This window comes from Caballeronia hypogeia (assembly GCF_001544875.2).
Lineage (GTDB): Bacteria > Pseudomonadota > Gammaproteobacteria > Burkholderiales > Burkholderiaceae > Caballeronia > Caballeronia hypogeia.
In genome coordinates, this window is sequence record NZ_FCOA02000008.1 from 1 (window position 1) to 228,759 (window position 228,759).

At 63.8% G+C, this 228,759-nt stretch carries 215 protein-coding genes and 5 tRNA genes (1 of these 220 only partly in view); 85 read left to right on the forward strand and 135 right to left on the reverse strand.

Annotation, left to right across the window (positions count from 1 at the left end; all coding sequences use genetic code 11):
• From AWB79_RS14190 to AWB79_RS14210, 5 genes are all read left to right on the forward strand, one after another.
• On the forward strand, nt 1-312 hold a 312-nt coding region (locus AWB79_RS14190; protein ID WP_157695782.1), incomplete at its 5' end, for a hypothetical protein.
• A gap of 153 nt (nt 313-465) precedes the next feature.
• Nucleotides 466-1,680 (forward strand): DUF2863 family protein, encoded by a 1,215-nt coding sequence (locus AWB79_RS14195; protein WP_061168071.1) that lies wholly within the window; start codon nt 466-468, stop codon nt 1,678-1,680.
• Between the two features lie 193 nt (nt 1,681-1,873).
• Nucleotides 1,874-2,686, forward strand: a complete 813-nt coding sequence (locus AWB79_RS14200) for a LuxR C-terminal-related transcriptional regulator (protein ID WP_061168072.1) — start codon at nt 1,874-1,876, stop codon at nt 2,684-2,686.
• A gap of 68 nt (nt 2,687-2,754) precedes the next feature.
• The gene (locus AWB79_RS14205; RefSeq protein ID WP_061168264.1) at nt 2,755-3,429 is read left to right on the forward strand and encodes an energy-coupling factor ABC transporter permease; all 675 of its coding nucleotides are present in this window, start codon (nt 2,755-2,757) and stop codon (nt 3,427-3,429) included.
• A 147-nt stretch (nt 3,430-3,576) separates the two neighbouring features.
• Entirely contained in the window at nt 3,577-4,164 is a 588-nt protein-coding gene (locus AWB79_RS14210; RefSeq protein ID WP_061168073.1) for a BspC domain-containing protein, read from the forward strand.
• Between the two features lie 108 nt (nt 4,165-4,272).
• On the opposite strand, the gene AWB79_RS14215 is transcribed toward AWB79_RS14210, so the two are convergent.
• Together AWB79_RS14215 and yaaA are read right to left on the reverse strand one after the other, a co-directional pair.
• Nucleotides 4,273-5,436 (reverse strand): M14 family metallopeptidase, encoded by a 1,164-nt coding sequence (locus AWB79_RS14215; RefSeq protein WP_061168074.1) that lies wholly within the window; start codon nt 5,434-5,436, stop codon nt 4,273-4,275.
• A gap of 39 nt (nt 5,437-5,475) precedes the next feature.
• Entirely contained in the window at nt 5,476-6,255 is a 780-nt protein-coding gene (gene yaaA, locus AWB79_RS14220; RefSeq protein ID WP_061168075.1) for a peroxide stress protein YaaA, read from the reverse strand.
• A 56-nt stretch (nt 6,256-6,311) separates the two neighbouring features.
• Here yaaA and AWB79_RS14225 point away from each other — a divergent pair, with 56 nt between their 5' ends.
• Genes AWB79_RS14225 through AWB79_RS14255 form a run of 7 tightly spaced genes read left to right on the forward strand, consistent with a single transcriptional unit; the run spans nt 6,312 to nt 13,487 of the window.
• Nucleotides 6,312-6,803, forward strand: coding sequence for a putative toxin-antitoxin system toxin component, PIN family (locus tag AWB79_RS14225; protein ID WP_061168076.1), 492 nt, complete (start codon nt 6,312-6,314; stop codon nt 6,801-6,803).
• Between the two features lie 47 nt (nt 6,804-6,850).
• Complete coding sequence (locus AWB79_RS14230) at nt 6,851-8,032, forward strand: pyridoxal phosphate-dependent aminotransferase (protein WP_061168265.1); 1,182 nt, start codon at nt 6,851-6,853, stop codon at nt 8,030-8,032.
• Between the two features lie 40 nt (nt 8,033-8,072).
• A complete protein-coding gene (locus AWB79_RS14235) occupies nt 8,073-9,614 on the forward strand; it encodes a 3-hydroxyacyl-CoA dehydrogenase (RefSeq protein ID WP_061168077.1) in 1,542 nt (513 codons plus the stop codon).
• Nucleotides 9,611-10,399, forward strand: coding sequence for an oxepin-CoA hydrolase, alternative type (locus AWB79_RS14240; RefSeq protein ID WP_061168078.1), 789 nt, complete (start codon nt 9,611-9,613; stop codon nt 10,397-10,399). Before AWB79_RS14235 ends, AWB79_RS14240 begins: the two co-directional genes overlap by 4 nt.
• Before the next feature lie 6 nt (nt 10,400-10,405).
• Nucleotides 10,406-11,131, forward strand: a complete 726-nt coding sequence (locus tag AWB79_RS14245; RefSeq protein WP_061168079.1) for a histidine phosphatase family protein — start codon at nt 10,406-10,408, stop codon at nt 11,129-11,131.
• Between the two features lie 21 nt (nt 11,132-11,152).
• Nucleotides 11,153-12,250 carry a phosphotransferase gene (locus AWB79_RS14250; protein WP_061168080.1) on the forward strand — a complete coding sequence of 366 codons (1,098 nt, stop codon included), beginning with the start codon at nt 11,153-11,155 and terminating at the stop codon, nt 12,248-12,250.
• 19 nt (nt 12,251-12,269) lie between these two features.
• Complete coding sequence (locus tag AWB79_RS14255; protein ID WP_061168081.1) at nt 12,270-13,487, forward strand: acyl-CoA dehydrogenase family protein; 1,218 nt, start codon at nt 12,270-12,272, stop codon at nt 13,485-13,487.
• A 3-nt stretch (nt 13,488-13,490) separates the two neighbouring features.
• Here the strand turns inward: AWB79_RS14255 and AWB79_RS14260 are convergent, their stop codons facing one another.
• The 28 genes from AWB79_RS14260 to AWB79_RS14395 form a co-directional block, all read right to left on the reverse strand.
• Nucleotides 13,491-13,928 carry a MaoC family dehydratase gene (locus AWB79_RS14260; RefSeq protein WP_061168266.1) on the reverse strand — a complete coding sequence of 146 codons (438 nt, stop codon included), beginning with the start codon at nt 13,926-13,928 and terminating at the stop codon, nt 13,491-13,493.
• A gap of 20 nt (nt 13,929-13,948) precedes the next feature.
• Nucleotides 13,949-14,407 (reverse strand): MaoC family dehydratase, encoded by a 459-nt coding sequence (locus AWB79_RS14265; protein WP_061168082.1) that lies wholly within the window; start codon nt 14,405-14,407, stop codon nt 13,949-13,951.
• A gap of 20 nt (nt 14,408-14,427) precedes the next feature.
• Nucleotides 14,428-15,543 (reverse strand): acyl-CoA dehydrogenase family protein, encoded by a 1,116-nt coding sequence (locus AWB79_RS14270; RefSeq protein WP_061168083.1) that lies wholly within the window; start codon nt 15,541-15,543, stop codon nt 14,428-14,430.
• Nucleotides 15,544-15,552: 9 nt separating this feature from the next.
• Nucleotides 15,553-16,749, reverse strand: coding sequence for an acyl-CoA dehydrogenase family protein (locus tag AWB79_RS14275; RefSeq protein WP_061168084.1), 1,197 nt, complete (start codon nt 16,747-16,749; stop codon nt 15,553-15,555).
• Nucleotides 16,750-16,807: 58 nt separating this feature from the next.
• Entirely contained in the window at nt 16,808-17,257 is a 450-nt protein-coding gene (locus AWB79_RS14280; protein ID WP_061168085.1) for a DUF1178 family protein, read from the reverse strand.
• Between the two features lie 203 nt (nt 17,258-17,460).
• Nucleotides 17,461-18,060 carry an NUDIX domain-containing protein gene (locus AWB79_RS14285; RefSeq protein WP_061168086.1) on the reverse strand — a complete coding sequence of 200 codons (600 nt, stop codon included), beginning with the start codon at nt 18,058-18,060 and terminating at the stop codon, nt 17,461-17,463.
• 50 nt (nt 18,061-18,110) lie between these two features.
• Entirely contained in the window at nt 18,111-18,431 is a 321-nt protein-coding gene (locus AWB79_RS14290) for a DUF2818 family protein (RefSeq protein WP_061168087.1), read from the reverse strand.
• Entirely contained in the window at nt 18,431-19,903 is a 1,473-nt protein-coding gene (gene nuoN, locus AWB79_RS14295; RefSeq protein WP_061168088.1) for an NADH-quinone oxidoreductase subunit NuoN, read from the reverse strand. The genes AWB79_RS14290 and nuoN overlap by 1 nt, the downstream gene beginning before the upstream one ends.
• A gap of 25 nt (nt 19,904-19,928) precedes the next feature.
• On the reverse strand, nt 19,929-21,428 hold the full coding sequence (locus AWB79_RS14300) for an NADH-quinone oxidoreductase subunit M (RefSeq protein ID WP_061168089.1): 1,500 nt from the start codon (nt 21,426-21,428) through the stop codon (nt 19,929-19,931).
• A 13-nt stretch (nt 21,429-21,441) separates the two neighbouring features.
• Nucleotides 21,442-23,511, reverse strand: a complete 2,070-nt coding sequence (gene nuoL / locus AWB79_RS14305) for an NADH-quinone oxidoreductase subunit L (protein ID WP_061168090.1) — start codon at nt 23,509-23,511, stop codon at nt 21,442-21,444.
• Nucleotides 23,512-23,528: 17 nt separating this feature from the next.
• The gene (nuoK, locus tag AWB79_RS14310) at nt 23,529-23,834 is read right to left on the reverse strand and encodes an NADH-quinone oxidoreductase subunit NuoK (RefSeq protein ID WP_007588140.1); all 306 of its coding nucleotides are present in this window, start codon (nt 23,832-23,834) and stop codon (nt 23,529-23,531) included.
• Between the two features lie 20 nt (nt 23,835-23,854).
• The gene (locus AWB79_RS14315) at nt 23,855-24,544 is read right to left on the reverse strand and encodes an NADH-quinone oxidoreductase subunit J (RefSeq protein WP_061168091.1); all 690 of its coding nucleotides are present in this window, start codon (nt 24,542-24,544) and stop codon (nt 23,855-23,857) included.
• Between the two features lie 174 nt (nt 24,545-24,718).
• Nucleotides 24,719-25,207 (reverse strand): NADH-quinone oxidoreductase subunit NuoI, encoded by a 489-nt coding sequence (nuoI, locus tag AWB79_RS14320; RefSeq protein WP_061168092.1) that lies wholly within the window; start codon nt 25,205-25,207, stop codon nt 24,719-24,721.
• A gap of 24 nt (nt 25,208-25,231) precedes the next feature.
• Nucleotides 25,232-26,296, reverse strand: coding sequence for an NADH-quinone oxidoreductase subunit NuoH (nuoH, locus tag AWB79_RS14325; RefSeq protein WP_061168093.1), 1,065 nt, complete (start codon nt 26,294-26,296; stop codon nt 25,232-25,234).
• A gap of 2 nt (nt 26,297-26,298) precedes the next feature.
• On the reverse strand, nt 26,299-28,638 hold the full coding sequence (nuoG, locus tag AWB79_RS14330) for an NADH-quinone oxidoreductase subunit NuoG (protein WP_061168094.1): 2,340 nt from the start codon (nt 28,636-28,638) through the stop codon (nt 26,299-26,301).
• 61 nt (nt 28,639-28,699) lie between these two features.
• On the reverse strand, nt 28,700-30,022 hold the full coding sequence (nuoF, locus tag AWB79_RS14335) for an NADH-quinone oxidoreductase subunit NuoF (protein ID WP_061168095.1): 1,323 nt from the start codon (nt 30,020-30,022) through the stop codon (nt 28,700-28,702).
• Nucleotides 30,019-30,504, reverse strand: a complete 486-nt coding sequence (gene nuoE, locus AWB79_RS14340) for an NADH-quinone oxidoreductase subunit NuoE (RefSeq protein WP_061168096.1) — start codon at nt 30,502-30,504, stop codon at nt 30,019-30,021. The genes nuoF and nuoE overlap by 4 nt, the downstream gene beginning before the upstream one ends.
• A 147-nt stretch (nt 30,505-30,651) precedes the next feature.
• Nucleotides 30,652-31,905 (reverse strand): NADH-quinone oxidoreductase subunit D, encoded by a 1,254-nt coding sequence (locus AWB79_RS14345; protein ID WP_061168097.1) that lies wholly within the window; start codon nt 31,903-31,905, stop codon nt 30,652-30,654.
• A 9-nt stretch (nt 31,906-31,914) separates the two neighbouring features.
• On the reverse strand, nt 31,915-32,517 hold the full coding sequence (locus AWB79_RS14350; protein WP_061168098.1) for an NADH-quinone oxidoreductase subunit C: 603 nt from the start codon (nt 32,515-32,517) through the stop codon (nt 31,915-31,917).
• A gap of 20 nt (nt 32,518-32,537) precedes the next feature.
• Entirely contained in the window at nt 32,538-33,017 is a 480-nt protein-coding gene (locus AWB79_RS14355; protein WP_006052903.1) for a NuoB/complex I 20 kDa subunit family protein, read from the reverse strand.
• Nucleotides 33,018-33,078: 61 nt separating this feature from the next.
• Nucleotides 33,079-33,438: an NADH-quinone oxidoreductase subunit A gene (locus AWB79_RS14360; protein WP_041730499.1), complete on the reverse strand. Its 360-nt coding sequence runs from the start codon at nt 33,436-33,438 to the stop codon at nt 33,079-33,081.
• A 214-nt stretch (nt 33,439-33,652) separates the two neighbouring features.
• Nucleotides 33,653-33,737: transfer RNA gene (locus AWB79_RS14365), tRNA-Leu, on the reverse strand.
• Nucleotides 33,738-33,864: 127 nt separating this feature from the next.
• Entirely contained in the window at nt 33,865-34,239 is a 375-nt protein-coding gene (gene secG, locus AWB79_RS14370) for a preprotein translocase subunit SecG (RefSeq protein ID WP_061168099.1), read from the reverse strand.
• A 91-nt stretch (nt 34,240-34,330) separates the two neighbouring features.
• Nucleotides 34,331-35,107, reverse strand: a complete 777-nt coding sequence (gene tpiA / locus AWB79_RS14375; RefSeq protein ID WP_061168100.1) for a triose-phosphate isomerase — start codon at nt 35,105-35,107, stop codon at nt 34,331-34,333.
• A 179-nt stretch (nt 35,108-35,286) separates the two neighbouring features.
• A complete protein-coding gene (locus tag AWB79_RS14380) occupies nt 35,287-36,303 on the reverse strand; it encodes an NAD(P)H-quinone oxidoreductase (RefSeq protein WP_061168101.1) in 1,017 nt (338 codons plus the stop codon).
• A gap of 208 nt (nt 36,304-36,511) precedes the next feature.
• Nucleotides 36,512-38,650, reverse strand: coding sequence for a polyribonucleotide nucleotidyltransferase (gene pnp / locus AWB79_RS14385; protein WP_061168102.1), 2,139 nt, complete (start codon nt 38,648-38,650; stop codon nt 36,512-36,514).
• A 373-nt stretch (nt 38,651-39,023) separates the two neighbouring features.
• Nucleotides 39,024-39,293: a 30S ribosomal protein S15 gene (gene rpsO, locus AWB79_RS14390; protein ID WP_008341789.1), complete on the reverse strand. Its 270-nt coding sequence runs from the start codon at nt 39,291-39,293 to the stop codon at nt 39,024-39,026.
• Nucleotides 39,294-39,453: 160 nt separating this feature from the next.
• Nucleotides 39,454-40,743, reverse strand: coding sequence for a branched-chain amino acid ABC transporter substrate-binding protein (locus AWB79_RS14395; RefSeq protein ID WP_096031540.1), 1,290 nt, complete (start codon nt 40,741-40,743; stop codon nt 39,454-39,456).
• Between the two features lie 197 nt (nt 40,744-40,940).
• Between AWB79_RS14395 and AWB79_RS14400 the strand changes: the two genes are divergently transcribed.
• Entirely contained in the window at nt 40,941-41,456 is a 516-nt protein-coding gene (locus AWB79_RS14400; protein ID WP_061168103.1) for a hypothetical protein, read from the forward strand.
• Nucleotides 41,457-41,521: 65 nt separating this feature from the next.
• On the opposite strand, the gene AWB79_RS14405 is transcribed toward AWB79_RS14400, so the two are convergent.
• The 6 genes from AWB79_RS14405 to AWB79_RS14430 form a co-directional block, all read right to left on the reverse strand.
• Nucleotides 41,522-43,066: a 2-isopropylmalate synthase gene (locus AWB79_RS14405; RefSeq protein ID WP_061168104.1), complete on the reverse strand. Its 1,545-nt coding sequence runs from the start codon at nt 43,064-43,066 to the stop codon at nt 41,522-41,524.
• A gap of 392 nt (nt 43,067-43,458) precedes the next feature.
• Nucleotides 43,459-44,115 carry a C40 family peptidase gene (locus AWB79_RS14410; protein WP_061168105.1) on the reverse strand — a complete coding sequence of 219 codons (657 nt, stop codon included), beginning with the start codon at nt 44,113-44,115 and terminating at the stop codon, nt 43,459-43,461.
• 147 nt (nt 44,116-44,262) lie between these two features.
• Nucleotides 44,263-45,861, reverse strand: a complete 1,599-nt coding sequence (locus AWB79_RS14415; RefSeq protein WP_061168106.1) for an ABC transporter ATP-binding protein — start codon at nt 45,859-45,861, stop codon at nt 44,263-44,265.
• Complete coding sequence (locus tag AWB79_RS14420) at nt 45,858-46,979, reverse strand: ABC transporter permease (protein ID WP_061168107.1); 1,122 nt, start codon at nt 46,977-46,979, stop codon at nt 45,858-45,860. Before AWB79_RS14420 ends, AWB79_RS14415 begins: the two co-directional genes overlap by 4 nt.
• A gap of 1 nt (nt 46,980) precedes the next feature.
• A complete protein-coding gene (locus AWB79_RS14425) occupies nt 46,981-48,024 on the reverse strand; it encodes a microcin C ABC transporter permease YejB (RefSeq protein ID WP_061168108.1) in 1,044 nt (347 codons plus the stop codon).
• Nucleotides 48,025-48,036: 12 nt separating this feature from the next.
• Nucleotides 48,037-49,905 carry an extracellular solute-binding protein gene (locus AWB79_RS14430; protein WP_061168109.1) on the reverse strand — a complete coding sequence of 623 codons (1,869 nt, stop codon included), beginning with the start codon at nt 49,903-49,905 and terminating at the stop codon, nt 48,037-48,039.
• A gap of 248 nt (nt 49,906-50,153) precedes the next feature.
• On the opposite strand from AWB79_RS14430, the gene fabI reads away from it, so the two are divergent.
• Entirely contained in the window at nt 50,154-50,951 is a 798-nt protein-coding gene (gene fabI, locus AWB79_RS14435) for an enoyl-ACP reductase FabI (RefSeq protein ID WP_061168268.1), read from the forward strand.
• A 94-nt stretch (nt 50,952-51,045) separates the two neighbouring features.
• Here fabI and AWB79_RS14440 read toward each other — a convergent pair whose 3' ends face one another.
• The 3 genes from AWB79_RS14440 to AWB79_RS14450 all read right to left on the reverse strand — a co-directional run bounded on the left by AWB79_RS14440 (nt 51,046) and on the right by AWB79_RS14450 (nt 53,546).
• Entirely contained in the window at nt 51,046-51,417 is a 372-nt protein-coding gene (locus AWB79_RS14440; RefSeq protein ID WP_061168110.1) for a hypothetical protein, read from the reverse strand.
• Between the two features lie 263 nt (nt 51,418-51,680).
• Nucleotides 51,681-52,043, reverse strand: a complete 363-nt coding sequence (locus tag AWB79_RS14445) for a hypothetical protein (RefSeq protein WP_061168111.1) — start codon at nt 52,041-52,043, stop codon at nt 51,681-51,683.
• A gap of 189 nt (nt 52,044-52,232) precedes the next feature.
• The gene (locus AWB79_RS14450) at nt 52,233-53,546 is read right to left on the reverse strand and encodes an MFS transporter (protein ID WP_061168269.1); all 1,314 of its coding nucleotides are present in this window, start codon (nt 53,544-53,546) and stop codon (nt 52,233-52,235) included.
• A gap of 145 nt (nt 53,547-53,691) precedes the next feature.
• Between AWB79_RS14450 and AWB79_RS14455 the strand changes: the two genes are divergently transcribed.
• The 9 genes from AWB79_RS14455 (at nt 53,692) to loiP (ending at nt 61,465) form a co-directional block, all read left to right on the forward strand.
• The gene (locus AWB79_RS14455; RefSeq protein WP_061168112.1) at nt 53,692-54,462 is read left to right on the forward strand and encodes a GntR family transcriptional regulator; all 771 of its coding nucleotides are present in this window, start codon (nt 53,692-53,694) and stop codon (nt 54,460-54,462) included.
• On the forward strand, nt 54,459-56,120 hold the full coding sequence (gene mdcA / locus AWB79_RS14460; RefSeq protein ID WP_061168113.1) for a malonate decarboxylase subunit alpha: 1,662 nt from the start codon (nt 54,459-54,461) through the stop codon (nt 56,118-56,120). Before AWB79_RS14455 ends, mdcA begins: the two co-directional genes overlap by 4 nt.
• A 5-nt stretch (nt 56,121-56,125) precedes the next feature.
• Nucleotides 56,126-56,986, forward strand: coding sequence for a triphosphoribosyl-dephospho-CoA synthase (locus AWB79_RS14465; RefSeq protein WP_061168270.1), 861 nt, complete (start codon nt 56,126-56,128; stop codon nt 56,984-56,986).
• Between the two features lie 23 nt (nt 56,987-57,009).
• Nucleotides 57,010-57,312, forward strand: a complete 303-nt coding sequence (locus AWB79_RS14470) for a malonate decarboxylase subunit delta (protein WP_061168114.1) — start codon at nt 57,010-57,012, stop codon at nt 57,310-57,312.
• On the forward strand, nt 57,309-58,151 hold the full coding sequence (locus AWB79_RS14475; protein WP_061168115.1) for a biotin-independent malonate decarboxylase subunit beta: 843 nt from the start codon (nt 57,309-57,311) through the stop codon (nt 58,149-58,151). Before AWB79_RS14470 ends, AWB79_RS14475 begins: the two co-directional genes overlap by 4 nt.
• Nucleotides 58,148-58,969, forward strand: a complete 822-nt coding sequence (mdcE, locus tag AWB79_RS14480) for a biotin-independent malonate decarboxylase subunit gamma (protein ID WP_061168271.1) — start codon at nt 58,148-58,150, stop codon at nt 58,967-58,969. The genes AWB79_RS14475 and mdcE overlap by 4 nt, the downstream gene beginning before the upstream one ends.
• Entirely contained in the window at nt 58,969-59,598 is a 630-nt protein-coding gene (locus AWB79_RS14485) for a malonate decarboxylase holo-ACP synthase (RefSeq protein WP_061168272.1), read from the forward strand. Before mdcE ends, AWB79_RS14485 begins: the two co-directional genes overlap by 1 nt.
• The gene (gene mdcH, locus AWB79_RS14490; protein WP_061168116.1) at nt 59,595-60,530 is read left to right on the forward strand and encodes a malonate decarboxylase subunit epsilon; all 936 of its coding nucleotides are present in this window, start codon (nt 59,595-59,597) and stop codon (nt 60,528-60,530) included. The genes AWB79_RS14485 and mdcH overlap by 4 nt, the downstream gene beginning before the upstream one ends.
• 176 nt (nt 60,531-60,706) lie before the next feature.
• On the forward strand, nt 60,707-61,465 hold the full coding sequence (gene loiP, locus AWB79_RS14495; protein ID WP_061168273.1) for a metalloprotease LoiP: 759 nt from the start codon (nt 60,707-60,709) through the stop codon (nt 61,463-61,465).
• A gap of 54 nt (nt 61,466-61,519) precedes the next feature.
• Here the strand turns inward: loiP and AWB79_RS14500 are convergent, their stop codons facing one another.
• From AWB79_RS14500 to cysS, 8 genes are all read right to left on the reverse strand, one after another.
• Entirely contained in the window at nt 61,520-61,972 is a 453-nt protein-coding gene (locus AWB79_RS14500) for an outer membrane protein (protein ID WP_332459664.1), read from the reverse strand.
• 464 nt (nt 61,973-62,436) lie between these two features.
• A tRNA-Ser gene (locus AWB79_RS14505) sits at nt 62,437-62,529 on the reverse strand.
• A 196-nt stretch (nt 62,530-62,725) separates the two neighbouring features.
• Nucleotides 62,726-63,976: an aspartate kinase gene (locus tag AWB79_RS14510; protein WP_061168118.1), complete on the reverse strand. Its 1,251-nt coding sequence runs from the start codon at nt 63,974-63,976 to the stop codon at nt 62,726-62,728.
• Nucleotides 63,967-64,122 carry a hypothetical protein gene (locus tag AWB79_RS40450; protein WP_232470908.1) on the reverse strand — a complete coding sequence of 52 codons (156 nt, stop codon included), beginning with the start codon at nt 64,120-64,122 and terminating at the stop codon, nt 63,967-63,969. The genes AWB79_RS14510 and AWB79_RS40450 overlap by 10 nt, the downstream gene beginning before the upstream one ends.
• Before the next feature lie 186 nt (nt 64,123-64,308).
• Nucleotides 64,309-65,670, reverse strand: a complete 1,362-nt coding sequence (gene tilS / locus AWB79_RS14515) for a tRNA lysidine(34) synthetase TilS (RefSeq protein ID WP_061168119.1) — start codon at nt 65,668-65,670, stop codon at nt 64,309-64,311.
• Nucleotides 65,671-65,704: 34 nt separating this feature from the next.
• Nucleotides 65,705-66,676, reverse strand: coding sequence for an acetyl-CoA carboxylase carboxyltransferase subunit alpha (locus tag AWB79_RS14520; RefSeq protein ID WP_061168120.1), 972 nt, complete (start codon nt 66,674-66,676; stop codon nt 65,705-65,707).
• A 115-nt stretch (nt 66,677-66,791) separates the two neighbouring features.
• Nucleotides 66,792-67,799 (reverse strand): endonuclease III domain-containing protein, encoded by a 1,008-nt coding sequence (locus tag AWB79_RS14525; RefSeq protein WP_061168121.1) that lies wholly within the window; start codon nt 67,797-67,799, stop codon nt 66,792-66,794.
• 47 nt (nt 67,800-67,846) lie between these two features.
• Entirely contained in the window at nt 67,847-69,244 is a 1,398-nt protein-coding gene (gene cysS / locus AWB79_RS14530) for a cysteine--tRNA ligase (protein WP_061168122.1), read from the reverse strand.
• Between the two features lie 557 nt (nt 69,245-69,801).
• On the opposite strand from cysS, the gene AWB79_RS14535 reads away from it, so the two are divergent.
• The 4 genes from AWB79_RS14535 to AWB79_RS14550 all read left to right on the forward strand — a co-directional run bounded on the left by AWB79_RS14535 (nt 69,802) and on the right by AWB79_RS14550 (nt 72,555).
• Nucleotides 69,802-70,509, forward strand: coding sequence for a tetratricopeptide repeat protein (locus AWB79_RS14535; RefSeq protein ID WP_061168274.1), 708 nt, complete (start codon nt 69,802-69,804; stop codon nt 70,507-70,509).
• An 88-nt stretch (nt 70,510-70,597) separates the two neighbouring features.
• Entirely contained in the window at nt 70,598-71,179 is a 582-nt protein-coding gene (locus AWB79_RS14540) for a peptidylprolyl isomerase (protein ID WP_061168123.1), read from the forward strand.
• Nucleotides 71,180-71,252: 73 nt separating this feature from the next.
• Nucleotides 71,253-71,744: a peptidylprolyl isomerase gene (locus tag AWB79_RS14545; protein ID WP_061168124.1), complete on the forward strand. Its 492-nt coding sequence runs from the start codon at nt 71,253-71,255 to the stop codon at nt 71,742-71,744.
• A gap of 13 nt (nt 71,745-71,757) precedes the next feature.
• A complete protein-coding gene (locus AWB79_RS14550) occupies nt 71,758-72,555 on the forward strand; it encodes a UDP-2,3-diacylglucosamine diphosphatase (protein WP_061168125.1) in 798 nt (265 codons plus the stop codon).
• 7 nt (nt 72,556-72,562) lie between these two features.
• Here the strand turns inward: AWB79_RS14550 and cysE are convergent, their stop codons facing one another.
• Together cysE and AWB79_RS14560 are read right to left on the reverse strand one after the other, a co-directional pair.
• The gene (gene cysE, locus AWB79_RS14555; protein WP_061168126.1) at nt 72,563-73,357 is read right to left on the reverse strand and encodes a serine O-acetyltransferase; all 795 of its coding nucleotides are present in this window, start codon (nt 73,355-73,357) and stop codon (nt 72,563-72,565) included.
• 196 nt (nt 73,358-73,553) lie between these two features.
• Nucleotides 73,554-74,321: an RNA methyltransferase gene (locus AWB79_RS14560; RefSeq protein ID WP_061168127.1), complete on the reverse strand. Its 768-nt coding sequence runs from the start codon at nt 74,319-74,321 to the stop codon at nt 73,554-73,556.
• A 269-nt stretch (nt 74,322-74,590) separates the two neighbouring features.
• On the opposite strand from AWB79_RS14560, the gene AWB79_RS14565 reads away from it, so the two are divergent.
• From AWB79_RS14565 to AWB79_RS14585, 5 genes are all read left to right on the forward strand, one after another.
• Nucleotides 74,591-75,394, forward strand: a complete 804-nt coding sequence (locus tag AWB79_RS14565) for an inositol monophosphatase family protein (protein WP_061168275.1) — start codon at nt 74,591-74,593, stop codon at nt 75,392-75,394.
• Between the two features lie 209 nt (nt 75,395-75,603).
• Nucleotides 75,604-76,902 (forward strand): lysophospholipid transporter LplT, encoded by a 1,299-nt coding sequence (lplT, locus tag AWB79_RS14570; protein WP_061168128.1) that lies wholly within the window; start codon nt 75,604-75,606, stop codon nt 76,900-76,902.
• A 176-nt stretch (nt 76,903-77,078) separates the two neighbouring features.
• Complete coding sequence (locus AWB79_RS14575) at nt 77,079-77,447, forward strand: ElaB/YgaM/YqjD family protein (protein ID WP_061168129.1); 369 nt, start codon at nt 77,079-77,081, stop codon at nt 77,445-77,447.
• Between the two features lie 235 nt (nt 77,448-77,682).
• Nucleotides 77,683-80,382: a DNA mismatch repair protein MutS gene (mutS, locus tag AWB79_RS14580; protein ID WP_061168130.1), complete on the forward strand. Its 2,700-nt coding sequence runs from the start codon at nt 77,683-77,685 to the stop codon at nt 80,380-80,382.
• Entirely contained in the window at nt 80,369-81,697 is a 1,329-nt protein-coding gene (locus AWB79_RS14585; protein WP_232470909.1) for a hypothetical protein, read from the forward strand. Before mutS ends, AWB79_RS14585 begins: the two co-directional genes overlap by 14 nt.
• 96 nt (nt 81,698-81,793) lie before the next feature.
• On the opposite strand, the gene AWB79_RS14590 is transcribed toward AWB79_RS14585, so the two are convergent.
• The gene (locus AWB79_RS14590; RefSeq protein ID WP_061168132.1) at nt 81,794-82,342 is read right to left on the reverse strand and encodes an FKBP-type peptidyl-prolyl cis-trans isomerase; all 549 of its coding nucleotides are present in this window, start codon (nt 82,340-82,342) and stop codon (nt 81,794-81,796) included.
• A gap of 33 nt (nt 82,343-82,375) precedes the next feature.
• Between AWB79_RS14590 and AWB79_RS14595 the strand changes: the two genes are divergently transcribed.
• Nucleotides 82,376-83,614 carry a cupin domain-containing protein gene (locus tag AWB79_RS14595; protein ID WP_061168133.1) on the forward strand — a complete coding sequence of 413 codons (1,239 nt, stop codon included), beginning with the start codon at nt 82,376-82,378 and terminating at the stop codon, nt 83,612-83,614.
• A gap of 267 nt (nt 83,615-83,881) precedes the next feature.
• Entirely contained in the window at nt 83,882-84,136 is a 255-nt protein-coding gene (locus tag AWB79_RS40455) for a hypothetical protein (RefSeq protein WP_074168913.1), read from the forward strand.
• Between the two features lie 111 nt (nt 84,137-84,247).
• On the opposite strand, the gene AWB79_RS14600 is transcribed toward AWB79_RS40455, so the two are convergent.
• The 10 genes from AWB79_RS14600 to AWB79_RS14645 all read right to left on the reverse strand — a co-directional run bounded on the left by AWB79_RS14600 (nt 84,248) and on the right by AWB79_RS14645 (nt 93,428).
• The gene (locus AWB79_RS14600) at nt 84,248-85,021 is read right to left on the reverse strand and encodes an MBL fold metallo-hydrolase (RefSeq protein ID WP_061168134.1); all 774 of its coding nucleotides are present in this window, start codon (nt 85,019-85,021) and stop codon (nt 84,248-84,250) included.
• Between the two features lie 43 nt (nt 85,022-85,064).
• Nucleotides 85,065-86,207 (reverse strand): NlpB/DapX family lipoprotein, encoded by a 1,143-nt coding sequence (bamC, locus tag AWB79_RS14605; protein WP_061168135.1) that lies wholly within the window; start codon nt 86,205-86,207, stop codon nt 85,065-85,067.
• Between the two features lie 173 nt (nt 86,208-86,380).
• On the reverse strand, nt 86,381-87,286 hold the full coding sequence (dapA, locus tag AWB79_RS14610) for a 4-hydroxy-tetrahydrodipicolinate synthase (protein ID WP_061168136.1): 906 nt from the start codon (nt 87,284-87,286) through the stop codon (nt 86,381-86,383).
• Between the two features lie 63 nt (nt 87,287-87,349).
• Nucleotides 87,350-87,937 (reverse strand): class I SAM-dependent methyltransferase, encoded by a 588-nt coding sequence (locus AWB79_RS14615; protein WP_061168137.1) that lies wholly within the window; start codon nt 87,935-87,937, stop codon nt 87,350-87,352.
• A complete protein-coding gene (locus AWB79_RS14620) occupies nt 87,937-89,139 on the reverse strand; it encodes a tryptophan--tRNA ligase (protein WP_061168138.1) in 1,203 nt (400 codons plus the stop codon). Before AWB79_RS14620 ends, AWB79_RS14615 begins: the two co-directional genes overlap by 1 nt.
• A gap of 4 nt (nt 89,140-89,143) precedes the next feature.
• On the reverse strand, nt 89,144-89,809 hold the full coding sequence (locus tag AWB79_RS14625; protein ID WP_061168139.1) for a site-2 protease family protein: 666 nt from the start codon (nt 89,807-89,809) through the stop codon (nt 89,144-89,146).
• 134 nt (nt 89,810-89,943) lie between these two features.
• A complete protein-coding gene (locus AWB79_RS14630) occupies nt 89,944-90,573 on the reverse strand; it encodes an L-threonylcarbamoyladenylate synthase (RefSeq protein WP_061168140.1) in 630 nt (209 codons plus the stop codon).
• Nucleotides 90,574-90,714: 141 nt separating this feature from the next.
• Entirely contained in the window at nt 90,715-91,545 is an 831-nt protein-coding gene (locus AWB79_RS14635; RefSeq protein ID WP_061168141.1) for a 3',5'-nucleoside bisphosphate phosphatase, read from the reverse strand.
• A gap of 86 nt (nt 91,546-91,631) precedes the next feature.
• Nucleotides 91,632-92,516, reverse strand: a complete 885-nt coding sequence (locus AWB79_RS14640; protein WP_061168142.1) for an alpha/beta fold hydrolase — start codon at nt 92,514-92,516, stop codon at nt 91,632-91,634.
• Nucleotides 92,517-92,576: 60 nt separating this feature from the next.
• Nucleotides 92,577-93,428, reverse strand: a complete 852-nt coding sequence (locus AWB79_RS14645; protein WP_061168143.1) for a ferritin-like domain-containing protein — start codon at nt 93,426-93,428, stop codon at nt 92,577-92,579.
• Between the two features lie 212 nt (nt 93,429-93,640).
• Here AWB79_RS14645 and AWB79_RS14650 point away from each other — a divergent pair, with 212 nt between their 5' ends.
• From AWB79_RS14650 to AWB79_RS14660, 3 genes are all read left to right on the forward strand, one after another.
• The gene (locus AWB79_RS14650) at nt 93,641-94,165 is read left to right on the forward strand and encodes a gamma carbonic anhydrase family protein (protein WP_061168144.1); all 525 of its coding nucleotides are present in this window, start codon (nt 93,641-93,643) and stop codon (nt 94,163-94,165) included.
• Nucleotides 94,166-94,207: 42 nt separating this feature from the next.
• Entirely contained in the window at nt 94,208-95,158 is a 951-nt protein-coding gene (gene hslO / locus AWB79_RS14655; protein ID WP_061168145.1) for an Hsp33 family molecular chaperone HslO, read from the forward strand.
• Between the two features lie 163 nt (nt 95,159-95,321).
• Nucleotides 95,322-95,672, forward strand: coding sequence for a hypothetical protein (locus AWB79_RS14660; protein WP_061168146.1), 351 nt, complete (start codon nt 95,322-95,324; stop codon nt 95,670-95,672).
• Between the two features lie 70 nt (nt 95,673-95,742).
• Here the strand turns inward: AWB79_RS14660 and ftsB are convergent, their stop codons facing one another.
• The 9 genes from ftsB to AWB79_RS14705 form a co-directional block, all read right to left on the reverse strand.
• Nucleotides 95,743-96,213, reverse strand: coding sequence for a cell division protein FtsB (gene ftsB, locus AWB79_RS14665; protein ID WP_061168147.1), 471 nt, complete (start codon nt 96,211-96,213; stop codon nt 95,743-95,745).
• Between the two features lie 111 nt (nt 96,214-96,324).
• Complete coding sequence (eno, locus tag AWB79_RS14670; RefSeq protein ID WP_061168148.1) at nt 96,325-97,608, reverse strand: phosphopyruvate hydratase; 1,284 nt, start codon at nt 97,606-97,608, stop codon at nt 96,325-96,327.
• A 340-nt stretch (nt 97,609-97,948) separates the two neighbouring features.
• On the reverse strand, nt 97,949-98,803 hold the full coding sequence (kdsA, locus tag AWB79_RS14675) for a 3-deoxy-8-phosphooctulonate synthase (RefSeq protein WP_061168149.1): 855 nt from the start codon (nt 98,801-98,803) through the stop codon (nt 97,949-97,951).
• Complete coding sequence (gene pyrG, locus AWB79_RS14680; protein WP_061168150.1) at nt 98,800-100,494, reverse strand: CTP synthase; 1,695 nt, start codon at nt 100,492-100,494, stop codon at nt 98,800-98,802. The genes kdsA and pyrG overlap by 4 nt, the downstream gene beginning before the upstream one ends.
• A 206-nt stretch (nt 100,495-100,700) precedes the next feature.
• The gene (locus AWB79_RS14685) at nt 100,701-101,522 is read right to left on the reverse strand and encodes an alpha/beta fold hydrolase (RefSeq protein ID WP_061168151.1); all 822 of its coding nucleotides are present in this window, start codon (nt 101,520-101,522) and stop codon (nt 100,701-100,703) included.
• 30 nt (nt 101,523-101,552) lie between these two features.
• A complete protein-coding gene (locus AWB79_RS14690) occupies nt 101,553-104,054 on the reverse strand; it encodes a DNA internalization-related competence protein ComEC/Rec2 (RefSeq protein WP_061168276.1) in 2,502 nt (833 codons plus the stop codon).
• Nucleotides 104,055-104,134: 80 nt separating this feature from the next.
• Entirely contained in the window at nt 104,135-104,923 is a 789-nt protein-coding gene (locus tag AWB79_RS14695; RefSeq protein ID WP_061168152.1) for a TatD family hydrolase, read from the reverse strand.
• Nucleotides 104,924-104,947: 24 nt separating this feature from the next.
• Complete coding sequence (gene lolD / locus AWB79_RS14700; RefSeq protein ID WP_061168153.1) at nt 104,948-105,661, reverse strand: lipoprotein-releasing ABC transporter ATP-binding protein LolD; 714 nt, start codon at nt 105,659-105,661, stop codon at nt 104,948-104,950.
• Nucleotides 105,654-106,907: a lipoprotein-releasing ABC transporter permease subunit gene (locus tag AWB79_RS14705; protein WP_061168154.1), complete on the reverse strand. Its 1,254-nt coding sequence runs from the start codon at nt 106,905-106,907 to the stop codon at nt 105,654-105,656. Before AWB79_RS14705 ends, lolD begins: the two co-directional genes overlap by 8 nt.
• 211 nt (nt 106,908-107,118) lie before the next feature.
• Between AWB79_RS14705 and AWB79_RS14710 the strand changes: the two genes are divergently transcribed.
• From AWB79_RS14710 to AWB79_RS14735, 5 genes are all read left to right on the forward strand, one after another.
• On the forward strand, nt 107,119-108,213 hold the full coding sequence (locus tag AWB79_RS14710) for a hypothetical protein (RefSeq protein WP_061168155.1): 1,095 nt from the start codon (nt 107,119-107,121) through the stop codon (nt 108,211-108,213).
• 11 nt (nt 108,214-108,224) lie between these two features.
• Complete coding sequence (gene recJ / locus AWB79_RS14715; RefSeq protein ID WP_061168156.1) at nt 108,225-109,928, forward strand: single-stranded-DNA-specific exonuclease RecJ; 1,704 nt, start codon at nt 108,225-108,227, stop codon at nt 109,926-109,928.
• A gap of 84 nt (nt 109,929-110,012) precedes the next feature.
• Nucleotides 110,013-111,117, forward strand: a protein-coding gene (gene prfB, locus AWB79_RS14725; RefSeq protein ID WP_096031542.1) for a peptide chain release factor 2 whose coding sequence is annotated in 2 segments (ribosomal slippage) — nt 110,013-110,093 and nt 110,095-111,117 — 1,104 coding nt in all. Because the reading frame shifts where the segments join, the coding sequence is not laid out codon by codon here.
• 85 nt (nt 111,118-111,202) lie between these two features.
• Complete coding sequence (gene lysS, locus AWB79_RS14730; RefSeq protein ID WP_061168157.1) at nt 111,203-112,729, forward strand: lysine--tRNA ligase; 1,527 nt, start codon at nt 111,203-111,205, stop codon at nt 112,727-112,729.
• A gap of 287 nt (nt 112,730-113,016) precedes the next feature.
• Nucleotides 113,017-113,730 carry a glycine zipper 2TM domain-containing protein gene (locus AWB79_RS14735; RefSeq protein WP_061168158.1) on the forward strand — a complete coding sequence of 238 codons (714 nt, stop codon included), beginning with the start codon at nt 113,017-113,019 and terminating at the stop codon, nt 113,728-113,730.
• A gap of 71 nt (nt 113,731-113,801) precedes the next feature.
• Here the strand turns inward: AWB79_RS14735 and pssA are convergent, their stop codons facing one another.
• The 5 genes from pssA to AWB79_RS14760 form a co-directional block, all read right to left on the reverse strand.
• Nucleotides 113,802-114,668: a CDP-diacylglycerol--serine O-phosphatidyltransferase gene (gene pssA, locus AWB79_RS14740; RefSeq protein ID WP_061168159.1), complete on the reverse strand. Its 867-nt coding sequence runs from the start codon at nt 114,666-114,668 to the stop codon at nt 113,802-113,804.
• Between the two features lie 13 nt (nt 114,669-114,681).
• Nucleotides 114,682-115,326, reverse strand: coding sequence for a phosphatidylserine decarboxylase (locus AWB79_RS14745; protein WP_061168160.1), 645 nt, complete (start codon nt 115,324-115,326; stop codon nt 114,682-114,684).
• Between the two features lie 118 nt (nt 115,327-115,444).
• Nucleotides 115,445-116,461 carry a ketol-acid reductoisomerase gene (ilvC, locus tag AWB79_RS14750; RefSeq protein ID WP_014191839.1) on the reverse strand — a complete coding sequence of 339 codons (1,017 nt, stop codon included), beginning with the start codon at nt 116,459-116,461 and terminating at the stop codon, nt 115,445-115,447.
• Between the two features lie 75 nt (nt 116,462-116,536).
• Entirely contained in the window at nt 116,537-117,028 is a 492-nt protein-coding gene (gene ilvN, locus AWB79_RS14755) for an acetolactate synthase small subunit (protein ID WP_008341906.1), read from the reverse strand.
• Nucleotides 117,029-117,136: 108 nt separating this feature from the next.
• Nucleotides 117,137-118,900: an acetolactate synthase 3 catalytic subunit gene (locus AWB79_RS14760; protein WP_061168161.1), complete on the reverse strand. Its 1,764-nt coding sequence runs from the start codon at nt 118,898-118,900 to the stop codon at nt 117,137-117,139.
• 414 nt (nt 118,901-119,314) lie between these two features.
• On the opposite strand from AWB79_RS14760, the gene AWB79_RS14765 reads away from it, so the two are divergent.
• The 10 genes from AWB79_RS14765 (at nt 119,315) to AWB79_RS14810 (ending at nt 126,511) form a co-directional block, all read left to right on the forward strand.
• Nucleotides 119,315-119,878, forward strand: coding sequence for an RNA polymerase sigma factor (locus tag AWB79_RS14765; RefSeq protein ID WP_061168162.1), 564 nt, complete (start codon nt 119,315-119,317; stop codon nt 119,876-119,878).
• A complete protein-coding gene (locus tag AWB79_RS14770; RefSeq protein WP_061168163.1) occupies nt 119,875-120,327 on the forward strand; it encodes a DUF3619 family protein in 453 nt (150 codons plus the stop codon). Before AWB79_RS14765 ends, AWB79_RS14770 begins: the two co-directional genes overlap by 4 nt.
• A gap of 28 nt (nt 120,328-120,355) precedes the next feature.
• Nucleotides 120,356-121,096 (forward strand): DUF3106 domain-containing protein, encoded by a 741-nt coding sequence (locus AWB79_RS14775; protein ID WP_061168164.1) that lies wholly within the window; start codon nt 120,356-120,358, stop codon nt 121,094-121,096.
• A gap of 32 nt (nt 121,097-121,128) precedes the next feature.
• Complete coding sequence (locus tag AWB79_RS14780; RefSeq protein WP_061168278.1) at nt 121,129-121,614, forward strand: RDD family protein; 486 nt, start codon at nt 121,129-121,131, stop codon at nt 121,612-121,614.
• A 67-nt stretch (nt 121,615-121,681) separates the two neighbouring features.
• Entirely contained in the window at nt 121,682-122,686 is a 1,005-nt protein-coding gene (locus AWB79_RS14785; protein WP_232470910.1) for a UDP-2,3-diacylglucosamine diphosphatase, read from the forward strand.
• Nucleotides 122,687-122,715: 29 nt separating this feature from the next.
• Nucleotides 122,716-123,750, forward strand: a complete 1,035-nt coding sequence (locus AWB79_RS14790; RefSeq protein WP_061168166.1) for a glycosyltransferase family 4 protein — start codon at nt 122,716-122,718, stop codon at nt 123,748-123,750.
• The gene (locus tag AWB79_RS14795) at nt 123,747-124,304 is read left to right on the forward strand and encodes a diacylglycerol kinase (protein ID WP_061168167.1); all 558 of its coding nucleotides are present in this window, start codon (nt 123,747-123,749) and stop codon (nt 124,302-124,304) included. Before AWB79_RS14790 ends, AWB79_RS14795 begins: the two co-directional genes overlap by 4 nt.
• 144 nt (nt 124,305-124,448) lie before the next feature.
• The gene (locus AWB79_RS14800) at nt 124,449-125,168 is read left to right on the forward strand and encodes a TetR/AcrR family transcriptional regulator (protein WP_061168168.1); all 720 of its coding nucleotides are present in this window, start codon (nt 124,449-124,451) and stop codon (nt 125,166-125,168) included.
• Complete coding sequence (locus AWB79_RS14805) at nt 125,169-125,753, forward strand: LOG family protein (protein WP_061168169.1); 585 nt, start codon at nt 125,169-125,171, stop codon at nt 125,751-125,753. It abuts the gene before it with no gap.
• An 11-nt stretch (nt 125,754-125,764) separates the two neighbouring features.
• A complete protein-coding gene (locus AWB79_RS14810; protein ID WP_061168170.1) occupies nt 125,765-126,511 on the forward strand; it encodes an SDR family oxidoreductase in 747 nt (248 codons plus the stop codon).
• 1 nt (nt 126,512) lies between these two features.
• On the opposite strand, the gene AWB79_RS14815 is transcribed toward AWB79_RS14810, so the two are convergent.
• The 6 genes from AWB79_RS14815 to sugE form a co-directional block, all read right to left on the reverse strand.
• A complete protein-coding gene (locus AWB79_RS14815) occupies nt 126,513-127,106 on the reverse strand; it encodes a DUF924 family protein (protein WP_061168171.1) in 594 nt (197 codons plus the stop codon).
• Complete coding sequence (locus tag AWB79_RS14820) at nt 127,103-127,834, reverse strand: alanyl-tRNA editing protein (RefSeq protein WP_061168279.1); 732 nt, start codon at nt 127,832-127,834, stop codon at nt 127,103-127,105. Before AWB79_RS14820 ends, AWB79_RS14815 begins: the two co-directional genes overlap by 4 nt.
• Nucleotides 127,835-127,923: 89 nt before the next feature.
• Nucleotides 127,924-128,337 (reverse strand): group II truncated hemoglobin, encoded by a 414-nt coding sequence (locus AWB79_RS14825; RefSeq protein WP_061168172.1) that lies wholly within the window; start codon nt 128,335-128,337, stop codon nt 127,924-127,926.
• A 17-nt stretch (nt 128,338-128,354) separates the two neighbouring features.
• On the reverse strand, nt 128,355-130,844 hold the full coding sequence (locus AWB79_RS14830; RefSeq protein ID WP_374728543.1) for an ABC transporter permease: 2,490 nt from the start codon (nt 130,842-130,844) through the stop codon (nt 128,355-128,357).
• 98 nt (nt 130,845-130,942) lie between these two features.
• Nucleotides 130,943-131,569 (reverse strand): DUF4126 domain-containing protein, encoded by a 627-nt coding sequence (locus AWB79_RS14835; RefSeq protein ID WP_061168174.1) that lies wholly within the window; start codon nt 131,567-131,569, stop codon nt 130,943-130,945.
• Nucleotides 131,570-131,843: 274 nt separating this feature from the next.
• On the reverse strand, nt 131,844-132,164 hold the full coding sequence (sugE, locus tag AWB79_RS14840; protein WP_061168175.1) for a quaternary ammonium compound efflux SMR transporter SugE: 321 nt from the start codon (nt 132,162-132,164) through the stop codon (nt 131,844-131,846).
• A gap of 262 nt (nt 132,165-132,426) precedes the next feature.
• On the opposite strand from sugE, the gene AWB79_RS14845 reads away from it, so the two are divergent.
• On the forward strand, nt 132,427-133,884 hold the full coding sequence (locus AWB79_RS14845) for a cytochrome ubiquinol oxidase subunit I (protein ID WP_061168176.1): 1,458 nt from the start codon (nt 132,427-132,429) through the stop codon (nt 133,882-133,884).
• A gap of 21 nt (nt 133,885-133,905) precedes the next feature.
• On the forward strand, nt 133,906-134,913 hold the full coding sequence (cydB, locus tag AWB79_RS14850) for a cytochrome d ubiquinol oxidase subunit II (protein ID WP_061168177.1): 1,008 nt from the start codon (nt 133,906-133,908) through the stop codon (nt 134,911-134,913).
• Nucleotides 134,914-134,928: 15 nt separating this feature from the next.
• Here the strand turns inward: cydB and AWB79_RS14855 are convergent, their stop codons facing one another.
• From AWB79_RS14855 to AWB79_RS14865, 3 genes are read right to left on the reverse strand one after another with little or no spacing between them, the layout of a single operon-like run.
• Nucleotides 134,929-135,411 carry a hypothetical protein gene (locus AWB79_RS14855; protein ID WP_061168178.1) on the reverse strand — a complete coding sequence of 161 codons (483 nt, stop codon included), beginning with the start codon at nt 135,409-135,411 and terminating at the stop codon, nt 134,929-134,931.
• A 39-nt stretch (nt 135,412-135,450) separates the two neighbouring features.
• On the reverse strand, nt 135,451-136,014 hold the full coding sequence (locus tag AWB79_RS14860; protein ID WP_061168179.1) for a peroxiredoxin: 564 nt from the start codon (nt 136,012-136,014) through the stop codon (nt 135,451-135,453).
• Between the two features lie 35 nt (nt 136,015-136,049).
• Nucleotides 136,050-137,351 (reverse strand): EAL and HDOD domain-containing protein, encoded by a 1,302-nt coding sequence (locus AWB79_RS14865; protein ID WP_061168180.1) that lies wholly within the window; start codon nt 137,349-137,351, stop codon nt 136,050-136,052.
• A gap of 488 nt (nt 137,352-137,839) precedes the next feature.
• Between AWB79_RS14865 and AWB79_RS14870 the strand changes: the two genes are divergently transcribed.
• Complete coding sequence (locus tag AWB79_RS14870; RefSeq protein ID WP_061168181.1) at nt 137,840-139,744, forward strand: putative bifunctional diguanylate cyclase/phosphodiesterase; 1,905 nt, start codon at nt 137,840-137,842, stop codon at nt 139,742-139,744.
• Nucleotides 139,745-139,889: 145 nt separating this feature from the next.
• Nucleotides 139,890-141,362 (forward strand): HDOD domain-containing protein, encoded by a 1,473-nt coding sequence (locus tag AWB79_RS14875; protein ID WP_061168182.1) that lies wholly within the window; start codon nt 139,890-139,892, stop codon nt 141,360-141,362.
• 18 nt (nt 141,363-141,380) lie between these two features.
• Here the strand turns inward: AWB79_RS14875 and AWB79_RS14880 are convergent, their stop codons facing one another.
• Nucleotides 141,381-141,824, reverse strand: coding sequence for a hypothetical protein (locus AWB79_RS14880; protein ID WP_061168183.1), 444 nt, complete (start codon nt 141,822-141,824; stop codon nt 141,381-141,383).
• Nucleotides 141,825-141,983: 159 nt separating this feature from the next.
• Nucleotides 141,984-143,618, reverse strand: coding sequence for a methyl-accepting chemotaxis protein (locus AWB79_RS14885; RefSeq protein WP_061168184.1), 1,635 nt, complete (start codon nt 143,616-143,618; stop codon nt 141,984-141,986).
• A gap of 343 nt (nt 143,619-143,961) precedes the next feature.
• Here AWB79_RS14885 and AWB79_RS14890 point away from each other — a divergent pair, with 343 nt between their 5' ends.
• On the forward strand, nt 143,962-145,230 hold the full coding sequence (locus tag AWB79_RS14890; protein WP_061168185.1) for an MFS transporter: 1,269 nt from the start codon (nt 143,962-143,964) through the stop codon (nt 145,228-145,230).
• Between the two features lie 79 nt (nt 145,231-145,309).
• On the opposite strand, the gene AWB79_RS14895 is transcribed toward AWB79_RS14890, so the two are convergent.
• The 5 genes from AWB79_RS14895 to AWB79_RS14915 form a co-directional block, all read right to left on the reverse strand.
• Nucleotides 145,310-147,202, reverse strand: a complete 1,893-nt coding sequence (locus AWB79_RS14895; protein ID WP_061168186.1) for a propionate--CoA ligase — start codon at nt 147,200-147,202, stop codon at nt 145,310-145,312.
• 94 nt (nt 147,203-147,296) lie between these two features.
• Nucleotides 147,297-147,782 carry a hypothetical protein gene (locus tag AWB79_RS14900; protein ID WP_061168187.1) on the reverse strand — a complete coding sequence of 162 codons (486 nt, stop codon included), beginning with the start codon at nt 147,780-147,782 and terminating at the stop codon, nt 147,297-147,299.
• Nucleotides 147,779-148,054, reverse strand: a complete 276-nt coding sequence (locus AWB79_RS14905) for a hypothetical protein (protein ID WP_061168188.1) — start codon at nt 148,052-148,054, stop codon at nt 147,779-147,781. Before AWB79_RS14905 ends, AWB79_RS14900 begins: the two co-directional genes overlap by 4 nt.
• A 138-nt stretch (nt 148,055-148,192) precedes the next feature.
• The gene (locus tag AWB79_RS14910) at nt 148,193-148,945 is read right to left on the reverse strand and encodes a 5'-methylthioadenosine/adenosylhomocysteine nucleosidase (RefSeq protein WP_061168189.1); all 753 of its coding nucleotides are present in this window, start codon (nt 148,943-148,945) and stop codon (nt 148,193-148,195) included.
• Nucleotides 148,942-151,314, reverse strand: coding sequence for a UvrD-helicase domain-containing protein (locus AWB79_RS14915; protein WP_061168190.1), 2,373 nt, complete (start codon nt 151,312-151,314; stop codon nt 148,942-148,944). The genes AWB79_RS14910 and AWB79_RS14915 overlap by 4 nt, the downstream gene beginning before the upstream one ends.
• Before the next feature lie 192 nt (nt 151,315-151,506).
• On the opposite strand from AWB79_RS14915, the gene AWB79_RS14920 reads away from it, so the two are divergent.
• Both AWB79_RS14920 and galU read left to right on the forward strand, forming a co-directional pair.
• Nucleotides 151,507-154,374, forward strand: a complete 2,868-nt coding sequence (locus AWB79_RS14920) for a valine--tRNA ligase (RefSeq protein ID WP_061168191.1) — start codon at nt 151,507-151,509, stop codon at nt 154,372-154,374.
• Between the two features lie 79 nt (nt 154,375-154,453).
• Entirely contained in the window at nt 154,454-155,335 is an 882-nt protein-coding gene (gene galU / locus AWB79_RS14925; RefSeq protein WP_061168192.1) for a UTP--glucose-1-phosphate uridylyltransferase GalU, read from the forward strand.
• A gap of 81 nt (nt 155,336-155,416) precedes the next feature.
• On the opposite strand, the gene AWB79_RS14930 is transcribed toward galU, so the two are convergent.
• Entirely contained in the window at nt 155,417-155,644 is a 228-nt protein-coding gene (locus AWB79_RS14930) for a sulfurtransferase TusA family protein (RefSeq protein ID WP_008341954.1), read from the reverse strand.
• Between the two features lie 278 nt (nt 155,645-155,922).
• Between AWB79_RS14930 and AWB79_RS14935 the strand changes: the two genes are divergently transcribed.
• The gene (locus AWB79_RS14935) at nt 155,923-156,249 is read left to right on the forward strand and encodes a helix-turn-helix domain-containing protein (protein ID WP_061168193.1); all 327 of its coding nucleotides are present in this window, start codon (nt 155,923-155,925) and stop codon (nt 156,247-156,249) included.
• Nucleotides 156,250-156,285: 36 nt separating this feature from the next.
• A complete protein-coding gene (locus tag AWB79_RS14940; protein ID WP_198399030.1) occupies nt 156,286-157,509 on the forward strand; it encodes a type II toxin-antitoxin system HipA family toxin in 1,224 nt (407 codons plus the stop codon).
• Between the two features lie 79 nt (nt 157,510-157,588).
• Here AWB79_RS14940 and AWB79_RS14945 read toward each other — a convergent pair whose 3' ends face one another.
• The 3 genes from AWB79_RS14945 to AWB79_RS14955 are packed head-to-tail and all read right to left on the reverse strand — an operon-like array spanning nt 157,589 to nt 160,483.
• Nucleotides 157,589-158,614 carry a Gfo/Idh/MocA family oxidoreductase gene (locus AWB79_RS14945; protein WP_061168195.1) on the reverse strand — a complete coding sequence of 342 codons (1,026 nt, stop codon included), beginning with the start codon at nt 158,612-158,614 and terminating at the stop codon, nt 157,589-157,591.
• Nucleotides 158,611-159,615 carry an inositol 2-dehydrogenase gene (iolG, locus tag AWB79_RS14950; protein WP_061168196.1) on the reverse strand — a complete coding sequence of 335 codons (1,005 nt, stop codon included), beginning with the start codon at nt 159,613-159,615 and terminating at the stop codon, nt 158,611-158,613. The genes AWB79_RS14945 and iolG overlap by 4 nt, the downstream gene beginning before the upstream one ends.
• Nucleotides 159,605-160,483: a MurR/RpiR family transcriptional regulator gene (locus AWB79_RS14955; protein ID WP_061168197.1), complete on the reverse strand. Its 879-nt coding sequence runs from the start codon at nt 160,481-160,483 to the stop codon at nt 159,605-159,607. Before AWB79_RS14955 ends, iolG begins: the two co-directional genes overlap by 11 nt.
• A gap of 222 nt (nt 160,484-160,705) precedes the next feature.
• Between AWB79_RS14955 and AWB79_RS14960 the strand changes: the two genes are divergently transcribed.
• The 7 genes from AWB79_RS14960 (at nt 160,706) to iolB (ending at nt 169,512) form a co-directional block, all read left to right on the forward strand.
• The gene (locus AWB79_RS14960; protein WP_061168198.1) at nt 160,706-161,758 is read left to right on the forward strand and encodes a sugar ABC transporter substrate-binding protein; all 1,053 of its coding nucleotides are present in this window, start codon (nt 160,706-160,708) and stop codon (nt 161,756-161,758) included.
• Nucleotides 161,759-161,915: 157 nt separating this feature from the next.
• Nucleotides 161,916-163,082, forward strand: coding sequence for an ABC transporter permease (locus tag AWB79_RS14965; protein ID WP_061168199.1), 1,167 nt, complete (start codon nt 161,916-161,918; stop codon nt 163,080-163,082).
• Nucleotides 163,083-163,096: 14 nt separating this feature from the next.
• Nucleotides 163,097-163,882 (forward strand): ATP-binding cassette domain-containing protein, encoded by a 786-nt coding sequence (locus AWB79_RS14970; protein ID WP_198399031.1) that lies wholly within the window; start codon nt 163,097-163,099, stop codon nt 163,880-163,882.
• A 12-nt stretch (nt 163,883-163,894) separates the two neighbouring features.
• Nucleotides 163,895-165,895, forward strand: coding sequence for a bifunctional 5-dehydro-2-deoxygluconokinase/5-dehydro-2-deoxyphosphogluconate aldolase (locus AWB79_RS14975; protein ID WP_061168201.1), 2,001 nt, complete (start codon nt 163,895-163,897; stop codon nt 165,893-165,895).
• Nucleotides 165,892-167,784, forward strand: a complete 1,893-nt coding sequence (gene iolD, locus AWB79_RS14980; RefSeq protein WP_061168202.1) for a 3D-(3,5/4)-trihydroxycyclohexane-1,2-dione acylhydrolase (decyclizing) — start codon at nt 165,892-165,894, stop codon at nt 167,782-167,784. The genes AWB79_RS14975 and iolD overlap by 4 nt, the downstream gene beginning before the upstream one ends.
• Before the next feature lie 16 nt (nt 167,785-167,800).
• A complete protein-coding gene (iolE, locus tag AWB79_RS14985) occupies nt 167,801-168,703 on the forward strand; it encodes a myo-inosose-2 dehydratase (protein ID WP_061168203.1) in 903 nt (300 codons plus the stop codon).
• Complete coding sequence (gene iolB, locus AWB79_RS14990; protein WP_061168204.1) at nt 168,700-169,512, forward strand: 5-deoxy-glucuronate isomerase; 813 nt, start codon at nt 168,700-168,702, stop codon at nt 169,510-169,512. The genes iolE and iolB overlap by 4 nt, the downstream gene beginning before the upstream one ends.
• On the opposite strand, the gene AWB79_RS14995 is transcribed toward iolB, so the two are convergent.
• The 9 genes from AWB79_RS14995 to alaS form a co-directional block, all read right to left on the reverse strand.
• Nucleotides 169,509-170,207, reverse strand: a complete 699-nt coding sequence (locus AWB79_RS14995; RefSeq protein ID WP_061168205.1) for an ABC transporter ATP-binding protein — start codon at nt 170,205-170,207, stop codon at nt 169,509-169,511. The two genes, iolB and AWB79_RS14995, sit on opposite strands and share 4 nt — an antisense overlap.
• Nucleotides 170,204-170,950, reverse strand: coding sequence for an ABC transporter ATP-binding protein (locus tag AWB79_RS15000; RefSeq protein WP_061168281.1), 747 nt, complete (start codon nt 170,948-170,950; stop codon nt 170,204-170,206). Before AWB79_RS15000 ends, AWB79_RS14995 begins: the two co-directional genes overlap by 4 nt.
• A complete protein-coding gene (locus AWB79_RS15005; protein ID WP_061168206.1) occupies nt 170,947-172,026 on the reverse strand; it encodes a branched-chain amino acid ABC transporter permease in 1,080 nt (359 codons plus the stop codon). The genes AWB79_RS15000 and AWB79_RS15005 overlap by 4 nt, the downstream gene beginning before the upstream one ends.
• Nucleotides 172,019-172,900 carry a branched-chain amino acid ABC transporter permease gene (locus AWB79_RS15010; RefSeq protein WP_061168280.1) on the reverse strand — a complete coding sequence of 294 codons (882 nt, stop codon included), beginning with the start codon at nt 172,898-172,900 and terminating at the stop codon, nt 172,019-172,021. The genes AWB79_RS15005 and AWB79_RS15010 overlap by 8 nt, the downstream gene beginning before the upstream one ends.
• A 70-nt stretch (nt 172,901-172,970) precedes the next feature.
• The gene (locus tag AWB79_RS15015) at nt 172,971-173,408 is read right to left on the reverse strand and encodes an acyl-CoA thioesterase (protein ID WP_061168207.1); all 438 of its coding nucleotides are present in this window, start codon (nt 173,406-173,408) and stop codon (nt 172,971-172,973) included.
• Nucleotides 173,409-173,411: 3 nt separating this feature from the next.
• The gene (gene gbd / locus AWB79_RS15020; RefSeq protein WP_061168208.1) at nt 173,412-174,560 is read right to left on the reverse strand and encodes a 4-hydroxybutyrate dehydrogenase; all 1,149 of its coding nucleotides are present in this window, start codon (nt 174,558-174,560) and stop codon (nt 173,412-173,414) included.
• A gap of 67 nt (nt 174,561-174,627) precedes the next feature.
• Nucleotides 174,628-175,662, reverse strand: coding sequence for a threonine aldolase family protein (locus tag AWB79_RS15025; RefSeq protein WP_061168282.1), 1,035 nt, complete (start codon nt 175,660-175,662; stop codon nt 174,628-174,630).
• 151 nt (nt 175,663-175,813) lie between these two features.
• On the reverse strand, nt 175,814-176,059 hold the full coding sequence (locus tag AWB79_RS15030; protein ID WP_061168209.1) for a hypothetical protein: 246 nt from the start codon (nt 176,057-176,059) through the stop codon (nt 175,814-175,816).
• 134 nt (nt 176,060-176,193) lie between these two features.
• On the reverse strand, nt 176,194-178,818 hold the full coding sequence (gene alaS / locus AWB79_RS15035) for an alanine--tRNA ligase (RefSeq protein ID WP_061168210.1): 2,625 nt from the start codon (nt 178,816-178,818) through the stop codon (nt 176,194-176,196).
• A gap of 213 nt (nt 178,819-179,031) precedes the next feature.
• On the opposite strand from alaS, the gene AWB79_RS15040 reads away from it, so the two are divergent.
• Complete coding sequence (locus tag AWB79_RS15040; RefSeq protein WP_061168211.1) at nt 179,032-180,252, forward strand: CaiB/BaiF CoA transferase family protein; 1,221 nt, start codon at nt 179,032-179,034, stop codon at nt 180,250-180,252.
• Between the two features lie 27 nt (nt 180,253-180,279).
• Here AWB79_RS15040 and AWB79_RS15045 read toward each other — a convergent pair whose 3' ends face one another.
• On the reverse strand, nt 180,280-180,492 hold the full coding sequence (locus AWB79_RS15045; RefSeq protein WP_008341996.1) for a hypothetical protein: 213 nt from the start codon (nt 180,490-180,492) through the stop codon (nt 180,280-180,282).
• A gap of 377 nt (nt 180,493-180,869) precedes the next feature.
• Between AWB79_RS15045 and AWB79_RS15050 the strand changes: the two genes are divergently transcribed.
• Both AWB79_RS15050 and AWB79_RS15055 read left to right on the forward strand, forming a co-directional pair.
• Nucleotides 180,870-182,579, forward strand: coding sequence for a glutamine--tRNA ligase/YqeY domain fusion protein (locus tag AWB79_RS15050; RefSeq protein ID WP_061168212.1), 1,710 nt, complete (start codon nt 180,870-180,872; stop codon nt 182,577-182,579).
• Between the two features lie 112 nt (nt 182,580-182,691).
• Nucleotides 182,692-183,663, forward strand: a complete 972-nt coding sequence (locus AWB79_RS15055) for a transporter substrate-binding domain-containing protein (RefSeq protein WP_074169381.1) — start codon at nt 182,692-182,694, stop codon at nt 183,661-183,663.
• Here AWB79_RS15055 and AWB79_RS15060 read toward each other — a convergent pair whose 3' ends face one another.
• From AWB79_RS15060 to AWB79_RS15070, 3 genes are all read right to left on the reverse strand, one after another.
• A complete protein-coding gene (locus AWB79_RS15060; protein WP_061168213.1) occupies nt 183,664-184,113 on the reverse strand; it encodes an NUDIX hydrolase in 450 nt (149 codons plus the stop codon).
• A gap of 19 nt (nt 184,114-184,132) precedes the next feature.
• The gene (locus AWB79_RS15065) at nt 184,133-184,549 is read right to left on the reverse strand and encodes an RT0821/Lpp0805 family surface protein (protein WP_061168214.1); all 417 of its coding nucleotides are present in this window, start codon (nt 184,547-184,549) and stop codon (nt 184,133-184,135) included.
• A 152-nt stretch (nt 184,550-184,701) separates the two neighbouring features.
• Nucleotides 184,702-186,072 (reverse strand): cytochrome-c peroxidase, encoded by a 1,371-nt coding sequence (locus tag AWB79_RS15070; protein WP_061168215.1) that lies wholly within the window; start codon nt 186,070-186,072, stop codon nt 184,702-184,704.
• Between the two features lie 247 nt (nt 186,073-186,319).
• Between AWB79_RS15070 and AWB79_RS15075 the strand changes: the two genes are divergently transcribed.
• Nucleotides 186,320-187,891 (forward strand): acid phosphatase, encoded by a 1,572-nt coding sequence (locus AWB79_RS15075; protein WP_061168216.1) that lies wholly within the window; start codon nt 186,320-186,322, stop codon nt 187,889-187,891.
• A gap of 75 nt (nt 187,892-187,966) precedes the next feature.
• Here AWB79_RS15075 and AWB79_RS15080 read toward each other — a convergent pair whose 3' ends face one another.
• Nucleotides 187,967-188,668: a GntR family transcriptional regulator gene (locus AWB79_RS15080; protein ID WP_061168217.1), complete on the reverse strand. Its 702-nt coding sequence runs from the start codon at nt 188,666-188,668 to the stop codon at nt 187,967-187,969.
• A gap of 206 nt (nt 188,669-188,874) precedes the next feature.
• Between AWB79_RS15080 and AWB79_RS15085 the strand changes: the two genes are divergently transcribed.
• Nucleotides 188,875-190,188, forward strand: a complete 1,314-nt coding sequence (locus tag AWB79_RS15085) for a cyanate transporter (protein WP_061168218.1) — start codon at nt 188,875-188,877, stop codon at nt 190,186-190,188.
• Here the strand turns inward: AWB79_RS15085 and AWB79_RS15090 are convergent.
• The 3 genes from AWB79_RS15090 to AWB79_RS15100 all read right to left on the reverse strand — a co-directional run bounded on the left by AWB79_RS15090 (nt 190,088) and on the right by AWB79_RS15100 (nt 191,851).
• Entirely contained in the window at nt 190,088-190,543 is a 456-nt protein-coding gene (locus tag AWB79_RS15090) for a response regulator (RefSeq protein ID WP_157695783.1), read from the reverse strand. The genes AWB79_RS15085 and AWB79_RS15090 overlap by 101 nt on opposite strands.
• A gap of 302 nt (nt 190,544-190,845) precedes the next feature.
• Nucleotides 190,846-190,922: transfer RNA gene (locus tag AWB79_RS15095), tRNA-Arg, on the reverse strand.
• A gap of 98 nt (nt 190,923-191,020) precedes the next feature.
• Nucleotides 191,021-191,851: an undecaprenyl-diphosphate phosphatase gene (locus AWB79_RS15100; protein ID WP_061168220.1), complete on the reverse strand. Its 831-nt coding sequence runs from the start codon at nt 191,849-191,851 to the stop codon at nt 191,021-191,023.
• A gap of 565 nt (nt 191,852-192,416) precedes the next feature.
• Between AWB79_RS15100 and AWB79_RS15105 the strand changes: the two genes are divergently transcribed.
• The 3 genes from AWB79_RS15105 (at nt 192,417) to AWB79_RS15115 (ending at nt 194,468) form a co-directional block, all read left to right on the forward strand.
• Nucleotides 192,417-193,319, forward strand: a complete 903-nt coding sequence (locus AWB79_RS15105; RefSeq protein ID WP_061168221.1) for an aldose epimerase family protein — start codon at nt 192,417-192,419, stop codon at nt 193,317-193,319.
• Nucleotides 193,320-193,431: 112 nt separating this feature from the next.
• Nucleotides 193,432-194,118 carry a peptidoglycan DD-metalloendopeptidase family protein gene (locus tag AWB79_RS15110; protein WP_061168222.1) on the forward strand — a complete coding sequence of 229 codons (687 nt, stop codon included), beginning with the start codon at nt 193,432-193,434 and terminating at the stop codon, nt 194,116-194,118.
• A 29-nt stretch (nt 194,119-194,147) separates the two neighbouring features.
• Nucleotides 194,148-194,468, forward strand: a complete 321-nt coding sequence (locus AWB79_RS15115; protein ID WP_061168223.1) for a hypothetical protein — start codon at nt 194,148-194,150, stop codon at nt 194,466-194,468.
• A 25-nt stretch (nt 194,469-194,493) separates the two neighbouring features.
• On the opposite strand, the gene AWB79_RS40460 is transcribed toward AWB79_RS15115, so the two are convergent.
• From AWB79_RS40460 to AWB79_RS15120, 3 genes are all read right to left on the reverse strand, one after another.
• Nucleotides 194,494-194,757: a hypothetical protein gene (locus tag AWB79_RS40460; protein ID WP_157695784.1), complete on the reverse strand. Its 264-nt coding sequence runs from the start codon at nt 194,755-194,757 to the stop codon at nt 194,494-194,496.
• Between the two features lie 150 nt (nt 194,758-194,907).
• Nucleotides 194,908-195,084 (reverse strand): hypothetical protein, encoded by a 177-nt coding sequence (locus tag AWB79_RS39510; protein ID WP_157695785.1) that lies wholly within the window; start codon nt 195,082-195,084, stop codon nt 194,908-194,910.
• Nucleotides 195,085-195,166: 82 nt separating this feature from the next.
• A tRNA-Pro gene (locus tag AWB79_RS15120) sits at nt 195,167-195,243 on the reverse strand.
• Between the two features lie 107 nt (nt 195,244-195,350).
• Between AWB79_RS15120 and AWB79_RS15125 the strand changes: the two genes are divergently transcribed.
• Complete coding sequence (locus AWB79_RS15125) at nt 195,351-195,809, forward strand: SixA phosphatase family protein (protein WP_061168224.1); 459 nt, start codon at nt 195,351-195,353, stop codon at nt 195,807-195,809.
• A gap of 140 nt (nt 195,810-195,949) precedes the next feature.
• Complete coding sequence (locus tag AWB79_RS15130; protein ID WP_061168225.1) at nt 195,950-196,774, forward strand: GNAT family N-acetyltransferase; 825 nt, start codon at nt 195,950-195,952, stop codon at nt 196,772-196,774.
• A gap of 54 nt (nt 196,775-196,828) precedes the next feature.
• On the opposite strand, the gene ppx is transcribed toward AWB79_RS15130, so the two are convergent.
• On the reverse strand, nt 196,829-198,340 hold the full coding sequence (gene ppx / locus AWB79_RS15135; RefSeq protein ID WP_061168226.1) for an exopolyphosphatase: 1,512 nt from the start codon (nt 198,338-198,340) through the stop codon (nt 196,829-196,831).
• Between the two features lie 252 nt (nt 198,341-198,592).
• Between ppx and ppk1 the strand changes: the two genes are divergently transcribed.
• Nucleotides 198,593-200,656: a polyphosphate kinase 1 gene (gene ppk1 / locus AWB79_RS15140; RefSeq protein WP_061168227.1), complete on the forward strand. Its 2,064-nt coding sequence runs from the start codon at nt 198,593-198,595 to the stop codon at nt 200,654-200,656.
• A 97-nt stretch (nt 200,657-200,753) separates the two neighbouring features.
• Here ppk1 and phoR read toward each other — a convergent pair whose 3' ends face one another.
• From phoR to AWB79_RS15195, 11 genes are all read right to left on the reverse strand, one after another.
• Nucleotides 200,754-202,067 (reverse strand): phosphate regulon sensor histidine kinase PhoR, encoded by a 1,314-nt coding sequence (gene phoR, locus AWB79_RS15145; protein WP_061168228.1) that lies wholly within the window; start codon nt 202,065-202,067, stop codon nt 200,754-200,756.
• A gap of 61 nt (nt 202,068-202,128) precedes the next feature.
• Nucleotides 202,129-202,830, reverse strand: a complete 702-nt coding sequence (phoB, locus tag AWB79_RS15150) for a phosphate regulon transcriptional regulator PhoB (RefSeq protein ID WP_061168229.1) — start codon at nt 202,828-202,830, stop codon at nt 202,129-202,131.
• Between the two features lie 42 nt (nt 202,831-202,872).
• A complete protein-coding gene (gene phoU / locus AWB79_RS15155) occupies nt 202,873-203,577 on the reverse strand; it encodes a phosphate signaling complex protein PhoU (protein ID WP_061168230.1) in 705 nt (234 codons plus the stop codon).
• 39 nt (nt 203,578-203,616) lie between these two features.
• Complete coding sequence (gene pstB / locus AWB79_RS15160) at nt 203,617-204,477, reverse strand: phosphate ABC transporter ATP-binding protein PstB (protein WP_061168231.1); 861 nt, start codon at nt 204,475-204,477, stop codon at nt 203,617-203,619.
• A gap of 15 nt (nt 204,478-204,492) precedes the next feature.
• Entirely contained in the window at nt 204,493-205,380 is an 888-nt protein-coding gene (gene pstA, locus AWB79_RS15165) for a phosphate ABC transporter permease PstA (protein WP_061168232.1), read from the reverse strand.
• On the reverse strand, nt 205,380-206,363 hold the full coding sequence (gene pstC / locus AWB79_RS15170) for a phosphate ABC transporter permease PstC (RefSeq protein WP_061168233.1): 984 nt from the start codon (nt 206,361-206,363) through the stop codon (nt 205,380-205,382). The genes pstA and pstC overlap by 1 nt, the downstream gene beginning before the upstream one ends.
• A 124-nt stretch (nt 206,364-206,487) precedes the next feature.
• On the reverse strand, nt 206,488-207,519 hold the full coding sequence (pstS, locus tag AWB79_RS15175; protein ID WP_061168234.1) for a phosphate ABC transporter substrate-binding protein PstS: 1,032 nt from the start codon (nt 207,517-207,519) through the stop codon (nt 206,488-206,490).
• A 224-nt stretch (nt 207,520-207,743) separates the two neighbouring features.
• Complete coding sequence (gene glmM, locus AWB79_RS15180) at nt 207,744-209,105, reverse strand: phosphoglucosamine mutase (protein WP_061168235.1); 1,362 nt, start codon at nt 209,103-209,105, stop codon at nt 207,744-207,746.
• A 117-nt stretch (nt 209,106-209,222) separates the two neighbouring features.
• Nucleotides 209,223-210,023 carry a dihydropteroate synthase gene (gene folP / locus AWB79_RS15185; RefSeq protein ID WP_096031543.1) on the reverse strand — a complete coding sequence of 267 codons (801 nt, stop codon included), beginning with the start codon at nt 210,021-210,023 and terminating at the stop codon, nt 209,223-209,225.
• A gap of 269 nt (nt 210,024-210,292) precedes the next feature.
• Nucleotides 210,293-212,179 carry an ATP-dependent zinc metalloprotease FtsH gene (ftsH, locus tag AWB79_RS15190; RefSeq protein WP_061168237.1) on the reverse strand — a complete coding sequence of 629 codons (1,887 nt, stop codon included), beginning with the start codon at nt 212,177-212,179 and terminating at the stop codon, nt 210,293-210,295.
• A gap of 186 nt (nt 212,180-212,365) precedes the next feature.
• Nucleotides 212,366-213,028: an RlmE family RNA methyltransferase gene (locus AWB79_RS15195; RefSeq protein ID WP_061168238.1), complete on the reverse strand. Its 663-nt coding sequence runs from the start codon at nt 213,026-213,028 to the stop codon at nt 212,366-212,368.
• 290 nt (nt 213,029-213,318) lie between these two features.
• Here AWB79_RS15195 and AWB79_RS15200 point away from each other — a divergent pair, with 290 nt between their 5' ends.
• Nucleotides 213,319-213,858 carry a YhbY family RNA-binding protein gene (locus AWB79_RS15200; protein ID WP_061168239.1) on the forward strand — a complete coding sequence of 180 codons (540 nt, stop codon included), beginning with the start codon at nt 213,319-213,321 and terminating at the stop codon, nt 213,856-213,858.
• Nucleotides 213,859-213,925: 67 nt separating this feature from the next.
• On the opposite strand, the gene AWB79_RS15205 is transcribed toward AWB79_RS15200, so the two are convergent.
• The 6 genes from AWB79_RS15205 to gloB form a co-directional block, all read right to left on the reverse strand.
• Nucleotides 213,926-214,441 carry a DUF4149 domain-containing protein gene (locus AWB79_RS15205; RefSeq protein WP_061168240.1) on the reverse strand — a complete coding sequence of 172 codons (516 nt, stop codon included), beginning with the start codon at nt 214,439-214,441 and terminating at the stop codon, nt 213,926-213,928.
• The gene (gene greA / locus AWB79_RS15210; protein WP_061168241.1) at nt 214,441-214,917 is read right to left on the reverse strand and encodes a transcription elongation factor GreA; all 477 of its coding nucleotides are present in this window, start codon (nt 214,915-214,917) and stop codon (nt 214,441-214,443) included. The genes AWB79_RS15205 and greA overlap by 1 nt, the downstream gene beginning before the upstream one ends.
• A 114-nt stretch (nt 214,918-215,031) precedes the next feature.
• Entirely contained in the window at nt 215,032-218,286 is a 3,255-nt protein-coding gene (gene carB, locus AWB79_RS15215; RefSeq protein ID WP_061168242.1) for a carbamoyl-phosphate synthase large subunit, read from the reverse strand.
• A gap of 53 nt (nt 218,287-218,339) precedes the next feature.
• Nucleotides 218,340-219,482, reverse strand: coding sequence for a glutamine-hydrolyzing carbamoyl-phosphate synthase small subunit (gene carA / locus AWB79_RS15220; RefSeq protein ID WP_061168243.1), 1,143 nt, complete (start codon nt 219,480-219,482; stop codon nt 218,340-218,342).
• 423 nt (nt 219,483-219,905) lie between these two features.
• Nucleotides 219,906-221,561, reverse strand: coding sequence for a transglycosylase SLT domain-containing protein (locus tag AWB79_RS15225; protein ID WP_061168244.1), 1,656 nt, complete (start codon nt 221,559-221,561; stop codon nt 219,906-219,908).
• A gap of 162 nt (nt 221,562-221,723) precedes the next feature.
• Entirely contained in the window at nt 221,724-222,557 is an 834-nt protein-coding gene (gloB, locus tag AWB79_RS15230; RefSeq protein WP_061168245.1) for a hydroxyacylglutathione hydrolase, read from the reverse strand.
• A 27-nt stretch (nt 222,558-222,584) separates the two neighbouring features.
• Between gloB and AWB79_RS15235 the strand changes: the two genes are divergently transcribed.
• From AWB79_RS15235 to AWB79_RS15250, 4 genes are all read left to right on the forward strand, one after another.
• Entirely contained in the window at nt 222,585-223,418 is an 834-nt protein-coding gene (locus AWB79_RS15235) for a class I SAM-dependent methyltransferase (RefSeq protein WP_061168246.1), read from the forward strand.
• On the forward strand, nt 223,418-223,879 hold the full coding sequence (gene rnhA, locus AWB79_RS15240; protein WP_061168247.1) for a ribonuclease HI: 462 nt from the start codon (nt 223,418-223,420) through the stop codon (nt 223,877-223,879). The genes AWB79_RS15235 and rnhA overlap by 1 nt, the downstream gene beginning before the upstream one ends.
• Nucleotides 223,880-223,897: 18 nt before the next feature.
• The gene (gene dnaQ / locus AWB79_RS15245; RefSeq protein WP_061168248.1) at nt 223,898-224,635 is read left to right on the forward strand and encodes a DNA polymerase III subunit epsilon; all 738 of its coding nucleotides are present in this window, start codon (nt 223,898-223,900) and stop codon (nt 224,633-224,635) included.
• A gap of 69 nt (nt 224,636-224,704) precedes the next feature.
• Nucleotides 224,705-224,779 (forward strand) — tRNA-Val (locus tag AWB79_RS15250).
• A gap of 102 nt (nt 224,780-224,881) precedes the next feature.
• On the opposite strand, the gene AWB79_RS15255 is transcribed toward AWB79_RS15250, so the two are convergent.
• The 3 genes from AWB79_RS15255 to AWB79_RS15265 form a co-directional block, all read right to left on the reverse strand.
• Nucleotides 224,882-225,364, reverse strand: coding sequence for a DUF2214 family protein (locus AWB79_RS15255; RefSeq protein WP_061168249.1), 483 nt, complete (start codon nt 225,362-225,364; stop codon nt 224,882-224,884).
• A gap of 74 nt (nt 225,365-225,438) precedes the next feature.
• Nucleotides 225,439-226,269: a hypothetical protein gene (locus AWB79_RS15260; protein WP_061168250.1), complete on the reverse strand. Its 831-nt coding sequence runs from the start codon at nt 226,267-226,269 to the stop codon at nt 225,439-225,441.
• Between the two features lie 221 nt (nt 226,270-226,490).
• A complete protein-coding gene (locus AWB79_RS15265) occupies nt 226,491-227,555 on the reverse strand; it encodes a glycosyltransferase family 4 protein (protein WP_061168251.1) in 1,065 nt (354 codons plus the stop codon).
• A gap of 811 nt (nt 227,556-228,366) precedes the next feature.
• Here AWB79_RS15265 and AWB79_RS15270 point away from each other — a divergent pair.
• A protein-coding gene (locus tag AWB79_RS15270; RefSeq protein ID WP_061168252.1) for an ABC transporter ATP-binding protein crosses the window boundary here: on the forward strand, nt 228,367-228,759 show its 5' portion. The gene runs 1,431 nt beyond the window's last position; 393 of the gene's 1,824 nt are visible here — the first part of the coding sequence; its start codon is at nt 228,367-228,369; its stop codon lies off the right edge, out of view.

The window sequence follows — 228,759 nt, forward strand, 5'->3', positions numbered from 1 at the left end:
GCTATTGCTGATCCCGAAGAACCAGCCGCACTTGCATCAAGCGCCCACACTTATCGGCTGTTAGTTTTTAAAGAGCACATCGCAAAACAGAGTCATCACATCAACTTCCGCCTTGCGTCGCTGCGTTGTCAGCAGCAGAGAAACGAGATTATGAAGAACGTTTCGGCTTTCGTCAACAAGAATTTCGAACTTCCTTTCTCGCCGATCGCGCTCGGAGTCATCTACCGCCGCTCCCAGCACTCCACCGATACCGCCTTTCCCGCTTCCTTCGCGCTTCGTCGAATCGCGAAGGAACGAAATTCTAGTGATTGAGATGGGGAAGCGCAAGGCGTTGCGCAAAAAATCCGATGCGCTCGACTCGCCCATTCGCATGGCAAATCGGCGCGCCGCAACGCCATACGGTTAAACCTCGGTCCGAGCGACTACAATTAAAGGTTCACCGCACCAATTCACTCAAGTATCGATATGCGCTCGCGAATCGCAAAACGTATCCCCCCGGACGCAGAGAAGCTCGTCAGCCTCTCCCTGGCGCTTTTCGCGTCCGGAAGCCGCGTCGAGGATCGCTTCTGGGAAGCCCGCCTCGACACGCTCATCGCCAAGCTCGTGCGTAACGGCAATCAGACGACGCTCGACGCCGCGCTCGACCATCTGCAACAGAACCATCCGGACGCCTACGGCGCGCTCGCCGACATGGCCGAGACGCACAGCGAGTCGTTCAGGATCGATATCGAGGGCGCGCCGCATGAAGCACTGCTGATCGCCGCACCGGTGCTTGCCTGGACGCGCTACGCGATTCCGTCCGGCACACTCAAGAGCGACGCCGTCGACGCCCTGCGCACCCAGATGCAGGCACATGTACTGGCCGCAGACGCACGCGTGGCCGTCGCGCCGTATCTCTATAGCATCGACCAGTTGCCGCGACACCACGTCGACACCGCGCGTCTCGCGCAACAACTGCTCCAGACCGCCTTGGGCGGCGCCACCGCACGCCTGAACCTGTCCGATCTCCCGGAAACGTCGCCGATCCTGGCCGACCCGCGCTTCCTGCTGGCTCTCGTTGTCGTACCGGCCGGCGAAGCGTTTTTCCGCTGGCAGGAGGACGAGAACGGCAGTCGAGTCGAACGGGGTCAGTGTCTGGAGCAGTGGGTGGCCCAGGGCGGACCGAGCTTCGCATCCATCCTGCCGGGCTGCGAATTCGAATGCCTGCTTCCCGACGCCTACTATTCGGCGTGCCGCGACGCAGACGAGCAGGTTCGTCCGCATACAGTGCGTACCGCGGTTCGCTATCTCTTCGATACACTCGGCACCGCGCCGCAGGACCTGCGCGCGGTCATCGCGGGTTTCGGCGAGCGGCGTGTCGATGAATACCGCATCGGCTTCACGCGCCGCGGCAGCAACGATGTGATCTACGGCGTCGTCTGGCCGCTCTACGGACGCGAAAACGGGGAACTCGGCATGGACGAAGATTCCGCCGACCTCGATGGCGCCGACGGTCCGGTCGAAGAGATCGTCGAATTGCTCAAAAAGGCGGGCATCACGGACGTGCGCCGCCATGCCGGACGCTTCGAGCCGGAATTCTGCGACGACTGCGGCGTGCCGCTCTACGCCGATCCGCTCGGTGAGATCGTGCACGCGGAAATGCCTGAAGACGCGGAGCCTGCGCAGCCTCATTTCCATTGATTTCGGGCTTGTAAGCGCGCCCCACTCAGTGTTAACCCCGCCCTCGCGCGGGGTTTTTTGTGTATTTATGCCTATGCCGTTCGGATAGGGGGCGCAATTACCTCAAGTTTGTCAATATTGCCGTGACGCCGACACATCAGCCGGCGCGCAGTCCCGGAATGAGAGCACCGGGCGTATCGACCAGAGGTAAGGCATGAAAATCAATATCATCGGTTCCGACGCAGAGCGCCGCGCGGGCCTCAAAACATTGCTTCGCCGTATCGCGCGTCAAGCGCAGTTCCACGAGGCGAAAGACTGGAGACAAGCTCATTCCGCCCTGAAACGATCACAGCCCGACATGATCGTGATCGACTGGGAACCGGGGCTGCGCGGTGGCGATCTGCAGACCCTGCTCGACGAAGCGCCTCGCGTGCCGGCTGCCATCATGGTTGACCGTTGCGGCGCCGCCCTCGTCTACTCGCTGATGAGCGCGGGCGCGATGGGCGTAATTCCACGGGCGCTTGATCCGTTATTGATTCTTCGCGCGCTCGAAATGGTGATGGCCGGCGGACATTACATTCCCGCTGATGTGGTCGACCCGGAATTGACGCGTGAACTCGCGGCACGCCGCGCCCAGGAGAGCGCGAAACCGTCGATCAGGCTTCGTCACCATCCCACGCTGTCACCCAGGCAGCAGCAGATCATGCGCTGCGTGCACATGGGGAGCACCAACAAGATGATCGCCAAGACACTCGGCATCAGCGAAGGCACGGTGAAGATCCACCTTGCAAGTATCTTCCAGCAATTGGGCGCGACCAATCGCGCTGCCGCGGTCGCGATCTACAACGGCGTGCAAACCGCGCATCTCGAGATTCTGCGCAGCAGTACCTCGAAGCGAGTTCGCGTCGTACCGGGCGAGTCGTGTATCGTCCCGCTGCGCCGGCGGCAGATGCGTTACCCGTCACTCCTCGAAGATGATGCGGAGGCGCTGCCGATGGCCGCGGAGCCGGACTCGTCGTCGTTCTAGCAACAAACCCGTCGAACGGGTCCGTCCTTTGCGCACACGTTTCACGCGCAACGAGTAATATGCAAGGCATGGGGTTCTTCTACACACCGCTACCGCTTTGGCTTACTGTCGGCAGCTGGATCGTCGCCGCGGGAGTGCTCGCGCTCGCGCTACTGCAACGTCCCTTCGCTCGCCTGCAGGACGCCACACTGCAGCACGTATGGCTCGGCATCGTCGTCGCGGTCACGGTGCTGTGGGCATGCAACGCATGGTTCGACGACGGGCCCGTCATCCATCTGCTGGGCGCGACGCTGATGGTCACGCTTTTCGACTGGCGGCTCGCGCTCATCGGCACAGCAGCCACAACAGGACTCGCGGCCGTCGTGCTCGACGCATCGTGGCTCACGGTGGCAACCACCTATCTCCTGTTCGGCGCGCTGCCGGTCGCGGTCTCGACGCTGCTGCAACGCCTGAGCAACCTCTGTCTGCCGCGCAACCTTTTCACCTTCATCGCCGGGCATGGTTTTGTAACGTCGGCGGCCGCCGTGGCTGCGGCGTGCGGAGCCACCATCCTGCTCGAAATGGCGCTCACCGGCGGGCCGATCGTCGTGCCTGCGGCGTTCACACGAGGCTCGCTCCTTCTTTGCGCGGGCGAGGCCCTGTTCACGGGCCTGCTCACTATCCTGATCGCGGTCTACAAGCCCGCATGGATCACAACCTACGATGTGCGCCGCTATCGTCTCGATCGCGGTCCGCGCGTGTAGGTTTCTCCTGGCGCAACAGCCTGATACGCGGCTCGTCGCCGCGTATCGGAATGCGGGCGATGGTCGCGCATGCAAAGTGCGATAAGATTGAACTCATTCCCTACACGGCGCATCTTACTTGCCCGTGTCTTCTTAGCGCCCAAATTGATGGAAAGTAACTACGCACCGCGCCGGCTCCTGCGGCTCGTCGGCCGGTTGGCGGTATGCGCGTCGTTGGCATGCGCGGTGTCCGCTTTTGCCGATTCGCTCGACGAGCGCAATGAACTGATTCACCACTTCGTCACCGACCTCAACGCCAATCCGCTCGTCGCGGATTGCGCCGCGCATGGCAACTTTATCGCCAGCACGTCCACGGCTTTCGACCACGTGGAATTCCCGCCGAACTCATTCGATGCTTCTCATTCCACCATCGAACCGTGGAACGATTCCTTCGACGAGAAAAAGCAGCGCATCAAGGTGGACAATGTCGTGACCGTCGAAGGTCAGGGCATGCCGAAGGACGACGAACGCGACCCGACTCCGCTCAAGTTCCGCTGCGGCTATGTCGGCAGCCAGATGCTCGCATTCGGCTGGAACGACCCGGTGCCGCCGTTGCGCGCGCGCGCCGAGCCGCACTCGACACGCAGCAAGGGCAAGCACGGCGCCAAAACCAAATCCTCATCGGGCAAGTCGAAGTCGTCCGCCAAATCGGGCAGCACCTCGAAGTCCACGAAGAAGTCGACCAAGAAGCACTGAGCGGCAGCCATCGCGCGTCGAAGACACGGTGCAAAAAAGGGCGTGGCCGCACGAAGCGGCCACGCCCTTTTCGCTTTTGCGGCGCTTCAATGCCGCGAACGCACGTCGTCAGTCAGCGGCCGACTGCAAATGCCACAGGATCGCCTGCAGCATCGACGCGCCGAGCGCCGCGCTGCGTGCTCCGCTCCAGCCCACGCTCTCATCCGGCAGATTCGCGTTGTCCTTGAACGGCATCTCCAGCGTGAGCGACAGACACTTGTACTCGTTGCCGATGTACTTCGACGCGAGCTTCAGTGCATCCGTCTGATACTTGCTCGACTCGTAGCCGTAGACGTCCTGAAAATCAGGGCTGGCCTGTTTGAAGAAATCGACGAAGGCCTTTTGCTCCTTCGCCTGCCGCTCGGTGAAGCCGGGCAGCATCTCCGATCCCGCGACGAACACATAGGGAATCGCCTCGTCGCCGTGAATGTCGAAGAACAGATCGCAGCCGGTTTCCGCGATCGCCTCGCGCACGCACAACACTTCCGGGCTGCGCTCCGCGCTCGGCTCCATCCATTCGCGATTCAGGTTCGCGCCCGCCGCATTGGTGCGCAGGTTGCCGAGCGCGCTGCCGTCCGGATTCATGTTCGGCACGATATGGAAGATGGCTCGCTCGAACAGCGAGCGCGCGACCGGATCGCCCGCCCAGTCACCGAAACCCGCGAGACGCTTGACCAGTCCCTCCACGAACCATTCGGCCATCGTCTCGCCCGGATGCTGACGCGCGATGATCCACACTTTCTTCTTAGGCTCGGCGTCGCCGAAGTCCGGAATGCCGAGCGAGAGCACCGACATCGGCCGGCCCTGCACCGTGCTGCCGAGTTCGGTCAGCGTCGCGAGCGGCATCTGCTGGACCGCGCCGAGAAACTCCGAGTGGCGCTCTTCGCTGTACGGCTCGAAGTATGCGTAATAGATGCGGTCGAAGTCGGGCGTGTGGTCGATCTTCAGCACCTGTCCGTCGTATTCGGTCGATACGCGGAACCAGTTCACGCGGTCGTAGCTCGCGACCGCTTCATAATCGCGCCAGCCTTCCGGAAACGCGCACTGCGCCGCGTTTTCGAAGGTCATCACGAGACGCTCGCCGCGGGCGCCCGACACGCGGAAGTAGAACCATTGCGCGAAGTCCGCATGCGAGTCGGGACGAATGCGCAGGCGAATGTCCGTGGGTTCGTCGGCGTTGAGGACTTCGATCGCGCCCGCATCGAAGTTACTTGAAATGGAGATGAAGCTCATCGTCGTGTCCTTGCTTGCTGTCGTGTCGGCAATCGCGCCTTAGTCCGCAATGCGGCGGCGAAATACGTAGGTCGAATCGTTCGATGCCTTCGCATCGAATTTGTAGCCTTCGGTGTCGAAGCCCTTGAGCGCTTCCGGCTCGTCGATGCGGTTCTCGACCGCATAACGCGCCATCATGCCGCGCGCGCGCTTCGCGTGAAAGCTGATGATCTTGTAGCGTCCGCCCTTCCAGTCCTCGAATACCGGCGAGATGACCGGCGCCGCGAGCAGCTTCGGCTTGACCGACTTGAAGTACTCCTCCGAGGCGCAATTCACCAGCACGCGCGCGCCGCGCTGCTTCTTCAGTTGCTCGTTGAGCGCCGCCGTGATGCGCTCGCCCCAGAACGCGTACAGGTCCTTGCCGCGCGCATTCGCGAAGCGCGTGCCCATTTCGAGCCGATACGGCTGCAGCAGGTCGAGCGGACGCAAAAGCCCGTAAAGACCCGACAGTACGCGCACATGGCTCTGCGCGAAATCAAGGTCGGCGGCCGAAAGTGTTTTTGCCGCGAAGCCTTCGTAGACGTCGCCGTTGAACGCGAGCACCGCCTGCTTGGAATTGTGCTCGTCGAAAGTCGTCGACCAGTCCGCGTAGCGCTGGAAATTCAGCACCGCGAGCTGGTCGGAAATGCCCATCATGCCGCCGATCTGCTGTGGCGAAAGTCCGCGCAGACCATCGATGAGTTCAGCGGCGTCATCGACGAATTGCGGCAGCGTGTGCTTCCTGATGTGAGCGGGCGTCTCGTAGTCGAGCGATTTGGCGGGCGAGAGAACGATTATCATGTAGGCTCGCCGGCACGCCGCCGGCGATCATTGGCATAAACCCCTGATTGTATCGAATGGACAATTCCGCCGCGCTGCCGCCGTCGCCCGTGCGCGTCGTGCTCGACTCCAATGTCTGGATCGACATCCTCGTGTTCGACGACCCCGCTACACGCCCGATTCATGCGGCCCTGCAGGCGCGCACGCTCGAAGCGCTGATCGATGCGCGCTGCCTCGCGGAGCTGACGCACGTGCTCGACTATCCGCAGTTCGCGCGTATGAACGTCGACAAGTCCGCCGCGCTCGAGAGCGTCGCGTGCCTCTCCACGCTCGTCGCCGCGACGCTGCCCGAAGACGCCCGCCCGCTGCCCCAATGTAAAGACCGCGACGACCAGAAGTTCATCGAACTGGCGTACGCTTCCGGCGCCCGCTGGCTCGTATCGAAGGACCGCGCCGTGCTCAAGCTCGCGCGCCGCGTCGCGCGCGACTTCGGCTTTCGCATCGCGGAGCCGAAGCCATTCGTACTCGAATTCGAAGCCCACGCGGCCGCGCCCGCTGCCATCGGCTGATGCTGTCTTAAAATAGCCGCGTGCCACAGTCCACTGCCCACATGACCATGAACGCCACGCACGAATTGCCTCAGACTCCGCCCGAGCTCGCTTTCCCGTCGCGTCTGCCCAATGTGGGCACGACCATCTTCACCGTGATGAGCGCGCTCGCCGCGCAGAAAGGCGCGGTCAATCTCGGTCAGGGTTTCCCCGACTTCGATTGCGACCCACGCATCGTCGATGCCGTCGCGAACGCGATGCGCGAAGGCCACAATCAATATCCGCCGATGGCCGGCGCCGCGCCCTTGCGCCAGGCGATCGCGCGCAAGATCGACGCGCTCTACGGCCGCGCGTACAACCCCGACACCGAGATCACCGTGACCGCGGGCGCCACGCAGGCGCTGCTCACGGCGATTCTGTGCTGCGTGCATCCGGGCGACGAAGTCATCGTGATCGAGCCGATGTACGACAGCTATGTGCCGTCGATCGAGCTCGCGGGCGGCAAGCCGGTATTCGTGTCTCTGGAGGCGCCCGACTATGCGCTGCCGTTCGACAAGATCGCCGCCGCGATCACGCCGAAGACGCGCCTCCTGATGATCAACACGCCGCACAATCCGACCGGCCGCGTGTGGCACGCCGACGACATGCGCAAGCTGGAAGACATCGTGCGCGGCACCAACGTGCTGATCGTCTCCGACGAAGTCTACGAGCACATGGTCTACGACGGCGCCCCGCACGAAAGCGTCTCGCGCTATCCGGAGCTTGCGAAGCGCAGCTTCGTCGTGTCTAGCTTCGGCAAGACTTTTCACGTGACGGGCTGGAAGATCGGCTACGTCGCGGCGCCGGCCGCGCTGACAGAGGAATTCCGCAAGGTGCATCAGTTCAACGTGTTCACCGTGAACACGCCGATGCAGATCGGACTCGCGAAATATCTCGAGGACCCGAAGCCGTATCTGGAGCTGCCCGCGTTCTATCAGAAGAAGCGTGACTTCTTCCGCGCAGGTCTGGCGAAGACGCGCTTCTCGCTGCTGCCGTCGGAAGGCACGTACTTCCAGTGCGTCGATTACTCGAAGATCAGCGACATGCCCGAAGCCGAGTTCTCGCAATGGCTCACGAGCGAAATCGGCGTGGCGGCGATTCCAGTGTCGGCGTTCTATCACGAGAGTCACGAATCGGGCGTCGTGCGCTTTTGCTTCGCGAAGAAGGAAGAAACGCTGGCGCTCGCGCTGGAGCGGCTCGCGAAGCTCTGACCCTTCGGCGTGCGCGCCACAACCAGGAGTCGACCGGAACATGAGTACGCAAGACTTCAAGATTCAAACGCTCGGCATCGTCGGCAGCGGCGCGATGGGGCGCGGCATCGCGCAGATCGCGGCGCTCGGCGGGCTGAACGTGCATATCTACGACACGAACCCGAAAGCGCTCGCCGCCGCGCGCGAGTATCTTTCGGAAACGTTCGCGAAGCTCACCGCCAAAGGCAAGCTCAAGGAAGCGGATGCGCACGCGGCGCTCGCGCGCATTCGCGACGCGGGCAACGAGACCGAGCTCTCCGATTGCGATGCCATCGTCGAGGCGATCGTCGAGAATCTCGACCTCAAGCGCGAGTTGTTCCGCGAGCTCGAAGCGGTCGTCGGCAAGCATTGCATCCTCGCGTCGAACACGTCGTCGCTGTCGATCACGGCGATCGCCGCCGGATGCGCACATCCCGAACGCGTCGTGGGCTTTCACTTCTTCAATCCGGTCCCGCTGATGCGCGTCGTCGAAGTGATCGACGGCCTGCGCGGCGACCCGCGCGCCGGCGATGCGCTGATGGACCTCGCGCGGCGCATGGGCCACACGCCGGTCCGCGCGAAGGACATGCCCGGCTTCATCGTCAATCACGCGGGGCGCGGCATGAACACCGAAGGCCTGCGCGTGGCGAGCGAAGGCATCGCGAGCTTCGCGGACATCGACCGCATCATGCGCGAGCAGGCGGGCTTTCGGCTCGGGCCGTTCGAACTGCTCGACTTGACCGCGCTCGATGTCTCGCATCCGGTGATGGAATCGATCTATCACCAGTTCTATGAAGAGCCGCGCTACAAGCCGTCGCCGATCACGGGCACGCGGCTCGCGGGCGGGCTCATCGGACGCAAGGCGGGCGAAGGGTTTTATCGATACGTCGATGGCAAGCAGCAGGCGCCCGACGAAGCGCCCGCGCCCACGCAACTGCCGACGCGCGTGTGGATCAGCCGCGCATCGCACGAAGGCCGCGAGCAGGTGCTCAAGCTGATCGCCAAATGCGATTGCTCGGTGCATATCGACGCGGGCCACACGCCCGAGCCGGACTCGCTGCTGATCGTCACGCCGCTCGGTTTCGATGCGACCACGACCGCGATCAGCGAGCATCTCGATCCGACGCGCGTCATTGCCGTCGATACGCTGTTCCCGCTCGACACTGTCGCGCGCCGCACGATCATGACGACGCCCGCGACCACGCCCGCGATGCGCGACGCGGCGAACGCCCTGTTCGCCTTCGACGGCGTGCCCGTCAGCGTGATCCGCGATTCGGCCGGCTTCGTCGCGCAGCGCGTCGTGGCGACGATCGTGAACATCGCGTGCGATATCGCGCAGCAGGGCATCGCGACACCCGCCGATATCGACCTCGCCGTCACGCTCGGGCTCGGCTATCCGCGTGGCCCGCTCGCGCTCGGCGATGCGCTCGGACCCGCCATCATCCTCACGATCCTGCGCAACATGCAGGACACGCTCGGCGACCCGCGCTACCGGCCCACGCCGTGGCTCGCGCGACGCGCCCAGCTCGGACTTTCGCTTACCCATATCGAGGAGCTCAGATGAGCGCCGAATTACTGACAGACCGTCCCGCGGGCAGCGACACCACGCTCGTGCTCAAGTTGTCCAATCCCGGCGCGCGCAACGCGCTGCATCCGGACATGTACGCCGCCGGCATCGAGGCGCTCAACACGGCCGAGCGCGACACCAGCGTGCGCGCGATCGTGCTGACCGGCGCGGACAACTTCTTCTGCGCGGGCGGCAACCTGAACCGGCTGCTCGAAAACCGCGCGAAGGACCCGTCGGTGCAAGGCGAAAGCATCGATATGCTGGCGGAGTGGATCAGCGCGTTGCGTTCATCGACCAAGCCGGTCATCGCGGCGGTCGAAGGCGCGGCGGCGGGCGCGGGCTTTTCGCTCGCGCTCGCGTGCGATCTGATCGTCGCCGCCGACGACGCTCGCTTCGTCATGTCGTATGCACGCGTAGGGCTGACGCCGGACGGCGGCGCGTCGTGGTTCCTGTCGCGCGCGCTGCCGCGCACGCTCGCGAGCGAAGTGCTGCTCGAAGCGAAACCGATCGGCGCCGTGCGTCTGCATGAGGTGGGCGTCGTGAACCGGCTGACGAAGAAAGGCATCGCGCTCGATGCGGCCATCGCGTGGGCCGACGATCTCGGCAGCGTGTCGCCAAAAGCGATGGCGCGCATCAAATCGCTCATCAACGCCGCCGACGTGCAGCCGCTCGCCGCGCATCTCGACATGGAACGCGACAGCTTCGTCGATGCGCTGCATCACGGCGATGCGCTCGAAGGCATCAGCGCCTTTCTCGAGAAGCGTCAACCGAACTATCGTTGAGCGCACATGGCCCAATACGAATTGCCGAAGCGCCGCCGCATCTTCCTGATGCGTCACGGCGACGTCACCTATTTCGACGACAGCGGCCGCGCGATCGATCCTGAAAGCGTGCCGCTCAACGAGCGCGGCCGCGAGGAAGCTAGCGCCGCAGGCCGCGAGTTCGCCGCGCAGAACGTGCGCTTCGATCGCGTGATCGTGAGTGGATTGCCGCGCACGCTCGAAACCGCGCAACGCGTGCTCGACGCGACGGGTCAGCAGGTCGAGATCGAAGTCTGGCCCGAGTGGCAGGAGATTCGCGGCGGCAAGCTCAAGGACCTGACGACATCGGATATCGAGCGAGCGTTTCTTTCCGTGTTCGATGGCCTCGTGCCGGAGGAGACGCGGTTTCTCGGCGGCGAGACCATCGGCGAATTGCTCGATCGCGCGCTGCCTGCGGTTGCGCGTCTGCGCGAAGACCAATCTTGGGACACGGTGCTGCTCGTGCTGCACGGCGGCGTGAACCGCGCGCTGCTGTCGCATGCGATCACGGCGGGCGGGCGCGCGTTCTTCGGGCATCTGTCGCAGGCGACAGGCTGCATCAACGCACTCGACGTCGGCGCAAAGACCAGCGACTGGGTCGTGCACGCGATCAACCATTCACCGCCCTCGCCGCTTCATGCCGATGTGCGCAACACGACGATGGAACTGCTCTACGCGCAATTCGTGCGCTACAAGGCCGGCGACATGAATTGACGCAGTAGCCCGGAGGAGACGATGCAAAACAACGAGACTCAAAAGCAGTCCGATTACTCCGCGTTCGAAGGAACGCGCCCCGTGCAGGACAAACAGCGTTTCGATACCGAAGCGCTCGCATCATGGCTCGCAGCGAATGTCGATGGCTTCGGCGGGCCGTTGAGCGTCGAGCAGTTCGCTGGCGGTCAGTCGAATCCCACCTTCAAGCTCGTCACGCCCGCGCGCAGTTATGTGATGCGCGCGAAGCCGGGCCCGGCGGCGAAGCTGTTGCCATCCGCGCATGCGATCGAACGCGAATATCGCGTGATGGATGCGCTCGCGTCGACCGACGTGCCCGTCGCGCGCATGCTCGCGCTGTGCGAGGACGAAAGCGTGATCGGCCGCGCGTTCTATGTGATGGAGTTCGTGCAGGGCCGCGTGTTGTGGGATCAGTCGCTTCCCGGCATGACGCGCGACGAACGCGCCGCGATCTACGACGAAATGAACCGCGTGATCGCGGCGCTTCATAGCGTCGATGTAGAGGCCGCAGGGCTTTCCGGCTACGGCAAGCCGGGCAGTTACTTCGAGCGGCAAATCGGACGCTGGAGCAAGCAATATGTCGCGTCGGAGACGGAAAAGATCGACGCGATGGACCGTCTCATCGACTGGCTGCCGCAGCACATCCCTGTCGCGCAGGAGTCGAAGGTCAGCGTTGTGCACGGCGATTACCGGCTCGACAATCTCATCTTTCATCCGCACGAGCCGCGCGTGCTCGCCGTGCTCGACTGGGAACTCTCGACGCTCGGCGATCCCCTCGCCGATTTCGCGTATCACTGCATGGCGTGGCATGTCGATCCGTCTCAGTTTCGCGGCATCGCCGGACTCGACTGGGCCGCGCTCGGCATTCCCGATGAAGCCGCATACGTGAAGCGTTATTGCGAGCGCACGGGCTTCGCGATCGAAGGCGACTGGAACTTCTACCTCGCCTACAACATGTTCCGCATCGCCGCGATTCTGCAAGGCATCATGAAGCGCGTCGTCGATGGCACCGCATCCAGCGAGCAAGCCGTCGATGCTGGCAAGCGCGCGCGACCAATGGCGGAACTCGCATGGCAATACGCGCAGAAAGTCGGCCGATAAGCACGCAGGAGACATCCGCATGAACTTCGATTACACGCCCAAAGTACAGGCGTTGCGCGAGAAGCTGCTCGCCTTCTTCGACGCGCACATCTATCCGAACGAGCGCGCATACGCCGAGGAAATCGCGTCGAATCGCGCGGCCGGCGACGCGTGGATTCCGACGCATTTGATCGAGGGCCTGAAGGAAAAGGCGCGTCAGGAAGGACTGTGGAATTTGTTTCTGCCCGCATCGGAACGCGGCGCGGGACTGACCAATCTCGAATACGCGCCGCTCTGCGAAATCATGGGCCGCGTGCCTTGGGCGCCCGAAGTGTTCAACTGCAGCGCGCCCGACACCGGCAACATGGAAACCATTGAGCGCTACGGCGCCGATGCGCACAAGACGCAATGGCTCGAACCGCTGTTGCGCGGCGAGATCCGCTCAGCCTTCCTGATGACGGAGCCGGAAGTGGCATCGTCGGATGCGACGAATATCCGCTGCAGCATCGCGCGCGACGGCGACAGCTACGTGATCGACGGCCACAAGTGGTGGTCGTCGGGCGCGGGCGATCCGCGCTGCAAGGTGTACATCGTGATGGGCAAGACCGATCCGGACGCGCCGAAACACGCACAACAGTCAATGATTCTCGTGCCCGCCGATACGCCGGGCATCGCCGTGCATCGGCCATTGAGCGTGTTCGGCTACGACGACGCGCCCCACGGTCACATGGACATCACGCTCGAGAACGTGCGCGTGCCCGCATCGAACATTTTGCTCGGCGAAGGACGCGGCTTCGAGATCGCGCAGGGCCGGCTCGGGCCGGGTCGCATTCATCATTGCATGCGGCTGATCGGCCTCGCGGAACGCGCGCTCGAACTGATGACGAAGCGCACGCTCGCGCGCGTCGCGTTCGGCAAGCCGATCGCGCAGCATGGCGTCACGCAGGAGCGCATCGCCGAGGCGCGCATCATGATCGAGAAGGCGCGGCTGCTCACGCTCAAGGCCGCGTACATGATGGACACCGTCGGCAACAAGGGCGCGCGCGGCGAGATCGCGATGATCAAGGTCGTCGCGCCGAATGTCGCCTGCCAGGTGATCGACTGGGCGATCCAGGCGCACGGCGCGGGCGGCGTCAGCGATGACTTTCCGCTCGCGTATGCGTATGCATCGGCACGCACGCTGCGCCTCGCCGACGGGCCCGACGAAGTGCATCGCAATGCGATCGCGAAGCTGGAGTTCGCGAAGCACGCCGAGTGAAAGTCAGAACGCGTGACGCGTGATGAACTCCGCGACGCATGCAGGCTTGTCGGCGCCTTCGCACTCCACGGTCACGAGCCAGCTCACCTGCACGTTGCCGGGTTCGACTTCGCTTGCGCCTTCTATCGCGAAGACCGCGCGCAGCCGCGAGCCCACGCGCACCGGCGACATGAAGCGCACACGGTTCATGCCGTAGTTCACGCTGATCCGCGCCACCAGCGGCACGCATTGCACGAGCCACATCGGCACGAGCGAAAGCGTCAGAAAACCATGCGCGATGGTGCCCCCGAACGGGGAATCGCGCGCGGCGCGCTCGACGTCGACGTGGATCCATTGATGATCTTCGGTGGCCTCGGCGAAGCGGTCCACGCGCGCCTGATCGATGATCGTCCAGTCGCTCACGTAACGCGCGAAACCCGCCGCCGCGAACACGTCGGCCATGCTCTGCAACGACGCGACGCTCACGCTTCGCCGCCCGGATGACGCAAGCCGAACAGCGCGGCCGAATCGACCGTGAGCACGAGCTCGCCGTGCTGGTTGTGCGCTTCCCAGCGCGTCTGCACGATGCCGCGATCCGGCTTGCTCTTCGACACGCGCTTGTCCAGTACGCGCACCGTGAGCCGCACCGTGTCGTCGACGCGCACCGGCTTGATCCAGCGGATGTTGTCGAGGCCGGGCGAGCCCATCGAGGTGGAATTGCCGATCATGTCGCGCACGAGAATGCCCATCATCGCGGAACAGGTGTTCCAGCCGCTCGCGACGAGGCCGCCGAAATGCGTCGCCTCGCCCGCCGCTTCCGTCAAATGAAACGGCTGCGGATCGTAGCGCTCGGCGAAGCCGACGATCTCTTCTCTCGTGAACGTATGCGCGCTCAACTGGACCGCGCTACCGGTTTCGAAATCCTCATACGCGTACTTCATGCAACGCCTCCTGATCAGCGTCATTGTTCGATATTGGAGAAAGCGGGAAGCGCGGCAAAGCGCGCGAGATGATGATCGACATCGCCGAGCGTCGTCTCGATGATCGAGAGGCGCTTGAACCAGTGCGCCGCGGGCAGCTCGTTTGTCATGCCCATGCCGCCATGCAGTTGCACCGCCTGCTGTCCGACGAAGCGGGCGGCCTGTCCGACGCGCGCCTTCGCGGCGGAAATGGCCTGCGCGCGCATGGCCGGGTCATCGCTCGTGTAGCGCGCGGCCGCGAGATAGGTGATCGAACGCGCCTGCTCGGTGTGAATCAGCATGTCGACCATGCGATGCTGCAGCGCCTGAAAGCGCGCTATCGGCGCGCCGAACTGCTGGCGCTCCTTCGTGTAGTCGACCGTCGCGCGATTGAGCGCATCGAGCGCGCCGAGGGCTTCGGCGCATAACAGGAAGGTCGCGTAATCGGCAATCCGCTCAAGCGTCGCGGCGCCCGTGTCTTGGCCGCCGAGACGCGTCGCCGGTGTCTGATCGAAAACGAGCGTTGCGGCGCGCTGACCGTCTATCGTGCGATATTCCGTCACGTGCACGTTCGCCGCCTCTTTCCCGACGGTGAACAGCGCCACTTCGCCGTCGATGCGCGCGGGCACGATCCAGCAGTCGGCCTGCGCGCCGTGCTGCACCATCGACTTCGTGCCGGTCAGCGTGAAGTTGCCGCCAGTGCCGCGCGCGATCGTGCGCAAGTCGAAGAGATCGTAGCGCGCGTGTGGCTCATGAAACGCAACCGAAAAACGCAGCTCGCCGCGCGCAGCGCGTTCCAGCAGATCGCCGCCAGCCGCCGCCAGCCGCAACGCCTCGATTCCCACGGCTGTCGCCCAATACGGCTCTACCACGAGCGTGCGCCCGAGCTCCTGCATGACGACGAGCATGTCCACCGGACCGCCATCGAAGCCGCCGTGCGCTTCGGGAACCGGCAACGCAAGCAGACCGAGTTCGGCGAACGCGCCCCAATGCCTTGCATCGACACCCGCATCCGAAGCGACGATCTTTTGCCGCGCATCGAACGCATATTCGCGATCGAGGTAACGGCGCAGCGCATCGCGGAACTGCTGTTGTTCGTCGCTGAAAGTGAAGTCCATGGCCGCCCCTCAAAGTCCCAGAATCATCTGCGCGATGATGTTCTTTTGAATCTCGTTCGAGCCGCCGTAGATAGATGTCTTGCGGAAGTTGAAGTAGTACGCGGCGAGCGGCGCGGCATCGTCGTCGCCAGTTTTGCTGTGTTCGCATTCGCCTTCGAGGAACGCGGGATCGAAGGCGGCCGCCTGCGGTCCGATGGCTTCGACCATCAGCTCGGTTAGCGCCTGCTGCACTTCGGTGCCCTTGATCTTGAGCATCGAGGCTTCCGGCCCCGGGCCCTTGCCGCCCGCCTCGCTCGCGATCACGCGCTGCACGGTCACTTCGAGCGCCATCAGTTCGATTTCGAGCGCGGCGACTTTCGCGGCGAAGAGCGGATCGTGCAGCAGCGGCTTGCCTTGCTTGTTGCGTTCGAGCGCGAGGCGTTTGAGGAACAGCAGCTCGCGCTTCGATTGCCCCACGCGCGCGATGCCCGTGCGTTCGTGGCCAAGCAGATACTTCGCGTAAGTCCAGCCGCGATTTTCCTCGCCGACGAGGTTGTCGAGCGGCACCTGCACGTCCTCGAAGAAAACTTCGTTGACTTCGTGATCCTCGTCCAGCGTGATGATCGGCCGCACCGTGATGCCGGGCGTCTTCATGTCGATCAGAAGGAACGAGATGCCTTCCTGTTTCTTCGCTTGCGGGTCGGTGCGCACGAGACAGAACATCATGTCGGCATGCTGTCCGAGGGTGGTCCAGGTCTTCTGTCCGTTGACGATGTAGTGATCGCCGCGTCGCTCGGCGCGCGTGCGTAGCGAGGCCAGATCCGAACCCGAACCCGGTTCCGAATAGCCTTGGCACCACCAGTCGGTGCCATCGAGAATACGCGGGAGATAGTGTGACTTCTGCGCCGCGCTGCCGTATTTCATCAGCACGGGTGCGACCATCGAAACGCCGAAGGGCAGCACCATCGGCGCGCCGGCGCGCGCGCACTCCTCGTCCCAGATATGGCGTTGCGTGACGTCCCAGCCGGGGCCCCCATATTCCTTCGGCCACGCGACCGCCGACCAGCCGCACGTGGTCAGCAGCTTGTGCCAGCCGACGTAATCGTCGCGAGTCAGACGTTTGTGATTCAGAACCTTGTCGCGCAGTGGGCGCGGGAGGTTGGCGTCGAGCCAGGTGCGGATATCGGCGCGGAAGGCGTCGTGGGCGGGGGAATAACTGAGGTCCATGCGCGGTGTCTCCAGTCATGGCCCGGTCCAGAGCCACGAGAGACGCCGCGCGCGAAACTTACTGCAGCGGCTCTTTCAATGCATCCGGCACGGGCAACGGCATCACGTCGATCCCTTCTTCGAGCAAGGCATGCGCATCCTCGGGCGTCGTGACGCCACGAATGTTGCGCGCCGGCGCCTCGTTATAGTGAATGCGCCGCGCCTCCTCGGCAAAACGCTCGCCCACGTTCTCGGTCTTCTCGATCAGCTCGCGCATGAACTGCAACGCACGCGCCTGCAAGGCCGCCGCTTTCGGCGCCGCCGCGGGCTGCGCTGGTTGCGGCGCCGCTTCGCCGCGCGCCGACGAAAGATTCAGGCGCGGTGCGGACGGCATGCGGCTCACGTCCGTCGTCGAGCAAACCGGACACGCAATCAGCTTGCGCGACAACTGCGACTCGAACTCCTCGGTCGAGGCAAACCAGCCTTCGAACCGATGTTCGTGCGAGCACTTTAAATCGAGGACCTTCATGCTGATGGGTTTCGGTGAAGTTTATCTCAAATTGGTTGTTTTTGAACGGTCGTGCTTAAATGACCAACGCAAATTTCCGCGCGACGCGAACCAGTCAGTCATTTTAGCCGTTCGGCCCATCCGACGCTTCGCGTCGCCTGAAAACGACGAAAGCGGCTCGAATAGCCGCTTTCGCTCAACTACCTGGGCCATGTCGGCCGCGTTCAGTCCTCGCTCGTCTGGCCTGCCTTCCACTCACCCGAGCGAATCTTCTCCAGCCAGAACACGCCGATGATCGTCTTCACGTCGCTGATGCTGCCGTCCTTCACCCAGTTCATCAGTTGCGCCTCGTCGGCAATGAAGGTTTCGAGGAACTCGCCGTCATCGAGCTTCGCATCGCCTGCGGCGAGACCGCGCGCGAGGTAAAGATCGATGAACTCCGTCGAATAGGAAATCACCGGATGGATGCGCGTGAGAAACGTCCATTCGCGCGCCGTGTAGCCGGTCTCTTCCTGCAGCTCACGCTTCGCGCAGGTCAGTTCGTCTTCGTTCGGATCGAGCTTGCCGGCGGGAAATTCGAGCAGCACGCGGCCAACGGGATAACGGAACTGACGTTCGAGCAGCACGCGGCCGTCGTCGAACACGGGCAGGATCATCACCGCACCGGGATGCTCGACGAACTCGCGCGTCGCGTGCTTGCCGTCGGGCAATTCGACGGTATCGCACTTGAGCGTCAGAAACTTGCCTTCATGCAGCGTGACGCTTTCGACCTTCTTTTCGATGAGGCCGTCGTCGTTGCGGGGAATCGAGGATTGGTCTGCCATCTAAAGCCCTTTGCCTTGCGAGCAAACGAGCCGCGAACGGCGGGTGGCCGTCAGCGGCGTTTGACGAGATATTGATACGTGAAGCCCGGGAACGCGAACACCACGAAGAGACTGAAGGTAATGGCGTAGAACTGCCATCCCTGATCGAAGCGGTTGCCGGCGCGCGCCTCCAGCATGAAGCCCAGCGCGCCGACCGCGAAGTAAAGAACGAACAGCTCGCCGATGCGAATCCACGCGCTCTTCTTCGCCGCACGGTGTCCCGTTGGCGCCGGAAGCGGCAACGGGACGATGGCGAAGAGGCGCTGATTCAGGAACGGCACGTTGGCGAACACGAGCGCCAACAGCACGATGAACCAGCCTGCCGCCGACATTACAGCGGCAGCGTGTGCGAGATTGCCGTCAGGCAGGCCGTCATCAGCGGACCCGGCACGAGGCCGAGCACCAGCACGGCGAGACCGTTGAACGCGAGCAGCGAACGGTTCAGGCTGCCGGCCACGATCGGCGACGAATCCGTCGGTGCATCGAAGTACATGAGCTTCACGACACGCAGGTAGTAAAACGCGCCAACCAGCGAGGTCATCACGGCCAGCACGGCGAGCCAGGTAAGACCTGCGTTCATCGTCGCTTCGAGCACGGCGAGCTTCGCGTAGAAGCCGACCGTCGGCGGGATGCCTGCGAGCGAGAACATCATGACCATCATGACGAACGCGAACACCGGGCTGCGCTGGTTCAGGCCCTTGAAGTCCTCCAGCATTTCGGCTTCGAAATCACGGCGCGCGAGCAGCATGACCACGCCGAACGAACCGAGCGTCGTCACCAGATAGACGATGCTGTAGAACATTGCCGAACTGTATGCGCCCGCTGCGCCGTTCACCTTGCCGTCGACCACGCCGGCCAGCAGGCCGAGCAGCACGAAGCCCATGTTGGAGATGGCCGAGTAAGCCAGCATCCGCTTGATGTTCTTCTGCACGATACCGGTGATATTGCCGACGATCAGCGAGAGCGCCGCGAGGATCACAAGCATTTCCTGCCAGTCCACTGCGAGCGGCAGCAGGCCCATCACCAGCAGGCGCAGGCCCCATGCGAACGCCGCGACCTTCGGGCCGCCGCCGGTGAGCAGCGTCATCGCGGTCGGCGCGCCTTGGTAGACGTCTGGCACCCACATATGGAACGGCACCGCGCCCATCTTGAACGCCACGCCCGCGACGATGAAGATCACGCCGAACAGCAACACCGCGTCGTTGATGTGACCCGACGCCACGGCCTTCAGCACTTCGTTCAGCTCGAGCGAGCCGGTCGCGCCGTAGAGCATCGAGATGCCGTACAGCAGGAAGCCGGATGCGAGCGCGCCGAGCACGTAGTACTTCATCGCCGATTCGTTCGACTGTGGCACGTCCTTGCGCAGCGCGATGACCGCGTACAGCGACAGCGACATCAGTTCGAGGCCGAGATACAGCGTGAGGAAATTGTTGCCCGAGATCATCACGCACTGACCGAGCAGCGAGAAGAGACCGAGCAGGAAGAAGTCGCCGCGGAACAGGTCACGGTCTTCCAGATACTTCTTCGAGTAGATGATCGATACCGCGTAGCCCAGACACACCACGGCCTTCATCGCGCTCGCGAACGGATCGACGATGTACATGCGCGTGAAGAAATAATGCGGCGTCGGGTCGAGCGCGGTGAAGGCGAACCACACGCCAACGACGATCGTCGACACGAGCGCGATCAGATATGTCGTGCCGCGGCTCTTCGGGCCGAACACCGTGTCGTTCAACCAGGCCAGGACGACCGACGCCATCAGAACCGCGTCGGGCCACAAGATACTCATAGAGGCGTTTTGCATGATCTTTTAGTTCCTCCGCACGACGTTACTGAGCCAGCGGCAGCTTGGACTGCGCGACGTGGGAGAGCAGGTTTTCCACCGATGCGTGCATCACGTCGGTAAAGGGCTTCGGATGCAGGCCCATGTAAAGCGTGAAGACCGCAAGAATGGCGAGCATCAGGAATTCACGGCCGCCGATGTCCTTTAGCTTCGCGACGTGGTCGTTCGCGACCGCGCCGAAGTACACGCGCTTGTACATCCACAGCGTGTAGGCCGCGCCGAGAATCAGCGTGAACGTCGCGAGGAAGGCGATCCAGAAGTTGTACTTCACCGCCGCCAGAATCACCATGAATTCACCGACGAAACCCGAGGTGCCCGGCAGCCCGCAGTTGGCCATCGCGAACAGCATCACGAACGCGGCGAACTTCGGCATCGTGTTCACGACGCCACCGTAATCCGCGATCTGACGCGAGTGGACGCGGTCGTACAGCACGCCGATGGAAAGGAACATCGCGCCCGACACGAAACCGTGCGAGATCATCTGGATGATCGCGCCTTCCACCGCGAGCTGGCTCGACGCGCCGAACATGAAGAACCCGAGCGTGACGAAACCCATGTGCGCGATCGACGAATACGCGACCAGCTTCTTCATGTCGGTCTGCACCATCGCGACCAGACCGATGTAGATCACCGCGATCAGCGACAGCGTGATGACGACCGGCGCGAGGAAATGGCTCGCATCCGGCGCGATCGGCAGCGAGAAGCGCAGGAAACCGTACGCGCCCAGCTTCAGCATGATCGCGGCCAGCACGACCGAGCCGCCCGTCGGCGCTTCAACGTGCGCGTCCGGCAGCCAGGTGTGCACCGGGAACATCGGCACCTTCACGGCGAACGCCAGGAAGAACGCGATGAACAGCAACACCTGCGGCGTCATGTCGATCTTCGCGGCCTGCCACGTGGCCAGATCGAACGTGCCCGTCTGCGTGTACAGATACAGCAGCGCGACCAGCATCAAGAGCGAGCCGGCCAGCGTGTACAGGAAGAACTTGAACGCCGCATAGACGCGGTTCGGGCCGCCCCACACGCCGATGATGATGTACATCGGAATCAGCGTGGCTTCGAAGAACACGTAGAACAGCAGGCCGTCCGCCGTCGAGAACACGCCGATCATGATGCCCGAGAGGATCAGGAACGCGGCCATGTATTGCGACACGCGCTCGGTGATCACTTCCCAGCCGGCGATCACGACGACCACCGTGATGAGCGCGGTCAGCACGACGAACCACATCGAGATGCCGTCCACGCCGAGGTGATACGTGATGTTGAAGCGCTCGATCCAGTTCGACTGCTCGACGAATTGCAGCGCGGCCGTCGAGTTATCGAAGCCGGTAATCAGCGGAATCGTGACGATCAGTCCGAGCACCGAGCCGACCAGCGCGAGCCAGCGCGCGGGCGCCGGATTGCGGTCGTTACCAACGGCGAGTACCAGCAGGCCAAAAATGATCGGCAGCCAGATCGCGACACTGAGAATCGGAAAAGAGTGCATGGGTCCCCTCGCCTTATTTGCCGCCGAGCGTCACAAACAGGGTCAAGAGCCCCAGCATGCCGATAATCATGGCGAACGCGTAGTGATAGATGTAACCGGATTGAAGGAAGCGGATCACACCGGCGAACCAGTTCATGAACCGCGCGCTGCCGTTGACGACGCCGTCGATGACGACCACATCGCCCTCTTTCCACAGGCCACGGCCGATCGCAACCGCGCCCTTTGCAAACACGACCTCGTTGATCTTGTCGCAGTAGTACTTGTTGTCGAGCAGCACATAGATCGGGCGGAACATGCGGGCAACCACTGCCGGCAGATCCGGGCGCTTCATGTAGAAGAACCATGCGACGATCACGCCCAGCGCCGCGAGCCACACCGGACCCGGGGTGATGATGCCGTGCAGCGCCATCGCGACCCAGCCGTGGAACTCTTCGGCCATTTCCTTCAGACCTTCGTGGTTCTCGGCGATGTAGATGACCTTGTCGAACACGACGCCGTGCGAGAAGAAGTCGCCGTAGATCATCGGACCGATCATGATCGCGCCGATGATGACCGACGGAATGGCGAGCAGCACGAGCGGCAGCGTCACGACCCAAGGCGTCTCATGCGGGACGTGCGGACCGTGGCCATGACCGTGGTCGTCGTGACCGTGAGAATCGTGCCCGTGGCCATGCGCTTCGGCGATGCCCATCGGCGACTCCGGATGCTTCGGACCGCGGAAACGCTCTTCACCGTGGAACACCATGAAGTACATGCGGAACGAGTACAGCGACGTGACGAACACGCTAGCCACCACCGCGAAGTACGCGAAGCCCGAACCCGCCAGATGGGAGTACTTCACGGCTTCGATGATCGAGTCCTTCGAGTAGAAACCCGCGAAGAACGGCGTGCCGATCAGCGCAAGCGAGCCGATCAGCGAAGTGATCCACGTGATCGGCATGTACTTGCGCAGGCCGCCCATGTTGCGCATGTCCTGATCGTGGTGCATGCCGATGATGACCGAGCCCGCGCCGAGGAACAGCAGTGCCTTGAAGAACGCGTGCGTGCCGAGGTGGAACACCGCCACCGGGTACGCCGAGACGCCGAGCGCCACGGTCATGTAACCGAGCTGCGAGAGCGTGGAGTAAGCGACCACACGCTTGATGTCGTTTTGCACGACGCCCAGGAAACCCATGAACAAGGCCGTGATCGCGCCGATGACCGTCACGAACGACAGCGCCGCATCCGAATGCTCGAACAGCGGCGACATGCGCGTCACCATGAAAATGCCGGCCGTCACCATGGTCGCCGCGTGAATCAGCGCGGAGATCGGCGTCGGGCCTTCCATCGAGTCCGGCAGCCAGACGTGCAGCGGGAACTGCGCCGACTTGCCCATCGCGCCGATGAACAGGCAGATGCAGGCAACCGTCAGCAAGCCCCAGTGCGTGCCGGGAAAGGACATCGCCGCGAGCTTGTCGCCTTGCGCAAAGACGTCGCCATAGTTCAGCGAACCGGCGAACGCGAGCAGCAGGCCGATGCCCAGCAGGAAGCCGAAGTCACCCACGCGGTTCACGATGAACGCCTTCATGTTGGCGTAGATTGCGCTCTCACGCGTGAAGTAGAAGCCGATCAGCAGATACGACACGAGACCCACCGCTTCCCAGCCGAAGAACAGCTGCAGGAAGTTGTTGCTCATGACGAGCATCAGCATCGAGAACGTGAACAGCGAGATGTACGAGAAGAAGCGCTCGTAGCCGACTTCCTCGTCCGCCATGTAGCCGATCGTGTAGATGTGCACCATTAGCGAGACGAAGGTCACGATGACCATCATCATGGCCGTGAGCGAGTCGACCAGGAAGCCGACTTCCATCTTGAGCGCGCCGACGTTCATCCATTCGTAGATGGTCGCGTTGAAGCTCGCGCCATGCAGAACGTCGGTGAAGACGATCGCCGAGAGAATGAACGAGATGAAGACGCCGAGAATGGTGACGCTATGCGCGCCCTTGCGCCCTACCCATTTCGCGAACAGCCCTGCGATCAGCGAGCCGGCAAGCGGCGCCAGCGGAACCGCGAGCAGGAGGTTTTCATTGAGTGTCGTGGACATAACAGCCTAGCCTGAAATTAACCTTTGAGCTGATCGAGGTCCTCGACGTTGATCGTGTCGAGGCTACGGAACAGGGTCACGAGAATCGCGAGACCGATCGCGGCTTCAGCCGCGGCCACGGTCAGCACGAAGAACACGAAGATCTGGCCGTGCACGTCGCCCAGATAGTGTGAGAACGCGACAAAATTGGTGTTCACCGCGAGCAGCATCAATTCGATGGCCATCAGGATGATGATGACGTTGCGGCGGTTCAGGAAGATGCCGACGATGCTGATCGCAAACAGGATCGCACCGAGCACGAGGTAGTGGGCAAGACTCAACATTTCTATTTATCTCCTTCCGCTCAGCCCTTGTTGTCCACCGTGCCCGCGCCGATGTTGCCGGTCACCGCGGGTTCCGTGGAGGCGTCGGGCGCCTGGGTTTCGGCCTGCATCTTCACGAGGCGCACGCGGTCTTCACGGCGCACCTTGACCTGCTGGCTGACGGTTTGCGTCTTCTTGTCCTTCTTGTCGCGGATCGTGAGCGAGATCGCCGCGATGATCGCGACCAGCAGCACGAGGCCCGCGATTTCGAACGCGAAGATGTAGTCCGTGTAGATGACCTTGCCGATGAGTTGCGTGTTCGGCATCAGCGCCGCGCCCGAGACGCCCGCACCGGCCGTTGCGTCGCGCAGCGGCGTAGTGGTCGCGCCGTAGCCGTGCCACAGGATCAGCGCCGTTTCGATCACGATGATCGCGCCGACGATGCTCGCGAGCGGCACGAAGCGCTTGAAATCCTTGCGCAGGACATCAATGTTGATGTCGAGCATCATGACCACGAACAGGAACAGCACCATGACGGCGCCCACGTACACGAGAACCAGCAGAATCGCGAGGAATTCGGCTTGCAGCAGCATCCAGATCGCGGCCGCGTTGAAGAACGAGAGCACGAGGAAGAGCGCGGATGACACCGGATTGCGCGAAGTGATCACCTTCAGCGCCGACACGGTCAGCAGCAGCGCGAAGATATAGAACAGTACGGTTGTGAATTCCATGATTACCGGTTCATCGTTAGGCCATCATCAGGCATGGTGTGTCGGCGCTCGTGGCGTGCTCGTCCTTCAAACGGGCAGAAGCTCGCCGCGGCGCGCGCCGCAGTGTGCCAAACAGCAACAACAAAGTCGATTGAACGCGATGCCGAAACGCGTGGCTCGCGCATCGAACGCAAATCAACGATAAGGCGCGTCCGCCGCCTTCGACGCGGCGATCTCGTTCTCGTAACGATCGCCCACCGCCAGCAGCATGTCCTTCGTGAAGTACAGATCGCCGCGCTTTTCGCCGTGATATTCGAGGATGTGCGTCTCGACGATCGAATCGACCGGGCAGCTCTCTTCGCAGAAACCGCAGAAGATGCACTTGGTCAGGTCGATGTCGTAACGCGTCGTGCGACGGGTGTTGTCCGCGCGCGTTTCCGATTCGATCGTGATTGCCATCGCCGGGCAGACCGCCTCGCACAGCTTGCAGGCGATACAGCGTTCTTCACCGTTCTCGTAACGGCGCAGCGCGTGCAGGCCACGGAAACGCGGCGAGATCGGCGTCTTTTCTTCAGGGAACTGCACCGTGATCTTGCGCTGGAACGTGTACTTACCCGTCAGTGCGAGACCCTTCAGCAGTTCGGTCAGGAAGAAGGTCTTAAAGAAGTTCTGAATTGCATTCATGATGATTTCGTCCGCTCTAGTCTCTTACTTCCAGATATTGAGCGGCGACATGATCCAGAAACCGACCACGACCACCCAGATCACCGACACCGGCAGGAACACCTTCCAGCCCAGACGCATGATCTGGTCGTAGCGGTAACGCGGGAACGTCGCGCGCGCCCAGATGAAGACCGACAGCAGCAGGAAAACCTTGAAGACGAACCAGAATACGCCCGGAATGAACGACAGGAAGCCGAACGGCGCATCCCAGCCGCCGAGGAACAGCGTCGTCGCGATCGCCGAGATCACGATCATGTTGATGTACTCGGCCAGGAAGAACAGCGCGAACGCCATGCCCGAGTAATCGATCATGTGACCCGCGACGATTTCCGATTCGCCTTCCACCACGTCGAACGGGTGACGGTTCGTTTCGGCGATGCCCGAGATGAAGTACACGACGAACATCGGCAGCAGCGGCAGCCAGTTCCACGACAGGAAATTGACGCCCCAGCCCGCGAACATGCCGCGTTGCTGCGAGTGCACGATCTCCGACATGTTCAGCGAACCGGCGACCATCAGCACCACGACGAGCGCGAAGCCCATCGAGATTTCGTAGGACACCATCTGCGCGGCGGCGCGCATCGCGCCGAGGAACGCGTACTTCGAGTTCGACGCCCAGCCCGCGAGAATCACGCCGTACACGCCGATCGACGAGATCGCCATCGCGTACAAGAGACCCGCGTTGATGTTGCCGAGCACCGCCTGCGCCTGGAACGGAATCACCGCCCACACCGCGAACGCGGGCACCACGGTCATGATCGGCGCGATCATGTAGATCCACGGGCTCGCCGCCGTCGGCTGAATGACCTCTTTCAGCAGCAGCTTCAAGACGTCCGCGATAGGCTGCAACAGACCGGCCGGGCCGACGCGGTTCGGGCCGAGACGCACGTGCATCCAGCCGATGAGCTTGCGCTCCCACAGAATCAGGTACGCGACGCACAGGAGGATCACGACGGAAACCACCAGGATGCGGATCAGTGCCCACACCGTCGGCCATGCGACGCCCAGAAGCTGCGTGCCGCCTGCGTTGATCGTATCGAACAAGCCCATTTTTACGCCTTCTCCACTACCAGTTCACCGAACAGGCCGCCGAGTGCGGCGCCAGCCATCGTGCCCGCCGACACGCGGACCACCGATTCCGCGAGGTTCGCATCGCGGACCGCGGGCAACGTCACCGACAGATTGCCCTGGCGGATACGCACTGCTTCGCCGTCCTTCAGGCCAAGCTTGTCGAACAGTGCGGTCGGCAGACCTGCCACGTTCGCGTCGCGTGCGGCCGCCGTCAGATGCAGCGACGGCGCGCGGCGCACGAGTGCGTCGGCGTGGTAGATCGGCACGTCGGCGAGACGTTGCAGGCCGCCGCCGTTCAGCGCGATATTCGATGCAGCGCGCTTGGCCGCAACCGTCGTCTTGTTCGACAAGCGCGCGGTGAGGTCACCCGTGCCGAGCGCCGCGATACGCACTTCTTCGGCCGTGTCGAATTCGAAGCCCGGCAGGCCCAGGATCGTGCCCAGCACGCGCAGCACCTTCCAGCCCGGACGCGTGTCGCCCAGCGCGCGCACGACGCCGTTGAACGACTGAGCCGTGCCTTCCGCGTTGACGAACGTGCCCGACGTTTCCGTGAACGGAGCGATCGGCAGCAGCACGTCCGCGTAGTCCATGCCGTGCTTGAACGGCGACATCACGACGACCATTTCCGCAGCCTTCAGCGCGGCGATGGCCTGCGCCGGATTGGCCGTGTCGAATTCCGGCTCCGCGTTCAGCAGCACGTAACCCTTGCGCGGCTGCTCGAAGACTTCGCGTGCGTTGAGACCACCCTCGCCCGGCAGTGCGTCGACGAGATGCGCGCCAACCGAGTTCGCGCCTTCCGTGAGGAAGCCGAGCGCGGCGCCCGTATTGTCGGCGATCCACTGCGCGGTTGCCTGAATTTGCGCAAAGTCCGGATGCTGCACCGCGACGTTGCCGAGCAGCACGACGCGCGTTTCGCCCGCCGACAGCGATGCCGCGACGTCCTTCGCCGCAGCCGACACTTCGCGGCCCGCGAACGCGTCCGGCAGCGCGACGCCGCGCGCTTCGGCCACGGCCGCCGCGATGCCCGCGAGCTGATCGAGCCACGCCGACGGCGCCACGACCAGGCGATGCGCGGTCGGGATCAGCGAGTCGTCGTTGCTGGCGTTGAGGAAAGTGATCTTCGCGCCGTTCTTCGCGGCCTGACGCAGACGCGCGGCGAACAGCGGATGATCGCGGCGCAGGAACGAGCCGATCACGAACGCGGTGTCGATGCTCGACAGGTTCGCGATCTTCGTGCCGAGCCACGGCACACCGACGCCCACCGGCGCCGAGAAATCGTTCTGACGCAGACGGAAGTCGACGTTCGGCGTGCCGACGCCTTCAGCCAGCGTCTTCAGCAGATGCAGTTCCTCGATCGTGCTGTGCGGCGTGGCGAGCGCGGCGATGGCGTTCGCGCCATGATCCGCCTTGATGCCCTTCAGACCCTTCGCGACGTATTCGAGCGCGGTCTGCCAGTCGGTTTCGATCCAGTTGCCGCCTTGCTTGAGCATCGGCGCGGTGAGGCGCTCGTCGCTGTTCAGGCCTTCATAGGAGAAGCGGTCCTTGTCCGAGATCCAGCATTCGTTGATGGCTTCGTTCTCCATCGGCAGAACGCGCATCACGCGGTTGTTCTTCACCTGCACGACGAGGTTCGCGCCGACGGAATCGTGCGGGCTCACCGACTTGCGGCGCGACAGTTCCCACGTCCGCGCGCTATAGCGGAACGGCTTGCTCGTGAGCGCGCCGACCGGGCACAGGTCGATCATGTTGCCCGACAGTTCCGAGTCCACGGTCTTGCCGACGAACGACGTGATTTCCGAATGCTCGCCGCGGCCCAGCATGCCGAGCTCCATCACACCGGCCACTTCCTGGCCGAAGCGCACGCAGCGTGTGCAATGGATGCAGCGCGACATCTCTTCCATCGAGATGAGCGGACCGACGTTCTTGTGGAACACGACGCGCTTTTCTTCGTTATAGCGCGACTGGGACTTGCCGTAACCGACGGCCAGATCCTGCAACTGGCACTCGCCGCCCTGATCGCAGATCGGGCAATCGAGCGGGTGGTTGATCAGCAGGAATTCCATCACCGACTGCTGGGCCTTTACGGCCTTGTCGGAAGTCGTACGCACGATCATGCCGTTCGACACGGGCGTGGCGCACGCAGGAACGGCCTTCGGCATCTTTTCGATTTCGACGAGGCACATCCGGCAGTTCGCCGCGATCGACAGCTTCTTGTGATAGCAGAAGTGAGGGATATACGTATCGACCTTGTGCGCAGCCTGGATCACCATGCTGCCTTCAGGCACCTCGACCGTCTTGCCGTCAATTTCTAGTTCAACCATGATGGATAAAGATCCTCAACCCTTCTCTCGAGCCTTGTCGCGCATCTGACTGCGCGCCTGATTACGCGGTAAGCGCTTCGGACGGCGCATGATGCGCGTGCCCGCCAACGAGACAGTGCTTGTGCTCGACGTGATATTCGAATTCGTCCCAGAAGTGCTTGAGCATGCCGCGCACGGGCATCGCCGCCGCATCGCCGAGCGCGCAGATCGTACGTCCCATGATGTTCTCGGCGACCGAGTTCAGCAGGTCCAGATCTTCCTTGCGGCCGAGGCCGTGCTCGATGCGATGCACCACGCGATACAGCCAGCCCGTGCCCTCACGGCACGGCGTGCATTGACCGCACGACTCTTCATAGTAGAAGTACGACAGGCGCAACAGCGAGCGCACCATGCAGCGCGTTTCGTTCATCACGATCACCGCGCCCGAACCCAGCATCGAGCCCGCCTTCGCGATCGAATCGTAGTCCATGTCCGTTGCCAGCATCATGTCGCCCGGCACGACCGGCGCGGACGAACCGCCCGGAATCACCGCCTTGACCTTTTCGCCGCGCACGCCGCCGGCGAGTTCCATCAGCGTTGAGAACGGCGTACCGAGCGGAATCTCGTAGTTGCCCGGACGATTCACGTCGCCCGACACGGAGAAGATCTTCGTGCCGCCGTTATTCGGCTTGCCGAGCTCGAGATAATTCTGCGGGCCGATTTCCAGCAGGAACGGCACGGCTGCGAACGTCTCGGTGTTGTTGATGGTGGTCGGCTTGCCGTACACGCCGAAGCTCGCCGGGAACGGCGGCTTGAAGCGCGGCTGACCCTTCTTGCCTTCGAGCGATTCAAGCAGCGCGGTTTCTTCGCCGCAGATGTACGCGCCGTAACCATGATGCGCGTAAAGCTCGAACGAGAAGCCTGAGCCCAGGATGTTCGCGCCGAGATAGCCGGCTTTGCGCGCTTCTTCGAGCGCGGCCTCGAACACACGATAGACCTCGAAAATCTCGCCGTGAATGTAGTTATAGCCGACGGTGATGCCCATCGCGTATGCGCCGATGGCCATGCCTTCGATCAGCGCATGCGGGTTCCAGCGCAGGATGTCGCGATCCTTGAACGTGCCCGGCTCGCCCTCGTCCGAGTTGCAGACGAGATACTTCTGCCCCGGGAACTGACGCGGCATGAAGCTCCACTTGAGGCCGGTCGGGAAGCCCGCGCCGCCACGGCCGCGCAGACCCGACGCCTTGACGTCGGCGATCACCTGCTCGGGCGAAATCTTCTCTTCGAGAATGCGGCGCAGCTGCTTGTAGCCGCCGCGCGCGACGTAATCTTCGAGATGCCAGTTCTCGCCGTTGAGGCCAGCGAGGATCAGCGGCTTGATGTGACGATCGTGGAGTGACGTCATTTCGAAAGTTCCTCGAGCAACTGGTCGATCTTCTCGCGACTCATGAAGCTGCACATGCGATGGTTGTTCACGAGCATCACGGGTGCGTCGCCGCACGCGCCGAAGCACTCGCCTTCCTTCAACGTGAACTTGCCGTCCGCCGTGGTCTCGCCGAAATCGATACCCAGCTTCTGCTTCAAATATTGCGCGGCGCTGTCCGAACCACCGTCCGGACCGAGCTGGCAAGGCAGGTTCGTGCAGAGCGTGATCTTGTGCTTGCCGACCGGCTTGAGCTCGTACATCGTGTAGAACGTAGCGACTTCCTGCACCGCGACGGGCGGCATGCTCAGATAATCGGCCACGAACTGCATGATTTCGGGCGAGAGCCAACCATGCTCTTCCTGAGCGACAGCGAGCGCCGCCATCACCGCCGATTGCTTTTGCTCGGCGGGATACTTTGCGACCGCGCGATCGATTTCTTTCAGGCCTTCAGCTGAGATCATTTTCAGACACGACTCTTTCAATTCCTACCGAACGAAAACCTGCCGCTTTGGGTTACGGCAGACCTGGCGTTCCTGCGGGTTCCTGTTATTGCACTCGCGTTTTCGCGCTTGGCGGCCCGATGACGGGCCATGCAGCGGGCGATGAGATCAGCGATCGATCTCGCCGAACACGATGTCTTGCGTACCGATGATCGTCACAGCGTCGGCGATCATGTGGCCTCGCGCCATTTCATCGAGCGCCGCGAGGTGCGCATAGCCCGGCGCGCGAATCTTCAAGCGATACGGCTTGTTCGCGCCGTCCGAAATCAGATAGATGCCGAACTCGCCCTTCGGATGCTCGACCGCCGCGTACGTCTCGCCTTCCGGCACGTGGAAGCCTTCCGTGAAGAGCTTGAAGTGGTGAATCAGCTCTTCCATGTTGCTCTTCATGCCGACGCGCGACGGCGGCGCAACCTTGTGATTATCAACCATCACAGGGCCAGGATTCTTGCGCAGCCACGCAATGCACTGTTGGGCGATGTGCGTCGACTGGCGCATCTCTTCCACGCGCACCAGATAACGATCGTAGCAATCGCCGTTCACGCCGACGGGGATGTCGAAATCGAGCTGGTCATACACTTCGTATGGCTGCTTCTTGCGCAAATCCCACTCGATACCCGAGCCGCGCAGCATCGCGCCGGAAAGGCCCATTTGCAACGCGCGCTCCGGGCTCACCACGCCGATGCCCACGAGACGCTGCTTCCAGATGCGGTTGTCGGTGAGCAGCGTTTCGTACTCGTCGACACACTTCGGGAAGCGATTGAAGAAGTCCTCGATGAAGTCGAGCAGCGAACCCTGACGGTTCTCGTTCATCCTGTCGAGCGCCTTCGCATTGCGGATCTTCGATGCCTTGTATTGCGGCATCGCGTCCGGCAGATCGCGATAGACACCGCCCGGACGATAGTACGCCGCGTGCATGCGCGCGCCGGACACCGCCTCGTAGACGTCCATCAGGTCTTCGCGCTCGCGAAACGCGTAGAGGAACACCGCCATCGCGCCGACGTCGAGCGCGTGCGAGCCGATCCACATCAGGTGGTTCAGCACGCGCGTGATTTCATCGAACAGCACGCGGATGTACTTCGCGCGGATCGGCACATCGATGCCGAGCAGCTTTTCGATCGCGAGCACATAGCCGTGCTCGTTGACCATCATCGACACGTAGTCGAGACGGTCCATGTACGGCACGGACTGCAGGAAGGTCTTGGTTTCGGCCAGCTTCTCGGTCGCGCGATGCAGCAGACCGATATGCGGGTCGGCACGCTGAATGACTTCGCCGTCGAGTTCCAGCACGAGGCGCAGCACGCCGTGCGCTGCCGGGTGCTGCGGGCCGAAGTTCAGCGTGTAGTTCTTGATCTCTGCCATGGCGTTCTCTTAATGTTTCAGACCGCCATAGCGATCTTCGCGAATCACGCGCGGCGTGATCTCGCGCGGTTCGATCGTCACAGGCTGATACACGACGCGCTTCTCTTCCGGGTCGTAGCGCATTTCAACGTAGCCGGAGATCGGGAAGTCCTTGCGGAACGGATGGCCGATGAAGCCATAGTCCGTGAGAATGCGGCGCAGGTCGGGATGGCCTTCGAACACGATGCCGTAGAGGTCGAACGCTTCACGCTCGTACCAATTTGCCGACGACCAGATATCGACCACCGAAGGCACGATGGGCACTTCGTCGTCCGGTGCGAACACGCGCACGCGCACGCGCCAGTTGTGGGTGATCGAGAGAAGATGACTCACGGCCGCAAAACGCGGACCGTCGTAGGCGCCGTCGCCGTAGGTCGAATAATCGACGCCGGAAAGATCCATGAGCTGCTCGAAGCGCAGCGACGGGTCATCGCGCAGCTGCTTGCAGACATCCAGATAATTCGCCGCCTTGACGACGACCGTCACTTGCCCAAGCGATTCCGTAACACTCTGGAGACGGTCGCCAAACGCCGTCTCGAGCTTCGCTTTGAGGGTCTCGAGTTTGCTTGCCATAGTTGGGGAGGCTCTGGCCCTTACTGACGGGCGATGGTGTTGGTGCGGCGAATCTTCGCCTGCAACTGGATCACGCCGTAGACGAGGGCCTCGGCGGTCGGGGGACAACCGGGCACGTACACATCGACCGGCACGATACGGTCGCAACCGCGCACGACGGAATACGAATAGTGGTAGTAGCCGCCGCCGTTCGCGCATGAGCCCATGGAAATGACCCAGCGCGGCTCGGCCATCTGGTCGTACACCTTACGAAGCGCGGGCGCCATCTTGTTGCACAACGTGCCGGCGACGATCATGACGTCGGACTGGCGCGGGCTCGGGCGGAACACCACGCCGAAACGATCCAGGTCGTAACGGGCAGCGCCCGCGTGCATCATCTCGACCGCGCAGCACGCGAGACCGAACGTCATCGGCCACAGGGAGCCGGTGCGCGTCCAGTTGATGAGCTTGTCAGCCGTGGTGGTGACAAAGCCTTCCTTCAAGACCCCTTCGATACTCATTTGTTTTCCACTCCAGATGGGCAGCCAGCCAAAGCCGCCCATGAATCCGGTGATCTAACTGTCATTCCCAGTCGAGTCCGCCCTTTCTCCAGATGTAGGCGAAGCCAAGCAAAAATTCGAGCAGAAAAATCATCATCGCGATGAAGCCCGGCCAGCCGATATCGCGCAGGGAAACACCCCACGGAAACAGGAACGCCGTTTCAAGGTCGAAAATGATGAAAAGAATCGCGACGAGATAGTAACGCACATCGAACTTCATACGCGCGTCTTCGAAAGCCTCGAAGCCGCACTCGTACGGCGCGTTCTTTTCGGTGTCGGGCTTGTTGGGACCGAGGATCTTGCCAATGCTGACCAACGCTATACCTAAACCAAGGCCCACCACAAGAAACAAGAAGACGGGGTAATAGGGTGCGAGGTTCAAGGCTATCCTCAGATCGGTAGATGTGGTCTGTGTTTGATTAGGACCTTCAGCCGGGACGGACCACCCGGCGGGAGAATTCACTTGGGACCGCTCACGATATCAGCACACTGTGACAACCGCTTTGACGTTGCCGATGCCGCCGTGAAAACGTAAGGGTACTCCAGAAGTGACAATGCCAGCCGAAGCGAAGCAAGCGGCTGGCATTGGATAACTTTGGTGCCGACGGCGAGACTCGAACTCGCACAGCTTTCGCCACTACCCCCTCAAGATAGCGTGTCTACCAATTTCACCACGTCGGCACTGTACTGCAATCCGGGAAAACTACTTCTAAATTGCCGCGAATCGCTTCAAGACTTGAATTATAACTGGGCCCTACGAATTGTTCAACGCACAAAATGCAAATTTGGCGAAAAAATTGTTCCCGCGTTATTTGGGCACATCCGCGCCCGGAGCCGACGATGCAACCGGCGCCGAAGCCGGCGCGGAAGCAGAAGCGCCCGCGGCCGGAGCCGATGCAGGCGTGGGCATCGCGCCACCGAGAACGCCGGCCGATGCTTGCGGCTTGTAGCTGCCGAGATAGGTCAGCGCCAACGTCGTGATGAAGAAGATCGCAGCCAGGACTGCTGTCGTGCGCGACAGGAAGTTGGCCGATCCCGTTGCGCCGAACAGACTCCCCGACGCCCCGCTGCCGAATGCGGCGCCCATATCCGCGCCCTTGCCGTGCTGCAGCAGCACGAGCCCGATGACGCCCAACGCCGACAACAACTGGACGACGATAATCAATGTCTTCAAATACAGCATTTCAACTCACCTGATTCCTGATGTTTCCGCGACACCTTTGTGTGTCGCGATGTGCTTTTGTCGCCTGCCGTCTCCGCTCGCCGTGTGCCGCTCAATGCAACATCACGGTTTGCGCAGCCCGGCAGATCGCCAGAAAATCCTTCGACTTCAGCGACGCGCCGCCGATCAGCCCGCCGTCGATGTCCTTTTGCCCGAACAACTCTTCCGCATTTTCGGGCTTGACGCTGCCGCCATACAGAAGCGGCACGTTCGCAACCGATGCCCCCTTGGCTTGGAGCTTGCCACGCAGGAATGCATGAACGTCCTGCGCCTGCCCCGGCCGCGCGGTCTTGCCCGTGCCGATCGCCCAGACCGGTTCGTAGGCGACCACGATACTCGCAGCCTGCTCTTCCGTCAGCACGTTCAATACGGCTTCGAGCTGCGTGCCGATGATCTGCTCCGTCTTGCCCGCCTCGCGCTCCTCGAGCGACTCGCCAACACAGACGATCGGCGTGAGCCCTGCTTCGAGCGCACGCTGTGCTTTTGTCGCGACGAGCTCCGGACTTTCGCGATGATACGCGCGTCGCTCCGAATGTCCGACGATTGCATATGTCACGCCGAAATCCGCCGCCATTTCCGCCGCGACTTCTCCGGTGTACGCGCCGCCGGTATGCGCCGACACGTCCTGAATGCCCCACTTCACCACCGAGCCGCTCAACAGCGCCTGCGACTGCGCCAGATACGGACACGGCACGCACACACCCACGTGCACGCTCTTCTGCAAAGCCGATGCCCCCGCGGCGACTTCGATAAGCAGGGTCGCGTTGTCATGGATGCGACCGTGCATCTTCCAGTTGCCCACCACCAGTTTCGCTCGTTCTCTGGACATATGTCTCGTCAGTCGGCGGCGGCCTGCCGCATGCTCGTGATCAGCCGCCCGTTATAGAAATGGACCTGCTAAGAACCGCAAACTGCTTGCAAAACAGGCGATTTTACTGTGTTCCGATGAAACCGGTCAAACCGTCAAAAGCGAAACGCGACGCGCGACGCCACAATCCGCAGGAAATTTCACGCACCCTCGTTCCAGTCCAGCACGATTTTGCCGACGTGCGTGCTGCTCTCCATGAGCGCATGCGCGGCGGCCGCTTCCTGCGCCGGGAAGACCTCGTGGATCACCGGTTTGATGCGCCCCGCCTCGATTTCCGGCCAGACGCGCTCCTTCAGTTTCGCCGCGAGCTTCGCCTTGAACGCGACGGGGCGCGGACGCAAGGTCGAACCGGTGATGACCAGGCGCCGCCGCAGCACGTCGTTCAGATTGATCTCCGCCTTCGCGCCGCCGAGCAGCGCGATCACGCAGATGCGCCCACCGTCGGCCAGCGCCTTGAGTTCGCGCTGCAGATAGTCGCCCGCGACCATGTCGAGGATCACGTCGACGCCGCGATCATTGGTCAGCGACTTCACCACTTCGACGAAATCCTCCGTCTTGTAGTTGATCGCGCGCTCCGCGCCTAGCGCTTCACACGCGCGGCATTTTTCATCGGTGCCGGCGGTGGCGAAGACGCGATAGCCGAGCGCCTTCGCGATCTGGATCGCCGTCACGCCGATACCGCTCGATCCGCCCTGCACGAGGAGCGTCTCTTCGTCGCCGTTCTCGCCCGCGCCCAATTGGCCGCGCTCGAACACGTTGCTCCACACCGTGAAGAAGGTTTCGGGCAGCGACGCGGCTTCGATATCCGACAAACCCTTCGGCACCGGCAGACATTGTTCGAGCGGCGCCACTGCGTATTCCGCATAGCCGCCGCCCGCGAGCAGCGCGCACACGCGATCGCTTTTTTTCAGACCGAAAGGGTTGTGCTTGGGATCGAAATCGCCATCGACGATTTCGCCGGCTACTTCCAGCCCCGGCAGATCCGATGCGCCCGGCGGCGGCGCATAGGCGCCCTTGCGCTGGAACACATCCGGGCGGTTCACGCCCGAGGCCGCCACCTTGATGAGGACCTCGCACTTGCCCGGCGCGGGAGTCGGGCGTTCGCCAAGTTTCAGGACTTCGGGTGCGCCAAACTCAGTGATTTCGATGGCCTTCATATCCTCTCCATGAATTCGCGTGGGCAAGCATTACGACCTGATCCAGTCTCGTGGATCCGAACCGGATGGCAGTGCGTGCGCTCGAAGCGATCGGCGCTCCACACTGCCATCGGGTCCGATGACGCGTCGGACAATGCATAGCGTCCGACGCGTCATACATGAAAACGGCCGGCTCGCTAAAGCGGCCGGCCGTCTACACATTAACGCATTACTGCTGCGGTTGCGTGGGTTCCGCCTGCTGCGCGCCTTCGTTCAGCAGCGCCTTCGCCGACAGACGCACGCGACCCTTTTCGTCCGTCTGGATGACCTTGACCTTCACGATCTGGCCTTCCTTCAGATAGTCGTTGATGTCCTTCACGCGCTCGTTGACGATCTCCGAGATATGCAGGAGACCGTCCTTGCCCGGCAGGATGTTCACGATCGCGCCGAAGTCGAGCAGCTTGAGCACCGGGCCTTCGTAGACCTGGCCCACTTCCACTTCAGCCGTGATGTTCTCGATGCGCTTCTTCGCGTCGGCCATGCCTTCGGCGCTGGTGCTCGCGATCGTCACGACGCCGTCGTCCGAAATGTCGATGGTCGTGCCGGTCTCTTCCGTCAGCGCGCGAATCACCGAACCGCCCTTGCCGATCACGTCGCGGATCTTTTCCGGATTGATCTTGATGGTGATCATGCGCGGCGCGTAGTCCGACAGTTCCGTGTTCGTGTGCGGAACAGCGGCGGTCATCTTGCCGAGGATGTGCATGCGGCCTTCCTTCGCCTGCGCAAGCGCGACCTGCATGATTTCCTTCGTGATGCCCTGGATCTTGATGTCCATCTGCAGCGCCGTGACGCCTTGCGACGTGCCGGCCACCTTGAAGTCCATGTCGCCCAGGTGATCTTCGTCGCCGAGGATGTCGGTCAGAACCGCGAACTTGTTGCCTTCGAGGATCAGGCCCATCGCGATGCCCGCGACGTGCGCCTTCATCGGCACGCCGGCGTCCATCAGTGCGAGGCAGCCGCCGCACACCGATGCCATCGACGACGAACCGTTCGACTCGGTGATTTCCGACACGACGCGGATCGAGTAGCCGAACTCCTCGGCGCTCGGCAGGCACGCGACCAGCGCGCGCTTGGCCAGACGGCCGTGGCCGATTTCACGACGCTTGGGCGAGCCGACGCGGCCGGTTTCGCCCGTCGCGAACGGCGGCATGTTGTAGTGGAGCATGAAGCGCTCGCGGTATTCGCCTTCGAGCGCGTCGATGTTCTGCTCGTCGCCCTTCGTGCCGAGCGTCGCGACGACCAGCGCCTGCGTCTCGCCGCGCGTGAACAGCGCGGAACCGTGGGTACGCGGCAACACGCCCGTGCGGATTTCGATCGGACGAACCGTGCGCGTGTCGCGGCCGTCGATACGCGGCTCGCCGTTCAGGATCTGCGTGCGGACGATCTTCGCTTCGATGTCGAACAGCACGTTGCCGACGGTCGCCTTGTCGGCGGCGACCGTGCCGCTCGCGGCGGCGTCTTCTTCGAGCTTCGCCGACGCCGCTGCGTACACTTCCTTAAGCTTGGCCGAACGCGCCGACTTGTTGCGCAACTGGTAAGCGGCTTCGAGTTCCGGCTTGGCGATTTCGGTCACGCGCGCGATCAGCGCTTCGTTCTTCGGCGCCGGCTGCCAGTCCCATTCGGGCTTGCCGCCTTCGCGCACGAGCTCATGGATCGCGTCGATGGCCGTCTGCATCTGATCGTGGCCGAACACGACCGCGCCGAGCATCACTTCTTCGGAAAGCTGCTGCGCTTCCGACTCGACCATCAGCACCGCGCGTTCCGTACCGGCGACGACCAGATCCAGCGCCGATTCCTTCATCTGCGGACGCGTCGGGTTCAGCACGTACTCGTTGTTGATGTAGGCGACGCGCGCAGCGCCCACCGGACCATTGAACGGCAGACCCGACACGGCCAATGCGGCCGACGCGCCGATCAGCGCGGGAATGTCAGCCGGGATTTCCGGGTTGAGCGACAGGACGTGGATCACGACCTGCACTTCGTTATAGAAGCCTTCCGGGAAGAGCGGACGCAGCGGACGATCGATCAGACGCGAAATCAGCGTTTCGCCTTCCGACGGACGACCTTCGCGGCGGAAGAAGCCGCCCGGAATCTTGCCGGCGGCATAGGTCTTTTCGAGGTAATCGACGGTCAGGGGGAAAAAGTCCTGACCGGGCTTCGCGGTCTTTGCGCCGACGACGGTCGCGAGCACGACGGTATCTTCAATATCGACGATCACCGCGCCGCTCGCCTGACGAGCGATTTCACCCGTTTCCAGGCGGACGTTGTGTTGTCCCCACTTAAATTCTTTGACGATTTTATTGAACATTGCGGCTCCTTACGTTGCGCCGCGCCGCTCGATGAATGTTGCTGGCCAATCGAGACGGCGCTGACTTTGGGCGGTCGCGGGCCACGCTTGAGAGGTGTGTTATTTATGCCATTCCAGCGCGCCGCGCGAACGATGCACGCACCGCGCTGGAATGACACAAAGCTCTGCCGCGAGGCCGGACCGGGTGTCGAACCGGATGACTTATCCGGGTAAATCCATGAACTGCTGAAAACCAGCTACGATGTGCCGAGCGCCGAAAACGCGATCGGGCACCACTTCGCGACCAGAACGTACAAAAACAAAGTGCCTGCATCAGCGAACTGACACAGGCACTTCTTTAGAACGTTGGCCGCGAAGCCACGTTACGCGCCACTTACTTGCGCAGACCCAGCTTCTCGATCAGCGAGCGATAACGATCTGCGTCCTTGCCCTTCAGGTAGTCGAGCAGCTTGCGACGGCGGCTCACCATGCGCAGCAGGCCGCGGCGGCTATGGTGATCCTTCGAGTGCGACTTGAAGTGGACGGTCAGTTCGTTGATGCGGCTCGTGAGCAGTGCAACTTGCACTTCGGGGGAGCCGGTGTCGTTGGCGCCGCGGGCGTATTCTGCGACGATGTCGGACTTCTTGATTTCTGCTACGGACATTTGCTTTTCCTTTGATACAGACAGGCGGTCACGGAAGAAAGGCCGTGCCGTGGGTTTTCCAGTTCACATTTCGCCTCGATTATTCCGTTGGATCAATCCGCCGGCGCAACCGAAAACGAAGCGGTGATTATAGCACACACCCAGCTGACTAAGATACCGCCTACCGCGTCGGACGCGTCATGCGGCAAGTCGTCGGCGGGACGGTCTTGTCGGCGGGAACGGCGAGCAAGGTCCGAAAGCCGAAGCCCGAGCCTTCGTTGTCGAACTTCACGCCTGGCGCGCCCGCGCGGTCCATCTCTATTACGTAAAGGGGCTGGATCGTCTGATGATCGCCGGCGCGCACGCTCATCGCGTGGAAGCGCTCGCCGTCGAACTTCATGCCTTCCAGCGTCCGCGCCACCGCGAGCGGGTCCGCGCTGCCCGCGCGCGTCATCGCGGCGGCGAGCATTTCGACCATCAGCGGCATGCGCGCGACCAGATAGTCGTCGGCGGGAGCCGGATAGCGCGCGCGAAACGCTTGATAGTAGGCGTCGGACGCCGCGCCGCCCGCGTTGGGGTGCCAGTCCGCGACGGCGATCACGCGCTTCACGCCCGCATCGCCCAGCGCGGCCGGTGCACCCAGGCTATTGCCGTAGAACGTGTAGAACTTCGTGTCGAGCCCCTGCTCGCGCGCCGCCTTCACGAGCAACGTCAGATCGTTGCCCCAGTTTCCCGTGATGACCGCATCCGCCCCGCTCGCCCGGATTTTCGCGATGTAAGGGGCGAAATCCTTCACGCGGCCGATCGGATGAAACTCGTCGCCCGCGATCACGACGTCCGGCCGCCTTTCCTTGAGCGCGCGTTGCGCCTCGCGGCTCACGTCGTGGCCGAAGCTGTAATCCTGATTCAGCAGATAGACCTTTTTTACCGCGCGATCGGCCTTGAGCGCGTCGGCAAGCGCGTCCATGCGCATGCCGGCATGCGCGTCGAAGCGGAAGTGCCAGAAGCTGCACGCGTCGTTGGTGAGTGCGGGATCGTCGGCCGAATAGTTCAGGAACACCACGCGATGATCCGGCTCGCGCGCGTTCTGCTTGTCGATGGCCGCCACGAGCGCCGCCGCCGCCGCCGAGCTGTTGCCCTGCATGACGAAGCCGATTTTCTCGTCGATCGCCGCGCGCAGTTGCACGAGACTCGCCTCGCTGCTGCCTTTGCCGTCGAGCACGACGAGCTGCAGCGGATGCACGCCGTCCGCGAGCTTCACGCCGCCTTGCGCATTCACGCGCTCGACGCCGAAGCGCAGATTGCGCTCGACCATCGCGCCGGCGTTCGCGAACGGACCGGACATGCCTTCGATCAGCGCCAGTTTCACGGGCGGAAGATCGGCTGCGTGGGCCGCCATCGAAAACACGCAGCACGCCAATGCCGTCAAACGCAGCCATCGCGCCGCGCGCGCGCCGATTCCTTTGCTCATGAAAAATTCCTGCCAGTCCGATGGAAGCGCGGATCATAGGCCGCGCGCCGCCGCGGACGCAAGTGGCCATTGACGACACTTCGGAGCGAATGCCGCAGCGTATCGGAGAATGATTTATCCGCCGTGCGTGTCAAAATCACAGGAAACATCGAATAACGATCCTCGCTATCGCGAGAAATCAGCAAGTGGAGGCCTGCATGCCGCATCAACTCACATCCCTGCGCGCGATGCTCGCGTGCGCGGGCGCCGCGCTTCTGCTGTGCGCCTGCGCGCAGCCGTGGCAGAACTATCAAGCAGGCGCCGATGTATCGACGATCACCGCGCGCCTCGGACCGCCGCTCGAAGTCTACGATCTGCCCAACGGCGGCAAGCGCCTGATGTGGCCGACCCAGCCGCTCGGCGAAACCACCACCGCCGCGGACATCGACGCCGCCGGAAAAATCGTCAACGTGCGCCAGGTGCTCGAAGAGAACGAGCTCTATAAGGCGCAGATCGGCACCTGGACGAAGAAGGACGTGTTGGTCAACTTCGGCCGGCCGGTCGAAACTTCATATTTCCCGTTGATGAAGCGCGAAGTCTGGACCTATCGCTACATGGAAGCGAACATCTGGTATCTGATGTACAACTTCTATTTCGACGATCAGGGCATCCTTCGCATGACGCAGAAGACGCCCGATCCGCTCCACGATCCCGATCGGCGCAACCTTTTCTGATCCGAAAGCGCCGTGCATGAAAAAAACCCTCTCGCGAGGGCTTTTTTCTTCGTTCGAGGCGCCGGTCAAAGCTGCGGATTCAGCTTCTCGACCTTCGAATGCAGCTTGTTCAGCGCAGCGATGTACGCCTTGGCCGACGCCGCGACGATATCCGGGTCCGTGCCCACGCCGTTCACGATACGCCCGCTCTTCGACAGACGCACCGTCACCTCGCCCTGCGCCTGCGTGCCGGTCGTGATCGCGTTGACCGAGTACAGCACCAGTTCCGCGCCGCTTTCCACCTTCGATTCGATCGCGTGCAACGTCGCATCGACCGGGCCGTTACCGCCCGCCTCGCCCGTGACTTCGGTGCCTTCGACCGCGAACACGACCTTCGCCTGCGGCTGTTCGCCGGTCTCCGAATGCTGCTTCATCGACACGAAGCGGAAGTGCTCCTTCGCCTGCGCTTCGGCGGACTCCTCGGAGACGATCTGCATGATGTCTTCGTCGAAGATTTCGGCCTTGCGGTCGGCGAGATCCTTGAAGCGCGCGAAGGCGGCGTTCACGTCGGCTTCGGATTCGAGCGTCACGCCCAGTTCTTCGAGACGCTGCTTGAACGCGTTGCGGCCCGACAGCTTGCCGAGCACGATCTTGTTCGCGCTCCAGCCCACGTCTTCCGCGCGCATGATCTCGTAGGTGTCGCGCGCCTTCAGCACGCCGTCCTGGTGGATGCCCGATGCGTGCGCAAAGGCGTTCGCGCCGACCACCGCCTTGTTCGGCTGCACGACGAAGCCGGTGATCTGCGACACGAGCTTGGAAGTCGGCACGATCTGCGACGTGTCGATGCCGAGATCGAGTCCGAAGTAATCCTTGCGCGTCTTCACCGACATCACGATCTCTTCGAGCGAAGTATTGCCCGCACGCTCGCCCAGACCGTTGATCGTGCATTCGACCTGCCGCGCACCGCCGATCTGCACGCCCGCGAGCGAGTTCGCCACCGCCATGCCGAGATCGTCGTGACAATGCACGGACCAGATCGCCTTGTCGGAGTTGGGCACGCGCTCGCGCAGCGTCTTGACGAGATTGCCGTAGAGTTCCGGCACGCCATAGCCGACCGTATCGGCGATATTGATGGTACGCGCGCCTTCGTCGATCACCGCTTCGAGCACGCGGCACAGATAGTCGATGTCCGAGCGGCTGCCGTCTTCCGGCGAGAACTCGACGTCATCGGTGAACTTGCGCGCGAAGCGCACGGCGAGGCGCGCCTGGTCGTAGACCTGCTCCGGCGTCATGCGCAGCTTCTTCTCCATGTGCAGCGCCGAAGTGGCGATGAAAGTGTGGATGCGGAACTGGCCGGCGGGCTTCAGCGCGTCGGCGGCGCGCTGAATGTCCTTGTCGTTGGCGCGCGCGAGCGAGCAGACCGTGCTGTCTTTCACAAGCGAGGCGATCGTTTGGATCGCGTCGAAATCGCCATTCGAACTGGCAGCGAAGCCCGCTTCGATCACGTCGACTTTCATGCGCTCCAGTTGCTTCGCGATGCGGATTTTCTCTTCCTTCGTCATCGACGCGCCGGGGGACTGCTCGCCATCACGCAAGGTGGTGTCGAAAATGATCAACTTGTCTGCTGCCATGTTGGGCTCCAGTGGGGAGATTTATCGATTGTTGGAAATTTCGAGGCCGAAATAACGATAAGGCAAAAGGGAATTCGGGTGTTCGCGCCACCGCTGGCGTCGAAAACCTGAGAGACGAGCAGACGGGAGGCGAGACGAATCAGCGCGGTAGGCGCGCTAGTAGCGATAGTGCGCGTAGCAGCGCACCAGCCGGGAACAGCGAGAAGGGGAGCGGAGAAAAATTCATTCGAAAACTATAGCGGCTTTCGAATGCGCGTGCAATCAGGCTTTCCTGGGTTTTCCGATAGAGGCGATTGACTTGCATTCGCCACATTCGCGCGTAGGTCGGACGCAGAAATGCAAAAAGCCCGCGTCCCGAGGGAGGCAGGCTTTTCGTTCGGAACCGCTTGCGTTCAGTAACCGCCGATCGAAGCGCTCACGCGCTGACGTAGATCCGAGTTGTCGTTGAACTGCGCGTTCTCGATCCGGCGCGCGCCAGTGAAACGCTTTTCCCAGTAGCCGTCTTCCATGTCGTCGACGCGGATCGTGCTGCCGGTGGACGGCGAATGCACGAACTTGTTGTCGCCGATATAGATGCCGACGTGCGAGAACGAGCGGCGCATCGTGTTGAAGAACACGAGGTCGCCCGGCTTCAGTTCACTCACGGCGACCTTCTCGCCGACGCGGCTCATTTCCTCGGCGCGGCGCGGCAAGGTCATGCCGAGCGTGTCTTGGAAAACGTAGCGCACGAAGCCGCTGCAATCGAGGCCCGAGTCGGGGGAATTGCCACCCCAGCGATAACGCACGCCGATCATGTTGAGCGCGCCGACGACCACGTCGCCCGCCTTGCTCGCCACGCCCGACAGAAACGACTTCGCGCCGCCCGTATTGCTGGCGGCGTCTGCGTTCGCGGCATCACTGGATCTGGAGGAAAAAATGCCGCTGTTAGCATTTTGGCTGCTACTGCTGACTTCGTCGGCGAACGCGCCGGAAGTTGTTGTCATCAGGAGGCCGATTAACATGCCCGCGGCTGCGCGCGCGCATGTCTGAGTCAACGTTAGTGGCTGCATCGGTCGGTAGGTTTTACAATTAAAGACTGAAAAATCAGGGAGATACGTGAAAGTTTGGAAGGATACTAGCTACAAAGTATTTAACTGTCAAAAGAAATAGAAAAATACAATTGAGATGGGCACCCAATTGGCGAAAAAGAAAGATTTTTAGGATTCAAGGGCTGCTTTCAGAAGCTTTCTTGTGTATTCGTCGGACGGGTTTGCAAAAATCTTCTCCGCCTCACCCGCTTCCACGACAATTCCATCCCGCATCACCGCGACGCGATGCGCCATGGCACCGATCACCTGCAAGTCGTGGCTGATGAATACGTAGCCCAGATTGTGTTTCTTCTGAATGTCGGCGAGCAGCGCAAGTACTTGAGTCTGAATGGAAACATCGAGCGCGCTGGTCGGCTCGTCGAGAATCAGGATGCTCGGTTCCAGCACGAGTGCCCGCGCAATCGCGATGCGCTGACGCTGTCCACCCGAGAACTCGTGCGGATATCGCGCGAGCGCCGCGCGATCCAGGCCGACCTCTTTCAACACCGCGATCACCCTGGCGCGGCGCGCGACGGCGTCCATTTCCGGCCGATGCAGTTCCAGCCCCTCCCCGACGATCCGCTCGACCGTCTGACGCGGCGACAGGGAACTGAAAGGGTCTTGAAACACCACTTGCAGATTCGAGCGCAGCACGGTTTTTTCGCGCCCGCGAAAATCGCCGAGCGCGCGGCCCTGGAACTGCACCGCGCCGTTCGAGATGCGCTGCAGGCCGAGCAGCGCCATCGCGAGCGTGGATTTTCCCGAGCCCGATTCCCCGACGATGCCGAGCGTCTCACCCTGCCTCACGGTCAGCGTGACGTCATGCACGGCCTTGAAGCGGCCGCGCCGGAACCAGCCCTCGACGCCCGGCAGGCGCGTCGGGTAGTCGACGGACACCTGTTTCGCATCCAGCAGCACGGGCGCGATCGGCAGCACCGGCAGCACGGCGCGCTGCGGCTTGCTCGCCAGCAGACGCGTCGTGTACGGATGCTGCGGCGACGTGAAAATCTGCTCGACCGCCCCGCTTTCGACCAGCGCGCCCTTCTCCATCACCGCGACGCGTTGCGCGAAGCGCCGCACGAGATTCAGGTCGTGCGTGATCAGCAGCACCGCCATGCCGCGCTTCTGCGCCTCATCGCGCTGCAATTCCAGCAGCAATTCGACGATCTGCGCGCGGATCGTCACGTCGAGCGCGGTGGTGGGCTCGTCGGCGAGCAAGAGGCGCGGCCGGCACGCGAGCGCCATCGCGATCATCACGCGCTGGCGCTGTCCGCCCGACAACTGGTGCGGATAGCTGTCCACGCGCCGCCCCGGCTCCGTGATGCCCGTGCGCGCGAGCAGCGCGATCGCCCGTTGCCGCGCCTCGCGCGGGCTGGCGCCGTCGTGGAGCCGGATCGTCTCGCCGATCTGGTCGCCGACCGTGTAGAGCGGATTGAGCGCGGTCATCGGCTCCTGGAAGATCATCGCGATGTCGCTGCCGCGCAGGCCGCGCATCTCACGTTCGCTCTTCGCGAGGAGATCGTCGCCTTCGAAGCGGATCGAGCCGGAAAGCTCCGCGTCGCGCAAAAGGCGCAGGATCGAGAGCGCGGTCACGCTCTTGCCAGAGCCCGACTCGCCGACGAGCGCCACGCGTTCGCCCGTGCGAATCTCCAGATTGACGCCATCGACGGCGAGCGTGTCGCCGAAACGCACGCGCAGTTCTTCGATCGAAAGCAGCGGCGCGCTCACTGGCCGCCTCCGGCTTTGACCGCATCCGCGATGCGCGTATCGAGCGCATTGCGCAAGGCATCGCCCATGAAGGTCAGCAACAGCAGCGTCGCGACGAGCACGCCGAACGTCGAGAGTGAAATCCACCACGCGTCGAGATTGGCCTTGCCCTGCGCCAGCAGTTCACCGAGCGATGGCGTCGGCGACGGCACGCCGAGACCGAGGAAATCGAGGCTGGTGAGCGCGAGAATCGCGCCGCTCATGCGAAACGGCAGGAACGTGATGACGGGCGTGAGACTGTTGGGCAGCACGTGCCGCCAGATGATCTGCCAGTTCGAGAGGCCCATAGCGCGGGCGGCGCGCACGTAATCCTGCGTCCGATTGCGCAGAAACTCCGCGCGCACGTAATCCGACAAGCCGATCCATCCGAACAGCGACAACAGGATGATCAGCAGCACGAGGCTCGGCTCGAAAATCGAAGCGAAGATGATGAGCAGGTAAAGCTCCGGCATCGCGCTCCAGATTTCGATGAGCCGCTGCCCGGTGATATCGACTCTCCCGCCGAAATAACCCTGCACCGCGCCCGCGACGACGCCGAGCACCGTCCCGATCGCCGTCAGCACGAGCGCGAACATCACGGAGACTCGAAAGCCGTAGACGAGCCGCGCGAACACGTCGCGGCCGCGGTCGTCTGTGCCGAGCCAGTTCTCGCGCGAAGGCGGCGCGGGATTCGAGCCTTTCGAGAAGTAGTTGAGCGTGTCGTAATAGTAGTGATTGGGCGGATAGATCGCGAAATTGCCAGGCGCGCTGAAACGGTCGCGCACGAACGGATCGAGATAATCGGCGGGCGTCGGGAAGTCGCCGCCGAAGGTCGTTTCCGCGTAGGTTTTCACGAGCGGAAAGTACAGATGCCCCTGATAACGCACGACGATCGGCTTGTCGTTCGACCACAGCGGTCCCGCAAGACTAATCACGAACGCCACGACGAACACGATCAGGCTCCAGTAGCCGAGCCGATTGCGCTTGAAGCGCTGCCAGACGCGCCGCCCCGGCGGCACCGATACTTCGCCGCGCAACGGTTGCGCGTCGCCGCCGTTGGCGTCGCGGCGTGACGATCGGGGTGAAGCGGCTCGATTCAAATCAGCGCTCCAGTTGTTCGAATTGAATGCGCGGATCGACCCAGACGTAGCAGAGGTCGGAGATGAGCTTCGTCGCGAGGCCGATCAGCGTGAAGAGATAGAGCGTGCCGAGCACGACCGGATAATCGCGCCGCACGACGGATTCGTACGAGAGCAGGCCGAGCCCGTCGAGCGAGAACAGCGTCTCGATCAGCAGGCTGCCCGTGAAGAACGCGCCGATGAATGCCGCCGGAAAGCCCACGATCAGCGGCAGGAGGGCATTGCGGAACACGTGCTTCCAGAGCACGCGGCGCTCGCTCAGGCCCTTCGCGCGCGCGGTGAGCACGTATTGCTTGCGGATTTCATCGAGGAAGGCGTTCTTCGTCAGCATCGTGACGATCGCGAAGCTGCCCACCACCGACGCCACCACGGGCAACGTGATGTGCCACAGATAATCGAGAACCTTGCCGCCGAGCGAGAACGTCGCCCAGTTGTCAGAGGTGAGATTGCGCAGCGGAAACAGTTGCCAGAACGAACCGCCGCCGAACAAGACGAGCAGCAGCACGCCCAGCACGAAGCCCGGAATCGCGAAGCCGATCAGCACGATGAGACTCGTCGCGACATCGAACTTCGAGCCGTTCTTGACGGCCTTGGCGATACCGAGCGGCACCGATATCAGATACGTGATGAAGAAGGTCCACAAGCCGATGCTGATCGACACCGGCAGCTTCGACACGATCAGCGACCACACGCTCTGATGCCTGAAGTAGCTCTCACCGAGATCGAAGCGCGCGAACTTGCCGAGCATCAGGAAGTAGCGTTGCAGCGGCGGTTTATCGAAGCCGTAGAGTTTCTTGAGCTGCTCGACCTGCTGCGCATCGACGCCGGTATGCGTGCGCAGACCGAAGCCGCCGCCCCCGCCTTCCGACTGGCCGCGCCGCAAATCATGCACCGCCTGCTCGACCGGACCGCCCGGCACGAACTGGATCACGACGAACGTAAGCGTCAGCACGCCGATGAGCGTCGGGATCATCAACAGAATGCGTTTAAGGATGTAACTCCACATGGCGCGTCCTCGTTACTTCGCCGCGTGCGCGGGCTTCGCCCACCACGTCGATATGACCCACTCCTCGGCGCCGTAATACAGCGGCAGGCTAGACGGATACGCCAGCGTATTGCGATACGCCACGCGATGCGTCGCCGAGTACCAGTGCGGCACCACATAGTAGCCATTCATCAGCACGCGATCGAGCGCGTGCGTCGCGTCGACGAGCTGCTCGCGCGTCTGCGCGGAGATCACTTTCTGAAGAATCGCATCGACGGCCGGCGACTTCACGCCCGAGAGATTGTCCGAGCCCTGCTCGTCCGCCGATTTGCTGCCGAAGCGCGAGACCTGTTCGGTGCCCGGCACCTGCACGTCGGGCATGCGCACGCTCGTCATGTCGAAGTCGAACGAGTCGAGGCGCTTCTGGATCAGCGCGTAGTCGACGGTGCGGAAATTCATCGTGATGCCGAGCTTCTGCAGATTGCGCCCGAACGCGGCCGCGACCGGTTCCATCGACGCGCCGCCGCCGGTGTCGTCGAGAATCTCGAACACGAACGGCTCGCCTTTCGTGTTGCGCAGCGCGCCGTCGCGATACGTCCAGCCGGCCTCGGCGAGCAATTCACGCGCCTTGATGAGATTGGCGCGCAACGAGCCGGGCGGATCGGTGTCGGGTTGCTTCGGCATTTCGCCGAACACGGCGGGATCGAGCTGCGTCTTCAGCGGGTTCAATATCGCCAGCTCGCCCTCGCTCGGCCTGGCCTTGGCCTGCAAGTCGGTGTTGACGAAGAAACTGTCGATGCGCCTGTACTGGTTGAAGAACAGTTGCCGGTTGAGCCATTCGAAGTCGAGCGCGAGATCGAGCGCCTGACGCACGCGCACGTCCTTGAACAGCGGACGCCGCGTGTTCATGAAAAAGCCCTGCATGCCGGTGCCGTTGTGCTGCGGAAACTCGCGCTTGATCAGCTCGCCACTGTCGAAGCGCTTGCCGATATCGCGCCGCACCCAGCTACGCGCGACGTATTCCACGAGCACGTCGTATTCGCCCGCCTTGAACGCTTCGAGACGCGCGGTCGGATCGCCGTAGAGCTTGTAGTCGATATGCGCGAAATTGAACAGGCCCACGCGCACCGGCAACGCCGCGCCCCAGTAGTCCGGATTGCGCCGGTACGAGATGGTTCGGCCGTTGTCGAACCGGTCGATCAGATACGGCCCGCTGCCGATGGGCTTCTGGAATGCGATCTGATCGAACGGAATGCGCGTGCCGTCGGGCTTCATGCCCCACTTGCGCGAAAACACCGGAATGCCGCCCGCGAGCAACGGCATCTCGCGCGTGGCGCTCTTGAACTCGAAGCGGATCGTGAGCGGATCGACGATGACCGCGCGCGCGATCTGCCCGAAGTACACCGAGAACTGCGGCGCGGCCAGCGGGCTTTTCAGCGTCTCGAACGAGAACTTCACGTCTTCCGCCGTGACCGGATCGCCATTCGAGAAGCGCGCCTTCGGGTTGATATGGAAGGTCGTCGACATGCCGTCCGGCGCGACCGAGATGTCGTCGGCGAGCAGACCGTAAGCGGTCGATACTTCATCGGAACTGCCGGTCGTCAGACTTTCGAACATCAGTGAAAGGCCGGGCGCCGGATTCCCGCGCAGCGTGAACGGATTGAACTTGTCGAAGCTCGTCAGCCGGCTCGGGTTCGCGAGCACGAGCGTGCCGTCGCGCGGAGCGTCGGGATTGACGTAATCGAAGTGCTTGAAACCGGCCGGATATTTCGGCTCGCCGTATTGCGCGATCGCGTGAACCGCGTAGGCAGGGCTAGCGAGCCACGTCACCGATCCGGCCAGGGCGAGCGCGATGAATTTGCATGAGGCGCTGAATGAGCGGATCGTCGTGCGAGTCGTCATGTGCCTCTGGACGCGATTTGAGTGTGTGACGCGATGGAGTGATCCAGCCGGAAGGCCGAAGCGCGAGCCGCGAGAATCTCAGGCGGGGCATTGCGATGTGAGAGAATTCTACCCAAAATCACGCACCGTTCGGCTCGCGGCCTCGGGTTCTCACTCAAGCCGCATTCAAGCCAATGGCGCCACGCACGATACGCGCGGCATCCGTTTCATCATTCGCGCGCGACATTGACATCAAAGAAGGAGCATTCATGGGCTTTCTCGCTGGAAAACGAATTCTGCTGACGGGCCTGCTGTCGAACCGCTCGATCGCTTACGGCATCGCCGAGGCCTGCAAACGCGAAGGCGCGGAACTCGCGTTCACGTATGTCGGCGAGCGCTTCAAGGATCGCATCACCGAATTCGCGACCGAGTTCGGCAGCGACATGGTCTATCCCTGCGACGTCGCCGACGACGCGCAGATCGACGCGCTCTTCACCTCCCTCAAGGAACGCTGGGACTCGCTCGACGGCCTCGTGCACTCCATCGGGTTCGCGCCGCGCGAGGCGATCGCCGGCGACTTCCTCGACGGCATGACGCGCGAGAACTTCCGCGTCGCGCACGATATCTCCGCGTACAGCTTCCCCGCGCTCGCCAAGGCCGCGCTGCCGCTCCTGAAGGACGGATCTTCACTGCTCACGCTCAGCTATCTCGGCGCCGAACGCGCGCTGCCGAACTACAACACGATGGGCCTCGCCAAGGCGTCGCTGGAAGCGAGCGTGCGCTACATGGCGGCATCGCCTTCGCTCGGTGGCAAGGGCGTGCGCGTCAACGCCATTTCCGCAGGCCCGATCAAGACGCTCGCGGCGAGCGGCATCAAGGGCTTCGGCAAGATCCTGAACTTCGTCGAAGAAAACGCGCCGCTCAAGCGCAACGTGACCATCGAGCAGGTGGGCAATGTCGCGGCGTTCCTGCTGTCGGATCTGTCGGGCGGCGTGAGCGCGGAAGTCGTACATGTCGATGCAGGCTTCCACGCGGTCGTCGGCGGCATGGGCGCCGACGCGGAATAAGCGCGCATCCGCCACGCCCGGAGCTTCGAAAAAAGCGCCGCTCACCTTCGGGTGACCGGCGCTTTGTCTTTGGCGCAGCGGTAACGGCGGGAAATCAGCGATGCCCGTGCGGGCCGCCATGTCCATTGCCGTGGCCGTAAGCGTGCCCCGGCGGCGGACCGTGATGCGGCCCGCGTCCATGTCCGTGATACCGATAGTAGTCGTTGCGGCTCCAGTAACGGCGGCCATCCCAATACCGGTTGCCGTGCCAGCCGATCACCACGGGCGGCGCATACATCGGCGGCGGTGGCGCGTACACAACCGGCGGCGGAGGCGGCGCATACACCGGCGTCGGCGCGACATACACGGGCGCCGGAACGCCGATATTCACGCCGACGTGCACATCGGCGCGCGCGGCACTCGCCGCGCTCCACATTGCCACCGCCAGCAAGCCCGCCAGAACGCGTCCCGAAATTTCGATTTTCATATGCAAACGGACCTCGCTTTTCCACTAGTTCGCTTGCGGCCAAATATAACGGAAAGCTTTCGGCGCAATATTTCAGCTTTGTAAGTTATTACGCGCCGCAGCGTAATGTCTGGAGAAAGCTTACCTTTTGTTACATGGCATGCAGGAGGGAATCACCCAGGAGTGTCTCGAATGCGACAGTTCCGCCGTCCGATGGTCAGGCGAAAATAGAAAAGCCACCCGCGGGTGGCCTTCTGGAAAACGTGAGTCGCTACGTGACCCGATCAATGCCAGCCGTTGTGACGGCCGTTGTCATGGTCGTCGTGGTCGTCGTGATCATGGCCGTGACCGTGACCATGACCGTGATAGCGGTAGTAATCGTCACGATCCCAATAGCGGCGGCCGTCCCAGTAACGATCACCGTGCCAGCCGATCACGACGACCGGCTGCGCATACACCGGCGGCGGCGGCGCGTACACGACGGGCGGCGGAGGCGGCGCATAGACCGGCTCGGGCGCGACATACACGGGCGCGGGCACCCCGATGTTCACACCCACGGACACCCCCGCCATGGCCGCGCCGGACAACGTCAGTCCGCCGAGCAACGCGGCGGCGGCCAACACGGAAGCCTTCGATACCTTGTTCATGTGAAGCCCCACCTCGATGGGTTGTTTGTTGTGTTGGCCGGACTATATCGGACGAATCCTATGGCAAGTGTGCGACTTCGTAACCAGCTATTACTGAGCTAAAACTTACGAAAAGTAAGGGATGCGTCGAAGAAAAACGGCGGCCTCGAATCGCTCGAAGGCCGCCGTCGAAAACGCGGTCGATGAAGCTCAGCTCGGCAGCTCCTGCCCCTTCGTTTCCGGCGCGAACGGAATCACCGCGAGGCCGATCAGAAACGCGATCGCGGTGATCGCGATCGGCACGCCGAGGGTCTTCATGTTGAGCACCATCGCGCCGATGCCGAAGTTGACGATCGCACCGAAGAAGCGTCCGATCGACGTGCAGAACGCGAAGGCCGTCGCACGGACGCGCGTTTCGAACTGCTCGGGCAGCCACAGCGAGAACAGCGCGAAGTTGCCGCCGAAGAAGCCCAGCACGACGAGCAGCGCGATGAACGGCACCAGGCCGTTCGGCAAATAAAAGGCCCAGCCGAACGCCAGCGCAATCGAGGCCGCCATGCCGACGAAGTACACGGCGAGTGTCTTTCTGCGGCCGATCTTCTCGGCCATCGGCGGCAGCGCGAGACAGCCGATGATCGTGCCGATGGAAAGCAGGCCCGTCGCGATCGACGCCATGCGCGCCGCGCCCGCCTTATCCATGCCCGCCTTGGTCGCCAACTGGATGACGGCGGAAGGTTCGTACACCGCGCCCGCCCACAGACCGATGATCGCGACCGTCAGCAGCACGGTGGCGACGATCGTGCGCTTGCGATACTGCGCGTTGAAGATCGCCTTGAGCGAGCTCTCGTGTTTGACGTGCGGATGCGCCGTTTCCGAGCGCTCCCACTTGTCGGTTTCCTTCACGCGCAAGAGCACCATGATCGAGATGACGACCGGAAAAAGGCCAACCAGGAACATCGCGCGCCAGCCGAACGCGGCGCCGATCGTGTAGTTCAGCGCGGCCGCGAGGAAAAAGCCCGCGTAATAGCCCGTTTGCAGATAGCCCGCGCCCATCTTGCGGCGATCCTCCGGCCACGCTTCCGCCACATAGGTTCCGGCGAGCGCCCATTCCCCGCCGATCCCCACGCCAGCGAAAAAGCGATAGGTGCCGAGTTCCCATACCGTATGCGCTGTCGCTGCGAGGCCCGTGAAGATCGCGAACGTGAAGATGGTCGCGGCGAGCACTTTCGTGCGCCCGAAGCGGTCGGCGAGCGGCCCCCAGATGAACGAAAGCCCCCATCCGACCAGGAACAGCGCAAAGAGAATCGAGCCCGCGAGACCGACGTTCGCGGGCGTCGCCGCATAGCCCGAGCGCGGCAGCAATTCCGTGAGCGCAGGAGCCAGCACCAGCGCGTAGATGAACGAATCCATTCCGTCGAGCGTCCAGCCCGCCCACGCGCCCCAGAAACCGGTGATCTGCGACCGGTTGAGCGGCGTCTTCGTGGCGCGCGTGGCGCTTATCTGTCGATCCAGCGTTGTCGGCATGGCCATGTCTCTCCGATAGGAATTAACGACGCGCCCGTTAAGAGTATTTGTTGTGGCGTCTAGGGAAAGCACCGGGGTTCCGTGTGCATTTTTATATATAATATTTGAACAGCAGCACCCGACAACTCCGCACTTTCACCTAGCCATGCCGACAGATCTTTCAGCCGGATCGCATCCGGTGTCGTTCCGCGACGCGCAGTTCGAACCGCGCCAGAGCACGTCGCGCTTCATCGCGGATGCGTTGCGCGCCGCGATCGTCGAAGGCGCGCTGTTGCCGGGCGAGCCGCTGCGCCAGGACGCCATCGCGCGGCAGTTTTCAGTGAGCGCGATTCCGGTGCGCGAGGCGTTCCGCCAGCTCGAAAGCGAAGGCTGGGTGACGATCGAGCCGAATCGCGGCGCGGCCGTCAGCCTGCAATCCGCCGACGAAGCGCGCGAGATCTACGAGATTCGCGCGTCGCTGGAGAGTCTCGCGATCGGCATCGCGATCGAACACCATACGCCCGAGACGCTCGCCGATGCGAAGCGCCTGCTCGAAGCCGCGGAAAACGAGCCCGATCCCGCGTTGTACGTCGTGCGCAACGAGCAGTTCCACATGAGTCTTTACGCGCCCGCGGATCGCCCGCGCCTCATGGAGCTGATCGGTCAGATGCATCGGCGCGGCGAGCGATACTTGCGTCTGAAGCTGGGCTTGCCGATCCACAAGGATTCCTCGGACGCCGAACACCGCGCAATCTTCGATGCGCTCGTCGCGCGCGATATCGAACGGGCGCAGACGCTCGTCGCGCGCCATCTGCTCGCGACGGGCGAGCTGATCCACCGCTTTCTCGCCGATGCGCAGGCGCTCGCCCAGTCGAGCCATGTCAAAAAGAAGCGCCGCGCCTCTTCCCGAACGACATCACCGAAGGCAGACGAATGAACGACGCTCTCGCTCCAACCCGCAACTGGAAGACGCGCGCGCAGGAAAAGGCGCGGCGTCTCGAGCTGATCGAGCCGTGGCTGAACGGCTCCGTGCTGAACGCGGAACGCATCGTCGATGCGTTGAGCGCGCTCATCGTGAGCGGCGATCGCGTCGCGCTCGAAGGCAACAACCAGAAGCAGGCCGACTTCCTTTCACGCGCGTTCGCGAAGCTCGATCCGGCGCGCGTCCACGACGTGCATCTGCTGATTTCGAGCATCAGCCGGCCGGAACATCTCGCGCTGTTCGAGCAAGGCATCGCGCGCAAGGTCGATTTCGCCTTTGCCGGACCGCAGAGCCTGCGCGTCGCGCAACTGCTCGAAGACGGCATGCTGGAGATCGGCGCCATCTATACGTACATCGAACTGTACGCGCGCATGTTCATCGATCTGACGCCGCAAGTGGCGCTCGTGTGCGCGGTTCAGGCGGACCGCCATGGCAACCTCTACACCGGCGCGAACACCGAGGACACGCCGACCATCGTCGAGGCGACCGCGTTCCGGCACGGCATCGTGGTCGCGCAGGTCAACGAAATCGTCGATGAACTGCCGCGCGTCGATATTCCCGGCTCGTGGGTCGATGTCGTCGTGCAGGCGGATCGCCCGTTCGCGGTCGAGCCGCTGTTTACGCGCGACCCGCGCCACATCGGCGAGCTGCAGATTCTCATGGCGATGATGACCATTCGCGGCATCTACGACCGCTATGGCGTCACGTCGCTCAATCACGGCATCGGCTTCGACACGGCGGCCATCGAACTCCTGCTGCCCACCTACGGTGAAAAGCTCGGTCTCAAAGGCAAGATCTGCACGAACTGGGCGCTCAATCCGCATCCCACGTTGATTCCCGCGATCGAATCGGGCTGGGTGCAGAGCGTGCATTGCTTCGGCAGCGAGGTGGGCATGGAGGACTACATCGCGGCGCGGCCCGATGTGTTCTTCACCGGCCGCGACGGCAGCCTGCGCTCGAATCGAGTGTTCTGTCAGCTTGCCGGGCAATACGGCGTCGATCTGTTCATCGGTTCGACCTTGCAGATGGACGCCGACGCGAATTCGTCGACGGTCACGCTCGGGCGGCTCGCGGGCTTCGGCGGCGCGCCGAACATGGGACACGATCCGCGCGGCCGGCGTCATTCGAGCGAGGCGTGGCTCAAGCTTCTGAAAGACGATGGCCCGAACCCGAAGATCGCGCGCGGTCAAAAGCTCGTCGTGCAGACCGCCGAGACGTACAAGAAGGGCGGCGAGCCGACCATCGTCGATGCGCTCGACGCGATCGCCGTTGGCGAAAAGAGCAAGATGCCGATCGCGCCCGTGATGATCTACGGCGACGACGTCACGCACGTCGTGACCGAAGAAGGCATCGCGTATCTGCATGCCGCCGAAGGTGTCGATGAGCGGCGCGCGGCGCTCGCGGCGGTGGCGGGCGTGACGCCCATCGGCATGCGCGCCGATCCGGCGAAGACCGCCGAACTGAGAAGGCGCGGCATCGTCGCGTATCCGGAGGATCTCGGCGTGCGGCGCGGCGAAGCGAAGCGCTCGCTGCTCGCGGCGCGCAGCATCGACGATCTCGTCGCGTGGTCGGGTGGACTCTATGCGCCGCCGGCGCGCTTCAGAAGCTGGTGATCGCGATGAATGCCCTTCCCCTTCGACGCGACCTTGAACTTCCGCTCGCGCCGCTGATCATCGCGACACACGCCGTCGATGCCCTGATCGCCGAGGCGTGTCTCACGCCCAAACCCGCGCTCGTCGATCGACGCGGCAGCGGCGCGCATCGCGATCTCGATCTGGACACGATGCAGCGCTCCGCCAACGCGCTGCAGCCGACCTTTCTCGCCATCGCGCGCGCGGCTTGCGGCGTTTCGCCATCGCAAGCCCTGCGCGAGCAACTGGCGCGCATCGGCCGCGAAGGCGAAGCCGCGATGATGCGCGCAACGAACGGCAGCAATGCGCATCGCGGCGCGATCTGGATCGTCGGTCTGCTGTGCGCGGGCGCGGCGATGCACGCGCCCGACGACAGCGACGCGATCTGCTTTTCCGCCGCCGAAATCGCGCTCCATGAAGACCGCTTCGCGCCTTGCGCCGCGCAGCAGAGTCACGGCGCGCGCGCGAGCGAACGCTATCGGGTCGCGGGCGCGCGAGGCGAAGCGCGTGAAGCCTTTCCGCATGCGCGGCTCGTCGGCCTTCCGGCACTCGACGATGCGCGCGCACGCGGCCTCGCCGAACCCCATGCGCAACTCGATGCGCTCGTCGCGATCATCGCGTCGCTGGACGATACGTGTCTTTTGCATCGCGCCGGACTACCCGCGCTTCGGATCGCGCAACGCGGCGCGCGGCGCGTGCTGCGCGAAGGCGGCGTGAGCACGCATGAAGGCCGCGCCGCGCTCGCCACGCTCGAAGCCGATTTGCTGACATTGAACGCATCGCCGGGCGGCGCCGCCGATCTGCTCGCGGCGACGCTCTTTCTCGACAGTCTCAGGCGCCTTGCCTGAAGTGCACCGCAGAGGAACGAACGATGGAAAACATGCGATACGAATACCCCGCCAAGCGGCCTGTCACGCGCCGCGCGCACGTGGGCGTGGTCGGCTCGGGCGATCTGGAAGTGCTGCTGTCGCCTTCGCAGACAACGAACGCGGAGGTGGTGATCCGTACGAGCGTCGATGGCTACGGCCACGTGTGGAAGAGCGTGCTCGACCGCTTCTTTCAGCGCTACGACGGCGCGGCGAAGATCGAGCTGAACGACTTCGGCGCGACGCCCGGCGTCGTGATGCTGCGCCTGAACGAAGCCGTCGAGGCCAGCGAAGGAGATGCGGCATGAATGCACACGACACTTTTCTCGCGCGGCACAGCTTCATCGAAATGACGGCGCGCGAGCGCGCGAAGGCGCTGCTCGACCCGGGCACGTTTCGCGAGCTGCTCGGGCCGTTCGACCGGATCGAGTCGCCATGGCTCGCGATGCAGAACATCGTCTGCCAGGCCGATGACGGCGCTGTGATCGCACGCGGCACACTCGGCGGCGAGCCCGCGGTGATCGCCGCGATCGAACCCGCGTTCCAGGGCGGCAGCATCGGCGAAGTATCGGGCGCGAAGATCGCGGCCGCGCTCGAACTGGCGTTGGGCGAATTCGAAGCCGGACGCGCGATTCGTCCCGTCGTGCTGTTCGAGACCGGCGGCGTGCGTCTGCAGGAAGCGAATCTCGGCCTTGCCGTCATCGCGGAAATTCAGGCGGCGATCGTCGCGTTGCGGGCTCATGTGCCGGTGGTCGGCGTGATCGGCGGCATGGTCGGCTGCTTCGGCGGCATGTCGCTCGCGGCCGCGCTGTGCACCGAGCTCGTGATGACGCGGCAAGCGCGCCTCGGCATGAACGGGCCGGAAGTGATCGAACAGGAAGCGGGCATCGAGGAGCTCGATTCGGGCGACCGGCGCCTCATCTGGTCGATGATCGGCGGCGAAGAGCGCGCGGCGGTCGGGCTCGCGGACACGCTCGTCGAAGACGACACCGAACAGGTCCGCGACGCCGTGCTCGCGGCGTTCGTGCGCGGCGTGCCGAAGCAGCATCGCAGCGAGAACGTCGAGGGTTTCATCGCGCGGCTGGCGCAGGTGAACCCCGACGCCATCGATCCCGACACCTTGCGCCAACTGTGGAGCGCATCATGACCGATAGTCTCTCCCGTGGCGCGCGCTGGCTCGACGCGCTTGCCGCCAGCCCGGCGCAAACGGCGGCCGAAAGCGGTCCGGTTCGCACCTGCGACGGCCAGCTCGACGGCGAGCGCGCAAGCTTCTTCGCCATCGTGCCCGATCCGCGGAACCGCTTTCCGCGCGCGCGAGACAACGTCGTCGGACTGGAGCAGGGCTGGCTGCTGGCGCGCGCGGTGCGCGAAGTCGTCGACGCCGACCGCGATGCGGACGTGAAGCGCCCGATCGTCGCTGTCGTCGACGTGAAAAGCCAGGCTTATGGACGACGCGAGGAACTGCTGGGCATTCATCTCGCGTGCGCCGCCGCCGTCGACGCCTACGCGAGCGCGCGGCTCGCCGGACATCCGGTGATCGCGCTGATCGTCGGTCCGGCGATGTCGGGTGCGTATCTCGCGCATGGCTATCAGGCGAACCGCATCGTCGCGCTCGACGCGCCCGGCACCGCTGTCCACGCGATGGGCAAGGAAGCGGCCGCGCGCGTCACGCGGCGCAGCGTCGAGAGCCTGGACGCGCTCGGCGACGCGGTGCTGCCCATGTCGTACAAAATGAGCGCCTACGCGAAGCTCGGCCTGCTGCACGAGCTGATCGAAGGCGTCGATGCCGATGCGCCCTCTCCCGCCGGCATCGAACGCGTGCGGGCGTCGCTCGCCGCCGCGGTGAAGGATGCGCGCAACGGCCCGCGCGATCTCTCGAACCGGCTCGCTTCCGCGGATGCGAAACGCACGCGCGCCGCGTCGATCGAAGTGCGCCGTCGCATGCGCGAGCAGTGGAGCGCGTGATGGAGCGCGCCCCGCGTCCGCACGACTTGCTGCGTCTCGCGCCCGGCGCGCCGCCATTCACCGACGCGCCCGCCTGGGTCGCGCCGGCCCTCTCGCGCGCGCCGTTCGTGGTCGTGCGGCGCGCGCCGCGCTCAGGCGATGCAATCGCGGTCGGCGTGCGTGGCGGCGTGCGCAGCGAGCGCTTCGGCGCATGGCTCGAGCCGCGCTGGATCGGCGAAGTCTTTACGCCGGAAAACCTGCGCACCCGCGCGCCCGATTCCGCGCGCGCCAGTCTGCCCGCCTTCGTGCTGCTGCGCGCCGTTGCGCCGATCATCGATGCGCACGGTCTCGACTGGGGCCCGGCCGGCAGCGCGGGCTTCGAGCTTGCCAGCGCGACGCCCGCGATCACGCCCGCAAGCGACCTCGACATCGTCGTGCGCGCACCGGTTCCGCTGCCGCGCGACGCAGCCTCGTCGCTGTCCGACGCGCTCTCGCGCGCGGCGCAATCCGCGGACACGCGCATCGACGTGCAGGTCGAAACGCCCGACGCGGCCTTCTCGCTCGCCGAGTTCGCGCGCGCAGGCGTGCGCGTGATGCTGCGCCACGCCGACGGTCCGCGCCTCGCCATCGATCCCTGGGCGGCGACATGATCGCGTACCTGTTTCCCGGTCAAGGCGCGCAGACGCCGGGCTTCCTGCATCGGCTCGGCGGCGACAAGCCGCATCCGGTGATCGCGCACACGCTCGCCGAAGCCTCCGACGCACTCGCCACGAACGTCCTCGAACTGGATACGGACGACGCGCTGAAATCGACCGTCGCGGTGCAGGTCGCGCTCGTCGTCGCGGGCGTGGCGGCGGCGCGGGCGCTCGCGGACGAAGGCATCGCGCCGGAAGCCGTCGCGGGCTTGTCGGTTGGCGCGTACGGCGCGGCGGTCGTGTGCGGCGCGATTGCCTTCGACGACGCGCTGCAGCTCGTGCGCCTGCGCGCGACGCTCATGGAAGACGCCTATCCGCGCGGCTACGGCATGCTCGCCGTGCTCGGGCTGAACGAAAGCGAGCTCGCCCGCGCGATCGTCGACAGCGGCGCCGATGCCTTCATCGGCAATCTGAACGCGCCGCGTCAGATCGTGGTATCGGGCAGCGACGCCGCGCTCGCGAAGGTGCGCGAACTCGCGCTTTCGCGCGGCGCGCGCAAGGCCGAACGACTGTGCGTGAGCGTACCGTCCCATTGCGTGCTGCTCGAAGCCGCCGCCGAACGTCTGATCGACGCGGCGAGCGCGGTGCGCATCGAAACGCCGCGTATCGCGTATGTCGGCAATCGCGGCGCGCGCGTCCTGCGCCGCGCCGATGCCATCCGCGAGGATCTCGCCACCAACCTGCGTTATCCGGTGCGCTGGCACGATTCGACCATCGCGCTCTCCGAGCTCGGCGCGCATGTCTTCGTCGAGATGCCGCCGGGGCAGACGCTCACGCAGCTCGCCGCCGAAGCGCTGCCGGACGTCGCTTCCGTCACGATGGACGCCTCGCCCGTCTCCGCCATCGCCGCTCGCGTGCGCGCCGCGTGCCGTCGCGCGGAAGACTGATTCGCTTTGCGCGCCCCGCTGGTTCAGTAATTTGTCTTCTCGTTGTCAGGTTTTGTAAGGAAAATCGGAATTTTCCTGTGGTCGACGGGTCGATCAGCATCGAGCATTTGCCCCCGCCCGCATTCGATGCGGACTCGACATCACGACAAAATCGCAACGAAACCAAAGAGGAAACCATGAGAATCATTCGCCTGGCGATCGCGGCATCGGCCGTCATCGCGCTCGCCTCGTGCGCCAGCATCAGCAGCCTGAATGCGGACTCGCTCGCCCAGTCTGGACAGCTCGCCACGCAAGCGCTGATGCTGAGCGACAACGACGTGCGCACGCTCTCCGACAAGTCGTGCGCGCAGATGGACAGCGAGAACAAGGTCGCGCCGGAATCGAGTCCCTACACGCAGCGGCTCAACAAGATTTCGAAGCAACTCGGCGACAACATCAACGGCGTGCCGGTCAACTACAAGGTCTACATCACGAAGGACGTCAACGCTTGGGCGATGGCCAATGGCTGCGTGCGCGTCTACAGCGGCCTGATGGACCTGATGAACGACGACGAAGTGCGCGGCGTCGTCGGCCACGAGATGGGGCACGTCGCGCTCGGCCATACGAAGAAGGCGATGCAGGTCGCGTATGCGACCTCGGCGGCGCGTTCGGTGGCGGCGTCGAGCTCGGGCATGATCGCGAGCATTTCCGGCTCGCAGCTCGGCGACCTGACCGAAAAGTTCGTCAACGCGCAGTTCTCGCAATCGCAGGAAACCGCCGCCGACGATTACTCGTTCGATACGCAGAAGAAGAAGGGATACAACCCGTCGGGGCTCGTCACGGCGTTCCAGAAACTCGCGACGATCGATGGCGGAAAGTCGGGCATGCTCGACTCGCATCCGTCGTCGCCGGCGCGGGCGAAGCACATTCAGGACCGGATCGCGTCGGGCAAGTGACGCCGGCGTGAGCGCGATGCGCGTGCAAAGGCGCGCGCATCGGCGAAAAGACGATCAGAAGAAGTAGTAATGCAGGCCCGCGGTCAGGCTGTCGTTGTGACGACGGCCGCCCTGATAGCTCGACGTGTCGCCGGTGTACTCGGCCGCCACGCTCCAGTTCTTCGCGAACTTGTATTCGACGCCGCCGCCGTAGTGCAGGCGCGTATCGGGCCACGTGCCCGTGAAGCCGATGCGCGCGTACGGCATGATGTTTCCGTTGACCGGCATGCCGAGCTTCAGATCGATGCCGCCGTCTTTTTTCGTCGTCGAGCCGCCGTGGAAATCCATGAAGCCTTCGACGCCGACCACGAAACGATCCACATCGTAATTGACGCCGGCCACGATGCCGGGGAAGAACGTCGTATGCGTCGACTTCGGATTGGGACCGGTGATGTCCGACCAGTTGACGCCGAACTTGGCGCCGACATAAGGACCGGCGAACTGGCTATGTGGGCCTTGTACGCCCATCAATTTGAGAAGCGTCGGATCCAGACCCTCCGAATGCGCCTGCGTAACACAAAGCAGCGACAAGAGCGCTGGAGCAATGAGTTTCCTGATACCTGCCATGACTAACCTGATGAACCGTGAAAGGGGCGTTGCCGGATGCATCAGCGCATTCGGACAAACGACCGGAACAACGAACGCTTGCGTTGCGTTGCGCTTAGCTTGCTCAACAGCAAGCAACGCGCGAGATTAGATAGCTAGAGTCAGCTTCGATAGAGGAAATGTCTTAAATGAACGTCGCCTTTCGTCAAAGTCATTCAGGAAGAACGTGGCGGCGGGCAAGGGTATCATTCGCACAGGATGACGAAGCAATACGTCCATTGTCTGGAGCGGCATCTCCTTCGCGTTTGGCATCGGACACACGAAAACGAAGCGCAAAACAAAAAGCCCCGCAAGTTTTTAACCTTGCGGGGCTTTTCTCCTACTACTGGCGGAGACGGAGGGATTCGAACCCTCGATCCAGTTTTTAGCCAGATGCTCCCTTAGCAGGGGAGTGCCTTCGACCTCTCGGCCACGTCTCCCAAACTTTTCGTTGGCACCGGGAGTGCAGTGCAACGAGATCGAGATAATAGCGTGTTCGCGGGCCCGGGTCAAATTCGCATGACGATTTTTTCCAAAACCATCGAGGCCTGAATACCGTGCTCCGCAAACCGCAACGATGCATACTCAAACCCGCCCGCGAGCGGTCATACACATGTCACGGGAACGAACCGGCGATTACGCCCGGTCCAGCTCGAACGCCTTGTGCAGCGCGCGCACGGCGAGCTCGGTGTACTTCTCGTCGATCAGCACCGAAATCTTGATTTCGGAAGTCGAGATCATCTGGATGTTGATGCCCTCTTCCGACAACGTGCGGAACATCGTGCTCGCGATGCCCACGTGCGAGCGCATGCCGACGCCCACCACCGATACCTTCGACACTTTCGGGTCGCCCAGCACGGTTTCCGCCTGCACGTGGCCCTTCACCTGGTTGTTCAGGATTTCGAGGGCGCGCTGGTAGTCGCCGCGGCCGACCGTGAACGTGAAGTCGGTCTTGCCGTTCACGCTCTGGTTCTGAATGATCATGTCGATGTCGATGTTCGCATCGGCGACCGGACCGAGAATCTGATAAGCGACGCCCGGCTTGTCAGGCACGCCCATGACCGCGATGCGCGCTTCGTCGCGCTGGAACGCGATGCCAGAAATCACTGCTTTTTCCATGTTCTCGTCTTCTTCAAAAGTAATCAGGGTGCCGGAGTGCATTTCGTCGTCGAGCGGCATCAGCGGATCGGTCAGGCTGGAGAGCACGCGCGTCTTCACCTGATACTTGCCGGCGAATTCCACCGAGCGGATCTGCAGCACTTTCGAGCCCAAGCTCGCCATTTCCAGCATTTCCTCGAAGGTCACGCGGTCGAGCCGGCGCGCTTCTTCCACCACGCGCGGGTCGGTCGTGTAGACGCCGTCGACGTCGGTGTAGATCAGGCACTCGTCGGCTTTCATCGCCGCCGCGATCGCAACCGCCGAGGTGTCCGAGCCGCCACGGCCGAGCGTCGCAATGTGGCCCTCGGGATCGACGCCCTGAAAGCCCGTGATGACGACGACCTTGCCCGCATCGAGATCCTTCAGCACGCGCTCGCCGTCGATTTCGCTGATGCGCGCCTTCGTGAACGCGCTGTCGGTCTTGATCGGCACTTGCCAGCCGGCGTAACTCACGGCTTCGAGGCCTTCGGCATGCAGCGCGATGGCCAGCAGGCCCACGCTCACCTGCTCGCCGGTGGAGGCAATCATGTCGAGTTCGCGCGGGTCCGGGTCGGCCTTGATGTCGCGGGCCAGGCCGAGCAGGCGATTGGTTTCGCCGGACATCGCCGAGGGCACGACGACCATCTTGTGGCCGGCCCGGTGCCATTTGGCGACGCGCTTGGCGACGTTCTTGATGCGCTCGACCGAGCCCATCGAGGTGCCGCCGTATTTGTGTACGATCAGTGCCATTGTCGATTTGAACTGGAGGGAAAACCGCGCTTCACGCGCTCGTTGCGCAGCGCTGAGCGCTCACGCTGGATCGCTTCGGGGATGTTGAAGCCAGCCACGCTACGCGGGCGCCGCCGCACGCCTGCCGCGCGCGCGAGTGTTTGCATGCGGCGCGCGGATGCGTCGTTGCGGGCGAAATCGAGTCTTTTGAACGGAGATGCCGCGCAAGAACGCGCTTTGGGCGAAACGAGTTACCGTACCCGATCGAGGCTGAAATTACAAGATGACGGGCCCGTGACGCCAATTTTACCGGCTTCGGCACAACGGCTTCCCGAAACGCCGCCGTTCCGCGCTCAAGCGAGCAGCAAATCCGGCCGCCAGACGATGCGGCGCAGCGGACCGTGCGCGGCGCTCGGCGCGGCTTCGCGGTTCACGCCCACGTGCGGCACGAACAGCAGCGATTCACCGACGAACAGTAGCGGCACATCCCGCTTCCATGCCGGCACGCCGCGCTCCTGAAAGAGATTCTTGAGCGTGCGGCTCGGGGCTTCGCCCGCCACGCGCATGCGCTCGCCGCCGGCACGCGCGCGCGCGACGAGCGGCGCCGCGCGCAGCACGCCCTCGCCCACGACATCATCGGCGGGCCATAGCAATTCCGCCGCGGCCCGGAGCACCGGCGAGCCGTCGTCGACATCGGGGGCGTCGCCGCTGTCGCCCGGCTCCCAGTACAGCGTGTTGCGGTACACGCGCAGGCAATGCCCGGCGTGATCGACGCGCAATGCGTGGCCGTCGCGCGCGGCGGCGGCATCGCGCAACTGGCGCAGCATGTCGGCGATACGCGCTGTCGATGCGGCAAGCAATCCGCACGAACGAATCCAGAAACGCATCAGATTGATCGCACGTTCGTCGTCGAATGCGAGCAGCGCGTCGAGCGTGAGCGCACCACGCTCTTCGGGGCTTTCGACCTGCTCCATATCGATGCGGGCGAGTTGATCCAGCAAGCGCTGCGCCGATGCCGCGTGCGACGCCGTGCGTGCGAGCGCATCGCGAAAGCCGGGAAAATGGACCGCGAGCACCGGCAGCACGTCGTGACGCAGCGCGTTGCGCGAGTAGCGCGTATCGGCGTTGGATTCGTCGTCGATCCAGCTCAGGTCCCGCTCGTGCGCGTATTGCTCGAGTTGCGCGCGCAACAGCCGTAGCAACGGTCTGAGACGCGGCAGCCCGCCGTCGAGCCGCTGCGGCGCCATCGCCGCGATACCCGCCACGCCCGCGCCGCGCAACAGTTGCAGCAGCACGGTTTCGGCCTGATCGTCGGCGTGATGCGCGATCATGAGCGCACGCACACCCTGCTCGTCGCAGAGCTCGTCGAGCGCGCGATAACGCGCTTCGCGCGCCGCCGCTTCGAGACTTTCGCCGTTCGCGCGCGGCACATCGACGTGGCGCGACGCGTAACGCACGTCGAGCGACGCCGCGAAGGCGTCGCAATGCGCGTCCCACGCGTTCGCGTTCGGACTCAGACCGTGATGGATGTGGAACGCGACGACGCGCCGTGCGCCGAAACATCGCACGGCGGCATCGAGCAGGACGGTGGAGTCGAGTCCGCCGCTGAGCGCGACGGCGAGAAGTGAATCGGCGGGAAGACTGGCAAGCGAAACCGCCGCGCGCACCGCCTCGAACACGAGGCGGCCGGCCGGGGTTTCGCTATCGGATGTCACGATGAAGTCGCGAGGGAACGGAGCGATGCGCGCATCACGCGCCCGGCATCGATTCCTTGAACTTGCCGTACGCCATCAACTTTTCGAAGCGACGCTCGCGCAGTTCGTTCACGCTCATGCCCTGGAACTGGCGCAGCGAATCGGCGAGCGCGCGGCGCAGCATCGCGGCCATGCCCTTCGGATCGCGATGCGCGCCGCCGAGCGGCTCGTTCACGATTTTATCGATGAGACCAAGCGCCTTCAGACGATGCGCGGTCAGCCCCAGCGCTTCCGCCGCTTCCGGCGCCTTTGCCGCGCTCTTCCACAGGATCGACGCGCAGCCTTCCGGCGAAATCACGGAGTACGTGGAGAACTGCAGCATCATCACGGTATCGGCGACGGCGACCGCCAGCGCGCCGCCCGAACCGCCTTCGCCGATGATCGTGGTGATGATCGGCGTCTTGAGCTCCGCCATCACATACAGATTGCGGCCGATGGCTTCCGACTGCCCGCGCTCTTCCGCGCCGATGCCCGGATACGCACCCGGCGTGTCGACGAACGTGAAGATGGGCAGACCGAATTTCTCAGCTGTGCGCATGAGACGATCGGCCTTGCGATAGCCTTCCGGACGCGGCATGCCGAAGTTGCGCAGCGCGCGCTCCTTCGTGTCACGGCCCTTCTGATGGCCGATCACCATGCACGGCTGGCCGTTGAAGCGCGCCAGACCGCCGACGATCGCGAGGTCGTCCGCGAAGGCCCGGTCGCCATGCAGCTCATGGAAATCGGTGAACAACTCGTTCACATAATCGAGCGTGTACGGACGCTGCGGATGTCGCGCGATTTGCGAAACCTGCCACGGCGACAGGTTGGCGTACAGATCCTTGGTGAGCTGCTGGCTCTTCTTCGACAGCCGATCGATTTCTTCCGAAATATCGACAGCGGAATCGTCCTGAACGAAGCGGAGTTCTTCGATCTTCGCTTCGAGTTCAGCGATCGGCTGCTCGAAATCCAGAAACGTGGTCTTCATGTGTTCGAGTCCTAGAACATCGGGCAGCGCGTATTTTAACCGCGTCCGTCCCTGATAAATGCGCGCGGGAACTATCGATTATAAATCAACGATAGTTCCGCAATCCCCAGTGTATTCAGTGATCGGCAGGAATCGGATTGAGGCTGCGCCACATGTACCACGTCGCGACCGTGCGCCACGGTTCCCAGTTCGCCGCCACTTCACGCGCCTCGCTGCGCGTGACCGGTTCTCCGCTGAAATAGTTGACGCTGATCGCCTGGATCAGACCGAGGTCGTCGAGCGGCAAAATATCCGGACGCGACAGGTTGAAGATCAGGAACATCTCCGCCGTCCATCTGCCGATGCCGCGAATCTGCGTGAGCTCGGCGATCACGGCTTCGTCGTCCATCGACGTCCATGCGTCGACGTGCAACGCGCCCGACTCGAAATGCTGCGCGAGATCGAGGATGTATTCGGCCTTGCGCTTGGACAGCCCGCAAGCCTGCAGCTTCTCGTGACCCAGCTTGATGAAATGCGCCGGATGAACCTCCGGGCACGCGCCTTTTACACGCTCCCAGATGGCTTGCGCCGCCTTCACCGAAATCTGCTGACCGGCCACCGAGCGCGCGAGCGTCGAGAACGGATCGCCCAGATTGACGAGATGAATCTCGCCGAACTTCGGAATCAGCTTCTTGAGGATGCGATCGCGTTTCATGAGATCGGCGCACGCGCGATCCCAGTAGTCGGGACGCGTGACTTCGCGCGTGAGGCCGCCGATCTGCACCGGTACCGCGGCGTCCGACGTGACGACGCGTGACTTGCGCACGACCTCGCCATGCTCCGGAACGAGCGCCTGCGCGCTCGCGCCGGCGCCTGCCACGGCGCGGCCATTGCCCTTCGCGGGCGAGGCGCCGGCCTCTTCGGTGCCGGCCTTCGACGGACGGGCGGCGCCGTTCGGACGCGCCGCCTTGTCTGAAACGGCGGCCGCGCGCCTGACCGCGGTCTTGCGGCCCGCCGTCGCGCTTGCACCATCGATCTTCTGCGTGTTCGTTTTCATTTGCGCGCTGCGCGGTCGCTTCGTTGCGCCCGGCGCATCGCTAACAGACGCGGGTCGCTTGACCGGCGTCTTCCTGGCCGTTGCCATCGTGCCTCCTGCCTGGCGAGTCGATCAGAGGGTTTGAAGGCGCGCGGTCAAACGCGGCGCCATTCGGTCGACCCACCCGGTTTGTCTTCGAGCGCAATTCCGGCTTCGAGCAATGCGGCGCGAATCCGGTCTGCTTCGGCATAGTTCTTCGCCTGCTTGGCGGCGATGCGTTCGGCGATCTTCGCTTCGATCACCTGCGGCGAGAGTCCCTGCTCCGCGCCGGCGCCGCCCGCCTGTTGCAGGAACACGCGCGGCTCACGCCCGAGCAGGCCAAGCACGGCGGCGAGTTCCTTCAGCTGACGGGCAAGCGCGGCGTCGCGCGTGCGGTTCACTTCGCTCGCAAGATCGAACAACACCGACACGGCCACCGGCGTGTTGAAGTCGTCGTTCATCGCAGACTGGAAACGTTGCGCGTTCGACTCGGTCCAGTCAAGTTGCTGATTGTCCGGCTCGACATCTTTCAACGCTGTGTACAGGCGCGTGAGCCCGCTCTTGGCGTCGTCGAGATGCACGTCGCTGTAATTGAGCGGCGACCGATAGTGTGCCCGCGCAATAAAAAAGCGCACCACTTCGGCATCGAATTTTTCGAGCACCTCGCGGATCGTGAAGAAATTGCCGAGCGACTTGGACATCTTCTCGCTGTCGATCTGCACGAAGCCGTTGTGCATCCAGTAGTTCACGAAACGCTTGCCGGTCGCGCCTTCGCTCTGCGCGATCTCGTTCTCGTGATGCGGGAACTGCAGGTCCATGCCGCCGCCGTGGATGTCGAACTGCTCGCCGAGCAAGGTGCAACCCATCGCGGAACATTCGATGTGCCAGCCCGGACGCCCGCGGCCCCACGTCGAGTCCCAGCCGGAGTCGGCGGGCTCGTCCGCCTTGCTCTTTTTCCACAGCACGAAGTCGAGCGGGTCTTCCTTCGCGTCGTTCGCGCTGACGCGCTCGCCCGCGCGCAGGTCTTCGATCGACTTGCCAGACAGCTTGCCGTAGTCGGCGAACTTGCGCACCGCGTAGTTCACGTCGCCGTCCTTCGCCTGATACGCGTAGCCGTTCGCGTGCAGTGCATCGATCATGCCGAGCATTTGCGGAACGAAGTCGGTCGCGCGCGGCTCGATGTCCGCGCGCGCGACGCCCAGCGCGTCCATGTCCTCGTGCATCGCCGCGATGAAACGCTCGGTGAGCGCCTTGATCGGCTCGCCGTTCTCGACGGCGCGGCGAATGATCTTGTCGTCGATGTCGGTAATGTTGCGTACGTACGTGACCTTGTAGCCTAGCGTGCGCAGCCAGCGCTGCACGATGTCGAACACGACGAACATGCGCGCATGACCCACATGGCAATAGTCATACACCGTGATTCCGCAGACATACATGCGCACCTCGCCTTCGCGAAGCGGCGTGAAGGGTTGCTTGTCACGGGCAAGCGTGTTGTAGATGCGCAGCGAATTCATAGCAGGCGAAGCATGGGCCGGAATCAACCGTGTTGGGACGCAAGCGGCGTGCGCGATGGATGCGTACGGGAGCGAAGAGACCCACACGCGAGCGCGAACACGACGGTCATGCGACCAGGACGGAGACGGCCACGAGTGGCGAAGGAAAGTCTGTCGTCGACGCGATGCGCGCCGCCCGATGGCTGCGCGCAAGACACGTGCGCGGGACGTGCAGACCTTTTGTTAGAATGGCTCGGAGTATAACACCGGGACCTGAGCCTATGAAATCTCGAAGCGGCCGCGCGGCGGGCGTCGCAAGCCGCGCGCCGGGCCAGGCAGACAGCCTTGCCGGACCACATGCCGCATCGGGCATTGTTGCTCGCGCCGCACGTTTTGCGTCGCAGTGCACGCCGTCTCTCTCGCCGCTTTGCCGGCTTCTTTCGCTGCATCATTCATTGACCCGATTCCAAGTGACTCATCGCAAAGCGAGCACGCCTTCGCAACTTCGTCGCCGGCTCTCCGCCCGGACCTTCGGCACTTTCAGCACCTTCACGGCGCACACGTTCGCCTGCGCGGCCATCGGTTTTGCTGCGTGCATCGGCACGTCGGGCGCGGCGCTCGCGCAAGTGTCGCCCGCCACGCGCGACGACACTCCGCAGATCGACGCGGCCATCGCCAACAAGGACTGGAACGACGCGCTCAAGCAACTCGATGCGCGCATCGCGAGCAATCCGCGCGACGTGCAGGCGAAGTTCAAGCGCGCCACCGTGCTCGCGCGCCTGAACCGCGACGACGAAGCAATCGCCGCGTTCACCGAACTCACGCAGGCGTACCCCGAATTGCCGGAGCCCTACAACAATCTGGCCGCGCTCTATGCGAAGAAGGGACGCTATGAGGACGCACGCGCCGCGCTCGAAACGGCGGTGAAGGCGAACCCCGGCTACGCGCTCGCCTACGACAATCTCGGCGATCTTTATCTGCGGCTCGCGCTCGAATCGTACAAGCGCGCGCAATCGCTCGGCTCGAAGAGTCCGCTCACAAGCCAGCGCATCGCGGGCATCCGCAACATCTACACGCCGCCGCCGAAGAAGCGCGCGGGCGCGGCAGCGGCGGCGTCGGGCGCATCGGTTCCGAACGCCGACGAATGGGCGCCGGCCTCGGGCGTCAGCGGCACGACCAGCGGAACCACGTCGTCGATGCCATCGCCCGATCAATTCTCGCCGTTCGGCGGCCCGACCAGTCCGCTGCCGACCACGCCCTATGCAGCCCCTCAAGCCCAGCCCTGAGCAAACGGACTTGCGCGCGCGATAAGCTGTCGCCGCGCCCCCGTTCGCGGCCGACGCATTGTCTTCACCACACGAGGATCGATCCTTCATGAAATTCCTGATGTTGTCGCTTACGAGCGCCGCCCTGATCGCGAGCGCACCGGCGTTCGCCCAGCCGAACGCGCAGGCCGCGCATCCCACCGTGCTCATCAAGACCACGCAAGGCGACATCAAGGTCGAGTTGTATCCCGAGAAAGCGCCGAAGTCGGTCGCGAACTTTCTCGATTACGTGAAGTCCGGTCAATACAGCGGCACGATCTTTCATCGCGTGATTCCGGGCTTCATGATCCAGGGCGGCGGCTACAGCACGAGCTTCGCCGAGAAGCCGACCCGCGCGCCGATTCCGCTCGAAAGCAGGAACGGCCTGAAGAACGTCACGGGCACGCTGGCGATGGCGCGCACGAGCGACCCGAACTCGGCCACGGCCCAGTTCTTCATCAATACGGTCGATAATGCGGGTCTCGACTATCCGAGCCCGGATGGCAACGGCTACGCCGTGTTCGGCAAGGTCGTCGCGGGCATGGATGTCGTGAAGAAGATCGAAGGCAGCCCGACCACCACGCGCGGCCCGATGCAGGACGTGCCGCAGAAGCCGACCGTGATCGAGTCGGCCACCGTGGTCTCGCAGTAACCGCAAGCACCTGTCGCTAACCTGGCGCGCGGCGCGCCAGGGCTCAATCAAACACATTGGAGAGAACATCATCATGGTTGAACTGCATACGAACCACGGCGTCATCAAGCTCGAACTGAACGCCGAAAAAGCGCCGAAGTCCGTCGAGAACTTCCTCAACTACGTGAAGAAGGGCCATTACGACAACACGGTGTTCCATCGCGTGATCGACGGCTTCATGATCCAGGGCGGCGGCTTCGAGCCGGGCATGAAGCAAAAGCCGACCGACGCGCCGATCGACAACGAAGCCAACAATGGCCTCGCGAACGAGAACGGCACGATCGCGATGGCGCGCACCAACGACCCGCACTCGGCAACGGCGCAGTTCTTCATCAACGTGAAGGACAACGACTTCCTGAACCACTCGTCGCCGACGCCGCAAGGCTGGGGATACACGGTGTTCGGCCGTGTCGTCGAAGGCATGGACGTGGTCGAGAAGATCAAGAAGGTCAAGACCGGCTCGAAGGGCTTCCATCAGGACGTGCCGGTCGACGACGTGGTGATCGAGAAGGCCGTCGTGGTCTGATCCCGGTCATTGCATGATCGACACGACTTCTTTCGATCGCGAAGCAGCGGGCGCAGCGAAACAGGCGCGCCCGCTGTTTTTCATTTCCGACCTGCACCTCTCCGAGGCGATCCCGAACACGGTCGCCGCGTTCGAGCACTTCATCGAGGTCACCGCGGGCGAGGCGGATTCCGTCTTCATCCTGGGCGATCTGTTCGAATTCTGGATCGGCGACGACATCCTCGACGCCCCCGACACCGACGCGCGAGCGAACTTCGCGCGCCGCATGACGCGCCTCATGCATACGCTCTCCGAGCGCGGCATCGGGCTGTATGTGATGCACGGCAATCGCGACTTCCTGCTGGGCAAGCGCTTCATGAAGGAGGCGGGGGCAATGCCGCTGCCCGACCCGTTCATGATCACTGCGTTCGGCAAGCGCATCCTGCTCGCGCACGGCGATGGTCTGTGCACCGCGGATCGCGCGTATCAAGCCTTTCGCAAAGTCGCGCGCAACAAGCTGGCGCAGCGCCTCTTTCTCGCGCTGCCGCTCGACACGCGTCTGGGCATCGGCCAGCGCATGCGCTCGAAGAGCGAGGGCGCGCGCGTGACGGGCATATCCTCGAAATACGACGTGACGAGGAAAGCAGTATCCGAGCTCTTCGTCAACAGCCGCACGCACACGCTGATTCACGGCCACACGCATCGGCCGGCGATGCATCGAGAAGTGGAAGGCGTGCGCTGGGTGCTGCCCGACTGGGAACTGGACGTCGATCCGCCGCGCGGCGGCTACTTGCGCCTCGACGAAGGCGGCCTGCACGCGCTGCCGCTCTAGCGTCTCTTCAGCGTTCGAGCGGCGCCGCGCGCTCCTCGCTCGCCTTGCCGTCCATCGATGTGCACAGGCGCTTGAGATCGACGAGCGCGGCGCCATCGACCACATTCAACGCCTCCACCCGCGCGCCGAGCCGCTCCAGCGCCGCGACGATTTCATCGACGCGCTGCGTCTGCGTCGATGCGTGATCGATCAGTCCATGGATGGCGAGCGAGACCGGATCGTCGGCGTTCGGCGTGATGCCGTAAGCGCAGAAGCCTTCGCGCACGGTTTCCTTCGGCTTGGCGACGGCCGGCATCACGATGCGCGCCGGATTGCCGACCGCCGTGCCGCCCGCCGGCACCGGCTTCACGACCACCGCGTTCGAACCGATCTTCGCCTGCGCGCCGACAGTGAAGCCGCCGAGCACTTTCGCGCCCGCGCCGACGATCACGCCCGGTCCGAGCGTCGGATGACGCTTCGCACCGCGCGTAAGCGACGTGCCGCCGAGCGTCACGCCCTGATAGATGGTGCAGTCGTCACCGATTTCCGCCGTCTCGCCGATCACCACGCCCATGCCGTGGTCGATGAACACGCGCCGTCCGAGCGTCGCGCCCGGATGGATCTCGATGCCGGTGAGAAAGCGCGCGACCTGCGACACGAAACGCCCGAGCCAGCGCCACTGCGCGCGCCAGCACGCGTTCGCCGCGCGATGCAGCACGATGGCGTGCAGCCCCGGATAACAGGTGACGACTTCGAAGGCGCTGCGGGCGGCGGGATCGCGCTCGCGGATGGCGGCGATGTCTTCGCGAAGTCGGTCGAACATGGCGATATCTCTGACGGGGGAATGGGCGCGCGTTTCGGCGCTCGAAACGCAAAGCACGAAACGCGCAAAGCTTATATCGGCGTTCGCCGTTTTTCGCCGATTGTAGGACGCGCGCGCGGAGTCTGCTTTATGCCCACGATGCCAGCGCGGTCGCTGTCACTGCGCAATCTCATCGTTCAATCGAAAGCACGCGCGTTCAGTCTTTCTTCGTGCGCAGGATGTGCTTGGCGATGCCGCGCAGGATATTGACCTCTTCGCGCTCCAGCCCGGCGCGCGCAAACATCCGCCGCACGCGCGACATCAGTTTTTTCGGATTGGCCGGATCGAGAAAATCGAGCGCGACGAGCGCCTGCTCGAGATGCCCGTACATGCCTTCGATTTCTTCGCTCGACGCGCTCTGGCCCGTCGATTCGACCACGGCGAGCGTGTTCGCGGGCGCCTGGAACGCGAGCCGCAGTTCGTAGGCGAGCACCTGGACCGCCTGCGCGAGATTGAGCGAGCTGTACGCGGGATTGGCCGGAATATGCGCGAGCGCGCTGCAACGCTCGACGTCGACGTTGGAAAGCCCGGTGCGCTCGTTGCCGAACACCAGCGCGATGTCGCCGTGGCGCACGAACTCATGCGCGCGTTCGGCGAGCGCGCGCGGCGGCATCTGCGGCGGGCCGTATTCGCGCATGCGCGCGGTCAGCGCGACCGACCAGTGCACGCCGACGAGCGCATCGGCGAGCGTATCGACGACGTGCGCGGAGGCGAGTACATCGTCGGCGCCGGAGGCCATCGCGATGGCTTCGGGCTCGTTCTTGACATCGGCCACGCGCGGGGCGACCAGCACGAGGCGGGAGAAGCCCATCGTCTTCAGCGCGCGCGCCGCGGCGCCGACATTGCCCGGATGACTCGGCTCGACGAGGATGAAGCGCGTGGACGTGAAGCCGCCAGCGGGCGCGGAAAGGTCGTTGGGTTCCAAGGCTTGAATCGTGCTGAAAGCGGTGTGAGCGGGAACCGGTTATGTTAGCGCGCTTTGCCGACGCACCTCAAACTCGTGCTCATGCACGCGGCTTTGCGGCGAGTTTCGGGTAAAATGGCCCCTTCGCGCGCGCCGCGAGCGGTTTTTGAAGTCAGTCGAACCTTCGCGCGAACGCCCCGCTCTTATTCAATTCGTCTTTCGTCGACACAGTCGTTGTCGCCACTATTTCCGTCCGCATCACGATGCCGGGCGGTCAAAGGATTTCGCTCATGCATCCGATGCTCAATATCGCTGTCAAGGCCGCGCGCCGCGCCGGACAGATCATCAACCGCGCGTCGCTCGATCTGGACCGGCTCCAGGTCAGCAAGAAACAGCACAACGACTTCGTGACGGAAGTCGACAAGGCGTCCGAAGCCGCGATCATCGAGACGCTGCACACCGCCTATCCCGATCACAACATTCTCGCCGAGGAATCGGGCGAGGATTATCGCGAGTCCGAGTTCCAGTGGATCATCGATCCGCTCGACGGCACCACCAACTTCATCCACGGCTTCCAGTATTACTGCGTGTCGATCGCGCTCGCGCACAAGGGCGTCGTGCAGCAGGCCGTCGTCTACGATCCGACGCGCAACGACCTGTTCACGGCGTCGCGCGGCCGTGGCGCCTATCTGAACGAGCGCCGCATTCGCGTGGGCAAGCTCGATCGTCTGTCGGATGCGCTGATCGGCACGGGCTTCCCGTTCCGCGACGGTCAGGGCCTCAACGGCTACATGCGCCTCTTCAGCGAAATGACGCTTTCCTGTGCGGGCCTGCGCCGTCCGGGCGCGGCCGCGCTCGATCTCGCCAACGTCGCGGCCGGCCGGCTCGACGGCTTCTTCGAACAGGGCATCCACCCGTGGGACGTCGCGGCGGGCAGCCTGATCGTGACGGAAGCGGGCGGACTGGTCGGCAACTACACCGGCGAATCGGACTTCCTGTTCAAGAACGAAATCGTCGCCGCGAATCCGAAGGTCTACGCGCAGATGGTCAAGATTCTCGACATGTACTCGCGCACGCGTCTGACTGGCGAATAAGTCACATCCATCCAGGGGCGCGTCTTGCGCCCCTTTTTGCCTCTGTCCGCTCCGCCTCCGGGCGCGTCCCCTGCTCTGCAATGAATGCGGGGCTCCGTTACAGTGCAATCTTTTGCCCTTTCGGTTCGAAGCCGGCTCGCGCTTCATTCCACTGTTCCCCGTTTTTCCGCCGCGCGCCGCGCAAAACGCAAGGCCCGGCCAGCTCGCCCATGAAAAAAGGCTTCTACACGATCATCGCCGCGCAGTTCGTTTCGTCGCTCGCCGACAATGCGCTCCTGATCGCCGCGATCGCCATGCTCGCCGTCGTGCATTCGGCGCCGTGGGTCACGCCGCTGTTGCAGATCTTCTTCACGATTTCGTATGTGGTGCTCGCGCCCTTCGTCGGCGCATTCGCCGATGCGATCCAGAAGCGCCACGTCATGTTCATCTCGAACGCGCTCAAGGCCGGCGGCTGCGCGATGATGATCGCGGGTGTGCATCCGATGCTCGCGTATGGCGTCGTGGGTCTGGGCGCGGCGGCGTATTCGCCGGCGAAATACGGCATCCTCACCGAGCTTCTGCCGCCGCAGAAGCTGATCGCGGCGAACGCGTGGCTCGAATCCGCGACCGTCGGCTCGACGATTCTCGGCACCGTGATCGGCGGGGCGCTCGTGAGCCAGGTCGTCGGGCGCTGGGTCGCGCACGCGCATCTGCCATTCATGAGCACGGCCGCGCACGCCGCGCTCTTCACGGTGATGATCATTTACGCGTCGGCGGCGCTCATCAACGGGTTCATTCCGGACACCGGCGCGCGCTATCCCAACCTTTTGAGCGAGCCGACGAAGCTCGTCCACGATTTCTCGCACTGCTTCAAGGTGCTGTGGCGCGACAAGCTCGCGCAGATCGCGCTGTGGGTCACGACGCTCCTGTGGGGCGCTGCCGTCACATTGCAGTTGCTGGTGCTCAAGTGGGCCGACGCGAATCTCGGGCTGTCGCTGTCCAAGGCCGCGGTGCTGCAGGGCGTGACAGGTCTGGGCATCGCGCTGGGCGCGGCGGCGGCGTCCGCCTGGATCGTGCTGCGTCAGTCGCTGAAAGTGCTGCCGGTCGGCGTGCTGATCGGCGCGGTGGCGGTCGCGATGGCGTTCTACAACAAGGACCTGTTCCCGGCGGGCGCCGGCGTCCAGATCGGGTCGTATTTCGCGCCGGCGTACATTCTGATGGCGTATCCGCTGATGATCGCGCTCGGCGGCCTGTCGGGCTTTTTCATCGTACCGATGAACGCGATCCTGCAGCATCGCGGCGCGACCCTGCTGTCCGCCGGGCATTCCATCGCGGTGCAAAACTTCAACCAGAACATCGCGGTGCTCTCGATGCTCGGCGCCTACGCGCTGCTTTTGACGATCAAGGTGCCGGTGCAGTGGATCATCGTCGTGTTCGGCGCCTTCGTCTGTCTGATGATGGCGCTGGCGATGCGCCGCCACACCCAAAACGAGCGCGACACGGACCTGGTTGCACTGGTCGAGGAATGATCCTTGCTCGAAGGTGTATTCTGGGTTCATGCCCCGACGCCGGCCGACGACGATGACAGGGAGGAAACGCGGGCGGCGGACGTCGGTCGTCAAGCTGTAAGCGGCACGCCATGGCGAGGCGCTTCCCGCCTGCCGGCGTCATACATTCCTCGGCAACGTCAAAAAGGAGCAAGGAAATGGGATTGTTCACACGTTCGACGCTCGACAGCAAAATCAATGGCGCAGCCAATATGGGCGAGCGCGCGGTGCGCGGTGCGAGCGACGCGGTCGATTCGGCCAGCAGCCAGTTGCGCAGCCTCCTCGACGATCTGGAAAGCTCGATCTCGGGCGCCAAGGACATCGATGCGGACAAGCTGCGAAAAGAACTGCAATCGAAACTGAAAACCGCCCGTTCGCAGATGAACGGCGCCGGTGGCGTGATCGCCGACAAGCTGAACGATGCAGCCGGTTACGCCGATGACTTCGTGCACGACAAGCCGTGGCACACGCTCGGCGCGGTGGCGGGACTCGCGCTGCTCGTCGGCTATCTCGCAGGGCGCGCGTGACGGGTTCTCCCGACATGACGTTTTCCCGCCAGGACGACGTCCGGTCGTTCCGGCGGCGCGCGCCTTTCCTGCCTTGATGCAGGCGCTTGCGCGCGTCCGGTTCCTCATTCGTTGGCCATCCGGCCGACTCCGCCTTCCCCATCCGACAGGTTAAACTCATGCCCTATCGGCTGATCAGCGGCCGGCGCACGTCGCGCCCGGCCGTTTGATCGCACCGGCTCTCACCGCACGCAAGATGGGCAATCACACGGCAACTCCCGACACCTCCTCCGATACCACCGCGCCGCTCGCGGACCTGTCGCAGCACACGCCGATGATGCAGCAGTACCTGCGCATCAAGGCGGAGCATCCCGGCACGCTGGTCTTCTACCGGATGGGCGATTTTTACGAGCTTTTCTTCGACGATGCGGAAAAAGCCGCGCGCCTGCTCGATCTCACGCTCACGCAGCGCGGCGCCTCGGGCGGCAATCCGATCCGGATGGCCGGCGTGCCGCATCACGCATGCGAGCAATACCTTGCGAAGCTGGTGAAGCTGGGCGAGTCTGTCGCGATCTGCGAGCAGATCGGCGATCCGGCCACATCGAAGGGTCCGGTCGAGCGCAAGGTGGTGCGCGTGGTCACCCCGGGCACGCTGACCGACGCGGCCCTGCTCTCCGACAAAAGCGATGTCTATCTGCTCGCGCTGTGTCCCGCCCACAACCGGCGTGGCGGCGTGACGAGCGTCGGCCTCGCGTGGCTCAATCTCGCGAGCGGCGCGCTGCGGCTCGCCGAAGTCGCGCCCGGACAGGTGAGCGCCGCGCTCGAACGCATTCGCCCGGCCGAGACGCTCATCGCCGATTCGATCACGGACATGCAGGCATCGCTCGGCGTGACGAATCCCGGCGCGACCACGCGCGTGCCGGCATGGCACTTCGACGTCGGCTCGGGCACGCAGCGGCTGCGCGAGCAGCTCGATGTCGCGAGCCTGGACGGCTTCGGCGCGCAGACGCTCACCTGCGCCTGCGGCGCGGCCGGCGCGCTGCTGCTCTACGCCGCCGCCACGCAAGGCCAGCAGTTGCGTCACGTGCGCAGCCTGAAGGTCGAATACGAGTCCGAATACATTGGGCTCGACCCCGCCACGCGGCGCAATCTCGAACTCACCGAAACCCTCCGCGGCACCGAATCGCCGACGCTGTTCTCGCTGCTCGACACGTGCTGCACGACCATGGGCAGCCGCCTCCTGCGCCACTGGCTGCATCATCCGCCGCGCGACGCATCGATCGCGCAGGCACGCCAGCAGGCGATCGGCGCGCTGCTCGACGCGCCCATGAGCGGCGGCCTCGACACGTTACGCAGCGCACTGCGCAAGATCTCGGATATCGAACGCATCACGGGGCGGCTCGCGTTGCTGTCGGCGAGGCCGCGTGATCTTTCCAGCCTGCGCGATACCTTCACCGCGCTGCCCGAACTGCGCGCGCTGGTCACGAACGTGGCCGCGCATACGCACGCGCTGGAACGCATCGACGCCGCGCTCGAACCGCCGCACGAATGCCTCGATCTGCTGACGAACGCCATCGCGCCCGAGCCCGCCGCGCTGATTCGCGATGGCGGAGTGATCGCGCGCGGCTACGATCCCGATCTCGACGAACTGCGCGATATTTCGGAGAACTGCGATCAGTTCCTGATCGATCTGGAAGCGCGCGAGCGCACGCGCACCGGCATCGCGAATCTGCGAGTCGAGTACAACAAGGTGCACGGCTTCTATATCGAAGTGACGCGCGGGCAGACCGACAAGGTGCCGGACGACTATCGCCGCCGTCAGACGCTCAAGAACGCGGAACGCTACATCACGCCGGAACTGAAGACGTTCGAGGACAAGGCGCTGTCGGCGCAGGAACGCGCGCTGGCCCGCGAGCGCGCGCTCTACGACGCGCTCCTGCAGAACCTGCTGCCCTTCATCGCGGATTGCCAGCGCGTCGCGGGCGCGCTCGCGGAACTCGATCTCCTGTGCGCCTTCGCCGAACGCGCCCGCGCTCTCGACTGGGTCGCGCCGGAATTCACGGCCGATGCGGGCATCGACATCGAACAGGGACGGCATCCCGTCGTCGAGGCGCAGGTCGAGCAGTTCATCGCCAATGACTGCTGTCTCAGCCAGGACCGCAAGCTTCTGCTGATCACCGGTCCGAACATGGGCGGTAAATCCACCTTCATGCGTCAGACCGCGCTGATCGCGCTGATGGCGCACGTGGGCAGCTACGTGCCCGCGAAGCGCGCGCGGTTCGGTGCGCTCGATCGCATCTTCACGCGTATCGGCGCGGCGGACGATCTCGCGGGCGGTCGCTCGACCTTCATGGTCGAGATGACCGAAGCAGCGGCGATTCTCAACGACGCGAGCGCATCGAGCCTCGTGCTGATGGACGAGATCGGGCGCGGCACTTCGACCTTCGACGGCCTCGCGCTCGCGTGGGCCATCGCGCGGCATCTGCTCACGCACAACGCGTGCTATACGCTGTTCGCGACGCATTACTTCGAACTCACGCAGTTGCCAACCGAGTTCGCGCAGGCGGCGAACGTGCATCTGTCGGCGGTCGAGCACGATCACGGCATCGTGTTTTTGCACGCGGTGAGCGAAGGTCCGGCCAATCAGAGTTACGGACTGCAGGTCGCGCAACTCGCGGGCGTGCCTGCGCCGGTGATCCGCGCGGCGCGCAGGCATCTCGTGCATCTGGAGCAGCAGTCGATCGGTCAGCCCACCGCGCAGTTCGATCTGTTCGCGAGCCAGCCCCCCGTGCCTTACGTCGATGAAGACGAGCCGCAAGCGAGCGAAGCGCCCGAGCATCCCGTGATGCAAAAGCTGCGCGCACTCGATCCGAACGATCTGCGTCCGCGCGATGCGCTCGATCTGCTATACGAACTGCATGAACTGGCGAACGATCCGCCGGATGTCTCGCGTTGAGCCAAACGTCATGGCGGTGGCCGCGCGACTGAGCTGCGCCGCCGCGATCATAGCCGCGCTCGCGTACGGCGCGACTCCGCATGCACATGCCGAGAACAGCGAGCCGCTCGGCTTCGCCGTGATCGCCGACGCGCTCACCCGCCCCGCCGACGAAGCGCCGGTGCGGCGCATGCTCGACGCCATCGCGCGCGATGCGAACGTCGCGTTCATCGTCTATGACGGCAATTTCAAGGGCGCATCGGAGCAGTGCCGCGACGGCATCTATCAGGCGCGGCACGATCTGCTCGATGCGTCGCGCACGCCGCTCGTGATGCTGCCCGGGCAACACGACTGGGCCGATTGCGGTTCCGCGCACGCGGGCGGTTACGATCCGGTCGAACGTCTCGACTTCATCCGTCAGCTCTTCTTCGCCGATGCAAGCTCGCTCGGACAAAACCCGCTGACACTCTCGCGCGAAAGCGATGTCGCGCGCTTCCGCACCTTCCGCGAGATCGTGCGCTGGCAGTCGCAGGGAGTCGCGTTCATCGGCCTCAATGCGCCGAGCCCGAACAACCACTATCTGACCGCGGGCGGGCGCAATGGCGAATTCGAGGATCGCGCGGTCGCGACCACGTTCTGGCTCGAGCACGCGGCCGAAACGGCGCGGCGCTCCGACATGCGCGCACTCGTGATCCTGCTTCAGGGTGATCCGGATTTCTCGCGCTACGAACGGCGCGAACGCTTCGCGTGGTTGCGCTTCTCGCACTCGAGCCAGCCGCGCGATGGCTTTCTCGAACTCAAGCGCAGTCTCGTGAAGGCGGCGGACATCTTTCGCGGGCCGGTCATCGTGATTCACGCCTCCGAAGCGCCCGAGCCGAACGGCTTTCGTATCGACCAGCCCTTGCGCAACGACAAGGGCTTGATCGTCACGAATCTCACGCGTATTGCGATCGCGTTCAAGCGGCCGCAATCGCAATGGCTCGAAGTGCAGACCGATGCGCAATGGCATCCGCCGTTTCGCCTGCGCGTGCGCGATACGAAGGACGTGCGCGCGCGTGAGCCCGTCGAGCCGCAGAGCGAGCCGCCCGCGCAGTCGAGCGCGCCTTATGCGCCCTATCCCATGCCTTCTTCCGCGCCCGCATCGGCGCCCGCGCCGGAACCCACGTTGCCCGCATCGATGCCGCCGGCGCTGCCCCGCAACGACTTGCCGGAATCCTTGCCCGCGCCGCCGTCGATGCCGATGCCCGCTTCCGACCTGCCGCCCATCCTCACGCCGCCGCAATCCTTGCCGCCGCTCTATCCGGTGCCAGCATCCGGCGTGCAGAACGGCGGGTAAGCCGGGCGCGATCCGTGCGCGCAAAAAAAAAGCGCAGCCGAAGCTGCGCTTTCTTCAATGTACGGTGCGTTCAGTGCATTCGTTCAGTGCATTCGTTCAGTGCAAGGTCGGACCTGCGTCCTTGCGCGGCTCGTCGTCATCGTCTTCGTCTTCATCGACGACATGCAGGCCGTCCGCGCCATGCGCGTGCTGATGCTCGATCTCGTCATCCGTGGCCGTGCGCACTTCCTGCACCGACAACGAGAAACGCAGCGCCATGCCGGCCAGCGGATGATTGCCGTCGAGCACGACCTTGTCTTCGGCGACATCGGTGACGGTGTAGATGAGCGAGTCGATGTCGTCATCGCCGTCTTCGGGCGTGCCCTCGAACTGCATGCCAACTTCCAGCGGCTCGGGGAAACGGCTACGCTCCTCGATCTTCACGAGCTCGGGATCGTATTCGCCGAACGCGTCCTGCGGCTCGAGTTGAATGGCCGTTTCATAGCCGGCTTCGTGACCGTCGAGCGCTTCCTCGATCTTGGGGAACGTGCCATCATAGCCGCCGTGCAGATAGACCATCGGCTCGTCGCTTTCCTCTATCAGATTGCCTTGCGCATCCGACAGCTTGTAAGCGACCGAAACGACAGTGTCTTTCGCAATTTTCATTGGATCCTCCAAGATACAAGCCTCGATTATACGATGCCCAAGCGGCCACAAGACGCAACACCTGCCCCCGTTCCCCGCCAGTCCGACACCCCGGGCGCGCCCCTTCCGGACGAAGTCACGCCCCTGTTGGGCAATCGCACGCCGCGACAGTTCATGCGGCGTTACTGGCAGAAAAAGCCCCTGCTGATCCGCCAGGCGGTCCCCGGCATCTCGGCCCCGCTCGCGCGCGACGAGCTCTTCGAACTCGCCGATCTCGACGATGTCGAGTCGCGTCTCATCACACATTTTCGCAATACGTGGAATCTGGAGCACGGTCCGTTCGCGCCCGACGAATTGCCTGCGGTGAAGAAACGCGAATGGACGCTGCTCGTGCAAGGCGCGAACCTGCATGACGACCGCGCCCACGCGCTGATGAACCGGTTCCGCTTCATTCCGGACGCGCGTCTCGACGATCTGATGATCTCCTACGCGACCGATGGCGGCGGTGTCGGACCGCACTTCGACTCTTATGACGTGTTTCTGCTGCAGATTCATGGCAAGCGCCGCTGGCGTATTGGCGTGCAACGGGATCTTTCGCTAAAACCCGGACTGCCGTTGAAAGTTTTACAGCACTTCGAACCGGAAGAAGAATGGGTGCTGGAGCCAGGCGACATGCTGTATCTGCCGCCGCATATCGCGCACGACGGTATCGCCGAGGGCGAATGCATGACCGCGTCCATCGGCTTTCGCGCGCCGTCCGCGCACGAGCTCACGGCGCAGTTCCTCTATCACCTCGCGGAGCGCGCCGATGAGCACGCCGAGGGCGCTCGCGCGAATACGCGCTATCGCGATCCGACGCAGGAACCCGTGGGTAATCCGGGGGCTTTGCCGGCGCTGCTCGTGGAACGCGTTGGCGCGATCCTTGCGAACGTCAACTGGAACGAAAAGGACGTAGCCGGCTTTCTCGGCACATATCTGAGCGAACCGAAATCCAATGTCGTATTCGATTCGCCCGAGCGTGCGCTCAACGAGCAAAAATTTGCGGAGCGCGCGAAAAAAACCGGCATTAGGCTCGATAGAAAGACTAATTTGCTGTATGACGCGCGGTCGTATTTTGTAAATGGCGAAGCCGCGATGTTGTCGTCGAAGCTGAAAAAGTGGCTCCCTGAATTGGCCGATACACGGCGTCTGGAGGCGAAACGCTTTGTAACACTTACAGACGAATCGTCAATGACAGCCTTGCTGCACGAATGGTATCGTGCGGGCTGGATTCAGATGGGCGCTATGGCTTGACAGGCTTGGCTCGACGAGAGTTCCAGAGATGCTGCGGATACTAGAATTTGCTGTTCCGCAATATGAAAGTTTGTATGAGAAAGACAACGTATCGTCCCCTCATTTATCGACGGTCGTTACGAAAGTGCCTATAATTTCCGGCCAAGCCGTAGGAAGTCTCACACAAAAAAGAATTGTGAGTCTCCACAGCGGCCCGGGTCGGTGTTGGAGCACACATTACCGGTACTTTGCGCTGTTGCTTACCTTTAACCATAAAAGGACGTGATCATGAAGAAATCCCTCCTCGTAGCATCCCTGTTGGCTGCTGTTGCTCTGGCTGCATGCAACAAGTCTAGCGAAACGGCTGCTCCGAGCGCTGCAAGCGATACGTCGGCTGCTTCGGCTCCGGCTGCTGCTGCTTCGGACGCAAACGCTGCAGCATCGAGCGCTTCGGCCGCTGCAAGCGACGCAGCTTCGGCTGCTGGCGCTGCTTCGGACGCTGCCGCTTCGGCTGCCGCTCCGGCATCGGGCGCAAGCCAGTAAGGCTTAGGCGTCGTCAGGCCGCTCAGGCGGCCTGCCCAAGAAAAAACCGGCTCTCGAGCCGGTTTTTTTGTGTCCGCGTTTCGCGCGTTTGCGTTCGTTTATTGCGCGGCGTTACAACGCCAGCCAGTCGAACCCTTCGGTCTGCGTGGCAACAACCACGTCGATCGCCGACGCGCCCAGCACGGCCGCCAGCGCCGCCTGCGCGAGATGCGGCAGGTTGTTCTGCTGGCTGAGATGCGCGGCCACGAGATGCCGCAGCTTCGAACGATCAAGCGAGGCCAGAATGGCCGCCGCAGCCTCGTTATTCAGGTGTCCGTGCGTCCCGCCGATGCGCGCCTTCAGTGACGGTGGATAGCGGCTCGCCGCCAGCATTTCGACATCGTGATTGGATTCGAGCACGAGCGCGTCACAGCCGCTCAGCACGCTCGTGATATGCGGCGTCGACGCGCCGACATCGGTCAGCACGCCGAGGCGGCAAGCGCCGTCGGAGAACACGTATTGCAGCGGCTCGCGGGCGTCGTGCGGAACCGTGTAAGGCAGCACGCTCAGGTCGCCGATGGTGACGCTCTCATCGCCCCACAGCACGTTCAGCTCGACATTGGCTTCGTCGGCGCCGATGGCGCGCGCGGTGCCCCAGCTCATGTGCAACGGAATGGACCAGCGGCGCGCCAGCGTCAGCGCGCTGCCGATATGGTCCGTATGTTCGTGCGTGATGACGATGGCGTCGAGGTCGGCGGCGCTGCAATTCAGGCGCGCGAGGCGGCGTTCGACTTCCTTCGCGGAGAAGCCGCAATCGAGCAGCACGCGCGTGGTGGTCGTACCGCACGATGCCTCGACGAGCAATGCATTGCCCTCGCTGCCGCTGCCGAGACTGGCGAATCTCACGATGAACTTTCGATCGACATCAATGGAGGCTTCAAGTCGTCGTCTAGTTCAACTGAGCATGCAGCAGTGACACGATGCGCTGCGCATCGGAGGACGTGTCTGGCTGACCGTTGGCATCGACCACGCCGACTTGCGTGACCGAGTCCGCCTTGGGCTTCACGTTGACGAGGAACTGGCGCGTCGGCTTCGGCGTATTGCTCGAAAAGAGCTTGCCGAACAGACCTTCCTTCTTCAGCTCCGCCATGGAGTCCGAAAAGTGGACGTAGTAGATGCCCTTGTCGCGATCACGATTGTCGACCGTGAAGTTGGTGCGATCGAGCGCGAGTCCCACGCGCAGCCACGCGCGATCGAATGGCTCGGCGAGATCGAGCGTCGAGCCGCCCGCAGCCGGGTCCATCGCGACCTTCGCGCCCATGGGACGCGCCTGCGCGAGCAATTGCTGCGACTGCTTGTCGGTGAGGCCGAACTTCTGCATCAGCTTGCCGAGCACCGCGGCTTCGAGCTGCGGATTGCGTGGACGCGTTTCCCAGCGCGACGACGTCTTGTCCTGTCCAGTCAACACTTCTTCCATCGCGCTGTGCGTGACGGAGATGTCGGTCGAGCCGTCGGCGGCGCGGTCCACCTGCGTGCGGAACATGTCCCGCGTGCCCGACGAATAAGCGAAGTCGAGCAGCTTGCCGACGCTATTGCGGAACCAGTCGTTCGGAATGTTCGCGCGGTTTTCGGCCCAGTCGGTGGCCATGATGCCGGTGGCCGGCGCATCGGTCTTCAGCGTGAAGCCGTTCTCTTCCCAGAACTCCTTCAGTTGCGGCCAGATCTGGTCGGGCGAGCGGCCGTCGACGACGAGCCAGCGGCGATCGCCATCGCTCTCGACGTGCATGCCGTATGGATCCTGCGCGTTCGGCACGCCCAGCGTGGCGTTGCCTGCCGGCGTGACTGCGCGTTCCGCGGCGCCGCCCAGCGAGTTGATTTTCGGCGGTGCGGCGTAGCGCTGGCTGATGTCGGCCGTGGTCAGATCGGACGGAACGGCGAGCGCGGGTGCGGTTTCCGCGGTTTTGTAATTGACGCGGTCCGGCGCGAGCCAGTCGTTGAGCGTATCGCAACCCGAGAGTGCGAAGATCGCGCCGGCGCCGAGCGCAAGCACGCTCAGGCGTTTGGCTTGAGTGAGAAGAGCGGAACGTTTCATGAGGTCCTTCTTTGCTGCCGATGACGCTTGAGGCCTCGCCCCGATCCCGCTACCCCTGCGGATCATCGAGGCCAATGAGCGGCGGTTGATGGCTGATGGTGTGGTTCATGTCGATCACTTGAGGCGGCGCGGCGCTTCGATTCGTTGTGACTGTGGCGCGCCGCCACATATGATCAGGCGAGCAGGCCGGAGTCGCGCAACGCGTCACGCACCACGTCGTGATAGCGCGCGTCGAGCGGCGTGAGCGGCAGGCGGATGCCGCCTTCCATGCGGCCGAGCTCGGCAAGCGCCCACTTGGCCGGAATCGGGTTCGATTCGCAGAAGAGTTGTTTGTGCAGCGACAAAAGCTTCAGATGGATGCGGCGCGCGGTGATGGCGTCGCCTTCGATCGCGGCGCGGCACAGCTGGCTCATTTCCTTCGGCGCGACGTTGGCCGTCACCGAGATGTTGCCGTGGCCGCCCAGGAGCATGAGCGCGATTGCCGTGGGATCGTCGCCGCTGAAAATGCTGAAATGCGCCGGCGCGTGCTTGATCAGATGCGCCGCGCGGTCGATGTTGCCCGTCGCTTCCTTCACGCCGATGATGCCGCGGACGTCCGCGAGACGCAGGATCGTCTCGTTGTTCATGTCGGCGACGGTGCGGCCGGGGACGTTGTAAAGAATGACGGGAAGGTCGACGGCCTCGGCGATCGCCTTGAAGTGGCGATACATGCCTTCCTGCGTCGGCTTGTTGTAATACGGAACGACTTGCAGCGTGGCGTCGGCGCCGACCTTCTTCGCGTGCTTCGAGAGCTCGATGGCCTCGGCGGTCGAGTTGCCGCCCGCGCCCGCGATGATCGGGAAACGCTTGGCCGTGTGCTCGACGGCCGTCTGAATCATCAGAATGTGCTCTTCGACCGACAAAGTGGCCGATTCGCCGCTGGTGCCGACGACAACGAGACCGTTCGAGCCTTGCTCGACGTGCCAGTCGATCAGTTTTCGAAACGCCGGCAGATCAAGACTACCGTCCTCGTGCATCGGTGTGACGATGGCAGGGATGCTGCCGCGGATCTGGATGCCGCCGTGTGTTCCGTTTGTCATGAAACTCTATGAATTTAATCGTGAATTTAATCGCAAAAAGCGATATTACGCGATTGTAGCGGATTAGCCCGTCAACGCGTAACGTGGCGGACCCGGGGGTGTGTTACCAATCGTGAGCACACTTTCCGCCGGCTTCGGTTCAGAAACCGCGCAAATCCGCTGCACGAAGGCCGGACGCGGATCGTCGAGAAAGCCGTCTTCGTAGGCGATCACGCGCAACCGCCCGTGCACTGCTGCGAGCAGTTCGCCCGGCTCCAGCAGGAATGCCGGATTCGAAGGCTTGCCGACGCTCGCGTTGCCCACCGCGAAAGTCTCGTAAATCAGCACGCCGCCGGGCGCCAGCGCGTCGATCAGATGACCGAAAAGCGGCCGATGCAGATAATTCGTGACGACGACCGCATCGAACGTTCGGTCGTTTGAAAGCGGCCAGGGCGCGCCGTTTTCGAGATCGGCGTCGAGCGTTTCGATGCCTTCGGGCGCGGACATCGACGCCAGCGCTTCAGCGTCGCGATCGATCGCCAATATCCGATGACCGCGCGCCGCGAACCAGCGCGCATGGCGCCCGTTGCCGGATGCGACGTCGAGCACCGTGCCGCCGGACGCGAGCAAATGCGCCCAGCGCGCCACCCACTGACTCGGCGCGCCTTCCATCAGCTGTAGGAAAGGCCCATGGCCTCACGCACTTCGCGCATGGTTTCCGTGGCGAACTTGCGCGCCTTGTCGCAGCCGTCGGCCACGATCGCGCGCAACAGCGACGGATCGTCCATATACTTCTGCGCGCGCTCCAGCATGGGCTGCTGCTCGCGCAGAATGCCCTCGATCACCGGCTGCTTGCACTCCAGACAGCCGATGCCCGCGCTGCGGCAGCCCTTCTGCACCCATTGATGCGTGGCTTCGTCTGTGTAGACCTCGTGCAGCTTCCACACCGGGCACTTGTCCGGATCGCCCGGGTCGGTACGGCGCACGCGCGCGGGGTCGGTCGGCATCTTGCGCACTTTCTGCTCGATGGTCGCCGCGTCCTCGCGCAGGCCGATCGTGTTGCCGTAGGACTTCGACATCTTCTGGCCATCGAGGCCCGGCATGCGCGACGCTTCCGTCAGCAGCACCTGCGGCTCGACCAGAATGATCTTGCGCGAGCCTTCGAGATAGCCGAACAGACGCTCGCGGTCGCTCATCGACAGGCTTTGCGATTCCTGCAGCATCGCGCGCGCTTGTTCGAGCGCTTCGTCGTCGCCTTCCTGCTGATACGCGACGCGCAGCTCGTGATACAGCTTCGAGCGCTTGCCGCCGAGCTTCTTCGCGGCTTCCATCGCCTTCTCTTCGAAGTCCGGCTCGCGGCCGTAGAGATAGTTGAAGCGGCGCGCGATTTCGCGCGTCATTTCGACGTGCGGCACCTGATCCTCACCGACCGGCACCAGTGACGCGCGATACAGCAGAATGTCCGCCGCCATCAGCACCGGATAGCCGAGAAAGCCGTACGTATCGAGATCCTTTTCCTTCAGCTTCTCGATCTGCTCCTTGTAGGTGGGAACGCGTTCGAGCCAGCCGAGCGGCGTACCCATGCCGAGCAACAGCGAAAGCTCGGCGTGCTCGGGCACGCGGCTCTGGATGAAGAGCGTCGCCTGCGCGGGATCGATGCCCGACGCCAGCCAGTCGATCAGCACCTCCCAGACGTTTTTCTCGATGACCTCGGGCGTCTCGTAGTGCGTCGTGAGCGCGTGCCAGTCGACGACCGCGAAGAAACACGGGTATTCGGACTGCAGCCGCACCCAGTTTTTCAGCACGCCGTGATAGTGGCCGAGGTGCAGCGACCCGGTGGGCCGCATGCCGGAGAAGATACGGTCAGGGAACATGATGTTATGGAAAGAGTGAAGCGAGGGGATTCAGAATAGCCGACACCGCCGAAAAGCCGATGTTCACGAGCGGCATGAGCCAGAAGCGCGTGAGCACGCCGGTCACGACGAGCGCCATGACGATGAAGAAACCGTAAGGCTCGAGTTTCGAGAATGCGATCGACGCGCGCACGGGCAGCAGGGCCATCAGCACGCGGCCGCCGTCGAGCGGCGGCAACGGAAACAGATTCAGCACGCCGAGCACGAGATTGACGCTGACGCCCGCGGCCGCCATGCCGGTGAAGAATTTCTCGTCGACGTGAAACGCCGCGAGCAGCACCGCGATCACGCCCCAGACGATGGCCTGCACGAAGTTGCTGCCGGGCCCGGCCGCGGCGACCCACAGGCTGCCCCAGCGCGGATTGCGCAGATTGCCGAAGGCCACCGGCACCGGCTTCGCGTAGCCAAACATGAACGCGCCGCTCGTTACGAAATAGAGGACGATCGGAATCACGATCGTGCCGATCGGATCGATATGGCGCATGGGGTTCATGGAAACGCGGCCCAGCACATAGGCCGTGTTGTCGCCGAGCAGCCGCGCGGCATAGCCATGCGCGGCCTCGTGCAGCGTGATCGCGAAGATCACCGGAAGCGCGTAGACCGCGATGGTTTGTATCAGGGAAGGATCCATAGGACGGTATTGTATCAAGCGGGCAGCCGTGATCAGACGCGCGCGACGACGTCGGGCACGTACGGTTTCGCCATATCGTGCGCCACAATACTTAATCGGGTGTTCTGCCCGTGTGCGCTACTGCACGGCGTCAGCTACGCCGTCAGCCCGAACGGTTCGAGACTGCCTCTCCCCGCGCGCACGAGCACCGGCTCCCCCGACGAAAGATCGATGACCGTCGATGGCTCCGCCGGACACGCGCCCGAGTCGATCACGAGTTCGACCTGCTTTTCCAGCCGTTCGCGGATTTCCTCTGGATCGTTGAGCGGTTCGGTGTCGGGGGGCAGGATCAGCGTCGACGCGAGCAGCGGCTCGCCGAGTGCTTCGAGCAGCGCGAGCGTGATCACGTGATCAGGCACACGCAGCCCGATCGTCTTGCGCGACGGATGCGAAAGCCGGCGCGGCACTTCCTTGGTCGCCTGGAGCACGAACACGTACGGTCCCGGCGTCACCGATTTGATCAGCCGATACTGCTGGTTGTCGACCATCGCGAAGTTGGAAAGCTCTGACAAATCGCGCACGAGCAGCGACAGCAATTGCTTGTCGTCGATGCCGCGAACCCGTCGCAGTCGCTCGACGGCGTTCTTGTCGTCGAGATGACAGCCGAGCGCGTAGCTCGAGTCCGTCGGCAACGCGACGAGGCCGCCGTCCTTGATGATCTGCACAGCCTGATTGATGAGCCGTGGCTGCGGATTGTCCGGATGAATGCGAAAGAATTGAGACATGGCGACGCCTTGTTGTTTCGATCGTTTTCGCGAAGGCCGAACGCGGCGCGAACCACGCGCGAGCGCCTTTACGCAATGTGCGTGCGGAAAATCAACTTCGATGCAAAGACCGTGCGCGCCAGGCCGAGCGCCGTGGGACGCTTACAGCCAACGCTCCCAGACGGGCGTGAGGTCGTCGGGCAGCGGCGGCAACAACCCGAGGTCGACGCGCCCTTCGCCCGCTCCGTGGAAGTCCGAGCCGCGCGAGGCCTCGAAACCGTAGCGGCGCGCGACATCGGCATATTCGCGGTACTGGTCGGGCGTGTGACTACCGGTCACGACTTCGATCGCGTGGCCGCCGAGTTGAATGAATTCGTCGAAAAATGCGGCGAACTCGACCGGCGTGTAATCGTAGCGGCCCGGATGCGCGATGACAGGCTCGCCGCCCGCGTCGCGAATCCATTTCACCGCGTCTTCGAGCTTCGCCCAGCGATGCCCGACGAAGCCCGGCTTGCCGTCGCCGAGATAGCGCGAGAAGACGTCGGCGGTGGACTGCGCGTAGCCCGCTTCCACGAGATACCGCGCGAAATGGGTGCGCGAGATCATGTCCGGGTCGTCGGTGAAGCGCAGCGCCCCTTTATAGCAATCCGGAATGCCGATCGCCGCGAGCGCCTCGCCGATCGCCACGCCCCGCGCCGCGCGTCCGTTGCGGGTGGATTCGAGGCCCTTGAGCAGCGCCTCGTTCTGCGGATCCACGTTCATGCCGACGATATGCACCGTGCGCGACGCCCACGTCACCGAAATTTCGACGCCCGGCAGATAGCCCATGCCGAGTGCTTCCGCCGCCTCGCGCGCTTCCTTCTGCCCGCCGAGCTGATCGTGATCCGTCAGCGACCACAGCGTGACGCCGTTCGCATGCGCGCGCGCCGCGACCTCGGCGGGCGCAAACTGGCCGTCGGACACGGTGGAATGGCAATGCAGATCGGCGTTCATCAAAGGCTCGCTGGTTACCTTCACATTCTAACTGTATCGGCATGACACGCCGATTATGTAGTCCCTTCCTTTCCGCGCGCCGGCGCTCATGCACAGAACGATTCGATCAGCGCCGCGACGCGCGCCGGCCGATCGTGATGGATCATGTGCCCCGCTTCATCGATGATTTCCTCGCGCCAGTCGGCAAACGTCGCAAAGCGCGTCTTGAACTCCGCGATGGGCGCCTGGCCCGCGAAGCTCGCGAGCGTCGGCGAATCCTTCGCTTCGACGTGCAGCACCGGCGCCTTGACGCGCGCCCAGGCAGCGCTCACCTCGTCCAGCCGATACAGCGTCGGACCGCGCAATTTGTGCGCCGGATCGGCGAGCAGGTGGAAGCGCCCGTCCGCGCCCTCACGCGACCAGTGCTGCGCGAGAAAACGCGCGCGGTCGAGCGGCAGACGAGGATTCGTGCGGATCAGTCGGTCGGCGACATCGTCGAGATTCGCGTAGCTGCGCAGCGCCGGCGGCGCGCGCAGGTCGTCGAGCCACTGTGCGATGCGCCCCGGAGATTGCGACGCGCGCGCCGCCGGCAGGCCGAAACCCTCCAGATCGACGACGCGGCGCACGCGTTCCGGCCGCACGCCCGCATAGAGCAAGGCGACGTTCGCGCCCATGCTGTGCCCGACCAGATTCGCCTGCGCGCGCGGCGCGTAGTGGTCGAGCAATATGTCGAGATCGGCGAGATAGTCGGGAAAGTAGTAATGACCGCCGCCCTTCTCCGCTACCGGCCAGTCCGAGAGCCCGAAGCCGCGCGCGTCGGGCGCGAGCACCTGCCAGTCACCCGCGAGCGCATCGACGACGAACTGGAACGACGCGCTGACGTCCATCCAGCCGTGCAGCATGAACAGCATCGGCGCATCGGGAGAGCCCCAGCGGCGCACGTGGAGGCGCACGCCGCGCGCATCGACGAATTCGGAGCGCGATTCTTTCATGGTCTCGCCTCAACAAGCAAAAAAAGATGATCGTTCGATTATAGCGACCATGCGGCCGGTTCACTGCTCGTCGTCAAGACCGGCGAGCGCGCGAAGCTCGGCCTCGTCGAAGCCTGCGTCGCGGCGCGCGTCGAAGTTGAACGGGCCGCGCAGCTTCGGCGCGTGATATTGCGCGGCGAGCCGTTCGTAGGTCGTGTGCGGATCGAGATGCTGCGCGTCGCAGAGGAAACGGAACCAACGGTTGCCAATCAGCACGTGGCCGATCTCATCGCGCAGGATCACGTCGAGAATCGCCGCCGATGCGTGATCGCCCGCCTGCGCGAGACGTTTTCTGATCGGCGGCGAAGCGTCGAGGCCGCGCGCCTCCAGCGTGCGCGGAACGAGCGCCATGCGCGCGAGCACGTCGTCGCAGGTGCGCTGGGCCATTTCCCAAAGGCCGTCGTGCGCCGGGAAAGCGCCGTAAGCATGGCCGAACTCGGCGAGCCGCGTGGTCAGCAGCGAAAAATGATATGCCTCCTCGGCGGCGACCTTCAACCAGTCGAGATAAAATTCGCGCGGCATCGAAGGGAAACGCCAGACCGCGTCGAGCGCCAGATTGATTGCGTTGAATTCGATGTGCGCAAGCGCGTGCAGCAGCACCGCGCGCCCGGCATCGGACTGCATGCTGCGGCGCTTGAGCGAGGAAGGCTCGACGAGTTCCGGCCGTGCGGGACGTCCCGGAAGATCGCCGGGATCGACGAGAGCCGCAGCGGAATCGACGCGCGACGGCTCCGCGCGCACCGCCTCGAACAGCGCACGGGCCCGCGCCGCCTTCGTCGCCGGATCGCGCCCGCGCAGGATCGTCAGCGCTGCGCGACGGGCATCGGCGGTCGCATCGCTGGCTGAATCGGCTGGAATCGGAAATTCGTGCATCGAATGTGTCTCGAAAAACGGCGCCCGGCAGGCCCGGTCGGGCGGACGGGTACGGCAAACAGCTAAAATGGTAATCCCGGTGAACGCCGCGCAGCGCGCAACCATCGCTCGTCGACGAGCGTCGCCTCGCACCGGCAGGCGCGCATTTTAGCGCCGGCAGCGTGCGCAGCGGCCGCACCCCACCCTCACGACACCACGCCTCAGGAGACAATGTGGCCATCTACAAACTCGGCGACGAAGCCCCCACCATCCACGAAAGCGTGTTCCTCGCGGATACCGCGACCATCATCGGCCGCGTGACGCTCGAGGAAAACACGAGCGTCTGGCCCGGCGCGTCGCTGCGTGGCGACAACGAGCCGATCGTCGTCGGACGTGGCAGCAACGTGCAGGAAGGCGCGGTGCTGCACGCGGACCCGGGCTTTCCGCTGACCATCGAGAACGACGTCACCGTCGGCCATCAGGCGATGCTGCACGGCTGCACGGTCAAGGAAGGCTCGCTGATCGGCATTCAGGCGGTGGTCTTGAATGGTGCGGTGATCGGCCGCAACTGTCTGGTTGGCGCGGGCGCGATCGTCACCGAAGGCAAGGTGTTCCCGGACAACACGCTGATTCTCGGCGCGCCGGCGAAAGCGGTGCGGGAAATCGGCGAGGCGGACATCGCCCGCATGCGCGCGGCCACGGCGAGTTATGCCGACCGGCGCGAATATTACAAGGCGCAACTCGTGCGCATCGGCTGATTCCGGCGAAACGGATCAGCCTCAACACCCCAAGGAAGAGTTGTGAACGACCAGTTGCAGAAATTCATGTTCAACGCGGCGCCCGTGCGCGGCGAGATCGTCTCGTTGCGCAACACGTGGCAGGAAGTGCTCGCGCGCCGCACTTATCCCGCGGCCGTGCGCAACGTGCTCGGCGAGATGATGGCCGCGTGCGCGCTGCTGTCGGCGAATCTCAAGTTCGACGGCACGCTCGTCATGCAGATCTACGGCGACGGTCCGGTGAAGATGCTGGTCGTGCAGTGCAACTCGAATCTGACGCTGCGCGCCACGGCCAAGCTCGCCGATGGCGCCGAAGGCCAGCTCGAGAACGAGATGTCGCTGGCGGAACTGCTGAACCGTCACGGGCGCGGCCGCTGCGTCATCACGCTCGATCCCAACGACAAGAAGCCGGGCCAGCAGCCGTATCAGGGCATCGTGCCGCTCACGGGCGAGCACGGGCCGCTTGCGTCGATGGCCGAGGTGCTCGAGCACTACATGCATCACTCGGAGCAGCTCGACACGCGTCTGTGGCTCGCGGCGGACACGGACCGCGCGGTCGGCATGCTGCTGCAGAAGCTGCCGGGCGATGGCGGCATCGTCCCGCATCCGGGCGAGCACGACGCCGATACCTGGCAGCGCGTGTGTCATCTCGGCAGCACGCTTTCGAATGAGGAATTGCTGAAGGAAGAACCGGAGACGGTCTTCAAGCGGCTCTTCTGGCAAGAGAACGTGCAGCACTTTGAACCGGCGCAGGCTCGCTTCCAGTGCACCTGCTCGCGCGAAAAGGTCGGCGGCATGCTGAAGATGCTGGGCCGCGAGGAGGTCGAGAGCGTGATCCACGAGCGCGGCGATGTCGAAGTGCATTGCGAGTTCTGCAATCAGCGTTACGAGTTCGACGCCGTCGACGTTGCGCAACTTTTTGTCGCAAAGGAACTCTCACAAGGCGTGAGTCCGGCGCCGGATCAGCGCCACTGATCGACCGTCGAAGCCTTATCCAGCGGAGCTTGCACTGCGCGCACCGAAGGCTTGCGGAGCACGGCGCGCGTGATTCGCACGGCCTGCGGCCCCGGTTTCACGACGTTCGCCGCACGCTATGATGGACTTCTGTTCAGATGTCCGGCCCGCTGGAGGTCGAAAAATGAAAACCGCAACGCTCAACTGGAAGTTGCTGCCGTGCCTGGCCGGCGTGACGCTTGCCGCCGGCTGCATGATGGACCCGCCCGGCCCTTCGCCGATCTATAGCCGCCTGCCCGACACGGCGCCCGCCCCGCAGCAGACGCTGACGGATCAGCAGCAGATGGAACGCTACAACGCTATCGACAGGCAGGCGCTCAACGAATCGCAGCAGGCCGCGGCAGCCGGCAATTCCGCGAAGACCATGTCGCAGTTCTCCGCGCCCATGCCGGTTTCGGTGTACGGCGGCTATTCGAGCGGCGGCTGGGGCGGGCCGTACTGGGGCACCGGCGTCGGCGTGGGCACCCGGTGGTGAGCGAGTCACAAGGAAAAATGGCGCGGTCGATGACCGCGCCATTTTTTTGCCTCGTTCACCCAGCGCGACGCTAGTTCGCCGCGCCTGTCTGCTGCTTCTTCTTCGCTTCGGCCGCTTTCTCTTTCTGCGCCTTCTTGTCCAGATCGCGCAACTCCTGCTTCGAACGCGACACCGGATTCGGCACGACCCGCAACGGCGCCGCCGACACCTGGCCGCGCGTCGAGCCGTTCATGCCCGGGACGTTGGCGGAATTGACCGGCGCGGTGGAGTTGGGCGAGACGAACTGCACGAACACTTCGCTGTCCTTCACCATGCCCATCTCGTAGCGCGCGCGCTCCTCGACGGCCGACGTGCCGCTTTGCAGGTCCTGCACTTCACCCTGGACGCGCTCGTTGCGCAATCTCAGGTTCGTGTTCTTCTCCGTCTGTTGCGCGAGTTGCTGCTGCAATTCATGCACGCGCAGCCAGCCACCGTGCCCCCACCAGAGCGGGTATTGGATCAGCACCAGCAAAAGAACCAGAACGACAGTTACGAGCCGCATTCACGTAGCCGAAATAAGCGCCGCCCGTCGGCCCCGGATCGAACCGGGGGCCGTGGGCGGCGGGCATCAAAAGATGACTTAACGTCCTTATCGACTAAAGCGGCGAAAGCTTTAGCGCAAGTTGTAAAACGCCGACTTGCCGGGGTAGCTGGCGATATCGCCGAGATCTTCCTCGATGCGCAGCAGCTGGTTGTACTTCGAGATGCGGTCGCTGCGCGACAGCGAACCGGTCTTGATCTGGCCGGCGTTCAGGCCGACCGCGATATCCGCGATGGTCGAATCCTCCGTCTCGCCCGAACGGTGCGAAATCACCGCCGTGTAGCCCGCGCGCTTGGCCATTTCGATCGCCGCGAAGGTTTCCGTCAGCGTGCCGATCTGGTTGATCTTGATCAGGATCGAGTTGGCGATGCCTTTCTCGATGCCTTCCTTCAGGATGCGCGTGTTGGTCACGAACAGATCGTCGCCGACGAGCTGGATCTTCTTGCCAAGCTTGTCGGTCAGGATCTTCCAGCCTTCCCAGTCCGACTCGTGCATGCCGTCTTCGATCGAGACGATCGGGAACTTGTCGGCGAGCGTCGCCAGATAGTCCGCGAATTCGGCCGACGACAGTTGCAGGCCTTCACCCGCCAACTGGTACTTGCCGTCGTGGTAGAACTCGCTCGCCGCGCAGTCGAGCGCGAGCAGCACGTCTTCGCCGGCGCGGTAACCTGCCTTTTCGATCGCCTGAAGAATGGTCGACAGGCACTCGTCGTTGCTGCCGAAGTTCGGCGCGAAGCCGCCTTCGTCGCCCACCGCCGTGCTCATGCCGCGCTCGGCCAGGATCTTCTTGAGCGCGTGGAACACTTCCGCGCCGCAACGCAGCGCTTCGCGGAAGGTCGGCTGGCTCACCGGCACGATCATGAATTCCTGGATGTCCAGGCTGTTGTTCGCGTGCGCGCCGCCGTTGACGATGTTCATCATCGGCACCGGAAGCTGCATCGCGCCCGAGCCGCCGAAGTAGCGATACAGCGGCAGGCCGGCTTCTTCAGCGGCGGCCTTCGCGACCGCCATCGACACGGCCAGCATCGCGTTCGCGCCGAGGCGCGACTTGTTCTCGGTGCCGTCGAGCTCGAGCAGGGTCTTGTCGAGGAAGGCCTGTTCCGAGGCGTCGAGGCCCATGATGGCTTCGGAAATCTCGGTGTTGATGTGTTCGACGGCCTTCAGCACGCCCTTGCCGTTGTAGCGGCCGGGCTCGTCGTCGCGCAGTTCGATGGCTTCGCGCGAACCGGTGGACGCACCCGACGGGACCGCGGCGCGGCCCATCGTGCCCGATTCGAGCAACACGTCGCATTCGACGGTCGGATTGCCTCGCGAATCGAGAATCTCGCGGCCGATGATATCTACGATAGCACTCATGGTTTCCTCAAGAAATGACGATGAATTCTGTCAGTCACTACGAAGCGCGCCGCCTGCTTTTACACTTCGATACACCCTTCGGCGCGCGCTTCACTGGCTTCGCTCAGACCTCGACGATGATCGCCGGGTTCAGCTCCGGCGCAACGGGCGGTCGTTTCGCATCGCTTTCGTGGGGAGCGGGCGTTGAATCCGCGCAAACGCGGACATCGCCCGGATACGTAGCACGCTCCTCCGTTGCTCGGTCGCTCGCAGTCATTCGCGGCGACCTGTTTTTTGCGACTCGGGCGCCGATCAGGACGCCCTCGCCTTGCTGCTTTCTGCTTACCGGCGCTGCCTGCGCTCAGTTGAAATCGTTCTCGAGGAACGGGCCGCTCTTCACCGCGCGATCGATCGTGACGAGCGTATTCAGCAGTGCTTCCATGCGATGCAGGGGCACGGCGTTCGGACCGTCGGACTTCGCGCTCGCCGGGTCCGGATGCGTCTCCATGAAAAGACCCGCCACCCCTGTTGCAACCGCCGCGCGCGCCAGCACCGGAACGAATTCGCGCTGACCGCCTGAACTCGTGCCCTGCCCGCCCGGCAACTGCACCGAGTGGGTTGCGTCGAACACGACCGGCGCGCTGGTTTCGCGCATGATCGCGAGCGAGCGCATGTCGGACACGAGATTGTTATACCCGAACGACACGCCACGCTCGCACGCCATGAAGCGGTCTTCCGACAGCCCCGCCTCGCGCGCGGCGTCGCGCGCCTTGTCGATCACGTTCTTCATGTCGTGCGGCGCGAGGAACTGGCCCTTCTTGATGTTCACGGGCTTGCCGGAACGCGCGCACGCATGGATGAAGTCGGTCTGGCGGCACAGGAAAGCGGGGGTCTGCAGCACGTCCACGACTGATGCGACCGCTTCGATTTCTTCTTCTGTGTGCACGTCGGTCAGGACGGGCACGCCGAGTTGCTTCTTCACTTCGCCCAGAATCCGCAAGCCTTCATCCATGCCGGGACCGCGGTACGACTTGCCCGAACTGCGATTGGCCTTGTCGAACGACGACTTGTAGATGAAAGGAATACCGAGCTTCTGTGTCACTTCTTTGAGCCGGCCGGCGACGTCGATGGTCATTTGCTCCGACTCCACGACGCACGTTCCCGCGATCAGGAAAAACGGCTTGTCCAGACCGGCTTCGAAGTGACACAGCTTCATGCCTGCGCCCCCGCGGTGGCCGCGGCCTTTGCGGGCGCCTTCGCACCGACTGCTTCCGCGTGCGTGCGCGCTGCTTCGACAAACGCCTTGAACAGCGGATGGCCGTCGCGCGGCGTCGACGTGAATTCCGGGTGGAACTGAACGCCGACGAACCACGGATGCAGCGATTGCGGCAATTCCATCATCTCGGGCAGATCCTCGCTCGGGGTACGGGCGCTGATGATAAGCCCGCCCGCCTCGAGTTGGGGCACGAAACGGTTATTGACCTCATAACGGTGACGATGACGCTCGTTCACATCCGTGCCGTAGATGCGCCCGGCCATCGTGCCGGGCTTGATCGGGCACTTCTGCGAACCGAGGCGCATGGTGCCGCCGAGATCCGATTCCTCGTTGCGCTTTTCGACACGGCCTGCGCGATCGAACCACTCGGTGATCAGCGCGACGACCGGGTTGGTCGTTTCAGGATCGAACTCGGTGGAGTTCGCGTCCGAAAGACCGGCGACGTCGCGGGCGAATTCGATCACCGCGAGCTGCATGCCGAGACAGATGCCGAGGTACGGCGTCTTCGATTCACGCGCGTAGCGGATCGCCTTGATCTTGCCTTCCGTGCCGCGACGGCCGAAACCGCCCGGAACCAGCACGGCGTCGAGGTGCTTCAGCGCATCGGTGCCTTCGGCGTCGATCTGTTCCGAATCGATGTATTCGATGTTGACCTTGGTCGACGTGTGAATCGCCGCGTGACGCAGCGCTTCGATCAGCGACTTGTACGACTCGGTGAGCTCGACATACTTGCCCACCATGCCGATGGTCACTTCGCTCTTCGGATTCTCGAGCTTCTCGACGAGGTTCGACCACATCGACAGATTGGCCGGCTGCGGCGAGAGCTTCAGCTCTTCGCAGACGATTTCGTCGAGGCCCTGATCGTTGAGCATCTGCGGAATCTTGTAGATGCTGTCCGCGTCCCACACGGAAATGACCGCGTCTTCGCGCACGTTCGAGAAGAGCGAGATCTTCTGGCGCTCGTCGTCCGGAATCGGGCGGTCGGCGCGGCACAAGAGCACGTTCGGATAGATACCGATTTCGCGCAGCTTCTGCACGCTGTGCTGCGTGGGCTTGGTTTTCAGTTCGCCCGCTGTGGCGATGAACGGCACCAGCGTCAGGTGCACGAAGCACGCGCTGTTGCGGCCCATGCGCAGGCTCATCTGACGCGCGGCTTCGAGGAACGGCAGCGATTCGATGTCGCCCACCGTGCCGCCGATCTCGACGATCGCGACATCCGGCTGGCCGCACGTGGCCGCGGCCGCGCCGCGCTCGACGAACGCCTGGATTTCGTTGGTGATGTGCGGAATGACCTGCACCGTCTTGCCGAGATACTCGCCGCGACGTTCCTTGCGGATCACCGATTCGTAAATCTGGCCGGTGGTGAAATTGTTGGCCTTGCGCATCTTCGTGCTGATGAAGCGCTCGTAGTGGCCGAGGTCGAGATCGGTCTCCGCGCCGTCTTCCGTCACGAACACTTCGCCGTGCTGGAACGGGGACATCGTGCCGGGGTCGACGTTGATGTAAGGATCGAGCTTGAGGAGAGTGACTTTCAGACCGCGCGATTCGAGGATCGCGGCGAGGGAGGCGGCGGCAATACCCTTGCCAAGGGACGAAACTACGCCGCCGGTGACGAATACATATTTGGTCATCGCTAGATGCTCGCGGGAAAAACGGATTATACCGTAAAGGCCGGTTCCCACGAAGCGTGCGCGAGCCGCGAATTGGCGGCGGATACGCGCTGTTGAGCGTTCTTTTCGATGCGCTTCGGTCGCGATTGGCGCGGATCATTTCACCGCGCATTCGTCAAGCGCGGCGTGCGCGCTCGTGCGGCGGTCGCGCCCTTTTCAGCGCCTCGTTACAAGGCGCGCCGCATCGCGGTGATCAGGCGCTGCACGGCCCGCGACGTGTCGATCGGGCGCTCCATCGGAAAGAGGTGGCTGCCTTCGATCCACTCGAAGTTGTCGCCAGCCACGCGCCGCGTCATGCCGAGCCCCACCTGGCGCACTTCGCGCGAATGCGTGCCGGCGACGAAGCCGACCGGCACCGGGGAGCCATGTGAAAGGCGCGCGCCGAGCGTGTGCGGCAGCGTGCGATAGATCAGATATTCGACATGCCGGTCGAACGCCAGCATGCGCGCTGCGCCCGGCGGCGTCGCGCGCATGCCGTGATCGATATAGTCGGACAACATGCGCTCGTCCCAGCGCGCGAACGCGGGCTTGGCGCGGAAATGCCGCCAGGCCTCGTCGCGGCTCGCCCAGTGCGTGCGGCGCTTCTTCGTCGCGGCGGCGGGCGAAAGACGCTCGTCCAGCCCGGTCCATTGCGTGACGCGCAACAGCCCGCTCTTCCATCCGGCGATCACGGGCGAGTCGAGCATGACCACGCCTTTCACCCATTGCGGGCGCTTCAGCGCCGCCATCATCGACAGATAGCCGCCGAGCGAATGCCCGACCAGCCACACTTTCGGATGCTCGCCGTCCGCTTCGTCGCGATAGCGACCCATCTCGTCGATGAGCTGATCGACGAGATACGGCCAGTCGCGCGTGACAGGAAAGCGCGCGTCGTGCCCGATGCACTCGATGCTGCGAATCTCGAATTCGTCGGCCAGCTCCGCGAACATCGTGCGATAGGTGGACGCCGGAAAACCGTTCGCGTGCGAGAAGTGGATGATGTCTTTCAAGCGGGAGCCGTCTCCGTTTTTTTGCTGTTCTCAACGCCCCATCCAGTAGCGTGCGTGGGTCTGCCGAAATTTTTCGAGCACGATGTCCGCACCGATGTCGATGCGCGCCGCGCCGTCCTCGTCGCTGCGCGAGAGCGCGACCGGACGCAGCGCATAACGCGCGTACACGGTCGGATGCGGGTGGCGAAAGCGGTTGCGATAGCCTACCTGAAATATCGCGGCGAGCGGCCCGACGGAGTCGAGGAAAGGCTCGGTGGACGAAGTGCGGCTGCCGTGATGCGGGACGATCAGCACGTCCGCGCGCAAGTCCGCGCGACCGCGCACGATCAGATCGCGCTCGACGTCCGCTTCGATATCGGCGGCGAACAGCGCGGCGCGCCCCGCCGCGCTCGTCACCTTCAGCACGCACGACTGCCGGTTCGGCTTGCCCGCGAGCGGCCCGGGCTGCGGCCACAACACGCGGAATTCGACGCCGTCCCAGATCCAGCGCTGCCCGGCCGCGCAACGCAGCGCCGATGCGCCCCGCGCGCGCGCGTCGGACCACAATGCGTCGCTCGCGGGCAGCGATGCGAGCAGTTGCCGCACGGCGATCGATTGCAGCACGGCCGGCGCGCCCCCCGCGTGGTCCGAATCCGAATGGCTGACGACCAATGCATCGAGCGCGTACACGCCCGCCGCCTGCAAATACGGCACGACGATGCGTTCGCCTGCATGCGTCGATTCCGGGCCGGGACCGGCGTCGAACAGCAGTGCGTGCCGCGCCGTCTCGACGACCAGCGCCGAACCTTGCCCGATGTCGAGCGCGGTCACGCGAAACGCACCTTCCGGCGCGGGATGCGACGCGGGCGCGAGCAGCGGCAGCCAGGTGATCGGCGCGGCCCAACGCAACGGCCAGCCGCGCGGCGCGAGCGCCCAGGCGACGCCCACGCACGCGGCCGCGAGCGCGAAACCGCCGGGCCGCGGCAAATGCCAGAGCGGCGGCGCGACAGAATCGGCCAGTGCCGCGAGCGCATCGCAGAGAATCGAGAGCGCGGCATGCGCGGCGTGGAGCAACGGCGCGTCGAGCGGCGCGGGAAGCAGCAAGCCGGCGAGCGTCGCGGGCGTGACGAGCGCGCTGATCCACGGAATCGCGAACGCATTCGCGAGCGGCCCGAGCAGCGGAATCTGCGAGAACCAGTAGACGGTGAGCGGCGCGAGCGCGATCGTCACCGCGTATTGCACGCGCACGCCCGATGCGATGCGCCGCCGCATGCGAACGCCGAAGCGCATGATCATCGCGCCCGGCCTGCGCTTCGTCGACCGTTCGGGACGCTGCCCGACTTCGCTCGGATCGACGCGATCCCATTGATCGATGTCGTCTTCGTCTTGCGTCCGCGCCTGCGATTCCACCCGTCCGGCCGCCGCGATCGCATGCAGGATCGCGGCCACCGCGCAGAAGGACAGCCAGAATCCCGGCGACGTCACCGCCCACGGATCAGCGACGAGCACGCATGCGAGCGCCCACGACAGCACGAGCGACGATGCCGGGCGGCGTCCGCACAGAAACGCGATTGCGAGGATCAGCAGCATCCAGAGCGTGCGCTGCGCGGGCACGTTGAAGCCGGCGAGCGCCGCATAGCACGCCGCGAACGCCGCCGCGCCGCACGCGGCGACCTTCGGCGTGGCCACGAGCAACGGCGCGCTCGCGCCGCGCAACCTGAGCCGCTTCCAGACAAAGCCGCAGATCAGCGCCGCGAGTCCCGCGACGAAGCCGATATGCAAACCCGAGATCGCGACCAGATGACTCGTGCCGGTCGCGCGCATGAGCAACCAGTCGGCCTCGCTGACGGCGTCTTGCGCGCCCACCGCGAGCGCGACGATGATCCCGCGATGCGGCGCATCGGCGAGCACGGTTTCGATGCGATCATGCGCGCGCTCGCGCAGCCGATCGATCATCAGCCGAGGTCCGTTCGCGTCCGCGCTCAATCTTCGCGGCACGCGCGCGGGCGACACCGAGCCCGTCGCGCGTATGCCGCGCTCCAGCAAGCTCGCTTCGGCATCGCGCAGACCGAAGTTGGCGTTGCCGTGCGCGCGTTTGAGGCGCGCGCTCAGCGTCCAGCGCTGGCCCGCCAGCAGCTTCGGCGGCGCGCTGGCATTGGCGCGTTCCGCCGGCATCCAGAGCAAACGCACGATGCGCGGAAAATTTCGCACTCCCGCGCCGTTCGCTTCGACTTCGAACAGGAAGCGCACGCCATCCGCCTGTGCCTGAGGAAGCCCGCGCACGAAGCCCTTCAATTCGATATCGCGCTGCTCGTACGCGACGGGCAATTGCTCGCGCAGCCGCACTTCGGCGCGCATGGCTGCATAACCGAAGCCCAGCGCGCAAGCCGCGATCGCGAAGCCCGCGATGCGCGCACGTGGCTGCATCGCGCCGCACGTCGCCGCGACGAGAAACACGACGGCGCACGCGATCCAAAGATAGACATCCGGCAAACGCGCCTGCTGCTGCAAGCACCAGACGCCCAACGCAAAACCCAGCAGCATCGCCCGCACTTCGCCCTCTTCCTTTCTCGTGACGCGCACGCACGCGCGCCGGACGAACTCCGGCGCGCATCACGCGTAGAACGAAACGATTATGAAGAGGCGAGCGCGAGCCGTGGCAGCGCTGCGTGAGCGTTAGCCGTTGTGCCTAGGGAAAGCGCGTTTTCATCGATGCCGCGCAATTGCGCGAGGACCTTCGCGATGCCCGCGACCTGCTCAGGCGCGTTGCGCTGCTTGTAAAGCCAAGAAGGTGCGATGTCCGGCGCGTCGGTTTCGAGCACGATCGCATCGAGCGGAAGGTCCGAGGCGAGACGCCGGATCTGCAGCGCGCGCTCGAATGTCAGATTGCCGCCGAAGCCGAGCCGCATGCCTTGTGCGATGAACGCTTCGGCCTGCTGGAAACTGCCGTTGAACGCGTGCGCGATGCCGCGATGAATCTCGTGCACGCGCAGGCCCTTCAGCACCTTGTCCTGCGACTTGCGCACATGGCAGATCACCGGCAGGTCGAACTCGCGCGCGAGCTTGAGTTGCTCGTTGTAGAAGAACTGCTGACGCGCGTCGTCGAGCGTCGGCACGAAATAATCCAGCCCGATCTCGCCGATGCCAACGAACAGCGGATCGTCCATGCTCGCCGCGATTTCCTCGCGCAGCACACGCAAGTCGTCATCGGTCGCGCCCGGCGTGAACAGCGGATGAATGCCGAGCGCATAAGCGCCGCCCTCGATGCGATGCGCAAGCTCACGCACTGTCGCGATATTGCCGCGCTCCACACCCGGAATCACGATGCGCGTGACGCCCGCAGCAAGCGCCGCGCCGGCGACGGCGTCACGGTCGGCCTCGAATTCGCCGGCGTCGAGATGACAGTGCGTATCGATCCACATGACGCCTCCGCGCGCTTTGACGCGTTATACCGGCACGACCGGCTCTTCGTGCAGCACGCCGTCGCGCAGGCGCATGATGCGGTCGCAGCGCGCGGCGAGATCGGGATCGTGCGTGACGATCACGAAGCTCGTCTCCAGCGTCTGCGACAGCTCCAGCATCAGGTTGAAGACCGTGTCCGCCGTGCCGCCGTCGAGATTGCCGGTGGGTTCGTCGGCGAGCACGCAGGCGGGACGCGTGACCAGCGCGCGCGCGATCGCCACGCGCTGGCGCTCGCCGCCCGACAGCGCGCCCGGCCGATGCTTCGCGCGATGCCCGATGCCCACGCGTTCCAGCATTTCCTGTGCTTGCCGGCGCGCGTCGTCCTCGGGCATGCGGCGGATGCGCAGCGGCATCGCGACGTTATCTACCGCGGTGAATTCCGGCAGCAGATGGTGAAACTGATACACGAAGCCGAGCGCGCGATTGCGCAGTTCGTTGCGCTCCTTTTCCTTGAGCGCGGTGAACGGCTTGCCGAGCAAAGAGACCTTGCCCGCGCTCGGTTCGTCGAGGCCGCCGAGCACGTGCAGCAGCGTGCTCTTGCCCGACCCCGACGCGCCGACGATTGCAAGCTTCTCGCCGCGATACACGTCGAGTTGCGCGTTGTTCAGCACCTGCACGTTGAAGCCGCCCTGCACGAACGTCTTCGAGATCGCGGAAGCCTGCAGAACGATGTTGTTGGCGGGAATCAGATCACTCATAGCGCAGCGCCTCCGCCGGACGAACCTTCGCGCCGCGCCAGCTCGGATAGAGCGTCGCGAGCGAAGACAAAAGGAATGCGATGACGCCGATCTTCGCGACATCGCCCGGCACGAGTTCCGACGGCAACTCGCTGATGAAATACACCGAGGACGGCAGGAACTGCACGTTGAACAGATGTTCGATCATCGGCACGAGCCACGGAATGCTCCACGCGATCAGGCAGCCGAGCGTGACGCCCAGCGCCGTGCCGATGAAGCCGATCGTCACGCCCTGCACCACGAAGATCTTCATGATCGAGCCGGGCTGCGCGCCGAGCGTGCGCAAAATGGCGATGTCGGCCTGCTTGTCGGTGACGGTCATGACGAGCGAGGACACCAGATTGAAAGCCGCCACCGCGATGATCAGCGTGAGGATGATGAACATCATGCGTTTTTCGATCTGCACGGCGGAGAACCAGGTCTTGTTCTGCTGCGTCCAGTCGCGGATGTATAGATCGCCCGACAGCGTGCGCGCGAGCTGGCGCGCGACTTCGGGCGCGCGCTGCATGTCCTTCAGGCGCAGGCGCACGCCGGTGGGCGCGGGCAGGCGGAACAAGGCTTCGGCGTCGCGGATTTCGATCAGCGCGAGCGTCGAATCGTATTCGTAGTGCCCCGACTCGAAGACGCCGACCACGGTGAACTGCTTGAGGCGCGGCATCATCCCCGCCGGCGTGATGGTGCCTTCGGGTGCGACGAGCGTAATCTTGTCGCCGGTCATGACGCCGAGATTCGCCGCGAGATCCTTGCCGAGCACGATGCCGAATTCGCCCGGCTTCAGGTCCGTGAGCTTGCCCGCGCGCATGTCCTTGCCGATATCCGACACATCGGGTTCCAGCGTGGGCTCGACACCGCGCAGCGCGACGCCGCTCACTGCGCCCTGGCGCGTGAGCAGCGCCTGCGCCTCGACATAAGGTGCGGCGCCGACCACTTCGGGATTCTGGCGCGCCTCTTTGGCGGTCAGTTGCCAGTTGGGCATGGAACCCGTCGGCGAGAAGATTTCGACGTGCGCGAGCACGGACAGCATGCGGTCGCGCACTTCCTTCTGGAAGCCGTTCATGACCGACAGCACGACGATCAGCGCCGCGACGCCGAGCGCGATGCCCGCCATCGACACGAGCGCGATGAAGCTGATGAAGCCATTGCCTGTGGTGCGTTTGCTGGCGCGTGTGTAACGCCAGCCGATCTGCCATTCGTACGGAAGTTTCAAGCGATTCCTTTTTGCTGCTGGTTCAGCGTGGTTGTGCCCTGGTGGCGCGGTGACCGACCCTTGGTCCGGCATGATGCGCGCCGTCTGCGTCAAATTTTGCGAAAGTTTGCCATATATGGCGAATGCGGTACGTCACGCGCATGCCGGGGCGCCCCCGGCGCACATCGAAATCGTGTCTGCTCGCCCGAGCGCAAGACGGCTTTGCCCTACAATGCCGAGCATCATGCCTGTTCAAGAACTCCATCTCTTGTTGCCGTTCGCGCTGCCGTCGGCCGCGGACGCCGCCACCGCCCTGCACGGGCTGGAGAGCGCGGCGCTCGACAAGCTGCTCGCCCGCGCCACGCTGGAAGAACGTGTGATAGGCGAGGACTTCCAGCGCACGCTGCCGCACGAACGCTGGATCGCGCGGCGTTTCGGCGCGGTCGCTCCCGCCGACCAGCGCTATGCCGACGACGCCCCGCTCGCCCCCTTCATGCTGCTCGCCGACGGCGGCACGCCCGGCGAGGCTCGCTGGGCCTGCATCGAGCCGGTGCACGTGCGCATCGCGCATGATCATCTCGTGCTGATCGACCCCGACACGCTCGGCGTGCACACGGAAGAAGCGCGCGCGCTGCTCGACGTCGCACGGCCGGTGATCGAGGATCTCGGCGTCACGCTGCAGGCGCCGACGCCGTTGCGCTGGTACGTGTCGGGCGATGCGCTCGGCGCGCTCGCGGGCGCGTCGCCGCTGCGCGCCACGGGCCGCAACATCGAAATCTGGCTGCCGCACGAAGCGCGCACCGGCGAACGTTCGCGCGCGTGGATGAAGCTGCAGAACGAAGTGCAGATGGCATGGTTCGAACATCCGCTGAATCTCGCGCGCGAATCGCGCGGACTGCCCGCGATCAATTCGATCTGGCTGCACGGGCAAGGCGCGCTGCACCCGGTCCAGAGCCCGTTCGCGCGCGTGATGTCCAGCGCCGCCGCGACGCGCGGTCTCGCGCTCGCGTCGGGCGTGAAGCCATCGATGCCGCCGGAGTCATTTGCATCGATCGCCAGGGACAACGCGCAAGGCGCGACGCTCGTCGAGCTCGATCCGTTCTCCGCACCGTTCATCGAGCAGGACTGGGCGCGCTGGAACGCGTCGCTCGGGGAACTCGAAGCCGCGTGGTTCGCACCCGCGCTGCAGGCGCTCTCCGATGGCTCGCTCGGCCGTCTGAGCCTCACGCTCTGCGGCGACACCGGCTCGGTGACGCTGTCGGTCACGCGCGGCGACCTGCGCAAATTCTGGCGGCGCCGGCCGATCGCCGCGCTGCTCATCGAATAAGAGATACCCGAATGACGCGAATCGTTACGCGCGCCTCCTCCCCCGCCGACGCCGAAGCGCTGATGCGTCACGGCCTGCATCCTGTCATCGCGCGGCTGTACGCGTCGCGCGGCGTGACTTCGCCCGATGAAGTCGAGACCGAATTCAAGCGCCTGCACGCGCCCGCCGGCCTGAAAGGCTGCGACGACGCAGCGGTCGTCCTCGCCGATGCGCTCGCTGCCGGCAAGCGCATGCTGGTCGTCGCCGATTACGACTGCGACGGTGCAACCGCGTGCGCCGTGGCCGTGCGCGGCCTGCGCATGTTCGGCGCGCGGATCGACTATCTGGTGCCGAACCGCTTCGAATACGGCTACGGCCTCACGCCGGAAATCGTCGCGCTGGCCGCACAGTCGCCCGCCGGTTTGCCCGACCTGCTCGTCACGGTCGACAACGGCATTGCGAGCGTCGATGGCGTCGAGGCCGCGAATGCGCTCGGCATCGACGTGCTCGTCACCGATCATCACCTTCCCGGCGACGAACTGCCCGCCGCACGCGCGATCGTCAACCCGAACCAGCCGGGCTGCGTGTTTCCGAGCAAGTGCCTTGCGGGCGTCGGCGTCATGTTCTATGTGCTGCTCGCGTTGCGCGCGGAGTTGCGGCGTCGCGGCGCGTATGGCGACGGCACGCCGGAACCGCGTCTCGACGGCCTGCTCGATCTGGTCGCGCTCGGCACCGTCGCCGACGTCGTGAAGCTCGACTGCAACAACCGCATTCTGGTCGCGCAGGGTTTGAAGCGGATTCGCTCGGGCCGCATGCAGCCGGGCATCGCCGCCCTCTTCCGCGCCGCCGGCCGCGACGCGCGCGCCGCATCCGGCTTCGATCTGGGCTTCGCGCTCGGCCCGCGCCTGAACGCGGCGGGGCGGCTGTCGGACATGTCGCTCGGCATCGAATGCCTGACGACCGACGACGTCGGCCGCGCCTGGGAACTCGCGCAACAACTCGATTCGATGAACCGCGAGCGCCGCGAAATCGAAGCCGGCATGCAGCAGCAGGCGCTCGCCGAGCTTCAGACCTTCGATCCGGGCGAGCGCGCGACGCTCACGCTCTACGATGCGAGCTGGCACCAGGGCGTGATCGGCATCGTCGCGGGACGGCTCAAGGAGCGCTTTCACCGGCCATCGTTCACGTTCGCGCACGCCGACGACAGCGGCGCGCTGTCCAAGGGCTCCGGCCGCTCGATTCCGGGCTTTCATCTGCGCGACGCCGTCGATCTGATCAGCAAGCGCGAGCCCGGCCTGATTCACAAGTTTGGCGGCCACGCGATGGCCGCGGGCCTCACGATCGCCACCGCCGACATTCCGCGCTTCACGGAAGCGTTCGAGGCCGTCGGCCGCGAGTGGCTCACGGCGGAGGCGCTCTCGCGCACGGTCGAAACCGACGGCGAACTGGAAGACGCGTACTTCACGCCGCAATTCGTCGAAATGCTCGACGCGGCGGTGTGGGGACAAGGCTTTCCCGCGCCGACCTTTTCCGGCGAATTCGAGGTCGCCTCGCAGGCGCTCGTGAAGGACAAGCATCTGAAGCTCTCGCTCTTGCGCGGGCGTCAGCGCTTCAACGCGATCTGGTTCAACCATGTCGATCCGCTGCCCGCCCGCGCGACCGTCGCATACCGGCTCGTCAGCGATTCGTGGAACGGCGTCGCGCGGGTGCAACTGATCGTCGAACACGCGGGCTGATCCGGCGCGCCGGGCGGCGTCCGCGCCGGGGAAACCGTGTCAATCGGCTATAATTTCATCTTTTTACGAAGCCGAAGATCGACAATGGAAGCGGAACGTCTCAACGCGATCGAAAGCCTTCTGGCCGACCTGCGCCGCCGCGCGGGCGAGCTACGGGGGTATCTTTGACTACGACGCCAAGTCCGCGCGTCTGGTTGAAGTCAACAAGGAACTCGAAGATCCGAATGTCTGGAACGACTCGAAGAACGCGCAAGCGCTCGGTCGTGAGAAAAAGCTGCTCGATGGCGTCGTGACGACGCTCACCGACCTCGACAACGACCTCCGCGACGCGAACGATCTGTTCGACATGGCGCGCGAGGAAGACGACGAAGACACGCTCGTCGCGTGCGAATCGGACGCGGATGCGCTGCGTCTTCGCGTCGAGGACGTGGAATTCCGCCGGATGTTCTCCAATCCGGCCGACCCGAACAACTGCTTCATCGACATTCAGGCGGGCGCCGGCGGCACCGAAGCGTGCGACTGGGCGTCCATGCTGCTGCGCCAGTATCTGCGCTACTGCGAGCGCAAGGGCTTCAAGACCGAAGTCCTCGAAGAATCGGAAGGCGATGTCGCCGGCATCAAGAGCGCGACGATCAAGGTCGAAGGCGAATACGCCTACGGTTATCTGCGCACTGAAACCGGCATTCACCGCCTCGTGCGCAAGTCGCCGTTCGATTCGTCGGGTGGACGTCATACGTCGTTCTCGTCGGTGTTCGTGTATCCGGAAATCGACGATTCGATCGAAATCGAGATCAATCCCGCCGATATCCGCACGGACACGTACCGCGCATCGGGCGCGGGCGGCCAGCACATCAACAAGACCGACTCCGCCGTGCGTCTCACGCACGCGCCGACCGGCATCGTCGTGCAGTGCCAGAACGACCGCTCGCAGCACCGCAACCGCGCGGAAGCCATGCAGATGCTCAAGGCGCGTCTCTACGAGTTCGAGATGCGCAAGCGCCAGGCCGAACAGGACAAGCTCGAATCGAGCAAGACCGACGTGGGCTGGGGCCATCAGATTCGTTCTTACGTGCTCGACCAGAGCCGCGTGAAGGATCTGCGCACCAGCGTGGAAATGAGCAACACGCGCGCCGTGCTCGACGGCGACCTCGACGACTTCATCAGCGCGAGTTTGAAACAGGGCGTTTGATGTCCTGCAGCGGCGTGGCCTTCCGGTCGCGCCGCTTTCGTTTCATCCCGCCGCGCATCCTCCGTATCACAAGCCAAGAATCATCATGACCGAACCGACTCAACCGGGCGCCGCTCCCGAACTGGAAGAAAACCAGATCATCGCCGAGCGGCGCGACAAGCTGCGCTCGCTGCGCGAGCAGGGCGTCGCCTATCCGAACGACTTCCGCCCGACGCATCAGGCCGCCGCGCTGCAAGGCGATTACGCCGAAACCGACAAGGACGCGCTCGAAGCCAATCCCCTGCCCGTCGCGATCGCCGGCCGGATGATGCTGAAGCGCGTGATGGGCAAGGCCAGCTTCGCGACGGTTCAGGACGGCAGCGGTCAGATCCAGTTCTTCGTGACGCCCGCCGACGTTGGCGCGGAAACCTACGACGCGTTCAAGAAGTGGGACCTGGGCGACATCATCGCGGCCAAGGGCGTGCTGTTCCGTACGAACAAGGGCGAGCTTTCGGTGCGTTGCACGGAACTGCGTCTTTTGTCGAAGGCGCTGCGTCCGCTGCCGGACAAGTTCCACGGCTTGGCCGATCAGGAAACGCGCTATCGCCAGCGCTATGTCGATCTGATCGTCACGCCCGAGTCGCGCAAGACGTTCATGGCGCGCACGAAGGCCGTCACGTCGATCCGCAATTTCATGGCGCAGGCGAACTTCATGGAAGTCGAAACGCCGATGCTGCACCCGATTCCGGGCGGCGCGGCGGCCAAGCCTTTCACGACGCATCACAACGCGCTCGACATGCAGATGTTCCTGCGCATCGCACCGGAGCTCTATCTGAAGCGGCTGATCGTCGGCGGCTTCGAGCGCGTGTTCGAGATCAACCGTAACTTCCGGAACGAAGGCGTGTCGCCGCGTCACAATCCGGAATTCACGATGATGGAGTTCTACGCCGCGTACACGGATTACCAGTGGCTGATGGACTTCACGGAATCGCTGATCCGCCAGGCCGCCATCGATGCGCTCGGCACCGCGACCATCACGTATCAGGGCCGCGAACTGGATCTCGCCAAGCCGTTCCATCGTCTGACGATCAATCAGGCGATCCAGAAGTTCGCGCCACAGTACACGGATGCACAGTTGTCCGACGCCGCATTCCTGCGTACGGAACTGAAGAAGTTCGGCGTCGATACGAACCAGCCCGCGTTCCTCAACGCCGGTCTCGGTTCGCTGCAACTCGCGCTTTTCGAAGAGACGGCGGAGTCGCAACTGTGGGAGCCGACGTATATCGTCGATTACCCGATCGAAGTGTCGCCGCTCGCGCGCGCATCGGATTCGGTGCCGGGCATCACGGAGCGTTTCGAGCTGTTCATTACGGGCCGCGAGATCGCCAACGGCTTCTCGGAGCTGAACGATCCGGAAGATCAGGCCGCGCGTTTTCAGAAGCAGGTCGATCAGAAAGACGCCGGGGACGAAGAAGCCATGTATTTCGACGCCGACTACATCCGCGCGCTCGAATACGGCATGCCGCCGACGGGCGGCTGCGGCATCGGCATCGACCGTCTGGTCATGCTCCTGACCGACAGCCCGAGCATCCGCGATGTGATTCTGTTCCCGCATCTGCGTCGCGAGGACTGAGTTTTTCGGTCTGACTCAATGCGAGAAAGCGCACCCATTGCGGTGCGCTTTTTTTTCGCCCGGCGATTTTGCCTGTAACCATTGGTAAATATTTCAAGGCGAATTCGGCCTCCGATCAGCGCAGCCTCGTGATTTCGATACTGGCACCGCTTCTGCTTCTGTTTGAATAGACCTGGGTCGGGAAATTGTTACAACCGGAAAAAGCGCGGGTTCTTGGTTTCTTCGACAATGTGTTGTGACAGCGGATATCGGCAGTGACATCTCGCCTCGAAAAGGAGGTTCAAAAAATGGATAACGGGACCAACAAACTCAGCACGTCGCCCGCATCCGGCGGCGCTCAGCCGCCGCAGCGGCGTCTGCATCCGCTCATCGCGACGGCGGCGGGCGCGGTCATTGTCGCGAGCCTCGTCGCGACGGCAGCGATGACGGGACTGTTCCCGAAGGCATCGAGCAACGGGGCGCAGAATCCTCAGACGCAAACGGCGGCCGTTGTGCAACAGCCTGTCGTCGATTCGGCAGCGCCGAGCCCGGCGCAGCAACCGACCGCGGCGCAGCAACAGGCGGCGCAGCAGCAGGCAGCTCAACAGCAGGCAGCTCAACAGCAAGCGGCGCAGCAGCAACCCGCCCAGCCATCGTATGCGCAGCAACCGCCGCCGCATCCGGCGTATTGCTCGACCTGCGGCACCGTCGAATCGATTGCAGCCGTCAAGCATGAAGGCCACGGAACCGGCATCGGAGCGGTCGGTGGCGCGGTCGCGGGCGGTGTTGTCGGCAATCAGTTCGGCCGTGGCGGCGGACGCACCGCAATGACGCTGCTGGGCGCGCTCGGCGGCGGTCTCGCCGGAAACTCGGTCGAAAAGCACATTCGCAGCGAAACCGACTACACCGTGCACGTGCGGATGGAAAACGGCAAGGCGCGCACCTTCACGTACAAGAATGCGCCGCCGTTCCAGCAAGGCGAGCGCGTACACATTTCGAACGGCGCGCTGGTCGCAGGTTGATCGCACGCAGGAAACGAAAAAGGCAGCGAACCTCACGGTTGCTGCCTTTTTTTTGTCGGGAACGCGCGACGCTAATGGTCCCGCTGCGAGCTGCGCGCCGGATTCGGCCGGCCACGCGCCGTCAGATAGCCCCACCAGATATAGCCCGAAAAGCCATACAGCACGAACAGGCAGAACAACATGACCGGTGGATCGGACGATACGAGCACGAACGCCACCACGATCAGCAGCACGCCCGCGAACGGCACGCGATAACGCACATCGAGCGCCTTGCCGCTGTAGAACGGTGCGTTCGACACCATCGTGACGCCCGCGTAGATGGTCAGCGCGAACGCGACCCACGGCAGCCACACGAGCTTGAGCGGCACGCGGTTATCTGTAGCGAGCCACACGAAACCGGCGATCAGCGCAGCGGCTGCCGGCGAAGGCAACCCCTGGAAAAAGCGCTTGTCGACCACGCCGACGTTCGTATTGAAGCGCGCGAGCCTGAGCGCCGCACCCGAGCAATAGACGAAGGCCGCGAGCCAGCCCCAGCGGCCGAGATCCTTCAGCACCCATTCGTACATCACGAGCGCCGGCGCCACGCCGAACGACACCATGTCCGAAAGACTGTCGAACTGCTCGCCGAACGCGCTTTGCGTGTGCGTCATGCGCGCGACGCGGCCGTCCATGCCGTCGAGCACCATCGCGACGAAAATGGCGATCGCCGCGATCTCGAAGCGCACGTTCATCGCCTGGACGACGGCGAAGAAGCCGCAGAACAGCGCGGCCGTGGTGAACGCATTCGGCAGCAGATAGATGCCGCGCTTTCTGAGGAACTGCTGGCGCTTCGCGCGCCGCGTCTCCACGGCGCCGACGTCCTGCGCGGCCTTGTTGCGGCGGAACGCGCGCGGAGACGTTGCGTTCGCGCGATTACGGCGCGGTTTGAATGCCGCCATCGAGTCCTCCGCGCTATTCCGCGAATTCGGCGAGGATCGTCGACGAAGCCGAAACCTTCTCGCCGATCGACACACGCGGACGGCTTCCCACCGGCAGATACACGTCCACACGCGAACCGAAACGGATGAAGCCGTAGCGCTGGCCGCGCGTGAGCGGCTCGCCCGCGTGCACGTAGCAGAGAATGCGTCGCGCGATCAGGCCGGCGATCTGCACCGAGGTCACGGTCTGGCCGCCCGCGGTCTGCAGCACGATGGCGTTGCGCTCGTTCTCGGTCGAGGCTTTATCGACTGCCGCGTTCAGGTAAGCGCCCGGAAAGTACTGCACCTTGGTGATCGCGCCGTCCACCGGCGAGCGCTGCGAGTGCACGTTGAACACGTTCATGAACACGCTGATCTTGAGCGCCTCGCGGCCCACGTACGGATCGTGCGCGGTTTCGACCGCGACGATGCGCCCATCGGCGGGACACAGCACCGCGTTCGGCTGAGTAGGAATCGGACGGGCGGGATCGCGGAAGAACTGGACGACGAAAATCACGATCAGCCAGAAGAGCCAGGCGAAGCCGAAACCGCCCGTCGCCTGCACGAGGATGGCGACGACAGCCGCGATGGCGATGAACGGCCAGCCTTCGCGGGCAATGATCGGATGAGGATAGTTCATGAACGAGTTCTGAGATTTTTAAAAACCGTAGGATAGCAAAAGCCGCCCGGCGCACAGGGCATCCGGGCGGCTTTTCATCCAGCAAAAATCGTGACGCGATGAATACGCGCGCGCCGATTTAGTTCTTCGACTGGTCGACCAGCTTGTTCTTCGCGATCCACGGCATCATGGCGCGCAGCTTCTCGCCGACCTGCTCGATCTGGTGCTCCGAGGTCAGACGGCGGCGCGATTGCAGCGTCGGCGCGCCGGCGCGGTTTTCGATGATGAAGCTCTTCGCGTACTCGCCCGTCTGGATGTCCTTCAGCACGGCCTTCATCGCCTTCTTCGTCTCTTCGGTGACGATGCGCGGACCCGTCACGTACTCGCCATATTCGGCGTTGTTCGAGATCGAGTAGTTCATGTTGGCGATGCCGCCTTCATAGATCAGGTCGACGATCAGCTTCAGCTCGTGCAGGCACTCGAAATACGCCATTTCCGGCGCGTAGCCCGCTTCCACCAGCGTTTCGAAACCGGCCTTGATCAGGTCGACGGTGCCGCCGCACAGAACCGCTTGCTCGCCGAACAGGTCGGTTTCGGTTTCTTCACGGAAGTTGGTCTCGATGATGCCGGCACGGCCGCCACCGTTCGCCACGGCATACGACAGCGCCACATCGCGCGCCGAGCCCGACTTGTCCTGGGCGACCGCGACCAGATGCGGCACGCCGCCGCCGTTCTGGTACGTGTTGCGCACCGTGTGGCCCGGAGCCTTCGGCGCGATCATGATGACGTCCAGATCCGCGCGCGGGATCACCTGGCCGTAGTGCACGTTGAAGCCGTGCGCGAACGCGAGCGCCGCGCCCTGCTTGGCGTTGTCGTGCACTTCGTTCTTGTAGACTTCGGCGATCTGCTCGTCGGGCAGGAGCATCATGACCACGTCCGCGCCCTTCACGGCTTCAGCCACTTCCTTCACCTTGAGGCCCGCGTTCTCGGCCTTGCTCCACGATGCGCCGCCCTTGCGCAGACCGACCGTCACGTTCACGCCGCTTTCCTTCAGGTTCAGCGCGTGTGCATGGCCTTGCGAGCCATAGCCGATGATGGTGACTTGCTTGCCCTTGATGAGGGAGAGGTCGGCGTCCTTGTCGTAGAAAACTTTCATGGTGGTTCCTTGAGTCCTGATGATGCGTTGAATTGGTTGCGCTACGTGTGCTGCTAATGAAGTGGTACGGCGCCGTTACACCTTGAGAATCCGCTCGCCACGGCCGATGCCGGAGCTGCCCGTGCGAACCGTTTCGAGGATCGCCGTGGCGTCGAGCGCCTGAATGAACGCGTCGAGCTTGTCGGACGCGCCCGTCAGTTCCATCGTGTAGGTCTTCTCGGTCACGTCGATGATGCGGCCGCGGAAGATATCCGCCATGCGCTTCATCTCTTCGCGCTCCTTGCCGACCGCTCTTACCTTGATGAGCATCAGCTCGCGCTCGATGTGGGCGCCCTCTGTCAGGTCGACCACTTTCACCACCTCGATCAGGCGGTTCAGGTGCTTCGTGATCTGTTCGATCACGTCGTCCGAGCCAATGGAGACGATGGTCAGCCGCGACAGCGAGCTGTCTTCGGTCGGCGCCACCGTCAGCGTTTCGATGTTATAGCCGCGCGCCGAAAAGAGCCCGACGACACGCGATAACGCGCCCGGTTCGTTTTCCAGCAAAACGGAGATGATGTGTTTCATGTTCGTCTTTCCCGATGATGTCCAGTGAAGGCTTCGATGCGAATCCGCGCGCCGCGCATGTCTTTCGTGGAGACCGGCGCGCGCGAACCCGCGCATTCGAAACCCGCGTTACAGATCCTCAGACCCGAGCAGCATTTCCGTGATGCCTTTACCTGCCTGCACCATCGGGAATACGTTTTCGGTCGGATCGGTCTGGAAGTCGAGAAATACGGTGCGGTCCTTCAGACGCAGCGCTTCCTTCAGCGCCGGCTCGACGTCCGCGGTCTTTTCGACACGAATGCCGACATGGCCATACGCTTCGGCCAGCTTCACGAAGTCGGGCAGCGCGTCCATGTACGAACTGGAATAGCGCTTCTTGTACTCGATCTGCTGCCACTGGCGCACCATGCCCAGATAGCGGTTGTTCAGCGAGATGATCTTGACGGGCGTGTTGTACTGCTTGCACGTCGAGAGCTCCTGAATGCACATCTGGATGGACCCTTCGCCCGTGATGCAGACCACTTCGTCGTCCGGATAGGCCATTTTCACGCCCATCGCCGCCGGCAGGCCGAAGCCCATCGTGCCCAGGCCGCCCGAATTGATCCAGCGGCGCGGCTTGTTGAACGGATAGAACTGCGCCGCCCACATCTGATGCTGGCCGACATCCGAACACACGAACGCGTTGCCGTCGGTCAGCTCCCAGAGCTTTTCGACGACGTACTGCGGCTTGATGATCTCGCTCTTGCGGTCGTAGGCGAGGCAGTCCTTCGAGCGCCAGCCTTCGATCTCGTCCCACCAAGTCTTGAGCGCCGCCGTGTCCGGGCCGTGCTCGGCGTGCTGCAGTTGCTCGAGCAGTTCCTTCAGCACTTCCTTCACGTCGCCGACGATGGGAATGTCCACCTTCACGCGCTTGGAAATGGACGACGGATCGACGTCAATATGAATGATCTTGCGCGGCGACGAAGCGAAGTGCTTCGGGTCGCCGATCACGCGGTCGTCGAAGCGCGCGCCGATGGCGATCAGCACGTCGCAGTGCTGCATGGCCATGTTGGCTTCGTACGTGCCGTGCATGCCGAGCATGCCCAAGAACTTCTTGTCGGACGCGCGATAGCCGCCGAGGCCCATCAGCGTGTTGGTGACCGGATAGCCGAGCAGATCGGCGAACTGGTTCAGCTCGCGCGACGCATCCGCCAGAATGATGCCGCCGCCGGTATAGATATACGGGCGCTTGGCCGACAGCAAAAGCTGCACCGCCTTGCGGATCTGGCCCGAATGGCCCTTCGTGACGGGATTGTACGAACGCAGCGACACGCTCTTGACCGGCTCGTACTTGCACGGCGCCTTCGACACGTCCTTCGGAATGTCGATCAGCACGGGGCCGGGACGGCCGGTGCGCGCAATGTAGAAAGCCTTCTTGACGGTTTCGGCCAGGTCGCGCACGTCCTTCACGAGGAAGTTGTGCTTCACGCACGGACGCGTGATGCCGACGGTGTCGCATTCCTGGAATGCGTCGAGGCCGATGGCCGCGGTGGGCACCTGGCCGCTGATGACGACGAGCGGAATCGAATCCATGTAGGCCGTGGCGATGCCGGTGACGGCATTGGTGACGCCCGGGCCCGAGGTCACGAGGCACACGCCCACATTGCCGGTCGAACGCGCATAGGCGTCGGCGGCGTGCACGGCGGCCTGCTCGTGGCGCACGAGGATGTGCTGAATCTGGTCCTGCTTGTAGAGCTCGTCGTAGATGTAGAGTACCGAGCCGCCGGGATAGCCCCAAATGAACTCGACGTTCTCATCGGCCAATGCGCGCATGAGCACGGTGCCGCCGATGGAGTCAGCTTCGTGAGGAGGAGTGGTATCCGACGTGGAGAATTCCGCGCTAGGCATGTTCATTCATCACCTTTCGAATTTTCGGCAAAAAATTGATCGGGTGCTCTCTACCGGGCTTGTGGCTCGGGTTCAAGCGGCGCGTCTAGGTTTGACAGGCGTGCTTCTTGGGCTCGCCTCAAAGCAGACATTTCACTGGATGATGCGAGTCAGAAAATGTAACAGCGGCGCGCGCGGCGGGTCAAGCAAAAAATTCCAGAGTCGCCGGCTGACGCTTCTGCTGACCGATCGCGGCGGGTCCGAGCGTTCTTCCGGACGATCGTGCCTTTAGTCAACCCGGCACCGGAATTGGCAACAAAAGCTCTCATTCGCTCCGGGAACGGCGAAACTTTGCTAGCATTCGCAGGTTTTCCAAGAACTCCACAATCCTCTCTCGACGCAACTGCGGACGCACCTTCGTTGCGCCGGGTCCCCCATCGGATGGCATCAGACAAGGAACTCGCCGACTTCCTGGCGGGCGTCGAAAGACGCGCGTTCAAGCAAACCGTGTACACCGTTCGCGACGACGACGCGGCGCTCGACATCGTGCAGGACGCGATGATCAAGCTGGCGGAAAAGTACGGTGATCGCCCGCCTTCCGAACTCCCCCTCCTGTTCCAGCGTATCCTTCAGAACGCGACGCACGATTATTTCCGTCGCCAGAAGGTGCGCAATACCTGGATCAGCCTCTTTTCGTCCTTCGGCAACGCCGACGACGACGAATTCGACCCGCTCGAAACCTTCGAATCCGAGGACGGCGCGGTCGGCAGCGAAAGCAGCGAGAACAAACTCGAGCGCGAACAGGTACTCAATCTGATCGACGCCGAAATCCAGAAACTGCCGGCACGTCAACGGGAAGCATTTCTCATGCGTTACTGGGAGGATATGGATGTCGCTGAGACGGCCGCCGCGATGGGATGCTCCGAGGGTAGCGTGAAAACACATTGCTCACGCGCTACGCATGCTCTCGCACAAGCCCTGAAAGCCAAAGGGATAACGCTATGAGTTCCGCTCTTGAAACGAAGGAAAACGAGTTCGCGCTGAAAGTCATTCACGCGCTGGACGAAAGCACGTCGAACATTCCGGCCGCCGCCGTCGACCGGTTGCGCGATGCGCGCCGCGCCGCGATCGCGCGCAAGAAGCCCGAGAAAGTGGCCGTCGCCGTGGCCGCACACGCGTTCACGCCGGCCTTCGCCGGCGCGGGTGCGACGCTCGGCACCGGCGAATCCGGCGACGCGCGCCGTCCGAAGGGCCTGCTCGCGCGCCTGGGCGGACTGGGACTCGCGTGGCCGCTCGCGGCGCTGATCATCGGGCTGGCGGGCATCGCGTACTGGGAAGACCAGCAGCGCAAGGCGGAACTGGCCGACATCGACGCCGCCATGATGAGCGACAGCCTACCGATCGACGCCTATCTCGATCACGGATTCAACGCGTATCTGACGCGCAACCATTAAGCACTGGATACAGAGGGGGAATTTTCGGGTGAGTTACAAGCGCGGTCTCGCGATTGTCTTTGGTTGCGCGATTGCGGGTCTCGTCGCGTTCGCCGCGACTTATCCGCGCTTTTACTCCAAGACGGCCTCGGCGCCGCCCGTCGCGACCGCACCAGTCGGCGGCTCCGGCACGACCGCCGATTCCAGTGCGTCCGCCGCGCTGTCATCGGAGAACCCGCTTTCCTGGAGCCATCTGAGCGAGGCGCAGCACACCGCGCTCGCGCCCTTCGCCGCCCAGTGGGACTCGTTCTCCGACGAACGCAAGCAGAAGTGGCTCAAGATCGCGTCGCGGTTTCATCGCATGTCGCCTGAAGCGCAGAAGCATCTGCATCAGCGCATGGAAGAATGGGTGCGCCTGACACCCGATCAGCGCAAGGTCGCGCGCGAGAACTATCAGGTTTCCAAATCGGTGCCGCTGGAAAAGCGCGAGAAGGCCTGGGACGCGTATCAGAAGCTCTCCGAAGAGCAGAAGAAGAAGCTCGCCGCGAGCGAGCACACGCGCCGCCCGACCGTCGTTTCCGCGCCGCCCACGGGCAAGACCGAAGTGAAGGATATCAACCGCCTCGTCGCGCAGCGTGAGCAGGGGCATGCGTCCGGACATGCGGAAGGCGGTTCTGCCGTGGCGCCCGCGCCGGCGCAACCCGCGATCCCGAACGCGGCGAGCATCGTGCCGGCCACGCCGATTCCCGTCTCGCCACAGCAGGCGCCTTCGATGTACAACGGCTCGTGAGCGCGCCGCCCCTGATAGCCTCCGTCGATCCGATGCGCGCGCCCACGCTGCGCCGACGCCTCGCGACGATGCTCTACGAAGGCGTCATCCTTTTCGGCGTCGTGTTCCTCGCCGGATATCTCTTTTCCACGCTCACTCAGCAGCGCAACGGCCTCACGCATCACAACTGGCTGATGTCGTGGATCGGCCTCGTGCTGGCGGCCTATTTCGTGTACTTCTGGACCCACGGCGGCCAGACCCTGCCGATGAAAACCTGGCGCCTCAAGGTCGTCGACGCGCACGGCCAGCCTCTCAAGCCCGCTCGCGCCCTCGCCCGCCATGTGCTCGCCTGGCTGTGGTTTCTGCCGCCGCTCGCGCTGCATCCGCTCTTCTCGCTCGCCGTGCCGCAGACGCTCGCCGTGTTCTCCGCGTGGGTCGCGCTGTGGGCCGCGGCCGTTTGGCTCGATCCGGCGCGCCAGTTTCTGCATGATCGTCTCGCGGGCACGCGCATCGTCGCGGCCCGGCCCGCCGTCAAGTAATAAGAACTTCTTGTGACTGTCACGGCTCGGTCACGGCCGCACGGTGCAATGCGCATACCGAAACTCGATGCGCGAGCCAATGGCCTTCAACTCGACCGTCCAGGCGGTAGTCGACCCGTCCTTCGAGCCGTCCACGCCCTTCAGCTTCGGCAACGGCGACATCCGCACCGGCCCGTTCGCGCCGCGTTCCGAATCCACCGAGTCGCATTCCGCGTCGACGGGCGCGCCGGGCGTCTCCGATGCGCGGCGCGCCGCATCCGCGCACGACGACGAGCCCGCTGATTCCACCGACGCGCCGCATCGCTATCGGACGATCTGGCTGTCGGACATTCACCTCGGTTCGGGCGGCTGCCAGGCGCCCTATCTGCTCGACTTCCTGCGGCATCACGAGTCGGAGTATCTGTATCTGGTCGGCGACATCATCGACGGCTGGCAGCTTCGCAAAGGCTGGTTCTGGCCGCAGGCGCACAACGACGTCGTGCAGAAAATCCTGCGCAAGGCGCGCAAGGGCACGCAGGTCGTCTACATCCCCGGCAATCACGACGAAGCCGCGCGCCAGTTCTGCGATCTCGCGTTCGGCGACATCCACGTGCGCGGCGAAGCGTTCCACACGACGCTCGCGGGCAAGCGCCTGTGGATCGTGCACGGCGATCTCTTCGATGGCGTGATTCAGCACGCCAAATGGCTCGCCTATCTCGGCGACACCGCCTATACCGGGATCCTGCTGCTCAACCGCTGGTTCAACCGCGTGCGCACGAAGCTCGGCTTCGACTACTGGTCGCTGTCGCAGTACCTGAAGCATCAGGTGAAGAACGCGGTGAACTTCATCTCGCAGTTCGAAAAGGTGATGACCGACGAAGCGCGCCGCCGCGGTTGCGATGGCGTCGTGTGCGGGCACATCCACAAGGCCGAGATTCGGGAGATCGACGGCACGCTCTACTGCAACGACGGCGACTGGGTCGAGAGTCTCTCGGCGCTCGTCGAGACCTACGAGGGCGAGCTGAAGGTCGTGTACTGGACCGTCATGCGCTCGCCGGAAGCACGTGCGACGAAATCGCGCGCGACCGTCTGAACATCGAACGAACCACGGGACAGAAGCCGATGAAAATCATGATCGTTACCGATGCATGGGAGCCGCAGGTCAACGGCGTCGTGCGCACGCTCACGCAGACCACGAAGGAGCTCACCGCGCTCGGTCATCGGGTCGAGCTGCTCACGCCGCTCGAATTCAGGACGATCCCCTGCCCGACCTATCCCGAGATTCGCCTCTCGCTGATGCCGGGCCAGCGTGTGAAGCAGCGCATCGACGCCTTCGAGCCGGACGCGCTGCACATCGCGACCGAAGGGCCGCTCGGGCTCGCCGCGCGCGCCTATGCGCTGCGTCAAAAGCTGCCGTTCACGACCGCGTATCACACGCGTTTTCCGGAGTATGTAAAGGCGCGTTTCGGCATTCCGCTGTCGCTCACGTATCGCTTCCTGCACTGGTTCCACAAGCGTTCGCAGGCGGTGATGGCGCCGACGCCCGTCGTGAAAAGCGATCTCGAGAAATTCGGCTTCACCAACGTCGTGCTGTGGACGCGCGGCGTCGATCTCGACATCTTCCATCCCATGGACTCGAAAGTCCTCAACACCGCGCGGCCGATCTTTCTGTATGTCGGGCGCGTCGCGGTCGAGAAGAACGTCGAGGCGTTCCTCAAGCTCGATTTGCCCGGCTCGAAGTGGGTCGCGGGCGAAGGACCGGCGCTCGCCGAACTGAAGTCGCGCTACACCACCGTCAATTATCTCGGCGTGCTGTCTCAGCCAGAACTGGCGAAGGTCTACGCCGCGGCGGATGTCTTCGTGTTCCCGAGCAAGACCGATACGTTCGGCCTCGTGCTGCTCGAAGCGATGGCGTGCGGCACGCCGGTCGCGGCCTATCCGGTGACGGGCCCGATCGACGTGCTCGGCACCGACGGCCCCGGCGCGCTCAATCACGATCTGCGCGAAGCCTGCCTCGATGCATTGAAGATCGAACGCGCCGATGCCCGCGCGTGGGCCGAGCGCTTCTCGTGGCGCGCGGCGTCGGAGCAGTTCGCCTCGCATCTGCGCAAGTTCGGCCCGCGCGGCGGCGCGAGCGTCGACCGGGCGGCCGCATGACGCGTCGCGCCGCGGCGCGGGAACCCGCCGAAGCCAACGCGCGCGCGGCGCCGGCCAGGACGCGCGATCCATTCGACGACGACCTCGACGAAAGCGACGCACTGCCCGCCCAGACGCCCGAGCCGCTCGGCCCTGACGACCTGCCTTTCAATCCCTACAAGGGCAATCGCGGCTTCACGCGCGCCTGGCACGCGATGAAGAATTCGCTATACGGTTTTCGCGTCGCGATCCGCGAGGAAAGCGCGTTCCGCCAGGAACTCACGCTCGCCGCGATCCTGCTTCCGTGCAGCCTGCTCGTGCCTGTCGCGCCGGTGGAGCGCGCCGCGCTCATCACGTCCGTGCTGCTGGTGCTGATCGTCGAGTTGCTCAATTCGAGCGTGGAGGCGGCCATCGACCGCATCTCGCTGGAACGCCACGAACTCTCGAAGCGCGCGAAGGATTTCGGCAGCGCCGCAGTGATGGTCGCGCTCGGCGTCTGCGTGATCACCTGGTGCCTGATTCTCTGGCCGCTCGCATCCCCGCTTGCATCCGCGTGGCTCGCGCGTATCTTATAAATGAGAACGCGAACGTGAAAGGCTCGCGTCCGTGCTGCCGAACGACCGGTTTATAATCGTCCGACATTCTCAAAAATAGCAACGGAAGCGGCCGCGCGAACGCTCAGTCCGAGCCTGTGCGGCCCGATCCCAAGGTCGGACGACATGGAAGCCAAACCACCCCGCCGCACGCGCGAACGGATCCTCGAGCTGTCGCTGAAGTTGTTCAACGATATCGGCGAGCCGAACGTCACTACGACGACGATCGCCGAAGAGATGGAAATCAGTCCAGGGAACCTGTACTACCATTTCCGCAACAAAGACGACATCATCAACAGCATCTTCGCGCAGTTCGAGCAGCAGATTCAGAAGCGCCTGCGGTTTCCGGACGATCATCGTCCGACCATCGACGAGATGTGGTCGTATCTGCAGTACATGGCGGACTTCCTCTGGACTTACCGCTTCCTCTATCGCGACCTGAACGACCTGCTGGCGCGCAACCGCACGCTGGAGACGCACTTCAAGCAGATCATCACGCACAAGCAGCACTTCGCGCGGCAGTTGTGCGAGGCGCTGGTCGCGGACGGCGAGATGGTCGCGACACCCGACGAGATCGGCGTGATCGCGACCAACATGGGTCTGCTCGCCACCTACTGGCTGTCGTATCAGTACGTGATGAATCCGCGCAAGTACAACGATCAGGACGCGATCCGCACGGAGCTGCATCAGGCGAGCCTGCACATCATCTCGATCATGGCGCCGTATTTGCGCGGACGCTCGCGCCAGCTTTTCGACGATCTCGTCTCGGGCAAGCTGCCGAAGCGCGAGTTCGCGGACTTCCTGCCGCCGCGCGACGATAAAGCCGATACACCGAAGGATTCTTGAATGAAAGCAGTATGTGTCTATTGCGGCTCCTCGAACGGAGCCCGTCCCGTCTATGCGGAAGCGGCCAGGGCATTCGGCCGCGCGCTGGTTCAGAACAATCTCTCGCTCGTTTATGGCGGCGGCCGCGTCGGGCTGATGGGCCTGATCGCCGATGAAGTGCTCGCCGCCGGCGGACGCGCGATCGGCGTGATCCCCGAGTTGCTGCTCGCCAAGGAAGTCGGCCACACCGACCTGACCGAGCTGCACGTCGTGCCCGACATGCACGAGCGCAAGAAGATGATGGCCGACCTTTCCGACGCGTTCGTCGCGATGCCCGGCGGCGTCGGTACCTTCGAGGAGTTTTTCGAGGTCTACACCTGGGCGCAGCTCGGCTATCACCAGAAGCCCGTCGGCCTGCTCGACGTGAACGGCTATTTCGATCCGCTCATGTCGATGCTGCGTCACACGGTCGACGAAGGCTTCATGCGCGCGCAGTATCTGGACATGATCCAGGTTGCCGCCGAGCCGCAGCAGATGATCGACAAGCTCAACGCCTACACGCCGCCCGCCCACGACAAGTGGACCGAAAAACGCAACGCCGTTTGAGGAATCCGTGCATGTCCAAAGTCATCCTGATTACCGGCGCAAGCCGTGGCATCGGCCGCTCGGCGGCCATCCTGGCGGGCCGGCGCGGCTGGTCGGTCGGCGTGAACTATGCGTCGAACGCGGCGGCGGCCGATGAAACCGTCGCGGCGGTCGTTGCGGCGGGCGGCAAAGCCCTCGCCATTCACGGCGACGTGAGCGACGAAGCCGCGATCGTCGCGATGTTCGACGCCACCGAGAAAGCCTTCGGCAAGCTCGATGGCGTCGTGAACAACGCGGGCATCGTGGCGCCGGGTTCGGCGCTCGCGGACATGGACATCGCGCGCATGAAGCGCATCTTCGACATCAACGTGCTCGGCGCGTATCTGTGCGCGCGCGAGGCGGCGCGGCGCCTGTCGGCTTCGCGTGGCGGCAAAGGCGGCTCGCTCGTGAATGTGTCGTCGGCGGCGGCGCGGCTGGGCGGGCCGAACGAGTACGTCGACTATGCCGGTTCCAAAGGCGCGATCGACACGCTGACCATCGGGCTCGCGAAGGAACTCGGCCGCGAAGGCGTGCGCGTGAACGCGATCCGCCCGGGTCTCATCGAAACCGATATCCACGCGAGCGGCGGCAAGCCGGATCGCGCACAGGTGCTCGGCGTGCAGACGCCGATCGGCCGGCCGGGCACGGCGGATGAAGTCGGCGAGTCGATCGTGTGGCTGCTCTCGGATGCGTCGTCGTATGTGACGGGCGCGATTCTGGATGTGGCGGGCGGAAGGTAGGTCAGAAGCCGCCGTGCTCAGCGAGCCAGGCTTCTTCGTCGGGCAGCATTTTGCGCCCGAGAATCCGGTTGCGATGCGGAAATCGTCCAAAACGCTCGATGACTTCCGCATGCTTTATCGCCGATTCATGAAAGCTCGCCACGCCCGTTTCTTCGCTTAGCTTTCCAAACAGACGCAGCGCCTCGCGCTGGCTTTCCGGCGTTTCGTCGTGCTCGAACGGCATATAGGCGAACGCACGATGGTATGGGCTCGGCAGCCGCAGATCGTCGCCGCTTTCGATCATCTGGCGCGCTAACGCGAGCGCCCGTGCATCGCCCGCGAACGCACGTGGCGTGTTCCGGTAGCAATTGCGCGAGAACTGATCCAGCAGCACGATCAGCGCGAGCGTGCCGGGCGGCGTGTCCGCCCAATCCGGCAAACCGCCCGCCTGCGCTTCTTCGAGCAACGCCCCGAAACGTTCCGTCAGCATCGCGTCGAAGGTTCGCTTCTTGTGCCACCACAGCTTGCGGTCCGCGCCGAACTGTGGCGAACCGGGCGCGCCGAACCAGAGGTCGAGAATGGCCTGCGCGTCCGGAGCAATGCCGGCGGGGGTCAAGCCAGCTCCAGCACCAGCCGCCGCGTGCGCGCGCTCTTCTTCTCCAGCTTCGCGATGCGCAACGCGCCGATTTCCCCGGTATTGCGCACGTGCGTGCCGCCGCACGGCTGCAGATCGACGCTTTCGATGCGCAACAGACGCACGCGGCCGAGGCCCATCGGAGGTTTTACGCTCATGGTGCGCACGAGCTCGGGGCGCGCGGCCATTTCGTCGTCGGTGATCCATTCGGTGTACACCGCGTGCGCGCCGCCGATCAGCGCGTTCAGCTTCGCTTCCACCGCTTCGCGCTCGATCGGCTCGACGGTCGCGAGATCCAGGCGCGCGTACTCGGTCGTGATGCTGCAGCCATCGACCGGATACGGCAGCACCGCGCAAATCAGATGACTCGCCGTATGCAGCCGCATGCGTCGGTGACGCTGCTCCCAGTCGATTTCCGCGCGCACCTTGTCGCCCACTTTCAGCTTCGACAGCGCGTCATCCTGAGCGGGCGCGGGCACGTGCACGGCGTCATCGGGTGTCGCGCCTTCGAACTTCGCCTTGCGGGTATCGGCGATCACGATTCGCGTGCCGTCCGCGAGCGTCAATGTGCCCGCGTCGCCCGCCTGGCCGCCGCCGAGCGGATAGAACACGGTCTGGTCGAGATGAATGCCCTGCTCGTCGACAGCCGTGACGCTCGCCTCGCAATGCGTCAGATAGGCGTCCTCGCGAAAGAGTGCGCGTGTGCTCATGGTGCGGGTTTCCTTGCTGGTATTTCCGAAGTCGAACGCACATGATGCCGCACGCGAGCGGCCGACGAACCGATACAAAACGGCGCGTTTCAACCGGGACGGTTGCGCATCCAGTCGGCCGTATCGAAGAACGACGTGAGCAGGCGCTGGCGCAAGGCTTCGTCGATGCCGACGTCCTCCATCGCCCATGCCATGCAGCGCAGCCACTGATCGCGTTCGTCGGATGCGATCGCGAACGGCAGATGCCGCGCCCGCAGCCGCGGGTGCCCGAAGCGCTCGATGTAGTGATCCGGCCCGCCCATCCAGCCGCACAGGAACCAGAAAGTCTTGTCGCGCGAATTGTCGAGCGTCGGCGGATGCAGCGCGCGGATGCCCGCGAATTCGGGCTCCAGGTCCATCAAATCGTAGAAACGGTCGACGAGCGCGCGCACGCGCTCTTCGCCGCCGACCAGCTCGAAGGCGGTCGGCTTCTGGATTTCGTCGTCGGGATTTACGTCGGTCATTGCTCTGATTCGGAAAACTACGCGTCGCGCAGGGATTGCAGCGCCGGGCGCGCCAGCACGCGGCGCAGGCTCAGCCAGCCGCCGAGCCCCGCGCACGCGATGCCCGCGACGATGCCCGTCGGCACCAGCCACGGATTGAAATCGATATGGAATTCGAACACGCGCGCCGCCAGCACATAGCCGATGACCTGCGCGCCCACCGCCGCCATCAGCCCGGACAGCGCGCCCACGGCCACGAACTCGGCCACCTGCACCGAGCGCACCTGCTTGTGCGATGCGCCGAGCGCGCGCAGCAGCGCCGCCTCGCGCACGCGTTCGTCGCGCGTGCCGGCGAGCGCCGCGTACAGCACCAGCACGCCCGCCGCCAGCGTGAAGAGGAACAGGAACTGCACCGCGCCGATCACCTGCGCGAGCGTGCGGTGAATCTGCGCGAGAATCGGCGCGATATCGATGGCCGTCACGTTCGGATAGCGCGCGACCATGCCGTCGATCACGCGCTGCTGGTCGGTTGGCAGGTGGAAGCTCGTGATGAAGGTCGCGGGCAGATCGGCGAGCGCATCGGGCGGCATCAGCACGAAGAAGTTGACCTTGAAAGAATTCCAGTCGACCTTGCGCACGCTCGTCACCGGCGCCTCGACCGGCATGCCGGCCACGTCGAAACGCAGCACGTCGCCCATCTTCACGCGGATCGTCTTCGCGATGCCCTGTTCGATCGACACCTGCGGCTTGCCATTCGTGCCGAACCATTTGCCTTCCGTCACGCGATTGTCGCCGGGCAGTTCGGTTGTATAGGACAGGTTGAATTCGCGATCGACGAGGCGCTTCGCATCGGCCTTGTCGTAGTTGTCGGGATTCACCGGACGGCCGTTGATCGACACGAGGCGCGCGCGCACCATCGGCGAAAGCGCGGCGTCGGGCTGGCCGTGCGTATGCAGATAGTCGAGCACGCCGGCGCGCTGATCCGGCTGGATATCGATGAGAAACTGATTCGGTGCGTCAGGCGGCGTCGCATCGCGCCAGCCCTTGATGAGATCGTTGCGCGTCATGCCGATCAGCAACAGGCACATCAGGCCGATACCGAGCGCCGTGATCTGCAGCGCGCTCGTCCCGCTGCGCCGCTCCAGCGACGCCAGCGCGTAACGCCAGCCGACGCCCGCACGGCTTCGTTCACGCCTGACGAAACGCGCCGCCGCCCACAGCGCCGCGCGCGCGATCACGCCGAACACGAGCAGCCCCGCCGCGAAGCCGCCCGCGACGATGCCGCCGAGCTTCAATTCGCCCGCCGCGAGAATCAGGAGCGCCGCGAACAGCAGCACGCCGACGCCGTAAGCCGCGTGCGCCACACGCGCCGCGTCGCCGAGCTCGCGGCGGATCACGTGCACCGGCGGCACACGCGTGATCGGCAAAAGCGGCGGCAGCGCGAAGCCGAGCAGCAGCACCAGACCCATCGCAATGCCCTGCAGCGCCGGCCAGACGCTCGGCTGCGGCAGTTCGACATCGACCAGCGAACCGAGCCAGTTCAGCAGCACGAGATGGCCGCCGAAGCCGAGCACGACGCCCGCCGCGCTGCCGATCACGCCGAGCGCGACGAATTCGTTCAGGAACAGCGCGCGCAGCGTGCGCTGGCTGACGCCGAGACAACGCATCGCGGCGCAGCCGTCGAGATGCCGTCGCGCGAAACGGTGCGCCGCCATCGCGATGGCGACCGCCGCAAGCAGCGCCGTCAGAAGCGACACGAGCGTGAGGAAGTGACTCGCGCGGTCGATCGTCTGCCGCACTTGCGGCTGCCCGTCCGACAGCGATTCCAGCGCGACGCCGCGCAGCTTGTCGCCATCGATCTTCGCGCGCGCGAAGGTGGCGAATTTCTCGACCTGCGCATCCGGACCCGCGACCAGCAGCCGATACGTCACGCGGCTGCCATAGCCGACGAGCCCCGTGCCCGCGATCTCGTCGGCGCGCATCATCAGGCGCGGCGAGAAATTGACGAACGAGAAGCCACGGTCCAGCTCGCGCGTGATCACGCCCGCGACCGTGAACGTGCGCGTGCCGACCTTGACCGTGCCGCCGACCCGCGTCTTCAGCGCATCGAGCAAAGCGGGATCGACCCAGACGGTGCCGGGCGCGGGAATGCCGTGCACGGAGGCGTCGGCGGCGTTATCCGCGGGCGCGATGCGCAGCGCGCCACGCAGCGGGTAACCGGGCGTCACGCCCTTGATCGCCGCGAGCCTTGAAACCGGCTGCGCGGACGTCGAGCTGATCATGCTGGGGAAAATCGTCGTGCCGGCGGTTTCGAGCCCGAGCGACTGCGCTTCGGTCGAAAATATCGGATCGACGGGGTGATCGGCGCGTACGACGAAGTCGGCGGCGATCATCTGGCGGCCGTCGCGCGCGAGCCCCTGACGCATGCGATCGGCGAGAAAGCCGACGCTCGAGAGCGCCGCCACCGCCAGCACCAGCGCGAGCAGCAGCATCGTGAGTTCGCCCGCGCGCCAGTCGCGCGCGGTCATGCGCCAGGCCTGGCGCACCGTCTGCGTGAAGTTGAGCCGGATGGTCGGATGCGAATGCCCTGCCTTGTGTGCAGCCTGGTCGTTCCTGAATGCCGTGCTCAATCGTGCTTGCTCCGCAGCCGGTTCATGCGATCGGACGCCGGCAACATGTGCTTGGCCATGCGCGACACGCCGCCGTGCACGCCGCGCGCGAGCCGCGGCAGCGCCCAGCCCGCGAGCACCAGAAACGCGAGCAGCATCACGAGGAACAGCAGCGGCACGAACAGCGCGAGCGTGATGCCCGCCAGCGCGCCGACATCCTCGGTCGCCGACGCCGCCCAGTTCGACACCGGCTCAGGCGACAGATTGATGAGCGCGCGCGTGCCCGCCTTGGCGAAATGCGACGCGCCGGCGAGCGTGCCGCCCGCGAGCGCAGCGATGGTCAGCAGCGCCGGATCGGCGTGGCCGAGCGCGCCGGCCGCGAGCACCGCGCCCGCCGGAATGCGAATGAAGGTATGCACGGCGTCCCACAGGGAATCGACGGCGGGAATCTTGTCGGCCAGAAATTCGACGACGGCGAGCACCGCCGCGACGCCGATCACCCATGGCGAGCCGAGTATGGCGAGAGAATCCGGGAGGTGGACGAGACCCATGCGCTGGAACATGCCGGCGATGAACACGGTAAGGTACAGGCGCAGCCCGCTCGCCCATGAAAGGCCCGCCGCGAGCGAAAGTGACTCAACCATTGCCGCCTCCTTGTTGCTGCCCAGCGCCGGCGTTCGCCGCTATCGGAAGAATTTGCCAGCTGAAAAAACGGTCTTTCCGGCAGATATCGAAAGAAGCCGCCTACATCCACGAAGATACATCGGAAAGTCGCAGAACATAGGAATCGACTGAAAACCGGATGGCCTCAGGCCATTATATCCACGCGAAACCTCGCGGTGCAGCAACGGTTTCAGCGATTGCCGTTCCCGGTTCTGCAACGCACGCGACGGTGGCGCCCGCGCAACGGATGCGCGTTCAGTGACCCGACGAGAGCTTCAGCCCAATGATCCCGGCGACGATCAGCACCGCGCTCAGAATACGCGCCGCCGTCACCGCCTCGCCCATGTAGACGATGCCGAACACGAACGCGCCGACCGCGCCGATGCCCGTCCAGACGGCATAGGCCGTGCCGAGCGGCAGTTGCTTCATGGCCATGGCGAGCAGCACGAAGCTGCCGAGCGCGGTGACGATCGTGAAAACGGACGGCCCGAGTCGCGTGAAGCCTTCGGACGATTTGAGACCCGCGGCCCACGCAATTTCGAGCAGACCGGCAATGAAGAGAAGAATCCAGGACATGAGGCGCCCCCCTTGAAAGATGGGGCCGTCCCCGATGAAACGATGCGCATGCGGTCGTCCGCACGGCCATAAGACCAAGTCCGCGATTGTATCAAATTGGTGCATCGAAGGCCCGGCGGATGCGACGCTCTGCCGCGCGGCGCGTGGCCGCCGTTCTCAAAACCGTGTATTAATGCGGAAAGCTGCGAAAAGTTACAACTAGCGCCCGCGCGAGGCGCATCCCTTCGACATATCCGCTGTCAGCCTGAACATAGGAGCGTTCATGGATGTCGATTCGGTCCTGCTCTCCCGCTTCCAGTTCGCGTGGGTCGTCGCTTTCCATATTCTGCTGCCAGCGTTCACGGTCGGCCTGTCGTGCTACATCGCGACGCTCGAATTCAACTGGTGGGTCACCAAACGCGACGTCTACCGTCGCCTGTCCGCCTTCTGGCTGAAGATTTTCGCGGTGTCGTTCGGCATGGGCGTCGTGTCGGGGATCGTCATGCCGTTTCAGTTCGGCACCAACTGGAGCCGCTTTTCGGACGCGACCGCCAATGTCGTCGGCCCGTTGATGGGCTACGAAGTGCTGACCGCGTTCTTCCTCGAATCGGCGTTTCTCGGCGTGCTCCTCTTCGGGCGCAAGCTCGTGCCGCAATGGGCGCACGTTATGTCGGCGATGTTCGTCGCGGCTGGCACCGTGATCTCGTCGTTCTGGATTCTCGCGGTCAATAGCTGGATGCAGACGCCGCAGGGCTTTCGCCAGTTGCCCGACGGCCGCTTCGAAGTGACGAGCTTCTTCGATGTGATCTTCACGCCGTCGTTTCCGTACCGGCTCGGACATACGGTAAGCGCGTTCCTCGTCACCGCCGGCTTCGTGATTCTGGGCGTCGGCGCGATGTATCTGCGGCAGCGGCGCGCGCTGGAGGAAAGCCGCGTGATGGTGAAGATGTCGCTGATCTTCCTGATCATCATGGTGCCGATCCAGATGGTGATCGGCGACTCGCACGGCCTCAACACGCTCAAGCATCAGCCCGCCAAGCTCGCCGCGATGGAAGGCCTGTGGGAATCGGGCACGCGCATCCCGGCGAATCTCTTCTCCATTCCGGATCAGGAGGAAGAGCGCAATCACTTCGAAATCTCGATTCCGGTGCTCGGCAGCCTCTATCTCACGCACGATCCGAACGGTTTTGTCCGAGGGCTCAAGGACTTTCCGCGCGAGGACCGGCCGCCCGTCGCCGTCGTGTTCTTCGCCTTTCACATCATGGTCGGCGTGGCGCTCCTGATGTTCGCGCTCGTGTTGTGGGGCATCGTGGTCTTCGCGCGCGGCAAGGTGGAAACCAGCGCGCTCTGGCTGCGCTTCGCGAACTGGGGGATGCCGCTCGGCTTCATCGCCGTGATCGCCGGCTGGACGACCACCGAGGCGGGCCGTCAGCCGTGGACCGTGTACGGCATTCTGCGCACGAAGGATTCGGTGACGCCCTCGCTCACCACCGCCGATGTCGGCCTGTCGTGGCTGCTGTACGTGCTCGCCTATCTCATCATCTTCGGCGCCGGCTACACCCTGCTGCGGCGGCTGGTGCGCGTCGGGCCGGCGCAGGTCGCGCACGCGCACGAAAAGGACGAACTCGATGCGAAGACGCGCGCGGCGCGTCCGCTCTCAGCGGTATCGGCGGGCGCGAACGGCGCGGCGCGGGCGGTGAGCGAGGACGATATCGTGCCGCCCGGACGCGGCCGCAGGTAAAGAACGAAACCGGAGAACGCGATGCTCGATCTCGTGCCGCTGTGGGCCGCCATTCTCGCGCTGGCCGTGTTCATGTACGTGCTGCTCGACGGCTTCGATCTGGGCGTCGGCATGATGTTCCTGCTGCGCCGCGACGGCGAGTCGCGCAACCTGATGATCAACTCCGTCGCGCCGGTCTGGGACTTCAATGAAACGTGGCTGATCCTCGGCGGCGGTGGCCTGTTCGCGGTGTTTCCGCTCGCCTTCGCGATCATCGTGCCGGCAGTCTATTTCCCGATTCTCTTCATGCTGCTCGGACTGATCTTTCGCGGCGTCGCGTTCGAGTTCCGTGAGGTGATCGGCGCGCGCAAGTGGCTTTGGGACGCCGCCTTCGGCTGCGGCTCACTGGTTGCGACGTTTTCGCAGGGCATCGTGCTCGGCATGTTCATTCAGGGCTTTCCGATCGAAGGCCGCGTCTATGCTGGCACGAGCTGGAACTGGGTCGCGCCGTTTCCGTTGCTGACCGGCGTCGGGCTGATCTTCGGTTACGCGCTGCAAGGCACGACCTGGCTCGTCATGAAGACCGAAGGCGAGCTGCAGGAATGGGGCCGCCGCATGGCGCGTTATGCGCTCCTGGGCGTGATCGCGTTCATCCTGCTGATCAGCCTGTGGACGCCGCTCAAGGACGCGCGCATCGCCGCGCGCTGGTTCGGCTTTCCGGAGAGTTTCGCGTTCGCTCCGGTGCCGGTGCTCACCGTGCTGCTCGCGTGGACGCTGTGGTCGAGCCTCGCGAAAGGCCGCGAGGTTCTGCCGTTCCTGTGCTCGATCGGCCTCTTCTTCCTCGCGTTCACCGGTCTCGTGATCAGCCTGTGGCCGTTCATCGCGCCGCCTTCGGTGACGCTGTGGGACGCTTCGGCCGCGCCGCTGTCGCATCAGTTTCTGCTGATCGGCACGATGTTCCTGCTGCCCGTGCTGATGATCTACGTGATCTGGTCGTACTGGGTTTTTCGCGGCAAGGTGCGCGGCGACATGGGCTATCACGCGGAATGACGCGCGACGGGAACGTCAGAGCTTCTGCTGCGTGGCAAGCGACAGAATGCGTGCCCACTTGTGCGCGTCGGCCCGATCGCGCATGGGTAGCCGCCATTCGCCGTGTTTCGCGTCCTGCACGTCGAGCACGACCTGCCACGCGCCGTTCGCGCCCTTCTGCTCCTGCATGCGCGCGCCGCGCAGGTCCGCGAAGATGTAGCTGCCGCGCTCCTCGCCCATGCGCACATCGCACAGGCGCTTGCCCGCCGCGATCCGCAGGCCGCCCCAGTCGGTTTTCAGTTCGTGAGTCCAGTCGCCGTGTTCGCCCTTGCGCAGATTGGGCGCGATTTCACGGCGGCTCGCGAGCCAGCGCATGACCCCCGCGGCGATGAGCGCCAGCACGACGACCGCCACGGCGACCGCCACGCTCAAGCCGAACTGCGCGTGTATCGCATTGAACGACCAGATCGCGCCGTAAATCAGCAATCCTAAGGCGATCAGTCCGACGACTATGGGCATGGCGCCTCCCGCGCGCTTAAGAAAAGAACGCCAAGCGTATCACTGCGTCTTGTGTTTCGCGTTCCAGTCGCGCAGCGCCTGCAGCGTGTTGGCGACGTGCTGATCCGGCGACAGGCTCGTGTACTCGTAGATGATCTTGCCGTCGGGTGCGATCACGTAGGAAACGCGATTGGCCATCGTGCTCTTCATCGGCATGGAGGCGTCGTAGGAGCGGATGATCTTCGAGTCTTCGTCCGCCGCGACCGGGAATTTGCTGCGGCACTCGCTCACCGAGAACTTCTTCAACGTATCGATGTTGTCATGCGACACGCCGATGACCGTCGCGCCCTGCGCCTTGTACTGATCGACCGCTTCGGCGAATTCGTGCGCCTCGATCGTGCATCCTTTGGTGAACGCCGCCGGATAGAAATACAGGACGACGGGACCCTTCTTCAGCGCATCGGCGAGCGAATAGTCATACACGTTGCCGCCCAGCGACGCCTGCGCGGTGAACTCCGGCGCGGGATCGCCCGGCTTGAGCGTCGCGCCCGCGCTGAGCGAATACACCGCCGCCGCGACCGCCAGCGCGGCGCCCGCAGTCAAGCCAAGAATTTTGCTCTTCATGCGCACTCCTTTCGATAACGACGTTCGCGCAGGGTTCACGCGTCGTCCAGACTCGGTTCCATGCGATGTTCGGCGAACCATGCCGCCGCGTCGAACTGCAGCTTCGCCAGCATCAACGGCGTGAGCACGTCGAGCGCCGGCAGCGCGCCGCGGCTTGCGTCGATGGCGGGCGCATCGCCCCGCTCCGCCGCCCGCGCAATGCCGAGCAGCGCCCCCAGCGGCCCGGCGCCTTCGAGAATCGCCGCGCGGATTTCCGCCGTCAGCTCGAGCTTATCGAGAATTTCCGCGAGCTGCATGTCGAGTACCACGTGCACGAGCGAGAAGATGCCGGTCATGAACGCGGCGTCGGAGAACGCTTCGTCGCCGGGCCTTAGCAGGTCGGCGGCGAGCTCCATGAAGCGCGCGCGCGTGCCGACGAGCTGCAGCAGCGGGTCCGAGCGCCACGGCAGGCCGCGGCCGTCCGCGTACAGAAGAAGCTGCGTCCAGCGCATCAACTGACGCGTGCCGGTCGCGGCGATCGCCTCGCGCAGCGACGATACGCGCCGACCGCGCGTCTGCGCGCTCGAATTGGCGAGACGCATCAGTTGCACGACGATGTCCGGATTGCGCTTGAGTTCCGCCTCGAGCTCACGCATGCCGTGCTCGCCGGAGAGCACGGCCATCAGGCGCAACAGCGAGCCGCGAGCCGGGCTCGCGCGCCGCGCCGACAACACCTGCGGCCGCGCGAAGAAATAGCCCTGGAAGAGGTCGAAACCGAGGCGCTTCGCCTTCGCGAAATCGTCGCGCGTCTCGACTTTCTCGGCCACCAGCAGCTTGCCGCGACGCTTCACCGCCGCGGCGAGCTCCGGCAGTTGCGCGTGATCCGCCGCCAGGAAGTCCACCTTGACGATATCGACCGAAGGCAGCGCCGCGAGCAGCGGATCGTCGAGGCGCGCGACATCGTCGAGCGCCAGGCGAAAGCCCGCGTCGCGCAACTGCGCGCAGCGCTTGAACAGCGCCTCGTCGAAGGTGATGTTCTCCAGCAGCTCCAGCACGAAGCGCTCGGGCTCCATGATATGGACGATATCGTCGAACAGAAGCTCGCGGCTCATGTTCACGTAGCCCGGGTGCGGCCCGAGCACCGCCGGCACGCCAAGCTCGCCCACCGTGCGCGCGACGACGTGCGCGGTCGCCTGCACGTCGTCGTGAACGCGGGCGCGGTTGTCCGGGCTGTCGCGGAACAGCAGCTCGTAGGCGGTCAGCGCGCCGTCGCGGTCCAGGATCGGCTGACGGCCGACATAGACGCTGTGTCCGCGTCCGCGCGCAAACGCTGCCCGCTTCAAGGCCGAATCGGGCATGACGGGGACCGCTCGGATGCGCGCCACGGCGCGACTGCCGCCACCGGCGTTTCGGAGCGGCTCGCGAAGGCCGGCTCGAGGGCCGCGACTCTGGCGCAGGCCGGCAACATAGGGGTTTCGATCATGAGGCGAACGGGTCGAACGAACTCTGATGGTCCACGGCGCGATGGCGTTCGCGCGCCGGTCGGCACTGGCGGGGGAACCGTTCCCACCGAAAACGCGCCACTGTAACCGAATTCATCACACGAGATAATATGAAACTTCATATCGACAATTCCTGGACGGACTTGACCCCTGATTCGATCCCGAGCCGGATTGCTGCGCCTGTCTGACAGGTTAAAGAAATCTCCGGTAACGCCGATAACTCGCCTGATAGAGCGTGCCGCGCCCGTTGCGGCACGTCCCGGCCGGAAGCCGCCTAAGGCGGCGTTCCGTGCGCCGCCGTGGATCGCTCCACACCGGCGCCGCCGTCAGAACCCTACGAGACCATGCAAGCGAACCGGATCACCGTCTCCCGCCGCGCGCCCTGGCGCATCGCGCTCGATGCGCTCCGCCGCGCATGGGGCAGCGCCGCGCGCGAGCGGCAAGAAACCGTGCTCGAATCGGCCGGTGAAGCAAGCGGCACGCCGGCGGCGGCCGTGACACTCGCCCTGCTCGGCGGCGTCGAACCCGCGGGCGCACCGCCCGTGCGCGCCGCCGAAGCGCCGCCCCTGTCCGAGGCCACGCTGGGCGCGGTCGATTTCCTCGCGCAGCTCGACGACGCACTGCGCTTCCAGTATGTGCCGGATGCGAGCATCGCGTTTATCGGCTATCACCGCGACTATCTGAGCATGCTGACGCTGCATGATCTGGTCGCGTCGGATGAGGCCGACGAACTGCACGCGCTGGTGGCCCGGGCGCGCGCGAGCGGCAAGCTCGAATCGGCGACGCTGACCGTCGTGAAATCGCTGACCTATCCGGTCTGCGTGGAGTTGCGGCTCGTGTCGACGGCCGCGCGCGGCACGCCCGGCTTCGCGCTCGCCGCCTTCGACGTCTCGCACTGGCGCGAGCGCGAGGCCGCGCTCACGCACGCGCTCAATCACGACGCGCTGACCGGGCTCGACAACATCGTCGCACTCAAGGATGCGATCGCCGCCGCACAAGCCGAAGCGGAGCTCACGCGCACGCACGCGGGTCTCGTGCTGCTCGACATCGACGATTATCAGCGCATCAACCGCGCGCTCGGCTACGACGCCGGCGACGAGCTGCTGCGCGAAACCGCGCGCCGCATCCAGCATACGGCCGGCAGCGGTGAGCGCGTCGCGCGCGTGGCCGGCGACGAATTCGCCGTGCTGCTTCCCGCCGGCACCACGGCCGAACTCGCCGAGAGTCTCGGGCGGCGGCTTCTCACCGCGATCGCCCAGCCGTACCGGCATCGCGGGCAGCACACGCATTTGTCGGCCAGCGTGGGCGTCGCGCTGTATCCGGATCAGGCGGGCAAGCATGCGAAGAGCGGCGTCCAGACGAGCCTCCTGCGCATGGCCGATCAGGCGCTCGCGCAGGCGAAGGAGTCGGGCGGCAACGCGCTGGTGTTCCATACGGTCGACGACAACCCCGCCGACGCCGAGCGCCTCAAACTCGAAGCGGACCTGTACGAAGCCGTGCGCAACGGCGAGTTTTCGCTGTTCTTCCAGCCGATCACGAAGATCCGCACGGGCGCGGTGGTCGGCGTGGAGGCGCTCATGCGCTGGAATCATCCGGTGCACGGGCTCGTGCCGCCATCGACGTTCATTCCGCTCGCGGAGTCGATCGGTCTCATCAACTATCTGGGCAACTGGGTGCTGAAGGCGGCCTGCATGCAGATCATGCAGTGGGACGCCATCGGCATCCGGCTCGATTACGTGTCCGTGAACGTGTCGCCGCAGCAGTTCCGCGACAAGCGTTTCGTCGCGGCGGTGAAGGAAGCGCTCGCGCTGACCGGCATCGACGCGCAACGGCTCGTGTTCGAAATCACCGAAAGCCTGCTGATGCACGATCCGGAGGAAGCGACGCGGCTTCTGGAAGCGCTCCGGGCCGTCGGCATTCGCTTCGCCGTCGACGATTTCGGCACGGGTTACTCGAGCCTCGCTTATTTGCAGCGTTTTCCGCTTTCGAAGCTCAAGATCGACCGCAGCTTTGTCGAGAACCTTATTACGTCCCGAAACAATCGCGCGATCGTGAGCGCGGTGGTCGGACTCGCGCAGTCGCTCGGGCTGGAGCTGGTCGCTGAAGGGGTCGAAACGGAGGCGCAACGCGACTTGCTCGCGGAGCTCGGTTGCGATCACATTCAAGGCTGGCTCGTGAGCCACGCGCTGCCGTCGGACGAACTGGCGAAATCGTTTCAATCGAATTCGCTCGTGCTGCACGAGGCATGAAAGGCGCGCGGATGCTCGTGTTCTGTCAGAACAATGCGCCGTAACTCCCTAATAACGTGTACATTTCGTTGTTGGGTGCATGGATTGGATTTGCTGGACCGCCTCGGGATAGCCGTCGCGTAACGCAGGGTTCTTATTTTTAGCAATGGCACGCACCAAGGCCGAACTACTGGACAAGTTGTGGACGCGCATGAGCGAGCGCGGGGATTTCCCCATGCTCTCCCAGGCGTTGCGCTCGACCGTGTCCGCGATGAGCGACAACGACCTCGACTTCACGGCTCTCGTGCATGTCGTGCTGTCGGACGTCGGTCTCACGCAGAAGGTGCTGCGCCTCGCCAATTCGGCCATGTACATCGCGTTCGGCGGCAACATCACCACGGTCACGCGCGCGCTGATGGTCCTCGGCATGGACGCGGTCGGCCATCTGGTTGTCGGCCTGAAGCTGGTCGATCACTTTCATCAGAGCGCGCCGCGCCGTATCGACGCGAAGCTCGAACTGAACCGCACCCTGCTCTCGGGCGCGGTCGCGCGGCAACTCACCGAACACAAGGATCTGCGCTCCGCCGAGGAGGCCGTGGTCTGCACGCTGATGCGGCAGATCGGCAAGCTGCTGGTCGCGTTCTATCTCGAACACGAGTGGGATCAGTTGCGACGCAAGGCCGCGTCGGAAAACATTCCGGACAGCGCCGCGTGCGCGGCGTTGCTCGGCGTGACCTTCGACGAAATCGGGCTGGAAGCGGCGGATCGCTGGCGCCTGCCCGAGACGATCCGCGAAGGCATGCGCGCGACCGATCCGAACGCCCCCGTCGATGAAACCGTGCCGAAGCACGTACGCTGGCTGCGCGCCATCTCCAACTATTCGACCGAAGTCGCCGACGCGCTGATCGCGCAGAACGCGGCCCCGGAAAACCGCGAGTCGGTGGTGTTCGACATTTCGAGCCGCTACAGTGGCGCGCTCAGTACCGACGCCGACACGCTCACCTCCATCAGCCTCGCGCTCGCCAACGAGGAAGCGAGCGACGGCGTGATCCGCGAGATATCGGAACTGCAGGCCAACGCCGACGCCATGGCGCGCGCGAAGGTTTCGGCGGAGGTGCGCATCGGCGCGAGCGTGGAAGACTTGCGCGCGCTGCCGACGAAAAACGCGCTGGCGCCGGCGCTCTCGCTGGCGTCGGAATCGATATTCGCGAGCCTGCACTTGTCGCGCACCGTCGTGTTCGTGCGCCAGGCCAACAACGAATTCCACGCGCGCCTGGGTCTCGGCGCCGGCGTCGAGCCGATGCTGCCGCACTTGCGCTTTTCCGGCGAATTCCGCCCGGATGTGTTCCATCTCGCGATCACCAATCCGGTCGGCATCTTCATCGAGAACGCGCACGACGCGCGCATCGATGCGCGCCTGCCGCGCTGGTACAAGGAGACGCTCGGCGAAGCGCAGGCCTTCGTGCTGTTGCCGGTGAAATCGAACGATTCGACCGTCGCGCTGATCTACGGCGACTGGACCTTGCCGCAGCACGTGCGCAAGATCTCCGCACCGGAAATGAGCTCGCTGAACGGTCTCACCAAGGAGCTGAGCCGCTTCTTCCTCGGCTCGAACTGGAAGGAAGTCGAGCTGATCTGAGCGGCTCCGGCCATCGCTTTACTCGCGCTTCAGAATCGCCACGGCCTGCTCGCCGTACCGGACGATATAACCGCCGTTCCCGCGCTGCCAGTGGAGCGCTTCGGCCTCGCTCGCGAACCAGTTCATTTCGAAATCGTTGAACGCGCCGGCGTCGAGCCGGTAGTGGTCGATCGCGGCGCCCGGCTGCGCATCGATTTCGCCCTTGCACGCGTCCCAGTTCACATAGCCGAGTTCGGCGGCGAGCATCGCGAGAAGATGCTTCAGTTGCAGTTCGGCGCGGATCGCGTGCAGGTCGGAGAGACGGTCCGTGCGCGTGACCTGAGCGGCGAGCAAACGGCGCAGCACGGGCATCGACGCGCTCATGTCGTCGTCGCGGGCGTGACGAAGCAGGCGCCGCGCGTGCTCGCGCAGATAGTCGCTATTGGAGACGGAAGACGAGATCGGACAGGATGTAGACCACATGACGTTGTTCCTTTGTCGTGCCGTTCTCGCTGCGGCTTAAAGGTTCGACGTTGCGGTTCGATCCAGGTTTGGTGATGTACGACGCGGCAGGTGCGTAAGACTTTCGCGAGATCGGGCGCCCTGCCGCGCCCGTCCGCGATTCTATATCGATGTTCTGCGTCAGACCAACTGGAATTTTCCGACGAGCGACTTCAGGGCGCGCGCCTGATCGTCGAGCGACTGCGCGGCGGCGGCCGCCTGCTCGACCAGCGCGGCGTTCTGCTGCGTGCCCGCGTCCATCTTCGTGACCGCGTCGCCGATCGACTCGATGCCGGTCTTCTGCTCCGCCGACGCCGCCGAAATCTCGCCCATGATGTCGGTGACGCGGCGCACGGCCTTCACGACTTCGTCCATGGTCGCGCCGGCTTCCTGCGCGTAGGTCGAACCGTCCGACACGCGCGACACCGACGTATCGATCAGCCCCTTGATCTCTTTGGCCGCCGCCGACGAACGCTGCGCGAGACTGCGCACCTCGCCCGCGACGACCGCGAAGCCGCGTCCCTGCTCGCCCGCACGCGCCGCCTCGACCGCCGCGTTGAGCGCGAGGATGTTGGTCTGGAACGCGATGCCCTCGATCACGCCGATGATGTCGCCGATGCTGCGCGCGCTCGCATCGATACGCTGCATCGTCTCGACGACGCGGCCGACCACCGCGCCGCCCTTCTCCGCGATTGCCGAGGCGCTGGCCGCGAGCGTGCTGGCCTGCTTCGCGTTGTCGGCATTCTGGCGCACGGTGGACGTGAGCTGCTCCATGCTGGCCGCCGTCTTCTCCAGCGCGACCGCCTGTTCCTCGGTACGGCGCGACAGATCGACGTTACCCGTCGAAATCTCGCTCGATGCCGATGCTATCGCCTCCGCGCTCGCCGCGATATCGCCAACGGTGACCGAAAGGCCCGTCTGCATTTCCGACAGCGCGTGCAGCATGCTGGCGTCGTCGCGGCGCCGGAGCCTGACCGGATGCGCGAGATCTCCAGAGGCGATACGCCGCGCGATGTCCTTCGCATAGCCCGGCTCGCCACCGAGCTGGCCGGCCAGACGCCGAACGACCCATTCGGAGACGACGATCGCGAGCGCGAACAACGCGAGCGTCAGCATCGACACCATCACGAACGACGAATGGAAGATGAACGATGCCGACTCGATCGTGGCTTTCGCAGCGGCGCCGCGGCGCGCGACGAGCTCATCGACCATCTTTTCGAGCTTGCCCGTCTCCACCAGCAGCGACACGTCCTGGGTGCCGACCTGCCAGTTCATCTGCGAGAGATCGAGCGGCTGTTCCTTAACGAGCTTCACGAAGGTTCGCAGGTTGTCGCTCCACTTTCCGAGCGCGCCCGAGAAGCTCTTTTGCTGCGCGAGCGCGTCCTTGTCCGCGTGATCGATGTATTGCGCGAGCTGCGCCTGTTCGCGGCCGATATCCGTGAGCGCCTGCTCGATCTGCGTGCCGAGTTCATCGCGCTCCTTGGCCGTGGTCGCGGTCAGCAGCATCTTTTGCGAGCGGCTCGCGCGCAGCAGATAACCGCGCGTTTCCTCCGCCGCGCGGCTCGCGACATAACCCTGCGTATAGATGGATTCGGTCGCGCCATTCAGACGGCTGATCTGCGTCAGCGAAATCGCGCCGATGACGAGCGTGCCCGCCAGCACGAGGCCGAATGCCAGTCTGAGCGATGCCTTCACGGACAGCGCGCGCTTCGTCCCCGAGTCATCGCGCGTCATCGAGCCCGCGTGCCCGGCGCCGCGTAGCGAAAACAGTTTCATCGATCGATCCCCGAATTTTTGTTTGCGGACCCGGCCATCGTGTGGTCTGTCCTTGGTCTGTTCCCCCACCGGAGTACGGCAGGTTCGTCGGCTTTCTTGAGCCTTTTAATTGGGAAGCGAACAGGCGTTCGCCGCCGCCTGTTCTTATACCCGGCCAAAATTCGTTGCATCAGACGAAATAGAGAAAGGTCTGAATGAAATCCTGTCCGATTCGCGACAAAGCTTGGCAGGACAACGCAACGGCGACAGCCTACACTTGTCAGAAATTCAGTCTGCGCATAAATGTCGCACTGAAAACAAGACCAAAAACTGGACGTTTCACCGTTTTTACCAGCCATTCACTATGCAAACGAGCATCGACAAGGGCGCTATGGCGCCATCGGGCACTTCAGCCGGCACCGCTGGCGGCGCTTCCGCCGCGGCTGCCACGGGTACGGGCGTGCAGCGAACCGTTTATTCGGTCCTCGGCGCGATCAGCTTCTCGCACCTGCTGAACGACATGATCCAGTCGCTGATCCTGGCGATCTATCCAATGTTCAAGAGCGAATTCGCGCTCTCGTTCGGACAGATAGGGCTGATCACGCTGGTGTATCAGGTGACGGCGTCGCTGCTGCAGCCGCTCGTCGGGCTCTATACCGACAAGCATCCGAAGCCGTATTCGCTTCCCGTGGGCATGGGCTTCACGCTGTCCGGTCTTCTGCTGATGTCGGTCGCGCCCAATTTCGGCACGCTGCTGATCGCGGCGGCGCTGGTGGGCTGCGGCTCATCGGTGTTCCATCCGGAGTCGTCCCGCGTGGCGCGCATGGCCTCGGGCGGCAAGCACGGTCTCGCGCAATCGCTGTTTCAGGTCGGCGGCAATGCGGGTTCGTCGCTCGGGCCGCTGCTCGCCGCGCTGATCGTGATTCCGCACGGGCAGAAGAGCATCGCGTGGTTCTCGGTGGCGGCGCTGATCGCGATGTTCGTGCTGGCGAACATCGGCCGCTGGTACAAGCGTCATCCGGCGACCAAGAAGGGTCGCGCGAATGTCGCGCAGTCCACGCTGCCGCGCGGCAAGGTCATGATGGCGATGAGCGTGCTCGTGCTGCTCGTGTTCTCCAAATACTTCTATCTGGCGAGCATCACCAGCTACTTCACGTTCTATCTGATCAGCAAGTTCGGCGTTTCCGTGCAGACGGCGCAGATTCATCTGTTCGTGTTCCTCGCGGCGGTCGCGGCGGGAACGATCATCGGCGGGCCGGTGGGCGACAAGGTCGGGCGCAAGGCCGTGATCTGGGTATCGATTCTCGGCGTTGCGCCGTTCACGCTGCTGATGCCTTATGCGAATCTGTTCTGGACGAGTGTGTTGTCGGTGATCATCGGGCTCGTGCTGGCGTCGGCGTTCTCGGCGATTCTGGTGTATGCGCAGGAGCTGATTCCGGGCAAGGTCGGGATGGTCGCGGGCCTGTTCTTCGGCTTCGCGTTCGGGATGGGCGGTGTCGGCGCGGCGGTGCTCGGGCATATCGCGGATGCCACCAGCATCGACTATGTGTACAAGATCTGCGCGTTCCTGCCGTTGCTCGGCGTGCTGACGGTGTTGCTGCCGAATACGAAGGAAGTCCGCGCGAAGGCGTGATCGCGGCTTCAAAAACCTTTTGCTCGCGACGGGCGCGCCGATCCTTCAGTGGATCGCGCGCCCGTCGCGTTTCAGGCGCTCAGTCTCCCAGCGCCTCGCGCACCTGCATCAACGCGCCCGGATCTTCGATCGTCGGCAACTCGCCCGGATCGCGCCCTTCGGCCAAGGCCGCGATCGCGCGTCGCAAGAGCTTGCCGGAACGCGTCTTCGGCAGCATGGTGACGAAATGCACGCGCGCCGGCCGCGCGATCGCGCCGAGCTGCGAATCCACCGCGTGGCACAACTCCGACTCGAGCCCGTCGCGCGCGCCCGGCGCGTTGATGCGGTCGGCATCGCGCAGCACGACGAATGCCGCCGCGGCCTGCCCCTTCACCGGGTCCGCAATGCCGACGACCGCCACCTCCGCGACCGCCGGATGCGCCGACAACGCCTCCTCGATCTCGCGCGTGCCCAGCCGATGCCCCGCCACGTTGATCACGTCGTCGGTGCGCCCGAGGATCGACACGTAGCCGTCCTCGTCCTGCACGCCCCAGTCGAAAGTCGAATAGGCGGTGTGATGCGGCACGCTCTTCCAGTAGGTGTCGACGAAGCGCTTGTCGTCGCGCCACACGGTCTGCATGCAGCCCGGCGGCAACGGATAACCCAGCGTGACCACGCCCTTCTCGCCCGGCGCGCAGACCTCGCCGGTGGCTTCGTTGCGCAGTTGAAGATCGAAGCCCATCGACGACACGCCGGGCGAACCGAGCTTCGACGGCAATTCCTCGATGCCGCGCGGAATCGCGATCATCGGCCAGCCGGTTTCGGTCTGCCAGTAGTTGTCGATGACCGGTTTCTTCAGCGCGCTCTGAATCCACTGCGCGGTGGGCTCGTCGAGCGGCTCGCCCGCGAGAAACAGCGTGCGCAGGCTCGACAGGTCGTACTTCTCCATCAGCGCCGGATCCTGCTTCTTGAGCACGCGAATCGCGGTCGGCGCGGTGAACATAAGGTTGATCTTGTATTGCTGCACGAGCCGCCACCAGATGCCGCCATCGGGGCGGATCGGCGTGCCTTCGTACATCACGGTCGTGCATCCGGCGATCAGCGGCGCGTAGATGATGTAGCTGTGCCCCACCACCCAGCCGATATCCGACGCGGTGAACATGGTGTCGCCGGGCCCGCCCTGGAAGATGTGCTCCATCGATGCCGCGAGCGCCACCGCATAGCCGCCGACATCGCGCTGTACGCCTTTCGGCCGGCCAGTCGTGCCGGACGTGTAGAGAATGTAGGACGGCTCGTTCGATTCGAGCCATTCGCACGGCACGTGGGCATCGAAGAATTTTTCGCGCAGCGGCTCGTAGGCGACCAGATAGCTCGCCTGCAAACGCTCGGGCGCGAGCTGCCGGTCGATCAACAGCACTTGCGGCACCTTGAATTCGGCGCGCGACAAAGCTTCGTCGACGAGCGGCGTGTAGTCGATCACCTTGCCGCCGCGCGCGCCCGCATCGGCCGTGACGATGAGCGCGGGCTCGGCATCGTCGATACGCGCCGCGAGGTTCGGCGCCGCGAACCCGCCGAACACGACCGAATGAATCGCGCCGAGGCGCGCGCACGCGAGCATCGCGAAGAGCGCCTCGGGGATCATCGGCAGATAGATCAGCACGCGGTCGCCCTTGTTCACGTGCAGCGAGCGCATGACGGCCGCCATGCGATTCACTTCGGCATGCAGCTCGGCGAAGGTGTAGTGGCGCTCGATGCCCGTTTCCGTCGATACGTAGACGAGCGCGTCCTGCTGCGCGCGCGAGGCGAGATGCCGGTCGACGGCGTTATGACACAGATTGGTCTTGCCGCCGACGAACCAGCGCGCAAACGGCGGATGACTGCGATCGAGCACCTGGTCGAACGGCGTATGCCAGTGGATGCGCCGGGCCTGCTCGGCCCAGAACGCTTCGGGCGCATCGATCGAGCGGCGGTACGCTTCTTGGTAAGTCGGCATGCGCGTCCTCTGCAAAGCGGCTTTGTCGGCTCCACAGAATAGAGCAGCCACGAAACCCCTGCTAGACAGGGCGCGCCCTGATCGGTCCGACGGTTCAGATCGCCTGCGTGCGCGCGGCGGCCGCGCCCGGCGCAACGGCATGTTTCAGCAGCACCGGCGCAAGCTCGCCCGCGACCCGCATGCTCGACACGACGACCGTGCGCACGCCGCTGCCTTCGGTCATCGCGCGCAAGGTTTCACGCGTGCCGGCGCGTGCCTCGATGCGCGGCTCGATCACGATCAGGCCGCGGCAGAACGCGGCGAGCGTCGCGCGGTGCGCGCGCATCCACGCGGCGCGCAGGCGCGCGTCGTCGGCGGTTTCGTTTTCATCGTGCTCGGCCACCAGCACGAAAGGCGTAGCGAGTGCGACGAGCCGGCGCATCTGCGCGCTCCAGGCAAACGCGTAGCCCGGCCTCACGGCGCGCGAGCGCAGGCGCACGAGCGGGAAACGGCTGGCGTCGAGCATGCGTTCGTCGAGCTCGAACGGCGCGGAAGTGACGTCATGCGTCACGGCTTTCGGTGAGAAGTCGGCGGCGTTCACAGCGGTTTCGGGCTCCAGTAATTCAGGGCGGCTACGAGCGAAGACCAGCGGGACCGGCGCGGCACGACGCGCTTTTTCGGTTGCGATGCGCGCGGCGGGCGGCGGGTCGCCTCCTTGGGCGCCTGAGCGCTCGCCTCGCTCCACGCGCGGCGCGTCGTTTCGAGAACCTTCGCGGCGTTCGCCGATACTGCGCAACGCTCACCGCGCGCGTGCGTCGCGGATACCGGGCTTCCGGCGCTCGCCCCGCCGATGGCAGTGAATTCGTTGGTCATGTCGTCGGGCTCCTTTTGCGTCTCGGATCGTCAGACTCATTGTATTGAGAATCATTCTCACCTACAAGCGGGAATTTGGACGGATGACCGCACTGCGGGAATGCCCTGCCCGCGCGCCTTGGCGCGGGCTCGCGGAGATCAGCCGAGCGCGCGCAGAAAGCGCGACAAAATGCCCGACGAATACGTCGCGGCGATGGCGGTGAGGAATTCGGCGAAGGATGCGGGCGCGGCGGCGTCGGCGGTATCGGAGATGGTGCGCACGACAGCGCACGGCACGCCGTGCTCGTAGCAGACCTGCGCGATCGCCGCGCCTTCCATTTCGACGGCGAGCGCGTCCGGCAGCGCGTCGCGCAAGGCGTTCACGCCTTCGTGGCTCGCGATGAAGCGGTCCCCGCTCACGATCAAGCCGCGATGCACGCGCGGCTCTTCCACGCCGAAACGCGAGGCCAGCGTCGGCCCTTCGTCCGCGGCGAACGCATCGGCGGCGGCGGCGAGCAGGTCGGAAAGCGTGGCATCGGCATCGAAGCGCGCGCGATCGAGCAGCGGCACTTCGTAGCGCGGGAACAGCGGCGAGGCATCGAGATCGTGCTGCAGCAACGCATCTGCAACGACGATGTCGCCCACCTGTACGTCCGCGCGCACGCCGCCCGCGACGCCCGTGAACACGACCGCATCGGCTTCGAATACGTGGATCAGCGCGCTCACCGTGGCCGCTGCCGCCACCTTGCCGATGCGCGCCAGCGTGACCACCGCCGGAACGCCGTGCGCGTCGCCGACGTAATACTCGCGCGCCCCGAGCGTGACGGTGCGCACTTGGCCCGCCGCCCGCATCTGCTCGATCAGATCGCCCAGTTCCTGCGGCAGCGCCGCCATGATGCCGAGCCGCTTCATTCGACGGCCTGCAGTTTCGCGACCGCGAGCGCCAGCCATTTCTCGCCGTGGCGCTTGAAGCGCACCTGAGCGCGGGCGTCGCCGCCGGAGCCTTCGAGCGCGGTCACGGTGCCTTCGCCGAACTTCGTGTGGAACACGGCCTGACCGACCTTGAAGCCGGACTCCGCCGCGCGCTGCTCGTTGGCGAACGAAGGCAGCGCCGGGCTCGTGCCGTGATCGCGCGCATAACCGGAAGAACCGCCGCGCTCCTGTCCCGGACGCGCGAACCAGTCGCGGCCCCAGCCGGCGTTGTCCGAGCGTCCGCCCCAGCGCGCGCCCGCCTCGATCTTCGGCGTGAGCCACTTGAGCGAGCCTTCGGGCAATTCGTCGAAGAAGCGCGAACGAATGTTGTAGCGCGTCTGGCCGTGCAGCATGCGGCTTTGCGCGAACGACAGATACAGCCGCTCCTTCGCGCGCGTGATCGCCACGTACATGAGACGCCGCTCTTCTTCCAGCCCGTCCGATTCCTGCGCGCTGTTCTCGTGCGGGAACAGGCCCTCTTCCAGGCCAGTGATGAACACTGCAGTGAATTCGAGACCCTTCGCCGCGTGCACGGTCATCAGTTGCACGGCGTCCTGGCCGGCCTGCGCCTGGTTGTCGCCCGCTTCGAGCGACGCATGAGACAGGAAGCCGGCGAGCGGCGTCATGGTGTCGGGGTTCTGCGCGGGATCTGTGATGTTGGGCGCATTCAGCACTTCAATTTCGCCTTCCTCGCTCACCGCCGCGATTTCCGGCGCCGCGCTCGCCCCCGGACGCAGCGGGATGGAACGCGCCGGCGTGTCGAGGCCGTAGCCTTCCTCGGAAACGAACGCCGCCGCCGCGTTGACGAGTTCCTGCAAGTTTTCCAGCCGGTCCTGCCCTTCGCGCTCGGTTTCGTAGTGCGTGGCGAGGCCGCTCGCGCGCACCACGTATTCGACCGTCTCCGGCAGACTCATCTGCTGCGTTTCAGCGCGCATCTTCGCGATGAGCATGCTGAACGCGCCCAGCGTCGATCCCGCCTTGCCGGTTACGTACGGAATAGCTCCGGCCATCGAACAGTTGTAGAGACGCGCGTTGTCGGCCAGTTGCTCGATGGAACGCGCGCCGATGCCGCGCGTCGGGAAGTTGACGACGCGCGCGAACGCGGTGTCGTCGTTCGGGTTGTCGATGAGACGCAGATACGCGAGCGCGTGCTTCACTTCCTGACGCTCGAAGAAGCGCAGGCCGCCATACACGCGATACGGAATGCCCGCGTTCACGAGCGTGTGCTCGATGGTCCGCGACTGCGCGTTGCTGCGATAAAGCACCGCGACTTCGCCGCGCGAGATGCCCGTATTGATGAGCGCCTTGATCTCCTCGACGATCCAGCCCGCTTCCTGCGAATCCGTCGCGGCTTCGTAGACGCGCACCGGCTCGCCGTGGCCCGCGTCGGTGCGCAGATTCTTGCCGAGGCGTCGCGAGTTGTTGGCGATCAGATAGTTGGCGGTATCGAGGATATGGCCGTGCGAGCGATAGTTCTGCTCCAGCTTGATCAGATTGCGCACGCGGAACTCGCGCTCGAAGTCGTGCATGTTGCCGACGTTCGCGCCACGAAACGCGTAAATGGACTGATCGTCGTCGCCGACCGCGAAGATCGCGTTGTGCTCGCCCGCGAGCAGCTTGAGCCACGCGTACTGCAGCTTGTTCGTGTCCTGGAACTCGTCGACGAGAATATTGCGAAAGCGCGCCTGATAATGCGCGCGCAGCGGCGGATTGTGCGCGAGCAGTTCATAACAGCGCAGCAGCAGCTCCGGAAAATCGACGACGCCTTCGCGCTGGCATTGCTGGTCGTACGCGACGTAAAGCTCGATGAACTTGCGATTGAAGTCGTCGGTGGCGTCGACGTCCTTCGGACGCAGGCCCTGCTCCTTCGCGTTGTTGATGAAGTACTGGAGATTCTTCGCCGGATATTTCTCGTCGTCGACGTTCAGGCCCTTCATCAGCCGCTTGATGGCCGAAAGCTGGTCCGCTGTGTCGAGAATCTGGAACGTCTGCGGCAGGCCCGCGTCGCGGTAATGCGCGCGCAGCATCCGATTGCACAGGCCGTGAAAGGTGCCGATCCACATGCCGCGCGTGTCGATCGGCAGCAAGGCGGACAGGCGCGAGAGCATTTCGCGCGCGGCCTTGTTCGTGAAGGTGACGGCGAGCACGGTCGGCGGCGACGCGTAGCCCTGCTGGATCAGCCACGCGATGCGCGTGATGAGCACGCGCGTCTTGCCGCTGCCGGCGCCCGCGAGAATGAGCGCGGGTTCGTTCGGCAGCGTCACGGCGGCGAGTTGTTCGGGATTCAGATTCGCGAGCAGGTCGGGCATGGGAAAAATAGGACGCGAAGAATAAACGCGAGTGAGGCGAAAGGCGAGCCGATCATTATAAGACCGCGCCGATGGAGCCGTCGGTGGCGGCCGGGCGCGCGTCGCGGGCCGAATTCGTCCGACGGCGTGGCCAGAACCTTATAATCGGGGATTCCACCGCATTTTTTCACGCATTTTTCGGCAGATTCCACAATGAGCGACAACACGCTTGCGAAGAGCTTCGAGCCTCAAAACATCGAGTCCCAATGGGGTCCGGAATGGGAAAAGCGCGGCTACTCCGCGCCCACGTTCAAGGACGGCGCGAAGAATTTCTCTATCCAGTTGCCGCCGCCGAACGTCACCGGCACGCTGCACATGGGGCACGCGTTCAATCAGACCATCATGGATGGCCTGACGCGTTATCACCGCATGCTCGGCGAAAACACGCTGTGGGTGCCCGGCACCGACCACGCGGGCATCGCGACGCAGATCGTCGTGGAACGCCAGCTCGACGCCCAGGGCATCTCGCGCCACGACCTCGGCCGCGAAGAGTTCCTGAAGCGCGTCTGGACGTGGAAGCAGCAGTCCGGCTCGACCATCACGAATCAGGTGCGCCGTCTCGGCGCGTCGATCGACTGGTCGCGCGAATACTTCACGATGGACGACAAGATGTCGGCCGCCGTGCGCGATGTCTTCGTCACGCTCTACAAGCAGGGCCTCATTTATCGCGGCAAGCGTCTCGTGAACTGGGACCCGGTGCTCGGCACGGCGGTGTCGGACCTCGAAGTGGTGAGCGAGGAAGAAAACGGCCATCTCTGGCACATCCAGTATCCGCTGCCGGACGGCTCGGGCCATCTCACTGTGGCGACCACGCGTCCGGAAACCATGCTCGGCGATGTCGCCGTGATGGTGCATCCGGAAGACGAGCGTTATCAGCATCTGATCGGCAAGACGGTCGTGCTGCCGCTGTGCGATCGCGAGATTCCCGTTATCGCCGATGATTACGTCGATCGTGAGTTCGGCACGGGCGTCGTGAAAGTCACGCCCGCGCACGACTTCAACGACTACGCCGTGGGTCAGCGCCACAAGCTGCCGCAGATCGAAATCCTCACGCTCGACGCGAAGATCAACGACAACGCGCCCGAGAAGTATCGCGGCATGGACCGCTTCGACGCGCGCAAGGAAGTCGTGAAAGACCTCGAAGCGCTCGGTCTGCTCGAATCCGTGAAGCCGCACAAGCTGATGGTGCCGCGCGGCGACCGCACCAACGTGGTCATCGAGCCGATGCTGACTGACCAGTGGTTCGTGGCGATGAGCAAGCCCGCGCCCGAAGGCACGTTCAATCCGGGCAAGTCGATCACGGAAACGTCGCTCGATGTCGTGCGCAGCGGCCAGATCAGGTTCGTGCCGGAGAACTGGACGACCACGTACTATCAGTGGCTCGAGAACATCCAGGACTGGTGCATCTCGCGTCAGTTGTGGTGGGGGCATCAGATTCCCGCGTGGTACGGCGAGAACGGCGAGATTTTCGTTGCGAAGACGGAAGAAGAAGCCCGCGCCGAAGCCGACGCGCAAGGCTACAAGGGCGCACTGAAGCGCGATGAGGACGTGCTCGACACGTGGTTCTCGTCCGCGCTCGTGCCGTTCTCCTCGTTCGGCTGGCCGAACGAGACGAAGGAACTGCAGGCGTTCCTGCCTTCGTCGGTGCTCGTGACGGGCTTCGACATCATCTTCTTCTGGGTCGCCAGAATGGTGATGATGACCACGCACTTCACCGGCAAGGTGCCGTTCGACACCGTCTATGTGCACGGCCTCGTGCGCGACGCCGAAGGCCAGAAGATGTCGAAGAGCAAGGGCAACACGCTCGACCCGATCGATATCGTCGACGGCATCGACCTCGAAGCGCTGGTCGCCAAGCGCACCACCGGCCTGATGAATCCGAAAGCCGCCGCGCAGATCGAGAAGAAGACGCGCCGCGAGTTCCCCGAAGGCATTCAGTCGTTCGGCACGGATGCGCTGCGCTTCACCATGGCGTCGATGGCCACGCTCGGCCGCAATGTGAACTTCGACCTCGCGCGCTGCGAGGGCTATCGCAATTTCTGCAACAAGCTGTGGAACGCCACGCGTTTCGTGCTGATGAACTGCGAGGGCCATGATTGCGGCTTCGCGAATCCCGGCGCGTGCAAGCCGGGCGATTGCGGCCCCGGCGGCTACACGGATTTCTCGCAGGCCGATTTCTGGATCGTGTCGCTGCTGCAGCGCGTGGAGGCGGAAGTCGAGAAAGGCTTTGCGGACTATCGTTTCGACAACGTCGCGAGCGCGATCTACAAGTTCGTGTGGGACGAGTATTGCGACTGGTATCTGGAACTCGCGAAGGTGCAGATCCAGACCGGCACGCCGGAGCAGCAAACCGCCACGCGCCGCACGCTCTTGCGCGTGCTGGAGACGGTGCTGCGGCTCGCGCACCCGATCATCCCGTTCATTACCGAAGCGTTGTGGCAGAAAGTCGCGCCGTTGACGGACGCGTATCCGTCGGGCGCGCAAGAAGGCGAAGCCTCGATCATGACGCAGCCCTACCCGCGCGCCGAGCAGAAAAAAATCGATGAATCCGCTGAACAGTGGGCCGCCGAACTGAAGACTGTCATCGATGCATGTCGTAATCTGCGTGGCGAAATGAATCTGTCGCCCGCGGTGAAGGTGCCGTTGCTCGCGCACGGCGACGCGGGCCGCCTTTCCGCGTTCGCGCCGTATGTCGCCGCCCTCGCGCGTCTCTCCGAAGTGAAGATCATCGACGACGAAGCCGCCCTCGACCGTGAAGCTCACGGCGCGCCGGTGGCGATCGTGGGTACGAGCAAGCTCGTGCTGAAAGTCGAGATCGACGTCGCTGCGGAACGCGAGCGTTTGACGAAGGAAGTGGACCGCCTGAACGCTGAAATTGCAAAATGTAACGCGAAACTCGGCAATGAAAGCTTTGTTGCAAAAGCTCCGGCCGCCGTCGTTGAACAGGAGCGCAAAAGGCTGGCAGAATACGGAACCACTATCGAGAAGCTTCAGGCGCAATTATTGCGTCTGCCTGTCTGAATTGAGGGTTCGGATCATTTTTCGATCCATTCCGGTTGTCTCGACGTTCTAAATGATTTAAGAGGATCAGGGTTATCACATGCTAAAAGTTACCAAAGCGGTTTTCCCCGTCGCGGGTCTGGGCACGCGGTTCCTTCCCGCGACCAAGGCCAGCCCGAAGGAAATGCTGCCAGTCGTGGACAAGCCGCTGATTCAGTACGCGGTCGAGGAAGCAATGGCGGCCGGCATTACCGAAATGATCTTCGTGACGGGCCGCAGCAAGCGTGCGATCGAAGACCACTTCGACAAGTCCTATGAGATCGAAGCGGAACTCGAGGCACGCGGCAAGGACAAGCTGCTCGAGCTCGTGCGCAGCATCAAGCCAAGCCATGTCGACTGCTTTTACGTGCGTCAGGCCGAAGCGCTCGGTCTGGGCCACGCCGTGCTGTGCGCGGAAAAGCTCGTCGGCGACAACCCGTTCGCAGTGATCCTCGCGGACGACCTGCTGTACGGCAAGCCACCCGTGATGTCGCAGATGATCGAAGTATTCGACCACTATCACAGCTCCGTGATCGGAGTCGAAGAGATCCCGCCGGAGGATTCGAAGTCCTACGGCATCATCGACGGCAAGGAGTGGGAAGACAACATCTTCAAGCTGTCGGGAATTGTCGAAAAGCCGGAACCGGCGGTGGCGCCGTCGAACCTGGGCGTCGTCGGCCGTTATGTGCTGAAGCCGCGCATCTTCGATCACATCCGCGCGCTGAAGCCGGGCGCGGGCGGCGAACTGCAACTGACGGACGCGATCCAGTCGCTGCTGTCGGATGAGCAAGTGCTCGCGTACAAGTATCACGGCACGCGTTTCGACTGCGGTTCCAAGCTGGGTTATCTGAAGGCCACAGTGGAATTCGCCCTGCGTCACCCGGAAGTGAAAGCGGAATTCGAGGAATATCTGCGCAATCGCGCGCCGATTCTCGAAGGCTGATCTCCTTCCTGCTGCGAGTCGAAAAAAAGCCCGTCACGATGTGACGGGCTTTTTGCTTTTGCGGAGCAGAGTTTCTGGCCCTTACCGGCGACGCATCAGGAAAATGAACGTCTTGTCCTGCGCCGTCGATTCGACGATCTCGTTGCCGGTCTGCTTGGCGAATGCCGCGAAGTCGCGCTGCGAGCCGGGATCGGTCGCGAGCACCTTCAAGATCTGACCGCTCGTCATGTCGGCGAGCGCCTTCTTCGCCCGCAGGATCGGCAGCGGGCAGTTCAGCCCGCGCGCGTCGACTTCCTTGTGAACTTCCATCGCGATTGAACCTTTCCTTTGCCTGGTGGATGAGCGGTCGGTGAACGTGCAATTTTAACGCAGCGGTCACGAATGCACTGGAGCGGGACGTCCATCGGGATGCAAATCTCTCGCGGACGAGCGGGGGGCGCAAAGCATCTGACGCTAGTCCGAATACCTTTCAAATTTGTCAAAACGCTCGAATTTGACTAATTTATGTGGCTTTTAAAATTTCTCAACCGGAATTTTGACACATTAATTTGGCAATTTTTACTATTTTGCCTAATATATTGGTCATAATGCCCAAGACCAGACACCCTTCCTTCCCGTCCGCGCTCCGTCAACTCGTCGCGCTGGGCGAGCGTCTGCGTCTCGCGCGCCTTCGTCGCAAGCTGACGACGGAGCTCTTCGCCGAGCGCGTGGGCATCTCTCGCGAGACGTTGAGGCGGCTCGAAAAAGGTGACCCGACGATCGCCATGGGCACTTACATGCGTGCATTGCGGGTGCTGGGGCTGGATCAGGACATCGACGCGGTCGCGCAAGACGACGAGCTCGGGCGCAAGTTGCAGGACCTCGACCTGCCCCGCCCCCGGCCACGCGGACGTACCGCTACACGGACGAAATGAAGGATGTCGAAGAAAAAGGATCGCGCCGGATACCAAGTGCACCTCGATGCGCCCGAACTGGGCATAAGCCAGCGGGTGGGCACCTTGTATCCGCACGAGGCGATCACGTCTCTGCCTGCATCGTTCGAGTATGACGAACCGTGGCTCAAGAGCGCACCGGCGTTCATGCTCGACCCGCGGCTCGAACTCTATGCGGGCGAGCAGCATCCGCCCGCCAAAACGCCGGCATTCGGCATCTTCATGGACTCCGCGCCCGACCGGTGGGGTCGCGTCCTGATGGAACGGCGCGAAGCCGCCGCTGCCGCGAAGCAAGACCGCAAGATGCGCAAGTTCCAGGAGTTCGACTACCTGCTGGGCGTCTACGACCACACCCGGATGGGAGGCTTGCGCTTCCGCTTTGCGACCGACCCCTTCCTGGACGCAAGCGACAACGCGGCGCCGCCCGTCTCCTCGCTGAAGGAACTCGCGTACATCAGTCGGCGTGTGGAAGAACCGGGCGTCGAGAGGCTTCCCGAGTACGAGAAGTGGCTCGCGATGCTGGTGGCGCCGGGCTCGTCCCTCGGCGGCGCCCGGCCAAAAGCAAACTTCACGGACGATGACAAGCGACTATGGATCGCCAAGTTTCCTGCCAGGGACGATCGCTATGACGTTGGCGCATGGGAATTCCTGATGCATGTCCTTGCGAAGAATGCCGGCATCACGCTTCCGGATGCGCGGCTCGAAAAACTCTCCGAGCGCTACGGCACGTTCTGCTCCGCGCGTTTCGACCGCCTGGGCGATGGCCGTCGCATGTACGCCTCCGCGATGACGCTACTGGAGCGCCAGGACGGCGACACCGGCGCGAGCTACCTCGACCTCGCGCAATACATCGCAGATAACGGCGCGCAAGGACACGTCGACGAAGACCTCAGGCAAATGTTTCGTCGCGCTGTCTTCAACGTAATCGTCGGAAATAGGGATGATCATCTGCGCAATCACGGCTTCATTCGCGAACCCTCCGGCTGGCGGCTGTCACCCGCGTTCGACATTAACCCGAATCCTGGCAAGGCGGATCATGCATTGACGCTCGACGGACAGAATGCATCGCCTGACGTGCACTCGGTCATGGCGACAGCGGAGCTTTACCGGTTGACCGAGAAGGAAGCCAACGCCGTTCTCGGAAAGGTGGAATCGGCTATCGCGGACTGGCGCAATGAGGCCAGAAAACTGTCGCTTCCCTCGTTCGAGATTCAACAGATGGAGAACATCATTCAGGCGTAGTTTTGTCGATCCCCATAAAAAAGAGCCTCGCTAGCGAGGCTCCTCGATCACATGATTTCACCGGTCAAAACCTCACCGGTCAAAATTCCACCGCCCTCCCGCTCTGACAAGCCTCCCGCATCGCGATCCCAATCCGCGTCGCCTCGCGAGCGTCGCCGAGCGTGAGCCCGGTCGGCTTGCCTTCGACGAGCGCCGCGACGAACGCCTGCGCCTCGCGAAGAAACGCATCCTCGAAGCGCTCGAAGAACGTCGGCGTGCATGCGTTGCGCATGCCGTGCGCATCCGCGATCTCCACACGATTCGCACGCGGATTGCGCCCGACCGACAGCGCCCCCGCCGTGCCGATCACTTCCGTCTGCGTGTCGTGGCCATGCGCCATCGTGCGCGATGCGTAGAAAACGGCGAGCCGTCCATCATCGAATTCGACGGTCGCCACGCCATTGTCGACGTCGTTGCAATCGCGCAGGCCTTCGTGAATCGCAATCGTCCCGCTGGCATAGACGCGTTTGGGGCGAGGATTGCCGAGCAGCCAGCGCGCGAGATCGATATCGTGCACGCTGCAATCGAGAAACAGCCCGCCCGAGGTCGGCGCGAAACGCACGAAAAATCCGTCCGGATCGTTCTTGTCGCAGGTCTGCGAGCGCACCATGAACGGCCGCCCGATTGCGCCTTGAGCGACCTGATCGAACGCGTCGCGATAGCTCGCATCGAACCGCCGCACGAAGCCGATCATCACCTGCAAATGCGGATGACGCGCGTGCTCCTCGATCACCGCGTCGCATTCGGCGAGATCGAGCGACAGCGGCTTCTCGCAGAACACGTGCTTGCCCGCGCGCAACGCGGCGATGATCTGCTTCGGATGCAGCGACGTGGGCGTGACGAGCCACACCGCATCGACCGAAGCGTCCGTGAGCAACTCGTCGTAGTCCGCGTAAAGCGCGAGCTCCGGCAGCGTCTGCTGCGCCCACTCGCGCTCGTCCGCCACCGGGCTGCACGCGGCGACGAGCTTCGCGCCCGGCACGCGCCACGCCAGATTCTCCGCATGCCGGCGCCCGAGCCGCCCCAGCCCGACGATTCCAAAGCGCACCGAATTCAGCTTGCTCATGCAGCGTTCTCCCCGAGCTTGACGATGCGCTTCTCGCGCCACGAAAGCGTCGCGGCTTCGGCGAGTTCCAGCGCCTTGAGACCATCGGCGACGGTCGTGCGCACGGGCTTGCCGTTATTGACCGCATCGAAGAAATGGGCGATCTCCGCCGCGTACGCCGCGCGATAGCGTTCGAGAAAGAACGCCTCGGGCTTGTCGCTCGAGACGGCGGTGCTCGTGTAGGCGGTCACTTCAGTCGGCCGCACGTTGCCCGCCTGCAGCATGCCAGCGCTGCCGAGCAGTTCGAAGCGCTGATCGTAGCCATACGCCGCGCGCCGCGCCGTGTTGATCTGGCACAGACGCCCGCGCTTCGTGCGAATCGTGACCGCGGTCGAATCGATGTCGCCCGCCTCCGCGATGGCCGGATCGGAAAGACAACTGCCCGTCGCGTGGAGCGTGTCGGCTTCGTCGTCGAGAATCCAGCGGAAGATGTCGAAGTCGTGGATCAGCATGTCCTTGAAGATGCCGCCCGAATGCCTGATGTACTCCACAGGCGGCGCGCCCGGATCGCGGCTCGTCACGATCAGCATTTCCGGGTCGCCGATCTCGCCCGCATCGATGCGCGTCTTCAGCGCCGAGAAAGTCGGATCGAAGCGCCGCTGAAAACCGATCATGCAGACGACGCCCGCCTTCTGCACGGCCTCGGCGCAGGCGCGCGCACGCTCGATCGTGAGGTCCACCGGCTTCTCGCAGAACACATGCTTGCCCTGCGCCGCCGACGCGAGAATCAGGTCCGCGTGCGTGTCCGTGCTCGAACACACGACCGTCGCGCCGACGGAGGCATCGCCCATCGCGCCGTCGACATCGGCGACGGTCGCGCCGTGCTCTTTCGCGAGCGCGGCCGCCGCGTCGCGATTCACATCGACGACATATTTCAAACGCACGCCCGGCTGCCGCGCGAGATTGGCCGCGTGAATCTTGCCGATGCGTCCCGCTCCGAACACCGCCACTTCAATCGTCATAGCCACCTGTCTCCTTGGACTCTTCAACGTTCAACTCGAGCCGGTACGCGAGCGCGATGAACAGCGCCTGGCACAGGCAAATGGTGCTCGTGAGCGAGCGGAACGCGAACGCGCTGCCCTCCTTCACGAACAGACTCGCGCCCGCGTGACGCGCGAGCGGCGAAAGCTGGCTGTCGGTGATGACGAGGGTCTTCGCGCCGTGATGCTGCGCGGCGCGCACGCAATACTGCGTCTCCTTGCCGTAGGGCGCGAAGCTGATCGCGACCACCACGTCCCCCTTCTTCACGCTGCGGACCTGCTCGCGGAACATGCCGCCGAAGCCCGAAATCAGATGCACGCGCTTCTTCGTGTGCTGCAATGCATAGACGATGTAGCTCGCCACCGCGAACGAGCGGCGCACGCCGATCACATAGATGTTCTCCGCCTGCGAGAGCATGTCGACCGCGGCTTCGAACTGCTCGTCGTCGAGACCGGCCTCGAGTTCGTCGAGACCCGTGCGGCTCGCCGCGATGAATTCGCGCGCCACCGACACGCCCGACGCCTCGCCCGCCTTGTCGTCGATCAGCTTGCGAATGCGCTGCTGATAGGTCTGCTGCGAGCCGCCCGCGCCCGTGTACGCCTGCCGGAACACGGCCTGCAGGTCCGAGAAGCCGGAAAAGCCGAAGCGTTGCGCGAACCGCACGACCGCCGATGCATGCACGCCGCACGCGCTCGCAATATCGCTCGTGCGATCCATCATCACGCTCTGCCGATGTTGTTCGATGTACGTCGCGACGCTCTTCAACTGGCGCGGCAGCGACTCGTACGCGTCGGTGATCCGCTGCATCAGTTCATCGACGCTCTGGACTTCGGTGCTGGTCTCATCCATTTCTTGGCTCATCTTTGTGCGCGCTCGATGACGAGCGCCGTGGAACCGATTATAGGAAGGCGGCAAGCAAATTGGAATGTATTTTCCATTTGTCGAACGCATAAAATTTCTATTGCAGACCACCGAAAACTGACCTAATCTTGGTCCTGAGCAGACGCCGTGACGAGCGGCGCCGGCTCGCGAAAACATCACACCAAACAACAACCGAGATAGGTGGAGACAATGACCCTTTGCAACGGTCGGGCCGCGCTGCGCGCGCTGGTGGCTGCTGCTGCGTTGTGCAGCGCAGCGGTGATGACGGCAGGTCCCGCGCAGGCGGCGCCGGACGCGAAGTTCGTGCTGATCAGCCACGCGCCGGACTCCGATTCCTGGTGGAACGTCATCAAGAATGCGATCAAGCAGGCGGATGAGGACTTCAACGTGCAGACCGACTACCGCAATCCGCCCAACGGCGATATCGCGGACATGTCGCGTCTGATCGAGCAGGCGGCCGCGCGCAACTACGACGGCGTCATCACCACCATCGCGGACTTCGACGTCTTGAAGAGCTCGATCAACAAGGTCACCGCGAAGAAGATTCCGCTCGTGACGATCAACTCGGGCACGGAAGAACAGAGCGCGCAGCTCGGCGCGATCATGCATATCGGTCAGCCGGAATATGTCGCGGGCAACGAGGCCGGCAAGAAGGCCAAGGCCGCGGGCGTGAAGTCCTTCCTGTGCGTGAATCACATCGCGACCAATACGGTTTCCTTCGATCGCTGCAAGGGCTTCGCGGATGCGCTCGGCATCGACTACAAGGCATCGACCATCGACTCGGGGCAGGACCCGACCGAGATCCAGTCGAAGGTCTCGGCGTATCTGCGCAATCACCCCGACACGCAGGCGATCCTCACCCTCGGACCGACGCCCGCCTCCGCGACGATCAAGGCCGTCACGCAAATGGGCCTGCAAAACAAGCTCTATTTCGTGACCTTCGACTTCTCCGATGACATCGCGAAGGCGATCAAGGACGGCACGATCAAGTTCGCGATCGATCAGCAGCCGTATCTGCAAGGCTATATTCCGGTGGCCGTACTTTCGATCGTGAAGAAAGAGCACACCACCGATCCGGTGAAGATCCGCCAGATTCTCGAGGCCAACCCGAAGTTCAAGGCGCGCCTCGAAACCTATGGACTGGCGCCATCGTACGGACCCAAGAACATCCGCTCGGGTCCGGGTTTCATCACCAAAGACAATCTCGACAAGGTCGTGAAGTACGCCGGTCAATATCGTTGATCGCAGAGCGACCTCTTCGGGCGGCTTGAACTGCTTCAGGTAAGCCGCCCGCTTTTCTCAGCATTCCATGTGTCTTTACTGCGTCCGTTCGCGGACGCGGTAGGGACGCGCACATCGCGACTGTTTTGAACTTCGTTTCGAGTCTCAAGGAGCCATCATGGGCGTAGCCGGAAAGCATTACCCACCTCAAGTGAACCCCCAGCAGGACAACGCTGACGCACCTGACAAGGCAAAGCCCTCGGATGAGCGCGTACGCCAGACATCGTGGTTCGGCCATCTGCTGAACCGCCCCGAATTCGCGGCGATTTCGGGCACCGTGCTCGTGTTTCTCGTGTTCGGTTTCAGCGCCGGTTCGTCCGGCATGTTCAACCTCGACGGCGTGATGAACTGGTCGCAGGTGGCCGCCTATCTCGGCCTGCTCGCGGTCGGCGCGTGTCTGTTGATGATCGCCGGTGAGTTCGATCTTTCCATTGGCTCGATGATCGGCTTCGCGGGCATGATGGTCGCCCTGCCCTCGGTGTACTTCCACTGGCCGATCTGGGCCGCCATCATCTTCGCGTTCGTCTGCTCGATGCTGCTCGGCGCGCTGAACGGCTATCTCGTGATGCGAACGCGCCTGCCCTCGTTCATCGTCACGCTCGCGTTCCTGTTCATCCTGCGCGGCCTCACGCTGGCGCTGTCGATCATGTTCGCGGACCGCACGATCATCTCCGGCGTGGGAGACCTCGCGCAAGCCGATCCCGTCTCCAATACGCTGTTTCATGGCGTCGCGTTCCATGGCGTGTTCACGTGGCTGGCGCATATGGGCATCGGCAAGCTGCTCGACAGCGGCGAGCCGCTCGTGCCGGGCATTCCGAAGGTCATCATCTGGTGGCTGGCGCTCGCGGCGGTCGGTGCTTTCGTGCTCGCCAAGACGCGCTACGGCAACTGGATTCTCGCGGTCGGCGGCGATGCCAATGCCGCGAAGAACGTCGGCGTGCCGGTCAAGCGCGTGAAGATCTCGCTGTTCGTGCTGACCGCGTTCTGCTCGTGCCTGTTCGCTGTGCTGCAAGTGTGCGATATCGGTTCGGCTGCGGCTGACCGCGGCCTGCAGAAGGAATTCGAAGCGATCATCGCGGCGGTCATCGGCGGCACGTTGTTGACGGGCGGTTATGGCTCGGTGGTCGGCGCATGCTTCGGCGCGTTGATCTTCGGCGTCGTGCAGATCGGAATTACTTATACGAACGTGAGCTCGGACTGGTTCCGTGTGTTCCTCGGCGTGATGCTGCTGATCGCCGTGCTCTTCAACCACTACGTGCGCCGTCGCGTATCCCAGGCTCAATGAGAGGAGAAACGATCATGCAAGACGACAACATCCTCGCACTCGAGAACGTCAGCAAGTTCTTCGGCAAGGTCATCGCATTGAACGGCGTCACGTTGCGCCTCAAGCGCGGTGAAGTGCACTGCCTGCTGGGCGATAACGGCGCGGGCAAGTCCACGCTCATCAAGACGCTCGCGGGCGTACATCAGCCCTCCTCCGGCGACTATCTCGTCGATGGCAAGCCGGTGCATTTCGAATCGCCGAAAGAAGCGCTCGATCTCGGCATTGCGACCGTGTATCAGGATCTCGCGCTCGTGCCCTTGCTTTCAGTGGCGCGCAACTTCTTCATGGGCCGCGAGCCGCAGAAAAAGCGCTTCGGCATCAGCGTGATGGACCTCGATCTCGCCGCCGAAACCTCGCGCGCCAAGCTCGCGGAAATGGGCATCAACGTCCGCGATGCGCATCAGCCTATCGGCACGATGTCCGGCGGCGAGAAGCAATGTCTCGCAATCGCCCGTGCGATCCACTTCGGCGCGCGCGTGCTGATTCTCGACGAACCGACCGCCGCGCTCGGCGTGAAGCAGAGCTTCAACGTGCTCAAGCTGATTCACAAGGCGCGCGAGAAAGGCATCTCGGTGATCTTCATCACGCACAACGTGCATCACGCATATCCGATCGGCGATTCGTTCACGCTGCTCAATCGCGGCCGCTCGATGGGCACGTACACGAAGGACACCATCAGCAAGAACGAAGTGCTCGACATGATGGCGGGCGGCGCGGAAATGCAGCAGATGATGACCGAACTCGAAGGCGCGACGATCTGAGGACTATCAAGCATGCCAACACAAACCACCTCTCGCTTCGCACCCGACCGCACGCGCGATATCGTGTGCCTCGGCCGCCTCGCCGTCGATCTCTACGCGCAGAACGTCGGCGCGCGGCTCGAAGACGTATCGACTTTTTCGAAGTATCTCGGCGGCTCGTCCGCGAACATCGCGTTCGGCTGCGCGCGGCTCGGGCTCAAATCGTCGATGCTCGCGCGCGTCGGCAACGATCACATGGGGCGCTTTCTCACCGAGACGCTCGAACGCGAAGGTTGCGACGTGAGTCACGTTCGCATCGACCGTGAACGGCTCACCGCGCTCGTGCTGCTCGGTCTCGAAGACCGCGACACGTTCCCGCTCGTGTTCTATCGCGAGAATTGCGCGGACATGGCCGTCGACGAAAGCGATTTCGATGAGGCGTATATCGCGTCGTCGAAAGCGCTGCTCATCACGGGCACGCACTTCTCGACGGAACAGGTGAACCGCACAAGCCGCCGCGCGCTGGAATATGCACGGCGCAATAACGTACGCACGATTCTCGACATCGACTATCGGCCGGTGCTGTGGGGTCTCACCGGCAAGGCCGACGGCGAGACGCGCTTCATCGCCGATGAAAGCGTCACCGCGCATTTGCAGCGCATCCTGCCGCTGATGGATCTCGTGATCGGCACGGAAGAAGAGTTTCGCATCGCGGGCGGCAAGGACCGCCTGATCGACGCGCTCGCGATGGTGCGCAAGGTCACCAGCGCGACGCTCGTCGTGAAGCGCGGGCCGCTCGGCTGCTCGATCATCGAAGGCGCGGTGCCCGCTTCCATCGACGATGCGCCGGTTCACGGCGGCGTCGAAGTGGAAGTGCTCAACGTACTCGGTGCGGGCGATGCCTTCGCGTCCGGTTTCCTCTCGGGCTGGCTGCGCGACGAGCCGCTCGAAGCCTGCGCGCGCTCGGCCAATGCATGCGGCGCGCTGGTCGTGTCGCGTCATGGTTGCGCGCCGGCGATGCCCACGCCCGCCGAGCTCGACTATTTCCTCGCTGCCGCGAAGGAAGATCCTGTGCGCATGCGCCGTCCGGATCGCGATGCGAAGCTCGCGCGTCTGCATCGCGTGAGCCCGAACCGCATGCAATGGGATGAAGTGCTGGGCTTCGCATTCGATCATCGCAACCAGTTCTTCGATCTCGCGCAGCAGACCGGCGCGAGCGAAACGCGCATCTCGACGCTGAAGAATCTCTTTGTCGAAGCGGTCGCGCAGACGGAGAAGGAGCTCGGACTCGAAGGACGCATCGGCGTATTGGTCGACGACCGCTATGGTCAGGATGCATTGAATGCCGCCACCGGTCGCGGCTGGTGGGTCGGGCGTCCGGTGGAGCTGCCGGGCTCCCTGCCGCTCGTGTTCGATCACGGCCGCTCGATCGGCACGACCCTCACGCAATGGCCGCGCGAACAGGTGGCGAAGTGCCTCGTGCAGTATCACCCCGATCATCCACATGAATTGCGTCTCGAACAGGAAGCGCAGATTCGCGCGCTCTACGATGCCGTGCAGGAAAGCGGCAACGAGCTGCTGCTCGAAGTGATCGTGCCGAAGAACGGGCCGCCGGTGGAAGACGACACCGTTTATCGCGCGCTGAAGCGTCTCTACAACCTGGGCATCTATCCGGAATGGTGGAAGCTCGAGCCGATGAGCGCGAAGCAATGGCAAGCCGTCGACGCGCTGATCGCCGAACGCGATCCGTATTGCCGTGGTGTCGTGCTGCTCGGTCTGTCGGCGGCCGTCGAGCAACTCAGCGATGGCTTTCGTGCAGCGGCTGCATCGAAGACGTGCAGGGGCTTCACGGTCGGACGCACGATCTTTCATGAGCCGAGTCACGCGTGGCTCGCGAACGAAATCGATGACAAAGAGCTGATCGCTCGTGTGCGACGCACGTTCGAAGCGCTGATCGGCGCGTGGCGCGATGCGCGTTCCTCGCATGACGCCACGGCCATTTCCCATCACGCAAGACAGGAGCAGGCCGCATGAACCAGCGTGCAACTCAAACCGAAACGGCCGTGACCTCCACTGTCCGGCTGACCGCCGCGCAGGCCGTCGTGCGCTATCTCGCGTCGCTGCGCACGACGAACGGCGAGCCGCTGTTCGGCGGCGTGTTCGCGATCTTCGGGCACGGCAATGTCGCGGGCTTAGGCGAGGCGCTGTATCGGTATCGCGATGACCTGCCGACGTATCGCGCGCACAACGAGCAGGCGATGGCGCATAGCGCGATTGCGTATGCGAAGGCGCACATGCGCCGCCGCATGATGGCGGTGACGACGTCCATCGGTCCGGGCGCGACCAATCTCGTCACCGCCGCGGCGCTCGCGCATGTGAACCGCCTGCCGGTGCTGCTGCTGCCGGGCGATATCTTCGTGTCGCGCGCGCCCGATCCGGTGCTGCAACAGGTCGAAGATGCGCACGACGGCGGCGTGTCCGCCAACGATGCGCTGAAGGCCGTGTCGCGTTACTTCGATCGCATCGTGCATCCGGCGCAATTGTTGAGCGCATTGCCGCGCGCCATTCGCGTGCTGACCGATGCCGCGCTATGCGGTCCCGTCACGCTCGCGCTGCCGCAGGACGTGCAGGCGATGGCGTACGACTATCCCGCTTCGTTCTTCGAGCCGCGCGTCGTCGAGTTTCATGCGCCGGCGCCGGTCGCGCGCGAGATCGAACGGGCGGCAGCAGCGTTGCGCGAGGCGCGCGAGCCGCTGATCGTGTCGGGCGGCGGCGTGCTGTACGGACTGGCAACCGATGCGCTGCGCAGGTTCGCGCACAAGCACGGCGTTCCGGTCGCCGAAACGCAGGCGGGCAAAGGCGCGCTCGCGTGGGACGATGCACTGAACGCGGGCGGCATCGGCGTGACGGGCGGCTCGGCCGCGAACGAACTCGCGCATGCGAGCGATTGCGTGCTCGCGGTCGGCACACGTCTGCAGGACTTCACGACCGGATCCAACACGCTTTTCGCAGAAGCGCGTCTCGTCGCGGTCAATGCCAATCCGTTCGATGCATTGAAGCAGAACGCAATCGCCGTGCAGGCCGATGCGGCGCTCGCGCTCGATGCGTTATCTGAAGCGCTAGGCGAATGGCATGCATCGCCGCAATGGACCACGCGCGCGCATCGGCTGGCGAACGAATGGCGCGAGACGGTGGCGCATGTGACGAACACGCCGGTCGCCGATGGCCTCCTGCCGCGTGAAGCCGATGTGATCGGCGCGGTGCAGCGCTCGGACGAGCGTTCGCCTGCCGACGACGTCGTGGTATGCGCGGCGGGCACCTTGCCGGCCGACTTGCAGAAGCTGTGGCGCACGAGTGCGCCGGGCGGCTATCACGTCGAGTACGGCTATTCGTGCATGGGCTATGAAGTCGCGGGTGCGCTCGGTGTGAAGCTCGCGCGGCCGGAGCGCGAAGTGATCGTGATCGTCGGCGACGGCAGCTATCTGATGATGAACAGCGAACTCGCGACGTCGGTCATGCTCGGCGCGAAGATCATCGTCGTGCTGCTCGACAATCGCGGCTTTGGCTGCATCAACCGCTTGCAGCAGGCTTGCGGCGGTGCGCCGTTCAACAATCTCATCGATGATTGCAGGCAGGGCGCGCTCGGTGCGCCGGAGATCGACTTTGCGATGCATGCGCGATCGCTCGGCGCCCTGTCGGAGCATGTGTCGAATGTCGATGAACTGCAGGCCGCGATGAAGCGCGCGCGGGCGGCGGATCGAAGCTATCTGATTTCGATCGATACGGACCCGGCGCGGCCCACCGAAGAAGGCGGATGGTGGTGGGAAGTGGCCGTGCCCGAAGTCTCCGAGCGTGCGGCGGTGGTCGTCGCGCGTGAAGCGTACGAGCGCGCGGTCAATGCGCGTTCCCAAAGTTCCAAGTAGAGCACAAGGATTTTCCATGCCCTTGAACGTCCGCATCGGCATCAATCCACTGTCGTGGATGAACGACGACCTTCCTTCGCTCGGCGGGGAGACACCTCTGTCTACCGCGTTGACCGAAGGAAAGCAGATCGGCTATGAAGGCTTCGAACTCGGCAACAAGTTTCCGCGCGAACCACAGGCGCTTAAGACATTGCTCGCGCAATACGATCTCGCGCTCGTGTCCGGCTGGTACTCAGGCAGGCTCGCCGAGCGCAGCGCGGAAGAAGAGATCGAAGCCGTCGGCCCGCATCTCGAACTGCTCGCAAAAAACGGCGCCACCGCGATGGTCTACGGCGAAGTGGCCAACTCGATCCAGGGCGCGCCGCGACCGCTCTATCAACGCCCGCGCTTCTTTTCCGATGCGCAATGGGAGCAGTACGCCGAGCGTCTGAACCGCTTCGCCGAATACACGCTCTCGCATGGCGTGCGCGTCGCCTATCATCATCACATGGGCGCGTATGTCGAAACGCCCGCCGATGTCGACCGGCTGATGTCGCTCACCGGCAATGCCGTCGGTCTGTTGTTCGACGCCGGTCACATCACGTTCGCGGGCGGCGATGCGCTGACCGTTTTGCGCAAGCACATCGCGCGCGTCTGCCATGTGCATTGCAAGGACGTGCGCCCTGAAATCGTGAAGCTCGCGCGCAATCGCAACTGGAGCTTTCTCGATGCCGTCATCAACGGCGCGTTCACCGTGCCGGGCGATGGCGCCGTCGATTATCCGGGCATCATCGCGTGTCTCGCGCAGCACGACTACAGCGGCTGGCTCGTCGTGGAAGCGGAGCAGGACCCGGTGATCGCGCCGAGCTACGCCTATGCCGAGCGCGGCTATCGCACGCTGCGCGCGCTCGTCGACGGAACCTACAAGGAGGCGGCATGAGCCTGTTAGTGAAAGCATCGCGCGAGGGGCAGACCATCGCGCGCGTCACCCCCGATTCGGCGGGCTGGAAGCATGTGGGCTTCGCGGCGTATCGGCTGAATGCGGGCGATGTGGTGCACGTGTACGACGCGGATCGCGAAAGCTGCATCGTCGTGCTGACGGGCACGGTGAGCATCGAGGCCGGCGACGAGCACTGGCAGTCGATCGGCTCGCGCGACAGCGTGTTCGAGGACGCCGCGCCCTATGCGGTTTATGTGCCGCCGAAGCTCGCGGCCATCGTGCGTGCGGAGCGCGACGCGGAGATCGGCGTGGCGAGCGCGCCCGCCAAGGGCGAGTTTCCGCCGCGTCTGATCGAACCGTCGCAGATGAAGCGCTCGACGCGCGGCAAGAACGCGAATACGCGCTACGTATGCGACATACTTCCGCAGACGGAGGCCGCCGAGTCGCTGCTCGTGGTCGAAGTGCGCACGCCGGGCGGGCATGCGTCGAGCTATCCGCCGCACAAGCACGATCAGGACAATGTGCCGGTGGAGAGTTCGCTCGAAGAGACGTATTACCATCGATTGAATCCGCCGCAGGGCTTCGCGTTCCAGCGCGTTTATACCGACGAACGCGATCTCGATGAAACCATGGCCGTCGAGAATCACGACGTAGTGATGGTGCCGCGCGGATATCACCCGGTCGTCGTGCCGTATGGCTACGACAACTATTATCTGAACGTGATGGCGGGCGACAAGCGCACGTGGCACTTCAAGAACGATCCGAAGCACGAGTGGATCGTGGAGCGGGATAGCAAGTCTTCGACTTAGCCGACGGAGAGCCATTCGCGCATGACTCGCTCATCGCGAGCAAGCGCCGCGAATGGACCATCGAAGCGCACTGCCCCGTGCCCCATCACCGCGACGCGCGCATCGAGCATGCGCGCGAGGGTCAGCCGCTCTTCGATCAGCAGCATCGCGACGCCGCGTTCACGCAGCGTCGCGAGGCACGCGCCCACTTGCGCGAGCACTTGCGGCGCAAGCCCTTCGCCGGGTTCATCGATCACGACGAGCGAAGGATCGCCCGCCAGCGTGCGTGCGAGCGCCAGCATCTGCTGCTCGCCGCCCGACAGCGCGCCCGCCTTCACCGATGCCCGCTCTTCGAGCACCGGAAACAGCCGATACGCGTCAGCGAGCGTGAAGCGCGTGCCCTTCTTTTCGCCCAGCACGAGATTCTCGCGTACCGTCAACGCGGGAAACACATCGCGCGTTTCGGGCACATAGCCGAGCCCCAGCCGCGCGATGCGATGCGGCCGCAAGCCCACGAGCGGCACGTCGCGATAACGCATCTCGCCCGCGCAGCGCACCAGCCCCATGATGGCCTTCGCGAGCGTCGAGCGCCCCGAGCCGTTGCGCCCGATCAGCGCGACCGCCTCGCCTTCGCCCACGCGGAGATTCACGCCATGCAGCACCTGCGCGTCGCCGTACCACGCGCGCAGGTTCTCGATATGCAACGCCACGCTCATTGCGCGACTCCATCGAAACCGAGATAGGCTTCCTGCACTTGCCGGTTCGCGCGTATCTCCGCAGGCGCGCCGGTCGCGATCACGCGCCCCTGCACCAGCACCGAAATACGATCCGCAAGTCCGAACACCGCATCCATGTCGTGCTCGATCACCAGCAGCGTGCGGCCTTCCGTCGTCGCACGAATCAGCGCGAGCGCGTGAGCGGCCTCCGCGCGATTCATGCCGGCGGTGGGTTCGTCGAGCAGGATCAGCGGCGCATCGGTTGCGAGCGCGAGGCCCAGATCGAGCGCGCGTTGCTCGGCATACGTGAGACGCGCGGCGGGTTCGTCGGCGCGTGCGGCGAGGCCGATCGCATCGAGCATCGCGTGCGCGCGCGCATCGACTCTGCGAGACGGCAGGCATCGATCGATGAAACGCGACGACGACGCACCGAGCACCGCGCAGCGCAGGTTGTCGAAGACGGACAGTCCGCCGAACACGCTCGTCGTCTGAAAGCTGCGCGCGAGCGTGCGGCACACGCGCTGCGGCCGCTTGCCCGTGATGTCGATGCCATCCGCGACGATGCGCCCTTCATCCGGCCGCGCGCGTCCCGAGATCAGATCGAACAGCGTGGACTTGCCCGCGCCGTTCGGACCGATGAGCGCATGCCGCTCGCCCTGCGCCACGCGCAGATCGACACCACGCAATACGCGCGTCGCGCCGAAGCGTTTGACGATGCCGTGCAGTTCCAGCGCCGCGTTCATCGCGCGGGCCTCGTGCGGCGTGCGAGCCACAGGCCGAACGCCACGCACGGCAATCCGATGAGCCACGCACGCGCATCGATTCGTCCCGCATAGAGCGCCTCGACCAGCGTGACGACCGGCACGCCCCACACCATCGCGCTGAGGGCGCCCAGGCCGAGCGAACGCGCATCGCGCGCGAACCACCCGGCGACGCCCCGAGGCGCCGCGACCACAACCCACATGAAGAGCAGCCCGAGATACATCGGCCACGCGGCGCTGACGCTCGCCACGCCGACGCTTACGAACGTCAGCAGCACCGCGCCGATCACCGGGCCGAAGAACGTGCCCGCGCCGCCGATCACGGTTGCGACCAGCACGCTCGTCGAGCGCGCCAGGCCGACGCTTTCCGATGACACCAGCTCCACATTGATCAGCGCCATCACTCCGGCAATGCCGGCGAAGAAAGCCGATGCGACCAGCATCGTGAAACGCACGCGTGCGGGCGCGAAACCGATGGCCGCGGCGCGCGCGGGATTGTCGCGCACGGCGTTGGCGAGGCGGCACATCGGCGTGCGCGAAAGCGCGAACATCGCCAATGACGACACGACGCACCAGCACGCGATCAGCGCATACGCCTCGCGCAATGGCCCGAAGGTCCACGCGAAGAACTGTGGCCCGCTCGCTCGATCGATCGTCACGCCGCCCTCGCCGCCGAACCAGCCCGGCACGAGCCACACGCACGCCGCGACGAGCTCGCCCAGGCCGAGCGTGATCATCGCGAACGTGGTGCCCGCGCGTTGCGTCGAGATCGCGCCGAACACGACGGCGACGAGCATCGCCACGCATCCCCCGATCAGCGGCAATACCGGCAAGGGCACGCCGAAGCGATTGAACGCGTGCGCGGCGGCGAATGCACCCAGGCCCGAATACACGGCATGCCCGAACGAAAGCAGCCCCGTCTCGCCTAGCAGCAGGTTGTACGAGAGCGCGAAGACAATGAGCGTCGCGGTCTGCGCGAGATACGCGAGCAGCCAGGATTGCTCGAAGACGAGCGGCGGCAGCGCGAGCGCTGCGATCAACGCGACGAACTTAAGCATCGCGCGTGCGCTCGCCGAAGAGCCCGCGCGGCCGCGCGGCCAGCATCGCGACGAGCAGCAAATACGGCAGCACCGGCGCCATCTGCGCGACGGTCAGCGCGCTCCACGCGGGCGGCAGCGTCACGCCGAACGATGCGGCGATGCTGCCCGCCGACGCGCTCGCGCTCACCGCGAACGTCTGCACGCAGCCGATCAGCAGCGACGCGACTAGCGCCCCGGAAAGCGACCCGAGCCCGCCGATCACGACGACGACGAACACGATCGGGCCCATCGCATCGGCCATCGCGGGTTCAATGACGGCGAGCGGCGCGCCGATCACGCCGCCGAGTGCCGCGAGCGCGGTGCCGACCGCGAACACGGTCGTGAACACGCGCGGCACGTCATGACCGAGCGTTTCGACGGCATCGGGATGCGTGAGCGCCGCGCGCACGACGAGGCCCGTCCTCGACACCCGCAACACGATCCAGAGCGCGCCTAGCATGACGATGGCCGTCGCCATCATGAACACGCGATAGCGCGCGAACGATGCGCCGTACAGCGTGAACAGCGGCCCGTCGAGCACGGGCGGAATCGTCGCCGGCAACGGACCGAGTCCCCATGCGAGCTTCACGCCCTCACCGATCACCATGGCCGCGCCGAAGGTCAGCAGCATTTCGGCGAGCGCGCCGCGCGCGTGCACGCGCCGCAGCAGCAGGCGCTCGAACCAGGCGCCCGCGACGCCGACGATCAATGGCGCCGCGATCAGCGCGAACCAGAATCCGCCCTGCGCGGCGAGCGCCTGACCGACATACGCGCCGAGCATATAGAAGCTCGCGTGCGCGAAATTGAGCACGCCGAGCATCGAGAAAATCAGCGTCAGTCCCGCCGACAGCATGAATAGCAGCAGTCCCACGCTCGCGCCGTTGAGCAGATTCACGCCGAACCACTGAAGCAAGACGCGACCCTCAGGCGATGGTGAGGGGTTTGAGCGCGGCGACGAGCGGCGCGGGCAGCGGCACCGGCCGGCGCGTCACGCGATCCACGTAGACGTGCACGAAATGCCCTTGCGCGGCGGCTTCGTCGGAGCCTTTTGCGAAGATCGCCACTTCGTAGCGCACGCTCGTGTTTCCAAGTCTCTCGACGCGCAGACCCGCCTCGATCGGCTCGGGAAACACGACCGGCGCAAAGAAATTGCAGCGCGTCTCCACGACGAGGCCAATGGTCTCGCCCTCGCTGAAATCGAGCACGCCCGCGCGCAGCAGGTACTCGTTCACGACCGTATCGAAGTAACTGTAATAGACGACGTTGTTGATATGGCCATAGACGTCGTTATCGGACCAGCGCGTGCTGATCGCGAGAAAGTGCGGGTAATCGGCACGCGTGGTGCGAACGGGCTTGTTCATCGTTCAAAGAGATTCCGTCAGCATGCGCCGGTAATCGTCCGCGCTCGCCTCGCGCGGATTCGTCTTGTGGCAATGATCCGCGAGCGCGCCCTTGATGACCTTGTCGAACATGCTCTCCTCGACGCCCATCTGCGACAGACGCGTCGGCAGGCCGAGGCGCGCGGTCATGTCGTGCACGGCCTGCGCGACATCGGCGTTCTCCGCGAGATTCATCACTCGGCGCATGCGCGCGAAGCGCCGGTCCGCGACCACCGTCGGCGCGCTTTCGTTGAAGCGCAGCACGGCGGGCAGCACCACCGCGTTCAGCGTGCCGTGATGCAGCGACGTGCGCCCGTTCACCGCCAGACCGCCCAGCGGATGCGACAGCGAATGCACGCAGCCCAGGCCCTTCTGGAACGCCATCGCGCCCTGCATCGATGCGGACATCATGTTGAGGCGCGCGTCGCGGTCCTGGCCATCGTGCGTCGCGCGCTCGATGTTGGCCCACGCGCGTTCGAGTCCGTCGAGCGCGATGCCGTCTGCGGGCGGATTGAAGGCCGGCGCGAGAAAGGTTTCGATGCAGTGCGCGATCGCGTCCATGCCGGTGGCGGCGGTGAGCCCCGGCGGCAGGCCGAGCGTGAGCGCGGGATCGCAGATCGCCGATTTTGGCAACAGGTTCCACGAATGGAAGCCGAGCTTGCGCCCGTCGTTCAGGATGATGATCGCGCCGCGCGCCACCTCGCTGCCCGTGCCCGATGTCGTCGGCACAGCGATCAACGGCGCCGCGCGCCCGGTGATCTTGCCGCTGCCGCCTTCGATGGTCGCGTAGTTCGTGAGCGGCTCGTCGTGCGTCGCGGCGATCGCGACGCCCTTCGCCAGATCGATCGACGAGCCGCCGCCCACCGCGATCAGGCCATCGCAGCCCTCGCGCCGGTATTGCTCGGCGGCTTGCATGACCATCGCTTCGGTCGGGTTCGAGGGCGTGTCGTCGAACACCGGCAGCGCGCCGAGCTTCGCGCTCTCGACCACTCGCGCGGACAGACCCGCCGCCGCGACGCCCTTGTCGGTGATGACGAGCGGCCGCTTCATTCCGATGCGCGCGCACTCGCTTTCGAGCATCGCGAGCGAGTCGTAGCCGAGGTGAATGTGAGTCAGATAAAAGATGAAGGCCATTGCGCGAGAACCGGTGGAAGGGGTGCGGGCATGTTAGGAGCGGTGCGACGGAGGTGTCAATTCGGGCTTAGATCGAGGCGGACAACACACGCACGTCATCGACGAAACGCTCGACGGTTTCCCGTTGCGTGTCCCACGCGCACATCAGCCGGCAGCCGCCCGAACCGATGAACTGATAGAAGCGCCAGCCCTTCGCGCGCAGCGCCGCGGCCACATGCGCCGGCAACTCGGCGAACACCGCGTTCGCTTCGGGTTTGAACAGCAGATTCACGCCGGGGATAGCGGCGAGACGGTCGGCCATGAGTTGCGCCATCGCGTTGGCGTGGCGCGCATTGCGCAGCCAGACGTCGTTGTCGAGGAGACCGAGCCACGGCGCGGAGATAAAGCGCATCTTCGATGCGAGCTGACCCGCCTGCTTCAGCCGATACGCGAAATCGGCGGCGAGCGCCTTGTCGAAGAACACGACCGCCTCGCCCACCGGCAAGCCGTTCTTGGTGCCGCCGAAGCACAGCACATCGACGCCGGCGCGCCACGTGATCTCCGACGGATGCACGTTCAACGCCGCGACCGCATTCGCGAAGCGCGCGCCATCCATATGCACTTTCAGATGCCGGCGCTTGGCGATGGCCGCGATCGCGCGCACTTCCTCGACGGTGTAGACCGTGCCGACTTCGGTGGCCTGCGTGAGCGCGACGACCTTCGGCTTCGGATAGTGGATGTCCGCGCGCTTCGTGACGAGCTCTTCGATCGCGTCGGGCGTGAGCTTGCCGTTCTCGCCCGTCGCGGTCAAAAGCTTCGAGCCGCCGGAGAAGAATTCGGGGCCGCCGCATTCGTCGGTTTCGATATGCGCGAGTTCGTGGCAGATCACCGAGTGATACGACTGGCACAAAGACGCGAGCGCGAGCGAATTGGCCGCCGTGCCGTTGAACACGAAGAAGACTTCGCAGTCTGTCTGGAACAGGTCGCGGATGCGGTCGCAGACTTGCTGTGTCCACGAGTCGTCGCCGTAAGCGGGCTCGTGGCCGCTGGTGTTGGCCTGAATCAGCGCTTGCAGCGCTTCGGGGCAGATGCCTGCGTAGTTGTCGGAGGCGAAGTGCTGGATCGGGTCCGTGGGCGCTGTCATGGGATCGCTGTCATGGCCTGTTTTGAACGAGGCGCGCGCGGACGGATGGCGTCACGCGCGGCCGGCAATCCGGCCATTCTAGCGGCTGGGGCCGGCACTCGCGCAAACGAGACCGGCCCGGTCGACTTGCTTACTTGCTGGCCGGAGCGCTGGCCGCGTTGGCTTGCTGCGCCTGCTCTGCCTTCTTTTCCTTCTTGCTGGCTTCGTGATGGCCGATCGCGCAGCCGCCCACCGCGCCCGCCGTGCCGTGCTTGCCTGCGACGTGGCCCGCCACGCCGCCCACCGCCGCGCCTTCGATGCAGCCCTTCGCCTGTGCGGCGCCCGCCGTTGCGAACAGTGCAGACGTCAGCATGATCGTCACGATTTTCCGGTTCATCGTCTTCTCCCTTTGTGTAGTTGAAACATCGAGGGAGAAGACGCACGCGGCGTACCTGACAGGCTGTAATGCGCAATGAAAACGGCCCGATCGACATCCGCCGATCGGGCCGCTTGAACTTCCTGAATCGAAGCTTAAAGCTGCTGCTGCACCCAGCCCGTCACGCCCGCGAGCGCGGCCGGCAGATTGGCCGGCTCCGTGCCGCCCGCCTGCGCCATGTCCGGACGTCCGCCGCCCTTGCCGCCGACCTGCTGCGCGACGAAGTTGACGAGTTCGCCCGCCTTCACCTTCTTCGACGCATCCGGCGTCACGCCCGCGATCAGGCTGACCTTGCCGCCATCCACCGATGCGAGCACGATCGCCGCGCTCTTCAGCTTGTCCTTCAGCTTGTCGACGGTTTCGCGCAGCGTTTTCACGTCCGCGCCTTCGAGTTGCGCGGCGAGCACCTGCACGCCGGAAACATCGACTGCTTGCGACGCGAGTTCATCGCCCTGGCTCGACGCGAGCTTCGACTTCAACGCGCCGAGTTCCTTCTCCAGCGACTTCACATGCTCCTGAACCTGCGCGATGCGTTGCGTCAGTTCCGAAGGCTGCGCCTTCAGCACGCCCGCCGCCGCGTTGATGCGCTGATCCAGTTCCTGCACGTAGCGCACGGCGTTGTCACCGGTGATCGCCTCGACGCGGCGAATGCCCGCCGCGACGCCGCCTTCCATCACGATCTTGAAGAAGCCGATATCGCCCGTGCGCTGCACATGCGTGCCGCCGCAAAGCTCGCGCGAGAAGCCGAGATCGAGCACGCGCACCGTGTCGCCGTATTTCTCGCCGAACAGCGCCATTGCGCCGCCCTTCACCGCGTCGTCGTACGGCATCACGCGCACCACGCCAGGCGCATTCGCGATGATCTCGCTGTTCACGATCTGCTCGACGCGGCGGATTTCGTCGTCCGTCATCGGCGCGTTGTGAGCGAAGTCGAAGCGCGTCTTGTCGGCGTCGACCAGCGAACCCTTCTGCTGCACGTGGCCGCCGAGCACTTCGCGCAGCGCCTTGTGCATCAGGTGCGTGGCCGAGTGATTGCGCGCCGTGCGGCCGCGGCGGATGCCGTCGATTTCCGCTTTCACGACGTCGCCGACCTTGAGCGTGCCCTGCTCGACCGTGCCGTGATGACCGACGACATCGGCCTGCACCTTCAGCGTATCCGCGACGGCAAAGCGCACGTTCGCGTTCGCGAGCACGCCCTGATCGCCGACCTGACCGCCGGACTCCGCATAGAACGGCGTGTGATCGAGCACGACGACCGCTTGCTGGCCGTCCTTCGCCTCGTTCACCGACGCGCCTTCGACGTAGATCGCGAGGATCTTCGCGTCGTCGAAGATTTCCTTCTCGTAGCCGTGGAACGTGGACTTCGCGCCCGAATATTCGAGGCCCGCCGCGAGCTTGAATTTGCCCGCCGCGCGCGCCTGGTCGCGCTGACGCGCCATGGCGTCGTCGAACGCGGGTTCGTCCACGGTCACGCCGCGCTCGCGGCACACGTCCGCCGTCAGATCGAGCGGGAAGCCGTACGTGTCGTGCAGCTTGAACGCGAGTTCGCCGTCGAGCTGCTTGACGTTCTTCTTGTCGAGGTCGGCCAGCTCGCCTTCGAGAATCGACATGCCGTGCTCGATCGTCTCGAAGAAACGCTCCTCTTCCTGACGCAACACGTCAGTCACGCGCTTTTGCGCATCGGCCAGTTCCGGATAGGCCGCGCCCATTTCCGCGACGAGATCCGCCACCAGCTTGTGGAAGAACGCGCCCTTCTTGCCGAGCTTGTAGCCATGACGGATCGCGCGGCGCACGATACGGCGCAGCACGTAGCCGCGGCCTTCGTTGCCGGGAATGACGCCATCGACGATCAGGAACGAGCATGCGCGGATGTGGTCCGCGATCACCTTCAGCGAGTTGTTTTCCAGATCCGGCGTGTTCGTTTCGCGCGCCGCGGCCTTGATGAGGTTCTGGAACAGATCGATTTCGTAGTTGCTGTGCACGTGCTGCAGCACGGCGGCGAGACGTTCCAGGCCCATGCCCGTATCGACACACTGCTTGGGCAGCGGCGTCATGTTGCCTTGCGCGTCGCGGTTGAACTGCATGAACACGAGATTCCAGATCTCGATGAAGCGGTCGCCGTCCTCTTCAGGCGATCCCGGCGGGCCGCCCCAGATTTCCGGGCCGTGGTCGTAAAACACTTCCGAACACGGACCGCACGGGCCGGTGTCGGCCATCTGCCAGAAATTGTCCGATGCGTAACGCGCGCCCTTGTTGTCGCCGATGCGGATGATGCGCTCGACCGGCACGCCGATTTCCTTCGCCCAGATGTCGAAGGCTTCGTCGTCTTCCTTGTAGACCGTGACCGTGAGCTTTTCCGCCGGCAGCGCGTAGACCTTGGTCAGCAGCTCCCAGCAGTAGTGGATCGCGTCGCGCTTGAAGTAATCGCCGAACGAGAAGTTGCCGAGCATCTCGAAGAACGTGTGATGCCGCGCGGTGTAGCCGACGTTCTCCAGGTCGTTGTGCTTGCCGCCCGCGCGCACGCTGCGCTGCGCGGTGGTCGCGCGCGAGTACGGACGCGATTCGCTGCCCAGAAACACGTCCTTGAACTGGACCATGCCCGAGTTGGTGAAGAGCAGCGTCGGGTCGTTGCCGGGCACGAGGCTCGACGAACGCACGATCGTATGGCCCTTCGATTCGAAAAACTTCAGGAATTTCTCGCGTATTTCGGCGGCTTTCATAGCGTACGGGGCGTGTCTTCGGTTCTTTGATGGCGCCCGCGGGCGGCTCGTTACGAGCGCGGCCGGCGGAACAAGGGTGATTGTCGATTATACGGGATTCGCCGCGCGCAACCGGGCGCGCGGCGTGCCGACGGGGCCCCCCGGTATCGCGCGCACGCCGGTTCTGTGCGACAGTCGCGATTCGAAAGTCAAACCAGAGCGAGCGAGACATCAATGGGAGCCCTGAGCCATATCCGCGTGCTGGACCTGACCCGCGTGCTCGCGGGTCCGTGGTGCGCGCAGACCTTAGCCGACTTCGGCGCGGACGTCATCAAGATCGAGCGGCCCGAAACCGGCGACGACACGCGCCACTGGGGCCCGCCCTACCTGAAAACGCCCGACGGCGAGGACACGCGCGAAGCCGCGTATTACCTCGCGGCGAACCGCAACAAGCGCTCGGTGACGGTGGATATCGCCACGTCCGAAGGACAGCGGATCGTGCGCGAACTGGCCGCCCAAAGCGATGTCGTGCTGGAGAACTACAAGGCCGGGCAACTGAAGAAATACGGGCTCGATTACGAATCGCTCAAGGCGGTGAAGCCGGACATCGTCTATTGCTCGGTCACGGGCTTCGGGCAAACGGGGCCGTATGCGTCGCGCGCGGGGTATGACTTCATCGTGCAGGGTATCGGCGGATTCATGAGCATTACCGGCGAACGCGACGGCCAGCCGGGCGGCGGCCCGCAAAAGGCGGGCGTGGCGATCGCCGATCTGATGACCGGCATGTACGCGACCATCGGCGTGCTGACGGCGCTCGCACACCGCGATCGAACCGGCGAAGGGCAATACATCGACATGGCGCTGCTCGACGTGCAGGTCGCGATGCTCGCCAACATGAACACCAATTTCCTCGCGAGCGGCAAGCCGCCGGTGCGCTGGGGCAACGCGCATCCGAACATCGTGCCGTATCAGACATTCCAGACGAGCGATGGCTGGATCATCGTCGCGGTGGGCAACGACGGGCAGTTCCGCAAGTTCGTCGAAGTGGGCGGACGCGCCGACCTGGCCGACGATGCGCGCTTCGCGGCGAATCCGTCGCGCGTGCGCAATCGCGACACGCTCGTGCCGATTCTCGCGGACATGGTGCGCGGCAAAGGCAAGCACGAATGGATCGCGGAGCTCGAAGCCGCGGGCGTGCCGTGCGGGCCGATCAACGATCTGGGCGAAGTGTTCGAAGATCCGCAAGTGCTCGCGCGCAAGATGCAGATCGATCTGCCGCATCCGACGGGAGGCAGCGTGAAGCTCGTCGCGAGCCCGATCAAGATGAGCGCGACGCCGCCCGAGGCGCGCACGGCGCCGCCGCTGTTGGGCGAGCACACGTCGAGCGTGCTCGCGGACGTGCTCGGCTACGACGAGGCGACCATCGCTCGGCTGCGGGAATCGAAGGCTATCTGAGCGCGTTGAAGAGAGATCGACGCAAGATCAGCGCACCCCGGCGCCGATCAGACCGCCCGCCGCCGCGCCCGCGACGGTGCCGATCGGCCCGCCGGTGACCAGATAGCCGAGCGCGCCGCCCGCGGCCGCGCCGACGCCGGCGTGCGCCTGCTGGCGCGAGACGTTCGCACAGGCCGCGAGGCTCGACACGAGTGCGGCGGCGGCGGCGAACTTGAGCGTGGTCAAGGCGATTTTTTTCATGGTGGCTTCCTTGTGTTGTCGTTGTGATGTGTTTTGTTTTTGCGCCGGTCCGACCGATGAAACAGCCGTAACGCGACTTGCGAGCCGATCTTAAAATTGCGCGCATGCGCCTTTCAACGCGATTTACCTCCGGTTACGGTGGTTACGAAGCGCGCGTTTGCGCGTAATTCAAGTAATGGAACTCGCGCAGCGGCGCGCGTGTATGAATCGCGCGACGAAATCGCCGGCATGCCCTCGCGGCCTGCCTTACACGGTTGCGTAAGGTAGAATCGACCCAACATTCAAGGCATTCGTACGCGTTCCCGACCGCCTCACCCGATCGAACGCTTTCCGAACCGTTTCACGCGCGCGAGCGCATCCGCTGGCACCCTTTCCGCATGAACACCGACCGCAACGACGCTCCGGCGCCCTCCAATTTCATTCGCAACATCATCGAAGACGACAACCGCTCCGGCAAATGGTCGCAGCGGGTCGAAACGCGGTTTCCGCCCGAGCCGAACGGCTATCTGCACATCGGCCATGCGAAGAGCATCTGCGTGAACTTCGGCCTCGCCGCGGATTACGGCGGCGTGTGTCACCTGCGCTTCGACGATACGAACCCCGAGAAGGAAAGCGTCGAATACGTCGATTCGATCATCGACGCCGTGAAATGGCTCGGCTTCGAATGGAACAAGGACGGCGCGGAGCACAAGTACTTCGCGAGCGACTATTACGACAAGCTGTACGAATACGCCGAAATGCTCATCAAGAAGGGCCAGGCGTATGTGGACAGCCAGACGGCCGAAGAGATGCGCGCCACGCGCGGCTCGGCCACGGAAGCGGGCATCAACTCGCCGTATCGCGAGCGCACGCCGGAAGAAAACCTCGATCTCTTCCGCCGCATGAAGGCGGGCGAGTTCAAGGAAGGCGAGCATGTGCTGCGTGCGAAAATCGACATGGCGTCGCCGAACTTCAACATGCGCGATCCGGTCATCTATCGCATCCGCTTCGCGCATCACTACCGTACCGGCGACAAGTGGTGCATCTACCCGATGTACGACTACGCGCACTGCGTGTCGGACGCGATCGAGAACATCACGCATTCGCTGTGCACACTGGAGTTCGAGGATCATCGGCCGCTGTACGACTGGTTCCTCGCGCAACTCGCGAACGACGGCGTGTTTCAGCGTCCGCTGCCGCAACAGATCGAGTTCTCACGCCTGAATCTCACCTACGCGATCACCAGCAAGCGCAAGCTGCTGCAGCTCGTGCAAGAGAATCACGTCGATGGCTGGGACGACCCGCGCATGCCGACCATCGTGGGCGTGCGGCGCCGCGGCTTCACGCCGGAAAGCATCCGTTTGATGGTGGAGCGCGTCGGCGTGACCAAGGTCGATTCGTGGATCGACATGAGCATTCTCGAAGGCGCCCTGCGCGACGACCTCGACGAAAAAGCGCCGCGCGCAATCTGCGTGCTGGACCCGCTCAAGCTCATCATCGACAACTATCCGGAAGGACAGAGCGAGGAATGCAGCGCGCCGGTGCATCCGCATCACGCGGATCGCGGCGTGCGCACGTTCCCGTTCTCGCGTGAATTGTGGATCGAGCGCGAGGACTTTCAGGAAACGCCGCCGAAGGGCTATTTCCGTCTCTTCCCGGGCAACAAGGTGCGTCTCAAGTACGGCTTCGTCGTGGAATGCACCGGCGCGGACAAGGACGAAAACGGCAACGTGATCGCCGTGCGCTGCAACTACTTCCCGGACAGCAAGTCGGGCACGGAAGGCGCGAACAACTACAAGGTGAAGGGCACGATTCACTGGGTCAGCGCGGCCACGGCGTACGCGGCGGAAGTGCGTCTCTACGACCGTCTCTTCAAGGAACCGCAGCCCGGCGCGGGCGGCGCGGAATTCCTCGATGCGCTCAATCCGGATTCGAAGCGCGTCGTGAACGCGTATCTCGAACCGAGCGCGCGCGATGCGAACGCCGAAGACCGCTTCCAGTTCGAGCGTCACGGCTACTTCGTCGCGGACCGTCTGGATTCGCAGCCGGGCAAACCCGTATTCAACCGCATCGTCAGCCTGCGCGATAGCTGGGGCAAGCCTGCCTGAGATCGACTCAGCGCATCTGCGTCATGAAGGCGCCGCGCGGCCACGCGGCGCCTCAGCTTCATCGAAAGCCTGTATCAAAGGCAACTCGCACGCCGCTTCTCACGAGGACAACATGAAGCCGCCGCACTCCTTCGCGCACCGCTCATGGGCGCAACGAAGCGCCGCACTCGCCTCTCTTCTCGCGCTGGTTTGCGGGGGCGCACATGCAGCCACCGCCTCCGAGCTCGCCACGGCACAGGCGGCCGTCGATCAGATGCCGCCTTCCGCCACGCTGCGCAAGATCGCGGAGAACGGCGCCATCGTGCTGGGCACGCGCGAATCGTCGGTGCCGTTTTCGTACATGGTCAGGCAGCAGCCGGTCGGCTACTCGTACGACATCGCGCTCAAGGTCGTCGACGAGGTCAAGAAGCGCCTCAACATGCCGAACCTCGCGGTGAAGAACGTGCAGGTGACGTCGGCGAACCGCATCTCCTACGTGGTGAACAATCAGGTGGACCTGGAATGCGGCTCGACCGCGCATGTGGCCGAGCGCGATCCGCTCGTCGCGTTCTCGAACAGCTTCTTCCAGTACGGCATCCGCATGGCGGTGAAGAAGAAGTCGGGCATTCGCGATTACGCCGATCTCGCGGGCAAGACCGTCGCGACCACGGCGGGCACGTCGGACGAGCGCATGCTGCGGCAGATGAGCATCGACAAGAAACTGAATCTGCGTATCATCAGCGCGCGCGATCACGCCGAGGCGTTCGCCGCGCTGAAGTCGGATCGCGCGGTCGCGTTCGTCATGGACGATCCGCTTCTCTACGGCAAGATCGCGCAGGAAGGCGCGGCGCGCAACGAATACACGGTGACCGGCGCCTCGCTCGCCAACGAGGCGTATGGCTGCATGATGAGAAAAGGCGATCCGGTGTTCAAGCGCATCGTCGACGACGTGATCGCCAGAATGCAGCGCTCGGGCGAAGCGGCCAAGCTCTACGACACCTGGTTCATGCGCCCGATTCCGCCCGATGGCATGAACCTGCAATTTCCGATGTCGCCGGAAATGAAGACGCTGTTCGCCAATCCCAACGATCGCACGATCGACTAATCAGAGCGTCTCGTGCAGCTCCGCAAGCGATAAGGTCGTCTGAAAGAGCCGCGCGAGGCTGCGGCTCGCGAACTTGTCCACGTCCGCCGGACTGACCCAGCGGTACGCGTCCATCTCGGGGATCATCGTGCCGTCGCTGTAACGCGGAAAGTACGATTCACACACGCAGTTTTCGAGCCGCACTTCGTCGTCGGAAACGCGCACGGCGAACAGGTGCAGATCCTTGTCGCGGCGATACACGAAGCGCCCGAGATCCTTGAGCCGTTCAGCGGGCAAGACGATGCCCGTCTCCTCGACGAGCTCGCGCAACGCTGCTTCGCGCGGGCTCTCGCCGGGCTCGGACGCACCCTTCGGCACGTCCCAGTGCGTGGTCTCGGTCGCGTGGCACAGCAGCACGTCGCCTTGCGCATTGAGCATCACGACGCCGCACGATACGGTGCGGCCGGTCATCGACCGCGTTCTCCGGTCATCACTGCTTCTTGAGTTTCCATTTGCCGTCGCTCTGCTTGCAGGCGGTCGGCATCCAGGTCTGGGTCTGCCCTTTCGCATGCGCGACGAGCTCGACCTTGCGGCACTTCAACCCGTCCGATTCGAAGCTGCTCTGCGGCGTCACCGTGCCGTTGATCGGGACCGTGTTGCCCGTGCCCTTGTTGTCCCAGTCGAGCGATTCGCCGTCCTGCTTCGTGTTGAGCGCCTTCTGTGCGGCGTCATTGAGCGCCTGCAGGTCGCGCTGCTTCATGTAGGTGATCGGCGTGTTGTTCAGGAAGCCGAGATTGGCGGCCTGCGCCTGCGCGCTCACGACGAGCGCGGACGCAGCCAGCGTCAGAAAGGAGATGCGTGCGAGCGCCCGACGCGCGCGATGTGTGGATCGATGTTCGATCGGCATGGGTTTTTCCTCGTTGCTTACAGGTGTGGACGCCGGCCCGTGCAATCAGCGCGGCGACGGCGATTCACCAGCTTCGGCCCAAGAAATCGGGCCGCAACGAGGATAGCATGACGCGCGGCCTGCCTCCCCACGCGCGGGCGCGGCGTCCCGCCTCAGTTAGCCGCGGACTTCATCTCGTTGATGCCCGTGCCCTTCTGCGAGTCCTTGTCCTTCGCGGGATCGTAGCCATCGGTGAGCGTGCCCAGGAACGCGACCACATCCCTGATCTCGCCTTCGTCGAGCGCGGGCTTGTCGCCCTTCTTGCGATCGAACGGCGCCTCGGTGTTGACGTTGTCCCAGTACTTCTTCGGCAGATCGTCGAACTTCTGGACGACGCCCTTCTTCGACACCGGATAGAACTTCTCCGGGTTCGTGTCGCGCTCGACATAGAAGCGCACCACGTCTTCCAGATCGTGGTAGATGCCGTTGTGGAAGAACGTCTTGCGCGTGGCGACATTGCGCAGCGACGGCGTGCGGAAGATGCCACAGTACTCGTCCTGTCCCTTCAGGTCGGTGCGCTCCGGGCCGCAGGCGCCGAGGTCGTGGAAGTTCGGATTCTTGTTGATCGGCAGCGCGCGGTTGCGCGGCACGCCGATCGCGATCAGGCCGAAGTCGCTGAACTGCGGCGGCGAGCCGTCTTTCGCGCGCTGGCTGATATGGCACGACGCGCAATTGCCCTTGTTCTCGTCGTTGAAGAGCTGCAGGCCGTGCATTTCGGCGTCGTTGAGTTTCGCGCGGCCGGCGAGGAACGCATCGAACTTGCTGGCATACGGATAGAACTTCTCCGGCGTCTGCTCGAACGCTTCGAGCGATTGCAGCACCGCGGCGAAGGTCTTGTCGTCATCGTCGAAGATGTGCGCGCCGAAGGTCTTGCGGAAATCTTCCGCGTAGGGCGAGGCCTGCACCGCCGCCGTCACCTTCGCCTGCGTGCTGCCCATCTCGAACGAAGACAACAACGGGATGCGCGCCTGGTCCGAGCCGTGATCGACGCGGCCGTCCCATGTCAGGCCGCCGGTCGGGCCGGCGTCGACGCTCTCGTCGCCTTCGTCGTCGGAATCGTGGAAGTGGCGCGTGAACGCCGGCACCGATTGCAGATACCTGAGCGACGGCACCGCGCGAAAACCCGGCTGATGCATGTCGTTGCCGCCGAGCTGCACGGACAAGCCGTTGGGCGGACCGAACGCATGGCTCGGGCTATGACAGGACGCGCACGCCAGCTTGCCCGAACCCGACAGCGACGGATCGAAGAAGAGCTTCTCGCCGAGCCCGGTCATCTGCTTCACATGCGCGAAGACCTCGGCGCGCGACTGCGCTTGCGGCGCCCCGTTCACTGCATTAGCCGCGACCTTCGTCACCGGCTGCGCCGCCTGCGTCTGCCCGCTCGCCTTCGTACCGGCTGCGTGCGAATCGCAGCCGCTCATCGCCACGGACGACGCGGCGAGCGCGAGGGAACAGAAAACGTAAGGCAGACGCATCGAAGACATGGACTTGGGACATCGGAATTGAAAGATGCCGAAGCGTATGTCGCGCGCGTGTCTTTCATGTGACAAGCATCGAGCCCGCGCCGTCAAGGCGGCTACGCGAAATTTATTAAGCGGACATTACGTAACCGAAAGCGTTATTACATGGCCGCGTCAATTTGCGTTGCGACACTGCGCACGCCGGCGTTTCGGAGCTTTCAATGAGACAGCCCGCGTCATGCGCCGGTCCCCAACACAAGAGAGATCCTCAATGAACAAGAAACTCGTTTGCGCGGTGCCGCTCGTGGCCACTGCCGCATTCGGCCTCTATGCATGCGGCGGCGACGATAACAACCAGAGCAGCAACGACATCTCGTCCGTGAAGAACGTCGTCGTGATTTATGCGGAGAACCGCAGCTTCGATAACCTGTACGGCCACTTCCCGGGCGCGAACGGCCTGCAGAACGTGACGGCGGCGAATTCGCAGCAGCTCGATCGCGACGGCAGCGTGCTCGCGACGCTGCCGAAGATCTGGACCGGCCTGACGGCGACGGGCGTGACGCCCGCGATCACCGAGGCGATGACGGCGAATCTGCCGAACGCGCCGTTCGCGATCGACGATCCCAAGGGCTTCAACACGCAGCTCAACGTCACGACGCGCGACCTGTATCACCGCTTCTACGAGAACCAGATGCAGATCGACGGCGGCAAGAACGACAAGTTCGCCGCATGGGGCGACTCGGGCGGTCTCGTGATGGGTCACTACGACACGCCGCCGGACAAGCTGCCGCTCTACAAGATCGCGCAGCAATACACGCTCGCCGACAACTTCTTCATGGGCGCGTTCGGCGGCTCGTTCCTGAACCACCAGTGGCTGATCTGCGCATGTACGCCGGTCTACCCGAACGCCGACAAGAGCGTGGCGTCCAAGTCGATTTCGGCGGTGAATCCGGACGGCGCGTCGCTCCAGCTCGCGAAGGCAGCAGGTTCGGCGCTCGACGGCAATACGTCGGGCCTGTTCGTGAATTCGGGCAACCTCACGCCCGACTTCTACGCGGTCAACACGATGCAGCCGCCGTATCAGCCGAGCGGCAACAAGCCGGTGTCGGGCGCCGACCAGACGCTCGCGGACCCGAGCCAGGCGACGACGCTGCCGCCGCAGACGCAGCAGCACATCGGCGACCTGCTGAACAACGCCGGCGTGACCTGGGCATGGTACGGCGGCTCGTGGGGCGCGGCGCTGGCGGACCGTTCGGTCATCAACGGCGCGGTCAACGTGGTGCCTGACTTCCAGACGCACCATCAGCCGTTCAACTACTTCGCCGATCTGGCTCCGGGCACGGCCAACCGCGCGCAGCACTTGCTCGACGGCGGCACGAACGGTTCGGAGTTCATCAAGGCGATCGATGCGGGCACGCTGCCGCAAGTGTCGTTCTACAAGCCGCAAGGCAACCTGAACGAGCACGCCGGGTACACGGACGTCGCCTCAGGTGACCAGCACATCGCCGACCTGATCTCGCATCTGCAGAAGAGCCCGCAGTGGAAGAACATGGTCGTCGTCGTGACGTACGACGAAAACGGCGGCTTCTGGGATCACGTCGCGCCGCCGAAGGGCGACCGCTGGGGTCCGGGCACGCGTATTCCGGCGCTCATCGTCTCGCCGTATGCGAAGAAGGGCTTCGTCGATCACACGCAATACGACACGACCTCGATCCTGCGCTTCATCACCAAGCGCTTCAACCTGCCGTCGCTGCCGGGTCTGACCGCGCGTGACAGCGCCCTGGTCGCGAACGGCGCATCGAAGATGGGCGATCTGACCAACGCGCTCGACTTCTCGCAGTAAGTTCCCCGCAAGAGCAGTAACGCCACGGGCCGCGGCTTTCACGCCGCGGCCCGCTTCTTTACTCCGATCCGATGATCACGCGCCCGTGAACAGCGACGCCAGGTCGTTGCTGCGCGCCCCGCCCGCCTGCGCCAGCACGCGCGCTTCCAGTTCGGCGAGATGCTCGCGCATTGCCGTGAGTGCCGTGGCGAGATCGCCTTCTTCCAGTGCATCGACGAGACGCCCGTGTTCGTCCGATGCGCAATTCGACAGCTTCGTCGGATCGAACAGCGCCTTGTAGAGCTCGGTCTTCGCGACCAGTTGCGCGAGAAACGCCTGCACGTCCGGCGCGCCGGCCAGTTCCGCGAGCAGCAGATGGAAATGCCCCGCGAGGCGCACGCATTCTTCGACGCTGCCTGCCTTCACCGCGCGCTGCTCGGCCTTGACGTGGGCGCGCAGCGCGCGTTTCGCCGATGCGCTCAGCGCATTGCACAGCGAAGCGACGATGCCCGCCTCCACCACCTGCCGCGCGCGATACACCGCGCGGATGTCGGCAGGCGTCGGCGACGGCACGAACGCGCCGCGATTGACCTCCAGCGTCAGCTTCCCTTCCGCGCCGAGCCGCGCGAGCACCTTGCGGATCGTGCCGCGCGTGCAGTCGAACGCGGCGGCGAGTTCGCGCTCGACGAGCTGCGCGCCGGGCGCGAGCTTGCCCTGCAAAAGCGCGGAGGTGATCGCACTGTAGACGCGCTCGTCGGGCGACGTCTCGTTCGATGGAATGTCCTTGTCCGGTGTCATGGTGCCTGTCGTGCCTGGGTTCGCTGTGCATTGTAGCGAGTGCTACTGGCGCCGGCGCGGGTCATCGTGAATGCCGCGCGCGAATTCGGGTTATCAGCGTTCGCGTATTTTTGGTTGACCAAATATTGCTAAAATGGTCAACCAAAATGCACGAACATCAGAAGGTTTCATCCTATGAATAGTCTTCAAACCGGTTCGTTTAACCGATGAACTCGCGCACATCGAATCTTGTCTGGCTCGCGGTGATCGTCGCGATCGGATTGAACCTGCGGCCCTTGCTCACCTCCGTCAGCCCACTGATGGGCGTGATCCTGCCTGCGACGGGCCTATCGTTTCGCGGTGCGTCGATGCTGACCGGCCTGCCGGTCATCGCGATGGGCGTGTGCGCGTTCGGCGCGAGTGCGCTGTCGCGCGCGATCGGCGATGGACGCGGCGTCGCGCTCGGCCTTCTGGCGATCGTCGTGGCGTGCGCGGGACGGCTGTTCGCCGGCAACGCGGCCGCGCTCATCGCCAGCGCGGCGGTCGCCGGCACGGGCGTCGCGGTCATTCAGGCACTGTTGCCGGGCATCATGAAGACGCGATTCGCCACGCGCCTGCCCTTCGCGATGGGCCTCTATTCCGCGTCGATCATGGCGGGCGGCGGCCTCGGCGCGAGCGTGACGACGGGTGTGGCTTCGCGCGTGTCCTGGCAGGCGGGGCTCGCGCTCTGGGCGCTGCCCGCCCTCGTCGCGCTCGCGGTGTGGATGCTGCTCATGCGCGCCGATGCCTTGCCACACGCCGCGTCGACGCAACGCGCGGCGAAGGCGCCGTCGCTCTTTCTGAACCGCCGCGCGTGGGCGCTCGGGATCTTCTTCGGGCTCGTCAATGGCGGCTATACGAGCATCGTCGCGTGGCTGCCCGCGTACTACCAGCAACTCGGCCGCGGCGTGGCGGAGAGCGGCGCCCTGCTCGCGATGCTCACGGTGTTTCAGGCGTCGGCCGCGCTGCTTCTGCCGATGGCCGCATCGCGTTTCGGTCGCGGCAAGGATCGTCGTCCGTGGCTGGCGCTGGGCCTCGTCGCGCAACTGGCCGGCTTCGGGATGCTGCTCTACGCACCGCTCGCCGCGCCGCTCGCGGTGGTCGCGCTGCTCGGCGGCGGGCTCGGCGGCGTGTTCGCGCTCACGCTCGTGCTGACACTCGATCACGCCGACGATCACGCGCTCGCCGGGCGGCTCGTCGCGTTCGTGCAGGGCGTGGGCTTCGTGATCGCGGCGCTGGCGCCGGTCGTCGCGGGCGTCGTGCGTGACGTGAGCGGCGGCTTTTCCATGTCGTGGATGATGCTGGCCGCGAGTCTCGTCGCAATGATCGCGCTCAACCTCGTGTTCGGCCCGCGCAGCTATGTGCGCGCGATGCACCCGCACGGCGATGCGGCGGGCGCGCTCAACGCACCGCGTGACACGCGAAGAACTCGTCGAGCAGATCCGTCATCTGCCACACGGGGCACGGGCGGCGACAATGGCCGTAGTAGCCCGCTTCCCTGAGCAGCGCGATCGGCTCCACGGGCAGAAAACCGCTCATCGCAATGACGAGCCGGCGCGTGTCCTCATCGGCTTCGCGCAGCGCGCGCACCAGCGCGTAATTGCCGCTGCCGCCGATACGCGTATCGAGAAAAATCACATGCGGGTCCCAGTCGCCGACACTGTGTCTCAGCGACAAAGCGTCCACCGCGAGCCGCGCCGGAAAGCCTTTCAGCTCGAACAGCGACGCGAGCGAGGCGCCGAGCACGCGCTCTGACAAGCCGAGCAGCACGCGTCGCGACTCGGGTCGCAGACGCGCCTGCTTGCGGTTCCATAGCGAGCATTGCGCCGGGCTGGTTTCGTATGCTCGATTGTTCAAGTCATCCCTCTTGCGACGATACGGCGCTCGCCCCGTCACCGTGATGGCGCGCCACGCGCCACGATGACGCATGGACGCACCGCGAACGGGCGGTGAGCGGGCTTGAGCGAAGCGGCTGTTTTTTGCCGATGCGGCGCTGGGCAAGGGATGGCGGGCCGCATGCGGTTTCATGCCGCGGAGGACGGGCAGGATCCGGGCCAGCGACGCGAACGCTTAGGGGTTCTGATACTCGATGCGATCGGGCGCCAGAATGCAAAAAGCCCGGTCGGGACGACCAGGCTCGAAGCAGGTTTCGACAGGACTGGCCCGCCCTACACGACTCGAACGTGTGACCTACGGCTTAGAAGGCCGTTGCTCTATCCAGCTGAGCTAAGGGCGGAGAACCGGAACGCGCGGCCCGAAAAATTCGCGAGACGAACCACGGTTCGAAAGAGACCGCGATTTTACCTCATTCGCCGCCGCGCGCGTCCGGGTTCGTCACACCGGTTGCGGATGCATCATGAACCAGCCCAGGAAGCCGATGCCCGCGAGTACGCAGTACACGCCAAACGATGCGAGCTTGCCGTGGCCTTCGAAGTAGCGCATCAGAAAACGCACGCTCAGATATGCCGCAATGCCCGTCAGCACGCCGCCCAGCAGCGAGTCGGCGAGCTGACCCGGCGCGTGGAACAGCTTCGGCAGTTCGAGCACGCCGGCCGCGAAGATGATTGGCGTGCCCAGCAGGAATGAAAACTCCGCCGCCGCTTCGGCCGTGAGCCCCGCGCCGACGCCCGCGATCATCGTGAGGCCGCTGCGCGAGAAGCCGGGAATCAGCGCGCCGATCTGCGCGAGGCCGACCAGAAACGCCTGCTTGAGCGTGAGCTTCTCGGGCGCCCGCGTAGCGCGGCTCTTCTGCAGACGATCGCCGAGCCACAGCAGGACGCCGTTGACGATCAGCGCCGCCGCGACGATCCGCAAGTCGTGAAAAATCGCCTCGAGCCGTTTCTCGAGCAGCAATCCGACGATGCCCGTCGGAATCGTGCCGATGATCAGCGCCCACATCATGCGACCGTCGTCATTGCGGCGACCGCCAAGCGACGCGAAAAATCCGCGGATCAGCGCGATCCAGCGTTCGCGGAAATACCAGAGCAGCGCGATGGCCGTGCCCAGATGCAGCGCGACCAGGAACGGCAGCAGTTGCGGCGCATGCTTGTCGATGTGCATGCCGATCAGGCCAGGAACGAGCAGCGTATGGCCCAGGCTGCTGACGGGGAAGAGTTCGGTAACGCCCTGGAGGACGCTCAGAAATACGAGAAACCACAAAGTCACGCGTCAGTCCTTTTTCGAGGGAATGAAGGACGCGCCGTGCAATTCCATCCCTTTCGCATCGCGCGAAGTCAGACGAAGCGAACGGAGAAGATGGAAAAGGAAGGAAAGATGGTACGGCGCGCAAACGGACCCGATTATGCCGGTGGCCAAATCGAGCGCCAAGCGTTTACCGCACACAAAATGTGCCGACAGTCGGCTGTCGGCAAAACGAATAGCTAAAGCAAGCTGGATATAAGCAAACAGAAAGAAATACCCGCTCCGGTCATCACGCGGAGTCGACCGGCCGCAACCGTCGATCAGGCCTTGAGCTTGTAGAGGAAGAGTGCCGTGCTCGCACCGAAGAGGCTGAACATCGCGACGCCCATCACCATCGCCAGATCCATGATTGCTCCTTGTCCGTCTGGTTCCTAACACTGGAATCGTATAACAACATAACGGTCGATCGTTTGTCAGTCGCAATTTCCCGCAAAGGGTTTTTCCGTAGAAAATTCCAAGGCAGAATCAGCGATTCGAGCCGCGCCGCTTCCGGCGCTGCAACAGTCATTCAACGGAGCGCACGGCCATCATGTCAGCGGAAACAGACATCATCGAAATCGAGCGCGACGGCGCCGCCATCCTGCTCGCGCCGCGCGCGGGCGGGCGGCTCATGACCTGGCGCGTCGGCGGCGAGCCGGTCATCCATTGGCCCGACGCGCCCGACTGGTCGAAGCCCGCGAAAATCCGCGGCGGCAATCCGCTGCTCTTTCCGTTTCTCGGACGGCATTTCGTCGACGGGCAAATCGGCAAATGGCGCGATCCGGAAGGCGTCGTTCATGATCTGCTGACGCACGGCTTCGCGCGCGACCTGCCGTTCTCCTGCACGCGCGACGCGGACGGCCACGGCCTGCGCATGACGCTCGTCGACAGCGACGCGACCCGCGACGGCTATCCGTTCGCGTTCCGCTTCGAGGCGGCCTATCGCCTCATTGACGGCAACACGCTCGAGGTCGAGCTCACCACGTCGAATCCGGGCGAGGTCGCGCTGCCCTATTACACCGGACATCATTTCTACTTCCACCTGCCGCACGGGCAGCGCGCGCAAAGCAGCGTGGAGCTGCCGCGCACCGAGCGCCGTCGCCAGCTTCCGGACGGCTCGATCACCGAGGCCGAGCCCGGTCAGACGCGCTATTCGCTGGCCGATGCGAGCATCGTCGACACGTTTCACTGCCTCACGCGCCAGTCGGACGAACCGATCCGGCTGAAGCTGCCCGGACTGAAACGCACGGTGAGCTTCGAGCTGCATCAGCCCGATTCGGTGCCGTGGTACGCCGTCACGACGTGGACGGAGTCGGACACTTCGGACTTCTATTGCGTCGAGCCGTGGATCGGTCTGCCGGACGCCATCCATAATGGCCGCGGCCTGCGCTGGCTCGCGCCGGGCAAGACCGAGACAGCCTCACTGAGGCTCGTCGTCACGCCGAACGAGTGACGCGCACGGCGTCATTCTGTCCGGACAAACCCGAGGCGGTAAAATCCTGCCTTTCGATTCGCCGCGCGGGCGTGCTCCGCACGTCCCGACGCGGCGCCTTGCGAGGTCAGGTTTGCATAAAGGAATTCGACGGCTCGCCAGCGCCTTGCTCATCGCAGCGCTGGCCGCCTGCGGCTCGGCTCCGGTCGGACCGGGCTTCTATCGCGTGGAGCGCGGCGACACGGTGAGCAAGATCGCCCGCGAAAATCGCACCACGGTCGCGAGCCTCAAGCGCTGGAACGGGCTCGCGAATCCGGACGCCATCGAGGTCGGGCAAGTGCTGCGCGTCGCGCCGCCGGCCGGAAGCGCGACGTCGGCGCAAGCACCTTCGGGCTCGTCGAACAGCGCGAAGAGCGAGGCCAGCGCGCAGGCATCGTCGCAGAAGGCCGGACCGGGCGTGTCGCTCGTCTGGCCCGCGCAGGGCAGCGTGATCCGCGGCTTCGACGGCAAGAATTCGAAGGGCATCGACATCGCCAATGCGGCGGGTACGCCCGTCGTCGCCGCCGCGAGCGGCAGTGTCGTCTATGCGGGCAATGGCCTGCGCGGCTACGGCAACATGCTGATCGTCAAGCACGACGACGAATATCTGACCGCCTACGCGCACAACCGCGCGCTGCTGGTGAAGGAAGGCCAGACCGTGCAGCAGGGTCAACAGATCGCTGAAATGGGCGATACCGACAGCAACCGCACGATGCTGCATTTCGAAGTGCGCTACCTGGGCCGCTCGACGGACCCGGCGCGCTATCTGCCGCCCCGCTGAAGGCCGGGCGGACGTTACAGGGAAGATCGATGAGATTGACGAAGAGGATGAACACGGCCGCGCTCGGCGCGGCACTGGCGCTGACCGGCGCGCTCGCCGGCTGCGCGAGCGGCCCGACGATGACCTACCTGCCTTCGGGCGATACGGGCTTCGCGATCAATTGCAGCGGCGGCGATGCCAGCACGAGCTGGGCGGCGTGCTACAAGCAGGCGGGCGAAATGTGCGGCGCGTACGGCTATGACGTGATTTCGAAAGATGCCGACAACGGCGCGACGGCGGGCGGCTCGGTCGGCGGCATCTTCGGGGCGAACATCAAGAACCGCTCGATGGTGATCCGCTGCAAGCAGTGACGCCGGCTTGGGATTCGGGCGGCGCTCAGGCGTCGGCGGCGTCCTCGCGGCGTGTCGCAGACGAAGAACGCCAACGTCCCGATAATGGATCGATGTGCGCGGCGAACGCGAACAGTGAAGCCAGAGCAAGCGGCGCGACGGCGGCGAAAACCCACAGCAGATTCATGGCAGATACAAATTGAAACAATTTGCCGGATGATACATGTCCGGCAAATATTTCGCTCGAACCATTCCTCCAATCCGCGGGCAGGTAGGTCTTTCCGGAGCGCGCCGGCACGCGGGCTTTCAACCCGTTACGCTCCGAAACAAGCGCATACAGCCACGCTCGCCGGCTTCCATAGAATGGGTCTCAGCCCGCGTTTCACTCCGCGCGAACAGATGGCGCGGGTCAGAAGCCCCGATGTACCCGCATCGGGGCTTCGCTTTTGGCGCGGTGCTGTTATTGCGGCTTGACGGGCGCGTCGAGCATCGACGGCGGGGTCATGTCCGTCGGCACGCCCTTGTAGTCGGGCGGATCTTGCGGCGGATGCTTGTGGGAAGTCGATGAATCGGCGCAGGCGGAAAGGCCGAGCGAGAGGAACGCGGCACAGACGAAGGAAACAACGATATGCGGCATGGAACTCCCGAATTGGCGCCGCAACGGGCGCCAGAAAGACAAAGGGGTTACAAGCCGTAACTTGTAACCCCTTCGTGTATCGTGGTCGGAGCGAAAGGATTCGAACCTTCGACCCTCTGATCCCAAATCAGATGCGCTACCAGGCTGCGCTACGCTCCGAGAAGCGGCAGATTGTAGCGTGCCTTATCCGTATTCGCAATGGCGGACGCGGGCGCGCATCTTTTTGCACCAACGGACGATAAACCCTCACCCTCCGGAGACAAACGATGAACCTCATTCTCTGGCGCCATGCCGAAGCCGAAGATCAGGCGTCGAGCGACCTCGCGCGGCAACTCACGTCGCGTGGACGCAAGCAGGCGCAGGGCATCGCGAAATGGCTGAAGGCGCGCATCGACGACGACGCCGTGTTCCTCGCCAGTCCCGCGACGCGCACGATACAGACCGCCGAAGCGTTCGGCGACCGCTATCGTGTCGTCGACGATCTCGCGCCGGGCAACAACGCGCAGGCCGTGCTCGACGCCGCCGGCTGGCCCGGGGGCGTTGCCGAGACGGTCGTCGTGATCGGACATCAGCCGACGCTCGGCCGGGTCGCCGCGCTGTTGCTGACAGGCCACGAAACGGATTGGTCGATCAAGAAGTCGGGCATCTGGTGGTTTCAGTCGCGCACGCGCAGCGGCGACGGGCAAGCCGTGCTGCGAGCGGTGATGAATCCGGACCTGCTCTGAGCGCGCATCGGACGCCGCAAGCTCGCGTTCATGCTGATGTCGTTTCATCGAAACATCATTGCCATGCCACGCGAGCGTCACCGTGCATTACTACATTGGCGAGGACTCAAGCCACAGCCACGTCCTGTCGAGGAACGCCAATGCAAGATCTGCCGACGCCCTTCCTGCAACTTGGAGCGTCTTCGCTCTCGCTCGATTCGCGCCGCCACCTTCCGCGCCCGTCGGAAACGCATACGGGCCGTGAGCGCCTGCAAGTCGCGTGGGCGCGCGACGACGACGCCCTGCGTGATGCGCAGCGCCTGCGCTATCGCGTGTTCTCCGAAGAGATGGGCGCGCGCCTGTCCGGTCCCGCCGGCCTCGATGTCGATGCCTTCGACGCCTACTGCGATCACCTGCTGGTGCGCGATCTCGACACGCTGCAGGTGGTCGGCACGTATCGCGTGTTGCCGCCGCATCAGGCCGCGCGCATCGGTCGCCTTTACGCGGAGAGCGAGTTCGACGTGTCGCGTCTGACGCACCTGCGCCCGAAGCTCGTCGAAGTGGGCCGCTCGTGCGTGCATCCGGACTATCGCAACGGCGCGGTGATCATGTCGCTGTGGGGCGGCCTCGCCGCATACATGATGCAGAACGGCTATGAAACGATGCTCGGCTGCGCGAGCGTCGGCATGATCGACGGCGGCCACTATGCGGCGAATCTCTATACCTCGCTGCCCGCCGAAGCACTCACGGCGCCCGAATACCGCGCGTTCCCGCACACGCCGCTGCCGGTCGAGGAACTGGGCACCGGCGCGCATGTGAGCCCGCCGCCGCTCGTCAAAGGCTATCTGCGCCTGGGCGCGAAGATTTGCGGCGCGCCGGCATGGGACCCGGATTTCAACACCGCCGACTTCCTCACCCTCTTCCGTCTTTCGGAGATCAACGCGCGTTACGCGCGGCATTTCATCGGCGACGTACAGGGACGTTGAAATCCTGAAGCGCGAGCAAAGGCCCCGTTCGTCGGGGCCTTCGCTTTTGGCGCATCACTCGTCCGTATAGACGACGCGATACGGACGCCCGATCTTCTCCCACTCCATTGCTTCCTGGACCAGGCTGTAATCGGTCAGCGGATTATTGGCGACCCAGTCGTTCGGCACGCGCACTTCGAAGCCGCCGCCCGCCGCACGCACCTCGATGCCCGGCAAGCCGACATCGGCGCGACGTCGCGACAGGAGCGCAGCGAGACGCAGACAGAACAGCAAGGTCCACTCTATGTCGCGCGCCTGCGCGATCTTGCCGAGCTTGCCCGCATGGCCGAGCACGAGCGCGGCGAGACGCGCCTGATCGGTGCGCGAGAAGCCGGGCATGTCGGCGTTGCTGGCGATATACGCGGAATGCTTGTGATAGGCGCTGTGCGCGATCGACAAACCGATCTCGTGCAGCGAAGCCGCCCACGCGAGGAACATGCGATTTTCCTCGCGCACGTCTTCGTCCGGCTCGCCGAGCTGATCGTAGAAGCCGATCGCCAGTTCCGCGATGCGCTCGGCCTGCGCGGAATCCACCGCGTAGCGGCGCTTGAAGCCCTCCACCGTCACCGTGCGCATGTCCTGATGCTGCGAGCGTCCGAGCAGATCGTAGAGGACGCCGAGACGCAGCGCGGCGTCGGTCGTGTCGGCATATTCGATGCCGAGCTCTTCGAACACGCCGAGCATGATCGACAGACCGCCCGCGAGCACCGGCACGCGATCGGGCTTGAGCGCGATGAGCTTCAGCCGGTTCACGTTCTCGGCTTTGATGAGCGCGCGTTTGAGCCGCTCCAGCCCGCCGCGCGAGATGCCGTGCGTCACGCCTTCGTCGTTGAAGCCGTTGGCCTCGACCAGTTCCGCGAGCGCGCGCGCCGTGCCCGACGAGCCGATCGCCTGATCCCAGCCGGTCTGCTTGTATTCGCGCGAAATGATCTGGATTTCGCGTTTGGCGGCGAGCTCCGCCTGACGCATGGTGTATTCGTCGACGTTGCCGGCAGGGAAGAACGTGCGGCTATGGCTCACGCAGCCTATGTAGAGGCTTTCCATGTGGATCGGCGTGTAATGCGAGCCGATGACGAACTCCGTCGAGCCGCCGCCGATATCGACCACGAGCCGCTTGCCCGCGCTCGCCGGCACCGAATGCGCGGCGCCCGCGTAGATCAGGCGCGCTTCCTCGCGCCCTGCGATCACTTCGATCGGGAACCCGAGCGCGGCTTCCGCTTCGACCAGAAAATCGCCCGCGTTCTTCGCGACGCGCAACGTGTTCGTCGCGACCGCGCGCACCTGATCCGGATGGAAGTCGCGCAGCCGTTCGCCGAAGCGTTTCAACGCATCCCAGCCGCGCACCTGAGAGGCGCGGTCGAGCATTTTGTCGTTCGAAAGGCCGCCGCCCAGCCGGACCGGCTCACGCAGCGCGTCGACCTGATAGATCTGGCTGCCGGCGGGCGTTTCCTCGACCCGGCCGACGATCAACCGGAAACTGTTCGATCCGAGGTCGACCGCAGCAAGAAGATGGGGATGTGTGACCATCGGATATCCAGAAATCGTGAAGTGGGGAAAGGCACTGTCACAGCGGCGCTGTTGCAGCGCACGAATTCTATTCTATGCCGACATGGCGCGCGGCTCCCTGATTGCTCCTGTCACCGCGCGCCCGCGCTAGCGACGCTATCCGCAATATGAGTAGAATTTGTGACATTCGTTCTGTCATAAAAAATACACCATACTGTGAGAACATCCGAGCGCTTCCTTGCCCATCTGATCGAGACACCTTCCTACCCTCCGATGTCCATACGCTATCCGCTATTCAACCGCGAACTGGGCATACTAGGTTTCAACGAGCGCGTCCTCGCGCAAGCCGCCGACACGACGGTTCCCCTGTTGGAACGCCTGCGTTTCATCTGCATCACCAGCAGCAATCTCGACGAATTCTTCGAAGTCCGCATGGCCGGTCTGCAGGAGCAGATGCGCGACAACCCCGGCTCGCTCTCGCCGGACGGCATGTCCCTTCAGCACGTCTACGATCTCGTCTCCGAACGCGCGCAGCGTCTGGTGCGCCAGCAATATTCGATGCTGCACGATATCGTGCTGCCCGCGCTCGAGATGGAAGGCATCTATTTCCACGGCGCGGAGAGCTGGACCGAGCAGCAGACCGCCTGGGCGCGCGACTACTTTCACAACGAACTGCTGCCGGTGCTCACGCCGATCGGGCTCGATCCCGCGCATCCGTTTCCGCGCGTGCTGAACAAGAGCCTGAACTTTGTCGTCGAACTGGAAGGCACCGATGCGTTCGGCCGACAGGCGATGATGGGCATCGTGCAGGCGCCGCGCGCGCTGCCGCGGCTCGTGCGCATGCCTGAAGCGCTGTCGGGATATCCTCACGGCTTCGTGCTACTCAGTTCGTTCATGCAGCACTTCGTGAACGATCTTTTTCCGCATCTCATCGTGCGTAGCTGCAACCAGTTCCGCATCACGCGCAACAGCGAGCTTTTCGTCGATGAGGACGAAATCACCAATTTGCGCGTCGCGCTGCAGGGCGAACTCCCGGCGCGGCATCTGGGCAACGCGGTGCGCCTCGAAGTATCGGCCGATACGCCGCCACATCTCGTGCGCCGTCTGCTCGACGAGAGTCAGTTGAGCGAGCGCGACATCTATCGCGTGAATGGCCCCGTGAATCTGGTGCGGCTCATGCAATTGCCCGAAATGGTCGACCGGCCGGACCTCAAATTCGTGCCGCATATTCCGTCGGTGCCGAAGTCGATCGTCAACACAACGAATCTCTTCGATGCGATCGATCAGGGCGATATCCTGCTGCATCATCCGTACGAGAGCTTTCAGCCGGTGCTTGAGTTGCTGTTGCAGGCGGCGAAGGATCCGCAAGTCGTCGCGATCAAACAGACGATCTATCGCACGGGCACCGATTCACCGTTGATGGACGCGCTCATGCAGGCCGCGCGCAACGGCAAGGAAGTGACGGTGGTCGTGGAGTTGCTCGCGCGCTTCGACGAAGAGACGAACATCAACTGGGCGTCGCAGCTCGAAGCCGTGGGCGCGCATGTGGTGTACGGCGTAGTCGGCCACAAGTGTCACGCGAAGATGATGCTGATCGTGCGGCGCGTCTCGCAGGGCGGCAAGCTCGTGCTGAAGCGCTATGCGCATCTGGGCACGGGCAACTATCATCCGCGCACCGCGCGTCTTTATACCGACTTCGGCCTGCTGACCGCCGATCAGGAACTGTGCGAGGACGTGCATCACGTCTTCCAGCAACTGACGGGCATCGGCGGCGAGATTCCGCTCAATCAGTTCTGGCAGTCGCCGTTCACGCTGCACGCGAAACTGATCGAGGCGATTCGCGCGGAAGCCGAGCATGCGCGTGCGGGCCGGCGTGCACGCATCGTCGCGAAGATGAATGCGCTATTGGAGCCTACGGTCATCGCCGCGCTGTATGAGGCGTCGCATGCTGGCGTGAAAATCGATCTGATCGTGCGGGGGGTCTGTTCGCTGAAGCCGGGGGTCGAGGATCTGTCGGAGAACATCACCGTGCGGTCCATCGTTGGACGCTTTCTCGAGCATCATCGGATCTTCTATTTCTATGCGAACGGGAAGGAAGATGTCTATCTCTCCAGCGCGGACTGGATGGATCGCAATTTCTTCCGCCGCGTGGAAGTGGCGTTTCCGATTCGCGATCGAAGATTGAAGCGGCGCGTGATTGCCGAAGGCCTTTCGGTTTGCCTTGGCGATAATCAATCGGCATGGGTCATGCAAAGCGACGGGCACTATCGGAAGCGGCGCCCCGGCAAGTCGATTCGGAACGCACAACTCGGGTTGCTGGCGAAGTTCTGCTCGTGAATGATCGGGCTTTCGTGGAACCCTGCAGTCGTGACGGTTCATTAACTCTGCGACGTTAATGAACCGACACGATCGCAGGATCAGGCGGCGAAAATAATCACGCCGCCAGCGAATTCCTCGATGCCGTTCGCGAAGCCGGAAATCGCACGATAAAAGTACTTCCCCGCCCCACTTCGCTCTTCACGTCGAGTTCCGCATGATGCCGTTGCAGCACATGCTTGACGATGGCGAGCCCAAGCCCCGTCCCGCCGGTATCCCGCGATCGGCTGCGATCCACGCGATAGAACCGCTCGGTCAAGCGCGGAATATGCTCCGCCGGAATCCCGAGCCCGCTGTCCTTGACCGTGAACACCGCGCGATCCTTCACGCGTTGCCAGGACACGTCGATCGTCCCGCCATCCGGCGTATAACGCACCGCGTTAGTAACGAGATTTCCGAGCGCGCTGACCACTTCGGTTTCGACACCCGCCACGGTGAGCGAATCATCGCCATGAAACGCGATCCGATGCCGCCCGCCCGAGAGGCTATTGGCATCGTCCTCCAGATGACGCATGACGCCGCGCATATCGAGCAGCTCGTCGCCGGGGGGACGCACATCGCCTTCGAGGTTCGCGAGCACCAGCAGATCGCGCACGATGTTCTGCATGCGCGAAGCCTGCTGCTCCATCATGTCGAGATAGCGCATGCGGTCTGCTTCGTCGAGCGGCAGTTCGCGCATCGTTTCGAGAAAGCCCGACAGCACCGTGAGCGGCGTCTTCAACTCGTGCGAGACGTTGGCCACGAAGTCGCGACGCATCGAATCCGTGCGTTCGAGCTCGGTGATGTCCTGCGTGAGAATGAGCTTGCGGCTATCGCCGTAAGGGAACACCTGCACCGACACGGTGTACTGACGGTTCAGCCCCATGCCATGCATGACGAGCGTTTCCTCGTAGCGATGCGAGTTCAGATAACGCACGAAATCCGGCTGGCGCACGAGATGCGTGATGTGCTGACGCAGATCGCGCTTCGCATCGAGCCCGAAGTGCTTCTCGGCGATCGCGTTGCACCACTCGATCTGGTCATGATCGTCGAGCATTGCGACGCCGTTGGGCGACGCCTGGATGGCCTGGATGAAACGCGAATGCTGCTGCTCGACCTGACGCACCTGTGCATGCCAGCGCTTGGCGAGCTTGTGAAGGCGATAGTAAATCTCGCCCCAGATGCCGAGCGCGCTCGGCACCTCGCCGTAGACCGGCGCTTCGAGCAAACGCCAGAGGCGCTGCATGTGATACGTGACGAAGAAGCCTTGCACGACGAGCATGAGCACCGCGAAGGCGAGCGCGATGCGCACGCCGGCGATTGCGCCGATCGCGGCGCCGAGCGCGGCGAGCAGCGCGAGGGACACGATGGCGCGCGTCCAGATGATGTTCATGTTGTCGGCGAGTCTGAGTGACGTTGATGCGGCAATCTAAAGCGGATAACGCCAACCGAAATCAGGCACTCTTCGCAAGCCGGTAGCCGCTGCCGCGCACCGTTTCGATCATAGCATCGCAGCCGGCGGGCTTGAGCGCGGCACGCAGACGCTTGATATGCACATCGACCGTGCGCTCTTCGACGAACACATGATCGCCCCACACCTGATCCAGCAGTTGCGTGCGGCTGTGCACGCGTTCCGGATGCGTCATGAAGAAATGCAGCAGACGGAATTCGGTCGGACCGAGATCGAGCTTGATGTCGTTGCCCGAATGGCTGGCCGCCACGCGATGCGTCGCCGGATCGAGGCGCAGGCCGTTGATCGCGACCACGTCCTCCGTCAACTGCGGCGCGCGGCGGCGCAGGACCGCCTTGATGCGCGCCATCAGTTCCTTCGGCGAAAACGGCTTGGTGACGTAATCGTCCGCGCCGATCTCGAGGCCGAGCACCTTGTCCTGTTCGTCGCCGCGCGCCGTCAGCATGATGATCGGGATGTGCTTGGTGCGCTCGTTGGTGCGCAATTCGCGCGCGAACGCAATGCCCGATTTGCCGGGCAACATCCAGTCGAGCAGCACGAGATCGGGCAGCACGTCGCTGATCAGGTTCTGCGCCTGTTCCGCGTTGTACGCGCGAATCGGGCAATGTCCCGCATGTTGCAGATTCACCGAGATCAGCTCGGAAATCGCGGGTTCGTCTTCGATGACGAGGATACTGCTGGGCATCGGCACCTCTTGACCTTTTGCTTTTGGTTAAAACGATTGCGCTTAACTGAGCGCTTCACGTTCGAGCTGATCGCGCGAGATATGCCGCACGTCCGTGCCCTTCACGATGTAAATGATGAACTCGGCGATGTTCTTCGCGTGATCGCCGATGCGCTCCACCGCCTTTGCGATGAACAGATAGTCGAGGCCCGCGGAAATGGTGCGCGGATCTTCCATCATGTACGTCACGAGCTTGCGCACGAAGGCCCGGAATTCATCGTCGATGGCCTTGTCGTCGCGCACGATCTGCGCGGCAGCGACCGTGTCGAGACGCGCGAACGCATCGAGCGCGCGGCGCAGGATGGATACCGCCATCTCGCCCGACAGCTTGATCTCCGCGATGTTCACCGTGCGGCCAGCGCCGTCTTCGTTGATGCGCTTCACGCGCTTGGCGATCTTCTCGGCTTCGTCGCCGGCGCGTTCGAGATTGGTGATGGTCTTCGAAATCGCCATCAGAAGACGCAGGTCGCGTGCGGCCGGCTGACGGCGCGCGATGATATTGCTGCACTCCTCGTCGATCTCGACTTCCATCGTGTTCAGGCGCGCTTCGGCCGCGATCACCTGATCGGCGATGGCGATGTCGAATTCGTTCAGCGCCTGCATCGCGGCGATGATCTGCGATTCGACCAGACCGCCCATTTCCAGCACTTTCGACGACACCGCGTTGAGATCGGCGTCGAACTGGCTCGAGAGATGTTTATCGGACATATGTGCTCCTTAAGCCTGTGTGTTTCACCTGGCTGACGATCAGCCGAAGCGGCCCGTAATGTAGTCTTCCGTTTCCTTGCGGGCCGGCTTGATGAAGATCTTTTCGGTATCGCCGAACTCGATCAATTCACCGAGGTACATATAGGCAGTGTAGTCCGAACAACGCGCCGCCTGCTGCATGTTGTGCGTGACGATGACGACCGTGTAATCGCTCTTCAGCTCGGCGATCAGCTCTTCGATACGACCCGTCGAAATCGGATCGAGCGCCGAGCACGGCTCGTCGAGCAGCAGCACTTCCGGACGGATCGCGATGCCGCGCGCGATACACAGACGCTGCTGCTGGCCTCCCGACAGACCATAGCCGCTCTGCTGCAGCTTGTCCTTCACTTCGCCCCAGAGCGCGGCCTTCGTGAGCGCCCATTCGACGCGGTCATCCATCTCCGAGCGCGACAGTTGCTCGAACATCTTCACGCCGAATGCGATGTTGTCGTAGATCGACATGGGGAACGGCGTCGGCTTCTGGAACACCATGCCGACGCGTGCGCGCAAGAGCGAAATGTCCTTCGTCGTGTCGAGCAGATTGGCCCCGTCCATCAGGATTTCGCCTTCCGCGCGCTGCTCCGGATAGAGCGCGTACATCTTGTTGAAGGTGCGCAAGAGCGTGGACTTGCCGCAACCCGACGGTCCGATGAAGGCCGTCACCTTCTTCTCCGGAATGCGCAGGTTGATGTTCTTCAGCGCGTGATATTTGTTGTAGAAGAAGTTGAGGTTCTTCACCTCGATCTTCGGCTTGATGGAATCCGCCGGCTGCGAGCCGTGGGTCGGGCGCACGCTGCCGGGAACCGGGCCGCGCTCGACTGGCGTCTCTTGGTGGTTGACACCGCTTTCGACCATATTCATGGAATCACTCCACCCTTATTTCTTCGAGAAGATCGCCCGCGCCAGGATATTCAGACCCAGCACGCCGAGCGTAATCAGGAACACACCGGCCCACGCGAGCGATTGCCACTGCGGGAACGGACTCATCGCGAACTTGTAAATCGTGACCGGCAGATTCGCTACCGGCTGATTCATGTCCAGCGAGAAAAATTGATTCGACAGCGCCGTGAAAAGCAGCGGCGCGGTTTCGCCGGCGATACGCGCGACCGCCAGCAACACGCCCGTCACGATGCCGCCGACCGACGCCTTCAACGTGATCGACATCACCATCTTCCACTTCGGCGTGCCGAGCGCGAACGCGGCTTCACGCAGTGCGTTGGGCACGAGCTTCAGCATGTTTTCGGTCGTGCGGATCACGATCGGAATCTGCAGCAAGGCCAGCGCGATCACGCCCGCCCAGCCGGAGAAGCGGCCCATCTTCGCGACGACGATCGCATACACGAACAGACCGACGACGATGGAAGGCGCGGACAGCAAAATGTCGTTGATGAAGCGCGTCACGCTCGCGAGCCAGCGCTTCTGGCCGTACTCGGCGAGATATACGCCTGCGAGAATGCCGAGCGGCGTGCCGACGAACGTGGCGAGCACGACCAGCATCAGCGAACCGACGATCGCGTTGGCGAGACCGCCGCCATCGGTATTCGGCGGGGGCGTCGACTGCGTGAACAGATCGACCGACAATCCGCCGATGCCGAGCTTCAGCGTCGTGAAGAGAATCCACACGAGCCAGAGGAGGCCGAAGGCCATCGCGGCGAGCGAGAGCGTCAGCGCGACTGCATTGGTGCCGCGGCGGCGGCGCTGCAGCTTCTCGCGCGTCTTTTGCACGCGCTCCATGTCCTGATTGAACGTAGCGGGACGGCTCATTATTTACGGCCCTCCCCGCGTTCCATGCGCAAAAGCATCAGCTTCGAAAACGCGAGTACGAAGAAAGTGATCACGAACAGAATGAGACCGAGTTCCATCAATGCCGACGTATGCAGGCCCGGGCTCGCTTCCGCGAATTCGTTCGCGAGCGCCGAGGTGATGCTGTTGCCGGGGGAAAAGAGCGACACGTTGTCGAGCAGGTTCGTGTTGCCGATCACGAAGGTGACCGCCATGGTCTCGCCGAGCGCGCGGCCGAGACCCAGCATCACGCCGCCGATCACACCGGCGCGCGTATAGGGCAACACGATCTTCCACATCACTTCCCAGGTCGTGCAGCCGATGCCGTACGCCGATTCCTTCAGCAGCACCGGCGTGACTTCGAACACGTCGCGCATCACCGAGGCGATGTACGGGATGATCATGATCGCGAGAATCACGCCCGCGCACAGAATGCCGATACCGATCGGCGGGCCCTGAAAGAACATGCCGATCACGGGCACGTCGCCCAGCAGATGACCGAGCGGCTTCTCGAAGTACTCCGCGAAGATCGGCGCGAACACGAGCAGGCCCCACATGCCGTACACGATCGACGGGATCGCCGCGAGCAGCTCGATCGCGACACCTAGCGGACGGCGCAGCCACGCGGGCGAGAGTTCGGTCAGGAACAGCGCGATGCCGAAGCTGACCGGCACGGCGATGATAAGCGCGATGATCGAGGTCGCGATGGTGCCGTAGATAGGCACGAGCGCGCCGAAGCTTTCGCTGGGTGGATCCCATTCCGCACGCCACAGGAACGAGAGGCCGAATTTCTGAATGGTCGGCATCGACGCGATGAGCAGCGAAACGATGATGCCGCCGAGCAGAAGCAACGTGATGACGGCCGCGAGCCGCGTCACGCCACCGAAAATGAGGTCGCCGAAACGGCTCGGCGCGCGCTGGGTATGCGCCGCCGGCACGGCCGACGATAAGTTGATGTCCGACATGGGAGCCTTGGTTTCGCTACGTGTCAGACCGCGCGACACGCCCTTCGACGAACCGCGCGGCTTCCTTCCTTGCTGACTGTCCGGGCTAAAGCAGCTTAGGACAGTTTCCAACTACGTGTATGGCTTACTCCGCGACGGCCTTGCCCGAAGCGTCCTTGACCTTCGCCTTCCACTGCGTCTTGATTTCGGCGACGACCGAATCCGGCAGCGAGATGTAGTCGAGATCGCTGGCAGCCTGGCCGCCGTTCTTGAACGCCCAGTCGAAGAACTTCAGCGTTTCCGTGCCTTGCGCCGGCTTGTCTTGCGTCGCGTGCAGCAGCACGAAGGTCGCGCCGACGATCGGCCATGCGTTCTTGCCCGGCTCGTCCGTCAGGATCTGGTAGAAGGACTTCGACCAGTCAGCGCCCGCAGCCGCTGCCTTGAACGTGTCCGTCTTCGGCTCGACGACCATGCCAGCCGAGTTCTTCATGCCGACGTAGGTCATCTTGTTCTGCTTCGCGTACGCCCACTCCACGTAGCCGATCGCGCCCGGCAGACGCTGCACGAATGCCGCGACGCCGTCGTTGCCCTTGCCGCCCGTGCCCGTCGGCCAGTTGACCGTGGAGCCTTCGCCGACCTTCGACTTCCAGTCCGCGTTCACTTTCGACAGGTAGTTCGTCCAGATGAAGCTGGTGCCCGAACCGTCCGCGCGGCGCACGACAGCGATATCCGTATCCGGCAGCTTGACCTTCGGATTCAGCGCGGCGATCGCCGGGTCGTTCCACTTCTTGATCTTGCCCAGATAGATGTCGCCGAGCACCTGGCCCGACAGCGTCACTTCGCCAGCCTTCACGCCCGGCACGTTGATCACCGGCACCACGCCGCCGACTACCGTCGGGAACTGGAACAGGCCGTCCTTCGCGAGTTCGTCATCTTTCAGCGGAGCGTCCGAGCCCGCGAAATCCACCGTCTTTGCAATGATCTGCTTGATACCGCCCGACGAGCCGATGCCTTGGTAGTTCACCTTGCCGCCGCCGGTCTTCTGGTAGGTGTCCGCCCACTTGGTGTAGATCGGAGCGGCGAAGGTGGAACCCGCGCCGGTGATGTCGGCTGCTTGTGCAGAGATGGCGAACACTGCACCAATCAGACCGGCCAGCGCGGTTTGCATCAATTTCATTCTTAATCTCCAGGAGGGTGAGCGTGTGTCGTGTGAGCGTGTGAGACGACAACGCGAAATATAGGCGGGGTCCGTGACAGTAATATGACTTACCGTGAACCCAGCATGTCAGTATGCTTACGTGCTGAAAGTTTGATCACATCCGATTTGTCAAGGGATTGATGCAAATAAAAAAGCGGGCCGAAGCCCGCTTTTAGCGAATTGTGTCTAAATTCAGTAAACGCCTACGAAGTCACCTCTTTCACGATCTGCGCAATCGTTTCCGCGTGCCGAACCGCGTCCTGCTGAGCGGCCGCTTCCACCATCACGCGCAACACCGGCTCAGTTCCGGACGCGCGAATCAAGACCCGTCCGTGCGATTCGAGGGAACGCTCGGCTTGTTCGACCGCGCGGCGAATCGCGTCGCTGCTCTTCCAGTTCGCGCCCGCAGCCATCCGCACGTTGATGAGTTTTTGCGGGAACAGGCTCACGCCGTCGAGCAATTCGGCGAGCGATTTGCCGCTGCGCTGGATCGCGGCCAGCACGAGCAGCGCGGAGACGATGCCGTCGCCGGTCGAATGGCGGTCGAGCGACAGGATGTGACCCGAGCCTTCCGCGCCCAGTTGCCAGCCGTTCTCGCGCAGCTTCTCCAGCACGTAGCGGTCGCCCACGGCCGCGCGCACGAACTGCACTCCCACCTCCTTGAGCGCCACCTCGACGGCCATGTTGGTCATCAGCGTGCCGACCGCGCCTTCGACGCGGCCATCGGTCGCGATGCGGTCCTTGACCAGCACGTAGAGCAACTCGTCGCCGTTGAAAAGGCGGCCGGTCGAGTCGACGATCTGTACGCGGTCCGCATCGCCGTCGAGCGCAATGCCGAGGTCGGCCTTGTGCTCCACCACGGCGCGCGCGAGCGCCTCGGGCGCGGTGGCGCCGACGCCGTCGTTGATATTGAAGCCGTTCGGTGACACGCCGATCGACACGACTTCCGCGCCCAGTTCATGGAACACGTGCGGCGCGACGTCGTACGCGGCGCCGTGCGCGCAGTCGACGACGAGTTTCAGCCCGCGCAGATCGAAGCTCGCCGGAAACGTGCTCTTGCAGAACTCGATGTAACGGCCGCCCGCGTCGTCCAGACGGCGCGCCTTGCCGAGGCGCTCGGACGGCGCGCATTCCATCGGCTGCTCGAGCTGCTGCTCGATTTCCAGTTCGACTTCATCGGGCAGCTTGTTGCCGTCGGCGGAAAAGAACTTGATGCCGTTGTCGTTGTACGGGTTATGCGATGCGCTGATCACGACGCCCGCCGACAGGCGCAGCGCGCGCGTCAGATAGGCGACGCCCGGCGTGGGCATCGGGCCTGCGAGCATCACGTCGACGCCTGCCGCCGAAAAGCCCGATTCGAGCGCGGCTTCGAGCATATAACCCGACACGCGCGTGTCCTTGCCGATCAGCACGGTCGGGCGATTGCCCTTTTTCTGATGCGCGCGGTCGGCGCCGGCGAGCACCTTGCCCGCGGCATAGCCGAGCTTGAGTACGAAATCCGGCGTGATCGGCGCAACGCCTACGCGCCCCCGAATGCCATCCGTTCCGAAATATTGACGTGCCATTGTTGCCTGACCCTCCTCGCGGACGCCTCGCGTCTGTTCCCCGTCCGCGATACATAGTTGATGATTTATAGCGGCGCACGCGCCGGAGCCGCAATTCTTGGTAGCAGCAGCCAAGTGTCAATGATGCCCATCAACGGCAACATCCTTTGTGGCCTGCCAGACTTTCAGCGCATCGACGGTCGGCGCCACGTCGTGCACGCGAATGATCGACGCGCCGCGTTCCGCCGCGATTACTGCCGCGCCAATGCTCGCCGCAACGCGCTCCCCGGCACCGCGACCAGTCACGGCGCCAAGCATCGACTTGCGTGACATGCCCGCGAGCAGCGGAAAATCCGATCTGGCTGGCAAAGTCCCGGTAAGGCGCGCCAGCAGCAGATAATTATGCTCGACCGTCTTGCCGAAACCGTATCCCGGGTCGAGACTGATACGCTCTTTTACAATGCCCGCCCGGGCCAGTGCATCGATCCGTTCCACAAAGAAGGCTCGCACATCCGCGACCACATCCTCGTAGATCGGCTCGTGAACCTGCATCGTGCGCGGCTCGCCGAGCATGTGCATCACGCACAAACCGCAATGGCTGTCCTTCACGACATCGAGCGCGCCCTCCTGCCGAAAGCCCCAGATGTCGTTGATCATGTCCGCGCCGGCATCGAGCACGGCACGCATGACGGCGGGTTTGTAGGTATCGACCGAAATCGGCACGCGAGTCGCGCGCAGCGCCTCGACGATCGGCACCACGCGCTCGAGCTCTTCGTCCAGCGGAACGGGCGGCGCGCCGGGACGCGTCGATTCACCACCGATATCGATCATGTCGGCGCCATCGGCGAGCATCTGTTCGGCGCGCGCAATCGCGGCATCGCGCGAGAGGAAGCGTCCGCCGTCGGAGAACGAATCAGGCGTGACGTTGAGAATCCCCATGACCAGCGGGCGTTCGAAGGACAGCGTGAAACGTCCGCACTGGAGCGGTGCCGCTGTCGGGAGAGTGGGAGTCGATGTGGTCAAGCGAGTCGAACGAAACGAGGGGTAGGAAACGGGTAGGCGAGCGGGCGTCTGGTCTGCTGGATGGAATTCGAAACAAATCGGATGCTATTGCCACTCCGCGTTCAGTGTCCGGTTAAAACCAGCGCGTCAAATTGAAAATGGGCCGGTATGCGATGCACACCGGCCCATCAACTAGCTCGTGATACTCAGGCCGTTGCGGGCGCGTTGCCCGGCTTGACCTCGGTGCCGCTGCTGCCACCCGGAGGCGTGTCGCCGGACGGAGGCGGCATGTTCTTCGGCGGCCGCGGCGGACGATCCGACATGATGTCGCTGATCTGATCCGCGTCGATGGTTTCCCATTCGAGCAGCGCCTTGGTCATGGCTTCGACCCTGCCGCGGTTGTCTTCCAGCAACTTCCGGGCGAGCGCATATTGCTCGTCGAGGATGCGGCGGATTTCGGCATCGACCTTTTGCTGCGTGGCTTCGGACACCGTCTTGCCGCCGAGCTTGCCGAACATGCCGTCCGGTTCCGTATCGACGTAGACCATCGTGCCGAGCACGTCCGACATGCCGTAGCGCGTCACCATGTCGCGCGCCATCTTGGTCGCGCGCTCGAAGTCGTTGGAAGCACCGGTCGACATCGAATTCAGGAACACTTCTTCCGCAGCACGCCCGCCGAACAGGATCGCGATCTCTTCCAACATCTTGTCGCGATACAGGTTGACGCGGTCATGTTCCGGCAATTGCCAGGTGACGCCCAGCGCCCATCCGCGCGGCATGATCGTGACCTTGTGGACCGGATCGGCGTGCGGAAGCAGCTTCGCCACCACCGCGTGGCCCGACTCGTGGTACGCCGTGTTGCGACGCTCTTCCTCACGCATGACAGCCGACTTGCGCTCCGGACCCATGAAGATCTTGTCCTTCGCGTCTTCGAAATCCTGCATCTCGACGATGCGCTTGCCACGACGCGCCGCAAACAATGCGGCTTCGTTCACGAGGTTCGCGAGGTCGGCGCCCGAGAATCCCGGCGTACCACGCGCGATGACTGATGCATCGACGTCGTTCGCGATCGGCACCTTGCGCAGGTGAACCTTCATGATGTGCTCGCGGCCGCGAATATCCGGCAGACCGACATAGACCTGGCGGTCGAAACGGCCCGGACGCAGCAATGCTTTATCCAGCACGTCCGAACGGTTGGTCGCCGCGATCACGATCACGCCCGAATTCGCCTCGAAGCCATCCATCTCGACGAGCATCTGGTTCAGCGTCTGCTCGCGTTCGTCGTTGCCGCCGCCCATGCCGGCGCCGCGATGACGACCGACCGCGTCGATTTCGTCGATGAACACGATACACGGAGCATGCTTCTTGGCCTGCTCGAACATGTCGCGCACACGGGCCGCGCCGACGCCGACGAACATTTCGACGAAGTCGGAACCCGAGATGCTGAAGAACGGCACCTTCGCCTCGCCGGCAATGGCACGAGCCAGCAGCGTCTTACCGGTCCCCGGAGGGCCAACCAGCAGCACACCACGCGGAATGCGGCCGCCGAGCTTCTGGAACTTTTGCGGATCGCGCAGGAAGTCCACCAGTTCCGACACTTCTTCCTTGGCTTCGTCGCAACCCGCGACGTCGGTGAAATTGATTGCGTTGTTGTTTTCGTCGATCAGCCGCGCACGCGACTTCCCGAACGAAAACGCCCCGCCTTTGCCACCCCCCTGCATCTGCCTCATCATGTAGAACCAGAAGCCGATGATAAGGATCGTAGGTCCGAGGTAATAAAGCGCGGAGACGAGCGCGTTCGGTTCATCGTCAGCCTTGCCGCTGACTTGAACGCCGTATTTCATCAGGTCGCCGACCATCCAGATGTCGCCCGGAGACACGATCTGGTATTTCTGGCCGTCTGCTGGAGTGACCGTTAGATTGCGGCCCTGAACGGTGACGTTCTTGACTTTGCCGTTCTTCGCGTCGTCCATGAACTGCGAATAGGACACACCTTCCTGGACGCGGGGCTTATCGAACTGCTTGAACACCGTAAACAGCACCAGTGCGATCACGAGCCACACTGCCGCTTTAGAGAACATATTGTTGTTCAAAGCACCACTCCTCACTCATAGACGGGCGCCTACATAAACCTTGCGACGCCACCAAAGCATTCTAATCCAGACCGCTAACCCCTGCCATAAGGTTTATCTACCGTACAAATAGCGGCAGGCAGGTCTTTTTCGGCATAATCCGCGAAAATATCGTCGGTTTTCGCCGACTTTATCCAAGCGGGTCGCTCAGCCCGGATGCTTGAGCCGTCGCCCGAGAATGAAAGTCTCCGACGATTTGTCGCGAGACGCCTTGGGCTTGCGCGGCGCCACCACTTTGAACTGGTGCTTGAACTTCTCGACGATCTGACTATAACCGCTGCCATGAAAACATTTGACTAGCAGCGCACCCTCTGGTTTCAGGTGGTTCTGCGCAAACTCCAGCGCCAGATCGCAGAGATGTTCGATGCGAGCGGCATCCGCACTCGACACACCTGAGAGGTTGGGGGCCATGTCGGAAATTACAAGGTCCACCTGTCGCTCGCCGACGATTTCATTCAGTTTCGCGAGCACGTCGTCTTCGCGGAAATCGCCCTGAATGAACGTGACGTCCGCAATGGGCTCCATCGGCAGAATATCCAGCGCGATGATCGTGCCGTCTATGCCGCCTTCGCGCTCCGTGTTGCGCTTCGAGCCCGCCGAGAGCTTGTTTCGCGCGTACTGGCTCCAGCTACCTGGCGTGGACCCGAGATCGACGATCACTTGGCCCGGCTTGATGAGCTTGTCCTGTTCGTCGATTTCCTTGAGCTTGTACGCGGCGCGAGCACGATAGCCCTCACGCTGCGCCATCTTCACGTAGGGATCGTTGATGTGGTCGTGCAACCACGCTTGGTTAAATCGGTTCTTTGCCATTCAGACTGAGTTCAGGTGACGCATCCGGCCGCGAAAGGCGCGTCCGGTGCGGATTTTGCTGCATCGCGCGGGGCTTTTAGCGGATAATACGCGTCTTGTCGGCCGGACCGGTCTTAGGGCGCTTGCGCGCCACATTCCGGCATCCGGCCTGTTGTGTTTCTGGTGGGCGGCGGCGCGATTCCTGCGCCATATTTCCGGTGTGAACCCGGACGCTCGCATCGCCGGCGTGTTCCTACCGCCCTCGCGCGCGCTCCACGCCGCCCATATTTTAGTCGAGTCCCAAATTTCTCATGCCAGCTCTTAACCTCTCCCCCGCCGAACGCAGCGAGTTGCGCTCCCAGGCCCACGCGTTGAAGCCCGTCGTGCTCGTCGGCGCGGAGGGTCTGACCGACGCCGTGCTCAAGGAGATCAACGTTCACCTCGAGGCGCACCAGCTCATCAAGGTTCGCGTGTTCGGCGACGAACGCGAGGCGCGAGTCGAAATCTACGACGAGATCTGCGACCGTCTGAACGCGGCGCCTATCCAGCATATCGGCAAGCTGCTGGTGATCTGGAGGCCCGAAGGCGCCGCTCCGAAGAGCCGCGCCACGCGCACGCGCAGCACCATGCCGCCGAGCGCCGCCGAAGCCGCCGATGAACGCCCGGCCAAAGGCCGCGCGCCGCGTACCGTCAAGGCCGTGAAAATCACGCGCGACGCGCCCGCGTTCAAGAAGCCCAAGAAGCAGACGCTGAAGGTTCTCGGCAACGAACGCGTGACGGCCGGCGGCAATGTGAAGCGCGCGAAGAAGCGTCAGCCCAGCGCGAAGCGTCAGCATCAGGCAGTAAAGTAAGCCGACTTAAACGAACGGCGCGTGCGCTTCCGAAGAAACGCACGCGCCGTCGAGAAACGAGCGCGCTTCAGCTACGCGCGCGCTTAGCCGCTACTTTCGCCGACTTGCCTTTCGGCACGATCTTGACCGGCGCCGCGCCCGGCAGACGCCAGATCAGCGCGAGTCCGAACAGGCACTCGACCAGATAGACCGCGCTCGAGATGCCGTGCAGAATGCCGAACTCTTTCGCGTATTGCGAGCTCGCGAGATCGGTGCCGGCTTCCTGCGCGGCCATGCGCAACGAATTCATGAACGGCTGCAACGCAAAGTAGCCGACCAGCACGCACACGAGCATCACCGCGACTATCCAGCGCACGCGCTTGTAATCGACGATGCCGCTTTTCACGAAGCGATTGCCGATCAGGATCAGCACGAGCGCGCTGATCACGCCGATGATCGCTTCGATCCGGAACAGTTGCGCAGCCACCGAACCCGCCGACGTGCGGTCGAGCATGGAAAACAAGACCGGCGCGGCGACGAGGCCCAAGGTCAGCAGACTGCCGACCCAGGCCATGCTGATGACGCGAAAGAGTCGGTGCTCCATCAGACGTAGCGAACCGCGATGATTTCGTACTCGCGCGCGCCGCTCGGCGCCTGCACCGAAGCCACATCGCCTTCCGACTTCGCGATGAGGGCGCGTGCGATCGGCGAGCTCACCGAAATGAGACCGTGATCGATGTCGGCTTCGTCATCGCCGACGATCTGATACGTGACCATGTTGCCCGATTCCAGATCTTCCAGCTCGACCGTCGCGCCGAACACGACGCGGCCTTCGGCCTCGACTTGCGTCGGATCGATCACTTGCGCGGCGGCAAGTTTCGATTCGATCTCCGCGATGCGGCCCTCGATGAAACCCTGCTTTTCCTTCGCGGCATCGTATTCCGCGTTTTCCGACAGATCGCCCTGCGCGCGCGCTTCCGCGATCGCATTGATGACGGCGGGACGCTCGACGGCCTTCAGGCGTTGCAATTCGTCGCGCAGCAACTCCGCGCCGCGCTTCGTCAAAGGAATCGTGCTCATAGACCACTCACAAACAAAAAACAGCCGTAAAAAAATTACCGCGGTTAAGCGCATCTCCGGAAAGGAGACGCCGCTTAACCGCGGCTCGTGAAGCTTAGACCAGTAATCGAAGCCTTAGTTTAGGCGAGCATGCAAGCCTTGTAAATCATAGACTTCCAAATCGCGCAGATAACGCAGCCCTTCGACCGCCGCGCGCGCGCCCGACATGGTCGTGTAATACGTGACCTTGTTGGCCTGCGCGCTCATGCGGATGGAACGCGAATCCGCGATTGCCGCACGCGTCTCGTCCACCGTGGTGAAGACCAGCGCGATCTCGCCGTTCTTGATCATGTCGACGATATGCGGACGCCCGTCCTTCACCTTGTTGACGGTCTTCACCGGCACGCCGGCCGCCGCGATGGCAGCAGCCGTGCCCTTTGTCGCCACGATCGGATAGCCGAGCTCGTGCAGCATCTGCGCGACTTCGACAGCCTTCGGCTTGTCGGCGTCCATCACGGTCAACAGCACCGTGCCGGATTCCGGCAGACGCGAACCCGCCGCCAGTTGCGACTTGAAGAGCGCCTCGCCGAAGGTGCGGCCCACGCCCATCACTTCGCCGGTCGAGCGCATTTCCGGTCCGAGGACCGGATCGACTGCCGGGAACTTGACGAACGGGAACACAGCTTCCTTGACGCTGAAGTAAGGCGGAATCACTTCCTTCGTGACGCCTTGCTCCTTGAGCTTCTGACCGACCATGGCGCGTGCGGCGATCTTCGCGAGCGGCAGGCCGGTTGCCTTCGAGACATACGGCACCGTGCGCGATGCACGCGGATTGACTTCGAGCACGTAGATTACGTCTTTCTTCGAACCGTCGTCTTGAGGAACTTGCTGAATTGCAAACTGCACGTTCATCAGGCCGACGACATTCAGCGCTTTCGCCATTGCGGCAGTTTGTCGCTTCAGTTCGTCAACGGTTTCCTTCGACAGCGAGTACGGCGGCAGTGAGCATGCCGAATCGCCCGAGTGCACGCCTGCCTGTTCGATGTGCTCCATCACGCCGCCGATGAACACGTCGTCGCCATCGGAAATGCAGTCGACATCGCATTCGATCGCGTCGTTCAGGAAGCGGTCGAGCAGCACCGGCGAATCGTTCGACACCTTCACGGCCTCGCGCATGTAGCGCTCGAGATCGCGCGGCTCGTGGACGATTTCCATCGCGCGGCCGCCGAGCACGTACGACGGACGCACGACCAGCGGATAACCGATTTCTTCGGCGAGCTTCAGCGCTTCGTCTTCCGCGCGCGCCGTGCGGTTCGGCGGCTGGCGCAGGTCGAGATCCTTGAGCAGCTTCTGGAAGCGTTCGCGGTCTTCTGCGGCGTCGATCATGTCCGGCGACGTGCCGACGATCGGCACGCCGTTCGCTTCGAGATCGAGCGCGAGCTTGAGCGGCGTCTGGCCGCCGTACTGCACGATCACGCCGACCGGCTTTTCGAGATCCACGATTTCGAGCACGTCTTCGAGCGTCAGCGATTCGAAGTACAGACGGTCGGACGTGTCATAGTCGGTCGACACCGTTTCCGGGTTGCAGTTGACCATGATGGTTTCATAGCCGTCTTCGCGCATCGCGAGCGCGGCATGGACGCAGCAATAGTCGAATTCGATGCCCTGCCCGATCCGGTTCGGGCCGCCGCCCAGCACCATGATCTTCTTCTTGTCCGTCGGATTCGCTTCGCACTCTTCCTCGTACGTCGAGTACATGTACGCGGTCTTCGTCGCGAACTCGGCCGCGCACGTGTCGACGCGCTTGTAGACCGGACGGACCTTCAGTTCGTGGCGCTTCTTGCGCACGTCGGCTTGCGTGGAACCGGTGAGTTTCGCGAGCCGGCGATCCGAGAAACCGCTCTTCTTCAGATACAGCAACTCGTCGCGCGTGAGGCTCGCGAGCGTGCGGCCTTCGAGCGCCTTTTCCTTCAGGATGATCTGTTCGATCTGCGCGAGGAACCACGGATCGATCGACGTCTCTTCGAAGATCTCGTCCATCGTGAGGCCGAGACGGAACGCATCGCCGAGATACCAGATGCGGTCCGGACCCGGTTCACCGATTTCGCGAATGACTTCGTCGCGGCTCGTGGTCTTTTCATCGAGACCGTCGACGCCGACTTCCAGACCGCGCAGCGCCTTCTGGAACGATTCCTGGAACGTGCGGCCCATCGCCATGACTTCGCCGACGGACTTCATCTGCGTCGTCAGGCGCGAATCGGCTTCGCGGAATTTCTCGAACGCGAAGCGCGGCACCTTCGTCACGACGTAGTCGATCGTCGGTTCGAACGATGCCGGCGTCTGGCCGCCGGTGATTTCGTTCTTGAGCTCGTCGAGCGTGTAGCCGCAGGCGAGCTTCGCGGCAACCTTCGCGATCGGGAAACCGGTCGCCTTCGATGCCAAAGCCGACGAGCGCGACACACGCGGATTCATTTCGATGACGACCATGCGGCCGTCGTTCGGGTTGATCGCAAACTGCACGTTCGAGCCGCCCGTATCGACGCCGATCTCGCGCAGCACGGCCAGCGACGCGTTACGCAGCACTTGATACTCTTTGTCGGTGAGCGTCTGCGCCGGCGCGACGGTGATCGAATCGCCCGTGTGCACGCCCATCGGGTCGAGGTTTTCGATCGAGCACACGATGATGCAGTTGTCCTTTTTATCGCGGACCACTTCCATCTCGTACTCTTTCCAGCCGAGCAGCGATTCCTCGATCAGCAGTTCGCGCGTAGGCGAAAGATCCAGACCGCGACGGCAAATCTCTTCGAACTCTTCCTTGTTATACGCGATGCCGCCGCCCGAGCCGCCCAGCGTGAACGAAGGACGAATCACGGTCGGATAGCCGCCGCTGCCGGTCGCTTCGGCGATCTGCGCCTGCACGGCGAGCGCTTCTTCCATGGAATGCGCGATGCCCGACTTGGCCGAACCGAGGCCGATCTTCGTCATCGCGTCCTTGAACTTCTGACGGTCTTCCGCCTTGTCGATCGCTTCCGGCGACGCGCCGATCAGCTCGACCTTGTACTTCTCCAGCACGCCGTGGTGGAACAGGTCCAGCGCGCAGTTGAGCGCGGTCTGCCCGCCCATGGTCGGCAGGATCGCATCAGGACGCTCCTTCGCGATGATGCGCTCGACCACTTCCCACGAAATCGGCTCGATGTAGGTGACGTCGGCCGTGTTCGGGTCGGTCATGATCGTCGCCGGATTGCTGTTGACGAGGATGACCTTGTAGCCTTCCTCACGCAGCGCCTTGCAAGCCTGCGCGCCCGAATAATCGAACTCGCACGCCTGGCCGATGATGATCGGGCCCGCGCCGATGATGAGGATGCTCTTGATGTCTGTGCGCTTCGGCATAACTGCTCTCGATGAATATTTTGCGGTGTTCTGTTCTGTGCTTTTGACTTTCTTTAAGCGGCGACCTTCGCCGACTCCATCAGCTTGATGAAGCGGTCGAACAGATACGCGATGTCGTGCGGGCCGGGCGACGCTTCCGGGTGGCCCTGGAAGCAGAACGCGGGCTTGTCGGTCAGCGCGAAGCCTTGCAGCGTGCCGTCGAAGAGCGAGACGTGCGTGACCTTCGCGTTGGCGGGCAGTGTCGCCGCATCGACCGCGAAGCCGTGATTCTGCGACGTGATGACCACGCGGCCATCTTCGAGATCCTTCACCGGATGGTTCGCGCCGTGGTGACCGGTCTTCATCTTGACCGTCTTCGCGCCGAGCGCGAGGCCCATGATCTGATGCCCGAGGCAGATGCCGAACGTCGGAATGCCGCGCTCGATGAATTCTTTGGTCGCGGCGATCGCGTAGTCGCACGGTTCCGGGTCGCCGGGACCGTTCGACAGGAAGATGCCGTCCGGATTGAGCGCGAGCGCCTCCGCGGCGGTGGCCTGCGCGGGCAGCACGGTGACATGACAACCGCGCTCGGCCAGCATGCGCAGGATGTTGAACTTCACACCGTAATCGAACGCGACGACGCGGAATTTCGGCTTTTCCTGCTCGCCGTAGCCGCTGCCGAGACGCCATTCGGTTTGCGTCCACTCGTAGGACTTCTCGGTTGACACGACCTTCGCGAGGTCCATGCCCGCGAGGCCCGGGAACGAGCGCGCGAGGCCGAGCGCCTTCGCTTCGTCATCGCTGCCGCCGAGAATGCAGCCGTTCTGCGCACCCTTCTCGCGAAGAATGCGCGTGAGCTTGCGCGTGTCGATGCCCGCGATCGCGACGACGCCTTGCGCCTTCAGGTAATCGGAGAGCGACTGCTCGGAACGGAAATTGGATGCGAGGACCGGCAGATCGCGAATGATGAGGCCGGCGGCATGGACTTTGGTGGCTTCGACGTCTTCGGCGTTCACGCCGTAGTTGCCGATATGCGGGTAGGTCAGCGTGACGATCTGGCGGGCATAGCTCGGATCGGTCAGGATTTCCTGATAACCGGTGATGGCGGTGTTGAACACCACTTCGCCGATCGTCGAACCGGACGCGCCGATCGATTGACCACGAAAGACCGTGCCGTCGGCAAGTGCGAGAAGTGCGGGGGAAAATGACGGCAACACGGAAGGCTCCTTGGGGGGACACCCTGTTACCGACCTGTCTGTCCGAAATTCAGGCTTGGCCTCCCGTCGCTCGAAGAACGCGGGTTTCCTTCGCAGTGACGGCGGCGGCTCGCGAAGCGCGCATCGCGGCTCGGACCGGCTCACTTGCGCGAAGCAAGCGGGGGACTCGGAGCGGACGGACGGCCTCGTGCGGCGCGCAGTGCAAGCGCAGCGAACGACGGTGTGTGGGGGTAGGCGCTAGGGTGCGGGTTGATATGCTCAAACCTTCGAATTATAGCGTAAAAATGTCACATCCACCAGATTTGGGACGGGTCCGCTTGTCAGAAGGTTGGCCGCGAGGTCGCCATTTCAGCTCGACAAAGTGCAAAACGCCGTCACTGCGGGTGACGGCGTTTGATCGTGCACGGGCAAGCTACTCTCGCCCTACTTCTTCTTGCTGCTCTTCGTACTGGCGGCAGCCGGCTTCGCAGTTTTGGCTGCGGCCGCAGGCTTGCCGGTATGCGACGCCGTCGACGCCGCTACCTTCGTCACCTTCCCCGAAGATTGTGCAGGCGCCTTGCCGCCGCGCGACGACTTCGTGTCCGGCACGCGCGTGCCGATTTTCGACACCCCGCCGGGCGAACGGCTCGACGCCGCCACGGTCTCGACGCGCACCGGCCCCGGCTCGGCCGGCACGGGTCGACCGAACGGCACGTGCAACACGACGACCTGCCCCGGCATGACCATCTCGCCACGCGAACGATTCCAGGCGTGCACCTGCGCCACCGAGACGTTGTAGCGATCCGCCAGCGTGCTCACCGCCTGCTTGCGGCGCACGCGGATCACGAGCCGCCGCGTATCGGGTACGTCGCGCTCGACGGCGAGCATGGCGTTTGCGGCGACATCGGCGCTGATGTCTTCGTCGTCGTCGTCCGTGCGCGGCACGACGATCGTCGAACCGGGCTTCAGTCGCATGCCCGCCGGAATGCGGTTGACCGACATCAGCGTGTCCGCGTCGACCCCGATCTTCTCCGCGATCGCCGCCGGACGCGCCCGCTCAGTCACCGTGTACGTAGTCCACGACGACAGCGCGCCCGAATACGAAGACAGGTTGCGCTGGAACGAAGCCGCGTTGTCGAACGGCAGCAGAATCTGCGGATTGGTCGCGCCGAGAATCACCGGCTTCGAGAACGACGGATTCAGCGAACGGAATTCCTCCACGCTCATGCCGGCGAGCTTCGCGGCCATCGTCACGTCGATGTCGCGCGCGGTCGTGACCGTCACGAAATACGGATGGTTCGGAATGTCCGGCAGCGCCAGCCCATACATCTGCGGGTTGCTGACGATGTTCTTGACCGCCTGCAGCTTGGGCACGTAGTTACGCGTCTCGTTGGGCATGCGCAGGCTTTCGTAGTCGGTCGGCAAGCCCGCCGCCTCGTTGCGCGCGATCGCGCGCTGCACGTTGCCCTCGCCCCAGTTGTACGCGGCGAGCGCCAGGTGCCAGTCGCCGAACATGTCGTGCAGGCGCGAAAGGTAGTCGAGCGCGGCGCTGGTGGACGCGAGCACGTCGCGGCGCTCGTCCTGCCACATGTTCTGCTTGAGGTTGTAATCGCGGCCAGTGCCCGGCATGAATTGCCACATGCCCGCAGCCTTCGCGACGGACAGCGCCTGCGGACTGTAGGCCGACTCGATGAATGGCAGAAGCGCCAGCTCGGTCGGCATGTGGCGCTGCTCCAGTTCCTCGACGATGTGATACAGGTACTTTTGCGAGCGCGTAGTCATGCGCTCGACGTAGTCCGGGCGCTGCGCATACCAGTTGACCTGCATGTCGACGAGATCGCTTTGCAGGTCGGGAATCTGGAAGCCTCCGCGAATACGGCTCCACAGGTCGGACGAGCCGGCGAGCGACGTGACCGGCGTCTTGTCGACGTCGATGGTTTCCTTGGCTGCTGCAGTGCGGCGAATGGTGTCGGCGGCTTGTTGCTTCTGCTGCTGAGTGGCGCTGGCGGGTAAAGCTGAAATTGGATCAGACGCTGTCGGTCCCTGGCTCGCGCAAGCGGCTAGCATCAGGACGGACAGCGCACTAAGAAGTAGTCGCATGGAACGTCTCGGCTTCCAAAAGATAATGCTTGGAAATTTGCAGCCGATGGTACGGAACCACACTTAAGACGTCAATAAGAATGCACGCAAAACCCCTGCAAAATCCGCGATCTAACGCCGTTTCCAACGTTTCAGATTAAGTTGGCCACAAAATCGCTTGGGTTAACGGAACTTATCCTTCCAGCCGCGCATCATTCGAAACGCTTCGAGGCGGTCCGAAATCGGCGCGCCGAATTGTGACGAAAGCGTCGCCTGAACCGCCGGAACGTCAGATCGCAGGAACGGATTCACCGCCTTTTCATGGCCGATGGTGGTCGGCAAGGTCGGCTTGCCGGCGGCGCGAAGCGCTTGCGCGTCGTCGTTCCAGCGCTGCAAGGCGTCGTTGCCCGGCTCGACCGCGCGCGCGAAGCGGATGTTCGACAGCGTGTACTCGTGCGCGCAGTGCACTTGCGTGTTCTCGGGCAGCGCGGCGAGCGCATCGAGCGAACTGAGCATTTGCGCAGCCGTACCCTCGAAGAGCCGGCCGCAGCCACTCGCGAAGAGCGTGTCGCCGCAGAACAGATGTGGCGTGCCGCTCCGGTCCGCCGCCTGAAAGTAAGCGATATGACCGGCCGTATGGCCAGGTACGTCGATCACGGACAGCGACATCGCCGGATGCTCGATTCGCACCGAATCGCCGCCCGACAAGCGCTCGGTCAGATGCTCGATACGCTCGCCGGCCGGGCCGTAGACGGGAATGCCACCCTCTGCCGCTCGGTTGTCGAGGAGCGCTTTCACGCCGCCGACGTGGTCCTGATGGTGGTGCGTGAGTAAAATAGCGGTCAGCCGCCAACCGCGTTTCGCGAGATACGCCTCGACGGGCGCGGCGTCGCCCGGATCCACCACGACCGCGTCGCGGGAATCCGACACGAGCCAGATGTAGTTGTCCTCGAACGCCGGAACCGGCACGTATTCGAGCGCATCACGAACAGGCAAATCATTGGCAAGCGAATTCATAGCGATCTTCCATGCGGCAATCCGACCATGTCTGACCGACCGATTATAGACTGGCCCACCTGGACGAGTTCAGCGCCTGGGCGCTACGTGCTCGACTGGGAGCAGGCACAGCTCGATCGCGTGGTGTCCGACATCTTCGGCTACCACGCGCTGCAACTCGGCATGCCGCAACTCGACGCGCTGCGCGAGAACCGCATGACCGGCCGCGCGCTCGTACTCGACGCGAACAGCGCATCAAGCGCCCCCTACACGCCGCCGCGCGCCGCGACGCCGGGCGTCAGTGCGCTGCCCGCCGCGAGCGCCCCGGACGGACGCAGCACGGTGTGGTGCGACCTGCTGGATCTCCCCTTCGAAGCGCAGAGCGTCGATCTGCTCGTGCTGCCGCACACGCTCGAATTTTCTCCAGACCCGCATCGGCTGCTGCGCGAGGCCGAGCGCGTGCTGCTGCCGGAGGGCCAGTTGATCATCCTCGGCTTCAATTCGCTGAGCCTGTGGGGCGCGCGGCAATCGCTCGGCAAGGTGGCTGGACGCCCGTTCGTGCCGTCGGCGCACGAAATGATCGCCTTCACGCGAATAAAGGACTGGATCAAGCTGCTCGGTTTCGACCTTGAACGCGGGCGCTTCGGCTGCTATCGTCCGCCGCTCGTCACGGACAAGTGGCTGCAACGCTATCAATTCATGGAAGCAGCCGGCGACCGCTGGTGGCCTATCTTCGGCGCGGCGTACATGATCACGGCGGTGAAGCGCATGCGCGGCATGCATCTCATCGGCCCGCGCAAGCTGAAAAAACCCGCGCTCGCGCCGGGCCTCGCCCCGGTCGCCGCCCCGCACACGCGCAACGAAACCCGCAACGAGCATTGATGACTCAAGAATTCGCTTCGAATAACGTAATCGACATCTACACGGACGGCGCCTGCAAAGGCAATCCCGGCCCCGGCGGCTGGGGCGCCCTGCTCCGCTTCGGCGCGCTGGAAAAGGAACTGTTCGGCGGCGAGCCCGCGACCACGAACAACCGCATGGAGCTGATGGCCGTGATCGCCGCGCTCGAAGCGCTCAAACGTCCGTGCCGCGCCGTGATCCACACCGATTCGCAGTATGTGCAGAAAGGCATCAGCGAGTGGATCCACGGCTGGAAGAAAAAGAACTGGATGACGGCCGCGAAGACGCCCGTCAAGAACGCCGATCTCTGGAAACGCCTCGACGGTCTCGTCGCGCAGCATGAGATCGAATGGCGCTGGGTCAAGGGCCATGCCGGCCATCCCGAAAACGAACGCGCCGATGCGCTCGCCAACCGCGGCGTGACCTCGCTCGCGGAAAGTTAACCGAACAAACGCCTTGTTATGCGCCAACTGATACTGGACACCGAAACCACCGGCCTGAACGCGAGGACGGGCGACCGGATCATCGAAATCGGCTGCGTCGAACTGATCAATCGCCGGCTGACCGGCAACAACCTGCACCTCTACGTGAACCCGGAGCGCGACAGCGATCCCGGTGCGCTGGCCGTGCACGGCCTGACTACCGAGTTCCTGAGCGACAAGCCAAAGTTCGCGGAAATTGCCGCGCAACTGCGCGACTTCATCACCGGCGCGGAGCTGATCATCCACAACGCGCCGTTCGACGTCGGCTTTCTCGACACCGAGTTCGCGCTGCTCGGGCTGCCGAAGGTGACGGAGATGTGCGCCGGCGTGATCGACTCGCTCGCGCAGGCCAAGCAGATGTTCCCCGGCAAGCGCAATTCGCTCGACGCGCTGTGCGACCGTTTCGGCATCAGCAACGCGCATCGCACCTTGCACGGCGCATTGCTCGACTCGGAACTGCTCGCGGAGGTCTATCTCGCGATGACGCGCGGCCAGGAAAGCCTCGTCATCGACATGCTCGGCGATCAGCCGGAGGCGGGCTCGGTCTCGACCTCGCGCGTGGCGTTCGACGACCTCGATCTGCTCGTGATCGTCGCGAGTGCGGAAGAGCAGGCAGCGCACGAAGCCGTGCTGACTGATCTCGACAAATCCATCAAAGGCACGAGCGTATGGCGCACCGAGCCAGCTCCCGCTGAAGGCGATGCCGTCCCGGCATGATTTTTTCAGATTTTCGTTAAGGGGCTCTTTACGAAACGCGAAACGCCTGACATAATCTCATCTCTCTTCGGGTGGTTAGCTCAGCGGTAGAGCACTGCCTTCACACGGCAGGGGTCACTGGTTCGATCCCAGTACTACCCACCAGAATTCTGGTGTTGGTAAAGACAAGCACCGAAGATAAAAAAGCCCAAGTCTCGCGACTTGGGCTTTTTTCATTTCGGCTCAATTCCTCGCCATGCGCGCGCGTCAAAGCACCTGAGTCGCCCACACGCCCCGCGCCATCCCGCTCGCGGCGATCACCATCACCATCACGAGTCCGGCTTCCAGATCGCTCATCCACGCGAACCGCCTGGCGCGCGTCAGATCGATCGCGCCGCCCTGCGCGACCGCGATACGCCAGCGGATCAGCGCGAGCATCGGTGAGACTTCGATCAGCAGGATCACGACCAGCGCCGTGATCTTCAAATGGAACAGCGGCTCATGCAGATAGTAGGCGCTGCCCTTCTCGAATCCGCCGAACGCCCGCATGACGCCCGTCACGATCAGCACGATCGCCGTGATGCCCCATACGGAATCGGAACGGAATACATCGCGCAGACGCAGATCGTTCGCCTGCACGGACTGCGAGGCGTCGAGCCGGCGCAATGCACGTGCCCGCGCCAGCACGGAGCCGAGCGCGAAACCGAAACCAAGAAGATGAAGCGCGGCCAGCAACCAACGTATCAGCATCCTTTCCTCCCTTGAGCGACAGGAACGACGTGTACGGCAACTTCGGCTTACCAGAGCGGACGATTCGCAGCCGATCAGACCTGACGCAAAGCGGCGTCGAGCGCCCGCGCCGCGCTGCGGTCGCCTTCGCTTGCAAGCGGGGTGCGGAACACGGTGGTGCGATTGTGCCCCGCCGCGGCGGGTGAGTCCCAAAGCAATTCAACTTTCGGACGACGGGCGAACAATCCGCGCCGGGCCGCGCCGCTCGCACGAACCGGCGGGACGAAGGGTTCCGTAGCAGGAGCGAGCATGCTCGTGGCCGCGCTCGAATCCGGCGTCGGTGCTGGCCATTTCACGGACAGTTCGCGCGCATCGTACTGGCCGAGCTTGCGGCTCTCGGCCCAGACGACCGCCGTGCGCATGACGGGATCGAGCGAGATCGCATAGCGGCCGATCGCGAAGCGCCGCGCCGCGATATTGGTGCGCCAGAGCGCGCGCGGCCGGCAGATCCACATGACGACCGCATACAGGGCCGGACCGACGACAAGCCAGCCGTTGGTTTCGGCGAGCGCCTGCATGAAATGGCGCCAGCCCGAAGCCCAGACGAATGCGCCGACGGAGAACATCGCGAAGCCGAAGGTCACCAGCGCGAGCAGGCGCAGCGACTGCCGCAACCACTGCGGCAGCGGATGCAGCGGCCGCTCCATGCGCGCCTTCGCGCCCGGCAACACGATCAGCAGGAAGATCAGGACGAGATTCAGGCAAGCCCAAGGCGACGACGTCATCGCGCGCAGCGAGGACAGATAGCCCATCTGCGACATCGAAAATACCCAGCGCGCCGCGAGCACCAGTCCAATGGCCCGCAGCGCGAACACCGTACCGGCGCCGGGCGCCGGGCTCGCGCTGATTTGCTTGGGTCTTGCCAAGGAAACGCTCCTGTCCACAATCGATTCATGCCGCTCCGCATATCGCGAAGCCCGGTCATTATAGGGAGATTACGGATCTCGTCAGAGGTTTCAAACCCGCTGCGCGGTCTGGCGCTCCAAAGCATGCCCGAGTGTGCTATTACGACAACGCCCCGCGCGCCTTGAGGCGCGCGGGGCGTTGTTTTGCAGCGGATGCCGCCGGCGGCGGCAATACTTACTGCTTAGCTCGCGTTGACTTCGCGCAGCACCGTGCGGCGCTTCGCGTGCAGCATTTCTTCGTAGACGCGCACGTAGTTGGCGGCCATCACCTTCGACGAGAAGCGCTTTTCGAACGCGGCGCGGACCTTCTCGCGCGGCAGCGTGTCGAGGCGCTTCACGGCGGCGATCGCGCTGAGTTCGTCTTCGACAACGAAGCCCGACACGCCGTTTTCGATGACTTCAGGCACCGAACCGCGGTTGAACGCGATCACCGGCGTGCCGCAGGCCATCGCCTCGATCATCACCAGACCGAAGGGCTCCGGCCAGTCGATCGGGAACAGCAGCGCGTGCGCGTTGCCGAGGAACTCGGTCTTTTCCGCCTCGCTGATTTCACCGATGTACTCGACGTGCGGCAGCGCGAACAGCGGCTTGATTTCCTCTTCGTAGTACGCGCGGTCCGCCTTGTCGAGCTTCGCGGCGATCTTGATCTTCATGCCCGCGGCCTGAGCGATACGGATCGCGCGATCGACACGCTTTTCCGGCGAGATGCGGCCGAGGAACGCGAGGTAACCGGGCTTCACGTTCGGGATCGGCTTGAGCAGGTTTTCCGGCAGGCCGTGATAGACCGTCGAGAGCCAGTTGGCCTGCGACAGCGGCTGACGCTGGTTGTCGGAGATCGAGATGACCGGCACGTCGTTGAACGTGTTGAAGATCGGCTGCAGTTCGGGCAGGTCGAGACGGCCGTGCATGGTCGTCAGGAACGGCACCGGCTGGCGCGCGAACAGCGAAAACGGGTAATAGTCGATGTGGAAGTGCAGCACGTCGAACTCGTCGGCGCGGCGGCGGACTTCCTCGAGCAGCAGCATATGCGGCGCCATCGTGTCACGGATGGTCGGGTCGAGGCGCAATGCCTGCGGCCAGAACGCTTCGAGCTTCGCCGACGTCTGCGAATCACCGCTCGCGAAGAGCGTGACATCGTGTCCGGCATCCACGAGTGCCTCGGTCAGATAAGACACCACGCGTTCCGTCCCGCCATACAGCTTCGGCGGAACAGCCTCGTGGAGGGGCGCGATTTGAGCGATTCGCATGTCGTGAAACTCCTAATGAAAGATCAGGCAAGTACTGCAGTCATGTTGACGTTGGAAGCGAATCGCTCGGCTCGGGCGAAGCTTTCCGCGGCACGTTGACCGCGGCGCAAAGGCTGATGCTCGAGTGAAAGCAAGGTCGCTATTCACCGGTTTTCCGCGCAGGCAATCCGATCAAGCAAGTGCGGTTCCATATCTCAAAATCGCCGTGCGCCAGCAATTAACGCGCGTCGCATAAAGAGGTTGACGGCAACTTGCAAAAACCTGTCGATGACCTAGGGGCAAACCCGGAGCGGATTATGGAGCTTTTTACAGGCGGGCGCTGGCAGTCATTTCAACTTATTTACCTTGTTACAAAGGGGAAACACTTTGCAAGCCCCTGTTTATTAACGTTGTTCTACATTGGTTCACGGGCCCAGCAATGCGCGGGTGGCGCGCTACGCGCTGAAACACGCGAACCGTTCTTCCCGATGCGCGCATTCTGAAGCCTGGCGCGGCGCATGCTTTTGACATCGCTGCCGCGGGTCGCGCCAGTTGCGGCGGCGGCCAGCGCTGGCTGGCGTTTTAACGCAAAAAGTTGCGCAATATGCTTACAATGCGCGCCCATGCCGTAGGCCGCAGATGATGTCCGGAAGGTTGCACGCGCCGGACACCGATTGTCCGAAGACGCGTTGCCCTGCCGGATACTGGCTACAATTCAGTGATGGAGACGGCGCAGCGTCGCCTCGCTTGACGTCAGTCGCGCCGGATCGGGCGCAGACGCACCGCAGCAGACGCAACACACGCTCAACCGCTCTACGACCAAAAAAGACCATTGGACCAACTCACCGTCTCCCAGCGTAACGCGCACAACGCGAAGCTTTCGAGCTACGCGCATCGGCCGCTCGCGTTCCTGATGCGTTACATCCGCCGGCATCCCGTCGCGCATGCCATCGTCCTTTTCAGCGTTTTCGCAGCGGTCGGCTGCGCCCTCGCTTCGCAATACGCGATCAAGCATCTGATCGACGTGCTCGGACAGGGCCGCGGCCATCCTGGTCCGCTGTGGGGCGCGTTCATGATCCTGGTCGGGCTGATCGCCGCCGACAACCTGCTCTGGCGGGTCGGCGGCTGGGTCGGCGCGCATGTGTTCGTGATCGTCACCGGCGACTTGCGTAAGGACCTGTTCTCGTATCTGTCCGGCCATTCGCCGACCTACTTCTCCGAGAAA

Bases quoted from the DNA above. Each gene is read 5' to 3' on its own strand.
- AWB79_RS14195 (WP_061168071.1), top strand. From the start codon at position 466: ATGCGCTCGCGAATCGCAAAACGTATCCCCCCGGACGCAGAGAAGCTC.
- AWB79_RS14200 (WP_061168072.1), top strand. From the start codon at position 1,874: ATGAAAATCAATATCATCGGTTCCGACGCAGAGCGCCGCGCGGGCCTC.
- AWB79_RS14205 (WP_061168264.1), top strand. From the start codon at position 2,755: ATGGGGTTCTTCTACACACCGCTACCGCTTTGGCTTACTGTCGGCAGC.
- AWB79_RS14210 (WP_061168073.1), top strand. From the start codon at position 3,577: ATGGAAAGTAACTACGCACCGCGCCGGCTCCTGCGGCTCGTCGGCCGG.
- AWB79_RS14215 (WP_061168074.1), bottom strand. From the start codon at position 5,436: ATGAGCTTCATCTCCATTTCAAGTAACTTCGATGCGGGCGCGATCGAA.
- yaaA (WP_061168075.1), bottom strand. From the start codon at position 6,255: ATGATAATCGTTCTCTCGCCCGCCAAATCGCTCGACTACGAGACGCCC.
- AWB79_RS14225 (WP_061168076.1), top strand. From the start codon at position 6,312: ATGGACAATTCCGCCGCGCTGCCGCCGTCGCCCGTGCGCGTCGTGCTC.
- AWB79_RS14230 (WP_061168265.1), top strand. From the start codon at position 6,851: ATGAACGCCACGCACGAATTGCCTCAGACTCCGCCCGAGCTCGCTTTC.
- AWB79_RS14235 (WP_061168077.1), top strand. From the start codon at position 8,073: ATGAGTACGCAAGACTTCAAGATTCAAACGCTCGGCATCGTCGGCAGC.
- AWB79_RS14240 (WP_061168078.1), top strand. From the start codon at position 9,611: ATGAGCGCCGAATTACTGACAGACCGTCCCGCGGGCAGCGACACCACG.
- AWB79_RS14245 (WP_061168079.1), top strand. From the start codon at position 10,406: ATGGCCCAATACGAATTGCCGAAGCGCCGCCGCATCTTCCTGATGCGT.
- AWB79_RS14250 (WP_061168080.1), top strand. From the start codon at position 11,153: ATGCAAAACAACGAGACTCAAAAGCAGTCCGATTACTCCGCGTTCGAA.
- AWB79_RS14255 (WP_061168081.1), top strand. From the start codon at position 12,270: ATGAACTTCGATTACACGCCCAAAGTACAGGCGTTGCGCGAGAAGCTG.
- AWB79_RS14260 (WP_061168266.1), bottom strand. From the start codon at position 13,928: ATGGCCGACGTGTTCGCGGCGGCGGGTTTCGCGCGTTACGTGAGCGAC.
- AWB79_RS14265 (WP_061168082.1), bottom strand. From the start codon at position 14,407: ATGAAGTACGCGTATGAGGATTTCGAAACCGGTAGCGCGGTCCAGTTG.
- AWB79_RS14270 (WP_061168083.1), bottom strand. From the start codon at position 15,543: ATGGACTTCACTTTCAGCGACGAACAACAGCAGTTCCGCGATGCGCTG.
- AWB79_RS14275 (WP_061168084.1), bottom strand. From the start codon at position 16,749: ATGGACCTCAGTTATTCCCCCGCCCACGACGCCTTCCGCGCCGATATC.
- AWB79_RS14280 (WP_061168085.1), bottom strand. From the start codon at position 17,257: ATGAAGGTCCTCGATTTAAAGTGCTCGCACGAACATCGGTTCGAAGGC.
- AWB79_RS14285 (WP_061168086.1), bottom strand. From the start codon at position 18,060: ATGGCAGACCAATCCTCGATTCCCCGCAACGACGACGGCCTCATCGAA.
- AWB79_RS14290 (WP_061168087.1), bottom strand. From the start codon at position 18,431: ATGTCGGCGGCAGGCTGGTTCATCGTGCTGTTGGCGCTCGTGTTCGCC.
- nuoN (WP_061168088.1), bottom strand. From the start codon at position 19,903: ATGCAAAACGCCTCTATGAGTATCTTGTGGCCCGACGCGGTTCTGATG.
- AWB79_RS14300 (WP_061168089.1), bottom strand. From the start codon at position 21,428: ATGCACTCTTTTCCGATTCTCAGTGTCGCGATCTGGCTGCCGATCATT.
- nuoL (WP_061168090.1), bottom strand. From the start codon at position 23,511: ATGTCCACGACACTCAATGAAAACCTCCTGCTCGCGGTTCCGCTGGCG.
- nuoK (WP_007588140.1), bottom strand. From the start codon at position 23,834: ATGTTGAGTCTTGCCCACTACCTCGTGCTCGGTGCGATCCTGTTTGCG.
- AWB79_RS14315 (WP_061168091.1), bottom strand. From the start codon at position 24,544: ATGGAATTCACAACCGTACTGTTCTATATCTTCGCGCTGCTGCTGACC.
- nuoI (WP_061168092.1), bottom strand. From the start codon at position 25,207: ATGAATGCAATTCAGAACTTCTTTAAGACCTTCTTCCTGACCGAACTG.
- nuoH (WP_061168093.1), bottom strand. From the start codon at position 26,296: ATGGGCTTGTTCGATACGATCAACGCAGGCGGCACGCAGCTTCTGGGC.
- nuoG (WP_061168094.1), bottom strand. From the start codon at position 28,638: ATGGTTGAACTAGAAATTGACGGCAAGACGGTCGAGGTGCCTGAAGGC.
- nuoF (WP_061168095.1), bottom strand. From the start codon at position 30,022: ATGACGTCACTCCACGATCGTCACATCAAGCCGCTGATCCTCGCTGGC.
- nuoE (WP_061168096.1), bottom strand. From the start codon at position 30,504: ATGATCTCAGCTGAAGGCCTGAAAGAAATCGATCGCGCGGTCGCAAAG.
- AWB79_RS14345 (WP_061168097.1), bottom strand. From the start codon at position 31,905: ATGGCAGAGATCAAGAACTACACGCTGAACTTCGGCCCGCAGCACCCG.
- AWB79_RS14350 (WP_061168098.1), bottom strand. From the start codon at position 32,517: ATGGCAAGCAAACTCGAGACCCTCAAAGCGAAGCTCGAGACGGCGTTT.
- AWB79_RS14355 (WP_006052903.1), bottom strand. From the start codon at position 33,017: ATGAGTATCGAAGGGGTCTTGAAGGAAGGCTTTGTCACCACCACGGCT.
- secG (WP_061168099.1), bottom strand. From the start codon at position 34,239: ATGCTGTATTTGAAGACATTGATTATCGTCGTCCAGTTGTTGTCGGCG.
- tpiA (WP_061168100.1), bottom strand. From the start codon at position 35,107: ATGTCCAGAGAACGAGCGAAACTGGTGGTGGGCAACTGGAAGATGCAC.
- AWB79_RS14380 (WP_061168101.1), bottom strand. From the start codon at position 36,303: ATGAAGGCCATCGAAATCACTGAGTTTGGCGCACCCGAAGTCCTGAAA.
- pnp (WP_061168102.1), bottom strand. From the start codon at position 38,650: ATGTTCAATAAAATCGTCAAAGAATTTAAGTGGGGACAACACAACGTC.
- rpsO (WP_008341789.1), bottom strand. From the start codon at position 39,293: ATGTCCGTAGCAGAAATCAAGAAGTCCGACATCGTCGCAGAATACGCC.
- AWB79_RS14395 (WP_096031540.1), bottom strand. From the start codon at position 40,743: ATGAGCAAAGGAATCGGCGCGCGCGCGGCGCGATGGCTGCGTTTGACG.
- AWB79_RS14400 (WP_061168103.1), top strand. From the start codon at position 40,941: ATGCCGCATCAACTCACATCCCTGCGCGCGATGCTCGCGTGCGCGGGC.
- AWB79_RS14405 (WP_061168104.1), bottom strand. From the start codon at position 43,066: ATGGCAGCAGACAAGTTGATCATTTTCGACACCACCTTGCGTGATGGC.
- AWB79_RS14410 (WP_061168105.1), bottom strand. From the start codon at position 44,115: ATGCAGCCACTAACGTTGACTCAGACATGCGCGCGCGCAGCCGCGGGC.
- AWB79_RS14425 (WP_061168108.1), bottom strand. From the start codon at position 48,024: ATGTGGAGTTACATCCTTAAACGCATTCTGTTGATGATCCCGACGCTC.
- AWB79_RS14430 (WP_061168109.1), bottom strand. From the start codon at position 49,905: ATGACGACTCGCACGACGATCCGCTCATTCAGCGCCTCATGCAAATTC.
- fabI (WP_061168268.1), top strand. From the start codon at position 50,154: ATGGGCTTTCTCGCTGGAAAACGAATTCTGCTGACGGGCCTGCTGTCG.
- AWB79_RS14440 (WP_061168110.1), bottom strand. From the start codon at position 51,417: ATGAAAATCGAAATTTCGGGACGCGTTCTGGCGGGCTTGCTGGCGGTG.
- AWB79_RS14445 (WP_061168111.1), bottom strand. From the start codon at position 52,043: ATGAACAAGGTATCGAAGGCTTCCGTGTTGGCCGCCGCCGCGTTGCTC.
- AWB79_RS14450 (WP_061168269.1), bottom strand. From the start codon at position 53,546: ATGCCGACAACGCTGGATCGACAGATAAGCGCCACGCGCGCCACGAAG.
- AWB79_RS14455 (WP_061168112.1), top strand. From the start codon at position 53,692: ATGCCGACAGATCTTTCAGCCGGATCGCATCCGGTGTCGTTCCGCGAC.
- mdcA (WP_061168113.1), top strand. From the start codon at position 54,459: ATGAACGACGCTCTCGCTCCAACCCGCAACTGGAAGACGCGCGCGCAG.
- AWB79_RS14465 (WP_061168270.1), top strand. From the start codon at position 56,126: ATGAATGCCCTTCCCCTTCGACGCGACCTTGAACTTCCGCTCGCGCCG.
- AWB79_RS14470 (WP_061168114.1), top strand. From the start codon at position 57,010: ATGGAAAACATGCGATACGAATACCCCGCCAAGCGGCCTGTCACGCGC.
- AWB79_RS14475 (WP_061168115.1), top strand. From the start codon at position 57,309: ATGAATGCACACGACACTTTTCTCGCGCGGCACAGCTTCATCGAAATG.
- mdcE (WP_061168271.1), top strand. From the start codon at position 58,148: ATGACCGATAGTCTCTCCCGTGGCGCGCGCTGGCTCGACGCGCTTGCC.
- AWB79_RS14485 (WP_061168272.1), top strand. From the start codon at position 58,969: ATGGAGCGCGCCCCGCGTCCGCACGACTTGCTGCGTCTCGCGCCCGGC.
- mdcH (WP_061168116.1), top strand. From the start codon at position 59,595: ATGATCGCGTACCTGTTTCCCGGTCAAGGCGCGCAGACGCCGGGCTTC.
- loiP (WP_061168273.1), top strand. From the start codon at position 60,707: ATGAGAATCATTCGCCTGGCGATCGCGGCATCGGCCGTCATCGCGCTC.
- AWB79_RS14500 (WP_332459664.1), bottom strand. From the start codon at position 61,972: ATGGGCGTACAAGGCCCACATAGCCAGTTCGCCGGTCCTTATGTCGGC.
- AWB79_RS14510 (WP_061168118.1), bottom strand. From the start codon at position 63,976: ATGGCACTGATCGTACACAAATACGGCGGCACCTCGATGGGCTCGGTC.
- AWB79_RS40450 (WP_232470908.1), bottom strand. From the start codon at position 64,122: ATGCAAACACTCGCGCGCGCGGCAGGCGTGCGGCGGCGCCCGCGTAGC.
- AWB79_RS14520 (WP_061168120.1), bottom strand. From the start codon at position 66,676: ATGAAGACCACGTTTCTGGATTTCGAGCAGCCGATCGCTGAACTCGAA.
- AWB79_RS14525 (WP_061168121.1), bottom strand. From the start codon at position 67,799: ATGGCAACGGCCAGGAAGACGCCGGTCAAGCGACCCGCGTCTGTTAGC.
- cysS (WP_061168122.1), bottom strand. From the start codon at position 69,244: ATGAATTCGCTGCGCATCTACAACACGCTTGCCCGTGACAAGCAACCC.
- AWB79_RS14540 (WP_061168123.1), top strand. From the start codon at position 70,598: ATGAAATTCCTGATGTTGTCGCTTACGAGCGCCGCCCTGATCGCGAGC.
- AWB79_RS14545 (WP_061168124.1), top strand. From the start codon at position 71,253: ATGGTTGAACTGCATACGAACCACGGCGTCATCAAGCTCGAACTGAAC.
- AWB79_RS14550 (WP_061168125.1), top strand. From the start codon at position 71,758: ATGATCGACACGACTTCTTTCGATCGCGAAGCAGCGGGCGCAGCGAAA.
- cysE (WP_061168126.1), bottom strand. From the start codon at position 73,357: ATGTTCGACCGACTTCGCGAAGACATCGCCGCCATCCGCGAGCGCGAT.
- AWB79_RS14565 (WP_061168275.1), top strand. From the start codon at position 74,591: ATGCATCCGATGCTCAATATCGCTGTCAAGGCCGCGCGCCGCGCCGGA.
- lplT (WP_061168128.1), top strand. From the start codon at position 75,604: ATGAAAAAAGGCTTCTACACGATCATCGCCGCGCAGTTCGTTTCGTCG.
- AWB79_RS14575 (WP_061168129.1), top strand. From the start codon at position 77,079: ATGGGATTGTTCACACGTTCGACGCTCGACAGCAAAATCAATGGCGCA.
- mutS (WP_061168130.1), top strand. From the start codon at position 77,683: ATGGGCAATCACACGGCAACTCCCGACACCTCCTCCGATACCACCGCG.
- AWB79_RS14585 (WP_232470909.1), top strand. From the start codon at position 80,369: ATGTCTCGCGTTGAGCCAAACGTCATGGCGGTGGCCGCGCGACTGAGC.
- AWB79_RS14590 (WP_061168132.1), bottom strand. From the start codon at position 82,342: ATGAAAATTGCGAAAGACACTGTCGTTTCGGTCGCTTACAAGCTGTCG.
- AWB79_RS14595 (WP_061168133.1), top strand. From the start codon at position 82,376: ATGCCCAAGCGGCCACAAGACGCAACACCTGCCCCCGTTCCCCGCCAG.
- AWB79_RS40455 (WP_074168913.1), top strand. From the start codon at position 83,882: ATGAAGAAATCCCTCCTCGTAGCATCCCTGTTGGCTGCTGTTGCTCTG.
- bamC (WP_061168135.1), bottom strand. From the start codon at position 86,207: ATGAAACGTTCCGCTCTTCTCACTCAAGCCAAACGCCTGAGCGTGCTT.
- dapA (WP_061168136.1), bottom strand. From the start codon at position 87,286: ATGACAAACGGAACACACGGCGGCATCCAGATCCGCGGCAGCATCCCT.
- AWB79_RS14615 (WP_061168137.1), bottom strand. From the start codon at position 87,937: ATGGAAGGCGCGCCGAGTCAGTGGGTGGCGCGCTGGGCGCATTTGCTC.
- AWB79_RS14620 (WP_061168138.1), bottom strand. From the start codon at position 89,139: ATGTTCCCTGACCGTATCTTCTCCGGCATGCGGCCCACCGGGTCGCTG.
- AWB79_RS14625 (WP_061168139.1), bottom strand. From the start codon at position 89,809: ATGGATCCTTCCCTGATACAAACCATCGCGGTCTACGCGCTTCCGGTG.
- AWB79_RS14630 (WP_061168140.1), bottom strand. From the start codon at position 90,573: ATGTCTCAATTCTTTCGCATTCATCCGGACAATCCGCAGCCACGGCTC.
- AWB79_RS14635 (WP_061168141.1), bottom strand. From the start codon at position 91,545: ATGAACGCCGATCTGCATTGCCATTCCACCGTGTCCGACGGCCAGTTT.
- AWB79_RS14640 (WP_061168142.1), bottom strand. From the start codon at position 92,516: ATGAAAGAATCGCGCTCCGAATTCGTCGATGCGCGCGGCGTGCGCCTC.
- AWB79_RS14645 (WP_061168143.1), bottom strand. From the start codon at position 93,428: ATGCACGAATTTCCGATTCCAGCCGATTCAGCCAGCGATGCGACCGCC.
- AWB79_RS14660 (WP_061168146.1), top strand. From the start codon at position 95,322: ATGAAAACCGCAACGCTCAACTGGAAGTTGCTGCCGTGCCTGGCCGGC.
- ftsB (WP_061168147.1), bottom strand. From the start codon at position 96,213: ATGCGGCTCGTAACTGTCGTTCTGGTTCTTTTGCTGGTGCTGATCCAA.
- eno (WP_061168148.1), bottom strand. From the start codon at position 97,608: ATGAGTGCTATCGTAGATATCATCGGCCGCGAGATTCTCGATTCGCGA.
- kdsA (WP_061168149.1), bottom strand. From the start codon at position 98,803: ATGAAGCTGTGTCACTTCGAAGCCGGTCTGGACAAGCCGTTTTTCCTG.
- pyrG (WP_061168150.1), bottom strand. From the start codon at position 100,494: ATGACCAAATATGTATTCGTCACCGGCGGCGTAGTTTCGTCCCTTGGC.
- AWB79_RS14695 (WP_061168152.1), bottom strand. From the start codon at position 104,923: ATGTGGATCGATACGCACTGTCATCTCGACGCCGGCGAATTCGAGGCC.
- lolD (WP_061168153.1), bottom strand. From the start codon at position 105,661: ATGAGTGATCTGATTCCCGCCAACAACATCGTTCTGCAGGCTTCCGCG.
- AWB79_RS14710 (WP_061168155.1), top strand. From the start codon at position 107,119: ATGCCGAGCATCATGCCTGTTCAAGAACTCCATCTCTTGTTGCCGTTC.
- recJ (WP_061168156.1), top strand. From the start codon at position 108,225: ATGACGCGAATCGTTACGCGCGCCTCCTCCCCCGCCGACGCCGAAGCG.
- lysS (WP_061168157.1), top strand. From the start codon at position 111,203: ATGACCGAACCGACTCAACCGGGCGCCGCTCCCGAACTGGAAGAAAAC.
- AWB79_RS14735 (WP_061168158.1), top strand. From the start codon at position 113,017: ATGGATAACGGGACCAACAAACTCAGCACGTCGCCCGCATCCGGCGGC.
- pssA (WP_061168159.1), bottom strand. From the start codon at position 114,668: ATGGCGGCATTCAAACCGCGCCGTAATCGCGCGAACGCAACGTCTCCG.
- AWB79_RS14745 (WP_061168160.1), bottom strand. From the start codon at position 115,326: ATGAACTATCCTCATCCGATCATTGCCCGCGAAGGCTGGCCGTTCATC.
- ilvC (WP_014191839.1), bottom strand. From the start codon at position 116,461: ATGAAAGTTTTCTACGACAAGGACGCCGACCTCTCCCTCATCAAGGGC.
- ilvN (WP_008341906.1), bottom strand. From the start codon at position 117,028: ATGAAACACATCATCTCCGTTTTGCTGGAAAACGAACCGGGCGCGTTA.
- AWB79_RS14760 (WP_061168161.1), bottom strand. From the start codon at position 118,900: ATGAACATGCCTAGCGCGGAATTCTCCACGTCGGATACCACTCCTCCT.
- AWB79_RS14765 (WP_061168162.1), top strand. From the start codon at position 119,315: ATGGCATCAGACAAGGAACTCGCCGACTTCCTGGCGGGCGTCGAAAGA.
- AWB79_RS14770 (WP_061168163.1), top strand. From the start codon at position 119,875: ATGAGTTCCGCTCTTGAAACGAAGGAAAACGAGTTCGCGCTGAAAGTC.
- AWB79_RS14780 (WP_061168278.1), top strand. From the start codon at position 121,129: ATGCGCGCGCCCACGCTGCGCCGACGCCTCGCGACGATGCTCTACGAA.
- AWB79_RS14785 (WP_232470910.1), top strand. From the start codon at position 121,682: ATGCGCGAGCCAATGGCCTTCAACTCGACCGTCCAGGCGGTAGTCGAC.
- AWB79_RS14790 (WP_061168166.1), top strand. From the start codon at position 122,716: ATGAAAATCATGATCGTTACCGATGCATGGGAGCCGCAGGTCAACGGC.
- AWB79_RS14795 (WP_061168167.1), top strand. From the start codon at position 123,747: ATGACGCGTCGCGCCGCGGCGCGGGAACCCGCCGAAGCCAACGCGCGC.
- AWB79_RS14800 (WP_061168168.1), top strand. From the start codon at position 124,449: ATGGAAGCCAAACCACCCCGCCGCACGCGCGAACGGATCCTCGAGCTG.
- AWB79_RS14805 (WP_061168169.1), top strand. From the start codon at position 125,169: ATGAAAGCAGTATGTGTCTATTGCGGCTCCTCGAACGGAGCCCGTCCC.
- AWB79_RS14810 (WP_061168170.1), top strand. From the start codon at position 125,765: ATGTCCAAAGTCATCCTGATTACCGGCGCAAGCCGTGGCATCGGCCGC.
- AWB79_RS14820 (WP_061168279.1), bottom strand. From the start codon at position 127,834: ATGAGCACACGCGCACTCTTTCGCGAGGACGCCTATCTGACGCATTGC.
- AWB79_RS14825 (WP_061168172.1), bottom strand. From the start codon at position 128,337: ATGACCGACGTAAATCCCGACGACGAAATCCAGAAGCCGACCGCCTTC.
- AWB79_RS14830 (WP_374728543.1), bottom strand. From the start codon at position 130,844: ATGACCGCGCGCGACTGGCGCGCGGGCGAACTCACGATGCTGCTGCTC.
- AWB79_RS14835 (WP_061168174.1), bottom strand. From the start codon at position 131,569: ATGGTTGAGTCACTTTCGCTCGCGGCGGGCCTTTCATGGGCGAGCGGG.
- sugE (WP_061168175.1), bottom strand. From the start codon at position 132,164: ATGTCCTGGATTCTTCTCTTCATTGCCGGTCTGCTCGAAATTGCGTGG.
- AWB79_RS14845 (WP_061168176.1), top strand. From the start codon at position 132,427: ATGGATGTCGATTCGGTCCTGCTCTCCCGCTTCCAGTTCGCGTGGGTC.
- cydB (WP_061168177.1), top strand. From the start codon at position 133,906: ATGCTCGATCTCGTGCCGCTGTGGGCCGCCATTCTCGCGCTGGCCGTG.
- AWB79_RS14855 (WP_061168178.1), bottom strand. From the start codon at position 135,411: ATGCCCATAGTCGTCGGACTGATCGCCTTAGGATTGCTGATTTACGGC.
- AWB79_RS14860 (WP_061168179.1), bottom strand. From the start codon at position 136,014: ATGAAGAGCAAAATTCTTGGCTTGACTGCGGGCGCCGCGCTGGCGGTC.
- AWB79_RS14865 (WP_061168180.1), bottom strand. From the start codon at position 137,351: ATGCCCGATTCGGCCTTGAAGCGGGCAGCGTTTGCGCGCGGACGCGGA.
- AWB79_RS14870 (WP_061168181.1), top strand. From the start codon at position 137,840: ATGCAAGCGAACCGGATCACCGTCTCCCGCCGCGCGCCCTGGCGCATC.
- AWB79_RS14875 (WP_061168182.1), top strand. From the start codon at position 139,890: ATGGCACGCACCAAGGCCGAACTACTGGACAAGTTGTGGACGCGCATG.
- AWB79_RS14880 (WP_061168183.1), bottom strand. From the start codon at position 141,824: ATGTGGTCTACATCCTGTCCGATCTCGTCTTCCGTCTCCAATAGCGAC.
- AWB79_RS14885 (WP_061168184.1), bottom strand. From the start codon at position 143,618: ATGAAACTGTTTTCGCTACGCGGCGCCGGGCACGCGGGCTCGATGACG.
- AWB79_RS14890 (WP_061168185.1), top strand. From the start codon at position 143,962: ATGCAAACGAGCATCGACAAGGGCGCTATGGCGCCATCGGGCACTTCA.
- AWB79_RS14895 (WP_061168186.1), bottom strand. From the start codon at position 147,202: ATGCCGACTTACCAAGAAGCGTACCGCCGCTCGATCGATGCGCCCGAA.
- AWB79_RS14905 (WP_061168188.1), bottom strand. From the start codon at position 148,054: ATGACCAACGAATTCACTGCCATCGGCGGGGCGAGCGCCGGAAGCCCG.
- AWB79_RS14910 (WP_061168189.1), bottom strand. From the start codon at position 148,945: ATGAAGCGGCTCGGCATCATGGCGGCGCTGCCGCAGGAACTGGGCGAT.
- AWB79_RS14915 (WP_061168190.1), bottom strand. From the start codon at position 151,314: ATGCCCGACCTGCTCGCGAATCTGAATCCCGAACAACTCGCCGCCGTG.
- AWB79_RS14920 (WP_061168191.1), top strand. From the start codon at position 151,507: ATGAGCGACAACACGCTTGCGAAGAGCTTCGAGCCTCAAAACATCGAG.
- galU (WP_061168192.1), top strand. From the start codon at position 154,454: ATGCTAAAAGTTACCAAAGCGGTTTTCCCCGTCGCGGGTCTGGGCACG.
- AWB79_RS14930 (WP_008341954.1), bottom strand. From the start codon at position 155,644: ATGGAAGTTCACAAGGAAGTCGACGCGCGCGGGCTGAACTGCCCGCTG.
- AWB79_RS14935 (WP_061168193.1), top strand. From the start codon at position 155,923: ATGCCCAAGACCAGACACCCTTCCTTCCCGTCCGCGCTCCGTCAACTC.
- AWB79_RS14945 (WP_061168195.1), bottom strand. From the start codon at position 158,614: ATGAGCAAGCTGAATTCGGTGCGCTTTGGAATCGTCGGGCTGGGGCGG.
- iolG (WP_061168196.1), bottom strand. From the start codon at position 159,615: ATGACGATTGAAGTGGCGGTGTTCGGAGCGGGACGCATCGGCAAGATT.
- AWB79_RS14955 (WP_061168197.1), bottom strand. From the start codon at position 160,483: ATGGATGAGACCAGCACCGAAGTCCAGAGCGTCGATGAACTGATGCAG.
- AWB79_RS14960 (WP_061168198.1), top strand. From the start codon at position 160,706: ATGACCCTTTGCAACGGTCGGGCCGCGCTGCGCGCGCTGGTGGCTGCT.
- AWB79_RS14965 (WP_061168199.1), top strand. From the start codon at position 161,916: ATGGGCGTAGCCGGAAAGCATTACCCACCTCAAGTGAACCCCCAGCAG.
- AWB79_RS14970 (WP_198399031.1), top strand. From the start codon at position 163,097: ATGCAAGACGACAACATCCTCGCACTCGAGAACGTCAGCAAGTTCTTC.
- AWB79_RS14975 (WP_061168201.1), top strand. From the start codon at position 163,895: ATGCCAACACAAACCACCTCTCGCTTCGCACCCGACCGCACGCGCGAT.
- iolD (WP_061168202.1), top strand. From the start codon at position 165,892: ATGAACCAGCGTGCAACTCAAACCGAAACGGCCGTGACCTCCACTGTC.
- iolE (WP_061168203.1), top strand. From the start codon at position 167,801: ATGCCCTTGAACGTCCGCATCGGCATCAATCCACTGTCGTGGATGAAC.
- iolB (WP_061168204.1), top strand. From the start codon at position 168,700: ATGAGCCTGTTAGTGAAAGCATCGCGCGAGGGGCAGACCATCGCGCGC.
- AWB79_RS14995 (WP_061168205.1), bottom strand. From the start codon at position 170,207: ATGAGCGTGGCGTTGCATATCGAGAACCTGCGCGCGTGGTACGGCGAC.
- AWB79_RS15000 (WP_061168281.1), bottom strand. From the start codon at position 170,950: ATGAACGCGGCGCTGGAACTGCACGGCATCGTCAAACGCTTCGGCGCG.
- AWB79_RS15005 (WP_061168206.1), bottom strand. From the start codon at position 172,026: ATGCTTAAGTTCGTCGCGTTGATCGCAGCGCTCGCGCTGCCGCCGCTC.
- AWB79_RS15010 (WP_061168280.1), bottom strand. From the start codon at position 172,900: ATGCTGTCGGCGGGACTGACGCTGATTTTCTCGATGCTCGGCGTGCTC.
- AWB79_RS15015 (WP_061168207.1), bottom strand. From the start codon at position 173,408: ATGAACAAGCCCGTTCGCACCACGCGTGCCGATTACCCGCACTTTCTC.
- gbd (WP_061168208.1), bottom strand. From the start codon at position 174,560: ATGGCCTTCATCTTTTATCTGACTCACATTCACCTCGGCTACGACTCG.
- AWB79_RS15030 (WP_061168209.1), bottom strand. From the start codon at position 176,059: ATGAACCGGAAAATCGTGACGATCATGCTGACGTCTGCACTGTTCGCA.
- alaS (WP_061168210.1), bottom strand. From the start codon at position 178,818: ATGAAAGCCGCCGAAATACGCGAGAAATTCCTGAAGTTTTTCGAATCG.
- AWB79_RS15040 (WP_061168211.1), top strand. From the start codon at position 179,032: ATGGGAGCCCTGAGCCATATCCGCGTGCTGGACCTGACCCGCGTGCTC.
- AWB79_RS15045 (WP_008341996.1), bottom strand. From the start codon at position 180,492: ATGAAAAAAATCGCCTTGACCACGCTCAAGTTCGCCGCCGCCGCCGCA.
- AWB79_RS15050 (WP_061168212.1), top strand. From the start codon at position 180,870: ATGAACACCGACCGCAACGACGCTCCGGCGCCCTCCAATTTCATTCGC.
- AWB79_RS15055 (WP_074169381.1), top strand. From the start codon at position 182,692: ATGAAGCCGCCGCACTCCTTCGCGCACCGCTCATGGGCGCAACGAAGC.
- AWB79_RS15060 (WP_061168213.1), bottom strand. From the start codon at position 184,113: ATGACCGGCCGCACCGTATCGTGCGGCGTCGTGATGCTCAATGCGCAA.
- AWB79_RS15065 (WP_061168214.1), bottom strand. From the start codon at position 184,549: ATGCCGATCGAACATCGATCCACACATCGCGCGCGTCGGGCGCTCGCA.
- AWB79_RS15070 (WP_061168215.1), bottom strand. From the start codon at position 186,072: ATGTCTTCGATGCGTCTGCCTTACGTTTTCTGTTCCCTCGCGCTCGCC.
- AWB79_RS15075 (WP_061168216.1), top strand. From the start codon at position 186,320: ATGAACAAGAAACTCGTTTGCGCGGTGCCGCTCGTGGCCACTGCCGCA.
- AWB79_RS15080 (WP_061168217.1), bottom strand. From the start codon at position 188,668: ATGACACCGGACAAGGACATTCCATCGAACGAGACGTCGCCCGACGAG.
- AWB79_RS15085 (WP_061168218.1), top strand. From the start codon at position 188,875: ATGAACTCGCGCACATCGAATCTTGTCTGGCTCGCGGTGATCGTCGCG.
- AWB79_RS15105 (WP_061168221.1), top strand. From the start codon at position 192,417: ATGTCAGCGGAAACAGACATCATCGAAATCGAGCGCGACGGCGCCGCC.
- AWB79_RS15115 (WP_061168223.1), top strand. From the start codon at position 194,148: ATGAGATTGACGAAGAGGATGAACACGGCCGCGCTCGGCGCGGCACTG.
- AWB79_RS39510 (WP_157695785.1), bottom strand. From the start codon at position 195,084: ATGCCGCATATCGTTGTTTCCTTCGTCTGTGCCGCGTTCCTCTCGCTC.
- AWB79_RS15125 (WP_061168224.1), top strand. From the start codon at position 195,351: ATGAACCTCATTCTCTGGCGCCATGCCGAAGCCGAAGATCAGGCGTCG.
- AWB79_RS15130 (WP_061168225.1), top strand. From the start codon at position 195,950: ATGCAAGATCTGCCGACGCCCTTCCTGCAACTTGGAGCGTCTTCGCTC.
- ppx (WP_061168226.1), bottom strand. From the start codon at position 198,340: ATGGTCACACATCCCCATCTTCTTGCTGCGGTCGACCTCGGATCGAAC.
- ppk1 (WP_061168227.1), top strand. From the start codon at position 198,593: ATGTCCATACGCTATCCGCTATTCAACCGCGAACTGGGCATACTAGGT.
- phoR (WP_061168228.1), bottom strand. From the start codon at position 202,067: ATGAACATCATCTGGACGCGCGCCATCGTGTCCCTCGCGCTGCTCGCC.
- phoB (WP_061168229.1), bottom strand. From the start codon at position 202,830: ATGCCCAGCAGTATCCTCGTCATCGAAGACGAACCCGCGATTTCCGAG.
- phoU (WP_061168230.1), bottom strand. From the start codon at position 203,577: ATGTCCGATAAACATCTCTCGAGCCAGTTCGACGCCGATCTCAACGCG.
- pstB (WP_061168231.1), bottom strand. From the start codon at position 204,477: ATGAATATGGTCGAAAGCGGTGTCAACCACCAAGAGACGCCAGTCGAG.
- pstA (WP_061168232.1), bottom strand. From the start codon at position 205,380: ATGAGCCGTCCCGCTACGTTCAATCAGGACATGGAGCGCGTGCAAAAG.
- pstC (WP_061168233.1), bottom strand. From the start codon at position 206,363: ATGTCGGACATCAACTTATCGTCGGCCGTGCCGGCGGCGCATACCCAG.
- pstS (WP_061168234.1), bottom strand. From the start codon at position 207,519: ATGAAATTGATGCAAACCGCGCTGGCCGGTCTGATTGGTGCAGTGTTC.
- glmM (WP_061168235.1), bottom strand. From the start codon at position 209,105: ATGGCACGTCAATATTTCGGAACGGATGGCATTCGGGGGCGCGTAGGC.
- folP (WP_096031543.1), bottom strand. From the start codon at position 210,023: ATGGGGATTCTCAACGTCACGCCTGATTCGTTCTCCGACGGCGGACGC.
- AWB79_RS15195 (WP_061168238.1), bottom strand. From the start codon at position 213,028: ATGGCAAAGAACCGATTTAACCAAGCGTGGTTGCACGACCACATCAAC.
- AWB79_RS15200 (WP_061168239.1), top strand. From the start codon at position 213,319: ATGCCAGCTCTTAACCTCTCCCCCGCCGAACGCAGCGAGTTGCGCTCC.
- AWB79_RS15205 (WP_061168240.1), bottom strand. From the start codon at position 214,441: ATGGAGCACCGACTCTTTCGCGTCATCAGCATGGCCTGGGTCGGCAGT.
- greA (WP_061168241.1), bottom strand. From the start codon at position 214,917: ATGAGCACGATTCCTTTGACGAAGCGCGGCGCGGAGTTGCTGCGCGAC.
- carB (WP_061168242.1), bottom strand. From the start codon at position 218,286: ATGCCGAAGCGCACAGACATCAAGAGCATCCTCATCATCGGCGCGGGC.
- AWB79_RS15225 (WP_061168244.1), bottom strand. From the start codon at position 221,561: ATGCGACTACTTCTTAGTGCGCTGTCCGTCCTGATGCTAGCCGCTTGC.
- gloB (WP_061168245.1), bottom strand. From the start codon at position 222,557: ATGAATTCGCTTGCCAATGATTTGCCTGTTCGTGATGCGCTCGAATAC.
- AWB79_RS15235 (WP_061168246.1), top strand. From the start codon at position 222,585: ATGTCTGACCGACCGATTATAGACTGGCCCACCTGGACGAGTTCAGCG.
- rnhA (WP_061168247.1), top strand. From the start codon at position 223,418: ATGACTCAAGAATTCGCTTCGAATAACGTAATCGACATCTACACGGAC.
- dnaQ (WP_061168248.1), top strand. From the start codon at position 223,898: ATGCGCCAACTGATACTGGACACCGAAACCACCGGCCTGAACGCGAGG.
- AWB79_RS15255 (WP_061168249.1), bottom strand. From the start codon at position 225,364: ATGCTGATACGTTGGTTGCTGGCCGCGCTTCATCTTCTTGGTTTCGGT.
- AWB79_RS15265 (WP_061168251.1), bottom strand. From the start codon at position 227,555: ATGCGAATCGCTCAAATCGCGCCCCTCCACGAGGCTGTTCCGCCGAAG.